Annotated in this window: 239 protein-coding genes, 4 tRNA genes and 1 riboswitch (2 of these 244 cut by a window edge); of the genes, 130 read left to right on the top strand and 113 right to left on the bottom strand. The window is 66.0% G+C overall.

Going from position 1 to position 220,108, the window contains the following annotated elements:
• From ASE13_RS19705 to ASE13_RS03545, 3 genes are all read left to right on the top strand, one after another.
• Positions 1-1,024, top strand: partial view of an autotransporter-associated beta strand repeat-containing protein gene (locus tag ASE13_RS19705; RefSeq protein ID WP_056611519.1) — the end only. 14,564 nt of this gene lie to the left of the window's left edge; only the last 1,024 of its 15,588 coding nucleotides appear in the window; its start codon lies beyond the left edge, outside the window; its stop codon occupies positions 1,022-1,024.
• Positions 1,025-1,109: 85 nt separating this feature from the next.
• Positions 1,110-2,555, top strand: coding sequence for a tetratricopeptide repeat-containing sulfotransferase family protein (locus tag ASE13_RS03540; RefSeq protein ID WP_056611521.1), 1,446 nt, complete (start codon positions 1,110-1,112; stop codon positions 2,553-2,555).
• 438 nt (positions 2,556-2,993) lie between these two features.
• On the top strand, positions 2,994-3,386 hold the full coding sequence (locus tag ASE13_RS03545; RefSeq protein ID WP_082596344.1) for a response regulator: 393 nt from the start codon (positions 2,994-2,996) through the stop codon (positions 3,384-3,386).
• Positions 3,387-3,862: 476 nt separating this feature from the next.
• On the opposite strand, the gene ASE13_RS03550 is transcribed toward ASE13_RS03545, so the two are convergent.
• Positions 3,863-5,893, bottom strand: a complete 2,031-nt coding sequence (locus tag ASE13_RS03550) for an AAA family ATPase (protein WP_056611528.1) — start codon at positions 5,891-5,893, stop codon at positions 3,863-3,865.
• A gap of 201 nt (positions 5,894-6,094) precedes the next feature.
• Positions 6,095-6,373, bottom strand: coding sequence for a hypothetical protein (locus ASE13_RS03555; protein ID WP_156404724.1), 279 nt, complete (start codon positions 6,371-6,373; stop codon positions 6,095-6,097).
• Between the two features lie 186 nt (positions 6,374-6,559).
• Between ASE13_RS03555 and ASE13_RS19710 the strand changes: the two genes are divergently transcribed.
• Positions 6,560-6,671, top strand: a tRNA-Val gene (locus tag ASE13_RS19710).
• Between the two features lie 532 nt (positions 6,672-7,203).
• On the opposite strand, the gene ASE13_RS03565 is transcribed toward ASE13_RS19710, so the two are convergent.
• Positions 7,204-7,277: transfer RNA gene (locus tag ASE13_RS03565), tRNA-Gly, on the bottom strand.
• Between the two features lie 121 nt (positions 7,278-7,398).
• Between ASE13_RS03565 and ASE13_RS03570 the strand changes: the two genes are divergently transcribed.
• Both ASE13_RS03570 and ASE13_RS03575 read left to right on the top strand, forming a co-directional pair.
• Positions 7,399-8,247, top strand: a complete 849-nt coding sequence (locus tag ASE13_RS03570; protein ID WP_056611534.1) for a diacylglycerol/lipid kinase family protein — start codon at positions 7,399-7,401, stop codon at positions 8,245-8,247.
• Positions 8,244-8,990, top strand: coding sequence for a metallophosphoesterase family protein (locus tag ASE13_RS03575; RefSeq protein WP_056611537.1), 747 nt, complete (start codon positions 8,244-8,246; stop codon positions 8,988-8,990). Before ASE13_RS03570 ends, ASE13_RS03575 begins: the two co-directional genes overlap by 4 nt.
• 126 nt (positions 8,991-9,116) lie before the next feature.
• On the opposite strand, the gene ASE13_RS03580 is transcribed toward ASE13_RS03575, so the two are convergent.
• Genes ASE13_RS03580 through ASE13_RS03590 form a run of 3 tightly spaced genes read right to left on the bottom strand, consistent with a single transcriptional unit; the run spans position 9,117 to position 12,695 of the window.
• The gene (locus ASE13_RS03580) at positions 9,117-9,557 is read right to left on the bottom strand and encodes a bleomycin resistance protein (RefSeq protein ID WP_156404725.1); all 441 of its coding nucleotides are present in this window, start codon (positions 9,555-9,557) and stop codon (positions 9,117-9,119) included.
• Positions 9,558-9,617: 60 nt separating this feature from the next.
• The gene (locus tag ASE13_RS03585) at positions 9,618-10,997 is read right to left on the bottom strand and encodes a DUF1501 domain-containing protein (RefSeq protein ID WP_056611540.1); all 1,380 of its coding nucleotides are present in this window, start codon (positions 10,995-10,997) and stop codon (positions 9,618-9,620) included.
• A 9-nt stretch (positions 10,998-11,006) separates the two neighbouring features.
• Positions 11,007-12,695: a DUF1800 family protein gene (locus ASE13_RS03590; RefSeq protein WP_162254663.1), complete on the bottom strand. Its 1,689-nt coding sequence runs from the start codon at positions 12,693-12,695 to the stop codon at positions 11,007-11,009.
• A 200-nt stretch (positions 12,696-12,895) separates the two neighbouring features.
• Here ASE13_RS03590 and ASE13_RS03595 point away from each other — a divergent pair, with 200 nt between their 5' ends.
• The 5 genes from ASE13_RS03595 (at position 12,896) to ASE13_RS03615 (ending at position 16,710) form a co-directional block, all read left to right on the top strand.
• Positions 12,896-13,462: a GbsR/MarR family transcriptional regulator gene (locus ASE13_RS03595; RefSeq protein ID WP_056611546.1), complete on the top strand. Its 567-nt coding sequence runs from the start codon at positions 12,896-12,898 to the stop codon at positions 13,460-13,462.
• An 89-nt stretch (positions 13,463-13,551) separates the two neighbouring features.
• Positions 13,552-14,208 carry a DUF4166 domain-containing protein gene (locus ASE13_RS03600; RefSeq protein WP_082596346.1) on the top strand — a complete coding sequence of 219 codons (657 nt, stop codon included), beginning with the start codon at positions 13,552-13,554 and terminating at the stop codon, positions 14,206-14,208.
• Positions 14,205-14,600 (top strand): thiol-disulfide oxidoreductase DCC family protein, encoded by a 396-nt coding sequence (locus tag ASE13_RS03605; RefSeq protein WP_235536828.1) that lies wholly within the window; start codon positions 14,205-14,207, stop codon positions 14,598-14,600. Before ASE13_RS03600 ends, ASE13_RS03605 begins: the two co-directional genes overlap by 4 nt.
• Positions 14,597-16,258: an SDR family oxidoreductase gene (locus ASE13_RS03610; RefSeq protein WP_056611548.1), complete on the top strand. Its 1,662-nt coding sequence runs from the start codon at positions 14,597-14,599 to the stop codon at positions 16,256-16,258. The genes ASE13_RS03605 and ASE13_RS03610 overlap by 4 nt, the downstream gene beginning before the upstream one ends.
• Complete coding sequence (locus ASE13_RS03615; RefSeq protein ID WP_156404726.1) at positions 16,255-16,710, top strand: hypothetical protein; 456 nt, start codon at positions 16,255-16,257, stop codon at positions 16,708-16,710. The genes ASE13_RS03610 and ASE13_RS03615 overlap by 4 nt, the downstream gene beginning before the upstream one ends.
• Before the next feature lie 53 nt (positions 16,711-16,763).
• On the opposite strand, the gene rpsI is transcribed toward ASE13_RS03615, so the two are convergent.
• From rpsI to ASE13_RS03640, 5 genes are all read right to left on the bottom strand, one after another.
• Positions 16,764-17,303 carry a 30S ribosomal protein S9 gene (rpsI, locus tag ASE13_RS03620; protein ID WP_082596347.1) on the bottom strand — a complete coding sequence of 180 codons (540 nt, stop codon included), beginning with the start codon at positions 17,301-17,303 and terminating at the stop codon, positions 16,764-16,766.
• Complete coding sequence (rplM, locus tag ASE13_RS03625; RefSeq protein ID WP_056611554.1) at positions 17,303-17,782, bottom strand: 50S ribosomal protein L13; 480 nt, start codon at positions 17,780-17,782, stop codon at positions 17,303-17,305. Before rplM ends, rpsI begins: the two co-directional genes overlap by 1 nt.
• Positions 17,783-17,918: 136 nt before the next feature.
• On the bottom strand, positions 17,919-18,758 hold the full coding sequence (locus tag ASE13_RS03630; RefSeq protein ID WP_056611557.1) for a hypothetical protein: 840 nt from the start codon (positions 18,756-18,758) through the stop codon (positions 17,919-17,921).
• Positions 18,759-19,073, bottom strand: coding sequence for a divalent-cation tolerance protein CutA (cutA, locus tag ASE13_RS03635; protein ID WP_056611560.1), 315 nt, complete (start codon positions 19,071-19,073; stop codon positions 18,759-18,761).
• Entirely contained in the window at positions 19,070-20,092 is a 1,023-nt protein-coding gene (locus tag ASE13_RS03640; RefSeq protein WP_056614650.1) for a COX15/CtaA family protein, read from the bottom strand. Before ASE13_RS03640 ends, cutA begins: the two co-directional genes overlap by 4 nt.
• Positions 20,093-20,233: 141 nt before the next feature.
• Here ASE13_RS03640 and ASE13_RS03645 point away from each other — a divergent pair, with 141 nt between their 5' ends.
• Positions 20,234-21,496 carry a glycoside hydrolase family 172 protein gene (locus tag ASE13_RS03645; RefSeq protein WP_200955563.1) on the top strand — a complete coding sequence of 421 codons (1,263 nt, stop codon included), beginning with the start codon at positions 20,234-20,236 and terminating at the stop codon, positions 21,494-21,496.
• Between the two features lie 9 nt (positions 21,497-21,505).
• Here the strand turns inward: ASE13_RS03645 and ASE13_RS03650 are convergent, their stop codons facing one another.
• The 9 genes from ASE13_RS03650 to ASE13_RS03690 form a co-directional block, all read right to left on the bottom strand.
• Positions 21,506-22,267, bottom strand: coding sequence for a helix-turn-helix domain-containing protein (locus ASE13_RS03650; protein WP_056611563.1), 762 nt, complete (start codon positions 22,265-22,267; stop codon positions 21,506-21,508).
• Positions 22,251-24,176 (bottom strand): 1-deoxy-D-xylulose-5-phosphate synthase, encoded by a 1,926-nt coding sequence (gene dxs / locus ASE13_RS03655; protein WP_056611566.1) that lies wholly within the window; start codon positions 24,174-24,176, stop codon positions 22,251-22,253. Before dxs ends, ASE13_RS03650 begins: the two co-directional genes overlap by 17 nt.
• A 75-nt stretch (positions 24,177-24,251) precedes the next feature.
• Positions 24,252-24,710, bottom strand: a complete 459-nt coding sequence (locus ASE13_RS03660) for a Fur family transcriptional regulator (protein WP_056611569.1) — start codon at positions 24,708-24,710, stop codon at positions 24,252-24,254.
• 312 nt (positions 24,711-25,022) lie between these two features.
• On the bottom strand, positions 25,023-25,409 hold the full coding sequence (locus ASE13_RS03665) for a MerC domain-containing protein (RefSeq protein WP_056611572.1): 387 nt from the start codon (positions 25,407-25,409) through the stop codon (positions 25,023-25,025).
• Positions 25,410-25,651: 242 nt separating this feature from the next.
• On the bottom strand, positions 25,652-26,329 hold the full coding sequence (locus ASE13_RS03670) for an RBBP9/YdeN family alpha/beta hydrolase (protein ID WP_056611575.1): 678 nt from the start codon (positions 26,327-26,329) through the stop codon (positions 25,652-25,654).
• Between the two features lie 283 nt (positions 26,330-26,612).
• Positions 26,613-28,010: a dihydrolipoyl dehydrogenase gene (gene lpdA / locus ASE13_RS03675; protein WP_056611579.1), complete on the bottom strand. Its 1,398-nt coding sequence runs from the start codon at positions 28,008-28,010 to the stop codon at positions 26,613-26,615.
• Positions 28,011-28,050: 40 nt separating this feature from the next.
• The gene (locus ASE13_RS03680; RefSeq protein WP_056611582.1) at positions 28,051-28,449 is read right to left on the bottom strand and encodes an acyl-CoA thioesterase; all 399 of its coding nucleotides are present in this window, start codon (positions 28,447-28,449) and stop codon (positions 28,051-28,053) included.
• Positions 28,442-28,750, bottom strand: a complete 309-nt coding sequence (locus tag ASE13_RS03685) for a hypothetical protein (RefSeq protein ID WP_235536829.1) — start codon at positions 28,748-28,750, stop codon at positions 28,442-28,444. Before ASE13_RS03685 ends, ASE13_RS03680 begins: the two co-directional genes overlap by 8 nt.
• Positions 28,743-30,035 carry a pyruvate dehydrogenase complex dihydrolipoamide acetyltransferase gene (locus ASE13_RS03690; protein WP_056611584.1) on the bottom strand — a complete coding sequence of 431 codons (1,293 nt, stop codon included), beginning with the start codon at positions 30,033-30,035 and terminating at the stop codon, positions 28,743-28,745. The genes ASE13_RS03685 and ASE13_RS03690 overlap by 8 nt, the downstream gene beginning before the upstream one ends.
• Positions 30,036-30,208: 173 nt before the next feature.
• Here ASE13_RS03690 and ASE13_RS03695 point away from each other — a divergent pair, with 173 nt between their 5' ends.
• From ASE13_RS03695 to ASE13_RS03705, 3 genes are all read left to right on the top strand, one after another.
• On the top strand, positions 30,209-30,664 hold the full coding sequence (locus ASE13_RS03695) for a universal stress protein (RefSeq protein WP_056611588.1): 456 nt from the start codon (positions 30,209-30,211) through the stop codon (positions 30,662-30,664).
• A 77-nt stretch (positions 30,665-30,741) separates the two neighbouring features.
• Positions 30,742-31,092: an endonuclease domain-containing protein gene (locus tag ASE13_RS03700; RefSeq protein ID WP_056611592.1), complete on the top strand. Its 351-nt coding sequence runs from the start codon at positions 30,742-30,744 to the stop codon at positions 31,090-31,092.
• A gap of 65 nt (positions 31,093-31,157) precedes the next feature.
• Positions 31,158-32,447, top strand: coding sequence for a M20/M25/M40 family metallo-hydrolase (locus tag ASE13_RS03705; RefSeq protein WP_056611595.1), 1,290 nt, complete (start codon positions 31,158-31,160; stop codon positions 32,445-32,447).
• 174 nt (positions 32,448-32,621) lie between these two features.
• Here ASE13_RS03705 and ASE13_RS20230 read toward each other — a convergent pair whose 3' ends face one another.
• From ASE13_RS20230 to ASE13_RS03725, 4 genes are all read right to left on the bottom strand, one after another.
• Positions 32,622-33,506: an RcnB family protein gene (locus ASE13_RS20230; RefSeq protein ID WP_056611598.1), complete on the bottom strand. Its 885-nt coding sequence runs from the start codon at positions 33,504-33,506 to the stop codon at positions 32,622-32,624.
• 115 nt (positions 33,507-33,621) lie between these two features.
• On the bottom strand, positions 33,622-34,107 hold the full coding sequence (locus tag ASE13_RS03715; protein WP_056611601.1) for a GAF domain-containing protein: 486 nt from the start codon (positions 34,105-34,107) through the stop codon (positions 33,622-33,624).
• A 185-nt stretch (positions 34,108-34,292) separates the two neighbouring features.
• Positions 34,293-34,694 carry an alternative ribosome rescue aminoacyl-tRNA hydrolase ArfB gene (gene arfB, locus ASE13_RS03720; RefSeq protein WP_056611604.1) on the bottom strand — a complete coding sequence of 134 codons (402 nt, stop codon included), beginning with the start codon at positions 34,692-34,694 and terminating at the stop codon, positions 34,293-34,295.
• Complete coding sequence (locus ASE13_RS03725; RefSeq protein WP_056611608.1) at positions 34,687-35,337, bottom strand: RluA family pseudouridine synthase; 651 nt, start codon at positions 35,335-35,337, stop codon at positions 34,687-34,689. Before ASE13_RS03725 ends, arfB begins: the two co-directional genes overlap by 8 nt.
• Positions 35,338-35,448: 111 nt before the next feature.
• On the opposite strand from ASE13_RS03725, the gene ASE13_RS03730 reads away from it, so the two are divergent.
• On the top strand, positions 35,449-36,243 hold the full coding sequence (locus ASE13_RS03730; protein ID WP_162254664.1) for a M15 family metallopeptidase: 795 nt from the start codon (positions 35,449-35,451) through the stop codon (positions 36,241-36,243).
• Here the strand turns inward: ASE13_RS03730 and wrbA are convergent.
• Entirely contained in the window at positions 36,174-36,800 is a 627-nt protein-coding gene (gene wrbA / locus ASE13_RS03735; RefSeq protein WP_056611614.1) for an NAD(P)H:quinone oxidoreductase, read from the bottom strand. The two genes, ASE13_RS03730 and wrbA, sit on opposite strands and share 70 nt — an antisense overlap.
• A 131-nt stretch (positions 36,801-36,931) precedes the next feature.
• Positions 36,932-37,630 carry a pirin family protein gene (locus tag ASE13_RS03740; RefSeq protein ID WP_056611618.1) on the bottom strand — a complete coding sequence of 233 codons (699 nt, stop codon included), beginning with the start codon at positions 37,628-37,630 and terminating at the stop codon, positions 36,932-36,934.
• Positions 37,631-37,839: 209 nt separating this feature from the next.
• On the opposite strand from ASE13_RS03740, the gene ASE13_RS03745 reads away from it, so the two are divergent.
• Together ASE13_RS03745 and ctrA are read left to right on the top strand one after the other, a co-directional pair.
• Positions 37,840-38,754, top strand: coding sequence for a LysR family transcriptional regulator (locus tag ASE13_RS03745; protein ID WP_056611621.1), 915 nt, complete (start codon positions 37,840-37,842; stop codon positions 38,752-38,754).
• Positions 38,755-38,929: 175 nt separating this feature from the next.
• Complete coding sequence (ctrA, locus tag ASE13_RS03750) at positions 38,930-39,643, top strand: response regulator transcription factor CtrA (protein WP_056611624.1); 714 nt, start codon at positions 38,930-38,932, stop codon at positions 39,641-39,643.
• Between the two features lie 96 nt (positions 39,644-39,739).
• Here ctrA and ASE13_RS03755 read toward each other — a convergent pair whose 3' ends face one another.
• Together ASE13_RS03755 and ASE13_RS03760 are read right to left on the bottom strand one after the other, a co-directional pair.
• A complete protein-coding gene (locus ASE13_RS03755; RefSeq protein WP_056611627.1) occupies positions 39,740-40,219 on the bottom strand; it encodes an SRPBCC family protein in 480 nt (159 codons plus the stop codon).
• The gene (locus ASE13_RS03760) at positions 40,203-40,550 is read right to left on the bottom strand and encodes an ArsR/SmtB family transcription factor (protein WP_056611630.1); all 348 of its coding nucleotides are present in this window, start codon (positions 40,548-40,550) and stop codon (positions 40,203-40,205) included. Before ASE13_RS03760 ends, ASE13_RS03755 begins: the two co-directional genes overlap by 17 nt.
• A gap of 118 nt (positions 40,551-40,668) precedes the next feature.
• Between ASE13_RS03760 and ASE13_RS03765 the strand changes: the two genes are divergently transcribed.
• On the top strand, positions 40,669-41,310 hold the full coding sequence (locus ASE13_RS03765) for a dihydrofolate reductase family protein (RefSeq protein ID WP_056611633.1): 642 nt from the start codon (positions 40,669-40,671) through the stop codon (positions 41,308-41,310).
• 27 nt (positions 41,311-41,337) lie between these two features.
• Here the strand turns inward: ASE13_RS03765 and ASE13_RS03770 are convergent, their stop codons facing one another.
• Both ASE13_RS03770 and ASE13_RS03775 read right to left on the bottom strand, forming a co-directional pair.
• A complete protein-coding gene (locus tag ASE13_RS03770; RefSeq protein WP_056611636.1) occupies positions 41,338-42,021 on the bottom strand; it encodes an HPP family protein in 684 nt (227 codons plus the stop codon).
• A 1-nt stretch (position 42,022) separates the two neighbouring features.
• Entirely contained in the window at positions 42,023-43,687 is a 1,665-nt protein-coding gene (locus tag ASE13_RS03775; protein ID WP_414885300.1) for an amidohydrolase, read from the bottom strand.
• Positions 43,688-43,747: 60 nt separating this feature from the next.
• Here ASE13_RS03775 and ASE13_RS03780 point away from each other — a divergent pair, with 60 nt between their 5' ends.
• On the top strand, positions 43,748-44,992 hold the full coding sequence (locus ASE13_RS03780; protein ID WP_056611639.1) for a threonine ammonia-lyase: 1,245 nt from the start codon (positions 43,748-43,750) through the stop codon (positions 44,990-44,992).
• A 474-nt stretch (positions 44,993-45,466) separates the two neighbouring features.
• The gene (locus ASE13_RS03785) at positions 45,467-46,252 is read left to right on the top strand and encodes an arginyltransferase (protein ID WP_056614658.1); all 786 of its coding nucleotides are present in this window, start codon (positions 45,467-45,469) and stop codon (positions 46,250-46,252) included.
• A 1-nt stretch (position 46,253) separates the two neighbouring features.
• On the opposite strand, the gene ASE13_RS03790 is transcribed toward ASE13_RS03785, so the two are convergent.
• From ASE13_RS03790 to ASE13_RS03805, 4 genes are all read right to left on the bottom strand, one after another.
• Positions 46,254-47,054 carry a transglutaminase family protein gene (locus ASE13_RS03790; protein WP_056611642.1) on the bottom strand — a complete coding sequence of 267 codons (801 nt, stop codon included), beginning with the start codon at positions 47,052-47,054 and terminating at the stop codon, positions 46,254-46,256.
• Positions 47,051-47,986, bottom strand: a complete 936-nt coding sequence (locus tag ASE13_RS03795; RefSeq protein ID WP_029936488.1) for an alpha-E domain-containing protein — start codon at positions 47,984-47,986, stop codon at positions 47,051-47,053. Before ASE13_RS03795 ends, ASE13_RS03790 begins: the two co-directional genes overlap by 4 nt.
• 10 nt (positions 47,987-47,996) lie before the next feature.
• Positions 47,997-49,457: a circularly permuted type 2 ATP-grasp protein gene (locus tag ASE13_RS03800; protein WP_200955567.1), complete on the bottom strand. Its 1,461-nt coding sequence runs from the start codon at positions 49,455-49,457 to the stop codon at positions 47,997-47,999.
• A 71-nt stretch (positions 49,458-49,528) separates the two neighbouring features.
• Positions 49,529-51,559 (bottom strand): protein-disulfide reductase DsbD family protein, encoded by a 2,031-nt coding sequence (locus tag ASE13_RS03805; RefSeq protein ID WP_056611648.1) that lies wholly within the window; start codon positions 51,557-51,559, stop codon positions 49,529-49,531.
• Between the two features lie 77 nt (positions 51,560-51,636).
• Here ASE13_RS03805 and ASE13_RS03810 point away from each other — a divergent pair, with 77 nt between their 5' ends.
• Positions 51,637-53,277: an alkaline phosphatase family protein gene (locus tag ASE13_RS03810; protein ID WP_056611651.1), complete on the top strand. Its 1,641-nt coding sequence runs from the start codon at positions 51,637-51,639 to the stop codon at positions 53,275-53,277.
• 198 nt (positions 53,278-53,475) lie between these two features.
• Here the strand turns inward: ASE13_RS03810 and ASE13_RS03815 are convergent, their stop codons facing one another.
• The 14 genes from ASE13_RS03815 to ASE13_RS03880 all read right to left on the bottom strand — a co-directional run bounded on the left by ASE13_RS03815 (position 53,476) and on the right by ASE13_RS03880 (position 67,473).
• Positions 53,476-54,399 carry a hypothetical protein gene (locus ASE13_RS03815; RefSeq protein WP_056611654.1) on the bottom strand — a complete coding sequence of 308 codons (924 nt, stop codon included), beginning with the start codon at positions 54,397-54,399 and terminating at the stop codon, positions 53,476-53,478.
• Positions 54,400-54,582: 183 nt separating this feature from the next.
• A complete protein-coding gene (locus ASE13_RS03820; protein WP_235536830.1) occupies positions 54,583-55,656 on the bottom strand; it encodes a calcium:proton antiporter in 1,074 nt (357 codons plus the stop codon).
• Between the two features lie 31 nt (positions 55,657-55,687).
• The gene (mmsB, locus tag ASE13_RS03825) at positions 55,688-56,566 is read right to left on the bottom strand and encodes a 3-hydroxyisobutyrate dehydrogenase (RefSeq protein ID WP_056611660.1); all 879 of its coding nucleotides are present in this window, start codon (positions 56,564-56,566) and stop codon (positions 55,688-55,690) included.
• Positions 56,566-56,775: a hypothetical protein gene (locus tag ASE13_RS03830; protein WP_056611663.1), complete on the bottom strand. Its 210-nt coding sequence runs from the start codon at positions 56,773-56,775 to the stop codon at positions 56,566-56,568. Before ASE13_RS03830 ends, mmsB begins: the two co-directional genes overlap by 1 nt.
• Positions 56,776-56,781: 6 nt before the next feature.
• On the bottom strand, positions 56,782-57,558 hold the full coding sequence (locus tag ASE13_RS03835) for an enoyl-CoA hydratase (RefSeq protein ID WP_056611666.1): 777 nt from the start codon (positions 57,556-57,558) through the stop codon (positions 56,782-56,784).
• 96 nt (positions 57,559-57,654) lie between these two features.
• The gene (locus ASE13_RS03840; RefSeq protein WP_056611668.1) at positions 57,655-58,698 is read right to left on the bottom strand and encodes an enoyl-CoA hydratase/isomerase family protein; all 1,044 of its coding nucleotides are present in this window, start codon (positions 58,696-58,698) and stop codon (positions 57,655-57,657) included.
• Positions 58,695-59,840 carry an acyl-CoA dehydrogenase family protein gene (locus ASE13_RS03845; protein ID WP_056611671.1) on the bottom strand — a complete coding sequence of 382 codons (1,146 nt, stop codon included), beginning with the start codon at positions 59,838-59,840 and terminating at the stop codon, positions 58,695-58,697. Before ASE13_RS03845 ends, ASE13_RS03840 begins: the two co-directional genes overlap by 4 nt.
• Complete coding sequence (locus tag ASE13_RS03850; RefSeq protein ID WP_056611675.1) at positions 59,837-60,769, bottom strand: polysaccharide deacetylase family protein; 933 nt, start codon at positions 60,767-60,769, stop codon at positions 59,837-59,839. Before ASE13_RS03850 ends, ASE13_RS03845 begins: the two co-directional genes overlap by 4 nt.
• Positions 60,766-61,272 carry a hypothetical protein gene (locus ASE13_RS03855; RefSeq protein ID WP_082596348.1) on the bottom strand — a complete coding sequence of 169 codons (507 nt, stop codon included), beginning with the start codon at positions 61,270-61,272 and terminating at the stop codon, positions 60,766-60,768. Before ASE13_RS03855 ends, ASE13_RS03850 begins: the two co-directional genes overlap by 4 nt.
• Positions 61,273-61,334: 62 nt before the next feature.
• Complete coding sequence (locus tag ASE13_RS03860; RefSeq protein WP_056611678.1) at positions 61,335-62,831, bottom strand: CoA-acylating methylmalonate-semialdehyde dehydrogenase; 1,497 nt, start codon at positions 62,829-62,831, stop codon at positions 61,335-61,337.
• 89 nt (positions 62,832-62,920) lie between these two features.
• Complete coding sequence (locus ASE13_RS03865) at positions 62,921-63,700, bottom strand: ABC transporter ATP-binding protein (RefSeq protein ID WP_056611681.1); 780 nt, start codon at positions 63,698-63,700, stop codon at positions 62,921-62,923.
• Positions 63,691-64,662, bottom strand: coding sequence for a FecCD family ABC transporter permease (locus ASE13_RS03870; RefSeq protein ID WP_056611684.1), 972 nt, complete (start codon positions 64,660-64,662; stop codon positions 63,691-63,693). The genes ASE13_RS03865 and ASE13_RS03870 overlap by 10 nt, the downstream gene beginning before the upstream one ends.
• The gene (locus ASE13_RS03875; protein WP_235536831.1) at positions 64,659-65,408 is read right to left on the bottom strand and encodes an ABC transporter substrate-binding protein; all 750 of its coding nucleotides are present in this window, start codon (positions 65,406-65,408) and stop codon (positions 64,659-64,661) included. The genes ASE13_RS03870 and ASE13_RS03875 overlap by 4 nt, the downstream gene beginning before the upstream one ends.
• 223 nt (positions 65,409-65,631) lie before the next feature.
• Positions 65,632-67,473, bottom strand: coding sequence for a TonB-dependent receptor plug domain-containing protein (locus ASE13_RS03880; RefSeq protein WP_056611690.1), 1,842 nt, complete (start codon positions 67,471-67,473; stop codon positions 65,632-65,634).
• A 115-nt stretch (positions 67,474-67,588) separates the two neighbouring features.
• Positions 67,589-67,776: riboswitch (cobalamin riboswitch) on the bottom strand.
• A gap of 184 nt (positions 67,777-67,960) precedes the next feature.
• Between ASE13_RS03880 and ASE13_RS20135 the strand changes: the two genes are divergently transcribed.
• Both ASE13_RS20135 and ASE13_RS03890 read left to right on the top strand, forming a co-directional pair.
• Positions 67,961-69,193, top strand: coding sequence for a methyl-accepting chemotaxis protein (locus ASE13_RS20135; protein ID WP_156404727.1), 1,233 nt, complete (start codon positions 67,961-67,963; stop codon positions 69,191-69,193).
• A 59-nt stretch (positions 69,194-69,252) separates the two neighbouring features.
• Positions 69,253-69,843: a DUF4142 domain-containing protein gene (locus tag ASE13_RS03890; RefSeq protein WP_056611695.1), complete on the top strand. Its 591-nt coding sequence runs from the start codon at positions 69,253-69,255 to the stop codon at positions 69,841-69,843.
• 169 nt (positions 69,844-70,012) lie between these two features.
• Here the strand turns inward: ASE13_RS03890 and ASE13_RS03895 are convergent, their stop codons facing one another.
• A complete protein-coding gene (locus tag ASE13_RS03895) occupies positions 70,013-70,447 on the bottom strand; it encodes a bactofilin family protein (protein WP_056611698.1) in 435 nt (144 codons plus the stop codon).
• Between the two features lie 4 nt (positions 70,448-70,451).
• Positions 70,452-71,051: a hypothetical protein gene (locus tag ASE13_RS03900; RefSeq protein ID WP_056611701.1), complete on the bottom strand. Its 600-nt coding sequence runs from the start codon at positions 71,049-71,051 to the stop codon at positions 70,452-70,454.
• A gap of 313 nt (positions 71,052-71,364) precedes the next feature.
• Here ASE13_RS03900 and rpsL point away from each other — a divergent pair, with 313 nt between their 5' ends.
• From rpsL to ASE13_RS04025, 25 genes are all read left to right on the top strand, one after another.
• Complete coding sequence (gene rpsL / locus ASE13_RS03905; protein ID WP_029936467.1) at positions 71,365-71,736, top strand: 30S ribosomal protein S12; 372 nt, start codon at positions 71,365-71,367, stop codon at positions 71,734-71,736.
• A 55-nt stretch (positions 71,737-71,791) separates the two neighbouring features.
• Positions 71,792-72,262: a 30S ribosomal protein S7 gene (rpsG, locus tag ASE13_RS03910; RefSeq protein ID WP_056611704.1), complete on the top strand. Its 471-nt coding sequence runs from the start codon at positions 71,792-71,794 to the stop codon at positions 72,260-72,262.
• A gap of 65 nt (positions 72,263-72,327) precedes the next feature.
• Positions 72,328-74,424: an elongation factor G gene (gene fusA, locus ASE13_RS03915; RefSeq protein WP_056611707.1), complete on the top strand. Its 2,097-nt coding sequence runs from the start codon at positions 72,328-72,330 to the stop codon at positions 74,422-74,424.
• 79 nt (positions 74,425-74,503) lie between these two features.
• On the top strand, positions 74,504-75,697 hold the full coding sequence (tuf, locus tag ASE13_RS03920; RefSeq protein ID WP_056611710.1) for an elongation factor Tu: 1,194 nt from the start codon (positions 74,504-74,506) through the stop codon (positions 75,695-75,697).
• Between the two features lie 155 nt (positions 75,698-75,852).
• Positions 75,853-76,164 carry a 30S ribosomal protein S10 gene (gene rpsJ, locus ASE13_RS03925; protein WP_029936463.1) on the top strand — a complete coding sequence of 104 codons (312 nt, stop codon included), beginning with the start codon at positions 75,853-75,855 and terminating at the stop codon, positions 76,162-76,164.
• Positions 76,165-76,474: 310 nt separating this feature from the next.
• Entirely contained in the window at positions 76,475-77,233 is a 759-nt protein-coding gene (rplC, locus tag ASE13_RS03930; RefSeq protein WP_056611715.1) for a 50S ribosomal protein L3, read from the top strand.
• A 2-nt stretch (positions 77,234-77,235) separates the two neighbouring features.
• The gene (gene rplD / locus ASE13_RS03935) at positions 77,236-77,865 is read left to right on the top strand and encodes a 50S ribosomal protein L4 (RefSeq protein ID WP_056611717.1); all 630 of its coding nucleotides are present in this window, start codon (positions 77,236-77,238) and stop codon (positions 77,863-77,865) included.
• The gene (locus ASE13_RS03940) at positions 77,858-78,178 is read left to right on the top strand and encodes a 50S ribosomal protein L23 (protein ID WP_056611720.1); all 321 of its coding nucleotides are present in this window, start codon (positions 77,858-77,860) and stop codon (positions 78,176-78,178) included. Before rplD ends, ASE13_RS03940 begins: the two co-directional genes overlap by 8 nt.
• Positions 78,178-79,029 (top strand): 50S ribosomal protein L2, encoded by an 852-nt coding sequence (gene rplB, locus ASE13_RS03945; RefSeq protein WP_056611722.1) that lies wholly within the window; start codon positions 78,178-78,180, stop codon positions 79,027-79,029. The genes ASE13_RS03940 and rplB overlap by 1 nt, the downstream gene beginning before the upstream one ends.
• Before the next feature lie 6 nt (positions 79,030-79,035).
• Positions 79,036-79,311, top strand: coding sequence for a 30S ribosomal protein S19 (gene rpsS, locus ASE13_RS03950; protein WP_029936458.1), 276 nt, complete (start codon positions 79,036-79,038; stop codon positions 79,309-79,311).
• A complete protein-coding gene (gene rplV / locus ASE13_RS03955) occupies positions 79,311-79,688 on the top strand; it encodes a 50S ribosomal protein L22 (protein WP_037566464.1) in 378 nt (125 codons plus the stop codon). Before rpsS ends, rplV begins: the two co-directional genes overlap by 1 nt.
• Positions 79,688-80,395 (top strand): 30S ribosomal protein S3, encoded by a 708-nt coding sequence (rpsC, locus tag ASE13_RS03960; RefSeq protein WP_056611725.1) that lies wholly within the window; start codon positions 79,688-79,690, stop codon positions 80,393-80,395. The genes rplV and rpsC overlap by 1 nt, the downstream gene beginning before the upstream one ends.
• 12 nt (positions 80,396-80,407) lie before the next feature.
• Positions 80,408-80,839: a 50S ribosomal protein L16 gene (rplP, locus tag ASE13_RS03965; RefSeq protein ID WP_029936455.1), complete on the top strand. Its 432-nt coding sequence runs from the start codon at positions 80,408-80,410 to the stop codon at positions 80,837-80,839.
• Between the two features lie 5 nt (positions 80,840-80,844).
• On the top strand, positions 80,845-81,048 hold the full coding sequence (gene rpmC, locus ASE13_RS03970) for a 50S ribosomal protein L29 (RefSeq protein ID WP_056611729.1): 204 nt from the start codon (positions 80,845-80,847) through the stop codon (positions 81,046-81,048).
• Between the two features lie 10 nt (positions 81,049-81,058).
• A complete protein-coding gene (gene rpsQ / locus ASE13_RS03975; RefSeq protein WP_029936453.1) occupies positions 81,059-81,328 on the top strand; it encodes a 30S ribosomal protein S17 in 270 nt (89 codons plus the stop codon).
• Between the two features lie 62 nt (positions 81,329-81,390).
• A complete protein-coding gene (rplN, locus tag ASE13_RS03980) occupies positions 81,391-81,759 on the top strand; it encodes a 50S ribosomal protein L14 (protein WP_029936452.1) in 369 nt (122 codons plus the stop codon).
• Positions 81,759-82,076, top strand: a complete 318-nt coding sequence (gene rplX / locus ASE13_RS03985) for a 50S ribosomal protein L24 (protein ID WP_029936451.1) — start codon at positions 81,759-81,761, stop codon at positions 82,074-82,076. The genes rplN and rplX overlap by 1 nt, the downstream gene beginning before the upstream one ends.
• Complete coding sequence (rplE, locus tag ASE13_RS03990; protein WP_082596351.1) at positions 82,069-82,653, top strand: 50S ribosomal protein L5; 585 nt, start codon at positions 82,069-82,071, stop codon at positions 82,651-82,653. Before rplX ends, rplE begins: the two co-directional genes overlap by 8 nt.
• Positions 82,654-82,672: 19 nt before the next feature.
• The gene (gene rpsN / locus ASE13_RS03995; protein ID WP_025560979.1) at positions 82,673-82,978 is read left to right on the top strand and encodes a 30S ribosomal protein S14; all 306 of its coding nucleotides are present in this window, start codon (positions 82,673-82,675) and stop codon (positions 82,976-82,978) included.
• Positions 82,979-82,988: 10 nt separating this feature from the next.
• Positions 82,989-83,384: a 30S ribosomal protein S8 gene (gene rpsH / locus ASE13_RS04000; RefSeq protein WP_025560980.1), complete on the top strand. Its 396-nt coding sequence runs from the start codon at positions 82,989-82,991 to the stop codon at positions 83,382-83,384.
• 1 nt (position 83,385) lies between these two features.
• Positions 83,386-83,919: a 50S ribosomal protein L6 gene (rplF, locus tag ASE13_RS04005; protein ID WP_056611732.1), complete on the top strand. Its 534-nt coding sequence runs from the start codon at positions 83,386-83,388 to the stop codon at positions 83,917-83,919.
• Positions 83,919-84,278, top strand: coding sequence for a 50S ribosomal protein L18 (gene rplR / locus ASE13_RS04010; protein ID WP_200955652.1), 360 nt, complete (start codon positions 83,919-83,921; stop codon positions 84,276-84,278). Before rplF ends, rplR begins: the two co-directional genes overlap by 1 nt.
• A gap of 2 nt (positions 84,279-84,280) precedes the next feature.
• On the top strand, positions 84,281-85,054 hold the full coding sequence (rpsE, locus tag ASE13_RS04015; RefSeq protein ID WP_056611738.1) for a 30S ribosomal protein S5: 774 nt from the start codon (positions 84,281-84,283) through the stop codon (positions 85,052-85,054).
• A gap of 6 nt (positions 85,055-85,060) precedes the next feature.
• Complete coding sequence (gene rpmD / locus ASE13_RS04020; RefSeq protein ID WP_056611741.1) at positions 85,061-85,240, top strand: 50S ribosomal protein L30; 180 nt, start codon at positions 85,061-85,063, stop codon at positions 85,238-85,240.
• Positions 85,241-85,327: 87 nt separating this feature from the next.
• Complete coding sequence (locus ASE13_RS04025) at positions 85,328-86,008, top strand: hypothetical protein (RefSeq protein WP_056611744.1); 681 nt, start codon at positions 85,328-85,330, stop codon at positions 86,006-86,008.
• Positions 86,009-86,142: 134 nt separating this feature from the next.
• Here ASE13_RS04025 and ASE13_RS04030 read toward each other — a convergent pair whose 3' ends face one another.
• Positions 86,143-86,841 carry a hypothetical protein gene (locus ASE13_RS04030; RefSeq protein WP_056611747.1) on the bottom strand — a complete coding sequence of 233 codons (699 nt, stop codon included), beginning with the start codon at positions 86,839-86,841 and terminating at the stop codon, positions 86,143-86,145.
• A 427-nt stretch (positions 86,842-87,268) separates the two neighbouring features.
• Here ASE13_RS04030 and rplO point away from each other — a divergent pair, with 427 nt between their 5' ends.
• The 11 genes from rplO (at position 87,269) to ASE13_RS04080 (ending at position 95,414) form a co-directional block, all read left to right on the top strand.
• Positions 87,269-87,808 carry a 50S ribosomal protein L15 gene (gene rplO, locus ASE13_RS04035; protein WP_056611750.1) on the top strand — a complete coding sequence of 180 codons (540 nt, stop codon included), beginning with the start codon at positions 87,269-87,271 and terminating at the stop codon, positions 87,806-87,808.
• 181 nt (positions 87,809-87,989) lie between these two features.
• A complete protein-coding gene (gene secY, locus ASE13_RS04040; RefSeq protein ID WP_056611753.1) occupies positions 87,990-89,345 on the top strand; it encodes a preprotein translocase subunit SecY in 1,356 nt (451 codons plus the stop codon).
• A 28-nt stretch (positions 89,346-89,373) separates the two neighbouring features.
• Complete coding sequence (locus tag ASE13_RS04045; protein ID WP_056611756.1) at positions 89,374-90,027, top strand: adenylate kinase; 654 nt, start codon at positions 89,374-89,376, stop codon at positions 90,025-90,027.
• Positions 90,028-90,061: 34 nt separating this feature from the next.
• Entirely contained in the window at positions 90,062-90,562 is a 501-nt protein-coding gene (locus ASE13_RS04050) for an SRPBCC family protein (RefSeq protein ID WP_056611760.1), read from the top strand.
• Between the two features lie 7 nt (positions 90,563-90,569).
• A complete protein-coding gene (locus ASE13_RS04055; RefSeq protein WP_056611763.1) occupies positions 90,570-90,788 on the top strand; it encodes a hypothetical protein in 219 nt (72 codons plus the stop codon).
• 113 nt (positions 90,789-90,901) lie between these two features.
• On the top strand, positions 90,902-91,072 hold the full coding sequence (locus ASE13_RS19720; RefSeq protein WP_156404728.1) for a hypothetical protein: 171 nt from the start codon (positions 90,902-90,904) through the stop codon (positions 91,070-91,072).
• 98 nt (positions 91,073-91,170) lie between these two features.
• Positions 91,171-91,863, top strand: a complete 693-nt coding sequence (locus ASE13_RS04060; RefSeq protein WP_056611766.1) for a response regulator transcription factor — start codon at positions 91,171-91,173, stop codon at positions 91,861-91,863.
• A complete protein-coding gene (locus ASE13_RS04065) occupies positions 91,863-93,206 on the top strand; it encodes a sensor histidine kinase (RefSeq protein WP_056611769.1) in 1,344 nt (447 codons plus the stop codon). Before ASE13_RS04060 ends, ASE13_RS04065 begins: the two co-directional genes overlap by 1 nt.
• Positions 93,207-93,468: 262 nt before the next feature.
• Positions 93,469-93,837, top strand: a complete 369-nt coding sequence (gene rpsM / locus ASE13_RS04070; RefSeq protein WP_056614669.1) for a 30S ribosomal protein S13 — start codon at positions 93,469-93,471, stop codon at positions 93,835-93,837.
• Positions 93,838-93,851: 14 nt separating this feature from the next.
• Positions 93,852-94,241, top strand: a complete 390-nt coding sequence (gene rpsK / locus ASE13_RS04075; RefSeq protein ID WP_025495450.1) for a 30S ribosomal protein S11 — start codon at positions 93,852-93,854, stop codon at positions 94,239-94,241.
• A gap of 102 nt (positions 94,242-94,343) precedes the next feature.
• Positions 94,344-95,414, top strand: coding sequence for a DNA-directed RNA polymerase subunit alpha (locus ASE13_RS04080; RefSeq protein WP_056611771.1), 1,071 nt, complete (start codon positions 94,344-94,346; stop codon positions 95,412-95,414).
• A gap of 196 nt (positions 95,415-95,610) precedes the next feature.
• Here ASE13_RS04080 and ASE13_RS04085 read toward each other — a convergent pair whose 3' ends face one another.
• The gene (locus ASE13_RS04085; RefSeq protein ID WP_156404729.1) at positions 95,611-96,747 is read right to left on the bottom strand and encodes a S41 family peptidase; all 1,137 of its coding nucleotides are present in this window, start codon (positions 96,745-96,747) and stop codon (positions 95,611-95,613) included.
• 383 nt (positions 96,748-97,130) lie between these two features.
• On the bottom strand, positions 97,131-97,274 hold the full coding sequence (locus ASE13_RS19725) for a hypothetical protein (RefSeq protein ID WP_156404730.1): 144 nt from the start codon (positions 97,272-97,274) through the stop codon (positions 97,131-97,133).
• A gap of 582 nt (positions 97,275-97,856) precedes the next feature.
• Here ASE13_RS19725 and ASE13_RS04090 point away from each other — a divergent pair.
• From ASE13_RS04090 to ASE13_RS04110, 5 genes are all read left to right on the top strand, one after another.
• Entirely contained in the window at positions 97,857-98,588 is a 732-nt protein-coding gene (locus ASE13_RS04090; protein WP_056611777.1) for a DUF3800 domain-containing protein, read from the top strand.
• A 991-nt stretch (positions 98,589-99,579) separates the two neighbouring features.
• On the top strand, positions 99,580-100,089 hold the full coding sequence (locus ASE13_RS04095) for a spore coat U domain-containing protein (RefSeq protein ID WP_056611780.1): 510 nt from the start codon (positions 99,580-99,582) through the stop codon (positions 100,087-100,089).
• 10 nt (positions 100,090-100,099) lie between these two features.
• Positions 100,100-100,828, top strand: coding sequence for a molecular chaperone (locus ASE13_RS04100; protein WP_056611783.1), 729 nt, complete (start codon positions 100,100-100,102; stop codon positions 100,826-100,828).
• Positions 100,809-103,136, top strand: coding sequence for a fimbria/pilus outer membrane usher protein (locus ASE13_RS04105; RefSeq protein ID WP_082596353.1), 2,328 nt, complete (start codon positions 100,809-100,811; stop codon positions 103,134-103,136). The genes ASE13_RS04100 and ASE13_RS04105 overlap by 20 nt, the downstream gene beginning before the upstream one ends.
• Entirely contained in the window at positions 103,133-103,630 is a 498-nt protein-coding gene (locus ASE13_RS04110) for a spore coat U domain-containing protein (protein WP_056611786.1), read from the top strand. Before ASE13_RS04105 ends, ASE13_RS04110 begins: the two co-directional genes overlap by 4 nt.
• Before the next feature lie 9 nt (positions 103,631-103,639).
• Here the strand turns inward: ASE13_RS04110 and ASE13_RS04115 are convergent, their stop codons facing one another.
• From ASE13_RS04115 to ASE13_RS04135, 5 genes are all read right to left on the bottom strand, one after another.
• A complete protein-coding gene (locus tag ASE13_RS04115; RefSeq protein ID WP_056611790.1) occupies positions 103,640-104,335 on the bottom strand; it encodes a response regulator transcription factor in 696 nt (231 codons plus the stop codon).
• Positions 104,332-105,711: a DUF4118 domain-containing protein gene (locus ASE13_RS04120; RefSeq protein ID WP_321164328.1), complete on the bottom strand. Its 1,380-nt coding sequence runs from the start codon at positions 105,709-105,711 to the stop codon at positions 104,332-104,334. Before ASE13_RS04120 ends, ASE13_RS04115 begins: the two co-directional genes overlap by 4 nt.
• Before the next feature lie 53 nt (positions 105,712-105,764).
• A complete protein-coding gene (locus ASE13_RS04125; RefSeq protein ID WP_056611796.1) occupies positions 105,765-107,705 on the bottom strand; it encodes a potassium transporter Kup in 1,941 nt (646 codons plus the stop codon).
• A gap of 213 nt (positions 107,706-107,918) precedes the next feature.
• Complete coding sequence (locus tag ASE13_RS04130) at positions 107,919-108,605, bottom strand: DUF2182 domain-containing protein (protein ID WP_235536832.1); 687 nt, start codon at positions 108,603-108,605, stop codon at positions 107,919-107,921.
• Between the two features lie 47 nt (positions 108,606-108,652).
• A complete protein-coding gene (locus tag ASE13_RS04135; RefSeq protein ID WP_235536833.1) occupies positions 108,653-109,450 on the bottom strand; it encodes a DUF1326 domain-containing protein in 798 nt (265 codons plus the stop codon).
• A 91-nt stretch (positions 109,451-109,541) separates the two neighbouring features.
• On the opposite strand from ASE13_RS04135, the gene ASE13_RS04140 reads away from it, so the two are divergent.
• Positions 109,542-109,901, top strand: coding sequence for a hypothetical protein (locus tag ASE13_RS04140; RefSeq protein ID WP_056611802.1), 360 nt, complete (start codon positions 109,542-109,544; stop codon positions 109,899-109,901).
• A gap of 347 nt (positions 109,902-110,248) precedes the next feature.
• Here the strand turns inward: ASE13_RS04140 and ASE13_RS04145 are convergent, their stop codons facing one another.
• From ASE13_RS04145 to ASE13_RS04155, 3 genes are all read right to left on the bottom strand, one after another.
• Entirely contained in the window at positions 110,249-112,321 is a 2,073-nt protein-coding gene (locus ASE13_RS04145) for a prolyl oligopeptidase family serine peptidase (RefSeq protein WP_268801273.1), read from the bottom strand.
• Between the two features lie 74 nt (positions 112,322-112,395).
• Positions 112,396-112,818: a 50S ribosomal protein L17 gene (rplQ, locus tag ASE13_RS04150; protein WP_056611808.1), complete on the bottom strand. Its 423-nt coding sequence runs from the start codon at positions 112,816-112,818 to the stop codon at positions 112,396-112,398.
• A 55-nt stretch (positions 112,819-112,873) separates the two neighbouring features.
• Positions 112,874-113,473 carry a DNA-packaging protein gene (locus tag ASE13_RS04155; protein WP_162254665.1) on the bottom strand — a complete coding sequence of 200 codons (600 nt, stop codon included), beginning with the start codon at positions 113,471-113,473 and terminating at the stop codon, positions 112,874-112,876.
• Positions 113,474-114,102: 629 nt separating this feature from the next.
• Here ASE13_RS04155 and ASE13_RS04160 point away from each other — a divergent pair.
• Both ASE13_RS04160 and guaA read left to right on the top strand, forming a co-directional pair.
• Complete coding sequence (locus ASE13_RS04160; protein WP_056611813.1) at positions 114,103-115,131, top strand: serine hydrolase domain-containing protein; 1,029 nt, start codon at positions 114,103-114,105, stop codon at positions 115,129-115,131.
• A 51-nt stretch (positions 115,132-115,182) separates the two neighbouring features.
• A complete protein-coding gene (guaA, locus tag ASE13_RS04165; RefSeq protein ID WP_056611816.1) occupies positions 115,183-116,739 on the top strand; it encodes a glutamine-hydrolyzing GMP synthase in 1,557 nt (518 codons plus the stop codon).
• 12 nt (positions 116,740-116,751) lie between these two features.
• Here the strand turns inward: guaA and ASE13_RS04170 are convergent, their stop codons facing one another.
• Together ASE13_RS04170 and ASE13_RS04175 are read right to left on the bottom strand one after the other, a co-directional pair.
• Complete coding sequence (locus ASE13_RS04170) at positions 116,752-117,354, bottom strand: NADPH-dependent F420 reductase (RefSeq protein ID WP_056611819.1); 603 nt, start codon at positions 117,352-117,354, stop codon at positions 116,752-116,754.
• Between the two features lie 40 nt (positions 117,355-117,394).
• Entirely contained in the window at positions 117,395-118,129 is a 735-nt protein-coding gene (locus ASE13_RS04175; RefSeq protein ID WP_056611822.1) for an SDR family NAD(P)-dependent oxidoreductase, read from the bottom strand.
• A 173-nt stretch (positions 118,130-118,302) separates the two neighbouring features.
• Between ASE13_RS04175 and ASE13_RS04180 the strand changes: the two genes are divergently transcribed.
• From ASE13_RS04180 to ASE13_RS04230, 11 genes are all read left to right on the top strand, one after another.
• Positions 118,303-119,199 (top strand): LysR family transcriptional regulator, encoded by an 897-nt coding sequence (locus tag ASE13_RS04180; protein WP_056611824.1) that lies wholly within the window; start codon positions 118,303-118,305, stop codon positions 119,197-119,199.
• Between the two features lie 86 nt (positions 119,200-119,285).
• Positions 119,286-119,915, top strand: a complete 630-nt coding sequence (locus tag ASE13_RS04185; RefSeq protein ID WP_156404733.1) for a hypothetical protein — start codon at positions 119,286-119,288, stop codon at positions 119,913-119,915.
• Positions 119,900-120,325, top strand: coding sequence for a GNAT family acetyltransferase (locus ASE13_RS04190; protein ID WP_056611829.1), 426 nt, complete (start codon positions 119,900-119,902; stop codon positions 120,323-120,325). The genes ASE13_RS04185 and ASE13_RS04190 overlap by 16 nt, the downstream gene beginning before the upstream one ends.
• Positions 120,322-120,669 carry an ArsC family reductase gene (locus ASE13_RS04195; RefSeq protein WP_056611832.1) on the top strand — a complete coding sequence of 116 codons (348 nt, stop codon included), beginning with the start codon at positions 120,322-120,324 and terminating at the stop codon, positions 120,667-120,669. Before ASE13_RS04190 ends, ASE13_RS04195 begins: the two co-directional genes overlap by 4 nt.
• A gap of 251 nt (positions 120,670-120,920) precedes the next feature.
• On the top strand, positions 120,921-121,361 hold the full coding sequence (locus ASE13_RS04200; RefSeq protein ID WP_056611835.1) for a hypothetical protein: 441 nt from the start codon (positions 120,921-120,923) through the stop codon (positions 121,359-121,361).
• Between the two features lie 23 nt (positions 121,362-121,384).
• On the top strand, positions 121,385-122,020 hold the full coding sequence (locus ASE13_RS04205; RefSeq protein WP_056611838.1) for a TIGR02466 family protein: 636 nt from the start codon (positions 121,385-121,387) through the stop codon (positions 122,018-122,020).
• Positions 122,021-122,058: 38 nt separating this feature from the next.
• Entirely contained in the window at positions 122,059-122,916 is an 858-nt protein-coding gene (panB, locus tag ASE13_RS04210; protein WP_056611841.1) for a 3-methyl-2-oxobutanoate hydroxymethyltransferase, read from the top strand.
• Positions 122,917-122,992: 76 nt separating this feature from the next.
• Positions 122,993-123,700, top strand: a complete 708-nt coding sequence (locus tag ASE13_RS04215) for a tetratricopeptide repeat protein (protein ID WP_056611845.1) — start codon at positions 122,993-122,995, stop codon at positions 123,698-123,700.
• A complete protein-coding gene (locus tag ASE13_RS04220) occupies positions 123,697-125,019 on the top strand; it encodes a PQQ-like beta-propeller repeat protein (protein ID WP_056611848.1) in 1,323 nt (440 codons plus the stop codon). The genes ASE13_RS04215 and ASE13_RS04220 overlap by 4 nt, the downstream gene beginning before the upstream one ends.
• Before the next feature lie 221 nt (positions 125,020-125,240).
• Complete coding sequence (der, locus tag ASE13_RS04225; protein WP_056611851.1) at positions 125,241-126,614, top strand: ribosome biogenesis GTPase Der; 1,374 nt, start codon at positions 125,241-125,243, stop codon at positions 126,612-126,614.
• Positions 126,615-126,707: 93 nt separating this feature from the next.
• Positions 126,708-127,121 (top strand): Hpt domain-containing protein, encoded by a 414-nt coding sequence (locus ASE13_RS04230; RefSeq protein ID WP_414885301.1) that lies wholly within the window; start codon positions 126,708-126,710, stop codon positions 127,119-127,121.
• A gap of 97 nt (positions 127,122-127,218) precedes the next feature.
• On the opposite strand, the gene bfr is transcribed toward ASE13_RS04230, so the two are convergent.
• From bfr to purL, 6 genes are all read right to left on the bottom strand, one after another.
• A complete protein-coding gene (gene bfr / locus ASE13_RS04235) occupies positions 127,219-127,701 on the bottom strand; it encodes a bacterioferritin (protein WP_025556858.1) in 483 nt (160 codons plus the stop codon).
• Positions 127,702-127,791: 90 nt separating this feature from the next.
• On the bottom strand, positions 127,792-127,962 hold the full coding sequence (locus tag ASE13_RS04240) for a bacterioferritin-associated ferredoxin (protein WP_056611857.1): 171 nt from the start codon (positions 127,960-127,962) through the stop codon (positions 127,792-127,794).
• A 77-nt stretch (positions 127,963-128,039) separates the two neighbouring features.
• Positions 128,040-129,263, bottom strand: coding sequence for a DUF418 domain-containing protein (locus ASE13_RS04245; RefSeq protein ID WP_056611861.1), 1,224 nt, complete (start codon positions 129,261-129,263; stop codon positions 128,040-128,042).
• Positions 129,264-129,273: 10 nt separating this feature from the next.
• Positions 129,274-129,906, bottom strand: coding sequence for a nitroreductase family protein (locus tag ASE13_RS04250; RefSeq protein ID WP_235536834.1), 633 nt, complete (start codon positions 129,904-129,906; stop codon positions 129,274-129,276).
• Between the two features lie 79 nt (positions 129,907-129,985).
• The gene (locus ASE13_RS04255) at positions 129,986-130,417 is read right to left on the bottom strand and encodes a DUF3052 family protein (protein ID WP_056611865.1); all 432 of its coding nucleotides are present in this window, start codon (positions 130,415-130,417) and stop codon (positions 129,986-129,988) included.
• Positions 130,418-130,617: 200 nt separating this feature from the next.
• Complete coding sequence (gene purL, locus ASE13_RS04260) at positions 130,618-132,837, bottom strand: phosphoribosylformylglycinamidine synthase subunit PurL (RefSeq protein ID WP_056611868.1); 2,220 nt, start codon at positions 132,835-132,837, stop codon at positions 130,618-130,620.
• Positions 132,838-132,944: 107 nt separating this feature from the next.
• Between purL and ASE13_RS04265 the strand changes: the two genes are divergently transcribed.
• The gene (locus tag ASE13_RS04265) at positions 132,945-133,349 is read left to right on the top strand and encodes a PAS domain-containing protein (RefSeq protein ID WP_235536835.1); all 405 of its coding nucleotides are present in this window, start codon (positions 132,945-132,947) and stop codon (positions 133,347-133,349) included.
• 18 nt (positions 133,350-133,367) lie between these two features.
• Here the strand turns inward: ASE13_RS04265 and arsC are convergent, their stop codons facing one another.
• The 4 genes from arsC to aroQ all read right to left on the bottom strand — a co-directional run bounded on the left by arsC (position 133,368) and on the right by aroQ (position 136,234).
• Positions 133,368-133,706 (bottom strand): arsenate reductase (glutaredoxin), encoded by a 339-nt coding sequence (arsC, locus tag ASE13_RS04270; RefSeq protein WP_056611871.1) that lies wholly within the window; start codon positions 133,704-133,706, stop codon positions 133,368-133,370.
• Positions 133,707-133,814: 108 nt separating this feature from the next.
• Positions 133,815-135,170: an acetyl-CoA carboxylase biotin carboxylase subunit gene (gene accC / locus ASE13_RS04275; protein WP_056611874.1), complete on the bottom strand. Its 1,356-nt coding sequence runs from the start codon at positions 135,168-135,170 to the stop codon at positions 133,815-133,817.
• 114 nt (positions 135,171-135,284) lie between these two features.
• A complete protein-coding gene (accB, locus tag ASE13_RS04280; RefSeq protein ID WP_056611877.1) occupies positions 135,285-135,764 on the bottom strand; it encodes an acetyl-CoA carboxylase biotin carboxyl carrier protein in 480 nt (159 codons plus the stop codon).
• 35 nt (positions 135,765-135,799) lie between these two features.
• Complete coding sequence (gene aroQ, locus ASE13_RS04285; protein WP_056611881.1) at positions 135,800-136,234, bottom strand: type II 3-dehydroquinate dehydratase; 435 nt, start codon at positions 136,232-136,234, stop codon at positions 135,800-135,802.
• A 188-nt stretch (positions 136,235-136,422) separates the two neighbouring features.
• Between aroQ and thiS the strand changes: the two genes are divergently transcribed.
• The 3 genes from thiS (at position 136,423) to ASE13_RS04300 (ending at position 138,578) form a co-directional block, all read left to right on the top strand.
• On the top strand, positions 136,423-137,427 hold the full coding sequence (gene thiS / locus ASE13_RS04290) for a sulfur carrier protein ThiS (RefSeq protein WP_082596357.1): 1,005 nt from the start codon (positions 136,423-136,425) through the stop codon (positions 137,425-137,427).
• 123 nt (positions 137,428-137,550) lie between these two features.
• Positions 137,551-137,907: an endonuclease domain-containing protein gene (locus ASE13_RS04295; RefSeq protein WP_056611884.1), complete on the top strand. Its 357-nt coding sequence runs from the start codon at positions 137,551-137,553 to the stop codon at positions 137,905-137,907.
• A gap of 425 nt (positions 137,908-138,332) precedes the next feature.
• Positions 138,333-138,578, top strand: coding sequence for a hypothetical protein (locus tag ASE13_RS04300; RefSeq protein WP_056611887.1), 246 nt, complete (start codon positions 138,333-138,335; stop codon positions 138,576-138,578).
• A gap of 138 nt (positions 138,579-138,716) precedes the next feature.
• On the opposite strand, the gene ASE13_RS04305 is transcribed toward ASE13_RS04300, so the two are convergent.
• The gene (locus ASE13_RS04305; RefSeq protein WP_056611890.1) at positions 138,717-139,313 is read right to left on the bottom strand and encodes a class I SAM-dependent DNA methyltransferase; all 597 of its coding nucleotides are present in this window, start codon (positions 139,311-139,313) and stop codon (positions 138,717-138,719) included.
• 92 nt (positions 139,314-139,405) lie between these two features.
• Between ASE13_RS04305 and ASE13_RS04310 the strand changes: the two genes are divergently transcribed.
• The gene (locus ASE13_RS04310) at positions 139,406-139,576 is read left to right on the top strand and encodes a CsbD family protein (protein WP_056611893.1); all 171 of its coding nucleotides are present in this window, start codon (positions 139,406-139,408) and stop codon (positions 139,574-139,576) included.
• A gap of 59 nt (positions 139,577-139,635) precedes the next feature.
• Here the strand turns inward: ASE13_RS04310 and ASE13_RS04315 are convergent, their stop codons facing one another.
• The 5 genes from ASE13_RS04315 to ASE13_RS04335 all read right to left on the bottom strand — a co-directional run bounded on the left by ASE13_RS04315 (position 139,636) and on the right by ASE13_RS04335 (position 143,770).
• A complete protein-coding gene (locus ASE13_RS04315; protein WP_056611896.1) occupies positions 139,636-139,875 on the bottom strand; it encodes a hypothetical protein in 240 nt (79 codons plus the stop codon).
• 42 nt (positions 139,876-139,917) lie between these two features.
• The gene (locus ASE13_RS04320) at positions 139,918-141,570 is read right to left on the bottom strand and encodes a thiamine pyrophosphate-binding protein (RefSeq protein WP_056611898.1); all 1,653 of its coding nucleotides are present in this window, start codon (positions 141,568-141,570) and stop codon (positions 139,918-139,920) included.
• Positions 141,571-141,651: 81 nt separating this feature from the next.
• Positions 141,652-142,614: a glycoside hydrolase family 25 protein gene (locus tag ASE13_RS04325; RefSeq protein ID WP_056611901.1), complete on the bottom strand. Its 963-nt coding sequence runs from the start codon at positions 142,612-142,614 to the stop codon at positions 141,652-141,654.
• Between the two features lie 3 nt (positions 142,615-142,617).
• Positions 142,618-143,043, bottom strand: a complete 426-nt coding sequence (locus ASE13_RS04330; RefSeq protein WP_156404734.1) for a hypothetical protein — start codon at positions 143,041-143,043, stop codon at positions 142,618-142,620.
• Positions 143,044-143,251: 208 nt separating this feature from the next.
• Positions 143,252-143,770, bottom strand: coding sequence for an outer membrane protein (locus ASE13_RS04335; RefSeq protein WP_056611907.1), 519 nt, complete (start codon positions 143,768-143,770; stop codon positions 143,252-143,254).
• A 306-nt stretch (positions 143,771-144,076) separates the two neighbouring features.
• Between ASE13_RS04335 and ASE13_RS04340 the strand changes: the two genes are divergently transcribed.
• From ASE13_RS04340 to ASE13_RS04360, 5 genes are read left to right on the top strand one after another with little or no spacing between them, the layout of a single operon-like run.
• Positions 144,077-144,784, top strand: a complete 708-nt coding sequence (locus tag ASE13_RS04340) for a CoA transferase subunit A (RefSeq protein ID WP_056611910.1) — start codon at positions 144,077-144,079, stop codon at positions 144,782-144,784.
• Positions 144,781-145,860, top strand: a complete 1,080-nt coding sequence (locus ASE13_RS04345) for an HAD family acid phosphatase (protein ID WP_235536836.1) — start codon at positions 144,781-144,783, stop codon at positions 145,858-145,860. The genes ASE13_RS04340 and ASE13_RS04345 overlap by 4 nt, the downstream gene beginning before the upstream one ends.
• Complete coding sequence (locus ASE13_RS04350) at positions 145,857-146,171, top strand: DUF5076 domain-containing protein (protein WP_056611914.1); 315 nt, start codon at positions 145,857-145,859, stop codon at positions 146,169-146,171. The genes ASE13_RS04345 and ASE13_RS04350 overlap by 4 nt, the downstream gene beginning before the upstream one ends.
• On the top strand, positions 146,171-146,818 hold the full coding sequence (locus tag ASE13_RS04355; RefSeq protein WP_082596358.1) for a 3-oxoacid CoA-transferase subunit B: 648 nt from the start codon (positions 146,171-146,173) through the stop codon (positions 146,816-146,818). Before ASE13_RS04350 ends, ASE13_RS04355 begins: the two co-directional genes overlap by 1 nt.
• A gap of 47 nt (positions 146,819-146,865) precedes the next feature.
• Positions 146,866-147,546 (top strand): hypothetical protein, encoded by a 681-nt coding sequence (locus ASE13_RS04360; protein WP_056611920.1) that lies wholly within the window; start codon positions 146,866-146,868, stop codon positions 147,544-147,546.
• Positions 147,547-147,723: 177 nt separating this feature from the next.
• Here the strand turns inward: ASE13_RS04360 and ASE13_RS04365 are convergent, their stop codons facing one another.
• A complete protein-coding gene (locus ASE13_RS04365) occupies positions 147,724-148,191 on the bottom strand; it encodes a GNAT family N-acetyltransferase (protein WP_056611924.1) in 468 nt (155 codons plus the stop codon).
• Here ASE13_RS04365 and ASE13_RS19730 point away from each other — a divergent pair.
• The 15 genes from ASE13_RS19730 (at position 148,184) to nadA (ending at position 160,962) form a co-directional block, all read left to right on the top strand.
• Positions 148,184-148,336 carry a hypothetical protein gene (locus tag ASE13_RS19730; RefSeq protein WP_156404735.1) on the top strand — a complete coding sequence of 51 codons (153 nt, stop codon included), beginning with the start codon at positions 148,184-148,186 and terminating at the stop codon, positions 148,334-148,336. The two genes, ASE13_RS04365 and ASE13_RS19730, sit on opposite strands and share 8 nt — an antisense overlap.
• Before the next feature lie 85 nt (positions 148,337-148,421).
• Positions 148,422-149,384 (top strand): NAD-dependent epimerase/dehydratase family protein, encoded by a 963-nt coding sequence (locus ASE13_RS04370; RefSeq protein WP_056611928.1) that lies wholly within the window; start codon positions 148,422-148,424, stop codon positions 149,382-149,384.
• A 55-nt stretch (positions 149,385-149,439) separates the two neighbouring features.
• Positions 149,440-150,279 carry a c-type cytochrome gene (locus ASE13_RS04375; protein WP_056611930.1) on the top strand — a complete coding sequence of 280 codons (840 nt, stop codon included), beginning with the start codon at positions 149,440-149,442 and terminating at the stop codon, positions 150,277-150,279.
• Between the two features lie 223 nt (positions 150,280-150,502).
• Positions 150,503-151,945 (top strand): 3-isopropylmalate dehydratase large subunit, encoded by a 1,443-nt coding sequence (gene leuC, locus ASE13_RS04380; RefSeq protein WP_056611933.1) that lies wholly within the window; start codon positions 150,503-150,505, stop codon positions 151,943-151,945.
• Between the two features lie 159 nt (positions 151,946-152,104).
• The gene (leuD, locus tag ASE13_RS04385; RefSeq protein ID WP_056611937.1) at positions 152,105-152,734 is read left to right on the top strand and encodes a 3-isopropylmalate dehydratase small subunit; all 630 of its coding nucleotides are present in this window, start codon (positions 152,105-152,107) and stop codon (positions 152,732-152,734) included.
• Positions 152,697-153,692: an NADPH:quinone oxidoreductase family protein gene (locus ASE13_RS04390; RefSeq protein WP_056611940.1), complete on the top strand. Its 996-nt coding sequence runs from the start codon at positions 152,697-152,699 to the stop codon at positions 153,690-153,692. The genes leuD and ASE13_RS04390 overlap by 38 nt, the downstream gene beginning before the upstream one ends.
• Before the next feature lie 177 nt (positions 153,693-153,869).
• Positions 153,870-154,193 (top strand): DUF1476 domain-containing protein, encoded by a 324-nt coding sequence (locus ASE13_RS04395; RefSeq protein WP_056611944.1) that lies wholly within the window; start codon positions 153,870-153,872, stop codon positions 154,191-154,193.
• A 1-nt stretch (position 154,194) separates the two neighbouring features.
• Positions 154,195-154,434 (top strand): BolA family protein, encoded by a 240-nt coding sequence (locus tag ASE13_RS04400; RefSeq protein WP_056611947.1) that lies wholly within the window; start codon positions 154,195-154,197, stop codon positions 154,432-154,434.
• Positions 154,435-154,438: 4 nt separating this feature from the next.
• Positions 154,439-154,771, top strand: a complete 333-nt coding sequence (grxD, locus tag ASE13_RS04405) for a Grx4 family monothiol glutaredoxin (protein WP_056611950.1) — start codon at positions 154,439-154,441, stop codon at positions 154,769-154,771.
• A 572-nt stretch (positions 154,772-155,343) separates the two neighbouring features.
• Positions 155,344-155,712: a BlaI/MecI/CopY family transcriptional regulator gene (locus tag ASE13_RS04410; RefSeq protein WP_056611953.1), complete on the top strand. Its 369-nt coding sequence runs from the start codon at positions 155,344-155,346 to the stop codon at positions 155,710-155,712.
• The gene (locus ASE13_RS04415; RefSeq protein ID WP_056611956.1) at positions 155,709-157,217 is read left to right on the top strand and encodes a M56 family metallopeptidase; all 1,509 of its coding nucleotides are present in this window, start codon (positions 155,709-155,711) and stop codon (positions 157,215-157,217) included. Before ASE13_RS04410 ends, ASE13_RS04415 begins: the two co-directional genes overlap by 4 nt.
• A 283-nt stretch (positions 157,218-157,500) precedes the next feature.
• Positions 157,501-158,358, top strand: a complete 858-nt coding sequence (locus tag ASE13_RS04420; RefSeq protein ID WP_056611960.1) for an MBL fold metallo-hydrolase — start codon at positions 157,501-157,503, stop codon at positions 158,356-158,358.
• Complete coding sequence (locus tag ASE13_RS04425) at positions 158,340-159,038, top strand: DUF4230 domain-containing protein (RefSeq protein WP_235536837.1); 699 nt, start codon at positions 158,340-158,342, stop codon at positions 159,036-159,038. The genes ASE13_RS04420 and ASE13_RS04425 overlap by 19 nt, the downstream gene beginning before the upstream one ends.
• A gap of 61 nt (positions 159,039-159,099) precedes the next feature.
• On the top strand, positions 159,100-159,888 hold the full coding sequence (locus ASE13_RS04430) for a hypothetical protein (protein ID WP_235536838.1): 789 nt from the start codon (positions 159,100-159,102) through the stop codon (positions 159,886-159,888).
• 45 nt (positions 159,889-159,933) lie between these two features.
• Complete coding sequence (gene nadA / locus ASE13_RS04435) at positions 159,934-160,962, top strand: quinolinate synthase NadA (protein WP_056611966.1); 1,029 nt, start codon at positions 159,934-159,936, stop codon at positions 160,960-160,962.
• A gap of 222 nt (positions 160,963-161,184) precedes the next feature.
• Here nadA and ASE13_RS04440 read toward each other — a convergent pair whose 3' ends face one another.
• The 6 genes from ASE13_RS04440 to ASE13_RS04465 all read right to left on the bottom strand — a co-directional run bounded on the left by ASE13_RS04440 (position 161,185) and on the right by ASE13_RS04465 (position 167,772).
• Complete coding sequence (locus ASE13_RS04440; protein WP_082596359.1) at positions 161,185-161,583, bottom strand: Dabb family protein; 399 nt, start codon at positions 161,581-161,583, stop codon at positions 161,185-161,187.
• A 111-nt stretch (positions 161,584-161,694) separates the two neighbouring features.
• Positions 161,695-162,303, bottom strand: a complete 609-nt coding sequence (locus tag ASE13_RS04445) for a DNA-3-methyladenine glycosylase I (RefSeq protein WP_056611970.1) — start codon at positions 162,301-162,303, stop codon at positions 161,695-161,697.
• Between the two features lie 70 nt (positions 162,304-162,373).
• Complete coding sequence (gene dinB, locus ASE13_RS04450; RefSeq protein WP_056611973.1) at positions 162,374-163,426, bottom strand: DNA polymerase IV; 1,053 nt, start codon at positions 163,424-163,426, stop codon at positions 162,374-162,376.
• 204 nt (positions 163,427-163,630) lie between these two features.
• The gene (locus ASE13_RS04455) at positions 163,631-166,633 is read right to left on the bottom strand and encodes a glycosyl hydrolase family 28-related protein (protein ID WP_082596360.1); all 3,003 of its coding nucleotides are present in this window, start codon (positions 166,631-166,633) and stop codon (positions 163,631-163,633) included.
• Positions 166,634-166,739: 106 nt separating this feature from the next.
• Positions 166,740-166,958 (bottom strand): response regulator transcription factor, encoded by a 219-nt coding sequence (locus ASE13_RS04460; protein ID WP_056611976.1) that lies wholly within the window; start codon positions 166,956-166,958, stop codon positions 166,740-166,742.
• 313 nt (positions 166,959-167,271) lie between these two features.
• Positions 167,272-167,772: a gluconokinase gene (locus ASE13_RS04465; RefSeq protein ID WP_082596595.1), complete on the bottom strand. Its 501-nt coding sequence runs from the start codon at positions 167,770-167,772 to the stop codon at positions 167,272-167,274.
• Positions 167,773-168,031: 259 nt separating this feature from the next.
• Here ASE13_RS04465 and ASE13_RS04470 point away from each other — a divergent pair, with 259 nt between their 5' ends.
• The 10 genes from ASE13_RS04470 to nadC all read left to right on the top strand — a co-directional run bounded on the left by ASE13_RS04470 (position 168,032) and on the right by nadC (position 185,938).
• Positions 168,032-171,055, top strand: coding sequence for a glycosyl hydrolase family 28-related protein (locus ASE13_RS04470; protein ID WP_056611982.1), 3,024 nt, complete (start codon positions 168,032-168,034; stop codon positions 171,053-171,055).
• Between the two features lie 132 nt (positions 171,056-171,187).
• The gene (locus ASE13_RS04475) at positions 171,188-174,187 is read left to right on the top strand and encodes a TonB-dependent receptor domain-containing protein (RefSeq protein ID WP_056611985.1); all 3,000 of its coding nucleotides are present in this window, start codon (positions 171,188-171,190) and stop codon (positions 174,185-174,187) included.
• An 820-nt stretch (positions 174,188-175,007) separates the two neighbouring features.
• Positions 175,008-175,604, top strand: a complete 597-nt coding sequence (locus tag ASE13_RS04480) for a hypothetical protein (protein ID WP_162254666.1) — start codon at positions 175,008-175,010, stop codon at positions 175,602-175,604.
• A 161-nt stretch (positions 175,605-175,765) separates the two neighbouring features.
• A complete protein-coding gene (locus ASE13_RS04485) occupies positions 175,766-181,330 on the top strand; it encodes a YadA-like family protein (RefSeq protein ID WP_056611990.1) in 5,565 nt (1,854 codons plus the stop codon).
• Positions 181,331-181,368: 38 nt separating this feature from the next.
• On the top strand, positions 181,369-181,800 hold the full coding sequence (gene bamE, locus ASE13_RS04490) for an outer membrane protein assembly factor BamE domain-containing protein (protein WP_056611994.1): 432 nt from the start codon (positions 181,369-181,371) through the stop codon (positions 181,798-181,800).
• Between the two features lie 19 nt (positions 181,801-181,819).
• On the top strand, positions 181,820-182,350 hold the full coding sequence (locus ASE13_RS04495) for an OmpH family outer membrane protein (protein WP_056611998.1): 531 nt from the start codon (positions 181,820-181,822) through the stop codon (positions 182,348-182,350).
• Between the two features lie 87 nt (positions 182,351-182,437).
• Complete coding sequence (locus ASE13_RS04500; protein ID WP_056612001.1) at positions 182,438-182,986, top strand: RNA polymerase sigma factor; 549 nt, start codon at positions 182,438-182,440, stop codon at positions 182,984-182,986.
• 1 nt (position 182,987) lies between these two features.
• Positions 182,988-183,482: a hypothetical protein gene (locus ASE13_RS04505; RefSeq protein ID WP_056612005.1), complete on the top strand. Its 495-nt coding sequence runs from the start codon at positions 182,988-182,990 to the stop codon at positions 183,480-183,482.
• Positions 183,479-184,924, top strand: coding sequence for an alpha/beta fold hydrolase (locus ASE13_RS04510; protein WP_056612008.1), 1,446 nt, complete (start codon positions 183,479-183,481; stop codon positions 184,922-184,924). Before ASE13_RS04505 ends, ASE13_RS04510 begins: the two co-directional genes overlap by 4 nt.
• A gap of 168 nt (positions 184,925-185,092) precedes the next feature.
• Positions 185,093-185,938 carry a carboxylating nicotinate-nucleotide diphosphorylase gene (gene nadC, locus ASE13_RS04515; protein WP_056612011.1) on the top strand — a complete coding sequence of 282 codons (846 nt, stop codon included), beginning with the start codon at positions 185,093-185,095 and terminating at the stop codon, positions 185,936-185,938.
• A gap of 15 nt (positions 185,939-185,953) precedes the next feature.
• Here nadC and ASE13_RS04520 read toward each other — a convergent pair whose 3' ends face one another.
• Together ASE13_RS04520 and ASE13_RS04525 are read right to left on the bottom strand one after the other, a co-directional pair.
• The gene (locus tag ASE13_RS04520; RefSeq protein WP_056612014.1) at positions 185,954-186,367 is read right to left on the bottom strand and encodes a DUF4112 domain-containing protein; all 414 of its coding nucleotides are present in this window, start codon (positions 186,365-186,367) and stop codon (positions 185,954-185,956) included.
• Between the two features lie 21 nt (positions 186,368-186,388).
• Positions 186,389-187,846: an ABC transporter substrate-binding protein gene (locus ASE13_RS04525; RefSeq protein ID WP_056612018.1), complete on the bottom strand. Its 1,458-nt coding sequence runs from the start codon at positions 187,844-187,846 to the stop codon at positions 186,389-186,391.
• A 182-nt stretch (positions 187,847-188,028) separates the two neighbouring features.
• Here ASE13_RS04525 and ASE13_RS04530 point away from each other — a divergent pair, with 182 nt between their 5' ends.
• Positions 188,029-188,262, top strand: coding sequence for a hypothetical protein (locus ASE13_RS04530; protein ID WP_056612021.1), 234 nt, complete (start codon positions 188,029-188,031; stop codon positions 188,260-188,262).
• Positions 188,263-188,268: 6 nt separating this feature from the next.
• Here ASE13_RS04530 and ASE13_RS04535 read toward each other — a convergent pair.
• From ASE13_RS04535 to rpsA, 3 genes are all read right to left on the bottom strand, one after another.
• Positions 188,269-188,355, bottom strand: a tRNA-Leu gene (locus ASE13_RS04535).
• Positions 188,356-188,438: 83 nt separating this feature from the next.
• On the bottom strand, positions 188,439-188,717 hold the full coding sequence (locus ASE13_RS04540; protein WP_056612023.1) for an HU family DNA-binding protein: 279 nt from the start codon (positions 188,715-188,717) through the stop codon (positions 188,439-188,441).
• 168 nt (positions 188,718-188,885) lie between these two features.
• Positions 188,886-190,598, bottom strand: a complete 1,713-nt coding sequence (rpsA, locus tag ASE13_RS04545) for a 30S ribosomal protein S1 (RefSeq protein WP_056612026.1) — start codon at positions 190,596-190,598, stop codon at positions 188,886-188,888.
• Between the two features lie 314 nt (positions 190,599-190,912).
• On the opposite strand from rpsA, the gene ASE13_RS04550 reads away from it, so the two are divergent.
• Positions 190,913-191,191 carry a hypothetical protein gene (locus ASE13_RS04550; RefSeq protein WP_056612028.1) on the top strand — a complete coding sequence of 93 codons (279 nt, stop codon included), beginning with the start codon at positions 190,913-190,915 and terminating at the stop codon, positions 191,189-191,191.
• 2 nt (positions 191,192-191,193) lie between these two features.
• Here the strand turns inward: ASE13_RS04550 and ASE13_RS04555 are convergent, their stop codons facing one another.
• Together ASE13_RS04555 and aroA are read right to left on the bottom strand one after the other, a co-directional pair.
• Complete coding sequence (locus tag ASE13_RS04555) at positions 191,194-191,826, bottom strand: (d)CMP kinase (protein ID WP_056614691.1); 633 nt, start codon at positions 191,824-191,826, stop codon at positions 191,194-191,196.
• An 8-nt stretch (positions 191,827-191,834) separates the two neighbouring features.
• A complete protein-coding gene (gene aroA / locus ASE13_RS04560) occupies positions 191,835-193,160 on the bottom strand; it encodes a 3-phosphoshikimate 1-carboxyvinyltransferase (RefSeq protein ID WP_056612031.1) in 1,326 nt (441 codons plus the stop codon).
• A 100-nt stretch (positions 193,161-193,260) separates the two neighbouring features.
• Between aroA and ASE13_RS04565 the strand changes: the two genes are divergently transcribed.
• The 4 genes from ASE13_RS04565 (at position 193,261) to ASE13_RS20140 (ending at position 195,202) form a co-directional block, all read left to right on the top strand.
• Complete coding sequence (locus ASE13_RS04565) at positions 193,261-193,581, top strand: TIGR02300 family protein (RefSeq protein WP_056612034.1); 321 nt, start codon at positions 193,261-193,263, stop codon at positions 193,579-193,581.
• Positions 193,582-193,667: 86 nt separating this feature from the next.
• Positions 193,668-193,743: transfer RNA gene (locus tag ASE13_RS04570), tRNA-Ala, on the top strand.
• Positions 193,744-193,904: 161 nt separating this feature from the next.
• Entirely contained in the window at positions 193,905-194,909 is a 1,005-nt protein-coding gene (locus tag ASE13_RS04575; protein ID WP_056612037.1) for a LacI family DNA-binding transcriptional regulator, read from the top strand.
• Between the two features lie 125 nt (positions 194,910-195,034).
• Positions 195,035-195,202, top strand: a complete 168-nt coding sequence (locus tag ASE13_RS20140) for a hypothetical protein (RefSeq protein ID WP_200955569.1) — start codon at positions 195,035-195,037, stop codon at positions 195,200-195,202.
• A gap of 173 nt (positions 195,203-195,375) precedes the next feature.
• Here the strand turns inward: ASE13_RS20140 and ASE13_RS04580 are convergent, their stop codons facing one another.
• Positions 195,376-196,668: an MFS transporter gene (locus ASE13_RS04580; protein WP_056612039.1), complete on the bottom strand. Its 1,293-nt coding sequence runs from the start codon at positions 196,666-196,668 to the stop codon at positions 195,376-195,378.
• Positions 196,669-196,819: 151 nt separating this feature from the next.
• Between ASE13_RS04580 and pgsA the strand changes: the two genes are divergently transcribed.
• From pgsA to ASE13_RS04595, 3 genes are read left to right on the top strand one after another with little or no spacing between them, the layout of a single operon-like run.
• Entirely contained in the window at positions 196,820-197,374 is a 555-nt protein-coding gene (pgsA, locus tag ASE13_RS04585) for a CDP-diacylglycerol--glycerol-3-phosphate 3-phosphatidyltransferase (RefSeq protein WP_056612042.1), read from the top strand.
• On the top strand, positions 197,374-197,625 hold the full coding sequence (moaD, locus tag ASE13_RS04590) for a molybdopterin converting factor subunit 1 (RefSeq protein WP_056612045.1): 252 nt from the start codon (positions 197,374-197,376) through the stop codon (positions 197,623-197,625). Before pgsA ends, moaD begins: the two co-directional genes overlap by 1 nt.
• Positions 197,622-198,059 (top strand): molybdenum cofactor biosynthesis protein MoaE, encoded by a 438-nt coding sequence (locus ASE13_RS04595; RefSeq protein WP_056612049.1) that lies wholly within the window; start codon positions 197,622-197,624, stop codon positions 198,057-198,059. The genes moaD and ASE13_RS04595 overlap by 4 nt, the downstream gene beginning before the upstream one ends.
• Before the next feature lie 91 nt (positions 198,060-198,150).
• Here ASE13_RS04595 and ASE13_RS04600 read toward each other — a convergent pair whose 3' ends face one another.
• From ASE13_RS04600 to ASE13_RS04615, 4 genes are all read right to left on the bottom strand, one after another.
• Positions 198,151-199,050, bottom strand: a complete 900-nt coding sequence (locus ASE13_RS04600; protein WP_056612052.1) for a hydrogen peroxide-inducible genes activator — start codon at positions 199,048-199,050, stop codon at positions 198,151-198,153.
• A 268-nt stretch (positions 199,051-199,318) separates the two neighbouring features.
• Complete coding sequence (ahpF, locus tag ASE13_RS04605; protein WP_056612055.1) at positions 199,319-200,899, bottom strand: alkyl hydroperoxide reductase subunit F; 1,581 nt, start codon at positions 200,897-200,899, stop codon at positions 199,319-199,321.
• 98 nt (positions 200,900-200,997) lie between these two features.
• On the bottom strand, positions 200,998-201,561 hold the full coding sequence (ahpC, locus tag ASE13_RS04610) for an alkyl hydroperoxide reductase subunit C (protein ID WP_056612058.1): 564 nt from the start codon (positions 201,559-201,561) through the stop codon (positions 200,998-201,000).
• 420 nt (positions 201,562-201,981) lie between these two features.
• Positions 201,982-202,740, bottom strand: coding sequence for a sulfite exporter TauE/SafE family protein (locus ASE13_RS04615; protein ID WP_056612061.1), 759 nt, complete (start codon positions 202,738-202,740; stop codon positions 201,982-201,984).
• Positions 202,741-202,895: 155 nt separating this feature from the next.
• Here ASE13_RS04615 and epsC point away from each other — a divergent pair, with 155 nt between their 5' ends.
• Together epsC and ASE13_RS04625 are read left to right on the top strand one after the other, a co-directional pair.
• The gene (epsC, locus tag ASE13_RS04620) at positions 202,896-203,591 is read left to right on the top strand and encodes a serine O-acetyltransferase EpsC (RefSeq protein ID WP_056612064.1); all 696 of its coding nucleotides are present in this window, start codon (positions 202,896-202,898) and stop codon (positions 203,589-203,591) included.
• Complete coding sequence (locus ASE13_RS04625) at positions 203,591-203,929, top strand: DUF2794 domain-containing protein (protein ID WP_056612067.1); 339 nt, start codon at positions 203,591-203,593, stop codon at positions 203,927-203,929. Before epsC ends, ASE13_RS04625 begins: the two co-directional genes overlap by 1 nt.
• 48 nt (positions 203,930-203,977) lie before the next feature.
• On the opposite strand, the gene ASE13_RS04630 is transcribed toward ASE13_RS04625, so the two are convergent.
• The 13 genes from ASE13_RS04630 to ASE13_RS04690 all read right to left on the bottom strand — a co-directional run bounded on the left by ASE13_RS04630 (position 203,978) and on the right by ASE13_RS04690 (position 215,496).
• Positions 203,978-204,481, bottom strand: a complete 504-nt coding sequence (locus tag ASE13_RS04630) for an SRPBCC family protein (RefSeq protein WP_056612070.1) — start codon at positions 204,479-204,481, stop codon at positions 203,978-203,980.
• Positions 204,465-204,821 (bottom strand): ArsR/SmtB family transcription factor, encoded by a 357-nt coding sequence (locus tag ASE13_RS04635; RefSeq protein ID WP_056612073.1) that lies wholly within the window; start codon positions 204,819-204,821, stop codon positions 204,465-204,467. The genes ASE13_RS04630 and ASE13_RS04635 overlap by 17 nt, the downstream gene beginning before the upstream one ends.
• 538 nt (positions 204,822-205,359) lie before the next feature.
• Positions 205,360-206,481, bottom strand: coding sequence for a hypothetical protein (locus tag ASE13_RS04640; protein ID WP_056612077.1), 1,122 nt, complete (start codon positions 206,479-206,481; stop codon positions 205,360-205,362).
• A gap of 66 nt (positions 206,482-206,547) precedes the next feature.
• Positions 206,548-207,435: an SDR family NAD(P)-dependent oxidoreductase gene (locus ASE13_RS04645; protein WP_056612080.1), complete on the bottom strand. Its 888-nt coding sequence runs from the start codon at positions 207,433-207,435 to the stop codon at positions 206,548-206,550.
• Between the two features lie 71 nt (positions 207,436-207,506).
• Entirely contained in the window at positions 207,507-207,890 is a 384-nt protein-coding gene (locus ASE13_RS04650; protein WP_056612083.1) for a hypothetical protein, read from the bottom strand.
• Positions 207,891-208,002: 112 nt separating this feature from the next.
• The gene (locus ASE13_RS04655) at positions 208,003-208,278 is read right to left on the bottom strand and encodes a hypothetical protein (RefSeq protein ID WP_056612086.1); all 276 of its coding nucleotides are present in this window, start codon (positions 208,276-208,278) and stop codon (positions 208,003-208,005) included.
• Between the two features lie 78 nt (positions 208,279-208,356).
• Entirely contained in the window at positions 208,357-209,049 is a 693-nt protein-coding gene (phoB, locus tag ASE13_RS04660; protein WP_029936401.1) for a phosphate regulon transcriptional regulator PhoB, read from the bottom strand.
• A gap of 10 nt (positions 209,050-209,059) precedes the next feature.
• The gene (gene phoU, locus ASE13_RS04665; RefSeq protein WP_056612089.1) at positions 209,060-209,749 is read right to left on the bottom strand and encodes a phosphate signaling complex protein PhoU; all 690 of its coding nucleotides are present in this window, start codon (positions 209,747-209,749) and stop codon (positions 209,060-209,062) included.
• Complete coding sequence (gene pstB / locus ASE13_RS04670; RefSeq protein ID WP_056612092.1) at positions 209,750-210,517, bottom strand: phosphate ABC transporter ATP-binding protein PstB; 768 nt, start codon at positions 210,515-210,517, stop codon at positions 209,750-209,752.
• Positions 210,517-211,812 carry a phosphate ABC transporter permease PstA gene (pstA, locus tag ASE13_RS04675; RefSeq protein ID WP_056612095.1) on the bottom strand — a complete coding sequence of 432 codons (1,296 nt, stop codon included), beginning with the start codon at positions 211,810-211,812 and terminating at the stop codon, positions 210,517-210,519. Before pstA ends, pstB begins: the two co-directional genes overlap by 1 nt.
• The gene (pstC, locus tag ASE13_RS04680) at positions 211,805-213,181 is read right to left on the bottom strand and encodes a phosphate ABC transporter permease subunit PstC (protein WP_056612098.1); all 1,377 of its coding nucleotides are present in this window, start codon (positions 213,179-213,181) and stop codon (positions 211,805-211,807) included. Before pstC ends, pstA begins: the two co-directional genes overlap by 8 nt.
• Before the next feature lie 9 nt (positions 213,182-213,190).
• Entirely contained in the window at positions 213,191-214,210 is a 1,020-nt protein-coding gene (locus ASE13_RS04685) for a substrate-binding domain-containing protein (RefSeq protein ID WP_414885302.1), read from the bottom strand.
• Between the two features lie 86 nt (positions 214,211-214,296).
• On the bottom strand, positions 214,297-215,496 hold the full coding sequence (locus ASE13_RS04690) for an ATP-binding protein (protein ID WP_056612100.1): 1,200 nt from the start codon (positions 215,494-215,496) through the stop codon (positions 214,297-214,299).
• A gap of 62 nt (positions 215,497-215,558) precedes the next feature.
• Here ASE13_RS04690 and ASE13_RS04695 point away from each other — a divergent pair, with 62 nt between their 5' ends.
• The 5 genes from ASE13_RS04695 to ASE13_RS04715 all read left to right on the top strand — a co-directional run bounded on the left by ASE13_RS04695 (position 215,559) and on the right by ASE13_RS04715 (position 218,844).
• Positions 215,559-215,948 carry a hypothetical protein gene (locus ASE13_RS04695; protein ID WP_056612102.1) on the top strand — a complete coding sequence of 130 codons (390 nt, stop codon included), beginning with the start codon at positions 215,559-215,561 and terminating at the stop codon, positions 215,946-215,948.
• 198 nt (positions 215,949-216,146) lie between these two features.
• Positions 216,147-216,425 (top strand): HPr-rel-A system PqqD family peptide chaperone, encoded by a 279-nt coding sequence (locus ASE13_RS04700; protein WP_056612105.1) that lies wholly within the window; start codon positions 216,147-216,149, stop codon positions 216,423-216,425.
• On the top strand, positions 216,413-217,276 hold the full coding sequence (locus tag ASE13_RS04705; RefSeq protein ID WP_056612107.1) for an HprK-related kinase A: 864 nt from the start codon (positions 216,413-216,415) through the stop codon (positions 217,274-217,276). Before ASE13_RS04700 ends, ASE13_RS04705 begins: the two co-directional genes overlap by 13 nt.
• Positions 217,273-218,277 (top strand): nucleotidyltransferase family protein, encoded by a 1,005-nt coding sequence (locus tag ASE13_RS04710; RefSeq protein WP_056614697.1) that lies wholly within the window; start codon positions 217,273-217,275, stop codon positions 218,275-218,277. The genes ASE13_RS04705 and ASE13_RS04710 overlap by 4 nt, the downstream gene beginning before the upstream one ends.
• 255 nt (positions 218,278-218,532) lie before the next feature.
• The gene (locus ASE13_RS04715; protein ID WP_056612110.1) at positions 218,533-218,844 is read left to right on the top strand and encodes a hypothetical protein; all 312 of its coding nucleotides are present in this window, start codon (positions 218,533-218,535) and stop codon (positions 218,842-218,844) included.
• Here ASE13_RS04715 and ASE13_RS04720 read toward each other — a convergent pair.
• Positions 218,829-219,275: a GAF domain-containing protein gene (locus ASE13_RS04720; RefSeq protein WP_162254667.1), complete on the bottom strand. Its 447-nt coding sequence runs from the start codon at positions 219,273-219,275 to the stop codon at positions 218,829-218,831. The genes ASE13_RS04715 and ASE13_RS04720 overlap by 16 nt on opposite strands.
• 152 nt (positions 219,276-219,427) lie before the next feature.
• On the bottom strand, positions 219,428-220,108 hold the 3' portion of the coding sequence (locus tag ASE13_RS04725; protein ID WP_056612116.1) for an SDR family NAD(P)-dependent oxidoreductase. 108 nt of this gene lie beyond the right edge of the window; 681 of the gene's 789 nt are visible here — the last part of the coding sequence; its start codon lies off the right edge, out of view — the gene reads right to left on this strand; the stop codon is at positions 219,428-219,430.

Consider the following 220,108-nt stretch of genomic DNA (forward strand, 5'->3'; position numbering starts at 1 on the left):
GCCGGCCGATGGCGATTGGTACCTGCGCTCCAGCCTGCTCGATGCGCCCAACCAGCCTCAGACACCGCTCTACCAGCCCGGCGTGCCGCTCTACGAATCCTATACACAGACGCTGCAGACGCTCAATCGCCTACCCACGCTGCAGCAGCGGATCGGCAACCGGCAATGGGCCGGCTTCACCAATTCGGGCTTCGGCATCTGGGGCCGCATGGAAGCCAACCGTCATCGTACGGAACCGGCGGCGTCGACCACGGCTGCTGACCTCGACATCGACGACTGGATGCTCCAGTTGGGCGTCGATGCAGAGCTGATCGACGCCGACAGCGGTGCGCTCGTCTACGCCCTCACTGCGCGTTACGGGAAAGCCGACGCGCGTGTCCGCTCGCGCTTCGGCAACGGCAAGATCGACACCGAGGGCTATGGCGTCGGCGCGACCCTCACCTGGTACGGCAAGGGCGGCTTCTATGCCGACGCACAGGCGCAGGTGACATGGTCCTACAGCGATCTCGACTCCGGTCTGCTTGGCCGGCTCGCCGATAATAATGACGCGATGGGCGAGGCGTTCAGCCTGGAGATCGGCCAGCGCATGACTGTGGCCGACGGACTCAGTGTCACGCCGCAGGCGCAGATCATCCATTCGAACATGCGGTTCGACCGCTTCGTCGATCTGGCCGGCGCCATCGTCTCGGCAGGGGACTCCGACAGCCTGCTCGGAAGGCTCGGCATCTCGCTCGACCATCAGAAGAGCTGGAGCCAAGCCAACGGCCAGACCGCGCGCAGGCACCTCTACGGTATCGCCAACATCGAATATGAGATGCTCGATGGTACGCGCGTCGACGTCTCCGGCACGCCGTTGCTGCGACGCGACGATCGTCTCCGGGGCGAGCTCGGCATCGGCGGCAGCTACAGCTGGGGCAGTGGGCGGTACACGATCTACTCCGAGGTTTCCGGCAACACGGCTCTGGGCAATTTCGGCAACAGCAACACGCTGCGCGCCCATGCCGGCTTCCAGGTGACCTTTTGAATCCCGCTCTGCCGCTCAAGGCACGGATGATCGCGGTACAGGGCGATGGTTGCAACCAGCGGCGATTCGCCTAGCGTCGGCGTCCATGGAGAATGTTCACCCGCCCGCGGCGACGGGCTCTTTCACTGAAACCGAGCAATTGCTGCGACGCGCCGTCGCGCGCGCGCCGGCGTCTGCCCGCGCCCATGTCGATCTCGCCGCGTTGCTGTGCCGCCTCGGGCGTGCCGGGGAAGCGGTCGCGCTGGTCGACGATGTGATCGCGCGCCAGCCGGATAGCGTCTGGGCCCTGTCGCTCAAGGCGAGCCTGCTGGGGTCCGAGCACCGCATGGACGAAGCGCTTGCCGTCCATGAGACGCTGGTCGCGCGGGTGCCAGGCGCCTCGATTCCCTGGACGAACTATGCCGGCGCGCTGAAGGCGGTCGGCCGCGCGGAGGACGCCATCGCCGCTTATCGAAAATCGTTGGCGCTCGATCCGCGAAACGGCTTCGCCTGGACTGGTCTCGCCGGCATCCGGACCATTGGATTCGATGCGGGAGACATCGCGTCGCTCGAGCAGGCGCTGCAGGAAGCAGGCGACGATCTGAACCGGCTCCAGCTCCATTTCGCACTCGGCAAGGCTTTGGGCGATCAACGCAGGTTCGAGCAGTCGTTCCGGCATTATGAGGCAGCCGGCGAGATTCGGCGCGCGCTGATTCGCTATGATGCCGAAATGCTGAGCGATCTCGTTGATCAGATGGAAACCGTGTTCACGGCCGGGTTGTTCGCCCGACGCTTGGAATCTGGGTGCGACGCGCCCGATCCGATCTTCATTGTCGGCATGCCGCGCTCGGGCTCGACGCTGATCGAGCAGATCCTGGCCAGTCATCCCATGGTCGAAGGTCTCGGAGAATTGTTCGAGCTGCAGAAGCTCGCCGCCGGCCTTGACGGCGCGGGTGCCTCGCGAGCGGCGTGGCCGCAGGCGATCGCCGGCTCGGGCGACGCGGAGCTTCGCGATCTGGGAGAATCCTACCTCCACTCGGCACGACGCCGCGCGGGGACCGAGCGGCCATTCTTTACCGACAAGATGCCGTCGAACTGGCAGTATGTCGCGCTGATCCACCTGATCCTGCCGAACGCCAGGATAATCGACGTGAGGCGCCGGCCGCTGGCGTGCTGCGTGTCGTGCTTCACGACCTATTTCAATCGCGAAACAAGCTTTCCGACCGATCTGGAGAATCTGGGCCGCTATTATCGGGATTATGTCAGGGCGATCGACCATTTCGAGACGGTCCTGCCCGGCAGGATCTTTCGGGTGCAATATGAGCATGTGGTCGAGAATCTCGAAGGCGAGGTCCGAAGGCTGCTCGCCTATCTGGGTTTGCCATTCGATGAGTCCTGTCTGCGCTTCCATGAGAACCCGAGAGCCGTCCACACACCCAGTGCCGAGCAGGTTCGCCGACCGATCGACGCGGAGGGGCTCGGGCGCTGGCGCAACTACGAGCCCTGGCTCGCGCCTTTGAAAAATGCGCTCGGCCCCGCGCTTGGCCTTTGACCGGGCGCGGCCTGAAGCAGCGAACTCCACAGGCGAGGGTACCGGTGAGCTACAGCCTGAAGGGGACGGCCGGTCTCCGGCTGGCTGCTGAGGCTGGGGCCGGCGCACATCCACTCCCCCGTGGGCTGGCCAAAAATTTGAACTCGAACAAGGGCCGGGGAGAAGCTTGACCCGGAAACGGCAGCTATTCCTCATTCTTGTCCCGAAAATTGTCGTACCGCAGACGGCCAACATCTCCGACACCATCGTGATCCCCCCGCCTCCGCGATCGCTTGAGCAACGTCAGGTCGTCACATCAGGCATCCGGTCCAAGTCCTGCTGGCGATCGTGTTTAAGCAATCGTGATCGACGGTTTAGATAAACTCACCTTTCGCACCTTTTCCGGCTGTTCACTATGCGAAGGCAGGCTTAGGATATAGGCTTGCGGGAGTGGGGACCATGTCCGTTATTCGTGTGCTGATCGTCGACGATTCCGTGACAATCCGGGCCATGCTCGAGGAAGTGCTGGGACGCGAGCCGGACATCACGCTCGTCGGTTCGGCGGCGGATGCCGCGACGGCGATCCGAATGATTGATGTTCTCCATCCACAAGTGACGACGCTCGATATTGCGATGCCGGGAATCGATGGCTTGGCATTGCTCGACGCAATTCACGATCGCACCCACGCGATCATGTTGACCAGTCACGGCGAAGCCGCGGCGAATTCGATCGATCGTGGTGCGCTCGGCTTCTTTCCCAAGTCGGAGATCCTCAGGGATTCGAAGCGGCTGGTAAAGATGGTGCACAGGGCCGCCGAGGGTAAAGCCACCAAGCTGCGCAACGCTGCCTGATCGTACCCCTTCGTACCTGTCCGCATCGTTCCCTGTGGCAAATCGACCAGGGTATCCTAAGCATCTGCGATAATAGTATCCGGCTTTTCAGGCCGCTGTGGCTTTGGTCTGCTGCCAAAAATCCTGCTCCCGGACATATGGTACACCGTTAGGTATCTCCGTGTGGATGTTGAGGATGCCCTGACACTCGCTGAAGGTATTCAATCGATGTCGAGAACGCGCATGCTTGATGGTCGTTGGTGGCTGGTTCTGGATGGGCCGCTATTCGAGCCGGATGACATCTCGTACTTCGACCTGAAGGATGATCGCTTAGACTCTGGGGTTGGAGACTGCACGACTGTGAAGGGGAGGCGCCCTTCCATGGGAGCAAATCCACATGGCTTCGTGCGTTCAGGTGTTTGACACAGCGCTTAACTTGGTGGTGACAGATATGGCTGTGATCATCGCCGTCCGATGAAACTCGTCTCGAACCGCCCTCAGCCCGCCAGCTTTCGAAGTAGATCTGCAATGGGTGTCGGACAGAAGCGGGGGTGATTTCGAATTACGAATTTCACCACCGCCGAGGTCAGTTGCCCGCTGCGATGGCGCCATTTTTTGAGAACGGGGTTTGCAGCAGTCAATACGTCTTCCAAGGCATGTCCCCGCATTGTCTGGATGAAGCGCGGGACTTTGATCGACCCGCCGTCAACATAATTGTTATCTACAAGTGTTCCGTCCGCGTCCGCAGGCTTAACGGTTCCAGCCAAAACGGCATCCGCAATCTGTTGTCGTTCAACGGAGCCAAGCTTATCTAGCCCCACAAAATTGAAGTCGATCCCCTTGGGAGGCCGCTGCTCATATATCATCAGCGCTCCAATCAGAAACGGGTCAGCAAGGAGATTGTCCAGCGCATAGTGAGTGTTCTGGGCAAGGACCAAGATACGATCGTCTCCTGTATTCTTGCCATCCCAGTCAATGACGCCACGAACGTTCGCTGCGCCGTTGTCATGGAGTCGGGCAACGAGGGCTCGCACCTGTGCGCAACCCGCATTCTGCTCGTTGTTCTTGTGTCTCATCCCTGTCGAAATGAATGCGAGCGCGCGGGGAAGGGCGAGCTCCGCTTTAAGAAATGACTCCACCAACTGGAAAGCTTCGGCGTCGGTGTCGCTCTCCGTGAAAATTTGACGACGGCCAGAATAGTCGATGGATAGGAACGGAAGGCCAACCGTCAGGGCATTCATTGCCTGAGGTTTTGACACGTTGGTCGGACCTGCGATGCCACGTCGCATCTCGAACAAGGATTGCTCAGGGGCGAGCGCGACCGTGGTCGGCGAATGCGTGGTGAGAATGCATTTCAGGCCTAGCTTGCCAACCACACCACGAGCTATGGCGTCGAGCCAGCGGTTGACCATCTCGGGATGCAGTGATGCATCCATCTCATCGAGCAACAGCAGCCGAGGTAATGAAGTCCCGACCTTGAACTTCGAATAATCCAATAATGAAAGTGCCACACGAAGCAGGACGCGTTCACCAGAAGAAAGGCTGTCCAGCCCCACCTCACTGCCTTCCTGATCTAGTAATACGAACTTAGTTGGATCGGTGACGTTCGGCGGTGGCGCGGGAACACTATAGGGTAGTCCAAACGCCTGCAGGACCTCAGTCACCGTAACCCACGGCGGCTCTCCGTATCTCTTGCGGAATTCGGCTTGGGACAACGCAGTCGACGTCGACTCGCGGCCGTCTGCAATTTCCATGATATCCCTGAGGAGTTGGAGTTCTCGGTATCGATTGAAAACCTCTGCTATGGGAGGGGAGAATGTTGAAACCGTGGTCCACAGGTGATGGGGCTGCAAGTCGTCCGCAGTCAACTCCAGTGCTCTTCCGCTTCCGACAGCGACAGCTTCGAAAAAAGCGTCGGGCAGTCTATTTAGCCCGAATATTTCTGGTGACGCGCCTTTAGTAATCATCAGGGTGTGCGCGGCCGCCTCGAAGACGCGGCCAATATGGAACGAGGCCTGCTCGCTCGCGCCAGCCCGTCGTGAGACCTCTTCCGGCCCAAGTCGCCAGACGTCTTCTCCCTCGTGCAGAATATCTTCGAGTGAGGGTTCAATTAAAATTCTCAGTTCATCCATATGTTTGGCGAGAAACGCCTCGCGCGAAGACTCGAAGTTTTCTAAGAGCTTGTCAGCCGTTCGATTCTTATTTTTAATGTCAATCGGGCGCCCGATTGCTAGCTGAGCCTCCCCCAACAGGTCAGGGGGGAGTGCGCCATCATTGATGATACGAAGTGGCGAAGATTGTGACTCGGCCGGTTGACCGTCGAATTTGACTGACACGGCGCCCCGCTCAATCGCTTCGAGCAACTGGCTCTTCCCGCTCCCGTTCAAGCCAACCAGGATTGTGAGGTCAGGCAATTCAACCGGCGCGAACCGCAAGACTGACTTCCAGCGGCGCTCCCCTGTGATTTCGATCGACAGCGTCTCACTCCGACCAATAGCTAAACCAGAGATGCCTATGAACTTATGCATACATTCACAAGTGCGGCACCTGCGGGTCGTGCGACGCGGCGGAGGAACGCGGCCGGAGAGCATGTCTGCCCACAAGGAGCAAATTTGATTTGCTCCCGATTCCTAACCATCTGCCTAGAAACGCATATCTTAAGGATTGCAGGATGGGCGGCGGCGTTCCGTCGATCGAGCCAGCTTGGCGAGCTGCTGTTCTCGCCGGCCTTACTTCGGCAAACTCGTCAGATCGGCGTAGGCACTCACGGCAGCTGCCGCCGCCGCTACGACGGCCGAGGCTGTAACTAGCGCGGCGCCGATCTTTTGAGCCACGGTCAGGGTTACCGATCGGCGGATTTCTATCGCCTTTCCGTCCCAATAGATCGAGCCATCGTCGCCAACGCCCAACCGATCCATCCCATCTATGGAAATCGGCCTTACGTCTCGCGGCCAGCCCTCCAGCGGCTCGGCTGTGCTCTGGGCAGGGTGGTTTCGCTCTCCGGTCATGGGGGAACGCTCGCGGAGTTGGTCCGCAAGGTCAACTGGGCCAGGTCGAGTGCGCAGCACCTGAAGCCGTTCGGGGATAGTTCGGGACACTCAGGCCCGATCAGTTCCGTCTGTATCCTTTGCGTTCCGCGAGCTGGCTGTTGACCCGCCGCAAAAATGGCCTAAATCCGCGGCTTCCCGAGGGAAGGGCGCTTAGCTCAGTTGGTAGAGCATCTCGTTTACACCGAGAGGGTCCGCTTACCAGCGGTCTAGAGTTTTAGCTGAACGCAAGAAGGGCGCCCTGCTGCCAGAGCGCCCCTCCATTTAAAGCAACCGCCCGAAAGCAGTGAACCAAGAAGCCGCCGAGTGGATCTTCCACCCGAAAGCCACCCGGTACACCGTACCGTTCGGCCTGCTGGCTTCGATAGCGAGTAGCACGGTCATGCCGTGTTCTCCTCTACCTCGCACCCTGACCCTTATGGTAGCCGAGTCGGTGCGTTAGGCCAACGTAGTGGGGTTTTTTCCGGTATAAGCCTTAGGAGTGTACCCCAAACACGCTCGGCTATTTCGAAACCAAAACATGGTAAGTGGTTCGATTACTTCCAAGAGCTGCAGGCAAATAAATGTCGGCGAGGATGCTCAGCACCGCCGGCGGACACCCAAAGGAGCCAATTCTGTTTTGCACCCGATTGTTAAGCGATCGATTCGAAACGCTTGTTTTTCGGAACTGGTTTGCACGGGAACCGGCGGAATTCCGCGCCTCATGCCAGCTAGGTGAGCTGCGGTTATTGCATCAGGCGGGTGGAGGAGAACTCGGCCGATGCCCCCGGTGGCGGCAGGTGGGCTATCGGTGGAGCGGGTGAAGGGAATCGAACCCTCGTCGTAAGCTTGGGAAGCTTCTGCTCTGCCATTGAGCTACACCCGCGCGGCAGCCCGGTTGCCACAGGGCGGGGCGGGCGGTCAATCGGCGAATGCGTCTGGTCGCGAGGTTCAGGGTCGTTACGCTTGAGAAGCGACCAAAAGCCGGCTCGCGCGTTGCGGCGGGCATGGAAACGCTCTGGTTCATCACCAATCCCAATTCCGGCACCGCCACCCGCGCCAAATGCGAGGCGCTCGAAGCTGTGTTCGAGGAGAGCGGGCTCAAGCTCGCCGGACGGACCGAGTTTCCCGAGCAAAAGCTGCCCAAAGCCGAGGAACTCGACCGTGCTAAGGTCGACACGGTGGTGCTGTTCGCGGGCGACGGCACAATCAACGCCGCGCTCTGTGCGCTGGAACAATGGGAAGGCGCATTCCTGATCCTGCCCGGCGGCACGATGAACCTGCTCGCCAAGGGGCTGCACAGCGAGACCGATCCGCACAAGATCGTCCATGCGGCGCGCGCGTGCGACCGGCGGGTGTCGCTGCCTTATGTGATCGCGGGCGAGCATCGCGCTTTTGTCGGGCTGATCCTCGGGCCCGCGGCCTCGTGGTTCCGGGCGCGGGAGGCAGTGCGCAAGGGCAAGGTCGGGCGATTGCTGGCTGCGGTGCGCGGCGCCCTTCGCAAAACCTTCGGCGAGCGGGGAATCCGCGTCGAAGGCGCGAAGGGACTGGGCGATCATTATCAGGCGGTGTTCGTCACTCCCGATCTGCACGGGCTGGAGGTCGCCGCGGTCGACGCCCGGGACTGGAAGGCGATCGTCCAGCTCGGCTGGGACTGGCTGAACGGCGATTGGGTCGCCGCGCACGCAGTGAGCGAAGCCTGGACCAGGGAGTTGCGCGTGCGAGGCCATAGGTCGGTGCTGGCGCTGTTCGACGGCGAACCGGTGATGCTCGCCCCGCGTATGCCGATCCGATCGGGCAAGAGCCTTGAGACGTTCATCGCCACCCGCAAGGACGAGGAGGTGCCGGCGACATGACCCGCCTGTTTCACGTCAGCGACGTCCATTTCGGACGCGAGGATCGCGAGGCGATCGACTGGTTCGGCCGCAAGGTGAAGGAGGAACAGCCCGACGCGGTGGTCATGACCGGCGATCTGACGATGCGCGCGCGGGCGCATGAATTCACCGCCGCCGCGAAATGGCTGGAGAGCCTGGGGCGACCGGTGACGGTGGAGGTCGGCAACCACGATTTGCCCTATTTCAACCTTTGGGCGCGCTTCTTCACGCCGTACAAGCGTTATCGGGCGCTCGAGCACATGATCGAGAGGCCGCTCGACGTGAAGGGCGTGAGCGTGGTGCCGCTCAAGACCACTGCGCGCTTCCAGTGGCGGCTCAACTGGGCGAAGGGCTATGTCAGCACGCGTGCGCTGCAGGAATCGCTCGCTTTGGTCGAGGCGGCGCCCAGGGACGATCTGATATTCGTCGCCGCGCACCATCCATTGGTCGAGGCGGGGACGCTGGCGACGTCGATGACGCGGCATGGTCGGCAAGCGCTCGAAGCGCTGGCGACCGCGGGCGCGCATGCCGTGCTCACGGGACATGTCCACGATCCGTTCGACGTGGCCCATGAAGTGAACGGGCGTACAATGCGGCTGATCGGGGCGGGCACGCTGTCCGAGCGCGTTCGGGCGAAGCCGCCGTCGTTCAACGAGATTCGGATCGATGGCGCCAGCTTCGAGACGGTGGCGCGGTTCAAGGGCGAGGGGAGCGTGGCGCTATAGAGTCGTACCCGGCTGTGTTGTTCCCCGGCGAAGGCCGGGGCCCAGTGGCGGTAAACAGGAAGTGGCGACCTGCCGTCGATGACATCTCGCGACTGGGCCCCGGCCTTCGCCGGGGAACAGGTTGGTTCAGGACTTGGTGAGATCCTGTCCGAACACCAGCAGATTCCCATCGGGCGCGACCACCATCAGTTCGCGCTGGCCGTAGATCTGGTTGATCGGGCCATGGATGTCGCCGTCGTTGAGCAATGGGATCTTCGGCCGCAGTTCCTCGGCGATCGCATCGACGTCGCGAACGTCGATATAATAACAGAATCGGCGATTGCCCGGCGGGGCGCCGTCGTCGCCGGCATTCTCCTTCAGGCGGAACGCCGCGGTCTCGCGCTGGACATAGGCGTAGCTGCCCTGGCGGAAGCGGCACTCGAAGCCGAGGATATCGGTGAAGAACAGCACTGCCGCGTCGATATCGGGCACGTGCATGAACGGCGTGATGCGGAAGAGGTTCGACACGGGGGTTCCTCCCGCGTCGACAATATCCGAGCCGGTCATGCCGCGGTAGTGAAGTTCCATGCCTTGCTCCCTCCGGCGCACCATAGGATGCGATGGGGAAGGAAAGGTGGAGGAACGCCGTTAAGCGCGGAACAACCCTAAGGGGCCGCGACCGCCGGTGCTCCAGGTCGACCAATTGGGGAAGACATAGGGCATGTCGGCATCGCCGACGCCGTGCCAGCGGGCGATCGCGCCGATATATTCCTCCTGCGCGACCGCGGGGACGAAGCGGCCCTCGTTGCCGACGTCGTGCTCGCCGCCGATCACCGGATCGGGATAGGCGCCGAAGATGCCGCCCGGCGTGACGTTGCCGCCGACGACCAGGTGGTTGCTGCCCCAGGCGTGATCGGTGCCGTTCTGGGCATTGCCTTTGAAGGTCCGGCCGAAGTCACTCATCGTGAAGGCCGTGACGTTCTCGGCCATGCCGATCGACTGCATCGCGCGGTGAAAGCCGGCGAGCGCCATGGCGAGATCGCCGAGCAGATTGGCATGGGTGCCGGTATCGTTGTTGCCGCCGTTCACCTGCCCCGAATGATTGTCGAAGCCGCCCTGGCTCACCATGAAGGTCTGGCGGTCATGGCCGAGGCTCGAGCGCGCGGCGATCATCCGGGCGACTCGCATCAGCTGGCGCGCAACGTCGCTGGTCAGCGCCGCGCCGGTCGTCGGGTTGACGAAATAGCCGTCGAGCGCGCTGGCGGCGCTGATGATCGTGTTCGCGGTGACGGCCTGGCCATAGGCGCTGTTGATGTCGCGCGCGGTGGCGTCGGTCATCGCGCCGTAAGCTGCGCCGCTGGCGAAGGCGTCGACTGCGGCGTTCTTCGCCTGGTTGGCGGCATTGCCAGCGGTGGCATAGCCGCTGCGGCCGAGCGTACCCGTGGACGGCAGCACCAGCGCCGAGCTGGTCCGGCCGATCGTCGCGAGGTTCGAGCCGGCGAGCGAGATCATCGAGGGCGTGCCGGTCGCGGTCATGCGATCGGTCATGCGGCCCATGAACCCATCGATGCTGACGTCGCGCGCGCGCAGGCCCTGCCAATGCGCCTGCTCGTCCGAATGGCTCATCAGATTGGTGGGGCGCAGATCGGGGCGCGATTGATAGGTCGACTTGGTCAGTGGCGCGAACAAGGTACCGGCGTTGAGCACCAGCGCGAGACTGCCTTCGTCCCACAGCGGACGGAGCGCCGACATCGACGGGTGGAGCGCGTAGGCGGCGTTGGTCAGTGGCGTCAGCGCTGTCGCCTTGATGCCGACCGAGCCGCGCGAGGCAAGGTAGGTCGCATGCCGGGCGTCGGTGGGGATCACCATGTTCCAGCCGTCATTGCCCCCGAACAGGAACACGCCGACCATCGCGCGGTAGCTGCCGTTCGGGGCGGCCATCGCGCTGGTGCGGCCGAGCTGGCCCATGGCGGCCATCGCGCCGGTGCCGGCGACGAGGCGAACGAAATCGCGGCGGGAAAGGGTCATCTGGTTTCCTTACCGGTCGACGAGGAAGATCGGGCTGGAGGCCGCGACATACAGCATCATCTGCGCGCGTTTCCGCGCCTGGATCAGCGGATCGGCATTGGTGATCGCGGTGGCCGCGGCCTTGAGCGCGTCCTTTTGCGGCTGAGTCAGCGTGTTCGCGAACATCAGCAGGTCGATCCGCGCGACCATCGCGTCGAGATCGGTGCCGAACGCCTCCCATCCGCTCCACAGCGGCTGGGTCAGCGACGAATTGGGCAGGCCGGCGTCGAGCGTGAACTCCGAACGCGTGGCATCACCGCCGATCGTCCAGTCATAGACGAAATTGTGCCAGCGCAGCACGTTCGAGGTGTTGAGCAGCTTCGACGCCGGGCTCCTCAACGTGGTGCTGCCGGGCAGCGGATAATCGGTCGGGTAGAAGTTGAACACCGAAGGCGCGCGCATCACCGGCTGGCCCATGCTGGTGTCGCGATTGACGAAGACATAGCCGTCGGTGGCGAAGCCGATCACGCGGGCGAGGCCGGTCATCAGCAGGATCGGTTCCTTGACCTTGCCCGAGGCGGCACCCGGTGCGGCGCGCGCCTCGGCGTCGGTCAGGACCACGCGGACCACAGCCTTGAGATCGCCGCGCACGCCGTTGCCGTTATTGGCGAACACCGCCGCCACGCGACCGACATAGGCGGATGTCGGGTTGGGCGTGACGAGATGGGTGATCAGGAACTTCGAGACGAAGGGCGCGGTCGACGCGTTGTTGAACGCGGCGTCGACCACGGCTGCGACGCTGGCTTCCTGCGTCGCGCCGGCGGCGACCGAGGTTCCGAGGAACGACTTGGCGGTAGTGTCGTAGCGCGTCGGCACCGGGATCATCGGCTGCGAATAATCGCGGGCATTGCCATCGGTGATCGCCGCCCCGCCCACCCGGGCATAGGTCCAGCCGGTCAACGCGCGGGCGACGCCGCGAATGTCTTCCGGCGTATAATTGGCCTGGCGCGCGCCGGTCGCATCCAGCTTGGGCGTGCCGTCCATATTGAGCTGGTCGGGGCCCATCGAGAACAGTTGTAGGAATTCGCGGGCGTAATTCTCCGACGGCGCCGACTTGTTGCTGTCGGCCATGTCGAGATAGTCGCCCATATAGCCGAGCATCGTCACCCGGGCGAGGATGTCGCGGAAATTGCCGAAGGCGTTGTCGAGGAAGATCTGGTTGAACGCGGCGATGCCGGCCGCCGAATTCACTTCCTGCTCGGACGCGACGATCATCTGGCCGAGCGCGAAGGCGACGCGCTGGCGGAGCTGATCGGGCGCCATCGTGGCATCGGCATAGAAACGCATCGCAGCGGGCACGCGCGAGAAATGCTGGCGTGTGCAGACGGTGTCGCCGCCGGTGCAGAAATCGCGGCGGACCTCGACGGCGAGATCGGTATAGGTGCTGCCGGTGGCGGCGAATTGCTCGTCGAGCCAGGCGTTGACGCCGAGTTCCTTGATCCGCGAGACGAGTGCGGGCGTGGGTCCGAAGCTCGCCTGTTTGGCAAGCCGTGCGGCATCGGCTTCGGTGAAGGTGGGCGTCGGGGTGGGCGCGGGCGTGACCGATACCACGCCGCCACTCCCGGTGGCCGTGCCGGAGCTGCCGCCACCACCGCCGCAACCCGGAAGCACAGTGAGAAGCGCTACGCCGAGCGCAGCCGATACGCGTGGTCCAAACACCTGATATCCCCCGCCGTTGCGCCCCGCGCAACCTGCACCCTTATGCATAGAAGGGAGTGGTTAATCCGACAACGTGTAGAAATACCTAAGGAAATTTTAGGCAGAGCTTCATTCTTCGTTCGGCGATCCGTCCGCGGCGCCCGGTCGGCGAAACGCGCGACCCCATTGACTTCCGTGTCTTCTTGTCATAGATTTCTGTCATGACAGAAATAACCGACAACGGCGCAATGCTCCCGACCGCCGTCCAGCAGTTCGTGCTGCATTGGGGCGAGATGGGCGGGCAATGGGGCGTCAATCGCTCGGTCGCGCAGATCCATGCCTTGCTCTATCTCAGCGATCGTCCGCTCAATGCCGAGGAGATCAGCGAAACGCTGCGCATCGCGCGGAGCAACACGTCCAACAGCCTCAAGGAGCTGCTCGGCTGGAAGCTGATCCGGCGCGTGCCGGTGATGGGCGAGCGCCGCGACCATTATGAGGCCGAGGTCGACCTGATGCAGATGCTCACCCGGATCGCGCAGGGCCGCAAGGAGCGCGAGATCGATCCCGCCGTCGCGGCGCTCCGGGTATGCACCGACGAGGCTAAAGCCGATCCGCGGATCAGCAGGATCGCGCGCGATCGGATCGCGGCGATGCACGATTTCGTCGTGACGGTCGACGACTGGTACCAGCAGATGATCGCGATCCCGCCGAACCGGCTGATGCTGTTGATCAAGATGGGCAAGCGGGTGCTGTCGTTCCTGCCGGGAGGGCGTTCCAAAGAGAGCTGAGTCGAGGAAGGGGGCGGCATCGTCGCACCCGGTAATTTCGGTCTTTACAGAAAGGGCTGACAATGGGGATTGCAGTCGAAACCGCAGGGATGGGACGATATGTGGCGTGGCAGCCGCCGGTCGCGCCGGTGCGGGCCGAGGGCGACAGCCCGTTCGCGCGATTGCTGGGCACGCGTTGGCTGTTTCTTCCACCCGCGGTGCGCAGGCGCTTCTTGCGGAAGATCGGGGAGGGCGCGTGCGTCACCTATGTCGGCGAAGTCGCCGAGTGCCGGATGAGCCGCGCGGGCTGGCTGTTCGCGCAGCTCGCCCGGCTGGTTGGGGCGCCGCTGCCGCTCGGCACCGACACCGGCGTCGCGGCGAGCGTCAGCGTGACCGCGGACGAAGAGGGCTGGAACCAGTATTGGACTCGCCAATATGGCCGGCGCCACGGTTTTCCTCAGGTTATCCACAGTGCGAAAAGGTTCGCCGGGCCGACGGGGCTGGAGGAATATCTCGGGCTCGGGCTCGGCATCGCGCTGCGGCTCGAGGAAGCGGGTGGGACGCTGCTGTTCGTCAGCGACCATTATTTCGTGCGGTTCGGTCCGATGCGGCTGCGCATCCCCAATGCGGTGCTGGGCCATCTCGTCGTCGGCCATACCGATCTGGGGCGTGGACATTTCGCGTTCACGCTCGATCTCGTCCACCCGTGGCTAGGCGAGCTCGTCCACCAGCTCGCGATATTCGCCGATCCGCGGGAAGCCGCGTGACCCGGCCCGTGATCGTCTTCGACGCCTTGTGCGTGTTGTGCTCGGGTCATGCGCAATTCGTGCTGCGCCACGATCGGGCCGGACGCTTCCTGCTCGCCTCGATGCAGAGCGAAGCGGGCGCGGCGATCTATCGCTCGTTCGGGATCGACCCGGCGGACCCCGACACGCTGATCCTGGTCGAGGGTGATCGGGCGCTGCGCGACAGCGATGCGATCCTCGCGATCTGGCGGGCTTTGGGCTGGCCCTGGCGCGCCGCAGGTGTGTTCGGCGTCGTCCCCAGGGCGTTGCGCGATCCGATCTACCGCTGGGTGGCGCGGCATCGTTATCGGCTGTTCGGGCGGCGCGAGAGCTGCTGGGTGCCCGATGCGGCGCAGCGGAGCCGCATCCTGTGAGCCGCATCCTCGTCATCGGCGGCTATGGCGGCTTCGGCGCGCGGCTGACGCGGCGACTGCTCGTGGCTGGGCACGAAGTGGTCGTCGCCGGGCGCAGCGCGGAGAAGGGCGCGGCGTTCTGCGCGGGGCTCGTCCGTTGCGAGGCCGTGGTGGCCGATCGTACGAACGGCATCGGGATGGCGATGGCGCGCATCCGGCCCGATCTGGTGATCGACGCCGCGGGTCCCTTCCAGAATTGTGGCTACACCGTTCCCGAAGCCTGTATCGCGATGCGGATACCCTATCTCGACCTTGCCGATGCACGCGGGTTCGTCACGGGGATCGGCAGCCTCGACAAGGCGGCGAAGGCGGCCGGGATCGCGGTGATCGCCGGCGCCTCCAGCGAGCCGGCACTGTCCGGCGCGGTGGCGCGCAAGCTTGCGGAGGGCATGGAGTCGATCGCGCAGGTCGAGATCGTGATCAGCGCGTCCAATCGCGCGGTGGGCGGCGCATCGGTGGCGCGCGCGATCCTGAGCTATGTCGGCAAGCCGCTGCGGCTGTGGCGCGGACGGCGCTGGGGCGTGGGCTATGGCTGGCAGGAGTTGCACCGCGTGCGCTTCGCAGTGTCGGGTCAGCCGGTGCTGCGCCGCTGGGTGGCGCTCGCCGACGTGCCCGCGCATGATCTGCTGTCCGCGATGCTGCCCGGACGCCCGGCAGTGACTTTCCGGGCGGGCACCGAGCTGGGCTTCCAGATGCTGGCATTGTGGCTGGCGAGCTGGCCGGTGCGCTGGGGGTGGATCGCCTCGCTCGATCGCGCCGCGCGCTGGCTGATCCCGCTCCAGCGGCTGACGCGGCGGATCGGCAGCGATTGCTCGGCGATGTCGGTCACCTTGCGCGGCGGGCGAATCGAGCGGAACTGGATCGTGGTCGCCAGCCGCGGCGACGGGCCGGAGATCCCGACTTTCGCAGCCGCGATCCTCGCGGAGGAGATATTGGCGGGCCGTGTTGCGCCCGGTGCCTGCGATGGCGCCGGGCTGTTGATGCTTGACCAGTTCGAACCCCTATTTGCGCCGCTTTCGATCGCTCACGAGACGCGCGAGCGCGAAGTGTCCCCGCTATATGCTCGCGCGATGGGCACGCGCTTCGACGCGTTGCCTGCCGCGGTTCGCGCGATGCATGAAGTGAATGGCGATGGCGGCGCGGCGGGCGAGGGGAGCGTGAAGCGCGGGAGCCACCCGCTCGCACGATTGATCGGGGGCATCATGCGCTTCCCGCCGGAGGGCGACTATCCGGTCCATGTGAGCTTTGCGGAGCGCGACGGCAAGGAACGCTGGACCCGGGACTTTGGCGGACACCGCTTCGGCAGCGAACTTTCGCAGGCCGGAGATGGTGTGGCCGAACGCTTCGGCCCGCTGCGGTTCGTGTTCGATCTGCCTGCGGATGAAACGGGACTGCGGATGGGGTTGCGGGGCTGGACCTTGTTCGGGCTGCCGATGCCGCGCGCGCTCGGACCGCGCATCGCGGCGCGCGAGTGGCAGGAGGACGGACGCTTCCGCTTCGAAGTCAACGTACGCCTGCCGCTGATCGGCGAGGTGGTTGGCTATACAGGTTGGCTAGACGCTGAGCCCGCACCCGCGGCCAACCTGGACTCCGCTCGGCTTGAAACCCAGCTTGGTTGAAGGAAGATGCCGTGTATCAACCCCACTCCCGCCGCGGCACCCTTTTGAAGGCATTAGCGGGCGCCAGCATTGCTGCATCCTGGCCGGGGATGCTGGCGCTGCCATTCGTTTTCGATGCACCCGGCTTGCTATTCGTTCCGCTGACAAGTTTCGCGATCGCCTTTGCGCACGGTCTAGTATTGGGTTTGCCACTCTATCTCGTCCTCAAGCGGCGGGGCTCGGCAAATTGGTGGCTGGCTGCGTTCGCGGGTACCTGCATCGGCACGGTCCCGGCCCTGACTTTCACGGCGATAGACTATCTGCAGAACCCATCGAACTATCAGCCCCACTCAGCGGGCTGGACCACTGCAAGCGGCGCGCTGTGGATGTTCGGCTTCCTGGGCCTGTGCGGCGGCCTGACCTTCTTCGTCATAGCCTCGGGCGACAGCGAGGCCGAGGCTATGACCCGATAGCAAAAGGGCGGCCCGTTGCCGGACCGCCCTCTCGTTGTTCTGGAGTGAACCGCTTAGCGCTTCGAGAACTGGAAGCTGCGACGCGCCTTGGCGCGGCCGTACTTCTTGCGCTCGACGGTGCGGCTGTCGCGGGTCAGGAAGCCCGCCGCCTTGACCGGGGCGCGGAGCACCGGCTCGAAGCGGGTCAGCGCCTGGCTGATGCCGTGCTTGACTGCGCCGGCCTGGCCCGAAAGCCCGCCGCCCTTGACGGTGCAGACCACGTCATACTGGCCCACGCGCTCGGCGACGCCGAACGGCTGGTTGATGACGAGACGCAGCGTCGGACGTGCGAAATAGACTTCCTGATCGCGGCCGTTGATCGTGATCTTGCCGGTGCCCGGCTTGATCCACACGCGGGCGACGGCGTCCTTGCGGCGGCCGGTCGCATAAGCGCGGCCGAGGCTGTCGATGATCTTCTCGCGCAGCGGCGTGGTCGGCGCAGCCGGAGCGGCCGGTGCGTTCAAATAGTCGTCGGCGCTGGCCGGAACGCCCGCGGGCGCTTCACCGGCGGCGATGGCGCCGAGATCGGAAAGGGACTGGCGGTTGTCGGACATTATGCGCCCACCTTGTTCTTGCGGTTCATCGACGCGATGTCGAGGACTTCGGGGTTCTGCGCGGCGTGCGGATGCTCGGTGCCGGCGAAGATGCGCAGGTTGCGCATCTGCTGGCGGCCGAGCGGGCCGCGCGGGATCATGCGCTCAACGGCCTTTTCGAGCACGCGCTCCGGGAAACGACCCTCGAGCACCTTGCCCGCGGTGATTTCCTTGATGCCGCCGGCATAGCCGGTGTGCTTGTAATAGACCTTGTTCGCCAGCTTCTTGCCGGTGAAACGGATCTTGTCCGCGTTGATCACGACGACATTGTCGCCGCAATCGACGTGCGGGGTGAAGCTCGTCTTGTGCTTGCCGCGCAGCACATTGGCGATGATCGTCGCTGCACGACCGACCACCAGGCCGTCGGCATCGACGATGTGCCACTTCTTCTCCACTTCGGCCGGCTTCACCGACTTCGTGGTCTTCATCAGCGCCTTCATGGCCTGTGACCTTTCGAGGTTTAAACGCAAGCGCGCCAGCCTTCCGGCCAGCGCGGTCTGGCGGGCGTTTGGCTGAGGTGGCCTCGAAAGTCAAGCAAATCGGGGCGTTTGCTGACGGGTATTATAATACCATCGACTAATCCGGCCAGTCGGCAGAGTCTGCATTCTCGATGCGGATGCGCGTGACGAGCAGCGTTTCGCGCGCCGCAGACTCGGTTCCGCTGACGTTGCGAACAGTATCGGTGGCCGTGCTGAGCATCCCGGTCCGGGGATCAAATATACGCTGCCGGTCGAGCGACACCGAGCCGGTGCGCGCGGGAGCGCCGGCCTGTGCGGGCAGATCGACGGTCGCCGATGCAGTGGTGGAAGCCCGGATCAGTCCGTTGTCGGCAGTGGCGGTACGGCGCGTGCCTTCGAGCGTGACGGGGGTGCCGAACGGAGAGGCGCCGGGTAGCCGGACCGGAGTAAAGCTGCCCGGGGCCTCCCGAGGGTCGGTCATGATCGCTGCGGTGACGAGCGTGGCGAGGAGCGTGCGCTGCCGTTCGGGCGGGAGCGCGCGCAGCGGCCCGACTAGCCTGGCGGATGCCGCGTCGGCAGGAAGGCCGGGCCGGGTGGCGGCGGCTTCGGCGATGCGCTGGCAGACGCGTTCCCACAACACCGCCATCTCGTTGACCGTCGTTACCTGTCCGCGTTCGTCGAGGTGCAGCACGATGGTGCGGCCGGCAAGCGCCGAAAGGCCGCGCTCGACAAGATTGCCCAGGGCTTCCGGCGCCGCGCTGGCATTGGCGAGCAACACCGCTTCGGCGCGATAGCCGGCACCCTCCTTGCTGAAGCGGACCAGCCGCTCGAGCCGGTAGCGCCGCTCGCTCGGCGAGGTCTCGATCCGCTCGGTGACGATGCGCAGCGGCGTGCCCAGCGGCGGCGCGAAGGCGGGCGCGGCGATGCTCGCCTGGAGCATGACGGCCGCGAGCAGCATTCAGCCGGTCTCCGCGGCGATCCAGTCGCTCACCGCTGCGGCGGCGCTCACTGGCCAGGCTTCGATGGTCGGAAGGTCATAGGGATGAAGCGCCGCGATCCGGTCGCGCAATTGGCCGGCGAGCTGCGGGACGGTCTTGAACAATGCGGGGACTTCGTCGCCGCGCTCGATTGCGCCCTGCCAGCGATAAATCGAATGACAGGGAGCGAGGATGTTCACGCAAGCGGCGAGCCGTTCGGTCAGCACCGTCTCGGCGACGCGTTCCGCCTCGACCCGACTGGGGAAGGTCGAGAACAGGAGCGCGATGTCGTTCATCCGCGCCGGCCCACAGCGTGCGCACCCCATGTCGTGGCGATGACGAGCAGGGCGCCGGTGAGCTGGTGGAGCGCGGCGAGCGTGATGTTCATGCCCGACATCACGGTAGCGATGCCGAGCAGGATCTGGAGGCCGAACGCGGTGTGGATCGCGATCGAGGCACGGCGATCCATGGCGCGGGTGGCGCGGGCCAGCACTATCAAGGCGGCGACCGTCACCCACGCCCACCAGCGATGGACGAAGTGGACGACCGCGGGATCGTTGAACAAGGCGTCGAGGAACGGCCGGCCGGCGATCGTCGCACCGGGGAAGAAGCGGCCGTTCATCAGCGGCCATTGGTTGGTCACCAGCCCGGCATTGAGCCCGGCAACGAGCGCGCCGAACAGCAACTGGACGAACAGGATTGCGCCGGTGATGGCGCCCAACCCGGTCAAACGTGCCGGGCCGGCCTGCGGATTTCGGGCCAGCGTGCGCAGGTCGAGCGCGGTCCAGACAATGCCTGCCAGCGTGAACAGTGCCACGAGCAAGTGCACCGCGAGGCGGACATGGCTGACATCGGTGCGGACGCTCAGCCCTGACTTGACCATCCACCAGCCGATCGCGCCCTGCAGCCCGCCCAATGCGAGCAACGCCACCAGCCGCCAGTCATAGCCGCGCGGGATCTGCCGGCGGATCGCGAACCAGACAAGCGGCACTGCGAAGGCGAGGCCGATCAGCCGGCCGAGCAATCGATGGAAATATTCCCAGAAGAAGATCGCCTTGAACCCGGCGAGCGTCATGCCCTGGTTGAGCTGCTGATATTCGGGGATACGCTTGTAGTTGGCGAACTCGGCCTGCCACTCAGCATAGTTGAGCGGCGGCACGATCCCAGAGATTGGCTTCCACTGGGTGATCGATAGGCCGGACTCGGTGAGCCGGGTGATGCCGCCGATCACGACCATCAGCACGATCAGCGCCGCGACGAAGAACAGCCAAGTGGCGAGGGCGCGAGGGCGGGCGGTGGAATGGGACGAGGGCATCTGGAGCACGGCGCCGGTTTAGGCGCGGATCAGCCCAAAAGCTAGGCACCGGTGCTTGCACGGCTCGACCCGAACCACAACATATGTAAGAATGATCTGATAAATAAAAAGCGGGACGCCGCGATATCCGGGAGAGCATCATTGTCCATCCATCGTTACGCCGGTCTTCTCCTGCTCGTGGGCGCCGTCCCCGCGCAGGCGCAGGACGACCCGGCGGCGCTTTACCGCTTCCAGGAGGACGGGCGGCCGCGCTGGGCGAGCCCAGAGAATCGCGAGGCGGCGAAAGGCGCGGGCGGTCAGGAAAATCGCGGCGGCAAGGGCCATGCCTTCGACACGCTGCCCGCCGGCGCCTCGGTCACGCTCGCGGACATAGAAGGCGCCGGGATCATCGACCGGATGTGGATCACCACCGAGGATCGCTCGCCCGAGATGCTGCGCGGGCTGAGGCTCGACATCTATTGGGATGGCGCCGCGAAGCCCGCGGTATCTGTGCCGCTCGGCGATTTCTTCGGCGCCGGCGCGGGCGCGCTCGTGCCGATGGAGACCGCCCTGGTGGCGAGCCCCGAGGGCCGCTCTTACGTCTCATATCTGCCGATGCCGTTTCGCAAGGGTGCGCGCGTGGTCGTTACCAACGAATCGGGCAAGCAGCTCAATCTGATCTTCTGGGACGTAAACTATCGCCGGATGACCGCGCCGCCCAAGGACGCGCTCTATCTCCACGCTTATTGGAGCCGCGCGCGTCGGACCGAACTCGGCCGCGATTTCCAGGTGCTGCCGCGAGTCGAGGGCAAGGGCCGCTTCCTCGGCACGATCGTCACCACGCTCACCGATCCCGCTTATGGCAAGAGCTGGTGGGGCGAAGGCGAGGCCAAGATCTATCTCGACGGCGACGGTCCGCATGCGACATTGGTGGGCACCGGCACCGAGGATTATATCGGCACGGGCTGGGGACAGGGCGCCTATGTCAATCGCTTCCAGGGCTCGCTCGTCGCCGACGAGCCGCGCGGACGCTGGACTTATTACCGCTTCCACGTCCCCGATCCGATCTTCTTCGACTGTGACATACGGGTCGATCTCCAGCAGATTGGCGGCTGGCCCAAGGACAAGGTGATCGAGCTGCTCAAGGGCGGAGCGAAGCTCAAGCCGGTGACGATCGATCCGGGACAGCGCACCAATTTCCAGCAGCTGCTGAGCTCGGGCAAGCAAGTGACCGATCCCGGGCTGCCGAGCGGATGGACCAATTTCTATCGCAGCGACGATGTGTCGGCAGTGGCATTTTTCTATCTCGACAAGCCGGTGAGTGGGCTGCCGGCGCTGGCTTCGGCCGCCGAACGGCTGGCGGCGCTGCGACCACCCGCGCCACCAGAGAAGAAGGCCGCCGAACCGGGCAATCCGGGGCAGTAAGAGTGTCAGCTAGCGTTCGCGGCGGATCCAATAGGTCACGAAGCGAGTCTGCTTGGCGCCGACTTCGCCACCGAAGCCGTGCATCAGCGCGTCGCCGAAACCCTGCGCGCGGACTTCGCCTGACAAAGAGGTGCCCTGCAGCGCTTGCATCGTGGCGTTGATGTCCTTTTCGCCCTGCGCAGTGATCGTCCCCGTGACTTCACACAAAGTCGCCGCGCAGATCACGCGGAGCGGCTCGCCGCCGACGCCGAGGATATGGGCATAGGCGGTGCGAAGCCTGGCCTCGGCCCGCGGCGCCCACGCCGCATCGCGCTTTTCGGCGCGGACGCGTTCGTGGAGGCGCGGCGCGGTGGTCTCCGCTTTGCCGACGACGCCATCCAACAGCGGATCGGCCGCCGGCGCGGTCTGGGGCGCGGGGGCCAGCAATGCAGTGGTGAGCGTGGCACCGAGTGCGAAGATGAGCATGACCGCAAGTCCTTTCGTCCAGACGCCGCGGCGCGCAGGCGTCGGGAGCAAGGCCTGCTTGGCCGCGAAGCCGGGCGCGACCCCGATTTGCTCGTCCCGATTTTCCTGTGCCGCGAAGAGCCGCGCCAATTCCCGGCTGCTGCCGACGCCGGTCTTGCGGCGTGCCTCGCGCAGCCGCTCGTTGATCGAGCCGACCGAACGACCTGTGATGCTGGCGATGCTCTTCGCGGTATGCCCCTGCGCGAGCAGGGCCAGTGCCTCGCGTTCGGCCGGGTTCAGCGTCGAGAGATCAGGCACGCGCCCCATCGGTGACGACGGCTTCGTTGTAGCGCAGCGCCTTCAACACCGTATCGACGATGTTCTCGGCGTTGAGACCCGCCTCGGCATATTGGAGATCGGGCTTGTCCTGATCCTGGAACATGTCCGGCAGCCGCATCGTGCGGAGCTTGAGACCCGCGTCGATCAGGCCCTGATCGCTCGCCATGGTGAGCACATGCGCGCCGAGCCCGCCGACTGCGCCTTCCTCCACCGTCACCGCCACTTCGTGGCTGGTGAGCAGCTTGCGGATCAGCGCCTCGTCGAGCGGCTTGGCGAAGCGCAGGTCGGCGACGCTGGTCGAAAGCCCTTTGGCCTCGAGCATGTCGGCCGCTTTCATCGCCTCCGCCAGCCTTGTTCCAAGCGACATTATCGCCACGGTCTTGCCCTCGCGCACCAGGCGGCCCTTGCCGATCTCCAGCCGCTCGGGAATCGCGGGAAGCTCAACGCCCACGCCGTTGCCGCGCGGATAGCGCACCGCGATCGGGCCGTCGTCATGGAGCGCCGCGGTGTGCGTCATATGCATTAGCTCGGCTTCGTCGGCCGCGGCCATCACGATAAAATTGGGGAGCGTCGCCAGATAGGTGACATCGAAGCTGCCGGCGTGCGTCGCGCCATCGGCGCCGACCAGCCCGGCGCGATCGATCGCGAAGCGGACGGGCAGGTTCTGGATCGCGACGTCGTGAACGACCTGGTCGTAGGCGCGCTGGAGGAAGGTCGAGTAGATCGCGCAGAACGGCCGCATGCCCTGCGCGGCGAGGCCTGCCGCGAAGGTGACCGCGTGCTGCTCGGCAATCCCGACGTCGAAGGTGCGCTCCGGGTGGGCCTTGCCGAAGCGGTCGAGCCCAGTGCCCGAAGGCATTGCCGCAGTGATCGCGACGATTCGCGGATCCGCGTCCGCTTCCTTGATCAACTGATCGGCGAAGACGTTCTGATATGCCGGCGGCCCCGGTGGTGCCTTGGCCTGCGCGCCGGTGATCACGTCGAATTTCTGGACGCCGTGATATTTGTCCGCCGCCGCTTCGGCCGGGGCATAGCCCTTGCCCTTCCGGGTGACGACATGGACGAGGATCGGACCATGCTCGCTGTCGCGGACATTTTCGAGCACCGGGATCAGATGGTCGAGATTGTGCCCGTCGATCGGGCCGACATAATAGAAGCCGAGCTCCTCGAAGAGCGTGCCGCCCGTCGCCAGCCCGCGCGCGAATTCCTCGGCCTTCTCGGCGGCATTATGGGCGCGGCGCGAGATCCGGCGGATCGCTCGCTTGGCGAAGCTCCGGAGACCCAGATAGTTGGAAGAGGAGACCGTCCGCGCCAGATAGGCCGAAAGACCGCCCACCGGCGGCGCGATCGACATATCGTTGTCGTTGAGGATGACGATCAGCCGGTTGCCCGCGGCCTCGGCATTGTTCATCGCCTCATAGGCCATGCCGGCACTCATCGCACCGTCGCCGATCACGGCGATCGCCTTGCCGGGCTGGTCCTTCAGCTTGTTGGCGATCGCGAAGCCCAAAGCGGCCGAGATCGAAGTCGAGCTATGCGCCGCGCCGAACGGATCATATTCGCTCTCGCTGCGCTTGGTGAAGCCCGACAAGCCGCCACCCATGCGCAGCGTGCGGATCCGGTCGCGGCGACCGGTCAGGATCTTGTGCGGATAGCATTGGTGGCCGACATCCCAGATCAGCCGATCGCGCGGCGTATCGAACACATAATGGATCGCAGTCGTCAGCTCGACGACGCCGAGTCCCGAGCCGAGATGGCCGCCAGTGGTGCCCACAGCCGAAATCGTCTCGGCGCGCAGCTCGTCGGCGAGCTGGCGAAGATCAGCGGGCTTGAGCTTGCGGAGATCGGCGGGCGTGTCGACAGTGTCGAGCAGCGGCGTGCTTGGTAGGTCAGCCATCGACAGTCCCTTACGCGAGTGCTTCGCTTAAGTCGAACGCTCGAATCGCTGAAAAGTCGTGCAGTTTCCGTGCAGCTACTCGCAGTCGGAGCATTTGCCCCGAACTTCGATCACCGGCCGCACCGGCGAGAAGCCGGTATCCTTGGCTGCGGCGCGGACCGTCCTGGTGATCGTGTCGTCATCAATATGCGTGGTCTGTCCGCAGCTGTCGCAAACCAGGAAAATGCAGTCGTGCAGGCAATCGGGATGGGTGTTCGCCATATAGGCGTTGGCGCTCTCGACTCGCCGCGCGAGGTTCGAGCCGACGAACAAGTCGAGGATGCGATAGACGCTGTTGGCGGCGACGCGGCGGCCCTCGGCCTTGGAGACGGCCTCGGCGATGTCATACGCGGAGGCGGGCTTCTCGAAACCGGCCAGCGCCTCGAATACGCGCTCGCGCATCGCGGTCCATTGCTCGCCCGATTTCTCGAGCGTGGTCTGCGCGACGCGAGTCAGCTCGCTGCCGTGATGCTCGTTATGATCGTGCGCGTGCATAATATGGATTTAGGGAGCCGGAGGCTCCGCGGCAAGTTAGGGTCCGTACCCAATAGCCGCAACGGCCGTGATCGCCCGGAGACGGGCGCTGGCAAGGAAGCTCGCGCAGCGCGGGCTGGTGGCCCGTGCAAGCGGGCTGACGCAGTCCAGCGTTCGTCTCCGGGCGACCGCGAAGCGGCGGGCGGATTTTGGCGCACAGACACGTCATTCGTCGGTCACGATGAACACCGCATCGTTCCCTCCTCATTCCTCCCTGTGCGCCAAAATCCGCTCCGTCACGACCATTGCGGCTATTGGGTACGGACCCTTAGCTCAGTAGGTTGCGCGGCGGTTGAGGTCGTGACCGAGCGCGACGAGGCTCACGCCGATCAGCGTCCAGAAGATTTCGAACCCGCCATGCGGGAGCGACAGTGCACCCGCCATGATGCCGATCCCGAACGCGCCGACCAGAGCGGGGGCCATATAGCCGTGCGAGAGGATGCCCTTGCCGAGAGCGATGATGCCGAAACCGATTGCAAGAGTGAGGCCGATCTCGTGGATCGCGGGATGAACCAGCGCGCCGGCCGACGAAAGAACCGTCAACAGCACGGTCGTCGCGACGCAGTGCACGAGGCATAGGCCGCTGAGCCCGATCGCGATGCGATCGAAGCTTGCGTCGATACCGCCCCAATAGCGGGATAGCGGGAGACTCACCGGCATGGACCGTCATATAGGCCCGAACAGGTAAAGGTACAACATATCATGCGGCGGGCCGTTGCATGCCGCGATGGGCGGTCGGCGAATGGACGGGAAGGGGCCTCGCGGCGGTGCGGGTAGGCCGGGTGACGCTCTAGGGCACGTCACCCGGCCACGCCCGCTATTTACCTATGTAAGGTAATGCGCGGCGTTTTCCACCCCGGCCTGCGCCGGTGTGAACGATAGTCGGGCCGGCCGGAAACGGATCATGCGTGCTGCCCGTAATAATGCGCCTGTGCGGCTTCGGTCGCGCTCACTGCCAGCAGCGAACGGGCATCGTTGGCCGAACGCACCTTGCCGGTACGATCCGATGCGGCGTCGAGCACGCGATCGAGCAGGCTCTGCCCTTCTTCCCACCAGCCGATGCCGCTGGCGGCGTTGAGGTGTCCCTGCGGGCCCGCGTCGACGAAGAAGCTGCCCCAGCCGCCGGCGAGCGCGCGAGCCTTGTCCGCCGCGATCCACGGATCATCGCTGCTCGCTACCACGATCGAGGGGAAGGGAAGGGGCTTTACAGGTGTCGGCTGGAAGGCCGCGAGCTCAGGGCGCACATCGTCCCGGTCGACATCGGCCGGAGCCACCAGCAACGCGCCGGCGACAGGCCAGCCGAACGGCTGGCCGGCCAGTTCGGCCCACCATGCGACCGCAAGGCAGCCGAGGCTGTGCGCGGCGAGCACGACGGGCGCCTGGGCCTGGCGGATCGCCTGGTCGAGCTTGGTCACCCAGGTGTTGCGGTGCGGCGAATTCCACATGCCCAGCTCGACCCGGTGCGTGTCGGGGCGCGATTGCTCCCACAGGGTCTGCCAGTGCGAAGGGCCCGAGCCGCCGAGCCCGGGGACAGTGAGAATGATCGGCGAAGTCTCGTCGAGAGGCGAAAAGATGGACATAAATCCACTCCATGTGGAGGGAGGCCGGACTGCCGATATATATCCTATCAAATTAGTGGGCAATAGCGACTGCGCCGGATTGCTGTGCGTTTGCGATGATCCGAAGCTTGCCCAAACTACTCCGTCACCCCGGACTTGTTCCGGGGTCCACGGTGCCGCGAGCGGGAACCTGCGAAGCTCTTGCTATTCGATCGGACGCGCGGTGGATCCCGGAACAAGTCCGGGGTGACGTTAAGGTAAAGGCGAGCGCAGCCTCCATTCAGGCCACGCTCGTGCCTCGCTCTCAGATATGCAGCGCGCGTCCGTAAGCCCCAAGGACGCTTTCGTGCATCATCTCGCTGAGCGTCGGGTGCGGGAAGACGGTTTCCATCAGCTCGGCCTCGGTGGTCTCGAGCGTCTTGCCGATCGTATAGCCCTGGATCAGCTCGGTCACTTCGGCGCCGATCATGTGGGCGCCGAGCAGCTCGCCGGTTTTGGCGTCGAACACGGTCTTCACGAAGCCCTCGGCCTCGCCGAGTGCGATCGCCTTGCCGTTGCCGATGAAGGGGAAGTTGCCGACCTTGACCTCATAGCCCGCTTCCTTGGCCTTGGCCTCGGTCAGGCCGACGCTGGCGATCTGCGGGTGGCAATAGGTGCAGCCCGGGATATTGCGCGGGTCCATCGCGTGCGGATGCTTGCCGGCGATCGCCTCGACGGCGATCACGCCCTCGTGGCTGGCCTTGTGCGCGAGCCAGGGCGGCGCGGTGATGTCGCCGATCGCGTAGAGGCCGTCGATATTAGTCTTGCAGGCCGGATCGGTCTTGAGGAAGCCGCGATCGTCCATTGCGACGCCCAATTCCTTGAGGCCGATATTCTCAGTGTTCGGCACGATGCCGATCGCGACGATGACATGGCTGTATTCGCCGTTGACCGCCTTGCCATCCTTGTCGGTGATCGTCGCCTTCACGGCCGTAGCGCCGGCTTCGATCTTCTCGATCTTTGCGCCGGTCAGGATCGTCATGCCCTGCTTCTTGAGCGCCTTTTCGAGGAAGGTGGAGACGTCGGCATCCTCGACGGGGACGATGCGGTCGAGCATCTCGACCACCGTCACTTCGGCGCCCATGTCGTTGTAGAAGCTGGCGAACTCGATGCCGATCGCGCCCGATCCGATGACGAGAAGCTTGCCTGGCATCTCGGGCGGAGTCATCGCGTGGCGATAGGTCCACACGCGCTTGCCGTCGGCGGGAAGATTGGGGAGGTCGCGGGCGCGCGCACCGGTGGCGAGAATGATGTTCTTCGCGGTCAGCTCTTCGGTCTTGCCGTCCTTGGTGACGCTCAGCTTGCCCTTGCCGGTGAGCTTGCCCTCGCCGAAATGCACGGCGATCTTGTTCTTCTTCATCAGGTGCGTGACGCCCTGATTGAGCTGCTTGGCCACGCCGCGCGAGCGCTTGACCACCGCCTCGATGTCCGCGCTGATCTTCTCCGCGGCGAGCCCATAATCCTTGGCGTGCTGCATGTAATGATAGATCTCGGCCGAGCGGAGCAGAGCCTTGGTGGGGATGCAGCCCCAGTTGAGGCAGATGCCGCCCAGCAGTTCGCGCTCGACGATCGCGACCTTGAGGCCGAGCTGCGCGCCGCGGATCGCGGCGACATAGCCGCCGGGTCCCGAGCCGAGAACGATGAGGTCGTAGGATTCAGCCATGTGCGTGCGCCTTGCTTGGATCGTTGGCGAGATAGGGTGTTCAGGAGCCGGTTACAGCGGGCGCCTCGACCGGGCGCGGCTTGCGGTGCTCGTCGATCGCGACGAAGACGAACTGGGCCTGCGTGACGAGGCAGCTTTCCTCGGCATGGCGCGCGCGGCGCCAGGCGGCGACGTCGATCGTCATCGAGGTGCGGCCGACCCTGACCAGTTCGGCGAAAACCGAGACTTCGTCGCCCACCGCGACCGGCGCGTGGAATTTCATTCCCTCGACGGCGATCGTCACTGCGCGGCCGTGCGAGTGGCGCGAGGCGACGAGGCCGGCGGCCATGTCCATCTGGCTCATCAGCCAGCCGCCGAAGATGTCGCCATAGGGATTGGCATCGGCGGGCATAGTGGTGACGCGGATCGCCGGCTGGCGGTCGGGTGGGCCTTCAGCCATTGGCGACGTCCTTCGATTTGCGGGTCAGATCGGCGGGGTCGTCGCAATAAGCGCGCCGCACCGGTCCGATGCCCATCAGCACCACCGCAGCCATGCAGGCAAAGGCGACGAGCCAGATGTCATCGGTCGCGCGCGGATACGACCAGGCGGACGCCCATCCGATCAACGCTGCGGCGACCAGCCCGATGAAGATGTGCACGACCTCGATAGCGACGCGCACGCGCCTGTCCTCGGCAACGTCAAAGCCGAAGGCGACACGGAACACCTTGATGAGCGTGCGCACCGCGACGGCCTCAGGCAATCATGCCCAGCGGCGATTCGACGAGTGCCTTGAACGTCTTCATCAGTTCGGCGCCGTCGGCCCCGTCGATCGCGCGGTGATCGAAGCTGCCGGTCGCGCTCATCACCGTGGCGATGCCGAGCGCGTCGTCGATGATGTACGGGCGCTTCTCGCCCGCGCCGATCGCCATGATCATGCCCTGCGGCGGATTGATCACCGCATCGAACTGCGTGATCCCGAACATGCCCATGTTGGAGATCGAGGCGGTGCCGCCCTGATATTCCTCGGGCTTCAACTTGCCTTCCTTGGCGCGGCTCGCGAGGTCCTTCATCTGGGTCGAGATCGCCGAGACGCTGATCCCCGCCGCGTCGCGGATGATCGGCGTGATCAGCCCGGTCGGGGTCGAGACCGCGACCGACACGTCGGCGCGGCTGTACTTGATCAATTTGTCGCCGGTGTAGGTGACGTTGCACTTGGGCGTCTGGATCAGCGCGACGCCGAGCGCCTTGATCAGCAGATCGTTGACCGAAAGCTTCACGCCGCGCGCCTCGAGCGACTTGTTGAGATCGGCGCGCAGCTTGAGCAGCGCGTCGAGGCGGATATCGACCGTGAGATAGATGTGCGGGACGGTCTGCTTCGACTCGGTGAGGCGGCGCGCGATCGTCTTGCGGATGTTGGAGAGCTTCTCTTCCTCATGCGGAATGCTGTCGTCGAACCAGACGGGCTTGTGCTCGGCGGGAGCGGTAGCGGCGGGCGCAGGCGAGGTCGCTGCGGCAGCAGCGGGCTGGGCAGCCGGCGCGGCGCCGGGCTTGGCGCCCTCCAGGTCCGCCTTGACGATGCGGCCATTGGGGCCCGAACCGGTGAGCGAGGCCAGGTCGACGCCCTTCTCGGCGGCGATGCGCTTGGCGAGGGGGCTCGCCTTGACGCGGCTGCCGTCCTGCGCGGCGCCATTGGCCTTGGCGGGTGCAGGCGCCGGAGTCGCGGCGGGTGCCGGAGCAGGAGTAGGTGCAGGCGCGGCTTCTGCCTTGGCGGCAGGCGCGGGAGCCGGAGCGGAAACCTCTCCACCTTCGCCGGCCATCACTGCGATCACGGTGCCGACCTTCACATTATCGGTGCCTTCGGGAACGGTGATCTTGCCGATCACGCCTTCGTCGACGGCTTCGAACTCCATCGTCGCCTTGTCGGTCTCGATCTCGGCAAGGAGGTCGCCGGACTTCACCGTGTCGCCTTCCTTCACCAGCCATTTGGCGAGGGTACCCTCCTCCATCGTGGGGGAAAGCGCAGGCATCTTGATTTCGATCGACATGGAGGTTCCCGTCGTTGGTCCCTGGGGTAAGGCTCGCCCTCCCTTTGCCGCCGCCACCGCATCGGTCAAGACCTTGGGCTTGCGCAGGACGCAATCGCACGGCACCTGAAGGAAAGCCTCAACGCGCGAGGCGCTTGAAAGGGTGACCGCGAAGCGCGGCAGGGGAAGGCATCATGCGCACCTATCTGGTGGTGATCGACGAAAGTCCCGAATCCGAGATCGCATTGCGCTTCGCCGCGCGGCGCGCCGTGAAGACCGGCGGCAATGTCGAGATCCTCGCGCTGACTCCGCCGCAGGAATTCGTCCAGTGGGGCGGTGTGATGGCGACGATCGAGGAAGAAGGCCGCGAGCGCGCCGAGGCACTGGTGACGCGCGCGGCCGGAGCCTTGTTCACCGAATCGGGCATCAAGCCTTCGATCACCGTGCGCGAGGGCGACGGCGCCAAGGTGGTGCGCGAGATGATCGCGGCGAACGGCGACATCGCGGCGCTCGTGCTCGGCGCGGCGGCGAGCGGGCCGCCGGGGACGCTCGTCAGCCATTTCACCGGGGCGGATGCGGGGACGCTGAGCGTGCCGGTGATGATCATCCCCGGCTCGCTCGACGTGGCGGCGATCGATCGGTTGAGCTGACGCGCGTCAATCTTAGCCCTCTCCCGCTTTCGCGGGAGAGGGTTGGGTGAGGGTCTTTCTTCTTCTATCGTGACGACATGTATCCGGTCCGCCGCCAGATCAATCCGCATGCTGCCAAGCTCCGGCGTGATGCGACGGATGCAGAGCGACGGCTCTTGGCCGTACTTCGTAATCGGCAGATCGAGGGCTGCAAGTTTCGTTTTCAGGCGACGATCGGCCCCTTCGTCGCGGACTTCCTGTGCGTCGAGAAGATGTTGATCGTCGAGCTGGATGGCGGACAGCACAACGGAGAGATCGATCGGGAGCGTACCCGTTTCCTCCAGGATCGCGGCTATCGCGTCCTTCGGTTCTGGAACAATGATGTCCTCGAGAATCTCGGAGGCGTGGTCGCGGTCATCATATCAGCGCTTGCCGCGGATGCGGATTGAAGAAGAAGACCCTCACCCAACCCTCTCCCGCGAAAGCGGGAGAGGGCTATAGAAGAGAGCTCCCGATGCGCATCCTTGCAATCTTGCCAGTCCTTCTCCTTGCCACGCCGGCTGCGGCGCAGACCCAACCCAGCCCTACGCGGCTCAAGGCCAGCGTCGAGAAGCTCGTCAGCTTCGGCACGCGGCACACGCTATCCTCGCCCGATCACCCCACGCGCGGCGTCGGCGCGGCGCGGCGCTGGTTCGCGACCGAGCTTTCGCGGATCGGCGAAGGGTGCGGCGGCTGCATCGAGACGGCGAATCTCGCGCGGACCTTCACCAACGATCGCGCACCGAACGGTGTCGAGGTGGTCGATGTGCTCGGCTTCCAGCCCGGGAGGAATGCCAAGCGCGTCGTCATCGTGATGGGGCATATCGACAGCCGCGTCAGCGATCCGATGAACGCCACTTCGGACGCGCCCGGCGCCAATGACGATGCCTCGGGCGTGGCTTTGGTGCTCGAAGCGGCACGGATCCTGTCGAAGGAGAAGTTCGACGCGACGATCGTCTATGCAGCGCTTTCGGGCGAGGAGCAGGGGCTGTTCGGCGGGCAATTGCTCGCCGAGACCGCGAAGGAGCGCGGCTGGACGGTCAGCGCGGTGCTCAACAACGACATCGTCGGCAATACGATCGGGCAGGATGGCTCGCGGGTTGCGGACCGGGTGCGGCTCTTTTCCGAAGGCATCCGTCAGGTCGAGTCGCTCGACGAGCAAATCGCCCGGCGCGCCGATGGCGGCGAGGACGACGGCCCCTCCCGCGCGCTGGCCAAGGCGGCGGATGGCGTGGCGGGCAAGCTGCCGGGCGGGCTGGACGTCGTGCTGGTGCGCCGGCCGGACCGGTTCGGCCGCGGCGGGGATCACACCCCGTTCCTCAAGCTCGGCTATCCGGCGGTGCGCTTCACCGTGGGCGTCGAGAATTACGACGCGCAGCATCAGGACCTGCGCACCGAGAACGGCCGAATCTATGGCGACACCATCGACCGGATGGACTTCGCCTATCTCGCCAAGGTGACGGCGATCAACGTCGCGACGATCCGCCGGCTCGCCAGCGCGCCCGCGGCGCCGGCCAGCGTGACGATCGGCGGTGCGCTGGCGAGCGACACCTCGGTCAAATGGGAGCCGGTGCCGGGCGCGTCACGCTATCGTGTCCATTGGCGCCGTGCAGATGCGCAGGAGTGGCAGCACCATGTCGACGTCGCCGGCGCCGAGACGGTCCTCAAGGGCGTGATCGTCGACGATCACTTCGTCGGCGTCTCGGCGCTGGCCGCCGACGGCTCCGAAAGCCTGGTGACCTTCGGCGGCCGCGCCCGGCGTTAGGGCTGGGTCCAAGCTGGCTCCCCTCCCTGCAAGGGAGGGGCTGGGGGTGGGTGCGACCGAAGGGAGCCCATCGACCTGTGTCGACAAAAAGAAAAGGCCGGGCATCGAGCCCGACCTTTTCTAACCCACCCCTGACCCCTCCCTTGCAGGGAGGGGGAAGAGTCCAATGTGATATCAGCAGCCGCAGCGCGGCCGGGTCTTGCGCCACAGGCGCTTGGTCGGCGCGCGGCGGTACGACTTGGTCACATATTCGGTGACGGTGGTGGTTGTGGTCACCGCGCCGGGAATGACCACGACGGTCGTTCCTGCGCCATAATTGCCGACCCATGCGCCATTCTGCCACGCCATGCCGTTATAGCCGCCCTGCCAGCCGCTGCAGGTCTGCGCGCAGGGCGGGGCCATCTGCACCACCGGCGGCGGAGCCACCGGCGGTGCATACCCCCCTGGGTATGGGCCATGGTAACGGCCGGGTTCGTCATGACGGCGAGGCGGCGGCGGCATGTCGTGCGGCGGCGGCGGAGGGCCGTCGTCATAGGCGCCGTCGTCATAATAATCGTCGGGATCGACCGGCTCGATCCGCGGCGGCGGATAGCCCGCTCCCGCCCGGCTGTCGGCGCGCGCATAGCCGTCGTCCGCGCTCGCCATGGCGACCGCGCCGCCCCACGAAATGCCGTCGCGCGAATCCCAGACGCCGCCGTCGCGATCGACAAGCACGGCGTCGTCATAATAGCGCACCCACGAATAGCCCGGGGGCGGCGCGGCGAGGCCGAAGCTAAGATAGTCGTGGACGCGAAAATCGCCGCCCATCCAATAGCCGGGGAGCCTGTTGCCGCGATGGAGCCGGCGATAAGAATTCCAGCCGCCCGGCGCGCGATAGCCCGCGTCCCAGCGCCCGTCGCGCATCGTCCAGCGATGCGGATTGGTGCGCATCACCATGGGCGCCGACGTCCGCGGCATCACGACCCAGCGATCATTCTGCCAGACGCGCTGCGCTGCGGCGGGCGTCGCCCCTGCGACTCCGACGATCACCGTTGCTGCCAACCAAGTGCTGCGCACCATGCTTACTCCTTCGCGCGAGCGCCCTGTGCCCGCGCTCTGCGAAAGGAGTAACCGTTACGGCGCGCGCACGAAATCGCGGGGGCGGCTCAAACCTGTCCCAATGCGGGGCAGCGTTTCATCCTGAGATTCTGGGGGCGAGAATCCGCATCAGGGCTTCGCAGCCTGCGGCATCGCCCGAGTCGAAGCGGGCGGGGAGCGGGCTGTCGAGATCGAGCACCCCGAGCAGTTCGCCCTGATGGACGATCGGCACCACCAGTTCCGAACGGCTGGCAGCGTCGCAGGCGATGTGCCCGGGAAAGGCGTGGACGTCCTCGACGAGCTGGATCTCGCGCGTCGCCGCGGCGGCGCCGCACACGCCCTTGCCGAATGGGATGCGGATGCAGGCGGCCTTTCCCTGGAACGGGCCGAGCACGAGTTCGCCGCCGACATTCCGGTAGAAGCCGGACCAGTTGAGGTCGGGCAGATATTGCCCGATCAGCGCGGAGACATTGGCCATGTTGGCGATCGCGTCGGGCTCGTCGACCGTGAGCGAGTCGAGCGCGGCGGCGAGGTCGCGATAGAGTTCGGATTTGCTGCCGGCGGCGATGTCGAAGGTGAACATGGCAGGTATGTAGTCGATCGAGAAGCCTCGGACGAGGGGACGTTCCCTCTCCCCTTGTGGGAGAGGGAGGGAGCCGACGCAGTCGGCAGAAGGGTGAGGGGGAGTGAGACTCACATCCCCCTCATCCTTCCCACTCGCTTCGCGAGTGGGCCCCTTCCTTCTCCCACAAGGGGAGAAGGAGCTTTTTAGTCCAGCCGCACCCGGCCGCGCCCGGCCTTCACTTCGCTGCGCCCCTTCTTGGTGTCGACGCGTCGTGCCTTCGCCGCTTTGCTCGGCTTGGTCTTCACGCGTCGCGCCTGGCGTTCGAGCGCCTTGTCGATCAGCTCGACCACGCGTTCGCGCGCATCGCTGCGGTTGGCGTCCTGTGTCCGGAATTTCCGGGCGGTGATCACCAGCTCGCCCGCGGCGGTCATCTTGCTGCCGGCCAGCGTCTTGAGCTGTTGATAGGCGTAAGGCGGCAGGCCGAGCGCGAAGACATTGACGCGCAGCTGCACCGCGGTGGCGACCTTGTTGACGTTCTGCCCGCCCGGCCCCGAGGCGGCGAGGAACTTCTCCTCGACGATCGCCTCTTCGGGCAGCTCAGCCACGGCCGAAGCCCATATTGTGGAAGCGCACCGGCAGCGGTGCTTCGCCGTGGATGTCGGGCTTGCCTTCGCGCGGGACGGTGAGCTCGGCGGCGTGGAGCATCACCGCGGGGCCGCCTTTGCCATAGACCGGGTCGCCGAGGATCGGCAGGCCGAGCCCCTCGGCGGCGTGGACGCGGATCTGGTGGGTGCGGCCGGTTTCGGGGAAGAAAGCGAGCATCGCCTTGCCGCGCGCGCGCTCGACGACTTCCCAGCGCGTACGCGCGGGCTTGCCGCCCGGGTCGCCGGTCATCCGCCAGCCGGCCTCTTCGGTCGAGACCTTGATCAGCGGCAAGTCGACCTCGCCGCTTTCTTCGGTAGGTTCGCCGTCGAGGATCGCGAGGTAGCGCTTGACCACCGTGCCGGCCTCGAACGCCTGGCCGAAGCGCTTGTGCGCCTTGGGATTGCGCGCGAGCAACAGGCAGCCGCTGGTGTCGCGGTCGAGCCGGTGGACGGGAAGCGGCAGGCGCTGGAAGCCGAAGGTGAGCTGGTCGAGCATGTCCTCGAGGCTTTGCGAGCGATCGCGCGGACGATCGACCGGCAGGCCCGCGGGCTTGTCGATCACGATCGCTTCGCCGTCGATGAAGAGTATGCGGTCCTGGAACATGCCCCGCCCATGCCACCGCGCGGCCGCCGGCGCCAGCGCGGCAATATGATCCTTTCCGCGCGCGCGGCGTTGGATGGACGATGCCGTCCCGGCAGCGTCGTGAGGGTGCGCATGCGTCTTTCGGCCCTGGCTCTGCTCCTGCTCACGCCCTGCGCGGCGCATGCCGAGGACCCGACGCCTCCCCCCGTCCCCACGAACGTCATACGCCTCTTCAACCATCTGCCCTATGGCGAGGCGAACCCCGCGGCGCTGGCGCCGCTGCCCAGCCTGCCGGGCTGCACGCTGGCGCGCGACGCGACCTACGATCTCGAGCGGCTGCTGGCGGCGGCCCGCGGCGAAGGGATCGAGCTGGGCGCGATATCGTGCTTCCGTTCGATCGAGCACCAGCGCCGCGTCTTCTGCGCCGGGCCGGACAATTGCGACTCGGTCGCCGGCGCCGCGCTTCGGGCGCGGTTCATCGGCCCGCCGGGACATAGCGAACACGCCACCGGCTACGCGATCGACTTCGTCCAGCGCGACACCACCTGCCGCGCGGTCGAGCAATGCTTCATGCTCACGCCCGGCGGCAAATGGCTGATGAAGCGCGGGCCGGAATTCGGCTTCGAGCTCTCCTTCCCGGCGGGCAACAAGCAGGGCGTGGCCTGGGAGCCGTGGCACTGGCGCTGGGTCGGCCGCAGCAGCGACACCGGGCCGCAGGCACAGGCGGCACGCGCGCGTTTCGCGGTGGCGCAGGCGAGCTTCCCGGCGCTCCCCGCGGTCGCGCGCCCGCAAACGAAGGCGGCGGCCGGAACCGTGGTTCCAGCCGCCGCCGACGCAAGACCGCGCGGGAGGGGGGATTACGCGATCTCGATCTCGCGGGCAGACGCCGCGATCTTGTTGGCCAGCTCGGCGATGCGGCGGCCCTGATAGCGCGCGCCGTCAAGCTCGATCGGGCTCGGCAGGCGGCTGCCATCGCCGTCCGAGATCGTCGTCGCGCCATAAGGCGAACCGCCCTTGACCTCCTCGACGCCGTTCTGCCCCTGGAAGCCGTAATCGAGCCCGACGATGGTCAGGCCGAAATGGAGCAAGTTGGTGATGATCGAGAAGAGCGTCGCTTCCTGGCCGCCATGCTGGGTCGCGGTCGACGTAAAGGCGCCGCCGACCTTGCCGTTGAGCGCGCCCTGATACCAGATGCCGCCCGCACGATCCCAGAAGCTCGCCATCTGGCTCGCCATCCGGCCGAAGCGCGTCGGCGCGCCGACGATGATGCCGTCGTAATTGGCCAGCTCGTTGACGTCCTCGAGCACCGGGTGGCTGTGATCGGCGATGAAGCCCGCGGCCTGCGCGACTTCGAAGGGCGCGGTCTCGGGAACGCGGCGCACATCGACTTCAGCGCCGGCGCTGCGCGCGCCCTCGGCGACGGCATCGGCCATCGTCGCGAGGTGGCCGTAGGACGAGTAATAGAGGACCAGAATCTTGGACATTGTCTACTCTTTCTCCCCTCCCGCATGCGGGAGGGGCCGGGGGTGGGCGCCCGCTATCCGCGAGCCGCAACATTGGGGGAGAGCGTGGGCCCACCCCCTGCCCCCTCCCGCATGCGGGAGGGGGAGTAGTGTTATTCCGCGTCGACCAGCACGATTTCGGCGTCTTCGAGCGCCTTGATCGTCACGGTCTGGCCGCCCGAGAGCGCCGCACCGTCGCGGGCCTCGAAGCGCTGGCCGTCGATCTCGACCGCGCCGACGGCGGGGACGAGATAGGCGTGCCGCCCGTCGCCGACTGTGTGCTCGACGCTTTCGCCAGCCTTGAGCGTGGCGCCGAGTACCCGGGCATTGGCCCGGATCGGCAGCGCCTCGTCATCGCCGTCGAAGCCCGAGGCGAGCGTCACGAACCGGCCCGAACGATCGCCCTTGGGGAAGGGCTTGGCGCCCCAGCTCGGCTGGCCGCCGGCTTCGCGCGGCAGGATCCAGATCTGGAAGAGCGTCGTGGTCTCGGGCTCGAGATTATATTCGGCGTGGCGGACGCCAGTGCCCGCGCTCATCACCTGGACGTCGCCGGCCCCGGTGCGGCCCTTGTTGCCCATCGAATCCTGATGGGTGATCGCGCCGGTGCGGACATAGGTGATGATCTCCATGTTCTGGTGCGGATGCGCCGGGAAGCCGCTGTTCGCGGCGATCTCGTCGTCGTTCCAGACACGGAGCGAACCCCAGCTGGTGCGCGCCGGATCATAATAATCGGCGAAGCTGAAATGGTGCCGGGCATTGAGCCATCCATGGTCGGCATGGCCGAGGCTTTCGAAGGAGCGTTTCTCGATCATCGCTGATCTCCCTTGTTTCTTGAAAGCCAAGATAGGGTGCGGGATCATGCGGTAAATGGAAACGTTGGAAACCGATCGTTTCTGAGTTATAGCCCCTCCCCTTCAGGGGAGGGGTTGGGGTGGGGCGGTGCCTCAAGCCCAAGTCTCGGTGAGACGGACAGGCCCCACCCCCAACCCCTCCCCTGAAGGGGAGGGGCTTAAGGAGGATTATGAAGCTACCGGATTTCGAGGCATGGGCGATCTTCGCCAGCGTGGTCGAGCATCGCTCGTTCAGCGGCGCGGCGGATGCGCTCGCGGTTTCCAAGGCGACGGTGTCCAAGGCGATCACCCGGCTGGAGGCGCGGCTGGGAACCTCGTTGTTCCACCGCACCTCGCGACGGCTGACGCTGACCGACAGCGGCCGCGCGCTCGCCGATCACGCCCAGCGCATCCTCTCCGAAGGCCAGACCGCCGAGGAAGCGGCATTCGAATCCGCCAGTGCGCCGGTGGGGCTGGTGCGCGTCGCGGCGCCGCTGACCTTCGGCATCCGGCATCTCGCGCCGGTGCTCGCCGAATTCATGACGCTGCATCCGGGGATCAAGATCGACCTGCGGCTGTCGGACGCGTTCGTCGACATCGTCGGCGAAGGGATCGACGTCGCGATTCGCATCGCCGAGCTGCCCGATTCTTCGCTGCGCGCGCGGCGGCTGGGGCCCGTCACCGGCCATATCGTCGCCTCGCCCGCCTATTTCGACCGCATGGGGCGCCCGCGCCACCCGGCCGATCTCGCGACCCATGCCTGCTTCGTCTACACCAACACTGCCAACCCGGAGGTATGGCGTTTCCGCCGCGCCGGCGGCGAGGAAGCGGCAGTGCGGATCGACGGACCGATCCGCACCGACAATGGCGACGCGATGTTGCCGGCATTGCGCGCGGGGTTGGGCGTCGCGCGTCTTCCCGATTTCCTGGTCGATGAGGAACTGGCCGCGGGCCGGCTGGAATCGGTGCTCGACGATTGGGCCGGCGGCGCCTCGGGTCTGCACCTGATCACACCTCCCGGAACCCTGCGCCCGGCACGGGTCGAAGCGCTGATCGATTTCCTCAGCGATCGGCTCAAGCGACTCTGCGGCGAAGTGCATTTATGACTCGACTCCGAAACGACTTTGAGTCCGCGGTTAGGTAGATTCCCTACGACTCGTGGAACAAGGCCGGTTAGCCAGAAATTAACCTTTTGCCTTCAGAGGTGCTTAGGTTAATGAATTGGTCCAACGCGTCGGCCGAAGGGGCTTGCTACGCGTGCTTGGGACAGGGGAACCGACGATGCGCGTGTTGCTGATCGAGGACGAGCCTTCGACTGCCAAGGCGATCGAGCTGATGCTCTCGACCGAAGGGTTCAACGTCTACACCACCGATCTGGGCGAAGAGGGCCTCGATCTCGCCAAGCTGTATGATTACGACATCATCCTGCTGGATCTGAACCTTCCCGACATGCACGGCTACGACGTGCTCAAGAAGGTCCGCGTCGCCCGCGTGCAGACGCCGGTGCTGATCCTGTCGGGCATCAACGAAATGGATTCGAAGGTGCGCAGCTTCGGCTTCGGCGCCGACGATTACGTCACCAAGCCGTTCCACCGCGAAGAGCTGGTCGCGCGCATCCACGCCGTCGTCCGCCGCTCGAAGGGCCACAGCCAGTCGGTCATCCGCACCGGCAAGCTCGCCGTGAACCTCGATGCCAAGACGGTCGAGGTCGATGGCGCCCGCGTGCACCTGACCGGTAAGGAATATGCGATGCTGGAGCTGCTTTCGCTCCGCAAGGGCACCACGCTCACCAAGGAAATGTTCCTCAACCACCTGTATGGCGGGATGGACGAGCCTGAACTCAAGATCATCGACGTCTTCATCTGCAAGCTGCGCAAGAAGCTCAGCATGGCGTGCGAGGGCGAGAACTACATCGAGACCGTCTGGGGCCGCGGCTATGTGCTGCGCGAGCCCGAGGGCGGCGAGATCGAAGAGACGGTTTCGGCAGTCGCCTGAACCGGCTCATTGGGGGCAAGGAAGCCGCGGTCCGAAAGGGCCGCGGCTTTTTCGTGTTTGGGAGCGGAGGGCGACGACTTCGAGCGCGAAGAACGTTCAGCCGTCCAGCCAAGCGGCGAGTCCGTCCAGCGTCTGCTGTCCATATTCCACTGCGCCGAAGCCGATGACCACCTGGCGTCGTTCGCGGCTCGGATGAAGCTGGCGCATGGTCAGCACCGTCTTGCCGTCGGTCTGCTCATCGAACGTCACGGTCATGCGGAAACGGTCAGGGTCGTTGGGAACGGGCGTGCCATAGTCCATCACAATCCGCTCGTTGGGTACGATCTCCAGAAAGCGCATGAGGTTGGGGAAGCGCTGCTCCCGGCCGTCGAACATGCCTACCATGTCGAAGCGCCAGAAGCCGCCTTCGCGTATATCGGCCTCGTCGGTTTCGATCCTGACTCCGGCCGGACCGTACCACTCGGCCAGCGCCGCGGGATCCATCCAGGCGGCAAAGACCTTGGCGCGCGGATGGTTGAGAAGCCTCACCAGCACGATCTCGCGATCGAGCGACCAAGTATCAAACGGGTTTTCCATCAACGTCCTCCGCTTTGTCCAGATAGGCTTGCAGCCGATCAACCCGTTCTGCCCAGCGCCGACGCTCGGTTTCCATCCAGTCCGCCGCCTCATCGAAGCGCGGACGCACCAGTCGGCACCAGCGGCTGCGCCCTCGCTTCTCGCTGGCGATCAGTCCGCAATCCTCCAGCACCTTAAGATGCTGGGCAAAGGACGGCAGCGCCATGTCGAAAGGCGCGGCCAACATGCTCACGGGCACCTCGCCCTCGGCGAGCCGCGACACCACCGCGCGGCGGGTCGGGTCGCTGAGGGCATGGAAGGCCAGGTCGAGGGGGGTCGAGTGATGAGGCATGCAATCCGATAAGGCCCCGGGTTGGGTGCGTCAAGAAAGATAGGTACTTGCCTTACTATCAAAGTGCGATATGAAGGTAGTTACCTTAATGTCAGTCAGTCAGCTCAGGAGAACGCCGGTGGCAGTTCGTGTCGATTTGATCATCTCGCTCGACGGTTTCGCAACTACGACCGATCAGACACCGGAGGCGCCGATGGGTACCGACTGGGCCCGCCTCGTCGAGGCCTATGTTGCGACCAGGACCATGCAGGAGCGCGTGTTTAAGGACACGAGCGGCAAGGGTACGACCGGGATCGACGAAAAATATGCCAAGGCCTATTTCGAGAATATCGGCGCGGAGATCATGGGAGCCGGCATGTTCGGGCTGCACAGCTTTCCCGACGATCCGGACTGGCGTGGATGGTGGGGCGAGGAGCCGCCGTTCCGCTGCCCGGTGTTCGTTTTGACTCACAAATCCCGACCCTCCATCGAAATGGCCGGCGGTACCACGTTCCATTTCGTCAACACCGTTCCAGTCGAGGCACTTCGGCAAGCTACTGCCGTTGCTGGCGGAAAGGATGTCCGCATTGGCGGCGGCGCCAGTGTTGTGCGCGATTTCCTCAAGGCGGGGCTCGTGGACCGCCTCCATGTCGCCATAACTCCAATCCTGCTTGGTCGCGGCATTCGCCTCTGGGACGATTTGCGGGGCTTCGAAACCGGCTACACGGTAAGCGCGGAAACAGCGGAAAGCGGCGTCGTCCATGTCACCTTCCGACGGTAATCGCTGACTGCGACTTCGAGGCGATCTCTACGTGCGCGCCCGTCTGCCCGTCGCGATCCGCCGCGCGGCGGCATGGCGCTCGGCGCGGTCGAGCAAAGCTTCGAGGTCCTCGCGGCTGACGTCGAACGTTTCCCCCGATTCCGCCAGTGCGGCGTCCACATCCTCCATCAGCAGTCGCGGACGGTCCGGGATCTTCATCGGGCGGTGCGGATAGCTGTGGCCAGAGACGCGGTGGAAGGCGATGCCGATCGCCGCCAGTGCGACTGCGTTGAGGCCTACCGGCAATAGCGCGAACCCATAGCCCTGCGCGAGCACCGCAGGGGCGAGCACCGGCAGCAATACGGTGCCGCCGCCGGGTGGGTGCAGGCAGCGCAGCGCCGACATCGCGAGGATCGCCGAGCCCACCGCGACGCCGACCGCGAGCGCGCCGTTGCCCAGCAGATGCGCCACCGCCACGCCGACCAGCGCCGAGACCATGTTCCCGCCGACGATCGGCCAGGGCTGGGCGAGCGGGCTGGAGGGCACGGCGAACAGCAACACCGCCGAGGCGCCGAGCGGCGCTGCCAGCAGCAGCCCGTGGCTCGGCACCAGCAATGTCGAGATGGCAGCGCACAGGCCGATCCCGATCACTGCGCCCACGCCGGCGATGCTGCGCTCGCGCCAGTTCGCCCCCGCCAGCAGCAGGGCGAAGCGCCGATCCTTCGCGCTCATCCTATTTGCGCTGCCACACCCGGTCGCCGCCGACCCAGGTCTCGATCACCTTTGTCGCGCGCAGATCGCTTGGCGAAGCGAGCAGGGGATCGCGGTCGAGGATCAGGAAGTCGGCGCGCATGCCCAATGCGATCCGCCCGATCCTGTCCTCGGCCATGCCGGCATAGGCTGCGCCGATGGTGAAGCCGGCCCAGCCCTGCTCGCGCGTTACGGCCTCTTCCGGGCGCCAGCCGCCGAACGGTTGCCCGCTCGCGTCCTGCCGCGTGAAGCTCGCCGCCCAGCCGGCCCAGGGATCGGGGCTCTCGACCGGGAAATCCGAACCGAAAGCCAGCCGCGCGCCGTTCTGGAGCATCGAGCGCCACGCATAGGCGCCGCCGAGCCGGGCTGCGCCCAGCCGCGCCTCGGCCATGTGCATGTCGCTGGTCTGGTGGACGGGCTGCATCGACGCGATCGTGCCGAACTTGCCGAAGCGCGGGAGGTCCTTCGGGTCGACGATCTGGGCGTGCTCGATGCGCCAGCGGCGGTCCTTATAAGTCTCCGACAGGACCTCGATCGCGTCGAGCACCTGCTGGTTGGCACGGTCGCCGATCGCGTGGACGGCGATCTGGAAACCATCCATCGATCCGCGGATCATCATGTTGAGCAATTGGTCGTCGTTGAGGAACGGCAGCCCCTTATTGCCCGGCGCATCGGCATAATCGGCCTTGAGCCACGCGCCGCGCGAGCCGAGCGCGCCATCGGCATAGAGCTTGATCCCGCCCATCCGGAGGCGGTCGGCGTAGAGCCACGGCGTAGGACCTTGGCCCCCGACCGCGAGCGCAGTGTCGATGCCGCTCGCATAGCTGAGGATGCGCATCTTGAGCAGGCCGAGATCGCCCATCCGGCGATAGGTCATCCAGTCGGCCAGGCTCGTGCCCATGTCCGCCGCGGTGGTGACGCCCAGCGAGAAGAGCTTTTCCTGCGCGGCGAGGAAGGCGGCGTTCTGCTCGCGCGGCGTGGGGGCGGGAATGTTCCGCGTGATCAGCGCCATCGCCCCGTCGACGAACACGCCCGCGGGCTTGCCCTCCGCGCGCTCGATGCGGCCGCCATTGGGGTCCCTGGTCGCTGCGGTCACATTGCCTGCGGCGATCGCGCGGCTGTTCGCCCAGCCGGCATGGCCGTCGACACGCTCGAGCCAGACCGGGCGGTCGCTCACCGCGGCGTCGAGCTCGGCGGCGGTGGGGAAGCGGCCGAGCTTCCAGCGCTCCTGGTTCCATCCGCCGCCGAGAATCCACTTGTTCGGGTTCGATGCGGCATAAGTACGGATCTTGGCGAGCGCCTCCTCGAGCGAATTGGTCTCGGAGAGGTCGAGCCGGAGGAGCTGCGCGCCGAGGCCCATGACATGGCCGTGCGCATCGATCATGCCCGGCACCAGCGTCTTGCCGCCCATGTCGAGCTTCCAGTCGGCCTTCTTGGGGCGCCGCTCGCCGCTCTTCAGGATGAGGCTGATCTTACCTTCGCGGTTGATCATCAGTCCGGTGAAGCGGACCACCTGGCCCTTCTCGTCGAGCGTCATTCCGTTGACGTTGTCGACCAGCGCGTCGGCGCAGGCGGGCAGAGCGAGCGCCATCGCCGCCAGGGCCATGAACGGAGTCAGCAGGCGGGCGAGCAGGGGCATCTTGCGCATAGGCGATTGCGCATAGGGCCTGTTCCCCCGCCGCGCCAGATGGTCTAGGCCCGCCAGACTATGGCCACCAAAGCAGCTCCGGCGAACGCGCCGCTCCCCGTATCGATCACCGACGTCCGCGAAGCTGCCGCCCGGATTATGGGATCGATCGTGCGGACGCCGACCTTGGTGAGCAAGACATTGTCGGATCTCACCGGGGCGACCGTCTATCTCAAATTCGAGAACCTCCAGTTCACTGCGGCGTACAAGGAGCGCGGGGCGCTCAACACGTTGCTCCAGCTCGACGAGGCCGCGCGCTCCAAAGGCGTGATCGCAGCTTCGGCGGGCAACCACGCCCAGGGGCTCTCTTATCACGCGACCCGGCTCGGCATTCCGAGCACGATCGTAATGCCGCTCAACACCCCGACGGTAAAAGTCACCCAGACCGAGGGGCACGGCGCGAACGTCATTCTGTTCGGCGAGACTTTCGACGCGGCCTACGCCCATTCGCGCGAGCTGGAGGCGGAAAAGGGCTTCACCTTCATCCACCCGTTCGACGATCCGCGCGTGATTGCGGGCCAGGGCACGGCCGCGCTCGAGATGCTCGAGGATGTGCCGGAGATCGACACGCTGGTGATCCCGATCGGCGGCGGCGGGCTGATCTCCGGTTCGGCAGTCGTCGCCAAGTCCGAAGGCCGCGCGATCGAAGTCGTCGGCGTCGAGGCCGAGCTCTATCCGTCGATGTACAATCGCATCCACGGCACCGACATGCCGTGCGAGGGGGACACGCTCGCCGAGGGCATCGCGGTCAAGGAGCCCGGCGGGATCACTTCGAAGATGGTCGAGGCGCTCGTCGACGACATCGTCCTGGTCAGCGAACGGCGGCTGGAAGAGGCCGTCAGCCTGCTCCTCCAGATCGAGAAGACGGTGGTCGAGGGCGCGGGCGCCGCGGGCCTCGCGGCACTGCTCGCCGAGCCCGACCGGTTCCGCGGCAAGACCGTGGGCACGATCCTGTGCGGCGGCAATATCGACACGCGGCTGCTCGCCAACGTGCTGTTGCGCGATCTTGCCCGCTCGGGCCGCCTCGCACGGTTGCGTATTCGGCTGCAGGATCGCCCGGGCGCGCTGTTCAACGTCGCCCGCATCTTCCACGAGCAAGGCGTCAACATCATCGAGGTCTACCACCAGCGCGTGTTCACGACGCTGCCCGCCAAGGGCCTGATCACCGACATCGAATGCGAGACGCGCGATCGCAACCATCTCGATCGGCTGATGACGGCGTTGCGCCAGGCGCAATATGAAGTGAGCCAGGTCGAATTGGCCTAGCTCGGTCGCGACCGTTCTCGTGTTCGTCACCCCGGACCTGTTCCGGGGTCCGCCGGGCATCGAGCGATGGGGCAAGAAGCTCGAATTCTTCCGACGCTGCGTGGTGGACCCCGGCACAAGGCCGGGGTGACGAGGGTCGGCGGGGGCGCCGCTGATTGCTCCCGAAACCTGACCAACCGAATCGCTGGCGCGGCGAACCGAGTCGCGGCGGGATTCACACGCGATTCTCGCGGGAATATACCAGTCCTCGGAACGGAACCCGGGCGCGCATGCGTGCCGCCGAGGCTTCCCGCCATGGTTAACGGCCCCCGTACGCGTCCCGGCGCGGAACGATGCAAGCCCTTGGTTTCGCGCGCTTGCCCTTATGGCTAATCGTTAACTCTCTTTCTTGGTAAAGCGGCTTTTCATCATGCGTCCGGCGCTCCATAGTCGCGTTGAGAGGGCCAGGTGGGCCTGACTAAGGGCGACTCAGCGGTGACTGCACTTTCCCGTTTTCCGCGCTTCTTCGTGACCAGCCCGAGCCCGTGCCCCTATCTGCCGGGCCGGCAGGAGCGGAAGATCTTCACCGAGCTGACCGGCCAGCATGCCGGCGAACTCAACGACGCGCTGGGCCGAATCGGTTTTCGCCGCAGCCAGTCGGTCGCGTACCGGCCGAGTTGCGCGGGCTGCACCGCCTGCGTCTCGGTCCGCGTGGTCGCCGACGAGTTCAAGCCGAACGCGAGCCAGCGCAAGCTGCTCAAGCGTCATTCCGATCTCGAGGTCACCGCCTGCAAGCCATGGGCGACCGAGGAGCAGTTCGAACTGCTGCACCGCTATCTGAAAACGCGCCACCCCGGTGGCGGCATGGCGGCAATGGACGAGAACGATTATGCCGACATGGTCGAGCAGTCGCCGGTCAGCTCCTGGGTCATCGAATATCGCGAGCCCTCGGTCGATGGTGTCCGGGGTCGCCTGGTTGGCGCGTGCATCACCGATCAGCAGGCCGACGGCCTGTCGATGATCTACAGCTTTTTCGAAGCCGACAGCGAGACGCGCCAGGGCCTGGGCAACTTCATCATCATGGATCATATCCTGCGCGCGCGCTCGGCGAGCCTGCCCTATGTCTATCTCGGCTATTGGGTGAAGGGCTCCGAGCGGATGGCATACAAGACGCGCTATCGGCCGATCGAAGTGCTCGGCCCCAATGGCTGGTCACTGCTCAGCGACGAGGACATTGCGGTGGCGACGCCAGTCCTCGCGCGGATGCCCGAACTAGCCTGATCTATTCCTCGGAGACGACTCGCAGGTCGACGTCGAGTTCTTCGTCCCCACTCCCGATCCGCGTGCCCGCGATCGATGCGGCACCGAGTGCGTCGAGGCCCACCGCGACGCGAACATAGGAATCGTCCGGCGAAAGCCCGGTCACCGGATCGAACCCGACCCAGCCCAGACCCTCGACATGCGCCTCCACCCAGGCGTGCGGCGCCGAATGCGCCTCACCGTTGCGAAAATAGCCCGAGACATAGCGGGCCGGGACTTCGAGACTGCGTGCCGCCGCGAGGAACATCTGGGCCACGTCGCGTGAGGTCGCCTTGCCGCGCACGAACGCCTCCGCGGCGGTGAGGCCGGTATCGGGCGCATCGGGGACGCAGGGAAAGCGCGCATGGAGCGCCGCGTTGAGCCGGTGCATCCGGTCGAGCGTGTCGCGTGCGCCCGCAACGCTTTCCGCCGCGAAGGCCGGCAGCCCGTCGCCGAGCGTCGTCCGCTGCGTGGTGCGCAGATAGAGCATCGGCGGCAGCGGCTCGATCGATCCGTGGATCACGCCGTTGGTGTCGCTGGTCAGCACTTCGCCGGTGACGGTGATGTCGATCGCCTCGATCGGCCCCTCGGCATAGAGCATCGTCACGGCATTGCCGAAGCCGTCGATTGCGTCACGCATCCGGGCATCGCAATCGACGCCGATCATCCAGCTCACCACGGTCTGGTCCCGCGTATCGCACGGCGTGAGGCGCAGCATCTGCACGAGCCGGGCCTGGGGCTGGGAGAAGCGATAGCGCGTGCGGTGGTCGATCGCGATCCTCATATGAACCTGAACTGCCGCGCGACGGCGGCGTTGAGCATCGCGTTCTCGTGGATGAATGCCTCGAGATATTCGTGGAGCCCGCTGACGATCACTTCGGAGGTCCGCGTCTTCTGCATCCGCGCCATCCGCGCGCGCGCCATGCGATCGGCCTCGCCCTGCAGCCCGGTGCGCTTGGCGAGCTGGCTAAGCAATTGCACCGTCTCCTCGACGCACGCGGCGAGGCTGCGCGGCAATTCGAAGCGGCTGATCAGCAGGTCGATCACGTTCGCCGGCTGGAGCCCGTCGCTATAGAGCCAGCGATAGGCAGTGACTGCCGAGACGGTCTGGAGGATCGTCGTCCATTGGTCGCGATCGACCACGCCGCCCACATCTTCGCCTTCCGGCAGCAGCAGATGATATTTGACGTCGACCAGCCGCGCGGTGTTGTCGGCGCGCTCGACCGTGGCGCCCAGCTGGATCAGGAAGGTTGCTTCGTTGCGCATCATCCGGTGGATCGAACCTTCGAATCCCCGGGTCTCCCCTTTGACCTGCTCGACGAGATTGAGCGTCGCGGTGGCGCCGCCGGTCGATGCGCGGTTCTGGAACAGCCACCAGGCACGGTTGATCGCGGTCCACGCCTCACGCGTCAGCGCGGTGCGGACGGCGCGGGCATTGTTGCGCGCCATCTCGAGACAGCGGATGATCGAGCCGGGATGGCTGGCATCGAGCGTCAGGAAGCGCGCGACGTGGCTCTGGGTATAGCTCTGTCCCGTCGCGGCGAATGCTTCGTCGGTGTCGGTGACCGACAGCGCGCTCTGCCACGCCGCCTCGCCCGCAGGGCGCGCCGAGAGCGCGTCGAGCCGCACGGTCGCCTCGACCAGCCGCGCGATGAAGTCGGCGCGCTCGACATAGCGGCCCAGCCAGTAGAGCGCCGCCGCGGTGCGCGAGAGCATCAACACGCGCCTAGCTCCGCGTCTGCGATTGGGATTGCGACGGTGTGCCCTCCATCAACACGAAGCTGTCCTTGGTCCCGCCGCCCTGGCTCGAATTGACCACCAGCGAGCCTTCGCGGAGCGCCACCCGGGTGAGGCCCCCGGGCACCACATGCACTCCGTCGCTGCCGGTCAGCACGAACGGGCGGAAGTCCACGTGGCGCGGGGCGAGTCCGGCGTCGCTCATCGTCGGCACCGTCGACAGTGCGAGCGTCGGCTGGGCGATGTAGCGGTGTGGCTCGGCGATCAGCGCCGCGCGGAAATCGGCGATCTGCGCCTTGGTCGCGGTCGGGCCGACGAGCATGCCGTAGCCGCCCGATCCATCGACCAGTTTGACCACCAGCGCGTCGAGATTGTCGAGCACGTATTTCAGCGCCTGCGGCTCGCGGCAGCGGAAGGTCTCGACATTGGGCAGCTTGGCCTCGCCGCCCGAGTAGAACTTCACGATCTCGGGCATGTAACTGTAGATCGCCTTGTCGTCGGCGATGCCGTTGCCGGGGGCGTTGATAAGCGCGACATTGCCCGCGCGATAGGCGGCGATCAGCCCGGGAACGCCGAGTAGCGAATCCGGACGGAAAGTGAGCGGATCGAGATAATCGTCGTCGATCCGGCGATAGATGACGTCGACCTTCACCCGGCCCGCGATCGTCTGTACCCAGACCACGTCGTCGTCGACCACCAAATCGGCTGCCTCGACCAGCTCGATTCCCATCGAATCGGCGAGGAAGCTGTGCTCGTAATAGGCCGAATTGAAATGGCCGGGGGTGAGCACGACGCACACGGGCTTGGGATTGTTGCCCGGCGCCACCGAGCGCATCGTCTCAAGCAGCATATCGGGATAGGAGTCGACCGGCGCGACGCGGAAATCGCGGAACAGTTCGGGGCAGAGCCGCAGCATGGCCTCGCGATTCTCGAGCATGTACGAAACGCCCGAAGGGGTGCGAGCATTGTCTTCGAGCACATAGAATTCGTCGGGCCCGACGCGGACCAGATCGATTCCGCAGATATGCGCCCACACCCCGTGCGGCGGTCGGATGCCAGCGACTTCGGGGCGGAACTGCTCGTTGCGGTAGATCAGTTCGGGGGGGATGAGCCCTTCCTTGAGAATCCGGCGCTCGCCGTAAATGTCCTCGAGGAACGCGTTGATCGCCTCGACGCGCTGGACCAGCCCTTCGCACAGCCGCGACCATTCCTGGTGGAGGAACACGCGCGGGACGATGTCGAACGGGATGATCCGCTCGGCGGCATCGCTGTCGCCATAGACCGCGAAGGTGATGCCCAATTGGCGGAACGCGGCCTCGGCGGATTGCTGGCGGCGCTGGAGTTCGGAAGCCGGGGTGTCAGCCACCCATTCCGACAGCGCGGCGAATTCGGGCCGCGGTGCCTCAGGCCCGCCATGCCCCCAAATCTCGTCGAACGCACCTGCTGCCATCAACGCTCCCAAGTGCAGCAGATCGCTGCAAGTTCCATGCTGCAACGCTTTGCTGCGTTGCACAAGGGGGGCTATCTTGCGGCGGCCCGATCGGCGAGCAGCGATTGGCTGAGGACTTGGGGGAGTATCTCTGGCTCCCCACTGCCCGGCTTGTACCACAGATAGAGCGGGACACCCGCGCGGTTGTGTGCCTCGATAAAGCGGCCGAGCGCCGGATCGCCATTGGTCCAGTCGCCGACCAGCACCGCGACATTGCCCTTGGCGAAGGCATCGGCGACCGCACTGGTCTCGATCACGGCCTTTTCGTTGACCTTGCAGGTGAGGCACCAGTCGGCAGTGAAATAGGCGAAGACCGGGCGGCCTGCCGCGCGCAGTTCCGCCAGTCGCGCTTCGCTGAACGGCTCGGCACCGGCGACTGCGGGAGGCTCGGCACCGGCGGGCGCCGGGCGGACGACCGCGACCGCGGCGAGCGCGAGCAGGAACAGCGGCAATGCGGGAAGCCAGGCGCGGCTGAGCCCGCGTGCCTGCCGCCGGCCCGCCCACCACAAGCCGAGCGACGCCAGCAATGCGGCGCCCAGTCCGATCGTCATCCCGTCGGCGCCCGCCTGACGCCCCAGCACCCAGGCGAGCGCCAGCGCAGTGAGGAACATCGGCACCGAGAGGATGCGGCGCATCGTCTCCATCCATGCGCCTGGCTTGGGCAGGCGGCGGCGCAGTGCCGGGACGAAGCCGAGCAGGAGGAAGGGTAAGGCAATGCCTAGCCCCAGTCCGCCGAACACCGCTAGCGCCGCCGGCCAGGGCAGGATCAACGCGCTGCCCAGAGCCGCGCCCATGAACGGCCCGGTGCACGGCGTCGCGACGAAGGCGGCGAGCGCCCCGGTCATGAACGACCCGCCAGTCCCGCGTGCGGACGCGCGATTGACGAAAGCGGGCGCGGGGACTTCGAACAGTCCGGCAAGGTTGAGCGCGATCGCCGTGACCAACAGCAGCAGCACGACGATCACGCGTGGGTCCTGCAGCTGGAACGCCCAGCCGACCGCCACGCCGCCCGCCCGCACCGCGAGCAACGCGCCGCCCAATGCGAGGCAGGTCAGCACCACGCCGGCAGCATAGGCCAGCGCCTCACCGCGTGGATTGCCGGCGTCGTCACCTGCCTTGGCGAGGCTCAGCGCCTTGAGGCCAAGGATCGGGAAGACGCAGGGCATGACGTTGAGGATCAGCCCGCCGAGCACTGCGCCGAGAAAGGCAGTCAGCGCGATCCACAGCCAGTTGCCCGTCGTCGCCGCTGCCGGCGCAACGGTGCCGGGCGTGGCCTCGAGCACGAAGCCCTGACTGCCGAAAGCGAGCACGCCGCGGATCGCGCCGGTCGGTCGTTTGGCGGGCGCTTCGATCACTACCCGGTCGCCGTCGCGTACGATCCGCTGGGGCGCGGCATATTCGATCGCGCCGTCGGTCAGCGGGAAGAAATAGCCTTCGCCCGCCACCGAAGCCGCGGCGGGAAAGGGGACGCCCAGCCGGAAGGTCCTGCCATCGACCTGATATGTCGCCTGCGCTCCGAGCGGCCTGGGCAAAGCCGCGCGCCAGCCGTCGAAGCGGGCGCGGCGGTCCGCCGGCACCGTGCCGTCGCCGATCGTCAGCTTCGTCTCGAGCTCGGCCTTTTCGGGAACGCAGATCTGGTCGGTGCAGACGAGATAATCGAGCTTCACATGGACGGGAAACGGATCGCCGGCCCTGTCGTCCGCGGGCACCTTGAGCGTCACCAAGGGTGCGAACGGGCCCTCATAGACATAGTTCATCAGCCCGCCGATGATCAGCCGCTGCGGCACCGGGAAGCGCAGCGGCCCCGCGCTCGCGCCCTTCGGCAGCGTCCATTCGGCGCGGGCGGGGAGCCCGGCATCGCCGGGATTTTCCCAATAAGCGTGCCAGCCGGGCTCGGGCGTCGAGGCGAAGGCGAGCGTGACGTCGCTGCCGGGTGCGGGATCCCCGGTTTCCGCGATCAGCTCGATGCGGACATGCGGTCCCTTGCCCGGTGCTTGCGCCGACGCGGGACCCATCGCGAGCCAGAGCGCGAGCGACATCAAGAAGAAACGTAGCCAGGCCATGTCGCCTCCTTGCCCAGGATCGGCCGATGGACAATAGCTGGGTACGGATTTCCTCACGCTTCGGAGCCTCGTTCTCGATGAAGTTTGCTCTTCCCGCCGCGCTGGCGCTGCTCGCCGCCACGCCTGCCGCTGCGCAGCAGGCTCCCGCACCCGCCGCCGCCGCGCCCGCTACGCCCCCCAAACTCGTCGTGGTGATCTCGGTCGACCAGTTCTCGGCGGACCTGTTCGCCGAATATCGCAGCCAGTTCCGCGAAGGCTTCGCGCGGCTGATGTCGGGGGCGGTGTTCCCCTCGGGCTATCAGAGCCATGCCGCCACCGAGACCTGCCCCGGCCACTCGACGATCCTCACCGGCGCACGGCCCGCCCGCACCGGGATCATCGCCAATGACTGGACCGATTTCTCGGCCCCACGCGAGGACAAGACGGTCTATTGCGCCGAGGACGAGAGCGTTCCCGGCAGCAGCTCGAGCAAATACACCGTCTCCGACAAGCATCTGAAGGTGCCGACGCTCGGCGAATGGATGAAGGCCGCCGATCCCGAGAGCCGGGTCGTCTCCGTGGCAGGCAAGGACCGCGCCGCGGTGATGATGGGCGGGCACAAGGTCGACGAGCTCTGGTGGTGGGACGGCAAGGGCTTCGTCTCTTATGCCGGCCGCGCCGAGCCGGCGATGGTCACGCGGGTCAACGCCGGCATCGCCGAGCGCATCGCCGAGGCGCAGGAGCCGATGGAGCTGACGCCGTTCTGCCAGGCACGCAGCCGCGCTGTGCCCGTGACTCCCACCCTTTCGGTTGGTGACGGGCGGTTCGCGCGCGCCGCCGGCGACGTTCGCGCCTTCCGTGCCTCGCCCGAATTCGACGAGGCGATCCTCGCATTGGGCGCCGGGCTCGCCACCGACATGAAGCTGGGGCAGGGGCCGCATACCGACCTGCTGATCGTCGGCGCCTCGGCCACCGACTATGTCGGCCACAGCCTCGGCACCGAAGGCAGCGAGATGTGCCTTCAGATGGCGGCACTCGATCAGGCGCTGGGCAAATTGTTCGCGGTGCTCGACAGGACCGGTGTCGATTATGCCGTCGCGCTGACCGCCGATCATGGCGGGCACGACCTCCCCGAACGCAACCGCGACCATGCCGCCCCGATGGCGGCGCGCGTCGATCCGGCATTGTCGGCGAGCGCACTCGGCAAGGAGATCGCCGCCAAGCTCGGCATCGCGGGGCCGACCTTGGTCGGCAGCACGGCGGGCGACGTCTATTACGATCCGAAGCTGACCAAGGCGCAGCGCGCCGCGGTCGAGGCGGAGGCGATCCGCCGCTATTCGGCGCATCCGCAGGTCCAGGCGGTGTTCACCCGCGCCCAGATCGCCGCGACCGGTGCGCCCAAGGGACCGCCCGAAACCTGGACCCTGCTCGAGCGCGCGCGCCAGTCTTATGATCCGGCGCGTTCGGGCGATCTGGTCGTCGCGCTCAAGCCGCGCGTGACGCCGATCGCCAGCCCCGGCCCCGGCTATGTCGCGACGCATGGCAGCTTCTGGGACTATGACCGGCGCGTGCCGATCCTGTTCTGGCGCAAGGGCATGAACGGATTCGAACAGCCGCTGTCGGTGGAGACGGTGGACATCGCACCGACGCTGGCCGCGCTGATCCATGTGCCGGTGCCGGTGCAGATCGACGGACGCTGCCTCGATCTCGATTCGGGACCGGGGACAACGTGCAAGTAGGATTTCGGCGGCGAAGTTTCACGGTTTGCACGGTGAATCGGCAATAGTGTTGCGAGTGCGCGTAATAATCGTTCGTTTGCAGGCGTGGGATTTTGACGGTTTCAAAGAGCAGCAACGCGAGGCTGGCACGGCAAATCCTACATTGCCAGTGCCGTGCTCCTGCGAAAGCAGGAGCCCGGAAGGTCAGAGGCGCGGGATTTAGCGCCGCTCGAAGGCGCGCATTCCGGTGAGGCGGTTGTTGCTCAGCTCGATCGTGTCGCCGCTGAGATCCGCGACGAACGCCGGGTTGGGCGGCGCGCCGGGGGCCATGCTGGCGACATTGTCCTCGATCCGCAGCCCGCGTGCGGGATAGGTCTTCCCTTCGGCCGCGACGACGATCAGCCCCGAATGATTGTCCTTGCTCTTGCCCTGGACGAAGGTGTTGCGCGCGATCAGCCCGGTGCCGCCTTCGGACAGGTCGATCATGTAGTTGGTCTTCCTGCCGGCGCTGTCGTCGAAGCTCGAATCGGTGATGTTGACGCGGCGCGCGCGCAATTTGACGTAATGACCGCCGGTGCCGCGCTCGAAGCGCGAGCGCGTGACCGAGACGTCGCCGTCGACCGCGAGATAGATCGCATGGCTGCAATTCTCGGTCTCGCACTGGCCGAGCCCGGCGAACGTGGTGCGATCGATGCTGATCCGGCGCACCGTCTCGTGCCCGCCGCCGAGGATGCCTTCCTGGCTGTCGAGGAACATCGAATTGGTGATCGTCAGGTCGCCCATCTCGTGACGGATGCCGGCGCCGTTGCCGTCGGACACCGCATAGCCGCGGAAGACGATGCCATCGATCGTCGAGCCGCGGCCGCGCAGCACGAAGCCGGCCTTTTCCTCGCACACTTCCTTTTCGAAGATCACGGTGCCGGCCTGCCGCGCCTTGAAAGTGATCTTGCCGCCGGTCTGCACGGTGCATTGGCGATAGGTGCCGGGCGCTATCAGGATCGTCGCATCATCGTCGCGGATCGCCGTGACCGCCTCGTCGATGGTGGCGTAACCCTGTCCCGTCTCGGCGACGACGAAGGGGGCGGTGCGTTCCTGCGCCGCGGCCGGCGTGGCGAGGGCGAGGAGGAGGATCGTTGCGCGCATGACCCGATCCTACGCGCTCGGATGGAAAGAGGGGGTTAACCGGCGCCCTCTCCCCGCTCTCTTCTTCGTCACTCCCGCGAAAGCGGGGCCCATCTCCGACATTATCCACAAACGCACCGGCGCATTCTGTTGCTCGTTCCGGAGATGGGTCCCCGCTTTCGCGGGGATGACGGTGTGCTTGGCTCAGGGGACGATCGTCGTGAACAGATAGACGCCGAGGATGACCAAGTGCACCGCGCCCTGGAGGATCGTCGTGCGGCCGGTCGCCAGCGACAGCGTCGACACGATCAGCGTCAGGAACAGCAGCACGATGCTCTTGGGTCCCAGTCCCAGCGAGATCGGCATGTCGGCGAACAGCGACAAGGCCGCGACTCCCGGGATGGTCAGGCCGATCGTGGCGAGCGCGGAGCCGAGCCCCAGATTGAGGCTGGTCTGGAGCCGGTTGGCGAGCGCCGCGCGAACCGCCGCGATGCTTTCGGGCAGCAATACGAGAGCGGCGATGATGACGCCGACCACCGCCTGCGGCGCGCCCGCCGAGAGCACCCATTTCTCGATCGGATAGGCCAAGGTCTTGGCGAGCAGCACCACGCCGCCGAGGCACGCGACGAGCAACGCGGCGGAGATCAGCGCATGTCGGTTGGACGGCGGATCGGCGTGCGTGTCCGCATCGAGCGTTGCGGCGCGTGGCGGCAGAAAATAGTCCCGGTGGCGCACCGTCTGGACCATCACGAAGGTCGCGTAGAGCAGGAACGAGACCACTGCGACGAAGCCGAGTTGCGCGGGCGCATAAGCGGGACCGGGGCTGGTGACGGTGAAGTTGGGCAGGACGAGCGTGAGCACGGTCAGCGCGCAGAGCGCTGCGAGCGAGGCGCTGACGCCGGTCTGCTGAAAGGTCTGCTCGCGATGCCGGATCGCGCCGACGAGGATGCAGATGCCGAGCAGCCCGTTGAGGATGATCATCACCGCGGCGAAGACGGTGTCGCGCGCCAGCGTCGCGGCGCCTTCGCCGGCCGCGCTCATCAGCGTGACGATCAGGCCCAGCTCGATGATCGTCACTGCCACGGCGAGCAGAAGCGTGCCGAAAGGCTCGCCCACCCGGTGCGCGACGGTCTCGGCGTGATGCACCGCCGCGAGGACGGTGGCGATCAGCGCGACGCCCAGCACCAGCGACGGAATCGCGATGCCCGTGCTCGTCGCCAGCAGGAACCACGCCGCGGCCGGCGCCGCCCATGTCCAGTGCTGGAGGATTCGCATCATCGCCATGCCCCTTGCGTGCCGGTTGAGATCGTCAGCCCTTGAGCATCCGGATGATCCCCGAGAAATCGAGTGTCGCGCCTTCGCCGTTGGCGAAACGCTCGTAGAGTTCTTCGGCGCGCGCAGCCATCGGAGTTTGCGCGCCGACGCCGGCGGCGGCCTCGAGCGCGAGCTTGAGGTCCTTGAGCATCAAAGCCGCGGCGAACCCGCCCTGATAGTCGCGGTCGGCAGGGGTTTCGGGGCCGACCCCGGGTACCGGGCAGTAGCTGGTGATCGACCAGCTCTGGCCGGAGCTGACCGACGCGATGTCGTAGAGCTTCTGCAAGTCGAGCCCGAGCTTTTCGGCGAGGGCGAAGCTCTCGCAGGTGGCGACCATCGTCGCGCCGAGCATCATGTTGTTGCAGATCTTGGCGGCCTGGCCGGCGCCGCCGGCGCCTGCGTGGATCACCGCCTTGCCCATGTCCGAGAGGAAGGGTTCGGCGCGCGTGAACGCCGCCTCGCTGCCGCCGACCATGAAGGTGAGCGTGCCGGCATTGGCGGCCGCGATTCCGCCCGAGACAGGGGCGTCGACTGCGGCGAGGCCGTGGGCGCCGGCGGCTTCGGCGACGCGGCGCGCAGTGGCGACGTCGATCGTCGAGCAATCGATCAGGATCGCATGCGGCTCGGCATGGGGCAGGATGTTGTCGGTATAGACGGCTTCGACATGGCGCCCGGCGGGGAGCATGGTGATCACTGCCTCGGCGCCTTCTATCGCCGCATTGGCGTCCGCGGCGGGCAGGCATCCGGCCTTCTTCGCCTTGTCGAGCGCCTCGGCGGAAAGATCATAGGCGCGGACGTCGTGCCCGTGCTTCGCGAGGTTGGCGGCCATCCCGCCCCCCATATTGCCCAGCCCGATGAATGCGATGCGTGCCATCACTTTTTCTCCGCGGATTTCAGCAGAACGACGCTCACACCCCAGAAGATCGCTGTGAGTAGCGTTCCCATCACATGGAAAAGCCACCAGAAGCGCGGGAACGGATCGCCGTTGAAGTACCAACTGGTCGGGATCAGCACCGCGAGAAGCCACCAGAGTGCCAGGAAGCCACGAATTGCATATGCCTGAAACCGATAATAGCCGGCCATTTCAATCTACTTCCCCGTCCAGTTTGCCTGGCGCTTCTCGACGAAGGCGGTCATGCCTTCCTTCTGGTCGGCGGTGCCGAACAGCGCGTGGAACAGCCGGCGTTCGAACTGGACGCCCTGCGCCAGCGTCGTCTCATACGCCGCGTTGACCATTTCCTTGTTCGCCAGCACCGCGAGCGGCGGCATGCTGGCGATCGCCGCGGCGGTCTTGACCGCATCCTCGACCAGATCGGCGGCGGGAACGATGCGCGCGACCAAGCCGGCGCGCTCGGCCTCCGCGGCGTCGATCATGCGGCCGGTGAGGCACATCTCCATGGCCTTGGCCTTGCCGACGGCGCGGGTGAGGCGCTGCGAGCCGCCCATACCGGGCGAGACCGCGAGCGTGATCTCGGGCTGACCGAACTTCGCGCTGTCGGCGGCGAGGATGAAGTCGCACATCATCGCCAGCTCGCAGCCGCCGCCCAGCGCATAGCCGGCGACCGCGGCGATGATCGGTTTGCGGGTGCGGGTGAAGGCGTCCCAGCCGGCGAAGAAATCATGGCCGTACATGTCGGCAAAGCCCTGCGCCTGCATCTCCTTGATGTCGGCGCCCGCGGCGAAGGCTTTTTCGTTGCCGGTGATTACCACGCAGCCCTGCGACGCGTCCTTGTCGAACGCGGCCATCGCATCGAGCAATTCGGCCAGGACCTGGCTGTTGAGCGCGTTCAGCGCCCGCGGGCGATTGAGCGTGACGAGCGTGACCGCGCTGCGTTGCTCGACGAGGATGGTTTCGTAGTCGGACATCAGTTTCTCCAATACGTCATCCCGGCGAAAGCCGGGATCTCAGGCGGCAGGCCATCCGCTCGCGGCCCGAGGTCCCGGCTTTCGCCGGGATGACGGTTATGCCGGCGTCCATGCCTGGTCTTCGGGCAAAGGCGCGAAAATCTGGTCGATGACGTGATCGGTGACGCCTTCGATCGTGGCGGGTTGCCAGCGCGGAGCATTGTCCTTGTCGACGATCACCGCGCGGACGCCCTCGGCGAAATCGGGCCGCTGGACGACGCGCGAGGCGACGGCGAATTCCTGGCGCATCTCGTCCTCGAAGCTGGGCATGTGCCGGCCCTGACGGATGAGGTGGAGCGAGACCTTCATCGCCTGGGGAGATTTGGTGCGCAGCGTCGTGCGCTGCGCCAGCGACCAGAAGCTCCCATCGGCTTCGAGCGCGGCGAGGATCCCTTCCACCGTCTGGCCCGCGAACAGCTGGTCGATTACTTCGTAATGCGCGACGATCTTGGGTTCCGGCGCCGGGACGGCGAACGATTCGAGGATCGACGGAATCGATCCGGGATCGGCGATGATCTTCGCCTTGGCGCCATCGAGCGCCGCGACGGGCAGATAGTGGGTCGCGATGCCCAATGCGAGGCATTCGGCGCCGTCGAGCCGCGCGCCGGTGAGCGCGATGAACTCGCCCATGCGCCCCGGCAGCCGCGAGAGATACCAGCCGCCGCCGACGTCGGGGAACAGGCCAATGCCGGTTTCGGGCATGGCGAAGCGGGTGTTCTCGGTCGCCACGCGATATCTGGCCGGCATCGAAATGCCGACGCCGCCGCCCATGGTGATGCCGTCCATGAACGCGACGATCGGCTTGGCATAGGTGAACAGCGCGTGGTTGAGCTGATATTCGGTGCGGAAGAATTCGCGTGCCTCCGCTCCGTCGCCCGCGCCGCTCTCGGCGATCATGCGGATGTCGCCGCCCGCGCAGAAACCCCGGCCCGCGGCGTGATCGATCAGCACCGCCTCGATCGCGGAATCGCTCCGCCACCCCGCCAACGCTTCGAGCATCGCGGCGCACATCGCGGTGTTGAGCGCGTGGATCGCCTTGGGCCGGTTGAGCCGGATCCGGCCGATGCGGCCTTCGGTGAAGGTGAGGACATCGTCGGTCATTGCCGAGTGAGCTCGCGTCCGACGATCATCCGCATCACCTGGTTGGTCCCCTCCAGGATCGAATGGACGCGCAGGTCGCGCCAGAAGCGTTCGATCGGATAGTCCTGCAGATAGCCGTAGCCGCCGTGGAGCTGCAGCGCGCGGTCGACCACCGAGCTGCCGGTGTCGGTGGCGAGGCGCTTGGCCATCGCGGCGAATTTGGTCTTGTCGGGTGCGCCGGCGGTGACCTTGGCGGCGGCGAGATAGAGCAGCGCGCGGGCGGCCTCGAGTTCGGTCGCCATGTCGGCGAGCGTGAACTGGGTGTTCTGGAAATCGGCGATCGGCTTGCCGAACTGCTGACGATCCTTCGTGTACTGGATCGCCTCGTCGAGACAGCGCTGCGCCCCGCCCAGCGAGCAGGCGCCAATGTTGAGCCGGCCGCCGTCGAGCCCCATCATCGCGATGCGGAAGCCTTCGCCTTCGCCGCCGACGAGGTTTTCCGCCGGCACACGGACCTCCTCGAGGATCACCTGCGCGGTCGGCTGCGAATGCCAGCCGAGCTTCTTCTCCTGCGCGCCGAAGCTGAGGCCAGGCATGCCCTTCTCGATGACGAGACAGGAGATGCCCTTGGGGCCCTCCTCGCCGGTACGGACCATCGTCACATAGATCTCGTTCTCGCCGCCGCCCGAGATGAACTGCTTGGTGCCGGTGACGACATAATGATCGCCGTCCTTCACTGCGCGCGTCTTGAGCGCCGCGGCGTCGGACCCGGAAGAGGGCTCGGTGAGGCAATAGCTCGCCAGCCGGTCCATCGTGATCAGCGACGGGAGATACTTGTCCTTGACCGCCTGCGATCCGAACCGGTCGATCATCCAACTCGCCATGTTGTGGATCGAGATGAACGCGCTGGTCGACGGGCAGCCATAAGCCATCGCCTCCATGATCAACGCCGCCTCGAGCCGGCCGAGACCGATCCCGCCGGACTCTTCGGACACATAGATCGAGGCGAAGCCGAGTTCTGCCGCGGACCTGATCGTCGCGCGCGGGAAGAGGTGCTTCTCGTCCCATTCGGCGGCGTGCGGCGTGATCGCATCGGCGGTGAATTGCCGCGCCATCTCCTGGATCTGGAGCTGCTCGTCGGTAAGGTCGAACTGGGTGGTCATTGCGGTTTCTCGTGCAGCACGCGCTCGGCGAAAAGCGGGTTGGCGATTCTTAGGTCGTTGCGTTCGTACCAGCGGGGGGCGGGGAGGCCCTTTTCCCAGGCGAGCAGCTCGGTGAGCGTGCCGTTGGCGCTGGGCACGTCGGGCGCGGCGGTCTTGAGTGGATCGGAATATGCGACGTCGGCGGTGACGATCTCCCAGCCGTCCGCGCGCAGCGCCTTGACCAGATCGGCGATGTAGAGCGCGGCGATGTCGGTCTCGTGGAGCAGCATGACGTGCGGCGGCGAGCGGCCGATCGTCTTTATCATCAGCGCGTCGGCGAAATCGGCGGCCTGGACGTGCGTCTCGACATAGAGATCGCGCAGCGCCGCCATGTCGATGGCCTTGCCGGCCTTCTTCGCCTCGATCGTGAGCTGCTCGATATTCCAGTCGGAGCCCTCGGCAGTGACATAGCCGTTGGTCAGGCCGCGCTCGGCCAGGCCCGCGCGGACGGCATCGCGCTTCGCCTTGTCCCTGCCGCCCTCGTCGAGGAAGGGATAACGGAACCACGGGCGACGGCCGAGGCGCGGCTTGAGCCAGGCTTCGGCCTTGTCGATGTCGGCGAGATAGTCGGCGACCGCGAGCTGGTTGAGATGCGGGTGGCTGAAGCTGTGATCGGCGATGACGTGGCCGGCGCGGACATAGCGATCCACCACCGCCTCGTCGCCCGGCGCCTGGACCTTGCCCGGATTGACGAAGAAGGCGGCCTGCTCGACCCGCGCCTTCCTGAGCGCCGCGACGAGCCGCTTGCTGCGTTCCTCCTTGGTGAAGAAGGCGCCGACGGCGCGCGGCGTATCGTCGAAGGTGAGGGCAATGCGCTTTTGCGCGGCCGCCGCGGGGGCGAGCGCGAGCAGGACAAGCGCGATGAGGGCGGTGGCGAGGCTACGGATCATGCGCAGCGACGGTAGCGCAGCGCGCCGGGCATTGCATCGTCGCCCTGCTCGCGGCGGACGAGCGTCTGGCCATTGTCCTGCGCGTCGAGCGTCATGCGGCGCGTCCAGCTCTGGCCCTCGCCGGTCATCGCAAAGTCGGCGGCGATGCGGGCGGTGTCGCGCTCGGCGATCTTGCCCAAAGTGCCGACCGATTCGTAGAAGCGCAGCGTATCGCCGGTGATCGTCAGCAGCCCCTTATTGTCGCCCTTGGTCGAGGTGCAGTCGGCGGGGACGAGGCCCCAGCGGCCGTGCAGCGCCGCCGGGATGCCGGTGCCCGTATCGGGGGCGGGGGACGGCGAGGCGGTGGCGCTCGGCGCGGCTTCCGGCGGCGCAGGCGTGGTCGCGACGCTGTTGTCGGCCAGTACCACGCTGTCGTTGGTCGCGGCCTTTTCGGTACCGCCACCGCAGCCGGCGAGCGACAGCGCGGCGAGGCTGATGGCGGCGATCATCGCGGCTTTGCGCATCTCGAGTCCTTCAAATCGTTTCGGTTCCGAGCCCAACGCCGGGCGGCGCAAGGTCGATCCCGTCATCCCATCGTGGGGATGACGAAGGCGTTGCCGCCGTCGGGCGAACCGTCCGGCCAGCGCTGCGTGACGGTCTTGACCTTGGTCCAGAAGCGGACGCCTTCCATGCCGTGCTGGTTGACATCGCCGAACGCGCTGCGCTTCCAGCCGCCGAAGCTGTGATAGGCGACGGGGACGGGGATCGGCACGTTGATTCCGACCATCCCGACGTTTACGCGCGCCGCGAATTCGCGCGCGGCATGGCCGTTGCGGGTGAAGATCGCGACGCCGTTGCCGTATTGGTGCTCGCTGGGCAGGCGAAGCGCGGTCTCGAAATCGAGCGCGCGTACGATCTGGAGGACCGGGCCGAAAATCTCTTCCTTGTACGACTGCATGTCGGTGGTGACGCGGTCGAACAGCGACGGGCCGATGAAGAAGCCTTGCTCATGCCCCTGTAGCTGGAAGCCGCGGCCATCGATGACGAGCTCGGCGCCTTCGTCGACGCCGGTCTGGATCCAGTTCTCGACGCGCTGCTTGTGCGCGGCGTTCACCACCGGGCCGTAATGCGCGTCATTGTCGGTCGATACGCCTACCCGCAGCTTCTCGATCGCAGGAAGCAGCTTCGCCCGCAGCGCATCGGCGGTCTTGTCGCCGACGGGCACGACCACCGGCAGCGCCATGCAGCGCTCGCCCGCCGATCCGAAGGCAGCGCCCGAGAGATCGGCGACGACCTGGTCGAGATCGGCATCGGGCATGACGATGCCGTGGTTCTTGGCGCCGCCCATCGCCTGGACGCGCTTCCCCGCCTCGACGCCGCGGCGATAGACATAATGCGCGATGTCGGACGAGCCGACGAAGCTCACTGCCGAGATCGCCGGGTGATCGAGGATCGCGTCGACCATTTCCTTGTCGCCGTGGACGACCTGCAAAATGCCCTCCGGCAGCCCCGCCTCGAGCATCAGCTCGGCCAGGCGGACGGGAACCGAGGGATCGCGCTCACTCGGCTTGAGCAGGAAGGCGTTGCCGCAGGCGATCGCCACGCCCGACATCCACAGGGGGATCATCGCGGGGAAGTTGAACGGCGTGATGCCGGCGCCGATGCCGAGCGGCTGGCGCATGCTGTAGACGTCGATGCCGGGGCCGGCGCCCTGGGTGTATTCGCCCTTCAGTGCATGCGGGATGCCGCAGGCGAACTCGATCACCTCAAGCCCGCGCTGGATGTCGCCTTTGGAGTCGGCGATGACCTTGCCGTGCTCGGAGGAGAGCAGGTGCGCGAGCGAATCCATGTTCGCCTCGACCAGCTCCTTGAACCTGAACATCACGCGGGCGCGGCGCTGCGGATTGGTCGCGGCCCAGCCTGGCTGCGCGGCCTGCGCGGCGGCGACGGCGCGGTCGAGATCGGCTTGGGTGCCCAGCGAAACGCGGGCCTGGACCTGGCCGGTGTTGGGATCGAAAACGTCCGAGGTGCGGCCCGCGCCGCCGCCTGCATGACCCGCGATGAGATGGTCGATCGTGCGCATAAACTCTCCTGCGGCGGGCAGCGATGGCCCGACTCGTCGTGTAATTTTATTGCGCAATGGCACAGCCGGTTTCGGCTGTCAGCCCCCGGTCAAAGCTTGGTGCGGCCAATCGGCACGGGCAGCAGGCGGCCCTGTTCGTCGGGGACGATCATCACCTCCACTCCGAACGCCTCACGCAGTGGCTGGTGCGCCAGCGCCTCGACGGCGGGGCCGAATGCCACCACTTCGCCTTGCTTGAGCAGCAGCACGTCGTCGGCCGCGCGCGCGGCCTGGATCAGGTCGTGGAGGACGATCACCACGCCCATCCCGGTCGCGGCGAGCGCGCGGAGCTGGTCGAGGAGCCCGAGCTGATGGACCGGATCGAGGCTGGCGAGCGGCTCGTCGGCGAGCAGCCATTGCGGCTCGCCGGCAAGCACGCGGGCGAGCAGGACGCGCGCGCGCTCGCCGCCCGAAAGCTGGTCGGTGCCGCGATCAGCGAGGGGGTGCGTATCGGTGGCGCCGAGTGCCGCGCCGATCGCCATCGCGTCCGCCTGCGAAGTGCCGGCAAAGGGCGAGCGATGCGGCAATCGGCCGAGCGCGACGAGATCGCGGACGTTCATGTTCCAGTGCACCGTCGCGTCCTGCGGCAGATAGCCGATCAGCCGGGCGCGCTCGCGCGGCTCGATCCGGGCGATATGGCGGGTGCCGAGCTTGACGTGCCCGGCATCGGCGTCGAGCAGCCCGGCGAGCGTCTTGACCAGAGTCGACTTGCCCGAGCCGTTGGGGCCGAGAATCGCCGTGACGCGACCCGGCTGGAAGGCGGCGGTGACACCGCTAAGCACCCGGCGATTGCCGAGGCTGACGGCGAGATCGCTGACGCTCAGCTCCATGCCGAGCGCCGCATTTTGAGCAAGAGCAGGAAGAAGAAGGGCGTGCCGAGCAAAGCCATCGCCACGCCGAGCCGGATTTCCGATGCGCCCGGACCGAGCCGCACCAGACTGTCGGCGGCGAGGACCAGTGCGGCACCGCCCAGCGCCGCCGGGAGAAGCAGCGCCGAGGGCTTGGCGCCGGTCAGCGGGCGGAGCAGATGCGGCACGATCAGCCCGACGAAGCCGACCACCCCCGTCACGGCGACGCTGGCGCCGACCGCGAGCCCTGCGCCGAGCACGATCAGCATCTGGGTACGCTGGAGCCGCACCCCGAGCGAGTGCGCCGCGTCTTCGCCCAAAGTCAGCGCGTCGAGCGCGCGCCCAGTGAACAGCAAAAGCGCGCAGCCGATCGCGATGAAGGGCAAAGCCAGCTGGACCTCGGCGAAGCTGCGATCGGTGAGCGCCCCCATGATCCAGTCGATGATCTCGGCGGTGGCGAACGGATTGGGGGCGATCGAGATCAGGAAGGCGGTGAGCGCGCCGGCGAGGCTGGCGAGTACGGTGCCGGCGAGGATGAAGGCGACCTGGCTGTCGGCGCGCCATGCTAGTCCGGCGAGCAGCAGCATCGATCCGCATGCGGCGAGCATCGCGGCACCGAAGATGACGAGCGGTGCGCTGGCGGCGAACACCACGATCGCGGCGACCGCGCCGAGCGCGGCGGAGGAGGAGACGCCGACCACCGCCGGATCGGCGAGCGGGTTGCGCAGATAGCCCTGCAGCACCGCGCCGGTCAGCCCCAAGGCCGCACCGATCGCGAGCCCGAGGATCGCGCGGGGGAGGCGCAGCTCGGCAAGGATCCACCAGCGCGGGTCGCCCGAGAACCAGACGGACGGCGGCACCCAGACCTTGCCCGCCATCAACGAGCCGGCGAACAGCAGGGCCACCAGCACTGCGAGGCCGAGGATCAGCAGCGGGCGGTTCACGGCGTCACCTCGCGCCGCACTTCGGCCAGCCGCGTCATCGCCTTCGCGATCACCGGCCCGCCGCAATTGACGAGGCTGCGCGGGAAATGCGCCTGGTGGACCCTGGCGCCCGAGCGGGCGAGCGCCCAGCCGCGCATCTGTGCCGCGCGCGAATCGGCATCGCGGCCGGACTGATCGGGGACGAGCATCACCCGCGGCGGATCGGCCACGACATGCTCGATCGGGAGATAGCCGGTGCCCTGCAATCCATAATGCGCAGCATGGTCGCTGAAGCCGGCCTTGACCATCATCTCGTCGAGCAAGGTGTTCGCGCCGTTGACGGTGTTGCCGCCGATCCAGAGCAAAGCAGGGACCGGCGGACGATCGGTGCGCGCGTCAGCTACGGCGCGGTCGATCCTCGCGACCATCGCTTCGCCGGCGGGCACGGCGTCGACTGCGGCGGCGAGTTCGCGCACCTGCCTCTTGCTGTCGGCGATCGTGCTTGCCCAGCCGAGCGTGAACGTCTTCACGCCGGCGCGCGCCAGCGCCTCGCGCGTCGAGACCGAAGCGAAGCTGTCGATGACCGCGAGATCGGGGCGCAGCGCGATGATCTCCTCGGCGGTGCCGTTGTTGACGTTGAATTTCCGGGCGACCTCGAGCGGGATCGAGGTCGCGCCGGGATCGCGCGAATAATGGCTGATCGCGGCGATGCGGTCGGGCGGGACCAGTTCGACCAGCATCGCATCGGCGCACGGGTTAAGCGACACGATCCCGCCCCCGTGCGGCGAAGGCTGCGCCGCGCATCCGGCTGCCGCGAGGCAGAGAAGCACGGCGCGTTTCATCCTTGCCATCCGCCATCGTCACCCCGGACTTGTTCCGGGGTCCACCAGGCAGCCAGGCGAAGACGGCTCGGCTCCTGCCGAATTGGTCTCACCAAGCGGCACAGTGGATGCCGGAACAAGTCCGGCATGACGGTGGGGGGGCTGATCATCAGTTGAGGCGAATCCGCACGCCGGCATAGGCCGCGCGCCCATAAGTGCCGTAGCCCGAAACCACCTGATACTTCTCGTCGGTCAGGTTCTCGACGCGGCCGTACACCGCGAAGCGATCGCCGATCGGCATCTCGGCGCGGATGCTGCCGAGCGCGAAACCGTCGAGACGGGTGGAGTTTCCCTGGTCGTTGAAGCTGTCCCCGACGATCGTCACCGTGCCCCCCAGCGAAAGTCCGAACGGCAGGCGGTAATCGGCCGAGAGGCTGGCGGTGTCCTGCGGACGGCGCGCCAGCTGGTTGCCTTCATAGCCTGCCGAGCGGTTCTCGGCATCGGTATAGGTGTAGTTGGCAGTGACGGTAAACGCCGCGACCGGCTTCAGGGCGAGTTCGACCTCGACACCCTCGGCGCGGGTGCGGGCGATGTTGGCGTAGGTGAAGCTGACCAGATCGAAGTCGATCTGGTTGCGGGTGTCGCGGTGGAAATACGTCACGGCCAGCTTGGCGGCGCCGGCAAGCGCGCTCTGCTCGACGCCGGCTTCCCAGCTCTTCGCCGTCTCGGGCTGGAGCGTGTCGGTACCGTAGAAGGGCGCGAACAGCTGGTAGAGCGTCGGCGCCTTGAAGCCCTCGCCATAGCTTGCGCGGAGCAAGGTGCTCTCGAACGGCTTGACCGCAGCGCTGGCGCCCCAGGTCGTGCGCCCGCCGAAGCGGCTGTGATCGTCGTTGCGGATGCCCGCGGTGAGCGTCACTGCCTCGATCGGCGTGACGATCGCCTGGCCGTAGAAGCTGGTGATGTCGGCGCGGTAGGTATCGCTGCCGTCGTAGAAGCGGAGGTTCTCGCGCTCGGCGCCGAAGGTCACGCGGACCTGCTCGACCAGCTTCGCGTCGCCGCGATACTCGTAGCGCTCGCTGCGACCGCGATAGAGATAATGCGGCGTGAAGGCGCCGGGCGCCGGATCATAGCCGTCGCGATTGACGTCGGCGATGGTGAAGGCGACGCGATTTTCCAACGGGCCGAAATTGGCGAACAGCCCGGCATAGCCGTACAGCTCCTTCGCGGTCGAATATTCGTCGGTGTCGGCGAAGGTGTAGGTGGGGGCGGGAAAGCCGTCGAGTTCGAGCCGTGAATTGGCGTAATAGCCGCGCAGATCGGCACCGAAGCCCGGCGCGAACTCGACGCGGAGGCGACCGCTGGCATTATATTGGCGATAGCCGTCCGCCTCGGTGCCCGCTGCCGCCTGCGAGATGCCGTCGGTGCGGAAATAGCCGCCGGTCAGCGCGCCCTGCACCGTGTCGTTGCCCGCGGCGACCGCGGCGTTGGCCGAGACCTGGTCGGCATAGCCATATTCGGCATTGGCGCGTGCCTCGATCCCGTCGACGGGCTTCTGGGTGACCACATTGACCACGCCGCCCAGGGCCTGGCTGCCCCAGATCACCGAATTGGGGCCGCGCAGGATCTCGACGCGCTGGACCGTGCCGGTCAGCAGATTGCCGAAGTCGAAGGCGCCGGCGGGAGCGGAGGGGTCGTTGGCGCGGACACCGTCGATCAGCACCAGGGTCTGTGCGTCCTCGGCACCGCGGATGCGGACCGCCGTCACGCCGCCCGGACCGCCGTTGCGCGTGGAGGAGACGCCGGGCGTGGTGGCGAGGAGGTCGGAGAGCGAGACGGTCTGGCGCGCCTCGATCAAATCGCGGTCGAGCACGGTGATCGAGCGGCCGGTGGTCTCGGCCTCCTGCTCGACGCCCGACGCGACGACGACGATCCGGTCGTCGTCCGACTGGGCATGCGCCACGGCCGGCAGCAATGCGGCGGAGGCATAGAGAAACAGCTTCAACTTGGTCACGGCAAAGACACCTTCGTCTGGGGTCGTCTTGCCGAAAATGGCGCGGCGACCCGGTTAAACGGTGTCGCTCACGCGAGGGCATGCCCTCGTTCGCCCGGTGCACCCCGCCCGCGCAAAGGAATCGACTGTGACCGGCAGGTCTCCTGGCTCCCGGGTCACTACATGCGCGCCGCCTTCCCGGATGTGCTCCAGTGGCATGATGGCGCGAATGCTCGCCGGTTACAGTTGCGGGGGCAGCCTCGGGTTCGAACCGAGTTCCCATTTTCATCCCCTTGCGGGGACACCCGTCACGGCGGCGGCCTCTACGCCGCGGGTGCGTTCGCTGCAACTGCGAAATAAATATGGGTTTGTCACGGAGGTGTAACCAACGGTCAATCCGGCGTTTACCAGCCTGCCGCACAAGCGCCGCATGCGAACCGCTTTGTCCCCATTGTCTCGCTCGTCCCCCGACTGGCTCAGCCCGGAAGAGGCGAACCCGCCGCTGCTGATGCTGCGCGATTCCCTGTTCAAGGCCGTCGACATCTTCACCCGCGACACCGACATCCGGCTGGTGCCGGTGGTCGACGCCGCGGATCATCCGGTCGGCGCGGTGTTCGAGAAGGACGTGCGGCAATTGCTGCTCAATCCCTTCGGCCACGCGCTCCTGCGCAACCCCAGTTACGGCCACGCCGTCGCCCGGCTAGTACGCGATTGCCCGGTGGCGGAAATGACGCGGGACGTGGGTGCGCTGACCCGAGCCTATCGCGCCGCCAATGGCAGCGAGGGGATGATCCTCACCCGCCATGGCCGCGTTGCCGGCGTGCTCACCAATCGCCGCCTGCTCCACATGACCGCCGAACAGGAGCGCAGCGAAACCCGCGCCCGCGTCGAACGCGCCGAGCGCATCGAGCAGGCGAGCCTCCGGTTCGAGGCACAAGTGACTTCGCTGTCGCGGACGATGCGCGCGCTCGCCACCGAGCTGCAGCACGATGCCGTGGGCACCGCCGGCCGCGCCTCCGATCTCGGCGACCGCGCCGTCGCGGTGGCGTCGGCGGCGTCGCAGACCCGCGACAATATCGGCGAGATCGCCGAGCGCGGCCGCGGCCTCGCCGGCGCGCTCGCGCGGATCGAACGGAGCAGCGATGCCACCCGCGGCGCGGCGTCGCGCGCGGCCGATCTGGTTGCCGCAGGCAGCAACCGCACGCGCGAGCTGCTGAGCGCCGCGCAGACGATCGATTCGGTGATCGCCCTGATCAGCGAGATCGCGGCGCGCGTGAATTTGCTCGCGCTCAATGCCACGATCGAGGCGGCGCGCGCCGGGGAGGCGGGGCGCGGCTTCACGGTCGTCGCGCACGAAGTGAAGCAGCTGTCGAGCCAGACCAGCACCGCCGCCGCACGCATCGCCGCGCATGTCGGCGAGATCCGCCACGGCATCGACGATGTCGCGCGCGGCCACGCCGAGGTCGAATGCGCGATCGAGGCGATGGCCGAGCTGGCAAGCGGGGTGCAGGCCGCGGTGATGGCGCAGGAAGCCGCGACCCGCACGATCGCCGTCAATGTCGACGAGGCGGTCGCCGCCAGCGCCGCGATCCACGACGATGTCGCCGCGATCGGCGAGACGTCGCGCGCGGCGCAGGACAGCGTCGACACGATGCGGACGCGCGCCGCGCGGTTGCAGGAGGGCGCGGGGGCGCTGTCCGGGGAGCTCGAGGCGTTTCTGGCGGAGCTTCGCGCGGCGTGAATCTGCGGAACGCGGGCGGCAGGGCTGCGTTGTGGCAAGCCTAGGAGGACCGCCTTGCCATGAAGACGCACCATCTGATCCTGGGGCTCGTCCCCGCGCTCGCTCTGGCCGCCTGCGGCGGCAACGAGACGACGACCGCCAATACGACCACCACCGATAACATTTCGGCCATGGATGTGCCCGCCGACGCCAACATAGCCGACAATATGGCGATGGGGGATGCGGCACTGTCGCCGGCGCAGAAGTTCGCCAACGATGTCGGCGCCAGCGACTATTACGAGATCGAGGCCGGCAAGCTCGCGCAGGAAAAGGCGCAGGCCCAGGGCCTCAAGGACTTCGGCAAGATGATGGTCGAGCATCACACCGCCTCGACCGACAAGCTCAAGGCGGCCGGCGCCAAGGCCAGCCCGGCGATTACGCCCAATCCGGCGCTCACCACCGAGCAGGAAGCCAATCTCGCCGCGCTACGTTCGGCCGACGGCGCGGCGTTCGACGCGGCCTACAAGACCCAGCAGGTCGCGGCGCACGAAAAGGCGCTCGCCGCGGTGAAGGATTACGCCGCCACCGGCGACGTGCCTGAGCTCAAGAAATTCGCGGGCGATGCCGAGAAGATCGTCCAGGCGCATCTGAAGAAGATCAAGAGTCTGTAAGCCGCGCATACGGAATAAAGAGGGAGGCGTCGCTTGCGAAAGCGGCGCCTCTTTCGCGTCTGGTCCCTACTTCGTCACCCCCGCTTTCGCGGGGGTGACGGTGGAGGTATATCAGGCGGCCGTAGCTCGCCGCCGGGGCTCCGGCCTTCGCCGGAGCACAGGAGGAGGTTTAGGCCGCTTCTTCCTGCGCCACGTCGGGCACTGCGCGGGGCCCGGTCGCCGCGGCTTCGCCGCCGGTCCGCTTGAGCCGGCCGTCGACATGTCCGCCATTCTCGATGGTGATGTCCTGATATTCCAGGTCGCCGACGATCTTCGCCGAGCGCTCGACCGTGAGGTGCTTTACGTGGACGCTGCCCTCGATCGTCCCGGCGATCCGCGCGGTCTCGGCAGTGACGCCGCCGACGATCCGGCTCTCCGGGCCCTGGACCAGGTTGCCGCAATAGACGTCGCCCTCGATGCTTCCGTCGATATGGAGGTCCGCGGTCGCGCGGACGTCGCCGGTCACTGCCATGTCGGGGCCGATCACCGAGAACATGCCGCGCCCGCGCCCGTTTGTCTGCGCCGGGCTCGCGGGCCGATCGTCGCGTTTGTTACCATTGAACATAAGGTTACTCCCCCAGCCCGGGACTCGAAGCCCGCGTTGCGTGCCTATCATTGTCGGGCGGAATCCAAAATGCGCCGAACCGCTCGACTGGTCGATTATCGTTGATCGCGGCGCGCCCGGCGTCGCGGAGCAACAGCGAAGCCGCCGCCAGCATCGCCAGCGAGGCAGAGGTGCCCAGCGCCGGACTGTCGATCCAGATGCTCCCGATCCCGGCCGTGGCGCCGAACAAGCCGAACAGGGCTGCCGGCCGGAACCGCGAGCGCGTTGCCGCATGACCGCAGAGCACGAGCGGCACGAACAACGCCGCCATGCCGAGTCCCGGAACCGCGCCGGCAATCAGCGCGGCGGGCAGCGCGCTCGCCGAAAGGGAAGGGAAGGGGCGGGCGGTCAATTGCGCGAGGTGGCAGGCGAGCAGGCCCGCCGCTCCCGCGAGGAGGAGCCCGGTCACTGCCATCGCTGCCGCCGAATCGAGCATCTGCCACGCGCCGGGCCGCGAGGGGCCGGTCATGCCCGCGAGCAGCGTCGTCGCCAGCACGGCGAGCGCGGGGGCGAGCCGCAGCGCGATCGGCCGCGTGACGGCGCCATATCCGGGGGGTACAAGCATGCTTCGCCCGCATTAGCGCGCGATGGGTTGACGCTCTCTTATCGTGACGCCCGATCGTGGTGCATATCGTGGCGGGCGCCCCATTGACCCCGCATGCCTCCACAGCTATAGGCGCCCCCGTTCCGCGAGGGCCTCACAAGGCATAAGACTCGGGGAACAAAGAGCTGAACGTTGCTGGAGACGCAATGGCCCGGGGGGTCAAAGACACCCGGGGCCTTTTCGTATTCTATAGAGATTTGATTTTTTCGAGAAGAATCTGGGCTCCAGCAAAGTAACCGCCGGATCATCCGGTAACTTAAAGGTGAAGGGCTTCATGCCAACGATCAACCAGCTGGTCCGCAAGGGCCGCGAACCGCAGAAGGCCAAGTCCAAGGTCCCTGCGATGGAGCAGAACCCGCAGAAGCGCGGCGTCTGCACCCGTGTCTACACCACGACCCCGAAGAAGCCGAACTCGGCGCTCCGCAAGGTTGCGAAGGTCCGCCTGACCAACCAGCGCGAAGTCATTTCGTACATTCCGGGCGAGGGCCACAATCTTCAGGAGCACTCGGTGGTCCTGATCCGCGGCGGCCGCGTGCGCGACCTTCCCGGCGTTCGGTATCACGTCCTTCGCGGCGTGCTCGATACGCAGGGTGTGAAGGATCGTCGCCAGTCGCGTTCCAAGTACGGCGCAAAGCGTCCGAAGTAAGCCGGCCGGGCTTATGCCCGCCACCAATGGCTGAAGTTTAGAAGGAAGATATCAGATGGCTCGTCGTCGTCGTCCCGAAAAGCGGGAAATCCTGCCTGATCCCGTTTACGGGGATGAGGTTCTCACCAAGTTCATGAATTCGGTCATGCTGGACGGCAAGAAGTCCGTGGCCGAGGGCATCGTCTATTCGGCGCTCGAAACCGTCGAGCAGCGCGCCAAGCGCGAGCCGATCGGCGTGTTCCATGACGCACTCAACAACATCAAGCCGGGCATCGAGGTCCGTTCGCGCCGCGTCGGCGGTGCGACCTACCAGGTTCCCGTCGAGGTCCGTCCGGAGCGTGCCCAGGCACTTGCGATCCGCTGGCTGATCACGTCCGCGCGCAATCGCAGCGAGCACACCATGTCGGCCCGCCTCTCGGGCGAACTGATGGATGCCGCCAACAATCGCGGCAACGCGGTCAAGAAGCGCGAAGATACCCACCGTATGGCCGAAGCGAACCGCGCCTTCAGCCACTACCGCTGGTAACTTTCCTACCTATATCGTGGGGAGCCGGACCGTCCGGCTCCCCGCATCGCTAAGGACTTAAGATCATGGCCCGCAGCCATCCGCTCGAGCGTTATCGCAATATCGGCATCATGGCGCACATCGACGCCGGCAAGACGACGACGACCGAGCGCATCCTCTATTACACCGGCAAGTCCTACAAGATCGGCGAAGTGCACGAAGGCACTGCGACGATGGACTGGATGGAGCAGGAGCAGGAGCGCGGGATCACGATCACGTCGGCTGCCACCACCTGCTTCTGGTCGGCCGAAGAGGGCAAGGGCCCCGAGCACCGCATCAACATCATCGACACCCCCGGCCACGTCGACTTCACGATCGAAGTCGAGCGTTCGCTGCGCGTGCTCGACGGTGCGGTCGCATGCTTCGACGGCGTTGCCGGCGTCGAGCCGCAGTCGGAGACCGTGTGGCGCCAGGCCGACAAGTACGGCGTGCCGCGCATGTGCTTCATCAACAAGCTCGATCGCACCGGCGCGGACTTCTATTTCTGCGTGAACTCGATCATCGAGCGCCTCGGCGCGCGTCCGGCCGTGCTGTATCTGCCGATCGGCATCGAAGGCGGCTTCAAGGGCCTGGTCGATCTGGTCGAGAACCGCGCGATCATCTGGCTCGAAGAGAGCCTGGGCGCGAAGTTCGAATATCAGGATATCCCTGCGGATCTGGCCGAAAAGGCTGCCAAGTATCGCAGCGAGCTGATCGAAATGGCCGTCGAGCAGGACGACGCCCTGATGGAGGCGTATCTCGAGGGCAATGAGCCGTCGGTCGCCGACCTGAAGAAGCTGATCCGCAAGGGCACGCTCGGCATGGCGTTCGTGCCGGTGGTGTGCGGCTCGGCGTTCAAGAACAAGGGCGTGCAGCCCCTGCTCGACGCCGTGGTCGACTATCTACCGAGCCCGCTCGACGTTCCCGCCATCCAGGGCCTCAAGCTCGACGGCGTGACCGCGGACGAGCGTCCGTCTTCGGACGAAGCCCCGTTCTCGGCGCTGGCGTTCAAGATCATGAACGATCCGTTCGTCGGCACGCTGACCTTCGCGCGCATCTATTCGGGCAAGCTCGAGGCCGCGTCGCAGGTGACCAACTCGGTCAAGGACAAGAAGGAAAAGGTCGGCCGCATGCTGCTGATGCATGCGAACGATCGCGAGGACATCCAGATCGCCTATGCCGGCGACATCGTCGCGCTGGCCGGCCTCAAGGACACCACGACCGGGGACACGCTCTGCGCCATCAACGCGCCGATCATCCTCGAGCGCATGGAGTTCCCGGATCCCGTCATCGAGCTTTCGGTGGAGCCGAAGACCAAGGCCGACCAGGAGAAGATGGGCGTCGCGCTCAATCGTCTCGCCCGCGAGGATCCGTCGTTCCGCGTCTCGACCGATCACGAATCGGGTCAGACGATCATCAAGGGGATGGGCGAGCTCCACCTCGAGATCCTCGTCGACCGCATGAAGCGCGAGTTCAAGGTCGAGGCCAATGTCGGCGCGCCGCAGGTGGCGTATCGCGAGTATCTCGCGAAGAAGGTCGACATCGACTACACCCACAAGAAGCAGTCGGGTGGTTCGGGTCAGTTCGGCCGCGTCAAGGTGACCGTGGTCCCCGGCGAGCGTGGCTCGGGCTTCCAGTTCTTCGACGAGGTCAAGGGCGGCAATATTCCCAAGGAGTATATCCCTTCGGTCGAGAAGGGCTTCCGCGAGACCGCCGAGACCGGATCGCTGATCGGCTTCCCGATCATCGACTTCGAGGTGCACCTCACCGACGGCGCGTACCACGACGTCGACTCGTCGGCGCTGGCGTTCGAAATCTGCGCGCGTGGCGCGATGCGTGAAGCGGCCCAGAAGGCCGGCATCAAGCTGCTCGAGCCGATCATGAAGGTCGAGGTCGTCACTCCGGAGGATTATCTGGGCGACGTCATCGGCGACATGAACAGCCGTCGCGGGCAGATCCAGGGCACCGACAGCCGCGGCAACGCGCAGACCGTCGAGGCGATGGTGCCGCTGGCGAACATGTTCGGCTATGTGAACCAGCTCCGCTCGTTCACCCAGGGCCGCGCGCAATACAGCATGCAGTTTTCGCATTACGACGAAGTGCCCGCGAATGTGGCCGACGAAGTGAAGGCGAAGCTGGCGTAACCCGAAATGAGTCGCTAAGGGGCCGCGTTCGCGTGGCGCCCTGACCGGCCGCGAAATTGATCCAGAAGGTAGGAAAGCAATGGCGAAGGCAAAATTCGAGCGGAACAAGCCGCACCTCAACATCGGCACCATCGGTCACGTCGATCACGGCAAGACCTCGCTGACCGCAGCGATCACCAAGGTTCTGGCCGAAACGTCGGGCGGCGTCGCCGTCGACTTCGCCAACATCGACAAGGCACCGGAAGAGCGCGAGCGCGGCATCACCATCTCGACCGCACACGTCGAGTATGAGACGGCTGCTCGTCACTACGCGCACGTCGATTGCCCGGGCCACGCCGACTATGTGAAGAACATGATCACCGGTGCCGCGCAGATGGATGGCGCGATCCTCGTGGTCGCCGCCACCGACGGCCCGATGCCGCAGACCAAGGAGCACATCCTGCTCGCCCGCCAGGTCGGCGTGCCGACGATGGTCGTGTTCCTCAACAAGGTCGACCTGGTCGACGACGAGGAAATCCTCGAGCTGGTCGAGATGGAAATCCGTGAAGAGCTCAGCAAGCGCGAGTTCGACGGCGACAACATTCCGATCATCCGTGGTTCGGCGACCGCAGCTCTGTCGGGTTCGGACGACAAGCTCGGCAAGGAAGCGATCCTGGCCCTCATGGCCGCGGTCGACGAGTCGATCCCGCAGCCGGAGCGTCCGCTCGACAAGCCGTTCATGATGCCGATCGAAGACGTGTTCTCGATCTCGGGCCGCGGCACCGTGGTCACCGGCCGCGTCGAGACCGGCATCGTCAAGGTTGGCGAGGAAGTCGAGATCGTCGGCATCCAGGAGACCGTCCGCAAGACCACCGTCACGGGCGTCGAGATGTTCCGCAAGCTGCTCGATCAGGGCCAGGCCGGCGACAACATCGGCGCGCTGATCCGCGGCGTGGGCCGTGAAGAAGTCGAGCGTGGCCAGGTTCTGGCCAAGCCGGGCTCGATCAAGCCGCACACCGACTTCCAGTCGTCGGTCTACGTTCTGTCGAAGGACGAGGGCGGCCGTCACACGCCGTTCTTCGCCAACTATCGTCCGCAGTTCTACTTCCGCACCACGGACGTGACCGGCACGATCGAACTGCCGGCCGGCACCGAGATGGTGATGCCGGGCGACGAAGTCGCTCTGGGCATCAAGCTCATCGCGCCGATCGCCATGGACGTTGGTCAGCGGTTCACGATCCGTGAAGGCGGCCGCACCGTCGGTGCAGGCGTCGTCGCGCAGATCGACAAGTAAGACTAAGGGATAAACAACCGCCCGGCGCTCTCTCAAAAAGAGAGCGCCGGGCGGTTGCCTTTTTATGAGGGGCGCTGTAAGGGCGCGCCTCCGGTTTTGGGTTTAACAGCAAGAGCCTCGACTACGAGGCCCGCTCTTTCGCATTGGCAGGTACCATGGAAACGCAGAATATTCGTATTCGCCTGAAGGCGTTCGATCACCGAGTGCTCGACCAGGCGACCGGCGACATCGCCGACACCGCCCGACGTACCGGCGCCCTTATCCGTGGTCCCATCCCGCTTCCGACGAAGATCGAGAAGTTCACGGTCAACCGTGGTCCCCACATCGACAAGAAGTCGCGCGAGCAGTTCGAAGTCCGCACCTACAAGCGTATGCTGGATATCGTGCAGCCGACCCCGCAGACCGTCGACGCACTGATGAAGCTGGACCTCGCTGCCGGCGTCGATGTCGAGATCAAGCTGGCCTAAAGGCTGGACAGGGAAGCGTCGCTGACGTAAAGGCGCGCCTCCACGAGATTCGCGAGTTCCGGTTTGCCGGATTCGCACCGTTCCTCGACCGGATCATCCCGATCCGACGCAAGGGGCAAGAGGGCGCCGCGGGCGCACTCAAAACGAGATAGGGATACCGCCGGCCTCCTTCGGGAGAACCGGGTCTGCGTCCCCCGTCACCCCGCTTCGGCAGGGTTCAGCCCAGACGGGGGCTCGCATCATATTTTGGGCTGAGGCACGCACCCGGGGGAATGGTCCGTCGGGTGCCTCTGTATAGGAGCAACAGGTCATGCGCACTGGCGTGATCGCGAAGAAGTTGGGGATGACCCGCCTGTTCCAGGACGACGGCCGCCACGTGCCGGTCACCGTTCTGGCACTCGAAGGCGTTCAGGTCGTCTCCGTCCGCGAAGAAGGTCGTGACGGCTACACTGCCGTCCAGCTCGGCGCCGGTTCGGCGAAGAGCAAGAACGTTTCCAAGCCGCAGCGCGGCCACTTCGGCAAGGCCGAAGTCGAGCCCAAGGCGGTAGTCCACGAATTCCGCGTCGATGCGGACGGCCTGCTCGAAGTGGGCGCCGAGATTTCGGCCGACCATTATGTCGCCGGCCAGTTCGTCGACATCCAGGGCAAGACCCAGGGCAAGGGCTTCCAGGGCGGCATGAAGCGCTGGGGCTTCGGCGGTCTGCGCGCCACCCACGGCGTCTCGGTCTCGCACCGCTCGCTCGGTTCGACCGGTCAGCGCCAGGATCCGGGCAAGGTCTTCAAGAACAAGAAGATGGCCGGCCACATGGGTGACAAGTATCGCACCCAGCAGAACCTCGAGATCGTCGGCACCGACGTCGAGCGCGGCCTGATCTTCGTCAAGGGTTCGGTCCCTGGCTCGAAGGGCGGCTGGCTGTTCGTCAAGGACGCCGTCAAGGTCGACCGTCATGCGGACGCGCCGTTCCCGGCCGGCCTCAAGCAGGTTGCCAACAACAACGACACCGCTCCCGCCGAGACGCCGTCTGAAGAGACTGCGGCTCCGGAAGCGACCGAAGGCCAGGAGGGCTGAACGTGAAGGTCAAGGTTCAATCCTTCGACGCCAAGGCGAAGGCCGCGGACATCGAGCTCAACGACGAGGTCTTCGGCCTCGATCCGCGCGCCGACATCCTGCACCGGGTCGTCACCTGGCAGCTCGAGAAGCGCCGCGAGACGGCACGTGGCACGCGTGAGCGCGCCGACGTCGCCCGCACCGGCAAGAAGTTCGGCCGCCAGAAGGGCGGCGGCACCGCCCGTCACGGCGATCGCCGCGCTCCGGTGTTCATCGGCGGTGGTAAGGCGCACGGCGCCCGCGTCCGCGACTTCAATCCGTCGCTGAACAAGAAGATCCGCGCACTCGGCCTCAAGATGGCTCTCAGCAGCCATGCCAAGGCCGGCTCGCTGATCGTCATGGACAGCCTGAGCGTTGCCGACAGCAAGACCAAGACGCTGCTCGGCAGCCTCGAGGCGCTGAAGTTCGGCAAGAAGACGCTGGTGATCGACGGCGACGCCGTCGAGAACAGCTTCGCGCTCGCCGCCGGCAACCTGCACACGGTCAACGTGCTGCCGGCGATCGGCGCCAACGTCTACGACATCCTGAAGAGCGACACGCTGGTCCTGACCCGCGCTGCCGTCGAGAAGCTGGAGGCGCGCTTCAATGGCTAAGAAGCAGAAGGAAGCGATCGACAACCGTCATTATGACGTGATCGTCGCTCCGCACATCACCGAGAAGTCGACGCTCGTCTCCGAGCACAACGCGGTTGTGTTCAAGGTCGCCGGCGACGCCACCAAGCCCGAGATCAAGGCCGCCGTCGAGGCGCTCTGGAATGTCAAGGTGACCGGCGTCAACACGATCGTCCAGAAGGGCAAGACCAAGCGCTGGAAGGGTGCTCCCTACAAGCGCTCCGACATGAAGAAGGCAATCGTGACGCTCGCCGACGGTGAGCAGATCGACGTGACCTCGGGGGTCAATTCGTAATGGCACTCAAGAATTATAACCCGACGTCGCCAGGCGTCCGCGGGCTGATCCTGATCGACCGTTCGAACCTGTTCAAGGGTCGCCCGGTCAAGGCGCTCACCGAGGGCAAGACCAAGACCGGCGGCCGCAACAACAAGGGCCACGTCACGTCGCGCGGCATCGCCGGCGGCCACAAGCAGCGCTATCGCATCGTCGATTTCAAGCGCCGCCTGTGGGACATCGAGGGCACGGTCGAGCGGATCGAGTATGATCCCAATCGCACCGCGTTCATCGCATTGGTCAATTACGGCAAGGACGAAGCGGGCAAGGACCGCGTCGCCTATATCATCGCTCCGCAGCGCCTCGGCGTCGGCGACAAGGTGATCGCCGGCAAGAAGACCGACGTGAAGCCGGGCAACGCCATGGAGCTGGGCTCGATGCCGGTCGGCACCATCGTCCACAACGTCGAGATGAAGCCGGGCAAAGGCGGCCAGATCGCCCGTTCGGCAGGCACCTATGTCCAGGTCGTCGGTCGTGACCGCGGCATGGTCATCGTCCGCCTCAACTCGGGCGAGCAGCGCTACATCCACGCGAACTGCATGGCGACGGTTGGTGCGGTGTCGAACCCCGACAACCAGAACCAGAACCTCGGCAAGGCCGGCCGCAATCGTTGGAAGGGCATCCGCCCGCTGACGCGCGGTGTCGCCAAGAACCCGGTCGACCACCCGCACGGCGGTGGTGAAGGCCGGACCTCGGGCGGCCGTCATCCGGTCACGCCCTGGGGCAAGCCGACCAAGGGTGCGCGCACCCGCCACAACAAGGCGACGGACAAGATGATCATCCGTTCGCGTCACGCCAAGAAGAAGGGCTAACCGCTCATGGCTCGTTCCGTCTGGAAGGGTCCGTTCGTGGACCTCCACCTCCTGAAGAAGGCGCAGACCGCGCAGGAGACCAACGCGCGTGCGCCGATCAAGACCTGGTCGCGCCGCTCGACGATCCTGCCCGACTTCGTCGGCCTGACCTTCAGCGTCTACAACGGCCGCAAGTTCGTGCCGGTGTCGGTCAACGAAGACATGGTCGGCATGAAGCTGGGCGAGTTCGCTCCGACCCGCTTCTTCCCCGGCCATGCCGCCGACAAGAAGGGTAAGCGCTAATGTCCAAGCCCCAGGCACCCCGCAAGGTCGGCGACAAGGAAGCGCTGGCCGTTGCGACCCAGATCCGCGGTTCGGCCCAGAAGCTGAACCTCGTTGCGGGCCTCATCCGCGGCCGCAAGGCCGGTGATGCGCTGAACATCCTTCAGTTCTCCACCAAGGCGATGGCGGTCGACGCGCGCAAGGTTCTCGCTTCCGCGATCGCCAATGCGGAAAACAACCACAACCTCGACGTCGACGCGCTTGTCGTCGCCGAGGCTTCGGTCGGCAAGTCGATCACGATGAAGCGCTTCGCGACCCGCGGCCGTGGCAAGTCCACCCGCATCCTGAAGCCGTTCAGCCGTCTTCGCATCGTCGTCCGCGAGCAGGAAGAAGCATAATGGGTCACAAGAGCAACCCGATCGGCCTGCGTCTGCAGATCAACCGTACCTGGGACAGCCGCTGGTTCGCGGAAGGCGCCGATTACGGCCGCCTCCTCCTCGAAGATCTCAAGATGCGCGAGTACATCGTCAAGACGCTGCCGCAGGCCGCGATCTCGAAGGTGGTGATCGAGCGTCCGGCGAAGCTGTGCCGCGTCTCGATCTACGCTGCGCGTCCCGGCGTGATCATCGGCAAGAAGGGCACGGACATCGAGAAGCTGCGCAAGACGCTCGGCGCGATGACCTCGTCCGACGTTTCGCTGAACATCGTCGAGATCCGCAAGCCCGAAGTCGACGCCAAGCTCGTCGCGCAGGGCATCGCCGATCAGCTGGAGCGCCGCATCGCGTTCCGCCGCGCCATGAAGCGCGCCGTTCAGTCGGCGATGCGTCTGGGTGCCGACGGTATCCGCGTCGCTTGCGGTGGCCGTCTCGGCGGCGCCGAGATCGCACGTAACGAAGGCTATCGCGAGGGCCGGGTGCCGCTGCACACGCTGCGCGCCAACCTCGATTACGCCGAAGCCACTGCGCACACCGCTTATGGCGTGTGCGGCGTCAAGGTCTGGATCTTCAAGGGCGAGATTCTCGGCCACGATCCGATGGCGCAGGACCGGCTCAACATGGAAGCCCAGACGACCGGCGTGCGCCCCGCGCGCGACGATCGCCGCTAAGGACACCAGGACATGCTGCAACCAAAGAAATTTGCGCACCGCAAGCAGTTCAAGGGCCGCATCCATGGCGATGCCAAGGGCGGCACCTCGCTGAACTTCGGTTCCTATGGCCTGAAGGCGATGGAGCCCGAGCGGATCACCGCGCGCCAGATCGAGGCGGCTCGCCGCGCGATCACGCGTCACATCAAGCGCCAGGGGCGCTTGTGGATTCGCATCTTCCCGGACGTTCCGGTTTCGTCGAAGCCGGCCGAAGTCCGCATGGGCTCGGGCAAGGGCGCGCCGGAATATTGGGCAGCTCGCGTCAAGCCGGGCCGCATCCTGTTCGAGCTGGACGGCGTTCCCGGACCGCTCGCCGCGGAAGCGTTCTCGCGCGCAGCGATGAAGCTGCCGATCAAGGTCAAGGTCGTCGCCCGTCTAGGCGACACCTCGCACCTGGAGGGTTGATAGAAATGACCAAGGCTACCGATCTTCGTGCGAAGACCGAGGACCAGCTGAGCGAGGAGCTCGGCAACCTGAAGCGCGAGGCGTTCAACCTGCGCTTCCAGGCCGCGACCAGCCAGCTCGAGAAGTCGAGCCGGGTCAAGGAAGTCCGTCGCGACATCGCCCGTATCAAGACGCTGCAGACCGAGCGCTCGCGCTCGGAAGCGAAGTAAGGAAGAGACCATGCCGAAGCGCGTGCTGACCGGGAACGTGGTTTCCGACAAGGGCGACAAGACGGTCGTCGTGCTGGTGGAGCGTAAGGTTAAGCACCCGCTCTACGGCAAGATCATCCGTCGCTCGAAGAAGTATCATGCCCATGACGAGGGCAACGAGTACAAGGCCGGCGAGACCGTGCGCATCGAAGAGACTGCGCCGATTTCCAAGCTGAAGACGTGGAAGGTGATCGAGCGGGTCAATACCCACGCGACGCCGTCGAAGGCTGCCGAAGCCTAACATTTTAACTGGAACCACCGGGCCACTGGTCCCGGCAGGCCAAACGAGAAGGAACCGGATCGATGATCCAGATGCAGTCCAATCTCGACGTCGCTGACAACAGCGGCGCGAAGCGGGTGCAGTGCATCAAGGTGCTGGGCGGGTCGAAGCGTCGCTTCGCCGGCGTGGGCGACGTGATCGTCGTCAGCATCAAGGAAGCTGCTCCCCGCGGCAAGGTGAAGAAGGGTGACGTGCATCGCGCGGTCATCGTTCGCACCGCCAAGGATGTCCGTCGTGCCGACGGCTCGGTGATCCGCTTCGACGGCAATGCCGCGGTGCTGGTCAACAAGAACGAGGAGCCGATCGGCACTCGTATCTTCGGGCCGGTGGTTCGCGAGCTGCGTTCGCGCGGCTTCATGAAGATCATTTCGCTCGCGCCCGAGGTGCTGTGATGGCTGCTGCCAAGATCAAGAAGGGCGACCAGGTCATCGTTCTGTCCGGCAAGGACAAGGGACGGACCGGTGAGGTCGTCAAGTCGCTGCCCAAGGACGGCAAGGTCGTCGTCTCGGGCGTCAACGTCGCCGTGCGCCACGTCAAGCCCAGCCAGGGCGATCCCCAGGGCGGCCTGAAGCGTTCGGAAGCGCCGATGCACATTTCGAAGGTCGCGCACGTGACCGCCGACGGCAAGGCGACCCGCGTCCGCTTCGAAGAGCGCGACGGCAAGAAGGTCCGCGTTGCGGTCAAGACCGGGGAGGTCATCAGTGGCTGATAAGTATACCCCGCGCCTCAAGAGCCTGTACGACACGAGCATCGCCAAGGCGATGACCGAGAAGTTCGGCTACAAGAACGTCATGGAAGTTCCGCGGATCGACAAGATCGTGCTGAACATGGGCGTTGGCGAGGCCACCCAGGACAAGAAGAAGGTCGAGCAGGCTGCTTCGGAGATGGAACTCATCGCCGGCCAGAAGCCCGTCATCGCCAAGGCGAAGAAGTCGATCGCACAGTTCAAGCTGCGCGAAGGCATGCCGATCGGTTGCAAGGTCACCCTGCGCCGCGAGCGGATGTACGAGTTCCTCGACCGTTTCGTCACGATCGCGCTCCCGCGCGTTCGCGATTTCCGTGGGCTGAACCCGAAGAGCTTCGACGGCCGTGGCAATTATGCCTGCGGCATCAAGGAGCAGCTCGTGTTCCCCGAGATCAACTATGACCGCATCGACAAGGTGCGCGGCATGGACGTGATCGTCACCACCACCGCCAAGACCGACGACGAGGCTCGCGAGCTTCTCCGTCTCTTCGGCTTCCCGTTCCCCATCGAGGCGGACGGCGAAGCGAAGCAGGCAGCGTAAGGGAAAGAGAACTTAAGTCATGGCGAAACTGAGTTCCATCAACAAGAACGAGCGTCGCAAGCAGCTGGTGAAGAAGTACGCCGGCAAGTATGCGAAGCTCAAGGCGACGGCGAACGACGAGAGCTTGGATGATACCGAGCGCCTCATCGCGCGGCTGAAGATGGCCGAGATTCCCCGCAACGGGAATCCGACCCGCATCCGCAACCGGTGCGAGCTGACCGGCCGCCCGCGCGCCTATTACCGCAAGTTCCGTCTCGCACGCGTCATGCTGCGGGATCTGGCCAACAAGGGCCTGATCCCCGGTCTCACGAAGTCGAGCTGGTAAGGACTACGAGATGGCTTTGACCGATCCCCTGGGTGATATGCTCACCCGCATCCGCAACGGCCAGCGCGCGCGCAAGGACTCCGTCCTCACGCCTGCGTCGAAGCTGCGGGCACGCGTTCTCGATGTTCTCCAGCGCGAAGGCTACATCCGTGGCTATAGCGAGGAGCAGATGGGCCCTGCCGCCGGCATCCGCATCGAGCTGAAATATTTCGAGGGCCAGCCGGCGATCAAGCACGTCGCGCGCGTCTCGAAGCCCGGCCGCCGCGTCTATTCGGGTTCGCAGGAACTGCCCCGGATCCGCAACGGGCTTGGCATCACGATCGTCTCGACGCCTCGCGGCGTTCTGTCCGACGCGGAAGCGCGCGAGCAGAATGTCGGCGGCGAAGTGCTCGCGGAGGTCTTCTGATATGAGCCGCATCGGCAAGAAACCGGTCTCCGTACCGGCAGGCGTCACCGCCTCGATCGACGGCGGCGTGCTGAACGTGAAGGGCCCCAAGGGCGCCCTTTCGCTCAACCTGCGCGAAGAGATCAGCTACACGCTCGAGGACGGCGGCATTTCGGTGCAGCCGGCCAACGAGACCAAGGCGGCGCGTGCCTTTTGGGGCATGCAGCGCACGCTGGTCCAGAACCTCGTCACCGGCGTGACCGAGGGCTTCACCAAGAAGCTCCTGATCACCGGCGTCGGCTATCGCGCTGCGTCGCAGGGCAAGGTGCTCAAGCTCCAGCTCGGCTATTCGCATGACGTGAACATCGACGTGCCGGAAGGCATCGAGATCAAGACCCCGGATCAGACTACGGTCGAGATCTCGGGGATCGACAAGCAGAAGGTCGGCCAGATTGCGGCCGAGATTCGCCGCTGGCGGAAGCCCGAGCCCTATAAGGGCAAGGGCATCAAGTACGACGGCGAGTTCATCTTCCGTAAGGAAGGGAAGAAGAAGTGATCAGCACCAAGGGTCTTTCGCTTTTCGAAAAGCGTCGTCGCCGCAACCGTTCCGCGCTTCGTGCGCGTGGCGCAGGCCGTCCGCGTCTTTCGATCCATCGCTCGGGCAAGCACATCTATGCCCAGGTGATCGACGATGCGGCCGGCAAGACCGTCGCCTCTGCCTCGACGCTCGAGAAGGACGTGCGCGGCCAGTCGGGCGCGACCGTCGCGGCTGCGCAGGAAGTCGGCAAGCGCGTTGCCGAGGCCGCCAAGGCCGCCGGCGTGACGCAGGTCGTCTTCGATCGCGGCGGCTTCCTCTATCATGGCCGCGTCAAGGCGCTGGCGGATGCCGCTCGTGAGAGCGGACTGGAGTTCTAACAATGGCTGACGAGAACAACACGCCAGAAACTGGCGGCGCTCCCGCCGAAGCCAGCGCTCCCGCGCAGGAGAGCACCGGCTATCAGGGTGGCCAGGGCGGCGGCGGTGGTCGCGGTCGCGGTGGTCCGGGCGGCGGCGGTCGTGGTCGTGGCGGCCCGGGCGGCGGCGGTGGTCGTGGCGGCCGTGACGGCGGTCGCGGCGGTCGTGACAATCGCGGCGGTCCGCGCGGCGCTACCGATGACGGCGGCGAAGAGCTGATCGAGAAGCTGGTTCACATCAACCGCGTCTCGAAGACGGTGAAGGGCGGCAAGCGCTTCGGCTTCGCGGCTCTGGTCGTCGTCGGCGACGGCAAGGGCCGGGTCGGCTTCGGCCACGGCAAGGCGCGCGAAGTGCCGGAAGCCATCTCCAAGGCCACTGCGGCCGCGAAGAAGGCAATGGTCCGCGTTCCGCTCAAGGAAGGTCGCACGCTGCACCATGACGGCAACGGTCACTTCGGTGCCGGCCGCGTCACGGTTCGTACGGCGCCTGCCGGTACCGGCATCATCGCGGGTGGCCCGATGCGCGCCATCTTCGAGAGCCTGGGCGTTGCCGACGTCGTCACCAAGTCGGTGGGCACGTCGAACCCCTACAACATGATCCGCGCCACCTTCGAAGCGCTCGGCGAGCAGACCTCGCCGAAGAGCGTTGCGCAGCGCCGCGGCAAGAAGATCGCCGACCTGCTCGGCCGGGGTGGTTCTTCGACCGCCGAGGCCGATGCGGCCGCGATCGCGGAGTAATCGATCATGGCAACCATCAAGATCAAGCAGACCGGTTCGCCGATCCGCCGCACCAGCGATCAGCGCGCAACGCTGATCGGCCTTGGCCTGAACAAGATGCACAAGGTCTCGGAGCTGCAGGACAGCCCCGAGGTCCGCGGGATGATCCGCAAGGTGCAGCACATGGTTGAGGTCGTCGAAGGCTGAGCCTTCGTGACCTGAACGAAATCGAGAAGGGGCGGTAGGCAACTACCGCCCCTTTTCCGTATGCGTCGCCGCCGAAGGAGAGAATCCGTGAGCAGACCCACCGATACCGAATTGCGCATCGCCCGGCTCGAACGCAGCCTTGCCCGCCATCGCGCCGGCCTTGCCGCGATCGGGGTCGTTGCGATCGGCGTGGCGGTCGCCGGCTTCGCACCGGGGACGCCGAACGTGATCGAAGCGCACGCGATCCGTATCGTCGATGCCGCCGGCAAGCCCCGCATTCTGATCGGTGCTCCGCCCCCGGCCGAGGGGCGCGAGCGCCAGGATGGGCAGACCGCCTCGATCGTAGTGCTCGACGACAAGGGCAAGGATCGCGTGATCTTGGGCGAAGAGCCCAATCCGCGCCTGGGCGGCAAGAGCTATCCGCGCGTCGCCGGCGCCTATGGGCTGGTGCTGCACGACCAGGACGGGTCGGAGCGCGGCGCGATGAGCTGGCTCGACAATGGCCGCGGCGTGATCGCGCTCGATCGCTCGGGCGGCGACGCGGTGGCGATGATCGTCAACGAGAAGAGCGGCTTTGCCGGCTTCACGGTCAACTATGCCAATCCCGTCGGCAAATATGCCGAGGGGATCCGGCTCGGCACCAAGGGCGACACCGCGTGGCTGTCGCTGGAGGACCGGGCGGACGGCGAACGCGCCCGTCTCGCCGTCGAGGGAGCGGAGGCGCCCAAGCTGATTACCCGCCCCGCCGGCGCGCCGCCGGCGCCGTGAGCTGAGCGGCCCGCTGTGCCAAGGACCAGCGCGCGACGCCGACGCAGCGTCAGAGTTCAGCGATCGCGGCGCCGCTGCCGTCGAGGCTCAACTGTCCGATCTGCACGTCACCGCGAGAGATATGAAGGGCGCTCTCAACGCCTGACGCGCTTGAACTGCATCGTCCCTTCCGGACGATGCAATGTCAGGCGCTCACCGTCTGCTTCCGCATGCACCCCGGTCAGGTCGACCACGCCGAAGTCGTTTGGAGTCAGCGCGAAAATCGCGATTGTTCCTACGCGGGCGTCCAGCGGCAGGCGTTCGGACCGCAGCCGGTACGAGGGCATGCTGAACGTGACGAAACGCGGCACCCGTTGTTCGCCCGTCGGAAGAGACCAAAGCTCGCCAGCCAGATAAGATTCGAGCGGCTCGCCCCTGTCGAATTCGATCCTGAGATCGACGCCGGGCACGTCGCGACCATTTGGAGCCAGAACCCGTATCGCGAATGGTTTCCCCGGCGCTGCATCGACTCGCTCTGCGGTGATCACAGGAGCCACCGGTCGCGGGGCGCTGATCAGATCGATCCGGCTGCCGACGGCCTTCCACCGGCCTTGCGCGCGCTCATCCAGCGCGCCCACCGTCAGGCCGTACTCGAAGCTTCCATCGGGGCTTAGCCGGATGCCCGCGACGAGCTCCATTTCCGAATGAACATAGTCTCCGGCTACGGAGGCTGGTGGAGCGAGGTCGGGCGGCTTCGGCGCATCCTGCAACGGCGTCGGCTGGACAATCGCAGAAAAAGCCGCTGCCGCGGCACAAGCTCCGCGCATCGCATGACCAAAACCGGGATTCAGCATCTTCGCTTTCCTGAACCGTACGCAAAGCTGGGGCAACGTTGCCTAGCAGGCGGGCCAGGGGCAGCAAAGCCGCCGTCCCCGGCTTGCAATGTAGGATTTGACCTGCTTGGCTCGCCGGGCTCTTTGAACCGCTGATCCGTTTCCGTGCAGGTGCGTCGCCTTGGCACGCGTTCCCTCGACCGCGGGCCCAGCACGTCGCGATCCCGGTGCGTACCCATCGCCTCGCCGCCGCGTGAGTGGTGCGCGGAAGGCGCGTAGCTGCCGCGCCGGGCGAAAAACCCGCAAACGTATCAACCGTGTCAACCAACCCTGTGTCAAGCGCGCGGCCCGGCTGCGCAAACATAAGGGGTGACAAAGCGCGATCCCGCCGCTATGCGCGCCGCTTCCTTTCAATCAGCGCGACAAAAGCGAAAGCGAGTGCACGACCATGAAACTCAACGATCTCCGCGACAATGAAGGTTCGCGCAAGGGCCGGATGCGCGTCGGACGCGGCATCGGCTCGGGCAAGGGCAAGACCGCCGGCCGTGGCCAGAAGGGCCAGAAGAGCCGCGAAGGCGTCTCGATCAACGGCTTCGAGGGCGGCCAGATGCCGCTCCACATGCGGATCCCGAAGCGCGGCTTCAACAACATCTTCGCCAAGGACTATGCCGAAGTGAACCTCGGCGCGATCCAGAAGGCAGTGGATGCAGGCAAGCTGACCGCGACCGACATCACCCAGGCCGAGCTCAACGCGGCGGGCCTGACCCGCGGCGGCAAGGACGGCGTCCGCCTCCTCGCCAAGGGCGAGTTCTCGGCCAAGCTCAACTTCACGGTTGCGGGCGTGTCGAAGTCGGCGCGCGAAGCGGTCGAGAAGGCCGGCGGTTCGGTGACGGTCCCCGAGATCGTCCCGGCAGCCGACAAGCACAAGGCCAAGCACCGTTCGGTGCAGAAGGTCATTGCCGCCAAGAAGGCTGGCAAGCAGGGCTGATTTCTCGAGGGGCGGGGAAACCTGCCCTTCGTTCGTGCTGAGCTTGTCGAAGCACGACGAGCGCAGGCCGAACGGGCTTGGGGGCAGGCGCCGCATTGCCCTCGGGACCGAAGGACTTATATGAGCGGCGGGGGCGGTCGAACGCTTTCCCGCCGCTTTTGTTTCCAGGACGAATTCGCACATGGCATCCGCAGCCGATCAACTCGCCTCCAGCATCAATCTGTCGAAGTTCAGCAAGGCGACGGAGCTCAAGAAGCGCCTGTGGTTCACGCTCGGCGCGCTGATCGTCTTCCGCCTGCTCAGCTATGTGCCGATTCCCGGCATCGATCCGACTCAGCTCGGCCTACTGACCAACAATTTGCAGGGCGGCGTCCTCGATTTCTTCAACAGCTTCACCGGCGGCGCGCTCAACCGCGCATCGGTCGTCGCGCTCGGCGTGATGCCCTACATCACGGCCTCGATCGTCGTGCAGCTCGCGACGTCGCTGTCGCCGACGCTCGCCGCGATCAAGAAGGAAGGCGAGAGCGGCCGCAAGCGCCTCAACCAATATACCCGCTACGGCACCGTCGGCCTTACCGCGGTCCAGGGCTATTTCATCGCCAGCGGGCTGCAGGTCGGCGTGCAGGGCGTCTCGCCCGTGATCGAGCCGGGCCCGCTGTTCGTGATCGGCGCGGTCATCTCGCTGGTCGGCGGCACGCTGTTCCTGATGTGGCTGGGTGAGCAGATCACCAGCCGCGGCGTCGGCAACGGCATTTCGCTGATCATCATGGCGGGCATCGTCGCGCGCCTGCCGACCACGCTCGTCCAGCTGTTCGAGAGCGGCCGCACCGGCACGATCGATCCGCTGCGTCTCATTTCGATCATGGTCGCGGTGGCCGGAATCGTGCTGCTGATCTGCTTCATGGAGCGCGCCCAGCGCCGCATCCTGATCCAGTATCCCAAACGCCAGACCGCGCGCGGCGTGCAGGCCGAGCGCAGCCATTTGCCGCTCAAGCTCAACACCGCCGGCGTGATCCCGCCGATCTTCGCCTCGTCGCTGCTGCTGCTGCCGCTGACGATCACCCAGTTCGCCGGCACCGCGGCTACGGGCGATAGCTGGTGGGGCGATTTCGTGAGCAACCTCAACATCTATCTGCGCCACGGCTCGCCGCTCTACATGGCGCTCTATGGCGCCGGCATCATCTTCTTCTCGTTCTTCTACACCGCCGTGGTGTTCAATCCCGAGGAGACCGCGGACAATCTGAAGCGCTATGGCGGGTTCATCCCCGGCATCCGCCCGGGCAAGAATACCGAGGTTTATTTCGATTATGTGCTGACGCGCATCACCGTGATCGGCGCGGCGTATCTGACCTTCATCTGCCTCGCGCCCGAATTCGCGATGTCGGCGCTCGGCGCGACGTTCCTGATGGGCGGCACTAGCCTTCTGATCGTGGTCAACGTAACGATGGACACGGTTACGCAGATCCAGTCGCATTTGCTGGCGCACCAGTATGGCGATCTGATCAAGAAGGCGAAGCTGAAGGGCCGCATGCGCTGAACGCGCAGCTTGGGACGGGGATAACCGAGTGAATATCATCCTGTTGGGCCCTCCGGGTGCAGGCAAGGGCACCCAGGCGAGCCGTCTCGAGGCGGAGCGCGGCATGGTCCAGCTCTCGACGGGCGACATGCTGCGCGCCGCGGTCAAGGCCGGCACGCCGACCGGCCTCAAGGCCAAGGCCGTGATGGAAGCGGGCGAGCTCGTCTCCGACGAGATCGTCTCGGGCATCATCGGCGAGCGGCTCGACATGGCCGATACCGAAAAGGGCGCGATCTTCGACGGCTATCCGCGCACCGCGGCGCAGGCCGAAGCGCTCGACGGCCTGCTCGCCGAGCGCGGTCGCAAGCTCGATTTCGTGATCGAGCTGCAGGTCGACGAGGATGCGCTGGTCGAGCGCATCACCGGCCGCTTCACCTGCGCCCAGTGCGGCGAAGGCTATCACGACCGCTTCAAGCTGCCCAAGGTCGAAGGCACCTGTGATGTCTGCGGCAATCACGAGTTCAAGCGCCGCCCCGACGACAATGCCGAGACGGTACGCACCCGCATGGCCGAATATCGCGCCAAGACCGCGCCGATCCTGCCCATCTACGAAGCCCGCGGGCTCGTCCGGCGGGTCGATGGCATGGCCGATATGGATCAGGTCGGCGCCCAGATCGCCGCGATTCTCGACGGCGAGGCCTGAACGCCCTAGCCTCCCGGCAAACGGGAGGGTTCGGATGCGCCTGTCATTGCTCGCACTGCCGCTGTTTCTGGCGACCCCGGCTCCGGCCGAAATCGTCCGGGCATCGGACACCAATTTCGCCACACGGCACAAGCTGACGATCGCCGCGCCGCCCGCCAAGGTCTGGGAGACGCTGATCCAGCCGGCGCGCTGGTGGGATGGCGCCCATACCTATAGCGGAAGTGCCGCCAACCTCACCCTCGACGCCCGTCCCGGTGGCTGCTGGTGCGAGAAGACCGCGAGCGGCGGCGTTGAGCATATGCGGGTCGTCTATCTCGCTGCGAACGACACGCTGCGCCTGACCGGTGGGCTGGGCCCGCTCCAGGCGATGCCGGTGATTGCGGTGCTGACGGTCACGCTCAAGCCCTCGGGCGCCGGTACCGAGCTCACTGCGAGCTATGCCGTGGCCGGCCCCGGGCTCGCCGGCATCGCGGCGCCGGTCGACGGCGTGCTCGGCGGCCAATGGACGCGGCTCAAGGCCGCGGCCGAGCGTTGAGGACGGCATGAGCAAGGTTCGCGACATCGTCCCCGCGGCACCTGACGAGGCGGCGCAAGGACCGCTGGCCAAGCCCCAACGTGCCGCCGCCCGGTTGCAGATCGGCGAGCGTTCCTCTGCAGTGGCCGAGGTCGAGGTGACGCCAGCGGGCCTGCTCGCGCTCGGCGGCATGGTCGGCGCGGTCCTGCTTGGCGTCGCGATCGTGGTGCGCGCCGCGAGACGCTAATTTCGCGCATGACAAAATCTTCATGCCCGCGTCACTGCGGCGTGAGGTGGCTCCGGTTAGGAAGAGGGCAGGGCCGGCAGCGCGCCGGTTCCTTCTTCCCGAGGAGGATTTCGATGAAGCTTTCCCGCACCCTGCTCCCGGTCGCAGCGCTCGCGATGATCGCCGCTCCGACGATCGCGAGCGCCGCCACCGTTTCGATCGGCAAGCATCACAAGGCCGAGAAGGCCGCCAAGCCCACGAAGACCGTGAAGACCAAGACGGTCAAGGCGAAGAACGCCAAGTAACGCCAAACCCGGTGCTCTGCCCTGCATCGGCGTTTACGGCCGGCGGAAGATCCCCCTCTTTCCGCCGGCCGTTCCGCGTCCTAAGCGAGGGATCGCAGATGACACGCAAGATCCTCATCGTCGAAGACGACGCCGCCTCGGCCGGCTATGTGGCCAAGGGGCTGCAGGAGGCCGGCTTCGCAGTCGAGGTCTGCGGCGACGGCCGCGACGGGCTGTTCCTCGCGTCGGAGGGCATCTTCGATCTGGTGGTCGCCGATCGCATGCTGCCGGGGCTCGACGGGCTCGCGATGCTCAACGCGCTCCGCGCCGCCAACATCCGCACGCCCGTGCTGATCCTCTCGGCGCTGGGTACGGTCGACGATCGCGTGAAGGGCCTCCACGCCGGCGCCGACGATTATCTCACCAAGCCCTTCGCCTTCGCCGAGCTGCTCGCCCGTGTCGAGGCTTTGCTCCGCCGCGGAGACGGAGCGGGGGCCGAACCCCAGACCACCCGGCTGACAGTCGGCGATCTCGAGATCGACTTGCTCGCCCGCAGCGTCTCCCGGCAGGGGCGCGCCCTTCCGATCGGCGGGCGCGAATTCAACCTGCTCGAATTCCTCGCACGCCATGCGGGCCAAGTTGTCACCCGCACGATGATGCTCGAGAAGATCTGGAACTATCATTTCGATCCGGGCTCCAACGTCGTCGATGTCCATATCGGCCGCCTGCGCCGCAAGCTCGAAGAAGGCTTCGACGCGCCGATCCTCCACACCGTGCGCGGCGCGGGCTATCGCCTGTCGCTCGACAGCTGATGCGGATCTCGATCACCGCGCGGCTCGCATTGCTCGCGGTTCTACTGTCCCTGATCACCAGCCTCGCGCTTGCCGGGCTGATCTGGCAGCAGACGCATGACGACGCGATCGAGGCGCTGCGCCGCGACACTGCGCAGCAGGCCGACGCCTTCGCCGCGGTGTACCGCTCGGGCGGCGTAGCGGCGTTGACCGAAGCCATCACCGACGCGCAGGCCGACGATGATTCACTCGTCGCGCTGGTCGTGGATCGCGGCGGTGTCCGTCGCCTCGGCGTCGGGCCCGATCGGCTCGCCTTCGCGCCCGCCGCCGAGAGCTTCCGCATCGCGATGCTCGGCACGAGCGGCGATTGGGCGGGGCAGGAGGCGGGAATCGCGATCCGACCGCTCGGGCGTGACTGGCTGGTCACCGGCCGCATGCTCGACGATTGGGAGCGCGCCCAGCGCACGATCGAGCGCGCATTGCTGCTCGCGGTTTTGCTCTCGCTCGTGCTCGGTGTCTGCGGCGGGCTCGTCCTCACCCGCTACGTCACGCGTCGGCTGAATCGAATCGCCGGCGCGGTCGATGCGGTGGCGGCGGGCGATCTCACGCGCCGGGTCGGCACCGAAGGGGGCGGGGGCGACGCCTTCGACCGGCTGTCGCTCCGCATCGACGGCATGCTTGACCGGATCGACCGGCTGATGGCCGAATTGCGCATCGTCACCGATTCGATCGCGCACGATCTGCGCTCGCCGATCGCCCGGCTGCGCGCGCGGGCCGAAGCGGCGGCGACGGCCGATCACCCGCAGCAGCGCGAGGTGGCGCTCGCCGGATTGATCGCCGAGACCGATCTGGTGATGCGGATGCTCGCCGTGCTGCTCGAGATCAGCCGTTCGGAGGCCGTCACCCGCGACGCGCTCGTCGCGCTCGATCCGGTCGAATTGATCGAGGAGATCGCCGATCTCTACGCGCCTGTGGTCGAAGAGGCGGGGATGCGCTTCGATGTTGAACTGCCGCCGGGGCCGGTCGCGCCCGTTCCGATGCACCGCGAGTTGCTTTCGCAAGCGCTTGCCAATCTGATCGACAATGCGCTCCGCCACGGCGCGGCGGGTGGTGCCATCGCGCTGTCGCTCACGACTACGACGGAAGAGCTCCGCCTCACCGCCGCCGATCGCGGCCCTGGCATCGCCGCGGCGGACCGGGCGCAGGCACTGAGCCGATTCGGTCGACTCGACCGCGCGCGCAGCCTGCCCGGTGCCGGGCTCGGCCTCGCGCTGGTCGAATCCGTCGCCCGGCTGCACGGCGGCCGACTCGAACTGGGGGACAATGATCCCGGGCTGATCGCCACGATCGTGGTGCCTGTCTAAAGCTCTCCGTTGCAGGGAGGAGAATGGCGTCAGGTCATCCCGCTTGGCGCGCGCGCAACGTTCGTGTATGCATCCGGTTCCGCGATACCAGCCCGCGGCGCTTGACAGCGCCTCTGCGGCTGCATATGTCGCGCATCTTCCGAAAACCGGTTGCTCGGCTGCGCTTCTCTGCGCTCGCCTTGCCACTGCATTTTCGGATCAACGCTACGAGATGGGGTGCGAAGCTGCCATGCGGCATCCCGTGGAGCTGGGAGAAAAAATCATGGCTCGTATTGCGGGTGTCAACATCCCGACCAACAAGCGCGTTCTGATCGCGCTGCAGTATATCCACGGCATCGGCGCGACCAAGGCCAAGGAAATCACCGAGAAGCTGGGCATCACGCCCGATCGTCGCGTGCAGGACCTGACCGACCAGGAAGTGCTCCAGATCCGCGAGGCGATCGACGCCGGCTACACCGTCGAGGGTGATCTTCGTCGCCAGGTGGCGATGAACATCAAGCGCCTGATGGACCTGGCCTGCTATCGCGGCCTCCGCCATCGCAAGGGCCTCCCCGTCCGTGGCCAGCGCACGCACACCAATGCGCGCACCCGCAAGGGCAAGGCCAAGCCCATCGCCGGCAAGAAGAAGTAAGGGAGCGCTGACCAATGGCACGTGAACCGCAGCGCATTCGCCGTCGCGAGCGCAAGAACATCACCGCCGGCGTCGCCCATGTGAACGCCAGCTTCAACAACACGATGATCACCATCACCGATGCCCAGGGCAACGCCATTTCGTGGTCGTCCGCCGGCATGATGGGCTTCAAGGGCTCGCGCAAGTCGACCCCGTACGCAGCCCAGGTCGCCGCCGAGGACGCGGGCCGCAAGGCCGCCGAGCACGGCGTTCGCACCCTCGAGGTGGAAGTGAAGGGTCCGGGTTCGGGCCGCGAGAGCGCGCTTCGTGCGCTCCAGGCGGTCGGGTTCCAGATCACGTCGATCCGCGACGTGACGTCGATCCCGCACAACGGCGTCCGTCCGTCGAAGCGTCGTCGCGTCTGATTCGCCATCCTGTCCGGTTCACGGGCCCCGAGGGCGGGGTCCGGACCGGGCAGCAGTTACCCGGCAGGATGGCCCCGTCCTGCCCAAATATGAGGAAAGCCCGTGTCGGTGAACCCTAAGAACTGGCAGGAACTCAAGAAGCCCAACGGCCTCGAAAAGAAGCCCGGCGGCGATCCCAAGCGCAAGTCGACCTTCGTGGCCGAACCGCTCGAGCGCGGCTTCGGCCTCACGCTCGGCAATGCGCTGCGTCGCGTTCTGCTCTCGTCGCTCCAGGGCGCCGCGGTCACGTCGATCAAGATCGAGAACGTGCTCCACGAATTCTCGAGCCTCGCCGGCGTCCGCGAGGACGTGACGGACATCGTGCTCAACGTGAAGCAGATCGCGATCCGCATGCAGGGCGAAGGCCCGAAGCGGCTCCAGCTCTCGGCCACCGGCCCGGCGGAAGTCAAGGCTGGCGACATCGCGGTCTCGGGCGACATCGAAGTGATGAACCCCGATCTCGTGATCTGCCACCTCGACGACGGCGCGACGCTCAACATGGAGCTCACCGCCGACACCGGAAAGGGATACGTCCCCGCCCAGTCGAACCGCCCGGCGGACGCCCCGATCGGCCTGATCCCGGTCGATGCCCTGTACAGCCCGGTCCGCCAGGTCAGCTACAAGGTCGAGAACACCCGCGTCGGCCAGGAGCTCGATTACGACAAGCTCACGCTGACGATCGAGACCGACGGCACGATCACCCCGGAAGACGGCCTCGCCTATGCGGCGCGCATCCTCCAGGACCAGCTCGCGCTCTTCGTCCACTTCGACGATTCGGCGGTCACCCGCTCGGCACCGATCGGCATGGCCGCTCCGGCCGCATCCGAGGGCGGCGTCGCTTCGGGCGATACCGCGCAGATCAACCGTTACCTTCTCAAGAAGGTCGACGAGCTCGAACTGTCGGTGCGTTCGGCGAATTGCCTCAAGAACGACAACATCATCTATATCGGCGACCTGGTCCAGAAGACCGAAGCCGAGATGCTGCGCACCCCGAACTTCGGCCGCAAGTCCTTGAACGAGATCAAGGAAGTGCTGTCGAGCATGGGCCTGCGCCTCGGCATGGAAATCCCGGGCTGGCCGCCTGAGAACATCGAAGAGATGGCCAAGAAGCTCGAGCAGGAGATCATGGGCTAACGCCCACGATCGCTGCGTAAGGTACAAGGAAGGGCCGTCCCGAGAGGGGCGGCCTTTTTTTTCTGTTCACGGTGGTGGCGGCTTCGCGCCCAATTACGGCCGCCAAAACGCAAGTTCCGTGATCCCAAAAGCGGACGTTCGTTCAGCCAAAGGCGGCGCTATACGCTATTGGTGGTTGGGACCGCTGATTGCGCCCCTATAACATCCAGAACGGCTTCCACTCCGTCTTCTGGCTCGGCCGCTCGGAATAGTTAGTGTGCTGCTCGCTAAGGTCGTCGAGCGGTTGATCGTTGACGTGGGAGAAAGCTGCTTCCATCGCCGCATCCCTGCCCGCCGTCCAATCGGCGAACCGGAGCGGGACCAATATGTCGGGCATGGTCCAGATCCGCTTGTCCAAGGGGTCGGAATCGAACCATGGCAGGGTCGACACGTATGCGCTGAACCCGTCGCCCTGAAACGGCCTGGCATCGCCCTCGTGATTGGGGGCGCCCCCGGAGGGTTCGCCCACGAACAGAGCCCAGGTCTCCCGCTCGATCCTCGATGCCAGGTTCTGGGCGGCCGAGAAGGTGTGAGGTCCGATCAGCACATAGAGCCCGCCGGGGCGGTTGAAGCGGGACCGTTCGAGATGCTTCCTCAGGCCTTCGCCCATGCGGTTGTCGCCGCCGTCGTTGCGGCGCAGGTCGAGTACGACCCGTTCGATCGCGGGGGCCTCCATAGCCGCAAGGGCTTCTCGCACGAAGGCCAGGATCGAGTCCTTGCTGGCGAACAGGCGGTCGAACGCCACGACCAGAACACGACCTTCTGCGTGGACGAAGTTGGACGCGAGCCCCGGCCGCCAAGTCTCGACCGGGAACGGCTTTCGGGGAAGCGGGACTAGCCCCTCGCGCCCGTCCGCGCGCGGGATCAGCACGGCCTTGACGAGCGAGCCGCCTACCTCAGCCTCGATCGTGACCGGCGCCGAGACGCCGGCGGGCGGGGCCAATCGCGCGCCGCGCAGGACCGCGGGTCTCAGGATCAAATCCGCGTCATGATGGGCTCGCGTCGGGTTGTTGCCGGGCCACATCGCCGCGAACGATCTCAGGACCTTCTCAATGGCGACCCCATCCACACGCTTGATCCGTGCACCAAGCAGAGGCGCGCCTTCTCCCTTGGCCGCGGTGACGTAGAGTCCGTCGAAGAAGGGGTTGGTGGCAATCGGAAGGGTGAGGTCGAAGCCGGGCGCCTTGATCATTCCCGCTGGTCCCACACGCCCATCCACGTACATTGTCGTGTGGCCGTCATGGAACCAAGCCAACCGCGCCAGGAGGCCCATGAGATAGGCCTCGGGGGTCATGGCGTCCGCCTCAGCGACGAGGCGATCCCAGCCGGATCGCCAAGCCGGGTCTGTGGCGGCTATCCAGCCACGCGGGTGGGTCGCCTCGGCGTACCTGCGCAGGCGAGCGGCCTCCAAGCCACGGGGTTTGGAGACGGCTGCCGTCGCCGTCGCCGGCGCTGCCAAGCCTCCCGACAACAGGATGGAAAACTCGCGTCGCGTAGGGGCATATGATCGATTCATGTCCGAATATCCCTTGGTTACTTGCTTACACGGACGAACCTTCACCTTAATGCCGCGATGAATCATGCCACGGCCCGCTCGGGCGCGTCGGGCACGACGGGTCGCGCAGGGTCAGGCTGTTGCGGAATTACGGGCGGGAAACCGGAGCGGAGACGCAGGCCTCAGGAATCGGAATCGGCGTTCACGCGCAAGCGGGTCAACTCGTCGGGCGCGGCGACGATGATCCCGAGCAGCTTCTGCACGAAGCCGACGGTGACGCCGACCGCCCGCAAGCCCTGATAGTCGTTGATCGGGCAGTGAGTCACAAATCTCAGCAACGGTGCGCGACTCTTGGTGATAGAGCAGATCGACGATCTGGCGTTCACGGGGCGGCAGTTGTGGAAGCATGGGGCACCTCTTGCACTACATTTGTAGCGCACTGCAAATGTAGTGCAATGTCAAAAGTGCATGCCGGACCGAAATTCCCACCCGCAGGGCGTCGCTTCTTTGCCAAGCCGATCGCCGCTCACCTGCTTCGTTTGGGACGCCTGCTCTGAGGTCTTGCTGTCCTGGAAGCTGCCTGTCTTCTTCCGGCCCAACGCCTGAGATGGCGCTCGGGCTGAACGAACGGCCGCTTTTGAGAAATGGCAAATCACTCCTCAACATCTGCAAATGGTCGAAAGCGACCGTTCGCCGGACCCCGGCTGCGAACGGCTGCTGTTGCGGGTCCGCCGCCCGAAAGCAGACGGTCGGCTAGCGGCCCACAAGCAGTCATGCCAATATTAGGCTGTATGGACATTCACATCCTCCCCCTTACGGGCGAGGATTGAAACCCTCGCTCGGCCGAACGTCGATTTGACCCAGCGCCGGCCGTTGCTTTCCGGGCCGGCATAGCCAACAAATGCGCGATGCCAGACTTCAGCGACTATATCGTCTTCGCCGATGAGAGCGGCGATCATGGACTGGTCTCGATCGATCCACAGTTCCCGGTCTTCGCGCTCGTCTTCTGCGTGTTCGAGAAGAAGGCTTATGCCAACGAGATCGAGCCGGCATTTCGTCGGCTGAAGTTCAAATATTTCGGACATGACGCAGCGGTTCTACACGAGCGGGAGATCCGCAAGCAGGAGCCTCCCTTCGCCTTCCTGCGGCAGGATGCGGCGCTTCGCGAGGCCTTCATGGCCGACGTGAACGTGATCATGACCGATGCTCGGTTCCATGCCTATTGCGCCGTTATCGACAAGCTCAAGCACAAGGCGCGCTATGCTGATCCTTGGAACCCGTATGAGATCGCCATGCAGTTCTGCATGGAGAAGCTGAGCAATCGGCTGGTTGTCGACCGACAGCGCGGGCGCCTGACGCATGTGCTGTTCGAAGGGCGAGGGCGCGAGGAGGACCGGCAGCTGGAATTGGAGTTTCGGCGGGTTGCCGCCAATGGCAAGCAGTGGGGATGGCGCGCAGTGGATTTCACTCGAACGCCGCTCGAGCCGGTATTCGTTCCAAAGGCTGCCAATTTGGCAGGGCATCAGCTCAGCGATCTAATTGCGCGCCCGCTAGCGTTGCGCGCGATCAAGCCGGATCAACCGAACCGGGCGTTCGACATCGTCGCTAACCGCATCTGGGACTTCAAGGTCTTCCCCTGAAGCGAATAAACGAAAGGGCCCCGGTTAGCCCGAAGCCCTGACGTCGACCGGGAAAGCCCAATCCTTGAGATCAATATAGAGAAGGGCGCGCAGGCGTGCAAGTTGCGCCTCAGCCGGCGGCGGCGCACCCTAGAAGCACTAAGTGGGCTAACCGATATGGTACCAGACGCCTTGACATCGCAACGCTAACCCGACGCAAACCCAAAAACCTGCCGCTCTGCGCCTCGATCGCGCGGGCGGCATTTTGGTTTGTGTCGGTTGCGCCGTCTCATGCTCCCCGTTTCTTTTGCCCTATAATGGTTGGTGATCGGAGCCCGTTTGCAGGGTCGTGGAGGGCGTCGAATGCCAGTGCATCGGATAGTGTTGGGCACCGCGGCGGCAAGTGTCGGCCTCGCAGCCCCTGCGGTCTCGATGCCGGCGCAAGAGCGTTTCACCGTAAGCGCGACCGTCGTTTCGCCCTGCTCGATTTCAGTCCGCGGTGCGGCGCCATCACCGGCCGAAGTCAAAACCGTGTCGGTGGACTGTGCCTTGGCGGGGCAATCGTTCGCTCGCGAGGAAGACCGGGCGACGCCCCCACCGATCAAATCCCCCACGGAACATCATCGCCCCCCGGGAATGACAGGGACAGATACGATCGAGATTATCGAAGTCGTATTCTGAACTCCTCTCCGCGCAGAAGTTACGTTCTGAGCAAGAACGCCGCGCGCTTATATCAAAAGATATATCAGGCCGCGCCAAATCGCTGCCAAGTGTTAATTATTATTTAACTTAATTATTATAGTATCGCTATGAGATCATCTTACTTGATCTCTATACGTAATTCTACTCATGCTTGTATGTAACGCGTATGTGAGACATTATAGCGCATCATATTTATTGCGACGCAATATAATATACGTTGCCGTAAATTAGAGTGCAATCGATTGTACCAGAAAACCGGCAAACTCTTGGGCGCCAAATTCAAATTACGGCGCAGAGTATGGAGGCTGAAATGATTGCTCATGCCAAGCTCCTTGTTCCGTGCTGGATCGCTATTGCGGGTGCGGGGCTCCTTGTCTCCCCCGCCGCGCAGGCGGACACCACCACAACCACCTTCACCGTAACGGCTACCGTTCTCAAGGCGTGCCTCGTCACGGCGAATCCGCTCGCTTTCGGAACCTATGACCCGACCGCGGCAACGCCGCTCGACGGCTCGACCACGCTTTCCGTGTTCTGCACCGTCGGCTCCTCCTTCACGGTCGGGCTCAGCACAGGCACGGCGAGCGGCGCCACCGTCACGACGCGGCGCATGACGAACGGTGCCAACACGCTCGGCTATGCGCTGTACCAGGAAGCGGGCCGCACCAATAACTGGGGCAATACCCCCGGTACCGACACGCCGCTGGCGACCACTGCGCTCGTCCTGCCGTCGACTCTGACGGTCTATGGCCGCATTCCCGCCAACCAGAATGTGCCCGCGGCCAGTTATGCGGACACCATCACCGTCACCGTGAACTACTAGGGCCGGGCCGATGCGCGCCGGAGCCGCCATCGTCGCGATATTGCTGCTGCCGTTGGTGGCGCAGGCTTCCTCGCTCAAAGTATATCCCGTCCGCATCGTCCTGACCCCGAAAGAGCCGGTGCAGACGATGACGATCCAGAACGGCAGTTCCGAGGCCGCCCGCATCCAGCTGCGCGTCTTTTCCTGGCGCCAGGTGGATGGCGAGGACAAGCTCGAGGAAACCCGGGACATTCTCGCCAATCCGGGCTCGTTCGAGATCGCAGGCCAGGGCGAGCAGATCGCGCGCTTCGGCCTGCGCACCAGCCCCGGCACGGTCGAGAAGAGCTACCGCGTCATTCTGGAAGAGGTGCCGGGTTCGCGTCCGAGCGAGCCCGGGAAGGTGCGAACCTTGTTGCGGATAAGCATTCCCATCTTCGTGCCGGCGCCCAACCCGGTCGGCCGCCTCTCCTGGCGCGCCTGGGCGGCGGGGGATCGAAAGATGACCTTCGAGATCCGCAACCAGGGCACCGTCCATGTCCAGATCAATCGGCTCGCACTGGCCGGGCCGAAAGGCACGAAACTGGGCACGGGCGACATGTCGGTCTATCTGCTGCCCGGTGCGTCGCGGCGGGTCGTGCTCGATATCGACGCGCCGGTTCGCGCCGGCGATCCCCTCAAACTGAGCGCAGTGACGGATCAGGGTGATTTGGCCGCCGATCTCGTCGCCGAGGCGGCTCCCCATGAAACCGGCCGCCCGTAGGAACATCATGGCGGCGCTCTGCCTCCTCGCCGACGCGACCGCCGCAGGCGCACAGCCTGCCGCTCCGGATCCGCCAGCGCGGCAGCAGAGCTCGGATCGGTTCGAACTGCTAGTTGTCGCGATCACCATCAACGGCGAGCCGGAGGGTGAATATCTGGTGGCGCGGCGCGGCGGTGATTTCTTCGTCCGTCCGTCCGATCTGGTGCGCTGGAGCGTCCGGATTTCCCCGGCCGCGACGATCGTGATCGAGAACGAAGCCTTCGTTCCGCTGACCGGCATTGCCGGCATGACGCTGCAATTCGACGCAGCCGGTCAACGTCTCGCATTGATCATTTCCGCCGAACTTTTCGACGCCAGCAATGTCTCGGCGCTGGCCGCGCGCGTACGGCCGACAAAGAGCGCCTTCGCGGTCTTCCTCAATTACGATCTGTCCGTCCTGTACGATCACAAGGCGCAGGCGGGTGCCTTCCTCGAAGCCGGAATATCGGACGGTTGGGGTCTGCTCACCAGCACCGCCGCGGTCGGCCAGCAGACGGGATCCGGCCGGGTCACGCGTCTCGATAGCTATTTCCTGCGCGATGATCCCGAGACGCTGGTCCGCCTGATCGTCGGCGATACGGTGACGGACGCCCGCGACTGGTCGCGCCAGATACGCTTCGGGGGCGTCCGGCTCGGCACCGAATTCAGCCTGCAGCCAAATCTCATCACCTTCTCCACGCCCGCTTTCACCGGCCGCACGGCGATCCCTTCGAATGTCGAGCTGCTGGTGAACAACGCGCAGCGCTTCCAGACCGACGTGGCGGCGGGGCCCTTCTCGATCAGCCAGGTACCTCTGGTGAACGGCGCGGGCGACGTGACGCTCGTCATCCGCGATACGCTTGGCGTGGAACGCCGGGTGACGTCTTCTTATTATGTCAGCTCGCGCCTGCTCAGGCCCGGCTTGAGCGCCTGGTCCCTCGAGGCGGGTGGCGAGCGCCTGGGTTACGGCATCAGGAACTTCAGCTACACCAACCCCTTCGCCGCCGGATCCTATCGTCGTGGAGTCACCGACTGGCTGACCCTTGAAAGCCGCGCCGAATTGAGCGGCGACGTCCAGATGATCGGCGGCGGCGCCGATATCGTCTGGCCCGCTCTCGGCGAGTTCGGAATCGCCGGCGCGGTTTCGCGTGGAGAGGACGGCAAGGGAGCGCTCTATCGCATCTTCTTCAGCCGGATCACGCCCGGATGGAACCTCGCGGTCAGCTATCAGCGCGCTTCGCGCAAGTTCGACCAGCTCGGCATCTATCGCGACGAGGAACGCATCACGGGCCAGTTGCAGGCCTCGGGCGGCATCTCGCTGGGACACCGCGGCAACCTTGGCATCGTCTATACCGATCTCGAATATGCCGATCGCAATCGCACACGGCTCACTTCGGCCAATTACAGCATTGGAATCACGGATCGCGGCTATCTGAGCCTTTTTGCGCTGCGCAGCACGACCCGCGGGTCCGGCACGCAAACCACGGCCGGCGCGGGTTTCACCATTCCCTTCGGGTCGCGCGGCAGCGGCTATGTGCAGGCGGACACTCGCAATGTCCTCGCGGAAATGCGCAAGGCGCCACCCGTCGAAGGAGGTTGGGGCTATCGGCTGACGGCGGGCGCGGGCGAAAGCGACCGTCAGCAGGCTGAGCTCACCTGGCGCGGCGATCCGGGCGAAATCCGGATCGAGGCCGCGCGCATCGAGGGGAGCGCCGGTGTCAGGATGCTCGCCAGCGGCGGATTGCTTTTCGCCGGTGGGCGCCCCTATGCCACCCGGCGAGTAGAGGATGCACTGGGCGTCATCGACGTGCCCGGCCTGGCGGATGTCCGCATCTACCAGGAAAACCGCCTCGTCGCCCGCACCGATGGCCGGGGGCGTGCGATCATACCGGACCTGCGCGCCTATGAGCAGAACCGGATCGCGATTGCGCCCGGCGACATCCCGATCGACGCGCACATGCCGAGCGACACCCTCATGATCGTGCCGCGGTATCGCGGAGCGGTCAGCGCGCGCTTCGCGATCGAACGCGATCACCCCGCGACGATTCTGTTGCAGGCAATCGACGGCACGCCGGTCGATGCCGGCACGACGGTGCGGACCGACACCGGCGAGACGGCATTCGTCGGCTATGGCGGCGAGATCTTCGTGCGTGAAGCGCGGCGGGACATGATCATCGCATTCGAAACCCGGCAGGGCCCATGTCGAGTCATGCTCGAGGGATTGCCCGAAGACGACGTGCTGCCGCGCATCGGGCCCTTGCGGTGCGGCACTCCCGTGAGCGCGCCATGAACCTACGGCACTTCATGTTCCTGATGGCGATGCTGGCGGGCGCACTGATGTTTGCGTCGTCACCGGCAGAGGCGGCCTGCGCCCCTCTGTCCCTCTGCAGCTGCACCGTCACCGCGAGCGGCGTGAGTTTCGGCAATTACAATGTCGTCAACGCGTCGCCCACCGATTCCACCGGCACCGTACGGGTCCAATGCACGCTGCTCGTTGCGCTGGCCGGATCGTTCACGGTCGATCTCAGCACCGGATCCTCCGGCACCTACGCGCAGCGCACCCTGCGCAACGGTCCCTCCGTCCTCGACTATAATCTCTATACCGACGTGGCACGAACCCAGATTTGGGGAAACGGCTCCGGAGGCTCTTTCCGCATAACCCGAAATTTTACGGCGCTGCTCAGTGTCGATCAGACGATGACGGTCTACGGCCGGATCCGCGCCGGCCAAAACGTACCCGCGGGCAGTTACAGCGACACCATCATCGTCACCGTGACCTACTGACGAAGGCGGCTAGTCGCTCGCGGCGGGGGGTGATTCCGACAAGCGGTAGCCGATGCCGGGCTCGTTCAAGATCAGCACGGGCCGGTTCGGGTCGCGCTCGAACTTGCGCCGGAGCGCGCGGATCGCGACGCGCAGATACTCGACATCGGTGGCGTGCGCCGGACCCCAGACCCGCTCGAGAAGCTGGCGGTGCGTGAGGATGCGCCCGCCCGCCTCTGCCAAGGCCGCCATCAGGGCGAATTCCCTGGGCGTGAGCGGCACCTGCGCCTCGGCGAGAGTCGCGCAGTGCCGTGCGCGATCGATCGCCAATGGCCCGTGGCGGATGACCGGATCGGCCGGCGCACGGCCGCGGCGCAATACCGAGCGGAGGCGGGCGAGCAGCTCGTCGCCATCGAAGGGCTTGGTGACGTAATCGTCGGCGCCGAGATCGAGCGCGGCGATCTTGTCCGCAGTTGCCGTCCGGGCGCTCAGCACTACGATCGGAAGTTCGGGCGCGCGCCCGCGTAGAGCGGCGACGAGCTCGAGCCCGTCGCGATCGGGCAGCCCCAGGTCGACGATCGCCGCCGTGCAGCCGCCCCGCGCCTGCTCCCCGAGCGCCGTGCGCGCGTCGCCGGCTTCCACCACGTCATGGCCGCCGCGTTCCAGCACCGCGCGCAACAGCCGCCGGATCGCGCTTTCGTCGTCGACCACGAGCACCCGGCTCATACCGAAACCAACTCCAGCGTGAAGGTCGCGCCGCCATCGGCCGCGTTGCGGACTTCTATGGGCATGTGCATCGCGTCGGCAAAGCCTTTCACGATCGCGAGGCCGAGCCCGCTTCCGCCGCGGTCGTCGCCACCGGAACGGAAGAAGCGCTCGAAGATCCGCGTCTCGTCGCCCGGCGTCACGCCGGCGCCGTCGTCGTGCACGGCGAGCCACACGGTCCGCCCCCGCGCGCGCGCGGAGATGGTGACGCGCGTGGCGGCGTGGCGCGCCGCGTTCTCCGTCAGATTGACGAGGATCTGTCGCAGCAGCACCGGGTCGGCCGACACCAGCGGCAACGCGTCGCTGATCGCGACTTCCATGCCGATGCCTTCGGGTCCCGCGCCATATTCGGCCAGTGCCGCCTGGACGACGTCGACCAGATCGACGGGCTCGAGCGAGGTGCCGACCGCGCCCGCTTCGATCCGCGCGGCATCCATCAGGTCCGATAGCGTGCGTTCGAGACGGTCGGCGGCGTCGACCGCCGCATCGAGCCTTTCGGCATCGCCCGTCGCGCGAACCTCGGCCAGTCCGCCGCGAACGAGCGTGAGCGGGGTGCGCAGATCGTGCGCCAGCGACGCGAGCAGCGAGCGGAGCAGGTCGGCGCGCTGCTCGGCGGCCGCGCGATCGGCGCGCTCGCAATCGAGCTGGAGCCGATCCAGCGCCTGGCCGATCAGTCGCGCGGCGGATTCGAGTCGCTCGATCTCGCCTGCCGACCGCGTGGCCCCGTCAGCCGGACGCGCCACCGCCAGCACGGCTCCGCTTCCGCCGGGACGCAGCGGGATGAAGCTCCAGTCCGCCGCCGGCATCACTTCGCTCCCGTGCCCGGTGACGTCGCCATTATGCGCCGCCCACGCCGCCGCGGCCGCATCGAGCGATCCCAGATCAGCGGGAGCGGGTCCTTCGGGAATCAGCCGGGCGACGCCGAAGCGTTCGCCGACGAAGGACAAGGCCCGGGCCGAGGCGATGTCGAGGTCGGCGGCCGCAGCCAGATCGGCGGCGAGGGCGGCGGCTTCCCCGCTGACCGCCGCGCGGTCCTGTGCCGCCGCCTCGCGATCGGCGAGCCCGCTCGCCAGCCGCGTCGTCACCACGGCCACGGCGAGAAGGACGAGGAAGGCGACGATGTTGTCGTAGCCATGGACCTGAAGCGTGAAGCGCGGCGGGAGAAGAAAGAAGTTATACGCCAGCGCGCTACCCGCCGCGGCGAACAGGCCGGGCCCCAGCCCGCCGCGCGACGACGTCGCCAATACCGGCAGCAGGAAGAGCAGTGCGATGGCGGGAAGCCCCAGCTCCGTGCGCAGCAGCGTGGTGGCGAGCGTGACGACGGCGATCGCCGCCACCGCAATAGCATATCCCTTCCCGTCCGACCGGCGTGACATGAGCGACAACTGCCTCAAAGTTCGATCTGCGACCCGAGCTCTACCACGCGGTTTGCAGGGATATTGAAGAAAGCGGTAGGGTCGGCGGCGTTGCGATGCAGGAAGCCGTAGAGCAGCGCCATCCATCGCGGCAGCAGCGGGCGCGAGGCCCGGCGGATCGCGTTGCGCCCGACGAAGAACGACGTCCCGCCGCGCAGCGCGGCCAAGGCCCCGCCGCGTGCGAGGTCGCTCGGCACGTCGATCGAGTCCAAATAGCCATAAGTCAGCGTCGCGCGACTGAAGCGCGCGTCGAGCGGCTCGATCGTCAGTCTCGCCGCGGGCGGGACGTGCGGCACGCGCGCGGTTTGCACGGCGAGCAGCACATTGTGGGCATGGAGCGCCTTGTTGTGCTTGAGGTTGTGGAGCAGCGCCGAAGGGGCGTTCTGGTTGTTCTGGGTGAGGAACACCGCCGTGCCTTCGACCGCCTGGGGCGGATGCGCGGCCAGTGCGGCGATCAGGTCGGCGACCGGCAGCGCCTGCTTGTCGCCGCGACGCAGCGCCGCCGCCGCGCCCCGCCGCCAGGTGTAGATCATGAACCCCATGCAAGCGGCGACGAGCAACGGGACCCAGCCGCCCTCGATTACCCGAAGAATGTTGGCGCCGAAGAAGACGAGATCGAGCAGGAGGAACGGCGCGATGAACAGCACCGACCATTCGAGCGTCCAGCGCCATGCCTTCCACACGATGATGAAGGCGAGGCAGGTCGTCACCACCATCGTGCCCGTGACGGCGATGCCGTAGGCGGCCGCCATCGCCGACGAGCTGCGGAACGCAAAGACGAGCACGAGGACGCCGACGAGCAGCAGCCAGTTGACCACCGGGATGTAGATCTGGCCGATCTGGTGCTCCGAGGTCTGGCGGATCGCCAGGCGGGGCAGCAGGTTGAGCGCGATCGCCTGTTGCGTGAGCGAATAGGCACCGGTGATCACCGCCTGGCTGGCGATGATCGTCGCGGCGGTGGCAAGCAACACGAAGGGTGCGCGCAGCGCCTCCGGCGCCATCAGGAAGAACCAATCGGCATTGGCGAAGCCGCGGCCCGCGGCCGTCGCCGCCTCGAGCGTCGAGAGCGCGAGTGCACCTTGGCCGAGATAGTTGAGCATCAGCGCGGGGAATACGAATCCGAGCCAGCCGAGCTGGATCGGCTTGCGCCCGAAATGCCCCATATCGGCGATCAGCGCTTCCGCGCCCGTGACGGTGAGAAACACCGCGCCCAGCACGAACAGGCCCGGTACGCCATGCCCGCCCAGGAAGATAATCGCGTTCCACGGATTGAACGCGGCGAGAATCCGCGGCGCGTCGGCGATGTGCCACAGCCCGAGCCCGGCGATCACGACGAACCACACCAAGCAGACCGGACCAAAGAGCGCAGAGACCCGCGAGGTGCCGTGCGACTGGACGGCGAAGAGTGCGATCAGGATTCCGGCGGTGAGCGGAAGGGTGATCCCCGGCGTCATCGCCGACCCGATGCTCGGAACCGTCGCCAAGCCCTCGACCGCCGACAGAACCGAAAGCGCCGGCGTTATGATTGCGTCGCCGTAGAACAGTGCCGCGCCGGCTGCCCCCAGAAGCACCACCAGGCGCCACCGGCCGCCGGTCGCACCTTCGGCAAGCGCCATCAGCGAAAGCACGCCGCCTTCGCCCCAATTATCGGCTCGGGTGAGGAACAGGACGTATTTGATCGTGACGACGATGATCAGCGCCCAAAGTGCGAGGGAGAGCACGCCGATGATCTCCCCCGCATCGATGCCGCCCGCCGCCGTCTGCGCGAGCGCCTCACGGAAAGCGTAAAGCGGGCTCGTGCCGATGTCGCCATAGACGACGCCAACCGCGCCCAGCGTGAGGGCGAACAGTCCGGGGTGGGCGTGCGGCCGCGCCGTCTCAGGCGCGTGCGAAGGGGCGAGCGATACGGTGTCCATCGCTTTTGATGGCAACATTTCGCAGTAAAGATTCGAGAGGAAATGCTGCGCCGCCGAATAAAAATGGCGTAAAATCGAAAGTCTCGATCTGTTGCCGCTCCACGCGGCCATTCGTCATCGGCCAGTAGGAAAGTCTGATCTGGAGCGGGCCCCGGCCTGACTGAACTGCCTGTCCGCCACGGGTGGAAAGTGGACGTTCGTCGTCTACTCGAGCTAACCAATCATCAAGGCAGCTCCCCAGAGGATCATCGCAATGCCGGCGATCGCCGCAAGCCAATGGCCGCCGGGAAGAAGCTTCTCCGCTGCCACGACCAAGGTCAGCCCGGCCACCCAAATGAGGTTCATGACGCCGCCGACGAATAACAGTGCCATCAGCAACCAGCAGCAGCCAACGCAATAGGCACCGTGCAACAGGCCGAGCCGGACAGCTCCAAGTGCGCCTGGGCGATAGTGACGGCTGAGAAATTGCGCGGGCGACCTGCAGCGGCCTAGGCAGGCGTTTTTGAGCGGCGAGAGCTGGTAGAGGCCTGCAATGATCAGCAGCGCCGCTGCGGCCCGGCGGTCGCCGATCGCCATCGACATCGGAGAGATGAGCCAGGATTGCAGCGCTCCAGCGATCACCGCGAAGCCAAGCCAGCATGCGAGATAGCCGCCGAGGAAGGCGGCCGTAGGGGGCGGGGTCTCGATGCCCTTCGAGCGCCGGTGCACCTGGGCGTAGATCAGGATGGTGGGGGCCGCGGCCGGGATCATCATCGCGACCATCATCACCCACCACATTGCGGCAACGGTCGCGAAGCCGGGCGGTGCCATGGCCATGCCTTGCATCATGGGCATTCCGGCACCCGACAGGAGATAGGCCCAGGCGAGCAACGCCAGCAGGGCAAGTCCCAGGATCGTCACCGCGCGACTGCGCAGCGCGATCCGCTCGGCGACGGTCGACGGCGCGCTCAGCTGCGGACCACTCCATGGCTGCCGAGGTGGAGGTTGGCAAACTGGCCGTAGCTGTTGCCGAATTCCACTTGCATCGGCCCGCCGGTCGTCCGGCTCGAGGCGCTCCCGATGTCCGCGACTTCATATTCGAAGCCTGCGGGAAGAACGATCTGCGCCCGCGACTCCGCGCCGCTGACCTTGTTGCGGATCGGCTCGCCCGTCATCTCGACATAGCCCGAAACGCTCAGCCGGCCGCGTCGACCCTCGACGTCGACCTCGAAATCGATGTCGGTGAACACCGGCTCGTGCATGGTCGTGATGGTCGAGGCATAGACCGCGAACATGGTGGCGAACGGATCGGTGTCCTGGCCCGTCATGATCCGCAACAACGCATCGCGTTGGGCCTCGTCGGCTCGCTTGTCGACAAACGCCAGCACCTCGCCATTGCCCTCATGGATCGCGCCAGGCCATTTGAAGATGGCGCCAATCCTTAGCCCATCCAGGCGGATTTCCCCATGATGGCCTTCGTCGATCTGGATGCCCGCAACCGCGTAGCAATGGCCTTTGTCAGGTAACCCATTGAACTGGCAGTTGCAGCCGTACTCGCAGGTGCAGTTGACCAGCTCGCGGCCCTTGAATTCCCAATGAGTCATGGCGGTCTCCGCCGAGAGGAATGCCGCTTCCTTAGCATAGTTCACTTCGCTTTCGGAATCGCAATTGCCTCTGCGGTGGTTCGCGGGCGCCGTAAAAGGAGGAGTGAGATCATTGCGCCACATGGAGGCAACTCGATGTCCGCGATAGGTCAGGCCGGTCATTCGACGGCTTTCTGAACGAACGGCAGCAATTGCGCCCCCGCGGCTTGAAAACGGACGGCCCGCTCTCGGCCATGGGCGACCATATAGGCGGGTGGCGTGGCCGGGGTTCCAGGCGGCGTGGGATGCGGCGCTCGACCAGGGCTATGCGCGGATCGAGGCGCTGCTGATCGCGGGTGCGTGCGAGGCGCTCTCCGGGGCGGGCCCGGGTATCGACGCGGCTCCGGCTGTGGCGGGTGGCGATGGGCCGCCGTTGGCGGCGGCGGTTACCGTCGATCAAGCGATGAACCTGCTCAGGCTCCACCGCGCGTCGGCATGGGGCGGGGCGCCGCAGCGTTACGACGCGAAGGCGAAGCCGGCGGATTTGGGAGCGGTGCGGGCGAGCATTCTCCGGAAGGTCGCGGCGATTGAGCGGGCGGATGCTCGGGCGGCGTCGTCGGGGCACCAGGGTTGAGGGTGGTCGGATCTGGTTCGGGGTGACGGTTTCGTCGTGTCTGGGAGGTATCGACATTCAACCGGCTCTTCTCCTCTCCCCGTGGGAGAGGTAGCGAAGCTTGGCAGCTTGCTGCCTAGGGTAGCTGGCTGAGGGTTTCCCGCTATCGATAGGGTGATCCCCTCACCCAGCTCTGACTTGGGCCCGCTGAAGAAGCGGACCCAAGTCTGCGCAACCTCTCCCGACGGGAGAGGGGAGTCAGCTGTTGAATATCGATACGCTCTAGGTTGAGGACTTATATTCCTACGCCGTCATCCGACGGACGATGTGCAGCCGCTATGAATCAGCGGCTCGTATAGGCTCTCAATCTAGCGCGACTCCACCTCAAGCCCGGCCCACTCAGCCGCAAACGCCCAGATATCCGCCGCTTCCTCGATGATCTTGTCGGTCGGCTTGCCCGAGCCGTGGCCGGCGCGGGTTTCGATGCGGGCGAGATGCGGCTTGTCGCCGATATCGGCGGCCTGGAGCGCGGCGATGTATTTGAAGCTGTGGCCGGGGACGACGCGGTCGTCGGTGTCGGCGGTGGTGACCAGGATCGCCGGATAGTCCCGTCCGCCGCGCACATTGTGGTAGGGCGAATAGGCGAGGAGGCGATGGAAGTCCGCTTCCTCCGACGGACGGCCGTAATCGTCGACCCAATAGCGGCCGGCGGTCCAGCGATCGAAGCGGAGCATGTCCATCACGCCGACTGCGGGCAAAGCGGCGGCGAACAGATCGGGCCGCTGGTTGACCACCGCGCCGACGAGCAGCCCGCCGTTCGAGCCGCCCTGGATGGCAAGTTGGCCCGCGCCGGTGATCCCCTGCGCGATCAGATATTCGCCCGCCGCGATGAAGTCGTCGAAGCTGTTCTGCTTGTTGGCAAGGCGGCCGCCGTCGTGCCACGCCTTGCCATACTCGCCGCCGCCGCGGATGTTGGCGATCGCGACCACCCCGCCCTGCTCCATCCACGCGATGCGCGACGAGGAGAAGCTGGGCGTGAGCGGAATGTTGAACCCGCCATAGGCGTAGAGCAACGTCGGCGCGGGGCCGGTCACATCCTTGTGGCGAACGACGAACATCGGCACCCGCGTGCCGTCTTTCGAGGCATAGAAACGCTGCTCGACATGATAGTCGGCGGGGTCGAACAGCAGCTTCGGCGCGGCCCAGGGCGTGCTCTCGCCGGTCGCGATGTTGAGCCGATAGATCGTCGTCGGATCGTTGAAGCTGGTGAAGGCGTAGAAGGTCTCGGGATCGTCCTGCTCGCCGCCGAAGCCCGAAGCGGTGCCGATGCCGGGGAGCGCGACGGGTTCGAGCCGGGTGCCGTCGAGCGCATAGCGGCGGATCTCGGTGCGCGCGTCGACGAGGTAGCTCGCGACCAGCACATGGCCGACGATCGCCGCGCCCTCCAGCGTCGCCTTGTCCTCGGGAACCAGCGCGTGCGCCTCGGGATGCTCGCTGGCGCCCACGTCCATCGTCACGATCCGCATCCGCGGCGCATGGCTGTTGGTGGTCCAGTAGAAGCGTGTGCCCACATTGCCGGCGAGCGACCAGTGATGGTGGAGGCCATGGACGATCGTGCGCGTGGGCCAGGCCGGGTCGTTCAGGTCGGCGAGCGTGATCTGGTAGCGGTCGTCGGTGCCTTCGCTGGTGGTGATCACCAGCCAATGCCCGTCGTCGGTGATCTGGGCATAATGGCTGTGGGTCGGGTGTGCCGGGGTCTCGTAGACCAGCCGGTCGGCCGATTGCGGCGTGCCGAGCCGGTGGAAGAAGATCCGGTGGTTCTCGTTCAGCGCCTGGAACTTCTCCGCCTCGGCGACCTCGGGATAGCGCGAGTAGAAGAAGCCGCTGCCGTCCTTCGCCCAGGCGGCGGCGAGCGTGAACTTCATGCCGTGGACGACGTCGCCGGTTTCCTTGCCGGTGGCGACGTCGAGCACGTGCGCGACGCGCCAGTCGCTGCCGCCATCCTGCACGGCGTAGAGCAGATGCTCGCCATTGTCCGACGGCGCCCATTCGGACAGCGCAGTGGCGCCGTCCGCCGACCAGCCGTTGGGATCGATCAGCACGCGGCCTTCGCCGTTCAGGCCCTCGCGGACGAACAGCACCGCCTGGTTCTGCAGGCCCGTGTTGTGCATGTAGAAATAGCGGCTGCCCTTCTTCTGCGGCAGGCCGAAGCGCTCATAGTCGAAGAGCTGCTTGATGCGCTCGCGGAACCATTCGCGGCCGGGAAGCGTGGCGAGATAGGCGTCGGTGACCGCGTTCTGCGCCGCGACCCACTCCGCCACCTGCGCGTCGTTCCGCACGTCGTTCTCGAGCCAGCGATACGGATCCGCCACCTGTACGCCGAACTGTTCGTCCATCACGTCTTCGCGGCGGGTTTCGGGATAGGCGATCGGGTCGGTCACGGCACGCTCCAGAACGAGAAAAGGCCGGTGCCTGATGGCCCGGCCTTTCCTCTAATTCAACCGTGACGGCGCGATCAGGCGGCTTCGTCGAAGTCCTCGTCGACCAGCACCGGGCCCGAATCCTGGCCCTTGGCCGAGACGTCGCGATCGACGAACTCGATGATCGCCATCGGCGAGGCGTCCGAGGCGCGGATGCCGGCCTTGATCACGCGGGTGTACCCCCCGTTGCGGTCGGCGTAGCGCGCCGCCAGAACGTCGAACAGCTTGGTCAGCTGCGCATCGTCGAGCAGGCGCGAATGCGCGAGACGGCGGTTCGAAAGGCCGCCCTTCTTGGCGAGCGTGATCAGCTTCTCGATATACGGACGCAGTTCCTTCGCCTTGGCGACGGTCGTCGTGATCTGCTCGTGCTTGATCAGCGCGGCGCTCATGTTGCGGAACAGGGCGATGCGGTGAGCCGAGGTCCGCTGAAGCTTACGGCCGCCTACGCGATGGCGCATATATCATTCCTTCGTTCGTTAAGGGGCCGTATCAGGAACCCCAGACCAGGCAGCATCAGGTCGCCGCCGAAAACCGCCACGTGTCGTGAAGCGCTGCCCTCAACCCGATCCGCCCCCATAAGTCAAGGTAAACTGACTCTCGGCTCCCCCGCGGCGCGATCGCCAGCGCCCAGATCGCCAGCTCCGCCTTGAACTCGGGAAACCGCCCCGCCAGCCGCGCCTGCCCGCATTCGAACCGGGCCGCCACCGGCTCGGCCCGCGTCACCTTCCCCCGCGTCGCGCTGACCAGCGTCACCGGCAGCGCCCGCCCCGCGCTGCGCAGCACGCTCGCCACCATGTCGCCGCCCTGGTTCTTCTCCGCCACCACCCGGTCGGCCTTGTGCGCCTCCACCGCCGCCGCCACCCGCGCCGCCCAGCCCTCGGGCGAGAGCCCGCCCGCCGAGTGATCGCCCAGCACATGCACCACTCCTTGCGCATCGATCCCGCACGCCACGATCCCGCACGTGCCCGCCGCGCTCGCCGGCGGATCGACTCCGATCACCACCCGCACCAGATCCTCCACCGCCGGCGGCGCCGCCGCCCCGCGGCTCGCCTCGATCAGCTTCACAGGCCACAGGGGCCCCTCGAGATCCTCGGCCAGCAGCCCCTCGCTCAACCGCCGCACCGCCTCCACAAACTCGCCATGTCCAATCCCTTCTTGCTCCCCTCCCTGCAAGGGAGGGGCTGGGGGTGGGTGCGAGCCGAAGGCGAGTCCAACGAGCCGCCCGCGACAAAACGGCCGCGGCCGGGACATCGAGCCCCCGCCGCCGCTACCCACCCTAACCCCTCCCTAAAAGGGAGAGGAACACACCCACACGCCAAAACGCCGGGCAGCATGCCAGACTTAGCATTCAATGGCTTGCAATGTAGGACTCTGTATGTTCCTATTATGTTCCAGAAATGCCTGAATCATTCCATAGGGAGCAGTTTGCAATGGTAGATGTTACGAAAGAAGAATTGGTGGCAAACGACGGTGCTTCGCTCGTGGAATTCATTCAATCCGGCACGGGAGGCGGAAGCAGCCGATGGGCTGTCGTGATCGCAGCCCATTACTGGCAGCTAGCTACCCATTAGCAGTCACTCGTCAACCCTATGAACCCATGACCGCTTTCGGGATCGCCGTCCTACGCGATTTCCGCTGACGGCGGTTCTCCGACCTCGTTCATCGTAGCGACAGCTTTCGCGGGTCAGCCTTCCGGCAAAGGGGAGTGGCCGATGCTAACACGGGCGGTTATTGCGATCCTCATGCTGGCGACGCCTGCCCTTGCCCAGCAGACTCCGATCGATGAAGTCGCCCGCAGCGCCGGTGCCGACTATCTCGCCGCCGAGAAGGGTGTCGGTCTTTCGATCGGGGTCGTCCGCGACGGCAAGTTCACCAGCTGGCATTTCGGCTCGATCGCCAAGGGCGGCCCGGCGCCCACTGCCGACACTGCATACGAGATCGGATCGATCTCCAAGACGATCACCAGCCTGCTGCTCGCCCGCGCAGTGATCGCCGGCAAGGCCAGCCTCGACGACGATGTCCGCAAGTATCTCGACGGCGACTGGCCGAAGCTCCAGTTCGAAGGCCAGCCGGTCCGGCTGCTCCACCTTGCCAATATGACCTCGGCGCTGCCCGATAATCTTCCCGATCTGTCGGGCCTCGGCGCCGATCCCGGCCGTTTCCGCATGGCCAAGGCGCTCGTCGCTTATGGCAAGGCCGATTTCATGGCCGATCTCCGGAAGGTTTCTCCGGGCAAGCGCCCCGGCGAGGACGTCGCGCATTCGAACGTAGCGGCGCAACTGCTGATCTACGTGGTCGAACGCATCTATGGCCAACCCTATGAGACATTGCTCGCGCAGGAGATCGAGCGGCCGCTCGGCTTCTCCGGCAAGGCGGCGGCGACGGGCTATGACGCGGAGGGCAATGAGGCCGCAATCCTGCCGCGCGAGAAGTTCGGCTGGCGCTATTCGACCAACGACATGCTGCGCTACGCCGCGCTCCAGCTGAACGAGAAGGATCCCGCGGTCGCGCTCAGCCACGAGGGCAGCTGGTTCACGCTCGACAAGAAGACCTGGGTCGCGCTCAACTGGATCGTCAGCGAGCTTCCCGGCGGCGGACGCCAGCTGCGGACTTCGGGCGGCACCTTCGGCTTCTCGAGCGTGATGCAGGTCTATCCCGAGCGCAAACTCGCCATCGTGCTGCTCGCCAATCGCGCGACTCCCACTGCGCAGGGCAAGCTTTCCGAGGCGGCCGGGCGGATCGTCGACGTGCTCGCAACGCCTGCGCAATAACCGGCCGCCACGCACTTCCCATGGCGGCGACATCTGCTATGCGCGTCGGGCATGGAACATCATGCCGATTCAATCCTGATCGTCGATTTCGGGAGCCAGGTGACCCAGCTGATCGCGCGCCGCGTGCGCGAGGCCGGGGTCTATAGCGAGATCGCCCCCTTCACCGCCGCCGCCGAAGCCTTTGCGCGGATGAAGCCGAAGGGGATCATCCTCTCGGGCTCGCCCGCCTCGGTGCTCGACGAAGGCAGTCCGCGCGTCCCGCAGGAAATCTTCGATTCGGGGCTGCCGATCCTCGGCATCTGCTATGGCCAGCAGGTCATGATGCACCAGCTGGGCGGCACAGTGCAGCTCGGCGATTCGGGCGAGTTCGGGCTCGCCTTCATCGAGATCGAGGATAGCTGCGTGCTGTTCGATGGGCTCTGGGCCGAGGGCGAGAGCCACCAGGTGTGGATGAGCCATGGCGACAAGGTCACCGAGCTCGCGCCCGGCTTCCGCCCGGTCGCGGTGAGCCCCGGTTCGCCCTTCGCAGTCGTCGCCGACGATGCCCGGCGCTATTACGCCACGCAGTTCCACATGGAGGTGGTCCACACCCCCGACGGTGCCAGGCTGCTCGCCAATTTCGTCCGCCACGTCTGCGGGCTGCAGGGCGACTGGACGATGGCCGAATTCCGGCAGGCAAAGATCGCCGAGATCCGCGAGCAGGTGGGCTCGGGCCGCGTGATCTGCGGGCTTTCGGGCGGCGTCGACAGCGCGGTGGCCGCGGTGCTGATCCACGAGGCGATCGGCAGCCAGCTCACCTGCGTGTTCGTCGACCACGGATTGCTGCGGGCAGGGGAGGCCGATCAGGTCGTCAGCCTGTTCCGCAACCACTACAATATCCCGCTCGTCCATGTGAACGCCGAGACCTTGTTCCTGAACGGCCTCGCCGGAGTCACCGATCCCGAGGCCAAGCGGAAATTCATCGGCAAGACCTTCATCGAAGTGTTCGAGGAGGAGGCGAAGAAGATCGGCGGGGCCGATTTCCTCGCCCAGGGCACGCTCTATCCGGACGTGATCGAGAGCGTCAGCTTCACCGGCGGGCCTTCGGTGACGATCAAGAGCCACCACAATGTCGGCGGCCTGCCCGAGCGGATGAACATGAAGCTGGTCGAGCCGCTTCGCGAGTTGTTCAAGGACGAGGTCCGCGCATTGGGCCGCGAGCTCGGGCTGCCCGACATCTTCGTGGGGCGGCATCCGTTCCCGGGGCCCGGTCTCGCGATCCGCATTCCCGGCGAAGTCACCAAGGAACGCTGCGACATCCTCCGCAAGGCCGATGCGATCTATCTGGAAGAGATCCGCAATGCCGGGCTCTACGACGCGATCTGGCAGGCCTTCGCGGTGCTGCTGCCGGTGCGCACCGTCGGGGTGATGGGCGACGGCCGCACTTATGACTATGTGCTGGCGCTGCGGGCGGTTACTTCGACCGACGGCATGACCGCCGTCGCATTCCAATATCCCGGCGACTTCCTGCCGCGGGTGGCGACGCGCATCGTCAACGAGGTCCGCGGGATCAACCGCGTGACCTATGACTATACGTCGAAGCCGCCGGGAACGATCGAGTGGGAGTGAAGGCGGGTAGCGTTACTGCTCCTTCTTGAACAGATCCTGGAAGATCAGCGGGCCCCAGATGCGGCCGCGTGCGTGGACCAGTGCGCCGCCTTCGGCCAGCTTGCCCAACGTGACGGGTGCGAAGCCGAGCTGTTTGGCCAAGGCCGCCACGGGGGCGACCGCGTCCTCGTCGTCGCTCGACAGGAAGACGACCCGGTGCCCTCCCTCGACAACCGGATCGGTGGCGAGGATCGGCGCAACGAGGTGATTGAACCCCTTGACGAGCCTGGCGCCGGGGAACGCCTTGGCGAGGAAGGCGGAGGACGGGAGGCCGTCCAGCTCTTCCGGGGAAACGCCAAAGGTGTTCGTGACGTCGACGATCGTCTTGCCTTTCCAGCTCGGCAGGGCCTTTGCCAGCTCGCGATGCTCCCAGAAGGGGATTGCGAGGAAGATCGTGTCGGCCTCGAGCGCGTCCTGCAGCGACCGGGCGACGACCGTGGGTCCGATCGCCCGAGCCTGGGGCGCCAAGGCCTCGGGCGGGCGGCGGCTCGCGACGGTCACGTCGATGTTCCTGCGGGCGAAGGCGTGAGCGAGGGCCTGGCCGATCTTGCCGAATCCTATGATTGCGTAGGTCATGATATTTCTCCAATCGGTGTTGATGTGGATTCCCGGCCCTTCAGATGGCCGAGAAGCCGCCGTCGACGGCCAGTTCCACGCCGTTCACGAAGCTCGAATCGTCCGACGCAAGAAACAGCGCGGCCGCCGCGATTTCCTCGGGAAGGCCCATCGTTCCGCGCGGGATCAGCGATTCGAACATCTGCTTCGCTTCCGGCGTGAGCACCTCGTCCTGCATCGGCGTGGCGATCGGCCCCGGGTGCAGCACGTTCACCCGGATATTCCGGCCCTTCAGCTCATTGAGCCAGCCGCGCGCGAAGGCGTGCAGCGTCGCCTTGCTCGCCGCATAGACGCTGTAGCCGGGGAAGCCTTTGATCGAGGCGACCGACCCGGTCATGAAGATCGATCCGCCATCGTTGAATAGCGGCAGCGCCTTCTGGACGGTGAACAGCGTGCCGCGCGCGTTCAGGTTGAAGGCCGTATCGAAATGCTGCTCGGTGATCTCGCCCAGAGGGACGCCTTCGCCCACGCCGGCGCTTGCATACAGGATGTCGATCTTGCCCTTCTCCCGCTTGACCGTGTCGAACAGGCGGTCGAGGTCGTCGAGATTGGCCGCGTCGCCGCGCACGCCGGTCACGTTCCGGCCGATCAGCTTGACGGCCTCGTCCAGCACCTCCTGCCGCCGGCCCGTGATGAAGACATAGGCGCCTTCCTCGACGAACCGCTTGGCGCTCGCCAGCGCCATGCCGCTCGAGCCACCCGTGATGACTGCGACCTTATTCTCGAGCTTACCCATGATTTTTCCTTACGTTCCGTCTTTGGTTGTTCGGGGAAGCCCCGAGAACCTGAACATGGGTCCGCCGCAGTCGGGCATTGAGTGCGGAAGTGCGCATATCGGTGGTGCGAAATCGATCCAGTCTGTTTAGGTACTGACTCGGAAAGGCGCACCGCGTGGTGCGGGATTGCACCATGATCGACTGGGATAACGTTCGCTACTTTCTTGCCGTCGCGCGTGGAGGCTCGGTGCGGGCCGCCGCCGGGCACCTGGGCGTGAACCACGCGACCGTGCTGCGGCGCATCGCCCAGCTCGAGGAGCGCCTCGGCGCGCAGATGTTCGAGAAGCTGCCTTCGGGCTACCGCCTGACGGCTGCGGGCGAGGAGGTCGTCGAGCTCGCGAACCAGATGGAAGCATCGTCGCACCAGCTGGAGACGCGGGTCTTCGGGCGCGACCAGAGCGTGCGCGGGCTGCTGCGGGTGACGCTGGCGCCGCCCCTCGCGACCCATTTGCTCATGCCGGATTTCGCCGATTTCGCGCGCCTGCATCCGGACATCGAGATGGACATTCTGTCGTCCGGCGAGCTGGCGAACCTGACCAACCGGGAGGCCGATATCGCGATCCGCGTCGTCTATGATCGCAAGACCTTGCCGCTCAATCTCCACGGCCTGAAGGGACCGGAGGTGTTCGGCGCCGTCTATATGTCACGCGATCGACTGGCCGCATGGCGTGCGGGTGAGCGCGATCCCATCCGGTGGATCGTCATCAGCATACACGGCGTTCCGGATTGGGCCGGCGAGGGCGAGGTTCGCACCAGCGGGGTTCCGTTCAGGACCACGGATGCGGAGGCGCAGCTCGCCGCGGTACGGCAAGGGCTCGGGATCACGACACTGCCGTGCTTCGTGGGAGATGCCGATCCCATGTTGGTGCGGGTGCCGGGCACCGAGCTGCATCTGTACGGAACGCTCTGGCTTCTCACGCAGGGGGAGACACGCAAGACGAAGCGCGTGCGGCTCTTCACGGAGTTCGTATCGCGCAGGTTCGCCGCCTACGCGCCGCTTCTCGCGGGGCTGTCTGTAACGCGAGACTGACGCCCGAGCAGGTCGCCGAGTGCAGGATGCGTACTCGGCTTGGTTTCTCGGATGGTCGTCTCTATCCTCCCGGTTGGAGGATAGAGATGCAAATCGGAATGATGCGCGGTCTGATCGCGGGATTCGCGCTGGCGCTGCTCGCCGGCTGCGGGCCGACGCAGGAGCCCGATGCCAACAAGTCGATCGTGTTCCAGGGCAATGCCGACGAGCTGATCGTGCCCAAGGCCGAGCCCGCGAACATCGCCAATGTGGCGGAAGTCGCCGAGCCCGCGGTCAATCTTGCGCCCGACGGGCTGAGCCTCGTGCTTCCCACCGGCGCGACGCGGCACATGGCCTTCGGAATGCCGCGCGACGTCACGACCCGGGCCATCGCCGCCGCGCTGGGCAGTCCGATCGAGGAGGGCGACAATCAGGAATGTGGCGCCGGGGCCTTGTCCTTCGCCAGCTTCCGCGGCGGCCTCGGCCTCTATTTCGACGGCGGCAAGTTCGTCGGCTGGGACCTTGACGGGCGCGACGGCGGCCGGTTCGCCACTGCGGCGGGCGTCGGCATCGGCTCGACCCGGAAGCAGCTCGAATCCGCCACTGCGATCAGAATCGAGGATTCGACGCTCGGCGTGGAGTTCAGCGCCGGCGACCTGTCCGGCCTGCTCAGCTCGCGCGATCCCGAGGGCGAGGTCACCAATCTCTGGGCCGGCACGACGTGCATCGCCCGCTGATCGAGCCCGCCATTGCCGATGACAAGGCGGCCGTGGTCGCCCTCTGGCACGCCTGCGGCCTCACGCGCCCGTGGAACGACCCCGAGGCCGATTTCGCCCTCGCGCAGGGCGGTGGTGCCTCGGCGGTGCTCGTCGCGCGCGGAGAAGGGATCGCGGGCAGCGTCATGGTCGGCTTCGACGGCCATCGCGGCTGGGTCTATTATCTCGCAGTGTCGCCCGATCAGCGCCGCACCGGGCTCGGCCGCGCTCTGATGGCTGCCGCCGAGGACTGGCTCCGCGCCCGCGGCGCGCCCAAGGTCCAGCTCATGGTCCGCGAGGACAACGCCGCCGCGCTCGATTTCTACGAAGCGCTCGGCCTCGAACGGCAAAAGGTCGCGGTGCTCGGCCGCTTCCTCAGGGAGGATGCATGACCGTCACGATGTACGGCATCAAGAATTGCGACACGATCAAGAAGGCCCGCGCCTGGCTCGACGAGCACGCGATCCCTTATGCCTTCCATGACTACAAGACAGCCGGCGTGGATCCCGCCCGGCTCGCCCGCTGGATCGAAATGGAGGGCTGGGAGACCGTGCTCAACCGCGCCGGCACCACCTTCCGCAAGCTCCCGGACGCCGACAAGGCGGGCCTCGACGCGGGCAAGGCGACCGAATTGATGCTGGCCCAGCCCTCGATGATCAAGCGCCCGGTGCTCGAGCATCCCGGCGGCATCCTGATCGGCTTCGCGCCGGAACGCTACGCCCGGGCGCTGCTTTAGGGTGAACCTATACAAGCTGTTGATTCATAACAGCTATATCGTGTTCATCGTGGAGCCCCTTACCGTCATCCCCGCGAAAGCGGGGACCCATCTCCGACAGTTTCCACAAACGCACCGGTGCATTTTGCCGCTCGCTCAGGAGGTGGGTCCCCGCTTTCGCGGGGATGACGTGTTTTAATATGCGCCCTCATCCTAGCCGCCGCGCCCGATTTCCGGTATTCTCGCTTGCAGAAAATGCATGGGAGGGATGCATGGCTACCTATCTTCGGCAGAAGCCTGCGGCGTGGTTCATGGTCGTGGCGGTGCTTCTCGTGCTCTGGGGGCTCGCGGGGTGCGCGTCCTTCTACGTTCACTTCGCCTATGGCCCCGACATCGATCCCAACGCCACCGACTGGGACCGCGCCTATTTCGCGGCGCTGCCGGCCTGGCTCAACATCGTCTATGCCGTCGCGGTCGGCGCGGGGCTGCTCGGCTCGATCGCCTTGCTGCTGCGCTCGAAGCTGGCCCAGCCGCTCTACCTGGTCTCGCTGATCGCGGTGGTGATCCAGTTCGGCTATATCTTCGCCGCCACCGACCTGCTCGCGCACAAGGGCGCCGCGGCCACCGTGCCGTTTCCTTTGTTCATCCTGGTGGTCGCGATCTTCCAGATCTGGATCGCCGGTCTCGCCCGGCGCCGCGGCTGGATTTCCTGACGCCGCCGCTTTAGCGGCGCAGCATGGCTTCCGAATTCGACTCGATCCGCGTCCGTGCCGAGCAGGTCGGGCTGTTCGAGACGATCGTCCTGCACGGCCGGCTGAGCGACGCCGCTCCGCTGACTGCCGCCCTCGAAGCGTCGATCCGCGCGCACCAGGCGCAACAGCCCGGCATCGAGCGCTCGAATATCGGCGGCTGGCATTCGAAGACCGACATGCTCGAATGGGGCGGGCCCGCCGCCGCGAAGCTCGCCGAGATGGCGGTGCGCACCGCGAAGCGCCTGTCGCATTTCGAGGGCCGCGAGGCGGCGACGGTCGAATGGGACGTGCGCATGTGGGCCAACGTCTCGCCTCCCGGCGCGCTCAACATGAGCCATTCGCACCCGGGGGTGCTCTGGGCGGCGGTCTATTATGTCGCGGCGGGCGAGGGGGCGGGCGGCGAGCTCTATCTCGAGGATCCGCGCTTTCCGCTGCCGCAAATGACCTTGCCCGGCTTCCGCGTGCTCGGCGTGGACGGTCAGCCCCAGCCAGTCGAGCATCGCATCGCCTCGAAGACCGGCGACCTCATCCTCTTCCCCGCGTGGATCCGCCACGGCGTCCGCCCCTATCTCGGCAGTGGCGAGCGCATCTCGATCGCGATGAACCTCAGCGCGCGATAATGCTTCGGCGCAGCCCCGGAAAACGCTAGAGGAGCCCCATGTCCACCTACACGCTCGACACCGGCACCAGCCGCGCCAATCCCACGCCCTCGCCGATGAAGCGACTCACCATCCCCGCGATCCGCGATCGCAAGGGGAAGGATCCGGTGGTGATGCTGACGGCCTACACCACGCGAATGGCGCAATTGCTCGATCCGCATTGCGACGTGCTGCTGGTCGGTGACAGCCTCGGCCAGGTGATCTACGGCCTGCCGTCGACGCTGCCGGTGACGCTCGACATGATGATCGCGCACGGCGCCGCGGTGGTGCGCGGCAGCTATCATTCGCTGGTGATCGTCGACATGCCCTTCGGCAGCTATGAAGCGAGCCCCGAACACGCGTTCGAATCGGCCGCGCGCGTCCTCGCCGAAACCGGCGCCGCGGGCGTGAAGCTCGAAGGCGGCACGGCGATGGCGCCGGTGGTCGAATTCCTCACGCGGCGCGGCATCCCGGTGATGGGGCATATCGGCCTCACCCCGCAGTCGGTGAACGCGCTGGGCGGCTATGGCGCGCGCGGGCGCAGCAATGCCGAACATGCCAGCATCCTCGACGATGCCCGGGCGATAGCCGATGCCGGCGCGTTCGGCATGGTTGCCGAGGGCGTGGTCGAAGGGCTCGCCAACGAGATCACCGCGGCAGTGACGGTGCCGGTGATCGGCATCGGCGCCTCCGCGCAATGCGACGGGCAGGTGCTGGTGACCGAGGACATGCTCGGCCTGTTCGAGCGCACGCCGCGCTTCGTGAAGCGCTACGACGATCTCGCTGGCCGCATTTCCGCCGCGGTTGCGACCTATGCCGCCGAAGTCCGGTCGCGGGACTTCCCGGGCGCCGAACAGGTCTATCCCGCGCGCGGCTGAAGGGCTAGCAGCACGCTTTCTTTAGGCGGAGGGCACGGCTAAGGTCCGCGCCCGCACCAACCCCACGGAGTCACTCTTGGCGCTTCCTCCCGGTACCACTGACGAAGCCTTTCTGCGCGAAGTCGACGAGGAGTATCGCCGCGATCAGGCGATGCACATCCTGCGCAACTATGGCCGCTGGATCCTCGGCGCCGTGGTGCTGGCGCTGGTCGCGTTCGGTGGCTGGCTCTACTGGCAGCATTACAGCGAGCAGAAGGCGGGCACGCAGGGCGAGCAATATGACGCCGCGATGCGCCTTGTCGAGGAAGGCAAGGCCGCGGAGGCGAACCCCGCGCTCGACAAGATCGCCGCCACCAGCGGCGAAGGCTATGCCGCGACCGCACGCCTCGCCCAGGGCAGCCTGTTGCTCCAGAAGAACGACATCAAGGGTGCCGCCGCGAAGTTCGCCGAAGTCGCGAACAATGCGAAGTTCCCGCAGCCTTATCGCGATCTCGCGCTGATCCGCCAGACCGCCGCCGAGTTCGACAGCGTCAAGCCGCAGGTCGTGATCGATCGCCTCAAGGGGCTGACCAATCCCAATTCGCCGTGGCTCGGCACCGCGGGCGAGCTCGTCGCCGCGGCCTATCTCAAGGCGGGCAACAAGGCCGAGGCCGGCCGGCTCTACGGGCAGATTGCCCAGGGCGGCGAGAAGGTCCCCGAATCGATCCGTCAACGTGCGGTTCAGCTGGCGGGCGTACTCGGTGTCGACGCCATCGATCAGTCGAAGGATACCAAGGCTAAATGAACAACAAGGTGAGGGTGGCTGCCGCTCTCGCGGCGCTCGCGTTGGTGAGCGGCTGCGGAGTCTTCAAAGGCGGCGGCAAGAAGACCCCCGTGCTCGGCGAGCGCGTGCCGATCCTGGTGTCGGAGAGCGACATCACTGCGGACAAGGGCCTCGCGGCGGTCGACGTGCTGCTGCCCGAGGCGGCGGCGAACGACGGCTGGCGCCAGCCGGGCGGCAATGCCGCCAAATCGATGGGCCATCTGGCGCTCGGCGCAAGCCCGGCGCGCATCTGGTCGAAGGACGTCGCCAAGCCGTCCAAGAAGGAACGCCTGGCCGCATCGCCGGTCGTGTCCGAGAACAAGCTCTTCGTGATCGACACCGATGGCGTCGTCCATGCGCTGGCGGCGGATACCGGCGCCGAATTGTGGCGCGCCAACACCGCCAATGAAGAGGGCAACAAGTCCGCGCGCTTCGGTGGCGGCGTCAGTGTCGAGGGCGAGCGTGCGTTCGCGAGCAACGGCCTGGGCGACGTCGTCGCGATCAACGTCGCCGACGGCAACGTGCTGTGGCGCAAGCGTCCCGGCGGCCCGCTGCGCGGCGCGCCGACGCTGGCCAATGGCAATGCCTATGTCGTCACGCAGGACAACCAGCTCTTCGCGCTCGCGCAGGATACCGGCGAGATCAGCTGGACGGTTTCGGCGAGCCTCGAATCGCAGGGCGTGTTCGGCGTCGCCGCGCCGGCCTCGGCACTGGGCACGGTGGTCGCCGGCTTCTCGTCGGGCGAGCTCAACGCCTATCGTTACGAGAATGGCCGCTCGCTGTGGGACGTGGTGCTCTCGCGCACCTCGATGTCGACTTCGGTGTCGTCGCTCTCGGACATCGATGCCGAGCCGGTGATCGATCAGGGCCGCGTCTATGCGATCGGGCAAGGCGGCCGCATGGTCGCAATGGATATGGCCAGCGGCAATCCATTGTGGGAACAAACCATCGCCGGCATCTCGACGCCCTGGGCGGCGGGCGAATGGCTGTTCGTCGTCACCGACGACGCCCGCCTGATCGCGATCGCGCGCGGCACCGGCAAGATCCGCTGGATCTCGCAGCTGCGCCGTTACCAGAACCAGAAGAAATCGAAGAACCCGATCAGCTGGGTCGGCCCGGTGCTGGCCGGCGGCCGCCTCATCCTCGGCAACAGCCGCGGCGAGATCGTCTTCGCCTCGCCGACCGACGGCAGCGTCACCGGCACGATGGACGTCAAGGAGTCGATCTCGCTCCCGCTCGTCGTCGCGAACAACACGCTGTACGTGCTGGACGACAAGGGTCGGTTGAGCGCGTATCGGTAAAAGCGATAATCCCCCCTCCCTGCAAGGGAGGGGCAGGGGGTGGGTAAGAAAAGGTCGGGCTCGATGCCCGACCTTTTCTTTTTATTCACACGGTGTCGCCGGGCTCGCCTTCGGCTCGCACCCACCCCCAACCCCTCCCTTGCAGGGAGGGGAGTCCTTCTTCACGCGGCGTGAAGAACGAAGTACGGCATTTCACAAGCCAAACCCGAACGGAATTCTTTGTGCCCCTTCCAACAGTCGCCATCATCGGACGCCCGAATGTCGGCAAGTCGACGCTGTTCAACCGGCTCGTCGGCAAGCGGCTGGCGCTGGTCGATGATCAGCCCGGCGTCACGCGCGATCGCCGCGAGGGCGAGGCGAACCTGCTCGGGCTCGAATTCCGCGTGATGGATACCGCCGGTTACGAAGATGACGACGCCGCGACGCTTCCCGGCCGGATGCGCGCGCAGACCGAGGCCGCGGTGCGCGAATCCGACGTCTCGCTATTCCTGATCGACGCCCGCGCCGGGGTGACGCCGCTGGACGAGGAGATTGCCCGATGGCTGCGCAGTACCGACCGTCCGGTGGTGCTGATGGCCAACAAGGCGGAGGGCAAAGCGGGCGAATCGGGCATATTGGAGGCGATGGCGCTTGGCCTCGGCGATCCGATCCCCTTTTCGGCCGAACATGGCGAGGGCGTGGTCGATTTGTTCGAGGCTTTGCTCCCGCATGTCGAGCGCGACGAGGAAGAGGAAGCGCCCGAGGACGACGAATCGCCCGATGCGCCGCTCAAGCTCGCGATCGTCGGCCGCCCGAACGCCGGCAAGTCGACCCTGGTCAACCGGCTGCTCGACGAGGACCGCATGATCACCGGCCCCGAAGCCGGGATCACGCGCGATTCGATCTCGGTCGACTGGGAGTGGGAGGATTTCGAAGGGGCCAAGCGCAAGGTCCGCCTGATCGACACCGCCGGCCTGCGCAAGAAGGCGCGGGTCGAGGAAAAGCTCGAAAAGCTCTCGGTGATGGATACGTTGCGCGCGATCGACTTCGCCGAGGTGGTCGTCCTGCTGCTCGACGCCACGCGCGGGCTCGAGGTGCAGGACCTCAAGATCGCCGATCGCGTGCTCCAGGAGGGCCGCGCGCTCGTCATCGCGCTCAACAAATGGGACGTCGCCGAAAACGCCTCCAGCCTGTTCAACGGGGTCAAGGGCGCGCTCGACGAGGGGCTGGCGCAGGTCAAGGGCGTGCCATTGCTGACGGTCTCGGCCGAGACCGGCAAGGGGCTGGACACGCTGATGAAGGTGGCGTTCGAGACGCGCGAGGCCTGGTCGCGCCGGGTTTCCACCGGCCAGCTCAATCGCTGGTTCGAGCGCGCGATCGAGGCCAATCCGCCCCCCGCGCCCGGCGGCAAAAGGATCAAGCCGCGTTACGTCACGCAGAACAAGGCGCGTCCGCCGAGCTTCATCCTGTTCGGGACGCGAGTGGACCTGCTCCCGGTCAGCTACCAGCGCTATCTGATCAACAGCCTGCGCAAGGAATTCGATTTCGGCGCGGTGCCGGTGCGCCTCACGCTTCGTGCGCCCAAGAACCCGTTCGATCACAGCAAGAAAGACTGACGGCCGCGCCGTAGCGGAAGATATCAACGCCCTGTTTACGTTCCCGAACTATGATCGCTCCGGTACCGTCGGGGGGTATGCTTGGGTATGGACGTGACGATCGGTAATGATCCGCTGGTGAACTGGGAGAATTTCCAGCAGGCGCGCTCCGAGCTGGGGGCGAATTTCGTGCGCATCCTCGGCTATTTCCGCGAAGACGGCATCAAGTCGGTCGACCGGATCGAGGACGCGATGCGCAGCCAGAACGCCACTGCGATGGTGATCCCGGCGCACACGCTCAAGGGCGAAGCGCGCCAGTTCGGCGCCGATCCGCTCTCCGACGTGGCCGAGACGATCGAGATGATCGCGCGCGGCTGCATCGAGCGCCGCGAGACGCCGACCGAGGCGCTCGAGCATGTCGTGAAGCTGCGCCCGCTGTTCGAGACCACGCTCGACATGCTCGAACGCGAGGCGAATCCGCTGGTGGCGCGCAAACCGGCTGCGTTCGGGCGCAGGCCGGTTCTTTAGAGATACCGTCATCCCGGCGAAAGCCGGGATCTCGTGCCGCAGACTGTTCGCTCGTTGCCTGAGATCCCGGCTTTCGCCGGGATGACGGCGGTGCCGTCTAGCTCGCTTCTTCGGCCTTGCTGTTGAGCTGGATGTAGTTCTCCAGCCCCATCCGCGCGATCATGTCGAACTGGCGTTCGAGCGTGTCGACATGCTCTTCCTCGCTTTCGAGGATATCGACGAACAGGTCGCGGGTGACGAAGTCGCGCACTGCCTCGCAATGCGGGATCGCTTCCTTGAGCACGGCGATCGCCTCGACTTCCACGGCCAGATCGGCGCGGAGGATCTCCTCGACGGTCTCGCCGATGCGCAGGCGGCCGAGCAACTGGAAGTTGGGAAGCCCTTCGAGGAACAGGATGCGCTCCGCCAGTTTGTCGGCGTGCTTCATCTCGTCGATCGATTCGTGGCGCTCGAGCTCGGCGAGCTTCCTGACGCCCCAATTGTCGAGCAGCCGGTAGTGCAGCCAGTATTGGTTGATCGCGGTGAGCTCGTTCTTGAGCACCTCGTTGAGGAATTCGAGGACCTTTGCGTCGCCCTTCATGGCTTTCATCCCTATGCTTTACCGGGATGCCATAGCGCTAAAAGAAGGTGCCGGAAACCGCAGAAATCCGCGGTTTTTTAGTTGCGAACGCTACGCAGCCGCACGCTCGGCGTTGATGATCTCGCGCGCGAACGGCACGCACTGGCCGCATTTCGGGCTGCGTCCGAGCGCGCGATACGCCTGGCACGCGCTGGTCGCGCCCTCCCGGGCAGCCGCACGCACATCGTTTTCCCGAATTGCATTGCAAACGCAGACGACCATCTGACCCTCACGCCTCGATGTCGAGGGATGTACGGCTATTGAGACCGATTCGCAAGGGTATTGCGAGGCATTCGCAGTTAAGATGCGGCAGCCCCGCGCAGCCTTTGCCGGCTTCCCCGTGCCAGGCTGCGCCACAACCACTCGAACGGCCCGAATCGGAAGCGCGCGAGCCACGGCTTCGACCAGAGCAGGATCATCGCCCAGATCGCGAGCACCACCGGATAGAGCTGCCAGCGCGACAGATGGCCGAACCAGCCGAGGCCATAGCCGTAGAACAAGGTGGTGCAGATCAGGCTGGTCAGCAGATAGTTGGTGAAGGCCATCCGCCCCGCCGCGGCGAGCCGTTCCGTCAGCACGCCGCCCGGCCTGGCGAGCAGCAGGATCAGGCATGCCCAGCCCGCGATCGTCGGCGGCCGCAGCGGCGCGGTGAGCGTCCAGCTGGCCAGCGCCACCGAGAACAGACTGAACTGCGCGAGGACGATGTAGACGGCGAGTGCCGCATAAGCGGGCAGGGCAATGCCCCAGCAGGCCCGCAGCCAGCGCCGGTAGCGCGCGCGGGGCCATTCGCCGCGCAGCATGCCGCTCTTCAACCCGGCCATGCCGAACAGCATGTAAGCCAGCGTCTCGGGCCCGTAGAACCACAGCATGGGCAGCGGCGTGGTGAGATGCTCGTCGAGCCGCGCGCGCAGGATTGCCGGATAATCGCCGCGAAACAGCGCGAGCTCGCGCGCGATCTCGGCCGGCGCCGGCATGCCCATCGTCTGATTGAGCGCAGCCAGATCGTGCCCTTGGTGCACTGCGATCGGCACTGCGGCGAAGAGCAGGATGGAGAATCCGATCAGCAGCACGCCCAGCGCCAGCAGCCGCTCGGTCGGCAGCGCGCGCAGGCCGAAGGCGAGCATCCCGACCAACGCATAATGGGTGAGGATGTCGCCGTGCCAGACCAGCCAGAGATGCGCGAGCCCGAATGCGAGCAGCCAGACCATCCGGCGGTAATGGACCGACGCGGCGCTCTCGCCGTTCGCCTCGGCACGCTCGATCACCAGCAGCATCGAGGCGCCGAACAGGAAAGAGAAGAGTCCGCGCATCTTCCCGTCGAACAGCACGAAATTGAGCGCCCAGGCGGCGAGATCCATGCCGTGCCAGCCGCCATAAGCGCGCGGGTTGAGATAGGCGGCCTCGGGCAACCCGAAGCTCACCATGTTGAGCAGCAATATGCCGAGCACCGCCACCCCGCGCACCACGTCGAGCGAGGCGAGGCGCGCCGCCGGCGCTTTCAGGCTGGTGGCGGGCAGGTCCATGCGTGGACGGCTACAGCCAGGTCGCGAGCTGCTCCAGCGACTTCTTTTCGAGCGCATGCGCCGGAATCGTCGCGTCGGCGCCGGGATAGCCCGCCACGATCACCATCATCGGCTTCTCATGCTCCGGGCGGCGGCACACGCGATTGAGGAAGCGCATCGGGTTGGGGGTATGGACCAGGGTCGCGACCCCGGCTTGATGCAATGTCGCCAGGAGCAATCCGCAGGCGAGGCCGACGCTCTCGGTAACATAGTAATTCTGCTTCAGATTGTCCGGATCCAGCCCGCCGCGGCGCTGGCCGAAAGCGATGATCAGCCATGGCGCCGTCTCCAGGAACGGCTTTTCGGCACCCGTGCCGAGCGGCCACAACGCCTCGAGCCATTCGCTGCCCGCGCGGCCTTCGTAGAAGGCGCGCTCCTCTTCCTCGGCGGCGACTCGGATCGCACTCTTCGCTTCGGGCGAGGACACGATGCAGAAATGCCAGGGCTGGCGATTGGCGCCGTTGGGTGCCGATCCGGCGGTGACCAGCGCCGCCTCGATGATCTCGCGCGGTACCGGCTCCTCGCTGAACGCGCGGCAGCTGCGGCGCGTTCGCATGGTATCGCGGAACGCCCGCGCGCGTTCGATGCGTTCGGCGTCGTTCATTTGGGGATATGGCTGCCAGGGCAGCGCCTCTGGATCGGGCATATCCCGGATGGTGCACAATTGGGAAAGTAAAAGCGAGTCAGAGGTTATCCTGAGCGATGGCGGCGCGATTTTCCTTGCGAATCACGAGCTTGAGGCCGGACCATATGTCGTCCACCGCGCACACCTTGATATCGACCAGCCCCCTTGGCAGCGCGACCTCGCGGATCACGTCCTCGGTCACGTCGGTTTCGACCTTCGCCGCTTTCTTCGGCCAGGAGACCCAGATGAAGCCGTTCGGCGCCATCAGCGGCTGCAATGCGGCGAGCTCGTTTTCGAGCTTGCTGCGCTCGGTGACGAACAGATGCGCGTATTGGAGCCCGTCGGATGCGGTCGGCTGTTCCTCGACCTGAGCGGCCTCGGGATCGATCGCTGCGCGCACGCTTTCGGGCATGTTGTGGAACCAGCAGCGCATTCCGCGCTTGAGGCCCAATTTGTCGGCGAGCGGCGTATCTGAATAGCCTGCGGTCATGGGCGTGCCCTCCGCGCCGGAGCTTAGTCGCAATCGCGGAAGAGGGAAGGGGGCGCGAGGCTGCACCACTTCCGTCACCCCCGCGAAAGCGGGGGCCCATCTCCCGAGCGAGCGGCAAAATGCACCGGTGCGCTCGTGGAAACTGTCGGAGATGGGCCCCCGCTTTCGCGGGGGTGACGTGGTTTTTGGAGACCCCGACGTCAAGCGAGCGCGGCGTCTTCGCCCATCAATGCCGGGAAGAAGCCTTCGTGCGCCGCGCGGAGATCGGCCAGCGATACCGTCCAGTCGCCTTCGTCGAGTTCGAAGATCAGGCGATCCTTGATCGTCCGGCCGAGGTGATCGGCGGGGACATCGGCCTTGTGCGCGGCGACCATGAAGTCGGCGAGGCACGAATCGCAGACCGTGACGACATAGAGCCCCTGGTCCTCGCCGAACAGCGAGCCGGCGATGCCGAAGGGCTGGGGCTCGTTGACCAGCGCACCGATCCCTGAGGCGAGCGCCATCTCGGCGACCGTCACGGCGAGCCCGCCGTCGGAGACGTCGTGGCACGCGGTGATCGCGCCCTTGGCGATCTGTTCGCGGATGAAGTCGCCGGTGCGGCGCTCGGCGGCGAGATCGACCGGCGGCGGGGGACCGTCCTCACGGCCATGCAATTCGCGCAGCCAGATCGACTGGCCGAGATCGCCGCCGCGCTCACCGATCGTGAGAATCGTGTCGCCGACGCCCTTGAAGCCGATCGTGCAGCTCTTCGCATAGTCCTGGAGCAGCCCGAGCCCGCCGATCGCGGGCGTGGGGAGGATCGCCGATCCACCGCCGGTCGCCTTGCTCTCGTTGTAGAGCGAGACATTGCCCGACACGATCGGGAAGTCGAGTGCGACGCACGCCTCCGACATCCCTTCGAGGCAGCCGACGATCTGGCCCATGATTTCGGGGCGCTGGGGGTTGGCGAAGTTGAGGCAGTTGGTGACCGCGAGCGGCGTCGCACCGACCGAAGTGAGGTTGCGCCAAGCCTCGGCGACTGCCTGGCGCCCGCCCTCGACCGGATCGGCGAAGCAGTAACGCGGGGTGCAATCGGTGGTGATCGCGAGGCCCTTTTGCGTGCCGTGGACACGGACCACCGCGGCATCGCCGCCCGGGCGCTGGACGGTGTCGGCGCCGACCATGTGGTCATACTGTTCCCAGATCCAGCGGCGGCTGGCGATGTCCGGCGATCCCATCAGCTTGAGGAGATCGGCGGCGGGATCCTGGCTTTCGGGCACATCGGCCAGCGGCGCCGGCTTGGGAGTCGGCACGTGCGGGCGATCGTAGAGCGGCGCTTCGTCGGCGAGGGGGGCGAGCGGGATATCGGCGACGACGTCGCCCTTCCATTTGAGCACCATCCGGCCGGTATCGGTGACATGGCCGATCACCGCGAAATCCAATTCCCACTTCTCGAAGATCGCCTTGGTGAAATCCTCGCGGCCGGGCTTGAGCACCATGAGCATCCGCTCCTGGCTCTCGCTCAGCATCATCTCGTACGGCGTCATGCCGGTCTCGCGCTGGGGGACATCGTCCATGATCAGCTCGATGCCGACGCCGCCCTTGCTCGCCATCTCGACCGAGGACGAAGTGAGGCCCGCGGCGCCCATATCCTGGATCGCGACGATCGCGTCCGATGCCATCAGCTCGAGACAGGCCTCGATCAGGAGCTTCTCGGTGAAGGGGTCGCCGACCTGGACGGTGGGGCGCTTTTCCTCCGAATCCTCGCCGAAGTCCGCCGAGGCCATCGTCGCGCCGTGGATGCCGTCGCGGCCGGTCTTCGAGCCGACATAGACGATCGAATTGCCGATGCCCGAGGCGGCGGAATAGAAGATCTTGTCCGTATCGGCGACGCCGACGGTCATTGCATTGACCAGGATGTTGCCGTCATAGGCCGGGTGGAAGTTCACTTCGCCGCCGACGGTCGGCACGCCGACGCAATTGCCATAGCCGCCGATACCGTGGACCACGCCGGCGATCAGGTGGCGCATCTTCGGGTGATCGGGCCGGCCGAAGCGGAGTGCATTCATGTTCGCCACCGGCCGCGCGCCCATCGTGAACACGTCGCGGAGGATGCCGCCGACGCCCGTCGCCGCACCCTGATAGGGCTCGATGTAGCTCGGGTGGTTGTGGCTCTCCATCTTGAAGATCGCCGCCTGGCCGTCGCCGATATCGACCACGCCGGCATTCTCGCCGGGGCCGCAGATCACTTGCGGGCCGGTGGTGGGGAGCTTCTTCAGATGGATGCGCGAGGATTTGTAGCTGCAATGCTCGGACCACATCACGCTGAAGATGCCGAGCTCGGTCAGGTTGGGCTCGCGCCCCATCGCGTGCAGGACGCGCTCATATTCCTCGGGCGAAAGGCCATGCTCGGCGACGATTTCGGGCGTGATCTGATTCATGCGTCAGCCCTTAGCGGCGCTCCCTTGGTTCGTCACCCCGCTTGCGTGGCCCCGGATCTTGCCGGGGTAAGGGCTGGTTAAACCAACGGCGGTAACTGGAAGCGATGTTGTTGCGGCCACATTGGATCGAGCGGTTCGAGGCACGCGGGACCGTGCCGGGCGGCGACATGCCCGAACTCGAACGACCGGCCGGCACTTGGCAATGCGATCTCTCGAACGATGCGTTGACCTGGTCCACGCCCGTCTTCGAGCTGTTCGGCATCCCCCGCGGCATCCGGGTCGACCGCCGCGATATCGTCGAGATGTACACGCGGGAATCGCGCGCGTTGCTCGATCGGCTCCGGAGCGAGGCGATCGCGCATTGCAGTGCCTTCACCTTCGAGGCGCAGATCCGCAGGCCGGACGGCGCGCTGCGCTGGATGCGCGTGAGTGCCGACGTGGTTTGCCGGAGCGGCCGGGCAACTTATCTCTACGGGACCAAGCAGGACATCACTGACGAGATCGATGGCTGATTTCTGTCCGGGGAAGCGTCAGAGTATCTCGCGCACCGTCTCCGGCGGGCGCCCCAGCCGCACGCCCTTCTCCGTCACCACCAGCGGCCGCTCGATCAGGATCGGATTCGCCGCCATCGCGTCGAGGATCGTGTCGTCGTCGGCGCCCTCGAGCGGCTTGGCGGCATCCTCGGCGATGCGCAGCCCTTCACGCGCAGTCATGCCCGCCCGGACATAGAGCCGCGCCAGTTCGTCGCGCGAGGGCGGCGTCTTGAGATATTCGACGATCTCGACCTCGATGCCCGGCGTGTCGTTCAAGATCGCCAGCGTCTCGCGCGACTTCGAGCAGCGCGGATTATGGTAGATCGTGGCCTTCATTCACCCATCCGTTCGTCCCCGGACTGGATCCGGGGTTGTCGAAGCACGGAATTGCTCGACCTGAGCCAGGGAAAGTCGCCCTTCGACAAGCTCAGGGCGAACGGGTGGCTATTGCGCGTCCTGCTTCGCCAGCCACTCTTCGAGCCATTTGATCGTGTACGCGCCCTGCTGGAACTCGGGATCGTCGAGCAAGGCCTGGTGCAAGGGAATCGTCGTCTTCATTCCCTCGATCACGAACTCCTCCAGCGCGCGGCGCAGCCGCATCAGGCAGCGCTCGCGGGTCGAGCCATAGACGATCAGCTTGGCGATCATGCTGTCGTAGTACGGCGGCACCCGGTAGCCGGTGTAGAGCCCGCTATCGACGCGGACGTGCATGCCGCCGGGTGCGTGGAACTGCTTCACCGTCCCCGGCGAGGGCGCGAAGGTCCGCGGATCCTCGGCGTTGATCCGGCATTCGATGGCATGGCCGTGGAACTGGATATTCTCCTGCGTGCACGACAGCCCATGCCCTTCGGCGACGCGGATCTGCTCGCGGACGAGATCGAGGCCGGTGATCATCTCGGTCACCGGATGCTCGACCTGCAGGCGGGTGTTCATCTCGATGAAGTAGAACTCGCCATTCTCCCACAGGAACTCGATCGTCCCCGCGCCGCGATAGCCCATATCGGCCATCGCCTTGGCGCAGATCCCGCCGATCCGCTCGCGATCGGCTTGGCCGAGCACGGGGGAGGGGGCTTCCTCCAGCACCTTCTGGTGGCGGCGCTGGAGCGAGCAATCGCGCTCGCCCAAATGGACGGCATTGCCGTTGCCGTCACCGAACACCTGGATCTCGATATGGCGCGGATTGCCGAGATATTTCTCGAGATAGACGGTGGCGTCGCCGAACGCGGCCTTCGCCTCGCTGCCGGCCTGCTGCATCAAGGTCTCGAGCTGGTCCTCGGACGTGCACACCTTCATGCCGCGCCCGCCGCCGCCGGAAGCCGCCTTGATGATCACCGGATAGCCGGCCTTCGCCGCGATCGCCTTCGCCTCGGCGAGGTCGCTGATCGCGCCGTCCGACCCAGGGACGAGAGGCAGGCCGAGCGCGCCCGCGGTGCGCTTGGCCTCGATCTTGTCGCCCATCGTGCGGATATGCTCGGGCTTGGGCCCGACGAAGATGATCCCGTGCGCCTCCACGATCTCGGCGAACTGGGCGTTCTCCGAGAGGAAGCCGTAGCCCGGGTGGATCGCATCGGCGCCCGAGATCTCGGCAGCGCTGATGATGTTGGGGATGTTGAGATAGCTCTCGGTCGCGCTCGGCGGCCCGATGCAGATCGCCTCGTCCGCCAGCCGCACGTGCATCGCGTCGCTGTCCGCGGTCGAGTGCACCGCGACGGTTTTGATCCCCATCTCGTGGCAGGCACGGTGGATGCGGAGCGCGATCTCGCCGCGATTGGCGATGAGGAGTTTCTTGATCTCAGGCATTTTGCGGCTTCCGAACCCTACCGTTCGCCCTGAGCTTGTCGAAGGGCTGCTTTTCTATAGTCCCGAAGAAGAACGGTGCTTCGACAAGCTCAGCACGAACGGGGGTTTGGGCGGTCATTCCACCACGACGAGCGGCTGGTCGAACTCGACCGGCTGGCCGTTCTCGATCAGGATCGCCTTGACCGTGCCGGCGGCGGGCGCCTGGATCGGGTTCATCACCTTCATCGCCTCGATGATCAGCAGCGTATCGCCCGCGGCCACCTTGTCGCCCACCGATACGAACACCTTCGCCTCGGGATTGGGCTTCAGATAGGCCGTGCCGACCATCGGCGACTTGACTGCGTTCGCCGCGGCGGCGGGCGCAGGCGCCCCGGCTTCGGCGGCGGCAGGCGCGGCGACGGGCGCCGGTGCGGCCGCCGCGGGCGCGGCATATTGCGCTGCCGGTGCGGCGGTCACGGTGCGCGCGACGCGCACGCGACGTTCTCCGTCCTCGACTTCGATTTCGGTAAGCTGCGTCTCGTCGAGCACGGCGGCGAGCTGGCGGACCAGCTCGATATCGACGTGCATCGCCCCTTGTTTCTTATCTTCGGCCATTGCGACCCTTTATCCGATGAAAGCGCGCGCTCATGTCAGAGACGCGCCGCGGCTTCAAGCGCGAGCATGTACGACAGCGCTCCGAAACCGGCGATGGTTCCGCGCGCGGCACGGCCGACGAAGCTTTCGTGCCTGAACTCTTCGCGCGTGAGCGGGTTGGAAATATGCACTTCGATCACGGGCGTCTTGATCGACCGTATCGCGTCGTAAAGCGCCAGGCTGGTGTGGGTGAGCGCCCCGGCATTGAGCAGCACGGCCTTCGCGCCCCGGGCCTGCGCCTCATGCAGCCAGTCGATGAGGTGCCCCTCATGATTCGACTGGCGCAGGTCGATGTCGAGATCGAGCTCTTTCGCCCGATCCTCCATCCGGCCCGCAATGTCGTCCAGCGTGTCCGAGCCGTAGATCTCCGGCTCGCGCAGCCCCAGCAGATTGAGGTTGGGACCGTTGAGGACGTAGATCGTATCGGCCAAGCCGGTGCCTTTCGGTTGCGGGCGTCTGCATCGCCTCTATATGACGCAACGTCAGCGATCAAATCGGGCGCTTCGTCCCATTCCCGTTCGCCCTGAGCTTGTCGAAGGGCTGCACTTCTCCCCGTCCACCCGGACGCGAAGAAAGAACAGGGCTTCGACAAGCTCAGCCCGAACGGAGGTTTAAGCGCGTGCACACCGACGGTACCGTCAGCATAGTCGTCAATGGCGAGCACAAGCGCGTCACCGCCGGCCTCACCATCATCCAGCTCGCCGAGCAGCTCGGGCTGGTGCCCGAGAAGATCGCAGTCGAGCGCAATCTCGAAGTGGTGCCGCGCTCGACCTTGGGTGAAGTGCTGGTCAAGGACGGCGACGAGCTCGAGATCGTCCACTTCGTTGGCGGCGGCGATCATGCCCGCCCGATCGACGAGGACACGTGGAGCGTGGCCGGCAAGACCTTCCGCTCGCGGCTGATCGTCGGCACCGGCAAGTACAAGGATTTCGAGCAGAATGCCGCCGCGGTCGCGGCATCGGGCGCCGAGATCGTCACGGTGGCGGTGCGCCGGGTGAACGTGTCCGATCCGAACGCGCCGATGCTCACCGACTATATCGATCCGAAGAAGATCACCTACCTCCCCAACACCGCCGGCTGCTTCGACGCCGAGAGCGCGATCCGCACGCTGCGGCTGGCGCGCGAAGCCGGCGGCTGGGAGCTGGTGAAGCTCGAGGTGCTCGGCGAGGCGCGCACGCTCTATCCCGACATGGTCGAGACGCTGCGCGCAACCGAAGTGCTGGCCAAGGAAGGCTTCAAGCCGATGGTCTATTGCGTCGACGATCCGATCGCGGCGAAGCGGCTGGAGGATGTGGGCGCAGTCGCGATCATGCCCCTGGGCGCGCCGATCGGCTCGGGGCTCGGCATTCAGAACCAGGTGACGATCCGGCTGATCGTGGAGGGCGCCAAGGTGCCGGTTTTGGTCGACGCCGGCGTCGGCTCGGCGAGTGACGCGGCAGTGGCGATGGAACTCGGCTGCGACGGCGTGCTGATGAACACCGCGATCGCCGAGGCGAAGGACCCCGTTATGATGGCCGCGGCGATGAAGGCGGCGGTCGAGGCGGGACGGTTGTCGTACCGCGCGGGGCGGATGGCGAAGCGGCGGTACGCCGACCCGTCGAGTCCGCTGGCAGGGCTGATCTAACGCGGCATCCGGCTTGCAAAGCGGCCGGCCGCTAACGCCCCAGTAGCGGACGCTCTTATAGCCCTCTCCCGCTTTCGCGGGAGAGGGTTGGGTGAGGGTCTTCTTTCTTCTATTTCTTGCGGCATGCGCACGCCTGTCCGTCGCCAGACGAATCGCCATGCCTCCCGACTCCGCAAGGAAGCGACGGATGTCGAGCACTTGCTTTGGGGTATGCTGCGCGGTCGGCGACTGCTCGGCCACAAATTCCGCTTCCAGGCCACGATCGAACCCTTCGTGGTCGACTTCCTGTGCGTAGAGGCACGACTGATCATCGAGGTGGACGGCAGCCAGCACAATGCCGAGGCGGATGCCGGGCGAACGCAATTCCTCCAGAGCCGCGGGTATCGGATCCTACGGTTTTGGAACAACGAGGTTCTGGAGAACCTCGACGGCGTGCTGGAGGTCATCATCGCGGCACTCGATGCCGACACGCAAGGCTAGTGAGATAGAAGAAGACCCTCACCCAACCCTCTCCCGCGAAAGCGGGAGAGGGCTTGAAATCAACGACCGCTCTCCACCATTTGCAGACATGCTTGCAATGTAGGATTTCGTCTGACAGCCTCATCCTGCTCGTGCGAAAGCAGGAGTAGCGCTGCTTGGTCCACACCCTCCTGGATTGCCTGCGCAGGAACACGGCCGGCCAGAACCATGCAGCCAGTGTGACCCTAGTGTGACCTTTCGCGGCTAACCACCACTTCCTGCCGTTCATAGGCGCGCGCCCGACGATCGTCAGCGAATGACCGAGTGGTGAATGGCCAAGGCTTTCCGCACGCCGTCCGGCCGCGCATTGACCGCGCTCCGGAAGAGGCCGAGATCATGGCGTGCGGACGGCGACCGGATCCGTAGCATTGGTTCTGGAGGGACGAATGAGCGGATATGTGGTGACCACCGATAACGGCAACGATCACAGAAACTTCTTCATGGTGAACAACGCCGACCCGAAATCGGCATGCGCCGAGATCAACCGATTCATGAAGCTGAACAATGCCGTGGCGCTCGCTCCGATGAGCGATACGACGCTCGACCATTTCCAGGTCGTGGCAGGCACGCCATGGCTCTTCACGACCCTCCATTCGCCCACCGGGAAGGTTACCAGCAGCCAGTTCCCGTGACGGTCGTCGCTTGCGCTGGCACGCCCGCGGCGAACCCGATGCTGAGGGAAGCGGCCCGACTTCCGTAGCCATGCCGAAAATCGGGTGCGCTTGCCATCCTGGCGGATCCTGGTCCGGATAAGTCGCGCGCCCGGTCGCTCAGCGCCCCTTGCGTACCAGCCAGATCGCCCTTCCGCCGGTCGCGTGATCGTGCGGTACGAACGCCACTTCGAGCAGCCCGTGCCCGGCGAACAGCGCGCGATACTCGGCCGGGGCGAGGCTGGCGTGATAGAGTTCGTCCCCGAACTGGCAGCCGATCGTCTCGTCGCGCGCGGAGCCCGTGTTGAACAGGAAGGCGCCGTCTGGCGCGAGCAGTCCGGCCGCCTTGATCACCATCGCTGCCTGATCCTCCGGGGGCAGATGGAAGATGCTGTCCCAGGCGATCACGCCGTGGAACGGTCCCTCCACCACGGCATCGCGCATGTCTGCGTAGATCCAGCGATGCCGCCCGAACCGGGTGCGGGCGAGCGCGATCATCCGTTCGGAGGCGTCGATGCCGGTCAGCTGCCGGTCGCGGTCGATCAGATAGCGCGCGATCGGCTCGCCTGCGCCGCAGCCGAGGTCGAGGATTTGTCCCCCCTTCGGCACGGCGAGCAGGAAGCGGTCGAGCCAGCCCTGCTCGACGAAGTTCCGGCGGCGCGCTTCGTCGAAAGCGTGCGCATGGCGCTCATAATGTTCGGCAATCCGATCGGGCATCGAAGGAACCCTCACCCGGCGCGGACCGTTGTTGTCGAAAGCGAAAGACAGGGCGCAGTCACGCGCCGATCCGCGGTCAGGAGTTTGAAATCATGGGTGAACTCGTCGACAAGATCAAGGGCAACGTCAATGAGGCGGCCGGCAAGATCAAGCAGCAGAGCGACAATCCCGACACCCGCGACGAAGGCGCCGCGCAGGAGATCAAGGGCAAAGGCGAGCAGTTCGCCGGCAAGGTGAAAGGCGCTCTCGGCGACGATATCTGACGCGAGGTTTGCCGTTGAGGACGAAAGGGGCGGTCTCGCAAGAGGCCGCCCCTTTTGCGTCAGTCGGGAACGTAGAACGACCAGAGGCCGCTCGGCAGCTTGCTGGCGGCGAAGCGTACCGGGCGGTGCGACGCGCCGACCTCGCAGATCATGAACGATTGGGTCTGCGCAGGCTCGAGGGGATTGGGCAGGTTCACCGTTTTGCTGCCGAGCCAACGCCATTCCTGCTGCCACACCTTCACACCGGCAAGCGCGAGATGATCGCCTTCCCTGCCGATGTGCACCGTCTTCCAACCCATTTTTCAGTCTCCTTGCCCCCATTATAGAGGCTGCGGAGCGGGTCAGCGGTCGCGGATCGCGCTGATTGTGGTGCCCGGGGTGATGAATTCGACATCGGTCTTCAAATGGAGCAGCCGCACGCCGGTTTCGGCCAGCGCGCGCTCCAGTGCGGGGGCGAATTCCTCGGTCCGTTCGACGGTTTCGGCCCAGCAGCCATAGGCCCGGCCGAGCGCGGCGAAATCGGGATTGTGCAAGTTGGTGCCCGAGAGGCGTGCCGGATATTCGCGCTCCTGGTGCATGCGGATCGTGCCGTAGGCACCGTTGTCGATCACCAGCACGAGGATGTCGGCCTTGTGCTGGACGGCGGTGGCGAGTTCCTGCCCGTTCATCATGAAATCGCCGTCGCCGGCGAGCGCGACCACCTGCCGCTCCGGCGCGCGCAGCTTGCCCGCGACCGCGGCGGGGACGCCATAGCCCATCGCCCCGGCGGTTGGCGCGAGCTGCGAGGGTTGCGGCCCGTAACGCCAGTAACGGTGCCACCAGCTCGAGAAATTGCCCGCGCCGTTGCAGATGATCGTATCCGCCGGCATCGCCGCGCGCATCGCCGCGACGCACTGGCCGAGATCGAGCGTTACGCCCTCGCGTGGTCTCGGGGTGGACCATTCGAGCCATTCGGCATGGGCCTCGGCGGCGGCGCCGCTGCGGATCGGCGGGATGTTCTCCTGCGCCGCCGCGCCGGTGAAGCTCGCCATGTCGGCGCAGATCGCGACGTCGGCGCGATAGACCCGGCCAAGCTCGTTCGGATCGGGGTGGACGTGGATCAGCGTCTGCCCCGGATGATCGAGGGTGATCAGCGCATAGCCATCGGTCGTCGCCTCGCCGAGCCGTGCGCCGACGGCGAGGATCAGGTCCGCGCCCTTGATCCGCGAGACCAGTTTCGGGTTGGGCCCATAACCGAGATTGCCGGCATAGACCTGCGATCCGGCGGGAAGCGCGTCCTGCCGCCGGAAGGCACTGGCGACGGGCAGGCCGATACGTTCGGCGAAGCTGGCGAAGGCCGCACCTGCCGCCGCGGTCCAGCCCGCGCCGCCGACGATCGCGATCGGGCGGTCGGCCTGCTTTATCAGCGCCGCCAACGCCTGCATCGCGTGCCGGTCGGGTGCCTGCTTGATGCGGGGCAAGGGCGGCCGATCGACTGCCTCGACCTCGTCGCACAGCATGTCCTCGGGCAGCGCGATCACCACCGGCCCCGGCCGGCCGCTCGTCGCCACGTTCCACGCCCGCGCGACATATTCGGGTATCCGCGCCGCATCCTCGATCCGCGTCGCCCATTTGGCGAGCGGCGCGAACATCGCCGGGAAGTCCACTTCCTGGAATCCCTCGCGGTCGCGCATCCCGCGGTCGACATCGCCGATGAACAGGATCATCGGCTGCGAATCCTGCATCGCCATGTGGACGCCGATGCTCGCGTTGGTCGCCCCCGGCCCGCGGGTGACGAAGGCCACGCCCGGCCGTCCGGTCATCGCCCCGTCGGCGCACGCCATGAAGCCCACGCCGCCTTCCTGCCGGCAGGTCACGACATCGATCTGGGGCGTGTCGTGCAATGCGTCGAGCACGGCGAGGAAGCTCTCGCCTGGCACATGGAAGATGCGGTCGCAGCCTTGTGCGACCAGATTGTCGACGAGGATCCGGCCCCCGGTTCGTTTCGCGGTCATGCCCGCTTCCTAGCGCGGCTGACCTGCCTCGCGTAACCCCCGGCCGCTATGCCGGCCATGCCGCGGCGGAATGGCGCCCGCTCAGGACGCCCATTCCGCGCGCAGATCGGCCTCGCTGCCGTTGAAGTGGTTATAGTCGATCTTGCCGCCCGCATTGCCGGGGATGCCGGGCACGGTCGACGCCTTTTCGGCATATTGCCACAGCCAGTAGCTCGACCAGCTTTTCTGGACCTTCGCGGTGGGGTTGTACTCGGCGTGCCACAGCCGGTGCGCGCCCCAGAAGGGATCGACGCTGTTGCCGAGCTTCTCCTTGATCAGATGCCCGCTGTAGAGCACTGCACGGCGCCCCAGTTTCTCGTGGATCCGCTCGAGGAATTCGCGCGCCTGATCGAAGCCCATCTGGAACTTGGCGTCGATCTCATAGTCGAGCGCGACCAACGTGTTCGGGCCGGGCTGCGCCTTGAGCAGGAAATTATCGACCTGCGCCTTCACCGGCGCGTTGGTGCCCCAATGATAGGCGCCCCAGAGCAGCCCGGCACCTTCGGCGGCGGCGCGGCGCTCGGTATAGGCCTTGTCCTTGCCCGTCTGTCCGGTGGTCGCCTTGTGGATGACCCCGAGCAACCCTGCGGCGCGCGCCTGGGCGAAGCTGTTGACGACATTGCCTTGATAGAGGTCGATCACCACCGGAATCCGCGGCGCCTCGGCCGAAGTGGCGATCGGCGTACGCGGCGCTGCCGGAATCGGAGCGGGTGCCGGCGTGGGGAGAGGGGTGGGTGCCGGCGTCGGGAGCGGGGCCGCTCCGGCGGCGAACGGCGTCAGCGGGCCGCAACCGCCGGCCCAGACATAGGCATTCTCGTCGGTCCTGTACCAGAGCGGGTTGCCGTCGACCGACAGCCCGGCGACGATCGCGCGGACGTTGAGCGGCGTCCCCGCGAGCACTTTCCGCAGCACCGGCGCGTCGGTGGTGGCGGCGCCCTGGCGCAGATTGACCTTGGCGGTGGTGGTGACCTGACCCGAGATCAGGATTTGCGGGTGCTGCGGCATGGCTCAGCCCACCGCATCGTCGCCGGAGGGTCCCGGATCGGGCGCCGCGGTTGCCGCGCCGCCGACACCGACTGTCTCCTGTCCGGCGGGTATTCCCGGCGAAGGCGTGGCCCGGCTCATGAAGCCTTCGATGAAATCGGCGCCCGAATAGCCGGCGCCGAGCAATGCGGCGATCTGCGCCGAGGCGACCGCGTGGATATTGCCGATCAGGCTCACGCTCGCCAGCGCGCCGGCAATCGCGCCGATCGCCAGCGAAGTGACGAGCCGGCTCGGCTCGATCACGTCGGACACCGTGGCGGCGCTATTGCTGACGGCGTCATTGAGCTTCTTGAGGCCGACAATGCTGCGAATAGCCTGACCGAGCGCACCGAGCATCGCGCCGAGCCCGATAAGCTGCATCCATGTTGTCGCGTCGAATGTGGTGTCCACAGTGCAGCTCCCCTTTTGCCGACTGCCGAGTCTATATTTGCGAGAATTGCATAGCTGCACGGAAATGCAAGCTATGCTCTTGTGGCCGACCGATCGCATGGAAGTATTCAGTCCGGCGAGGTAGGCGGGGCTGTGGGGAACTCTTGCGGGAAATAAAAGAAAGGGCCGCGCGGCAATGCCGCACGGCCCTGTCGATTTCACGCCTGGATCAGAAACGGATGCCGAGGCCCGCCGTCACCTGGTCGCGGTTGAGGTCGATCTCCTCGTAGCGCGAATAGCGATATTCGACCTTGCCGTAGAAGCGGCCGAAATTATGCTCGATGCCGCCGCCGAAGCGGTAGCCGTCGGTGTTGACGGAGCCGAGACCGTCGATGTTGACGCGCGCGTTGGTCAGACCGCCCTTGGCGTAAACCAGCGTGTTCGGCAGCGCGACGAAGCCGATGCGGCCGCCGACATAGAGATCGCGACCGGCGCTGGCGCCGTCTTCCTCGGTGGTCGAGCCGGTGATCTCGGCATCGGCGCCGATCACGGCACGGCCGATCTGCGCATCATAGCCGAGCGCGCCGCCATAAGTGAAACCCGACGCACCCGCGCCATTGCTACCGACATGATCCCAGCCGGCAACGACTTCCGCGCGCGGGCCAGTGAAGGTCGAGGTCGCTTCCTGAGCGAAAGCGGGAGTGGCAAGAGTCGCCAAGGCAAGCGCCGACACTGCGAACAAACGCATTATGTTATCCTTCGTACTTTACTTTCACCGGTCCCAGAACAGGGCCGGGGCGCGCTACCTAGGTATTGCTGGCCGGACGTCAATGTCGACAATGCTGCAATGCGGTAACTAAATTGGCCTCTGTAACAATTATGCAACATCTGCATTGTTGCGCAATTTAGGCAAGTGCGTGAGAGATGCGCCACCATTATAAATTCGGCGCCGCCGCGATGCGCGATAGCAAAGTTGAAACCTGGTTCAGGTTTGCTTGACCGCCCGGGCAGGGGCAGATTATCGCCGCGCCAGTTCAGGAGAGAATCGCGAACCATGAAGAAGCTCTATGCGGACGCGGAAGCGGCATTGGACGGGCTGCTGTTCGACGGCATGACCTTGTGCGCGGGTGGCTTCGGCCTGTGCGGGATTCCCGAGCGGCTGATCGACGCGATCCAGGCTTCGGGCGTCAAGGACCTGGCGATCGCGTCGAACAATGCCGGCATCGACAATGAGGGCCTCGGCAAGCTGCTGCGCAGCCGGCAGGTGAAGAAGATGATCTCCTCTTATGTCGGCGAGAACAAGGAGTTCGAGCGGCAATATCTGAGCGGCGAGCTCGAGGTCGAATTCTGTCCGCAGGGCACGCTCGCCGAACGCTGCCGGGCGGGGGGAGCGGGCATTCCGGGCTTCTACACCAGGACCGGCGTCGGCACCCAGGTCGCCGAGGGCAAGGAATCGAAGGTCTTCGACGGCGAGGAGTATATCCTCGAGCGCGGCATCCGCGCCGATCTGTCGATCATCAAGGGCTGGAAGGCCGACGAGAGCGGCAACCTCATCTTCCGCAAGACCGCGCGCAACTTCAACCAGCCGATGGCGACCGCGGGCCGGATCTGCGTCGCCGAAGTCGAGGAAGTAGTGCCCGTCGGCAGCCTAGATCCCGATCAGATCCATTTGCCCGGAATCTACGTGAAGCGGCTGATCGTCGGCGCCCCCTACGACAAGAAGATCGAGTTCCGCACCGTCCGCACCCGCGAGGCGGCGTGATACGGCGCCCGGCGCTGGCCTGCATGGCGGCGGCTCCGCTCGCCGCGCTGGTGCTGTCGGGGTGCGCGGCGGCGCTGGTCGCGGCACCGCTGGCAGCCGGCGCGGGCGTGTACAAATCGTCCCAGGATCGGCCGGCTAGGCGTGACCGCAAGCGCCCCCGGCAGCAGGTGGCGAAGCCCGGGCAAGTCTACACCGCGCCCGACGGAAGCAAGGTGCAGGTCACCAACCTGACCGCGCTGCCCCCGCCCAGCGGCACTTCAGCCGGGCCGGCGCCGACCGTCGGCACTGCGCCGGGCGGCATGCAATTCCTCTACGGCTCGGGCGAAGCCGCCGCGCTCAGCCTCCAAGCCTATCAGGCGCTGTGGAATTACCTGAAGGTCGAGATCGGCTATCGCCGCGACAAGTCGCAAGTCCGCTCGGTCGTGCTCGCACCCGGGTCGACGCTCGACAATCCGCGTTTCGAAATGTGCGGCAAGCGCCCGCTGGCGGTGGTGCTCGACATTGACGAGACTGCCTTGCTCAATCTCGGCTATGAACGTGACGAGGCGATCCGTGGCGGAAGCTACGATGCGGCCCGCTGGACGCGCTGGGAGCAGACCGGCGCCGACAAGGTCGCTGCCGTCCCCGGCGCGGCGGAGGCACTCGCGGCGGCGCGGGGCGAAGGCTTCAAGGTGATCTTCAATTCCAATCGCTCGGCCGCGACTGCCGCGCAGACCGCAGCCGCGCTCGAACATGCCGGCCTCGGTCCGGCGGACCTCTTCGACACCTTGTGGTTGCGTGGCGAGGGCGAGCCGAGCGGCAAGGACGCGCGCCGCCAGCAGATCGCGCAACGCTATTGCATCGTCGCGATGGCGGGCGACCAGTTGGGCGATTTCAGCGACCTGTTCAATGCGCCGGACGCGCCGGTGCTCGCGCGGCGCAACAGCGTGGGCGGCACGTTGCTCGCGCCGCTCTGGGGCGCGGGCTGGTTCATGCTGCCGAACCCCGTTTACGGCACCGCGCTGAAGGGTGGCGTGGCCGAGATATTCCCGCCGGACGCGCATTGGACCGATCCGGCACAAGGAGCCGCGCGATGAGCTTTGGACGCAAGGGTGTCGTCACCGACGAACTCGACATATCGAGCGCTGCGCACCTGCTCCAGGGCAGCCGCGAGTTCCTGCGCATGTGGGCGAAGCCCGGCGGCCCGGCCACGTGCCTGGTCGATCCCGCGGCGCTCGGCGCCGATCCGGCGCTGTTCGGCATCGCGTTGGTCGATTGCGTCCGCCACGGCGCGCGCGCCTGGGCGAACGCCACCGGCATCAGCGAGGCCGAAGCGCTCGACCGTATCTGGTTCGGCGTCGATGCCGAGCGCCAGTCTCCCACCGATCTTGGCAAGGAAGTGCATTGATGCCCTGGACCCGTGACGAAATGGCCGCGCGCGCCGCGAAGGAGCTCAAGGACGGCTTCTACGTCAATCTCGGCATTGGCATCCCGACGCTCGTGGCGAACCACATACCCGAGGGCGTCGAGGTCACGCTCCAGTCCGAGAACGGCATGCTCGGCATCGGCCCCTTTCCCTATGAAGGCGAGGAGGACCCGGACCTGATCAATGCGGGCAAGCAGACGATCTCGGAGCTGCCCAGCTCGGTCTATTTCTCGTCGTCGGACAGCTTCGCGATGATCCGCGGCGGGCATATCGACCTGACCGTGCTCGGTGCGATGGAAGTCAGCGAGGCGGGCGACATCGCCAACTGGATGATCCCGGGCAAGATGATCAAGGGCATGGGCGGCGCGATGGACCTCGTCGCCGGGGTCAAGAAGATCATCGTGGTGATGGAGCACAACTCCAAGGCGGGCGACCCCAAGTTCATCCCGGCCTGCACGCTGCCGCTCACCGGCAGGAACGTCGTCGACATGATCATCACCGATCTCGCGGTGTTTCAGCGCCCCGATCATGACAGCCCGTTCCGGCTGGTCGAGCTCGCGCCGGGAGTGACGGCGGAGGAAGTCGCCGCGAAGACCACCGCCAGCTACGAAGCCGCCGTCGTCGCTTGACGGAGGCGCGCGTTGACGCTGTGCCGGCCGAGGCGTAGCGTTCGGATATGGGCTGGTTCCGCCGCCGTTATCTCGACCTTCTGGGCTCGATCTACATCTACAACGAGCATCGCGGCTATACGAGCATCGATCGGGTGCTCGAGGCGGTGCGTGCGCGGTCGCCGGACGATGTCGCGCTGATCGCCGCGATCGAGAAGCACCGCGCCGACGAGCGCAAGCACTATCTCATGTTCAAGCGCTGGTTCGAGCTACAGGGCAAGATGCCGCTCAGGGTCGATCGCACCTGCGGCCATATCGATCGCTTCGTCGAGATCATGTTCCGCCGCACGATCGACGATCTCGATACGGAAGCGATCATCGCCAGCGACGACGAGTTCGAGAAGCTCTGCCGGGTGATCTCGCTCACCGAGCAGCGTGGCTACAGGCAGGTCGATATCCTGCTGCGCCATCCTTTGGTCACCGGCGACAAGGTGCTGATGCGGATATTCCGGATCATCGAGAAGGACGAGCCGAGCCATTGGGCGCCCTATGACGGCTGGCTGAAGGCGAACGGCAAGCGCGATCCGAAATGGTGGGAGCGGGCGATAGACAGCTTCATCCACTCCGAACTGCTGTTCCTCAAGCTGCCGGCATTGTTCCTGAACCCGTTCGTGGCCCGCCGCACCGACTGGGCGGATGCGCAGGAGCCGGCCCAGCGGCTGGCGACGCCGCTGCCGGTGGGGCTGTAGCCCGGGGCGGACCGAAGCTCGCGAACCACCTTGGCAGGAGCCATGCTCAGTCCCGTCACCCCCGCGAAAGCGGGGGCCCATCTCCGAGCATATCCACTGACGAGCCGGCGCATTTTGCTGCTCGCGCGGGAGATGGGTCCCCGCTTTCGCGGGGATGACGAAGAGGGCATGGACCTCCTAGCTGACGACGCAGTGCCAGCAGATCAGCTGGCCGTCTTCGGCGTCGAAGCGCTCACCCACGCGCTCGAAGCCGTTGCGTTCGAGCACGCGCTGCGAGGCGAGATTGTCGAGCGCGGTCTCGGCAGTGATCGCCGTGACATTCGGCACGCCGCGTGCCCATTCGACGACTGCCCCGATCGCTCGGGTCGCACTGCCGCGACGCTGCCGATCGGAGGCGATGCCATAGCCGATGTCGATGCTGCCTCCTTCGGGCGGGCGCGTGATCGAGCAGAGGCCGACGACTTCGCCATCCTCGACGATCAGCCACGACGCCGGAGCGAAAGTGGCGCTGACTCGCTCCGCCAGCCCGGCGAGCATCTGCAGGATTTCCGGCGGTGCGATCGGGCTGTCGGCGAGCGTCAGGCCGCGCGGCGCACGGCCGTCCAGAAGCGCGGCATAGTCTGCCGCTTCCGTTTCGATGATCATTCAGTACCTCGATAAAATGCAGGAAAGCCGGCTTATTTGCCGGCACGCGCTCGCGCGTCAGAGCCGCATCGTGCGCACGCACGTCGACGCTCGGCCGCGCAAGCGGTCGGAGGCGACACGGGTGAGCAAAGGCGATCTCCTGTGAGGTTGGCGCCTGTCTGAAACCTCGGGCCCTGCTTGTAAACCCGAAGCTATTTTCAGAACGTGCCGGCCTCGGCTATCGGGCGCGCATGCGTATCCTTCTCACAGGCTCGTCCGGCTGGCTCGGCCGCTTCCTCGCACCGATGCTGCGTGCCCGCGGCGACACGGTCATCGGTCTCGATGTCGCACCGGGTGCCGACACCGACGTGATCGGCTCGGTCGCCGATCGCGCGCTCATCGACCGCCTCTTCGCCGAGCATGGTATCGAAGCGGTGGTCCACGGCGGCGCGCTGCACAAGCCTGATATCGCTCGCTACCCCGCCCAGGCGTTTATCGACGTCAACGTCACCGGCACGCTCAACCTCCTCGAAGCCGCGGCAAAAGCGGGGCACGATCGCTTCGTCTTCACGTCGACCACTTCGCTGATGATCTCGACGACGATCCGCAACGAGCTCGCCGACCACGCCGTCTGGCTCGATGAGAACAGCGGGCCGCTGGAGCCGCGCAACATCTACGGCGTCACCAAGCTAGCTGCCGAGCAGCTCTGTCGGCTCGCGCGTCTCGAGAACGGGCTGAATTGTATCGTCCTGCGCACCAGCCGCTTCTTTCCCGAGGACGACGACACGCACCGCGATCTGTCCGGCGAGAACATGAAGGCCAATGAGTTGCTCCACCGCCGCCTGACGGTGGAGGATGCCGCCCGCGCGCACATGGTTGCGCTGGATCACGCGCCCGAAATCGGCTTCGGCAGCTTCATCGTATCGGCGCCGACGCCGTTCGATCGGCAGGAATGCGACGAACTCAAACGCGATGCCGCGACAGTAATCGCGCGCTATTTCCCTGATGCACCCGCGTTATACGCTGCCAAAGGCTGGGAACTCCCCCGCAGTATCGGTCGTGTCTATGACGCCGCGCTTGCCGGGAAACTGCTCGGCTTTCGTTGCGAGACCGATTTCGGGACTGTGCTCGACGCCCTGCGGCAAGAAAAGCCGCTGCCGTTCGCACATGATCCGAACTATGTTTCGCCGAAGGAAGTATCAGGCGTGGGATAAGGGTCCTCCGCGCCTTGTGTTTGCGTAAAGACACAAGAGCTGCGGGGAATTCTGGATGCGCTGGATCGTTCGCGGGCTGATCGCCCTGGTTGCCGTGCTGTTGCTTGCGCTGACCGTGATCTATGGCGGATCCGAATGGGTGATCCGCAAGGGCCATGCCGTGCCGATGGCGGAAGTGGCGATTCCTGCCGACCCCGCCTCGATCGCCGAGGGTGCCCGCATGGCGCGTCTCGCCAGTTGCCGCGACTGTCACGCCGCCAATGGCGAGGGCATGGTTTTGTTCGAGGATCCGATGCTCGGACGAATCGCCCCGCCGCCGCTGGCGAAGGTCGCCGCGACGATGAGCGATGCCGAACTCGTCCGCGCCATCCGCCAGGGTGTCCACAAGGACGGCTCGTCGCTGTTCATCATGCCGACGCATGCGCTCGGCCACCTCTCCGATCAGGATGTCGGCCGCATCGTCGCGTGGATCCGTACCTTGAAGCCCGGCCCGAAGGATTCGCAGGCGACCATGTCCTATGGTCCGATCGGCCGCGCGCTGATCCTCGCGGGCAAGCTCCCGGCGATGGCGACTTCGGCCAAGGTCTCGGAGCCGACTCGTCCCGCCAGCATGGGCCGCTATGTCGTCGATTTCGCCTGCACTGCTTGCCACAAGCTCCATCAGGACGGGACCATGGAAGACGGCAGCACCCGGGTCCCCGCGCTCGTGCCGATCGTCGCTGCCTATGATCCGGCCAGGCTCAAGAAGCTGCTGCGCACCGGAATCGGCACCAAGCCCGACCACGGCGTGATGAGCAAGGTCGCGCGCGAGAGCTTCTTCGTGCTCACCGATCCCGAGATCGATGCGATCCAGGCCTATCTCAAGGGCGAAGCCGAGAAGGCGCCGGCGCAATAAGGCGGCCGTCGTGCCACCCCTTCCGTCACCCCGGCCTTGTGCCGGGGTCCACCGGGAGGCAAGCGGTTCGCGAGAGGCTCGAAGCCATTCAGCGAGGCTGAGTGGACCCCGGCACAGGGCCGGGGTGACGAATATAGGCAGAGCGCCGGCGCAATAGCTCCGCTTCCTATCGCAAAATTGCGTAGCGGGTTGCTCTCGCGCACGATTGGCCTAGATCGCCCCCATGGCCAGTAAACCGCTCACCCTGTACGAGAAGATCTGGGCAGACCATGTCGTCGAGCGCCGAAACGACGGCACCTGCCTGATCTACATCGATCGCCACCTCGTCCACGAAGTCACCAGCCCGCAGGCCTTTTCGGGCCTCCGCGCCGCGGGCCGCCCGGTGCGCCGGCCCGATCTCACCCTCGCGGTCCCCGACCACAATCTTCCGACCACCGCGCGTGTCGACGCCGCGGGGAACGCGCTGCCGATCGCCGACCCCGCCAGCGCGGGCCAGCTCGCCGCGCTGCGTTCGAACGTCGCCGAGTTCGGCGTGCCCTATATCGACGCGCTCGATGCGCGGCAGGGGATCGTCCATGTCGTCGGCCCCGAACAGGGGTTCACGTTGCCGGGCACCACGCTCGTCTGCGGCGACAGCCATACCTCGGCGCACGGCGCGCTGGGGGCATTGGCGTTCGGCATCGGCACGTCCGAGGTCGAGCACGTCCTCGCCACCCAGACGCTCCTCTTGCAGCAGTCCAAGACGCTCGAGATCCGCGTCGACGGCTCCTTGGGATTCGGTGTCAGTCCCAAGGACGTCGTCCTCGCGATCATCGGCAAGATCGGCGCGGCGGGCGGCACGGGCTATGTCATCGAATTCACCGGCGAAGTGATCCGCGCAATGTCGGTCGAGGGCCGGCTGACCGTGTCGAACATGTCGATCGAGGGCGGCGCGCGCTCGGGGCTTATCGCGCCCGACGAAACCACGTTCGCCTATTTGAAAGGCCGCCCGCTCGCGCCCAAGGGCGAGGATTGGGACAAGGCCGTCGCCTATTGGCGTACGCTCCCCACCGATGCCGGCGCGCGCTACGACAAGACCGTTCTGCTCCACGCCAGCGATATCGCCCCCTCGCTCACTTGGGGCACCAGCCCCGAGGACGTCGTGCCGATCACCGGCGCGATCCCGGATCCGGAGAGTTTCGCCGACCCCTCGAAGCGCGTCGCCGCGCAGAAATCGCTCGACTATATGGGGCTCGCCGCGGGCACGGCGATGCAGGACATTCCGATCGAGCATGTCTTCATCGGCAGCTGCACCAACAGCCGCATCGAGGATCTGCGCGCCGCCGCCGCGGTGGTGAAGGGCCGGCATGTCGCCGACCGCATCCGCCAGGCGCTGATCGTCCCCGGCTCCGGGCTGGTCAAATTGCAGGCCGAGGCCGAGGGGCTCGACCGCATCTTCATCGAGGCCGGCTTCGAGTGGCGCGAGCCCGGCTGCTCGATGTGCCTCGCGATGAATCCGGACAAGGTTCCGGCCGGCGAACGTTGTGCTTCCACCTCGAATCGAAACTTCGTAGGAAGGCAGGGTCCGGGCGCGCGAACCCATCTGCTGTCCCCCGCCATGGCGGCGGCGGCGGCGGTCACGGGGCGCCTCACCGATGTCAGGGAGCTGATGTCGGCGGATGCGTGAGGGGAGTTCGTATGAAGCGCGCGTTGATCGTGTTGATCGTCGGCACCGTGTTGAGCGGCCTCGCCGCGGCCTATGCCTCGGCACACAACAAGCCGTCGTCGGTGCAGTCGCCGCCCGACCCGAACTGAGCGGGTCCTCGATCCTCTGGAGTACCCGCTGATGGAACCCGTTCGCCAGGTCGAGGGGCGTGCCTATCCGTGGGGCGCCAAGAATATCGATACCGACATCATCATTCCCGCGCATTGGCTCAAGACCACGACGCGCGAAGGGCTGGGGCAGGGTGCGTTCGAGACGGTGCGTGCGCAGCCGGACAACATCTTCGACGATCCGCGCTATGCCGGCGCACCCGTACTGATCGCCGGCGACAATTTCGGCTGCGGGTCGAGCCGCGAGCACGCCGCCTGGGCGCTCGCCGACCTGGGCATCAAGGCCGTGATCGCGCCGAGCTTTTCGGACATCTTCTCGGGCAATGCCTTCAAGAACGGCATCGTCCCCGTGGTCCTGCCGCAGGAGGCGATCGACCGTCTGGTCGAAGTCGCACGCGACAATGAAGTCACCGTGGACCTCGAGACGATGACCGTCACCACGCCCTTCCAGGACCGTTTCCCCTTCCACCTCGATCCCTTCCGCCGCGACTGTTTGATGCAGGGGCTGGACGAGATCGGCATGACGCTGGCAAAAGATACCGAGATTTCGAAATACGAATCCGGTGTCGCCACGTCGCGGCCGTGGATCGCAGTGGGAGCGGGCAATGAAGGCACTATTGTCGCAGGCGCCGGGCGGACCTGAAACTCTAAGCCTCGCCGAATTGCCCGATCCGACGCCCAGCAAGGGCCAGGTGCTCGTCGCAGTGAAGGCCTGCGCGATCAACTATCCCGACGTCCTGATCATCGAGGACAGATACCAGTTCAAGCCGCCGCGCCCGTTCGCGCCCGGAGGTGAGATCGCCGGCACCGTCGAGGCGGTGGGCGAGGGCGTGACGCAGTTCGCCGCCGGCGACCGGGTGCTTGGGGTGATCGGCCATGGCGGATTGGCGGAGAAGGTCGCGGTGGATGCCGCGCGCCTCTATCCGCTTCCCGAAGGGCGCAGCTTTGCGGAAGGCGCGGCGCTGCTGCTCACATATGCCACGACGATCCACGCGTTGCTCGATCGCGGGCATCTGAAGGCGGGGCAGACATTGCTCATCCTCGGCGCGGCCGGCGGGGTCGGCCTCGCGGCGATCGAGCTCGGCAAGGCATTCGGCGCGCGCGTCGTCGCGGCGGTCTCTTCCGAAGAGAAAGCGGAAGCCGCGCGTGCGGCCGGCGCCGACGAGACGCTCGTCTATCCGCGTGCGCCGTTCGACAAGGAGCAGTCGAAGGCATTGAGCGAGGCATTCAAGGTCGCGGTCGGCCCCAAGGGCGCCGACGTGATCTACGATCCGGTGGGCGGCGACTATGCCGAGCCCGCGCTCCGTGCGATCGGATGGGAAGGGCGCTATCTGGTCGTCGGCTTCCCCGCCGGCATTCCGAGATTGCCGCTCAACCTCACGCTTCTCAAGAGTTGCGACGTCTGCGGCGTCTTCTGGGGCGCCTTTGCCGCGCGCGATCCGCAGGCCAATCAGGCGCATGTCGAGCACCTCTTCCGCTTGTGGGAGGAAGACAGGATCGCCCCGCGGGTGACGGAAACCTTCGCGCTGGCGGACGGCGGCAAGGCGATCGCGAAGATGGCCGCACGCCAAGCGATCGGGAAACTGGTGGTGACCGTTTAAAGCCCCTCCCCTTCAGGGGAGGGGTCGGGGGTGGGGGCCTGTCCGTCTCACCGAGACCTTTGCCTGCTGCACTGCCCCACCCCAACCCCTCCCCTGAAGGGGAGGGGCTTAGAGAGTTGCCTTGCCTCTCCCTCCCTCCTATCTCGGCGGAAACCGACACCCAGAGGCGAGCACCACATGACCACTTTCGACGATCGCGAGCGCGCATTCGAGGCGAAATTCGCCCGTGACGAGGACATCGCCTTCCGCGTCAGCGCGCGCCGCAACCGTCTGCTCGGTCACTGGGCAGCCGCCAAGATGAAGCTCACGCCCGAAGAGACCGACGCTTATGCCAAGGCGGTGGTCCAGGCCGATTTCGAGGAAGCCGGCGACGAAGACGTGATCCGCAAGCTGCTCGGCGACCTGATCGCCGCCGGCGTCGAAGTCGACGATGCGACGATCCGTCAGGCGATCGCGGAGCAGACGGTCGAGGCGCGCCGCCAGCTGATGGAATCGAAGTAAGATGGCAATGGCCGCGTCCGAGATCGAGGAGCTGATCCGCGCCGGCATCCCCGATGCGCGCGTTGAAATTACCGATCTCGCCGGCGACGGCGACCACTATGCAGCGCGCGTCGTCGCCCCCATGTTCAGGGGGATGCCGCGCGTGCGCCAGCACCAGGCGGTTTATGCAGCGCTCGGCGGGCGCATGGGCGGCGTGCTCCACGCGCTCCAGCTGACCACCGAAGCGCCAGCCGAGGAGTAGACAAGTGACCGACGACGTTCAGGCCCGCATTCAGGGGCTGGTTGATGCCAATCCCGTGCTCCTCTTCATGAAGGGCAGCCCGCTTTTCCCGCAATGCGGCTTCTCCAGCCGCGCGATCGCCATCCTCAACCATCTCGGCGTCGAGTTCGAAAGCGTCGACGTGCTCCAGGACCAGGGCGTCCGCCAGGGCATCAAGGCCTTCTCCGACTGGCCGACCATCCCGCAGCTCTATGTGAAGGGCGAATTCGTCGGGGGATCGGACATCATGATGGAGATGTACGAGAGCGGCGAACTCGCCCAACTGCTGGCCGACAAGGGCGTCGCGGCGCAGACTTAAAGCGACCCATATAATTATCGTCACCCCGGCCTTGTGCCGGGGTCCACCGAGGTGCCGGGCGAACAACAAGAGGCTCTTGCTTCTCGATCGCGGCGCACTGGACCCCGGCACAAGGCCGGGGTGACGTGTATCGGACGCCTTCTGTGCTCCGGCGAAGGCCGGAGCCCTGGATCACAAGCGCAACCCTATACGGCCACCGCTCCGGCCTGCGCCGGAGCATGGAGATAGCCGAACGCTACGAGTCGCTATCGATGTCGGGAAACCCCGGGTCGGGTGGGTCGACGCGAGACCGGTTAAGTAAGCGGTCGACCCACCCTGGAATGAAGCGTCGAAACGCTCGGGGTACCTGATACTCTGCACCCCGCGTGCCAGTTTCCGCGAACCGCACTTTTCCAGCCGCTTCAGTGGTTAACGGTCGCACTTTCGATCGCGACCCTGTAAATTTCCCCGACAGGCTGTCCGCACACCCGGCACAGGTCACGCACCGAACATAATCCGTTCATCGGTCATTCAGCGACTTGACTACAGACGTAATCGTGACGATTACAGGCGTAGTCAGGGAAGAGGGACTCATGACCGAACGGATCAGCGACGCCGAACATGCCGTGATGGAGGTGCTCTGGGAAGAGTCGCCGCTCACGGCGCAGGAAGTTGCCGAGCGGGTCCCCGCCGAGCGCGACTGGAGCGCCAACACGGTCAAGACCCTGCTCGGCCGGCTGCTCGCCAAGAGCATCATCGCGCATGAGGAAGACGGCCGGCGCTATCGCTACCGCCCGCTGGTCGCGCGCTCGGACTATGTCGTCGGGGAATCGCGCCGCTTCATGGACCGCCTGTTCGGCGGCAAGCTCACGCCGCTGGTGGCGCATCTCGCCGAACGCGATGCGATCACCGACCAGGATATCGCCGAGATCGAAGCGCTGCTGAAGGATCTCAAATCATGATCGGCTTCGCGATAGAGACCTTCGTCGCCACCACGCTGCTGATGCTGCTCGTGCTGGCGCTGCGCGGCCCCGTGCGGAAAGCGTTCGGGCCGCATATGGCCTATGCCCTGTGGCTGCTCCCGGTGGCGCGGCTGATCCTGCCGCCGCTTCCCGAGGGCTGGCGCGAGCAGGCGGCGGCGCCGGTCGCCGCGGCGAGCGACATCGTCGCGGTCTATTTCGTCGAGCCGCTCGGCGCTGCGCCCGCGGCGGGGGCAGAGGGCAGCTTCGGCCTGTGGATGGTGCTGCTCCTGCTATGGGCGCTCGGCGCCGCGGCGTTCCTCGTCTACCACCTCGTCTCGCACAGCCGCTACACTGCGAACCTGCTCCGCCGCGCCCGCGTCGATCGCACCGTGGCCCAGGGCAAGGTCCGCGTAATCGAGACTGACGCCGCGCACGGGCCTTTGGCCTTCGGCATCTTCCGCAAATATGTCGCGTTCCCGCGCGATTTCTCCGAGCGGTATGACGAGCAGGAGCGCGATCTCGCGCTTGCCCATGAGCTCGGCCACCACGTTCGCGGCGATCTGATCGCGAACTGGATCGCGCTGATCGTCCTTGCTCTCCACTGGTTCAATCCGGTCGCCTGGAAGGCCTTTCGCGCCTTCCGTGCCGATCAGGAAATGGCCTGCGACGCCCTCGTGCTCGCCGGCCGCGCCCAGGCGCTGCGCCATGCTTATGGTCGCGCAATCGTCAAGTCCGCGCATGGGGGTGCGGTCTCGGCGGCATGTCACTTGCACACGATAAACGAAGTCAAAGGGAGGTTACGCATGCTTTCGAAGACCCGGCAATTTTCCCCCGCCCGCGCCGCCACCGGACTGATCGGCATCGGCGCACTCTCGGTCGCCGCGCTCGGCTTCACTGCCTCGGGCACCTCCGCGGCCGAGACGCTCAAGACCAGGGTCGAGACCGTGACCGGTGTCTCGCTGGGCCAGGAAGTGCCCGCGCCGCCGGCACCGCCCGAGGCCGCCGAAGCTCCAGAGGCCCCCGAGGCTCCCGAAGCGCCGGAGATGGCGGAGGGCCCGCACAAGATCGAGCGCCACGTCTATCGCTATTCTGCCGACGACAAGAAGGACGGCAAGCAGGTCCGGAGAATGGTGATCGTCCGCGCCGATGGGAGCAAGGACGAGATCGACATGCCCGATGTCGACAAGATCCGCGCCTCGATTCCCGAGATTCGCGACGGCAAATGCGGCAAGGGCGACGGCAAACCCACGGTCGAGAATCGCGCCGAAGGCGGCAAGAAGATCATGATCATCTGCACCGACCGGATCGAAATGGCGGCGGCCGACGCCGAGCGCATGGCCATGCGGCACAAGGCAATGGGCATGGACAGCGCCCGCATGGGCCTGCGCATGGCGCGCCGCTCGATCGAGGACGAAACCAACATGACCGCCGACGAGCGCGCCAAGGCCCTCAAGGGCATCGACGAGGCGATGGCCGAACTCGAGAAGCAGCGCGACAAGGACTGACGAGAGGGGAGGGGTGTCCGCTGCCCCGCGGACTCCCTTCACGAACGGGGCCGGCTGAACTCCTTCGCAGCCGGCCCCGTTTACTTTTCTGCTGATTCCTCTCCCTTCTAGGGAGGGGCTAGGGGTGGGTAAGGAAAGGCCGGGCTCGATGCCCGGCCTTTCCTTTTCTTCCACGCATCTCGATGGGCTCGCTGTCGCTCGCACCCACCCCCAACCCCTCCCTTGCAGGGAGGGGAGCCATGTCGGCCTTGTCTAAACCTCCTCCACCCGCCACATCGCCCCCATGATCGAGGCTCCCACTGGCGTCGCGCTCGCGATCGAGCCGCTGGTCACGCGCGTTCTCGCGCCCAATCCGTCGCCCTTCACTTATACGGGCACCCAGACCTATCTGATCGGCACCACCGAACTCGCGGTGATCGACCCCGGCCCCGACGATCCCGAGCATCTGCAAGCCCTGCTCGCCGCGATCCATGGCCGCCCGGTGATCGCCATCCTCTGCACCCACACGCACCGCGACCACAGCCCTGCCGCGGCTCCACTCAAGGCCGCGACCGGCGCACCGATCATCGGCTGCGCCCCGCTCACGCTCGAAGATGCCGGCCCCCGCGCCGATGCCGCCTTCGACACGCATTACGCGCCCGATCGCATCCTCACCGACGGCGAGCGCCTCACCGGTCTCGACTGGACGCTCACCGCCGTCGCCACGCCTGGCCACACGTCGAACCATCTCGCCTTCGCGTTGCCCGAAGCCGGCGCCCTCTTCACCGGCGATCATGTCATGGGTTGGTCAACCACCGTCGTCGCGCCCCCCGACGGCGACATGGCCGCCTATATGGCCAGCCTCGACAAGCTCATGAACCGCGAAGACCGCATCTATTACCCCGCGCATGGCGAGCCGATCGAGCGCCCCCGCCGCTTTGTTCGCGGCCTGATGGGGCACCGCAAGCAGCGCGAGGGCCAGATCCTCCGCCTCCTGCGCGAAGACGTGGGCGCGATACCTGATATGGTCGAGCGGATGTATGTCGGCCTCGATTCGCGCCTCACCGGTGCCGCCGGCCGCTCGGTGCTCGCGCATCTGCTCGACCTCCAGACCCGCGGCCTCGTCGCCGAGGAGGGCGGCACGTGGAAGATGGCCGCGTGATGCGCTGGGGCTGCCTCAACTTCGGTGCGCTGCTGCTCGCGCTCGTCCTCGCGATCGGCGCGGGCTTCTGGTTCCTCGGCGATACCGTCAAGAGCCAGTTCCGCGGCCCGGACCCGATCACCGTGGCTCAGGCGAGCCTGCAGGGCCTGCGCGAGCAGAACCGTCTCTCCACCTTCGCCGCGCGCTATGTTGCGGTGGTCACGTCGAAACAGAGCCGCCTCGGCCTCAGCGCCGAGAAGACGCTGATCATGCCCGGCATGGTCCGCTACGAAGTCGATCTCGCCAAGCTCCAGCAGAAGAGCCTGTCCTGGGATGCCGCCAACAAGCGCCTGACCATTCTGTTGCCCCCGCTCGAAGTGATCGGCCCTGATGTCGATCTCGACGGCATCCGCGAATATTCGGAAGGCGGCCTGCTGATGCGCTTCACCGATGTCGAGACCCAGCTCGACGCCGCCAACCGCAAGGCCGGCCAGCAGGAGCTAATCCGCCAGGCGCGGAGCCCCATGCCGGTCAAGCTGGCGAAAGAGGCCACGCGTCGCGCGATCGAGCGCAGCTTCGCGATGCCGCTCAAGGCCGCCGGCCTCGACGCCAGGGTAGCGGTGTTCTTCCCCGACGAGCGCCCGACCGAAGATTGGGACCGCTCGCGCCGCCCGGAGGACGTGCTCGCCAATAAATGGTAACCGGTTGAGCTGCGCCTGACCTTTCGATACCTTCGTATCTGCAAGGGTGTGAGGGGGTTTCATGGCGACGCAGGCGACACCGCAGCCGGGATATGGCCGCGATGACCGGTTCTTCCTGACGATGGCGATCGCGATGGCGCTGACCATCGTCGCCGGTTTCTCCCTACAGCTCGCGGCGGGCCGTTCGAGCTTCGCCTCGCCGCCGCTCGTCCATCTCCATGCGATCACGTTCTTCGGCTTCGTCACGCTCTACGTCGTGCAGAATGTCCTCGTGACCCGCGGCTCGATCGCGCTCCACCGTCGGCTCGGCTGGATCGGCGCGATCTGGGCAAGCGCGATGGTCGTGATCGGCATCACGATCACCGCAAACATGACCCGGAACGGCACCACGCCCTTCTTCTTCCTGCCTGCTTATTTCCTCGTGATGAACTCGCTCAGCATCCTCTGCTTCGGCGGCCTCGTCGCCGCGGCGATCCTGCTCAGGCGGCGCACCGAATGGCATCGCCGGCTGCTCCTTTGCGCCGTGGCGGTGCTCACCGGGCCCGCCTTCGGGCGGTTGCTGCCGATGCCGCTGCTGATCCCTTATGCGGGCTGGTGGGTATTCGCCGCGGCGATGACCTGGCCGCTGATCGGCATTTTTGCCGATCTCCGCCGTCGCGGCGCCGTCCATCCGGCCTGGGGGTGGAGCGTCGCCGCATTGGTTGCGACGCAGCTCCTCACGGTATCGCTCCCCGCAACGCCGCTGGGCCTCGCGATCTACGGCGCATTGACGGCGGGCCATCCGGGCGCCGAGGTTCCGCCGCTGGAGTTTCCGCCGCCGCCCGCCGGTCCCTTGATCACCGGGCGTTAGACCGCCATTTGGGAGCCGAACGCTCTCGAAAAGGCCCGGACACCCATGGACGCACGCAACGGCATCGGCGGCAGCCTCGCCGGCCTCGACCTTCGCACCGAGATCGATCGGCTGCGCAAGGAACGCAACGCCGTCATCCTCGCGCATTATTACCAGAAGCCCGAGCTGCAGGACCTCGCCGATTTCGTCGGCGACAGCCTCGATCTGAGCCGGAAAGCCGCGGAGACCGATGCCGATGTGATCGCCTTTTGCGGCGTCCGCTTCATGGCCGAGACCGCGAAGATCCTCTCGCCCGACAAGATCGTCGTGCTCCCGGACATGAATGCCGGGTGCTCCCTCGAAGACAGCTGCCCGCCCGATCAGTTCGCCGCCTTCCGCGCGCAGCACCCCGATCACATCGCGCTCACCTACATCAACTGCTCGGTCGAAGTGAAAGCGCTGAGCGACATCATCGTCACCAGCTCCTCGGCCGAAAAGATCCTCAGCCAGATCCCGCTCGAGCAGAAGATCATCTTCGGCCCCGATCGCAATCTCGGCGGCTATCTCACCCGCACGCTCGGGCGCGAGATGCTGCTCTGGCCGGGCGTGTGCATCGTCCACGAGGCATTCTCGGAGACCGAATTGCTCAAGCTGCGCGCGCAGCATCCCGGCGCCCCGATCGCCGCGCATCCCGAATGCCCGCCGCACATTCTCGATCACGCCGATTATGTCGGCTCGACGCGCGGCATCCTCGATTTCGCGAAGAGCTTTCCCGGACAGACCCTGATCGTCGCCACCGAGCCGCACATCATCCACCAGATGGAAAAGGCGCTGCCCGAGAAGAACTTCATCGGCGCGCCCGGCGCGGACGGCAACTGCAACTGCAACATCTGCCCGTACATGGCGCTCAACAACATGGAGAAGCTCTACCTCGCGCTGCGCGACCTCAATCCGCGCATCGAGATAGAGGAAGGCATACGGCTGAAGGCGAAGAAGAGTCTCGACCGCATGCTGGAGATGGCGAGCGCCACGGTGGGACAGGGCGATCTCGGTCCGGTCCCGGCGGTCGGGGGAGATCCCCGGAAGGGCGACTAGGGTGTATCGACATTCAGATTTCCCCTCCCTGCAAGGGAGGGGTTAGGGGTGGGTAAGGAAAGCCGGGCTCGATGCCCGACCTTTCCTTCTTTTCCGAGCCGCTCGATGGGCTCGCTGACGCTCGCACCCACCCCCTGCCCCTCCCTTACAGGGAGGGGAGTTTCGTGGTTGAATGTCGATACAACCTAGGCACCACCCGTCATCCCGGCGACGCGATAGGGCCTACACCGTCACCATGTCGTACACGATCACCTTCGCCCACAGATGGCTGCACTTGGCGACGAAATCCTTGTGCACCGGATGGTCCTGATAGGTCTTCTGGTCGGCGACATTGTCGAACACCATCAGCTCGGAGACGTGGAAGCTCGAATCCACCACGTCGCGCTGCTCGGTGGATGCCGGCACGCCGATCTGCAGGCTGCGGACGACGTCGACCGCGGCGAGCTTGCGCAGTCCCGCGATCAATTGCTCGCGATCCGCCGCCGATTCCGGGTTCCTCAGCCAGAAGAAGACGTGATGGACGATCTTCCCGCCCGCCGGCGCCGCCGCGGCCGGACCCGCGGCCATGGCGGCCGCGCCCAGTGCGGCGCCCTTCACGATATCCCTGCGATTGACTGGCATCCTGTCATCTCATCCTTCCGATGGCCGCGGCGCCGGGGCCGCATTGATTCCGCTTGGTATCGTCTCCGCGCCGATGTCCGGGGTCAAGCGCGACCGCGCGGAGGCGAGGGTTTATTCGGGTAGCTGAAATGCCTCCCTGGCACGGGCGGCCTGTTCACGCACCACGCACCCCTCCGCATGATCGTTGATCAGTCCCATCGCCTGCATGAAGGCGTAGACGGTGGTCGGCCCGACAAAGGCCCAGCCGCGCTTCTTCAGGTCCTTCGACATCAGGATCGACGCCGGCGACGTGGAGGCGGTCTGCGGTGGCGCAAGTTCGTCCGGCGCGGGCTCGAAGCGCCAGACATAGGCGGCGAGCGAGCGGTGCTGCTTGACCACTTCCTGCGCGCGCCGGGCGTTGTTGATGACCGCTTCGATCTTGCCGCGATGGCGGACGATGCCCTGGTCCTGCAGCAGGCGCGTCACGTCGGTGTCGGTGAACCCGGCGATCCGGTCGAAGTCGAAATGGTGGAAAGCCGCGCGGAAATTCTCCCGCTTGGCGAGGATCGTTCGCCAGCTCAGTCCGGATTGAAACCCTTCGAGGCATAATTTCTCGAACAGACGACGATCGTCGCTGACCGGGAAACCCCATTCGCTGTCATGATAGGCCAGGAATTCGGGCGCCGCCGCGCACCAGCGGCAACGTGGTTTTCCGTCCGGTCCCGCTATGGTCGCACTCATCGTTCAGCCTTTCTGAGAGGCGAGCCGGTTATCGGCCCGGCTGCCTGTTAGTTTGAGATGATCGATGAACCTAAGCCGCTTCGCCCGCTCCGAATAACGGCAGCGCCTCGCTCTCCCCGACCTCCGCTTCGAAGTTCGAAACCGTAACCCCCACCAGCCGGATCCCCTTCTCCGGCGGCAGCACCAGCCCGATCAGCTCGCGGCTCGCCGCTTGCAGCGCTTCCTGTGTCCGCACCACCGACGTGAAGCTCTTGCTCCGGGTGATCTGCTTGAAGTCGGCGAACTTCACCTTCACCGTCACGGTCCGCCCGAATGCTTGCGCCTTGTCGCACCAGTCCCAGACCTCGTCGGCCATGCGCAGCACGCCCGCCTCGATCTCGGCCGCCTCGGTCAGGTCGCGGTCGAACGTCGTCTCCGATCCCGAGGATTTGCGCTCGCGCGACGGGTTCACCGGCCGGTCGTCCTGCCCGCGCGCGATGGCGTGATACCATTCGGCCGCGCTGCCGAAATGCGCCCGCAGGAAGTCGATCGACTTGTCGCGCAGGTCCACCCCGGTCTCGATCCCCAGCCGCTTCATCTTCGCCGCGGTGACCGGCCCCACGCCGTGGAAGCGCGCCACCGGCAGCGTCTCCACCCATGCCGCGCCCATTTCGGGCGTCACTGCGAACTGGCCGTTGGGCTTGCGCTGGTCCGATGCGAGCTTGGCGAGGAACTTATTGTACGAAATCCCCGCCGAGGCGGTCAGCCCGGTCTCCTCCAGGATCCGCGCGCGGATCTCCTTCGCGGTCGCCCAGGCGGTCTCGATCCCGCGGCGATTGGCGGTCACGTCGAGATAGGCTTCGTCGAGCGACAGCGGCTGGATCAGCTCGGTATAGTCGGCGAAGATCGCGTGGATCTGCCGGGACACGGCCTTGTAAACTTCGAAACGCGGCTTCACGAAGACGAGCTCGGGGCAACGCCGCAGCGCGGTCACCGAAGGCAGCGCCGATCGCACGCCGAAGGTCCGCGCCTCGTAGCTCGCCGCCGCGACCACGCCGCGCGCGGCGGCATAGCCCACCGCCACCGGCCGCCCCCGCAGCTCGGGCGCATCGCGCTGCTCGACCGACGCATAGAAGGCGTCCATGTCGATATGGATGATCTTCCGGCTGGCGGACGGTTGATTGTCCTGGGACGTCAACGACCTGGTTCCTGATCCATGCTGGCTGCGGCGGACGAAAGCCCCTCGCTTCCGGCATTCGGATTACCCCGTGATTGCCCAGAACGCCACCGTGAAGAAGAACATAACGGGAAATATACCGGTCCCTGTCGCCGATCGTGCTGTCGCCCTTTACGGAAGTGCTGCCTCGTACAGGCCATGATGCGTGAGGATGAACAGCGTGCGCCGGTCCGCTCCGCCGATCAGCAATTGTAGCGGGCGTTCGGGAACGTCGATGCGGCGGATCGGCTTTCCGCCGGAATCGTAGACGAACACCTGTCCGTTCGCGACATAGAGGTTGCCGGCGGCATCGCGCGCGACGCTCTCGCCACCGCGCTCGGCGACGACCTGGAGATCGGTGACGCTGCCGGCAGCGCCGACGAGCCCGCTATAGGTGCGGTTTTCCGACGCGTTGGTGAGCACCACCCGCTCGCCGGGCCGCGCGGTGACGAGGCCGTACGCGTCGAGCGAGTCCGACCAGCGCCAGCCCTGATGATCGTCGGGCCCCTGGTTCCAGACGCGGAAGGCAGGGAGCACCAGCGATCCGTCCGGCGAGACATATTCCTGCGGCTTCGGCGCAGCCATCGCGCGCAGGAAGAAGTCGGCCAGCGTCGGGAACTGATAGGTGGCCGGATCGATCCGGTCCGCGAATTCGCCATTCGCCCACATGTTCACCGGCAATGCCGTGACGGCGCCCTCACGCGGTTTGGCTGGCGTCGGCGCGATTACCCGCACGTCGGCAGGCTTGGCCGGATCGATGCTGTAGACGGTGGCGTCGCGCCCGGCCGAGGACAGCACCATCAGCCTGCCCGAGCGATCGATCGCGAGGTTGACCGGATCGAGCGGCGCATCGGCGACGATCGACAGGCCTTCGGCTTGCGACCAGCCATGGATGCGATGGAACTGGCGGTCGACGAAGTAGAGCTTGCCCTTGGCGTCGATCGCCGCGCCCGCGATCGAATAGAAGCCGTCGGCCAGCTTTCGAACACCGGGCGAAACCGGGACCGCCGACGCACTGGCGGCGGGGGAGGGGATAGCCGGCACGTCGAGCCGGGCGAACTCGCGCTCGCGCACTTCGCGCTGGCCGGTCATGTCCTTGATGGCGTTCTCGAAGGGGAACTTGCTCGCGCGTAGATAGGTGCCGCAGCCCTTGGCGTCGCAGCTGGCGAAGCCGCTCTCGGCGTTCACATGCACGTTGCGGAAGCGGATATCGCTCGAATTGTACAGTTTCACCGCCGCATCCATCGGCTTGATCGAACGGGTGACGCGATAGCCGTGATAATTGGCGAACAGGATGTTGCGCGAGTTGCGGAACTCGGTGGAGATCGCGTTCACGCCGTCGCGCACTTCCTGCTCGGTCTGCGGCGCCAGGAATTCCCAATTCTCGACATTGTCGAGCACGATCTCGGCGCGGTAATGATGCTCCGCCGAAAGCTCGTAGACATGCCCCGGCGTCCGGGTGTTCGAGACATAGAAGCCTGCCGATGCCAGCGTGTTGGGCGACCAGATCGCCGCGAAGGTGCCGCCGCCGCCGTCGGTCACCCAGATGCTGGGATGCTGGCCGTCGAAGCGCGCTTTGGGATCGCCGAAGCCGATCGGGCTGCCCTTGGTCAGCACCGTGCCGCCGCCGCCCTGGATCTTGACGTCGTTGACCATCGACGCCTCGCCCGCCTTCCACAGTAATGCAGTGGCGCGCGGATTGACGCCGCCGGTCCACAGCCCGATCCCGGAGACGATCGCATTGCCGCCGCGCGCGCTCTCGATCAGTGCCTTGGCGCTGCCCACGCCCGCATAGGACGGGGTCTCGTCAGGCAGATAGAGATGGGTGAGGCTCGGGTGCAGCGAGATGAGCACGCTGTCCGGGCGCAGCCTGATCGTGTCGGTGACGCGGTAGCGGCCCATCGGCAGATAGACCACGCGGTGCGTGTCGATCGCCCGCTGCAGCGCGGCGGTGTCGTCGGTCTCGTCGTCTCCCTTCACCCCGAGGTCGCGGACATTGGCCCATTCGCTTACCGGCGGCAGCGCGCGGATCGCCGGTGCGCGGCGCGCCGGCATCCGGGCGAGCGGGACCATCGTCACGTCGGTCGCAAATTCGCCCATCGCGCCGAGTTCGGGCAGCTTGAGGCCGTAGGAGAAGTCGCTGACGCGGTAGTGCCGGCCTTGCCCGGACACATTCTTGCCGCTGTCGCGGAAATGGGCAAAGGTCGGGGTGTTCGACGCGACTGCATTGTCGAAGCCGATCTGCGTGAAGACGCTGCCTTCGTTCGAGATCACCACGCCGGCGCGCGAGACGTTCTCGAAGCGAACGTCCTTGCCCCAGAGCGAGTCCGAATGGCCGCGATCGATTTCGATCCCGACGGGCGTGTTGCGGATCGCGACGTTGACCAATGTCAGGTCGACTTCGTGCTCGCGGATCGCGGCGTCGCGCTGGCCTTCGAATTCGGAATCGATCAGCGTGAACTGCCAGGCGGGCGAGGTCTTCTCGGTGAGGATGCCGTAGCGGCCGCCATAGAAGCGGAGATTCTCGCATTCGTTCCCCGCCTGGTAGATGCCGGCGAGGCCCGAGCCGAGGTGGAAGTCGATATGGCGCAGGAAGCCGTGCTGGGCGACGCGGAAACGCACCGCGACGGCGCCGGCATTGCCCTGGCCGATCTCGAAATCGACATTGGACAGCGCCGAATAGAAGGTGCTCGAAGTGGCGTCGAAGATGTTCGGGTTGGCCGGAACGCTGGTGGGCGGCGGCACCGGCACCTTGCCGACGCGGTACTGGTCCTCGCCCGTGAAGCTGACCATCGCCGCCACGCCGGCGCCGAAGCCCGCGCTGTTGTCGGCCAGCAATATCACCGGACGCGTCGCCCCGACGCCGAATATGCGCACGGCCGAACGCACGAAGATCGTGCGGCTGATCCGGTAGCGGCCCGAGGGCAGGAAAACCACGCCGCCACGTCCTCCCGCGGCCGCGGCGTCGATCGCCTGCTGGATCGCGGTGCTATCGTCGGCGCGGCCGTCGCCGACGCCCTTGACCGTGAAGGCGCGCGGGTCCTCCGGAGCGGTCAGATAGACCGAGGTCGATTTGGCCAGAGCGGGGAAAGGCGACAGCAGCAAGGCGACGCAGAGCAGGCAAAAGGCCTTCATCGTCTATCTCCCGGAGGGGCCAAATTCGAAGAATGGCCGGCAGTCCGCCGCAGTCGGCGGCACGGCCCGATCCGCAACGATCCCGCCTTAGTGGCGGGGAACAGTATCAGAAGCCCGACAGGGCGATCTCCTGCGCCGCGATCGCGACCTGGGTCCGGTTGCGCACGTTGAGCTTGCGCATCAGCGCGGTCATGTGCGCCTTCACCGTCGCTTCGGCGATACCGAGCTCGAAGGCGATCTGCTTGTTGAGCTGGCCCGAACGGACGCCGCGCATCACCTTGATCTGCGTGGGCGTCAGCTGGAACGGCGCGCTGGCGGCAGGCATTCCGGCGCGCTTCGCTACCGTTTGGCGATCTTCGTTTCCCGTCATGGCATCCTCGCTCCCTCGGCTCTTCGGCCCGTCGCGCCGCGGTTTCGCGTCCGCGGCAGCTGCGCCCCTGTTCCGGTTGGATGGAATCAGTTGGACAGATTTTGAATATGTTCCGGTAATCTTCCTCGAATCAAGCCCTATTCGTGCATTTGTGCAAAAATCTGTCCTACAGATTATGCGGTCGGGCGTCCCTTCTCGTCATTTCGTGAAGGCGGGAATCCGGGGCCACGCAGGACCGGCCGGGTAGAATGACTCTGGAATCCTCAGCCTAACGCGCCGCGTCGATATCGACCTTAGCCCATGCAAGAACCTCGGCGCACAATTGCTCGACCGGGCCGTAGCAATGCAACACCAAGGCGCGCTCGTCGGCCATGGGGCGCTCCAGCGCGGCGAACTGGCTCCCGAGCAGGCTGGGCGGCATGTAATGGCCGGATCGGGCGGCAAGCCGGTCCGCGATTTCCTCGCGTTCGCCGTCGAGCAACACGAAGAGCAGCGGCACGCCCGCCGCGCGTTCGAGCCGTTCGCGATAGCTGCGCTTGAGCGCCGAGCAGGCAGCGAGTGCGACACCGTTGTCAATCACGGCCGTGCCAATGGCGGCGCCGAGCCGGTCGAGCCAGGGCCAGCGGTCGGAATCGGCCAGCGGCTGCCCGGCGCGCATCTTGGCGATGCTCGCGGCGGCGTGGAAATCGTCGCCTTCGAGCGCGGGGCAGTCGAGACGCGCGGCGAGGTGTTCGATCAACGTCGATTTGCCGCAACCGCTCACGCCCATTGCGACGATCGCGCAGCGCGGCAGCGCAGCCGGATTCCTCAGTGATTGCACCGCCGACTTCACCCTTTCGTCACCGTTCGCGCAGGCCTGGGCCATGCATCTGAGGCAATCCTATCAGGCGCGCGGCATGCTTTGACCATTGCGACCTTTGTCGCGGTCGCTGGCATTCCCCGGCGGGCCTATGCGCGGATGATCCTTTGGAATCTTGCGAAAGGCGGGCAGCGTGAGGGGCGGGGTGACAGCTACGATCGCCGCCTGCATGGTCGTCGCGGCAATGCAGCTCGGCGCTGCCGCCATCGCGCAGCCGACTTCTACATTCTCCGTCGCGCCGCAGGATCCCCGCGCAATCACGGTCAAGGCGCGCGGCGACGGCGTCGCCGACGACAGCGCCGCGATCCAGACGGCAATCGATGCCGCGGCGGCAAAGCCCGGCGGCGGCATCGTCTTCCTCCCCTCCGGCCGCCATCGCATCACGCGTACGCTCTATATCTGGCCCGGCGTGCGCCTGTTCGGCGTCGGCAGGAAACGGCCGACGATCCTGCTCGCCCCCGCAACGCCCGGTTTCCAGACCGGCGTGGCCACCATGGTGTCCTTCGCCGGCAACCAGCCGGGCGGCGCCGCGCCGGGGCCCAGCGGCGTGGTCGCTCCCCGTCGGGTGGCGGTGCCGCCGCCGACCGGCGTTCCCTTCGATCCGCGCATCGCCGATGCCAATTCGGGCACCTTCTATTCGGCGATGGCCAATGTGGATTTCGAGATCGGGGCAGGCAATCCCGCCGCCACGGCGGTACGCTTCCACACCGCGCAGCACAGCTATCTCGCGCATATCGACTTCCATCTCGGATCGGCGCTGGCCGGCATCTATCAGGTCGGCAATCTCGGCATCGACCTGCGCTTCTACGGCGGGCGCTACGGCATCCTCGCGGAGAAGACCTCGCCGGCCTGGCAATATACGCTGCTCGATTCTGAGTTCGTCGGGCAACGCGACGCCGCGATCCGCGAACATGAGGCCGGGCTGACCCTGGTCAATACGGTGTTCCGGGACACGCCCGTGGGGATCGAGATCGATCGCGGCTATGGCGACTGGCTCTGGGGCAAGGACGTGCGCTTCGAGAATGTCTCGCGGGCCGGCGTGATCATCAGCAACGAAGCCAACGCCTATACCCAGGTGGGTTTCGAGAACGCGGTGGCCAGCCGCACGCCGATATTCGCCCGGTTCCGCGATAGCGGGAAGACCGTTGCGGGTCCCGCGACGCACTATCGGGTCAAGGCGTTCACGCATGGATTGACGCTGCCGGGGCTGGGCCGGACCGGCAGCTTCGCGACGCGGCTGGATGCGAGTCCGCTGTCGGCGCTGCCGCGCCGTCGCGCTCCGGCGATCCGGGCGTTCCCGGCTGTAGCGGCATGGACCAATGTCCGCGATCTCGGCGTGCGGGGCGACAATGCGGCGGACGATACCGCCGCGCTGCAGCGGGCGATAGACACGCACCGCGTCCTCTATTTCCCGGCCGGCTTCTACCGCGTCACCGATACGCTGAAGCTGCGTCCCGACAGCGTGCTGATCGGCCTGCATCCGGGCTTCACCCAGATCGCGCTCGCCGACGACACGCCCGCCTTTCGCGGCATCGGCCCGGCGAAGGGGCTGATCGAGAGCGCGCGCGGCGGCGACGCGATCGTCTCGGGGCTGGGTCTCGCCACCGGTGGCGTCAATCCCCGTGCAACGGCGTTGCTCTGGCGCGCGGGCCTTCGCTCGCTGGTCGATGACGTCAAGTTCCAGGGCGGGCACGGCACGAACCTCGCCGATGGCAGCCGCTTCGATCCCTATAATGCCGATCACACCGGCGATGCCGACCCGAGGAAGCGCTGGGACGGGCAATATGCCAGCCTGTGGGTGACCGATGGCGGCGGCGGGACCTTCAACGGGTTATGGACCCCCAGCACCTATGCCCAGGCTGGGCTTTATGTGTCGGACACCGACACGCCCGGATATGTCTACCAGATGTCGGCCGAGCATCATGTGCGCGCCGAGATCGTGCTCGATCGCGTGCGCAACTGGGAATTCCTCGCGCCGCAGACCGAGGAGGAAGCGGGCGAGAGCCGCACCGCGGTGGCGCTCGAGGTGCGCAATTCGCGCGACATCCTGTTCGCCAATTTCCACGGCTATCGCGTCACCCGCTCGCTCCAGCCGGCGCCGGCGGCGATCAGGCTCCTCGGCTCGATCGACATCCGGTTCCGCAATGTCCACGTCAATGCCGAGAGCGGTTTCGCCACCTGCGATGCCAATGGCTGCGGCACCTATCTAAGGGCGAGCAAATATCCCTATTCCAACGCAATCCAGGACCTGACGCGCGGCGTCGAAGTGCGTGAGCGCGAATTCGCCGTCCTCGACGTGACCGACGCGCCGGTTCCGGCCGCAACGCCCTCGGTCTTGCCGGTCAAGCGTCTCGCCGGCGATTTCTACGCGCTGGGCGGCGGCGCGGTGGATGCCGCGGGCAAGCTCTATTTCGTCGACCGGCAGTTCCACCGCATCCACGGCTGGTCGGAGCGGGAGGGGCTGTCGATCGTCGCCGATGCGCCGCTCGATCCGATCAACCTCGCAGTCGATCGATCGGGCGATCTGTTGGTGCTGTCGTCGCACGGGCCGGAGGCGACGGTGTACAGCATCAGGCCCGGCGAGCCGCAGACGGTGCGCGTGATCGCGCCGACGCCGGTCGCCGATCGCGCGGGCGCGCGTGTCGCGCTGCCTGGCAGCTTCTGGAACAATGGCGAGTTCCGCGACCAATATGATCCCGCCGCCGATCGCTTCACGACGCTCGCCGAGATGTTCGCGCGTGACATGACTGCGCCCAAGCCCCGCGAATATGTCTCCCCCGACAAAAGCCTGGTCCTGCCGGCCTTTCGCGTCTGGCAGCAGGGCCCGGCCAATCATCTCGGCTGGCGCTTCTCTGACACGCTCGACACCTATGGCTGGGTCACCGGCAAGATCGGGGAGCGAGTTTATCTCGCCAATGGCTCCGAGAACCTCACTTATTCCGGCCTGCTCGGCGCCGGCGGCGTCATTACGGATCTCAAGCCATTCGCGGGGCGGGGCGGGGAGAGCGTCGCCACCGGCCCGGACGGGCGCGTCTATGTCGCGAACGGCCAGGTGTTCGTCTATGCGCCCGACGGCCATGAAATCGGGCGGATCGATGTGCCGGAGCGCCCGCTGCAATTGCTGTTCGGCGGCGCCGACGGGCGCACGCTGTTCATTCTCACGCACCACGTGCTCTATTCGGCGCAGCCTTGAGCCCGCGTCTCCCGCGGCCGCGCCTGCGACCATGGTCGTAGATGATGGAGCGCTCGTGATCCGGTAAGACCCCGGGGCACTGCAGCGTGAAGCATCACCGAATTCACGCGCCAAAAAACAAGATGGGGATGGATGATGGGGATTCTTTCTTTCGATCGTCGCGCATCGGCGGCTATTTATGTTACCGCTACCAGTCTCGCGGCGCTCGCCACCGCACTGAGCTTCTCGCCCGCTGCCGCCCAGACCGTACCGGCCGAGCCCGTCGTCCAGGAAACGGAAACGCAGGCTGCGGTCCCCGCCGCGCAGGAGCCGGAGACTCCGGGCGACATCGTCGTTACCGGCACGCGCATCCTGTCGAGCGGATTCACCGCGCCCACGCCCACCACGGTGATCGGGGAGGAGCAGATCGCCAACAATGCCCAGCCCAACATCTTCAACACGATCGCGCAGCTGCCTTCGCTCCAGGGATCGACCGGCGCCGCCACCGGCACCTTCAGCACCTCGAGCGGCCTGCAGGGGCTCAGCTCCTTCTCGTTGCGTGGCCTTCAGCCAATCCGTACCCTGACCTTGCTCGACGGCCAGCGCGTCGTCGGCGCCAATGTGACCGGCGTTCCCGACATCAGCATGTTCCCCCAGTTGCTGGTGAAGCGCGTCGACGTGGTGAATGGCGGTGCGTCGGCTTCCTATGGTTCGGACGCCGTCGGCGGCGTCGTCAATTTCATCACCGACACGCGTTTCACCGGCTTCAAGGCCAACGTCCAGGGCGGCATCACCACTTATGGCGACGACAAACAGGCACTCGTCCAGGCGGCCTGGGGCACGGCACTCTTCGACGATCGCCTGCACCTGATCCTGAGCGGCGAATATGATCACGAGGACGGCGTCGGGCCGGGCAATTTCGGTACCGATCTCGCCGGTAGCCGCGACTGGTATCGCGCCACCACGCTGCTGAACACCGGGCAGACCAACAACGGCCTGCCGCAGTTCAACTATAGCGATTATGCGCAGCCCTATCAGTATGCCCTGTACGGCCTGATCAACAACGGCCCGTTGCAGGGCATCGCGTTCGACCAGAACGGGACGCCGTTCAACTTCAACTACGGGTCGGGCGGCCAGCCCCTGGGCAATGGCCGCGTCTCGAACTGCTACACCGGCAACGCCTTCTGCGTCGGCGGCGACCTGTCGGGAGCGCCGGGATCGGGCGCGTCGCTGAAGTCGGCGCTGGAGCGCATCAACGGCTATGGCCGGCTCGGCTTCGACATCGCCGAGAACAGCGAGATCTACGTCACCGTCAACGTGGCGCAGGTGAAGACCAGCAACCAGCCCAGCCCCGGCTATGGCCGACCGAACCTGACGGTCCAGTGCGCCAATCCGTTCCTGCCGCAACTGGTGCGGGACCGGTGCGCCACCGCCGGCATCACGTCGTTCAACTTCGGGACGAGCAACGGGAATTTCCCCGATCCCAGGGTTTCGACCGATCGACGCCAATATCGCTTCGTCGGCGGCATCAAGGGCCAGTTCGATATCGGCGGATCGGACTGGAACTACGACGCTTATTACGAGCACGGTACGACCATTTCGGACATCAATGTCGACGATATCGTCCTGCAGAACCGCTATGTGGCCGCGACCAACGCGATCACGCTCAACGGCGCGATCGTCTGCGCCGATGCGGGCGCGCGGGCGGCGGGATGCCAGCCGATCAACATCTTCGGCGGTGCCGCCCCCTCGTCGGCGGCGCTCGCTTATGTCACCCCCGAGAACGGGCCGTTCCAGCACACCAGGCTGACCCAGGATGTCGCGAGCATCAACTTCTCGGGCGAGCCGCTCAATCTCTGGGCGGGCCCGCTGTCGGTCGCCTTCGGTGGCGAGTATCGCCGTGAGTCCTACCGGGTGAACGCCGATCCTTACGGCGCGGGCGTTTCGACGATCAGCCCGAACAGCGCCGATTATCCGGCGGATCCCCTGCTCAACGCGCCCTTGGGGAGCAACTGGGCGGCCGGCAATTACAAGAACGGCACCGGCAAATACGATGTCTATGAAGGCTCGTTCGAACTCAATCTGCCGTTGTTCAAGGGCGACGATGTCGGCCGCGCGAACCTGAACGGCGCTGCCCGCGTAACGCATTACAGCACCTCGGGCACGGTCTGGGCGTGGAAGATCGGCGGGACCTGGGATACCCCGCTCGAAGGCATCCGCCTGCGTGCCGTCACTTCGCGCGACGTGCGTGCGCCGAACCTGTCGGAGCTCTTCGCCGCGCCGACCGTCACGACGCTGCCCAGCTTCAACGATCCGTTCCGCAACGTCGCGGTGCAGGCGTTCCAGAACACGGTCGGCAACCCCAATCTGAAGCCGGAGATCGCGCGCAACACCGAAGTCGGCATCGTCCTGTCGCGTCCTTCCTGGTTGCCGGGCCTGAGCCTGTCCCTCGACTATTACAGCATCAAGCTGAACGGCGTGATCTCGACCCTGTCGGCCGATCAGATCGTCCGGTTCTGCTTCGAGGGCAATCAGGCCTTTTGCGGCGGCTTCGTCCTGAACAGCCCGGTCCAGGGCGGGAACTTCATCAACGTCCAGCCCTTCAATCTCGCCTCGTGGAAGACCAGCGGGTTCGACATCGAGGCGAGCTATCAATGGGTCAAGCCGCTCGGCCTGCCGGGCACCTTCACCCTCCGCGGCCTCGGCACGCACGTCCGCGAGTTCCGCGTCGACGCGGGCATCGCCGGCGTCGACACGGTCGACCAGGCCGGCGCCAACACCGGCAACACGCCCGACTGGAAGTGGCTGGCGATCCAGACCTATGACAACGACGCGTTCAGCCTGACCGTCCAGGAGCGCTGGTTCTCGGACGGCGTGTTCGGCAACCAATATGTCGTGTGCACGTCGGGCTGCCCGGCCTCGACCGGCAATCACCCGACCATCAACCGCAACCGGATGGAGGGCGCATTCTATGTCGACGTCGGCGGCACGGCGAAGCTCACCGGCAACGTCAGCACCTTCTTCAAGGTCGACAATCTGTTCGACCATGATCCCGCGCCGTCGCCGCAGACCAATACCGGCCTCGACGTGAACCCCGCGCTCTACGACACGCTCGGCCGAACCTACCGCCTCGGCGTGCGCGCGAGGTTCTGACCGCCCCCCGACCGGTTCCCCCCTGGGCTTGGCGAAATTCACGATGTTTCGCCAAGCCGTTTTTTTGCCGCTGAAAAATCAGACATTTTACGAGATTTTACAATAATCGCGTGAGAAATGCGGTGTAACGTTACTGAAACGCACGAATAATTCTTGGCGGCACTTTCCTCCGTCAAAATAGGATGGCATGATAGGTCCGCCGGGGGCACATGCCGGCGTGTTTCGGGGAGCACCCTAGTGGGCCCAGATCTTGCGTATGGCGTCGGCGTTCCGCTCGAGCGCCCACCGGTCTTACGCCGCGACGCGGCATCCAAGCACCTTTCCGATATCCACGCCGAGCGAGTCGCGCCGAGGCGCCGATCGCCGGCAAGCCATCACCATATCGGACGCTGATCCGCCGCCGGCTCCGGCGGCGAGATTGCGTCGATCATTCAAATAACGGGTCGCAAAGGGAGACAATGATCCTGGCAGATTGAGAACGGATGACCGCCGCGAGCCTCTGGATGGAGGGATGATCGGAAGCAGCGGCGCTTTTCCCTGAAATCGCGAACCCTTTCCGGCGCACTCCCGCAAATGACGGGAGGCTCGGAAATGCGATGAACCGCAGTATAGTCAAGTCAACTCGGTTGATTTTGGCTATTGCGTCAGTTGTACTTCGTTGATTTTCGAATTAACCACGAAAAAATATGGGAATAGTCAGATAAATATTGGACTCGTTAACCATTTGTTAACTTCCTTCTTCTAGCCAAATCCAGTCGATGTCACTTCATTTGCAGGTTATTTCAGGCACTTGATGGTGACTAAAAAGGGAGATCGGCGAGTGATTAAAAAGGGGAAGGATGCGGCTCTCGCGAGCCAGGCATCGGCGAGGCGTCCGAAGCGTCGCCTGACAGCGGTGACGGCAATGGTCGGAGTCGCATTCGCGGGCGGCGCGGGCGTTTCCGCACTGGCACAACAGGCAGCGGCACCAGCGGCCGCCAATCTCTTCCAGGAGCAGGCCGGCAAGCTCGGCGCCCGCAAATGCGCCAGCCTCTACGCGGCGCTCGGCCAGGGCATGACCCAGGGCGCGGCCTATACGCTTAAGACCGAGACCAGCAAGGAAGCGCCCGACGCACATATCGTGCAGGGCATGGTCGGGATGGCCTACAATCTGCCCGATCTCAAGGGACCCGCCGGGGGCATCCTGCTCGCGACGCCCATGCCGCAGGGATGCGAAGGCTATATGGTCCGGGTCGCCCCGTTCCAGAAGACCTGCGCCGAGGTCCTGCGCCTGCTGCCCGCGGGGAGCGTGGAAGAGCAGCGGCTCTCCGGCGTCCCGCAATATCGGCTCGGCGGAAATCAGGGTCAGGCGCTCGTGATCCCCAGCGGCTCCACCTGCGTGGTGGTGACCCTGACGGGGATGGCCCAGCGTCAGTGAAGCCCGGAACGGGCGGGCGCTGAAGCTTCTCCGCAAGCCACGCGACGCCCTTCCACCAAAAACATCGTGTTCAACAGTACTCCGCAGGCCTGGCTGCGGAGGATCCCATGTGTGCGCTTTCGCCACTGTCCAGGAATCGGCGAGCAAAAGGGGAAACCGTCATGAAAAGCGTTGCGTCCGCATCGAATGGCAATCGTCACACCAGCTTCGCTGCGAGCTGGATCGGCAGCGGGAGTGAGGGAAGCTGGACGCAGCGGCGCCGGCTGATGGCCGTGCTGCGCCGCGCGCACCGCGTGCTGGGCGTCAACCGCAAGGAACTGGGCGTGGGATCGCTGGGCTTCGGCGGCGGCGCCCGCTCGGCATTGCTGTCCTCCGCAGGTCCCGCCGGCATGATCGGCGGCCTCGCCGCGATCGTCGCGCTTGGGCTGCCGGGGGTGGCGCAGGCCCAGACCGCCGTCGGAAACGGCACCGCGTCGGGCGCGCAGAGCATTGCGATCGGAACCACCACCACTACTGCGACGGCGAGTGGGGCGAGTAGTGTCGCGATCGGCAATACGGCAACGGCGTCCGGATTGAGCTCCGTTGCGGAAGGTCACAATTCCTTCGCGGGCGCCCAGAACGCCGTCGCGATTGGCTTCCAGGCAGCCGCGACCCAGATCAACACCGTCTATCTCGGCGCGCGCACCTTGGCCGGATCGGGTGCGCTCTCGCCCGGCGCCATCGCCATCGGCACCGATGTGACGGCATCTCTCAATAATGCCATCGCGATGGGAACGCAGAGCGTTTCATCGGCACAATATGCGGTGGCTATCGGCCTGAATGCGAATGCCTCCGGCGCCGGCGGCGCGATAGCGATCGGCCAGACCGCGATCTCGAGCAACGTCAATACGGTCGCGCTCGGCGTTCAGGCCAATGCCACCGGAGCTGGCGCCAACGCGCTGGGCACCTTCTCGCTTGCTTCGGGAGGGAATTCCACCGCTGTGGGTACCGGCGCCCAAGCCACCGGCAACGCTTCCTACGCTGGGGGCTGGGGGGCCGTTGCGGGCGCGCATTATGCGACGGCGCTGGGCGGGGGAGGTCCCAACGATGCATCCGGGCTCGTGCGTGCCACAGGCGTCGGTTCGCTGGCGATCGGCGGCAACGCAACCCGGGGCGCCAATGCAACGGCCACCAATTCGATCGCCATTGGCGGTGAGAGCACTGCGAGCGCCGTCGATGCCTTGGCAGCCGGCCATCTGGCCGAGGCGTCGGGCCTTGCTACTACCGCCGTCGGAAATGGAGCGCGGTCGCTGGGGAACAGTTCGCTGGCGCTCGGGACGCAAGCGGTGGCCGTCGGCGTTAGCACGGTTGCAGTCGGTCAGGGTGCCGGTGCTGGTTCGACCATTGGCAACAGCAGCTCGGTCGCGGTGGGCATCGCGTCCGGGGCGCTCGTGAGCGGCGCGCAGAATACTGCGATGGGCGGCGGCATCGCCAGCGTGATGCGAGGCGCCGGCTCCGGTGTCACGGGCGCGCGCAACGTCGCCATGGGAACCGGCGACGGTTCCGTCACCTACGACGGGACTCTCAGCGCCTCCGCAGGCAGCCTGGTCACGGGCAGCGACAACGTCGCGATCGGAACCAATGCGGGTATCGGCGTCACCGCCGACGGGACGACATCGATCGGTCGCAGTGCGCAAGCCAGCGGGACCAACGGCACCGCCATTGGCACTGGAGCAGCTGCCAGCGGCTTGAATGCCGTCTATCTGGGCGGGCGCACCGTCGTAGGGACGGGTGCCCTCGCCGAGAGCGCCGTCGCCATCGGCACGGACGTGACGGCGTCCGCGACAAACGCGATCGCGATGGGACGCCAAAGCGCTGCGACCGGCATCAACGCCACCGCGCTCGGTGTGGCCTCCAGTGCTGCGGGGGCAAGCGCGACAGCGCTCGGCCGCTCGGCCAGTGCTTCGGCCGATTTCGGGCTGGCCTTGGGTAATGGGGCGGTGTCGAGCGGGATTGGTTCGGTCGCGACAGGTTCGGGAGCGCAAGCGACGGGCGTCTCCTCGCTGGCGCTCGGCAACAACACCAGCGCGACGGCGAACAATGCCATCGCGGCCGGCCTCGGCGCAGTCGCGAACGCCGTCGACTCGGTCGCCATCGGCACCAACACGACGGCCACCGGCGGCAAGGCAGTGGCGATCGGCGCCGGCAACGTCGCCAATGGCGATGGCGCGGTCGCGATCGGCGATCCCAGCACCGCGACCGGCAACGGCGCCGTGGCGCAGGGCAAGGACAATACCGCGACCGGCGACGGTTCGGTCGCGATGGGCAATACCAACATGGTCGGCGGTGGCGGGCAGGCGATCAGCACGCCTGGCGTGGCCGCGCAGGGTGCGGTCGGCATCGGTTATCAGAACACGGTGGTCGGCCAGGGCTCGGTCGCGATCGGCAACACCAGCAGCGCGCTGGCGGCGGGCGCGGTTGCGTTCGGCGACACGGCGGTGGCCAACAATGCGCGCGACGTGGCGCTGGGCTCAGGCTCTTCGACCCTCGCGGCGGTGGGTACGGCCGGCGCGACGATCAACGGCACCAACTATGCCTTTGCCGGCACCACGCCCACCAGCACGGTGAGCGTCGGCGCCGCAGGTACGGAACGGACAGTCACCAATGTCGCGGCCGGCCGGATCAATGGCGGCTCGACCGATGCGATCAATGGCTCGCAGCTCTTCGCGACCAACCAGGCGGTGGACAGCCTCGGCACGCAAGTGAACCAGAACACCACCGACATCACCAATCTCGATGGTCGGGTGACGACGGTCGAGGGCGACATCACCAATCTCGGCAACACGATCAACAACATCACCACGGGCGGCGGGATCAAATATTTCCATGCCAATTCGGTGCTCGCCGACAGTCAGGCCTTGGGTACCGACTCGGTCGCCATCGGCCCCAACGCTGTGGCCAACAATGCCGGCGATATCGCGCTCGGTTCGGGCGCGACCACCACTGCGGCGGTGGGCACGGCGAGTGCGCTGATCGGCGGCAATACCTATAACTTCGCCGGCACCACGCCGCTCAGCACGGTCAGCATCGGTGCCGTCGGCGCCGAGCGGACGATCACCAATGTCGCGGCGGGGCGGCTCGACGGCAGTTCGACCGACGCAGTCAACGGATCGCAGCTCTTCGCCACCAATCAGCAGGTGACGATCAACACCAATGATATCGCCGCGCTCGACGGCCGGGTGACGACGGTCGAGGGCGATGTCACCACGCTCGGCAACACGGTCAACAACATCACCACCGGGGGCGGGATCAAGTATTTCCATGCCAATTCGGTGCTTGCCGACAGCCAGGCATTGGGCACCGACTCGGTCGCGATCGGACCGAACGCAGTGGCCAACAACGCGGGCGACATCGCGCTCGGCTCGGGCTCGACCACCAGCGCGGCGGTCGGCACGGCGAGCGCATTGATCGGCGGCAATACCTATAACTTCGCCGGCACCACGCCGCTCAGCACGGTCAGCGTCGGCGCGGTCGGTGCCGAGCGGACGATCACCAATGTCGCGGCGGGCCGGCTCGACGGCAGCTCGACCGACGCCGTCAACGGCTCGCAGCTCTTCGCGACCAACCAGCAGGTGACGATCAACACCAACGATATCGCCAGTCTCGATGGCCGCGTGACGACGGTCGAGGGCGATGTCGTCAATCTCGGCAACAGTCTCACCAACCTCGGCAACAGCCTCACCAACATCACCGGCGACACCTCGACCGCCTATACCGACGCCAACGGCATCGGCATCCGTTATGCGCGCACCAACGAGACGGGCCTCGCGCAGACCGACGCCTTCGCGCAAGGGGTGGGTTCGACCGCGCTCGGCTATCAGGCGACCGCTGCCGCCGGCAACGCAGTGGCGCTGGGCCGCGGCGCCCAGGCCAGCATCGACGGTTCACTGGCGCTGGGCAGCGGTTCGGTCTCCGATCGGGCGATCGCGCCGATCAGCGGCACGATCCCGACCGGCATCGGTTTCGTGCCCTACAACACGACCGACGCGACCTTGTTGGGCGCCGTGTCGGTCGGCAATGCGGCGACGAGCGAGTATCGCCAGATCACCAACGTGGCCGACGGCACTAGCGCGCAGGATGCGGTCACGCTGCGTCAGCTCCAGGGCGCGATCGGATCGGTCTCGGTGACTCCGGTGCTGTATTTCCATGCCAATTCGACTGCGGTGGACTCGCTGGCCGCCGGCCAGGAATCGATCGCGGTCGGTCCGACCACGGTCGTCAACGGCGACAACGGCATCGGCATGGGCAACGGCGCGATCGTCGATCAGACCGCGCCGGGCGGCACCGCGATCGGGCAGAACGCCCATGTCTCGCAGGCCGACGGCATCGCCTTCGGCACCAATTCGATCGCCAACGGCATCCAGTCGATCGCGATCGGCCCGGGCGCCAATGCGAGCTTCTCGGGTAGCGTCGCGCTCGGCGCCGGGGCGACGACCGCGGTCGGCTCGCGGGTCGGTTATACCGGCTACGGCCTGGCCGCGCCGCAGAACTCGGCGGGCGAAGTCTCGGTGGGCAGTGCGGGCGCCGAGCGGCAACTCACCAATGTCGCCGCGGGCTCGGCACCGACCGACGCGGTGAACGTCAGCCAGCTCAACCAGGTGGCGCAGAACACCGCCACGGCGCTGGGCGGCGGGGCGTCGTATAACTCGACCACCGGCGCCTATACCGCGCCGAGCTACACGGTGGGCGGGAACACCTACAACAATATCGGCGACGCGCTCGGCGCGCAGACCACGGCGGTCACCAATCTCGATAACCGAGTGACCACCGTCGAGGGCAACGTCACCAATCTCGGCAACAGCACTGCAGCGGGCCTGGGCGGAGGATCGACCTATGATCCGACGACCGGCACCGTGACGACCAACCTCAACGTCGGCGGGAACAACTACAGCAACGTCAACGACGCGCTGCAGGCGCTGAACACGACGGCGAGCGCGGGCTGGAACATCCAGGCCAATGGCGGCCCTTCGACCAACGTCCCGTCCAACGGCACACTCAACGTCACCGCGGGCTCGAACACCGTCGTGACGCTGACCGGCAATCGGCTGGAGGTCGCGATGGCGGACAACCCGACATTCAACGGCGTGGTCAATGCCAATGGCGGTCTCGCGGTCGGCGCCAATACCAGCGTCAACATGGGCGGCAATGTCGTCCAGAATGTCGGAGCGGGCGCGGTGACCGCGACTTCGACCGACGCAGTCAACGGGTCACAGCTCTATCCGGTCCAGCAGCAGGCCCAGAATTCGGTGCAATATGATCCGGGCCGCAATTCGGTGACGTTCAACCCGGGCGGATCGGCGGCGGTGCTGCACAACGTCGCCGCAGGCGTCGCGCCGACCGACGCCGTCAATCTCCAGCAGCTCAATGACGGCCTCGCCGACACGCTGGCGTCGGCCAACGCCTATACCGACACGCGGCTGGCCGGAGTCGAGTTCGATCTCTCGCAGATCCGGCGGGATGCCAATGCCGGCACTGCGGGCGCGCTGGCCGCGGCGGGACTTCCGCAGGCGTTCGAGCCGGGGCGCGGGATGCTGGCGTTCGGTGCCGGCACCTATCAGGGGCAGTCGGCCTTCGCTCTGGGACTCTCGCGCGTGATGGATGACGGGAAGACCGTCATCAAAGCCGGCGCGACCTATGACACGCAGCGGCGCGTCGGCGCCAATGCCGGCGTCGGCTTCCAGTTCTGACCTCCCATCTCCCATCCGATCTCCCAAGGAGGACGCACATGAAAACCAGGTTCCTCGCGCTCACGATCCTTACAGGCCTCATGAGCCCGGCTGCGGCCGTCGCGCAAAAGGCCCCGCCGCCGCCCGCGACCACCTATGTGGCCTCGGTCGATCCCTCGGCCTTCCACAAGGCCCCGCTCGAGCACAAGAAATTGGGCGTGACGGTGAGCCCCGCATCGGTGCGGCTGATCACGCCGGGGGTCGACAAGTTCAGCATCTATCCGCTGCTCGGTCCGCCGCATTTCGGCGAGGGCATCACGCGGCGGTGGAACTACGTCCTGTTCTTCCCCGTCGCGCCGGGAAGCGTGGAGCGGGTGCGCTGCCGGATGCAGATCCGCTTCGAGCGGCAGCGCGGCCGCTATAGCGTCACCGTGTCCGAAGTGATCTGGCAGGAGCAATCCTGCGCGGATCGGGTTGCAGCCGCGAGCTGATTGAGTGAGAGGTGACGCCATGCGATTGATTGGTCTCTGCGTCACCTCTCTCCTCCTGCTTGCCGGCGTCCCCGCGTCGGCACAGACGTTCGGAGCGCCGGTTCCGGGGATGTGCCTGTTGTCGCGGACAGGCGCGATCAGCGCCTCGCGCGCGGGCCAGTCGCTGCAGGCGCAGCTCAAACAGATGCAGGCGTCGCTGAACGGCGAGCTGGCGCAGCGGCGTACCGCCATCGATCGGGACCGCCGGGCGCTCGAAGCGCGGCAAAGCGCGATCGCTCCGATCGAATTCCAGCGCCAGCTCGGCGTCCTCAACCAGCAGGCGCAGGCATTCGAGCAGCAGCAGAATGCGCGCTTCATCGCCGCGCAGACCCGCGGCCAGCAGCAGATCGATCGCGCGCTCAACGACGCGCTCAGCCGCGTCATCACGCGCAACGCATGCGGCGTCGTGATGGAACGCGACCACGCTTACGGGTGGAATAACGCGATGGACATCACGTCGGCCGCCGCCCGCGAAATGGACGGCATCCTGCAGGCCGTCGCTCTCCAGTGAAGCGCCGAACGCTGCCAGGAGCAGCCCGCAACCCCGTGAACCTTTTCCGTCGCGGCCCGACTACGAGGGGAAACGATGGGGCCAGGGATGCGACCAGCAGCCGCAAGCGAAGAACCGCAGATCGATGACGAACTGCTCGTCACACGCTGCCAATTGGGCGAGCGCCGCGCATTCGACGAACTGGCCGTGCGGTGGGCGGCTTCAGTCGCCGGCTATGCCCGGCATGTGTCGGAGGACGGCGACGCGGCGGCGGAACTGACGCAGGACATCTGGCTGCGGGTTCTGCGCGGAATCGATCGTCTCCACGATCCGGCCCGCTTCCGTTCGTGGCTGTTCGGCATCGCGCACCGCGCCTTCATCGACACGCTTCGCAGCCGATACAGGGCTTTTCCGTCCACAGCCGACGACGCCGACCACCTGGCCGAGGACGAGCCTCCGGATCATGATCATGAGGCCATGGAGCGCGGGCTGGCCCGGCTGCCACCTGTCGAGCGCGAGGTCCTGAGCCTGTTCTATTTGCAGGAGCTGACCATCGAGGAGACGGCAGGCGCGCTCTCGGTACCCTCGGGCACGATCAAGTCGCGGCTGCATCGCGCCAGGCGCCTGCTGCGCCTCGAGCTGGAAAAGGAGATTTGAGGTGAATGCGAACCATGGTGCCGAAGCGATCGACTTCGCGCGGCGGATCGCCAGCGCCGAGCTTTCGCTGCAGTCGCGCATCGCGCATGGCGCGCTGCTGGCCGCCGCGCTGGCGATGACGATGGTGATCGTCGCGCTCTTGCTGACTGAACCGGGCCTGCCGCTGCGCACCTTGGCGGCGCTGGCAGTGCTGGCGATGATCGGCGCAACCTGGACCGGCTATGCGGCATGGGTGCTCACCCAGCGCCGCGTGCTGTTCGCCCGCCAGCGAGTCGTCGCCGGATGGCTCGCGCTGATCTTCACCTCGGTGTTCACGGCCGGGGCATTCGCGATCGGGGCCGCGGCCGATGTGCCCACGGGCTTCGCCGCGGGCGGGCTGGGGCTGGCGCTCGTCGCCGGTTCCGGGCTGCTGCTAGCGCGCGCCCGCCAGCGTCTGGCGGTGCTCCTTGATCGCAGACGGGCGCTCGAAGCCCTTGGCGCAGGAGCCGCCCGATGATCGTGCGTCGCCTGCTCGCCGTCATGCTGACGGTCGCTGCGATGACCCTCGCGGGCCGGGCAGTTGCCCAGGCCGACCCGGCTATCGACCGGATCCATATCCGAGCGGTCGCCGTTCCGGATGGCCGCACGATGGAAATCACGACCGGCTATGTCAGCGTCCCCGAACAGCGCGGCGGCGCGAGCGCAAACCCTCGAAGGATCGAGCTGGCAGTCATTCGGCTGCGCTGGGCCGGAGGGGCGGGGAAGGCCGCTAACATGTTGCTCGCCGGAGGCCCCGGCGATTCGGGCACGCGGCTGTTATCTGGGTTGCCCGAGCGGCGGGCGGCCGCATTGCTCGATCTGATGGGCGACGACGTGGTCAGTTTCGATCAGCGCGGCACCGGCCGATCGCAGCCCAGCCTCGCGCTGCCGGATCCAATTCCCTTGCCCCTCGATGCACCCGGCTCGCCTGCAACATGGTTGCCGCTGATGGAGCGCGCTTCGCGCCTTGCCGCACAGCATTTCGCCGAGGCCGGCATTCGGCTCGCTTCCTACACGACAGTTGAAAACGCCGATGATGTCGACGCGGTCCGGCGCGCGTTCGGCTATTCCGGAATGAATCTCTGGGGTCGCAGCTATGGCTCGCACCTTGCGCTGGCGACGGCCCGGCGTCACCCTGCCGGCGTCGAGCGGTTGATCTTGGTCAGCCCGGAGGGCCCCGACCATAGTTTCAAATTGCCCTTGCAGACCGATGCCGCGATCCGCCGCATCGGCGCGCGCGCGGGGGTTCCCGAGCTGCCGGAGACTATGCGTACGGTGATCGAGCGTCTCCGCAAGGCGCCGCTGACGCTGGATGTGGCCGGCCCCGGTGGTGCGGAACGCAAAATCGTGATCGGCGCGTTCGACCTGCAATGGATTACCGCACAGGCGCTCGGCGATCCGCGGGCGCTCGCCACCTTGCCCATCGCCTATCGCGAGATGGCGGCCGGCAATTTCAGCCGCATCAGCCCGCTCGCACTGGCCTCGCGTACGCAGTGGCGGCTCGGATCGGGGATGAAATATATGATGGATATCGCATCCGGCGCGAGCCCGCAGCGTCTCGAGCGGATTCGGCTGGAAGCGCGCGAGGCGCTGTTGGACGACGCGATGAATTTTCCGACGATCGACCTGCAATCGGCCTGGCCCGGCGCCGATCTCGGAGCCGAGTATCGCAGGCCGGTGCGCAGCGCCGTGCCGACGCTCATCCTCGTCGGCGATCTCGACGCGCGCACCCCGATCGAGAATGCCCGCGAGATCGCGGCGGAGCTGCCGCACGCCAAAGTGATCGTGCTCGAAAATGGCGCGCACCAGTTCGATCTGTTCGGCGACCCCGCCATCCAGCCGCTGCTCCGCGACTTCCTGCGCGACCGGGCGATCGGCGTGGACCGTGTCCGTCTGCCGGCGATACCGTTCCAGCGATGAGTCCGTTTCCCTGATAGCAAAAGGCACCGACTGGGGCATCGAGCCCCAGTCGGTGCCACCCACCCCAACCCCTCCCTGGAAGGGAGGGGGAAGAGTTGAAATGCCGATAGCCCCCGGGGTTTCGCATCCCGGCTTTCGCCCGCACGACGCCGGCTGTAGAGCGGCCCCATGACCTTCATGCTCGAACCTTTCGACCTCGATGTCTTTATCCGCGCCACGCTTGCCGAGGATCTCGGCGATGCCGGTGACATCACCTCCGCCGCCGTCATCCCCGCCGACGCGGTGTTCGAAGGCGTGATGGACAGCCGCGACGCGATCACCGTCGCCGGCCTGGGCCTGGCCGAAGCGTTCTTTCGCGCACTCGATCCCGAGGTCGAGATCGAACGGCTGGTCGAGGACGGGCAGGGCGTCCCCGCCGGCACCGATCTGCTGCGCCTCCGCGGGCGGGCCCGCGCGATGCTCACTGCCGAGCGTTCTGCGCTCAACACCATCCAGCATCTGTCGGGGATCGCCACGCTGACGCGCCATTATGTCGATGCGATCCATGGCACCGGCGCAACTTTGCTCGACACCCGGAAAACCATTCCCGGCCTGCGCGTGCTCGAGAAATACGCCACGCGCATGGGCGGCGCGCAGAACCACCGCATGGGGCTGTGGGATGCGGCGATGATCAAGGACAATCATGTCGGCGTCGCCGGTTCGATCGGCGAGGCGGTTCGCCGGGCAGTCGATGCCGGGATCGCGCGGATCATCGTGGAGGTCGACCGGATCGATCAGATCGCCCCGGCGCTCGACGCCGGCGCCACCCATCTGCTGCTCGACAATATGGGGCCGGATATGTTGCGCGATGCCGTGGCGCTGGTCGCCGGCCGCGTGCCCACCGAAGCATCGGGCGGCGTCCGCCTCGATACGATCCGCGCGATTGCCGAGACCGGCGTCACCTATGTCAGCGTCGGGCGTCTGACCCAGTCCGCTCCCGCCGCCGATATCGGGCTCGATTTCACCGCCGCCTGAGCGGCCTTGCAAGAGTCAGCGCTGATCGATCGTCGCCGTCGCCGGGTGATGCTTGTCGAGATGCTTCTTGATGATCTTCAGGTTGCGCGAGTTCGAGCGGAAGAACAGGTCCGGGATCGCGCCGACCCAGGGGATCATGCCCAGCATCCAGTCGAACCCGACATTACCCGCCATCCGCGCGATCTGGGTCTTCGACATGCCGAGGTTGCGCGCCTCCCACGCCATATAGGCGCCCATCACGGCGGCGACCGTGGTGCCGATGCCGGGGACGAGATCGAGCACGACGTCGAGGCCGATCGGAAAGCGCGTGCCCGGAATGGTGAGGCTGCGTTCGAGCAGATGCTCCATCGCCTCGATCCGGCGGCGGACATGCGCGGGATCCTTGCCCAGCGGCAGGTTCTTCGCCGCCGCGGTCCATCCCGATGCCATTTGCTCCGTCTTCGCCACAGCCTACTCCGTCTCGTTTCGCAGGTGGTTCAACGGGTGCCATGCCCGCGTGTTCCGCTGCCAGGCGTCGAGCCGCAGCGCGACGAGCGACCAACGTAGGGGTTGGGCGATTGGAATATAAGAGGAATCCGCGGTGAGCGCGGCGTCGGCCTCGGCGATGCGCTGCGCGCGGGCGGCGAGGTCCGGGGCTTCGCGAGCGGCGTCGATCAGTGCTTTGGCCTGGTCGGAACAGGCGATGCAGGCGGTGTGCAGGAACCAGCGGCCGCTGTCGTAGGGCGCGACTGCGTCGATCAGCCGCAGGTCCGCCGGATCGCCGAGCCCCACGCGCTGGGGCTCGATACCGATCCGCCGCATCGCCAGCGCCAGATGTGCCCAGACCAGGGTCGCGCCGGGGCCGGGAGGCAATGCGATGCGCAGCGTCAACGGTTCCGGATGCTGCTGTCGCCAGGCGAGCACCCGCGCGCGGGCCGTCTCGCGACGCGCCTCGATCGGCAGGGTCCACCAGCCGGGCTGGGCAGGGGGCGCGGCCGAATCGATCTTGCTCGGCAACAGCGTTTCCATCGGCGCCCAATCGGCGTCGAGCTGCTGGGCCAGCGTGGCGCGATCGATCGCCATCGCGATCGCCGCGCGGTTCGCTGGGTCGGCCAGGAAATCGCGGCGATGGGTCACGGCGAGCCCGAACAGCCCGATCGCATGGTCCACCTGGAGGTTGGCCGGCGCGATCTTGGCCGGCTCGAGGAGCGGCCAGTCGGCAAAGGTGCCGCCGAGGATCATGTCGGACTCGCCCGCTTTGAAGCGCGCGAGCGCCAGCGCGGCGCGCTCGCCATAGAGCTGTACGGTTTCCTCCGGCTCGGGCGTGGCATTGTCCTGCCGGGCCGGATCGGGCGTGGGGCGCAGCAGGAAGCCGTGCGCGATCTTCCGGGCGAGGAACGGGCCGCTGCCGTCGAGCGTGCCGGTGCGGAACACCGCCAGTTCGGGCTGGGCGAACAGCTTGAGCAGGTCGGGCCGGGGCCGCTTCAGCCGCACCTCGATCACGGTTGGAGTCATCTCGACGATCTCGTCGATCACGGCGAGGAACGGCGCCAGCGGGTTGCGGCCATCGGGCGCGGCGGCGCGGCGCAAGACCCGGATCACCTGCGCCGCGGTGACCGGAGCGCCGTCCGGCCAATAGGCCTCGCGCAGACGGAAGATGTAGCTGCGTCCGTCGTCGATGACGATCCAGCGCTCGGCGAGCCCCGGCTCGATCTGGCCGCTCGCATCGAACCGCACCAGCCCCTGTGCGGTCGCACCCATCAGCACGCGCTCGGCCGGATCGATCGGCCCGGCGCTCGGATCGGCGAGCCGCGCCTCGCCGCCAATGGCGCTCACCACCACCGGCGCATCGTCCTTGCGCTGCCCGCCGCCGCACCCGCCGGTCGCCAGCGCCAGGGCAAGCAAAACGGGTAAGGCAAAGCGATTCATGCGGGGTTCCACCAATGGGACACAGCGCGGGTGTATGGCTCAGGCCGCATGCTGCCAACCCCCTGCCGATCCTCCTGCCGGGCCGCGCAAATGCTCCGTTCGCCGCGTTGCAGCGGATCTAGGGGAACCGGGCTCGAAGTCGAAAGTTTTTCCGCTTGTCCCCCCAACCGAGGAGTATTTCGATGGCGCGTATCCTGGGAAAAGTCGCGACCGCGATGGCCGCACTCTCGCTGGCGGCTACGCCGGCGATCGCCGCACAAGGCTCTGCCTCCAAGCTCTCGCTGCGTGCCTCGACCGATGCGGAGAATGAATCGGACCTCGCAGGTGCGCCGATCATCGCGATCATCGGCGTGGCGGCGATCGTCGCCGGCGGCATCATCATCGCCACCGACGACGACGATCCCGACAGCCCCTGATCGGTTTGGTGCGGACGGCGGGACTCGAACCCGCACGCCCCGAGGGGCAGAAGATTTTAAGTCTCCGGCGTCTACCGGTTCCGCCACGTCCGCACGTACCTTCTTGCCAAGCGCATGAGGCCGAAACCGTCAAGCGGTTCCGGCCTCATCTGCGTTCTGGAAGGCGTTGATCGGGGTCAGACGTTGAGGCGAACCCGCATTTCCTTGCCCGGCTTGAAATAGGGCACGCGCTTGGGCGCGACTTCCACGGTTTCGCCGGTGCGCGGGTTGCGGCCGGTGCGGCCGTCGCGGGCGCGGGTGGAGAAGGCGCCGAAGCCGCGAAGCTCGACGCGGCCGTCTTCGGTGAGGCGGCCGACGATCTCGTCGAAGAAGACGGAGACGATCTTCTCGACCTCGCGTGCCGATAGGCCGGGATTTTCGTCGACCAGCAGTTGCACGAGTTCCGAACGGATCATCCGCACCCTCCCTTGGCACACATGGACTGCGGTTAGTCTGCCGCGGCTACCCTACCGGGTTGCTCTAGCGCCCTTATGCAACCTGCATCAACCCGAAGATTATCAGTTTAGGGCATTTATTTCAGGAAATGAGGGGGGAAGCGGCCGAAACCGCTTCCCCAGCCTGCATCAGTTCTTCTCGTTGCGGGCCTTGAGGGCCTCGCCGAGGATGTCGCCCAGCGACGCGCCCGAATCGGACGAGCCGTACTGCTGGACGGCCTGCTTCTCTTCGGCGATCTGCATCGCCTTGACCGAGAAGGTCGGCTTCTTCGAACGATCGAAGCCGGTGACCATCGCGTCGAACTTCTGGCCGACCTGGAAACGCTCCGGACGCTGCTCGTCGCGGTCGCGGCCGAGATCGGTGCGCTTGATGAAGCCGGTGACGCCATCGTCGCCAACCTGAACCTCGAGGCCCGCGTCGCGGACTTCGAGGACCGTCACGGTGACGATCGCGTTCTTGTTGAGCTTGTCGCCGCCGCCCGCAGCCACGGCCGCCGACGGGCCACCGCGCTCGAGCTGCTTCATGCCGAGGCTGATGCGCTCCTTGTCGGGCTCGATCGCGAGCACGATCGCCTTAACGGTCTCGCCCTTGCGGTGCAGGTTGAGCGCGTCCTCGCCCGAGATGCCCCAGGCGATATCCGACATGTGGACCATGCCGTCGACGTCGTTGTCCAGGCCGATGAACAGGCCGAACTCGGTGGCGTTCTTGACTTCGCCTTCGACTTCGGTGCCGACCGGGTGCGCGGCCGCGAAGGTCTCCCACGGATTGTTCTGCGCCTGCTTGAGGCCCAGCGAGATGCGACGCTTCTCGGCGTCGACCTCGAGCACGACGACTTCGACTTCCTGCGAAGTCGAGACGATCTTGCCCGGATGGACGTTCTTCTTGGTCCAGCTCATTTCCGAGACGTGTACCAGGCCTTCGATGCCCGGCTCGAGCTCGACGAACGCGCCGTACTCGGTGATGTTGGTCACGCGGCCGCTGAGCTTCGCGCCGACCGGATACTTGGCGGCGGCGCCATCCCACGGATCGCTCTCGAGCTGCTTCATGCCGAGGCTGATGCGCTGCGTGTCGCGGTTGATGCGGATGATCTGCACCTTCACCGTGTCACCGATGTTGAGCACTTCGCTCGGATGGTTGACGCGCTTGTAGCTGAGATCGGTGACGTGGAGCAGGCCGTCGATGCCGCCCAGGTCGACGAACGCACCGTAATCGGTGATGTTCTTGACGACGCCGTCGATCACCTGGCCCTCGGCCAGCGACTGGATCAGGCCCGAACGCTGCTCGGCGCGGGTCTCTTCAAGAACCGCGCGACGCGACACGACGATGTTGCCGCGCTTGCGGTCCATCTTGAGGATCTGGAAGGGCTGGGGGATGTCCATCAGCGGCGTGACGTCGCGCACCGGACGGATATCGACCTGGCTGCCGGGGAGGAAGGCCACCGCGCCCGAGAGGTCGACGGTGAAGCCGCCCTTGACGCGGCCGAAGATGACGCCCTCGACGCGTGCGGTCTTGGCGAATTCGGTTTCGAGATTGTCCCAGGCGGCTTCGCGGCGGGCGCGGTCGCGGCTGAGCATAGCCTCACCGTTCGCGTTTTCGACGCGGTCGACATAGACCTGTACTTCGTCGCCGACCTTGAGGTCCGCCTTCTGGCCCGGCGCTGCGAATTCGCGCAGCGGCACGCGGCCTTCGGACTTCAGGCCGACGTCGATGACCGCGAGGTCGTTTTCGATGCCGGTGACGGTGCCGATGACGACGCGGCCTTCAAAGCTTTCTGCGCCGCCGAGGGTTTGTTCGAGGAGCGCCGCGAAATCGTCGCGGCTGGGGTTTGCCGTAGTGGCCATAAGAGGATCAGTTCCTGGTTCACGTTTTCCGGCCAGCCGGTTGAATCCGGCGGTCTTGAAAGGCCGAAATTGCCGCGGCGGCCGAATGCCGGTCGCGGCATCCGTGCGGACGAAAACAGGCGGAGGACCAGACGCGACAGAGTGCGAAAAGGGCGCGCGAGACTCGTGTCCACGCGCCAAACCTCCGCGAGCAAACGCCCGCAGGACGCGCGCCCCTTAGCGGAAGTGGGCCCGAGAGGCAAGCTGCGCGGCCGGGCATTGCGGTGGCGCGCCCATCATGTCAGGGCCGCGCCCACCCAGAAGAAGAAAGCGCCATGGAATACGTCAACCAGACCTTCGAATCGACCACCGTTTCGCTGGACGGCAACAGCTATACCGGCTGCTCGTTCCGCGACGTCATCTTCGTCTATGCCGGCGGGCCGCTGGAGATGGAGAATTGCGCGATGGACCGATTCTCGTTCCAGTTCGACGGCGATCTCTCGCGCGGTCTGTTCACATTATACCAATTGTTCGGCACCGAAGGGATGCTCACCATCCTGCGCGGCTTCACCCAGCCGGGTGAAGGCGGCGAAATCACCTTGCCGGTCGGCTGAGCTCAGTTCGGGGCGGCGCGGGTTCGCGCCTCGACCAGGGCGATCGCGCGCTGGATGGCAGCGTCGATCGACAGGAAGCTGGTGTCGAGCACCACCGCGTCCTCGGCCTGCCGCATGGGCGCTTCGGAACGGTGCGAGTCGCGCTCGTCGCGGGCACGGATATCGGCCAGCACTCTGTCGAGGCTGGTATTGGCGCCCTGCTTGCGCAACTCGAGGTGCCGGCGCTGCGCGCGGATCGTGGGGGTCGCCTTGACGAACAGCTTCACGTCGGCGTCGGGTGCGATCACCGTGCCGATGTCGCGCCCGTCGAGCACCGCACCGCCCGGCTGCTGCGCGAACTTGCGCTGGTGATCGAGCAAGGCCGCGCGCACGGGCGGGTGGGCGGAAACCACCGACGCCACCTTGCCGACCTCGTCGGTGCGCAGCCAGGGATCGTCGAGCAGCCCGGCCTCGAAACCGCAGGACGCGACTGCATCGGCTGCCGAAGCCGGATCGAGCCCCCCGCGCAACACCGTTGCCGCTACCGCGCGATAGAGCAGGCCGGTATCGAGATGCGGCAACCCGTAATGCCGCGCGAGCGCGCGGGCGATGGTGCCCTTGCCCGAGGCGGCGGGTCCGTCGACGGCGATGATCATGCTACGCACTACTGCCCAAGAGCCTCGAGAGTCTGGAAGAAATCGGGATAGCTGGTCGCGACCGGGCCGACATCGTCGATCGTGATCGGCTGGGCCGCGCCCAGCCCGGCGACGGTCATGCTCATCGCGATGCGGTGATCGAGCTTCGAGGCGACCTGTGCATTGCCGGGCAGCGGATCGCCGCCCGAACCCTCGATCGCCAGCCCGTCCTCATGCTCTTCGGTGCGCACGCCTGCGGCTTCGAGCGCGGTGCGCATCGTTGCGATCCTGTCCGATTCCTTGACGCGCAGCTCGTGCGCCCCGCGCGCCACGGTGCGACCCTGCGCGAACGACGCCGCCACGAACAGGATCGGATATTCGTCGATCATGCTCGGCGCGAGCTCGGGCGGCACTTCGATCGCGCTGAGCGGCGCATGGCGAACGCGCAGGTCGGCGACCGCTTCGCCGCCCACTTCGCGCGCGTCCACTTCGACGATGTCGGCGCCCATCAGCTTGAGCGCAGTGATCAGCCCGGTGCGCGTGGGGTTCATGCAGACGTTGCGGATCAGAATTTCCGAGCCCGGAACGATCGACGCCGCGACCATCCAGAAACCCGCCGAGGAGGGATCGCCCGGTACCATGATGTACTGGGGCTTGAGCTCGGCCTCGCCGGTGATCGAGATGATCTTGCCGTTCGGGCCATCGTCTACCGTGAGTTCCGCACCGAATCCGCGCAGCATCCGCTCGCTATGGTCTCGCGTCGGCACCGGCTCGATAACCCGAGTGATTCCCGGCGTGTTGAGTCCGGCGAGCAGCACTGCCGACTTCACCTGCGCCGAGGCGACGGGAAGCGTGTATTCGATCGGCACCGCCGGATTGATACCGCGCACCATCAGCGGCAGGCGCCCGCCGGGCGACGAGGTGATGTCCGCGCCCATCCGCGACAGCGGCTCGATCACGCGCCCCATCGGGCGGCCCGACAGCGAGGCGTCGCCGGTGAAGGTCGCAGTGATCGCGTGGCTCGCGACGAGTCCCATCAGCAGCCGGGTAGAAGTGCCCGAATTGCCCATGTCGAGCGCTGCCTGCGGCTGAAGCAGCCCGCCAACGCCGACCCCGCGTACGCGCCAGATGCCGTCAGGCCCACGCTCGATATCCGCGCCCATCGCCCGCATCGCGGCGGCGGTGGCCAGCACATCCTCGCCCTCGAGCAGCCCTTCGATTCGGCTCTCGCCGACCGCAAGCGCCGAAAACATCAGCGAGCGATGGCTGATCGACTTGTCGCCGGGGACGGTGACGGTGCCGCGCAGCGGACCGCGGGCGGAAACGGCGAAGGGGCGGGGCGGGGCGTGCGACATTGCGCGCGGCTTTGACAGCCGCCTTGCGTCATGGCAAGGCGCCCACCACTTTCCGGGTCACACCCGAAATCTCGATATTTTGAAAGGCAAGAGGCAACACATGGTGAAGCCGGAATGGGGCACCAAGCGCGCGTGCCCGAAGTGCGGAACGCGCTTCTACGATCTGACCAAGGACGAGCCCGTCACGTGCATCAACTGCTCCTATTCGTGGGAGCCGGAGCCGATTCTCAAGTCGAAGCAGCCGATGCCCTTCGAAGCGGTCAAGGCCAACCCCGACAAGCCGGCGGCGGTCGACTCCGATCTGGGTGACGAAGATCTGGACATCGCCGAGGACGAAGAGCCGTCCCCCGACGATGACGTCGATCTCGGCGGCGACGACGATCTCGGTGTCGAGACGGCGAGCGACGAGGACGATCAGTAAGAAAATCGGTGCGGCAAGGGCGCGTGCAAAAAGCGTCCTTGCCAAACCCGCGGAGCCCTTCTAATGGGCCCGTCTTCCCGGGGTTTGGGGCCGTAGCTCAGCTGGGAGAGCGCTGCAATGGCATTGCAGAGGTCAGGGGTTCGATCCCCCTCGGCTCCACCATTCCCCCCGCTTCCTTCGAGGCATTTCCGATCCCCGTAAGAGGCGCCCGCGCGGCCTCGCCGGCCAATATGGTTGCAGTTACTGCACATATCCGTGCTTGCGCAGTGGCAGCGCTGTCAAATATGCCTTCGATCAGGGCCGCTTCCGGCCGGGGGTGAGCAATGTCCAGCCGTCCGACGATCAAGGAAGTCTCGAAGATCGCAGGCGTGTCGTTCAAGACCGTCTCGCGCGTCCTTAATAACGAGAAGCACGTCAGCGAGGAAACGCGCCGGCGCGTCGAGGAAGTCGTGGCGCGGCTCAATTTCCGCCCCAGCCACGCGGCGCGCACACTCGCCGGACGGCGGTCGTTCCAGGTGGCGTTGCTCTACGACAATCCCAGCCCCTATTATGTCTATCACATCCAGCTCGGCGCACAGCAGCGCTGCAGCGAACTTGGCTACCGGCTGCTGCTTCAGCCGATCGACAGCCAGTCGCCCGATCTGGTGTCGAACGTCATGGCGCTGGTCGACGAGGCGCATCTGGACGGGGTGATCCTGTCGCCGCCGGTCACCGAGATCGCTGCCCTGCTCGACGAGCTCGACCGGCGCGGACTGCCTTATGTCCGCATCGCGCCCGGCGCGCGCAAGGACAGCGGCATGGCGGCTGCGATCGACGACGTGGCGGCCGCGCGCGAAGTCACCGAGCATCTGATCGGGCTCGGGCATCGCGCGATCGGTTTCATCCGCGGGCTCGACAGCCACGTCTCGACCTGGGAGCGCCTGCAGGGCTATCGCGAGGCGCTCGAGGCGCACGGTATCGCTTTCGACGAGGGCCTGGTCGTCGCGGGCGAGAACAGCTTCACTTCGGGCGGCGAGGCGGCGCGGTCACTGTTGGATCGCACGCCACGTCCCACGGCGATCTTCGCCGGCAACGACGATATGGCCGCGGGCGTGCTGGCGGTGGCGCACGAGGCCGATATCGACATTCCCGGTCAGCTCTCGATCGTGGGGTTCGACGATTCGGATCTGGCCAAGGCGGTATGGCCACCGCTGACGACGATGCGCCAGCCGGTACGCGAGCTGGCCTATGCCGCCGCCGATCTGATGCTCTCGCCCGAGACCGGACAACGGGTCACGCTGGAGCACAAGCTGATGATCCGCTCGACCACCGGTCCGGTGCCGCGTTAACCACGATCTCGGGATTTAAGAGCCTGCTACCCCCGGGACAGCGCGCGGAGCGTGTCCCGTAACAAAACGCGCGTTAACCTTCTTCTTTGCTGGCCATAAAAGTAAACGAAGCGTTAACTCCTGCGATGCAAAGCCAGCTCGTCGCCGAGGGCCATGCCCGCCGCCACCCGTTCCGCAGCCATATGCGGCGCGTCTCCGCGATCGAGCGCAAGATCAGCGACGATAGCGACTGGAAGCTCTTCGCGCTGAGCTTCAGCGCCTTCTTCGTCTGCTTCTACACCTTCATCGTCTAGGACGGCCGGCGGAATTTAGCCCTCTCCCGCCTTCGCGGGAGAGGGTTGGGTGAGGGTCTTCTTCTTCCACGCGGCAGCGTCTTCATGGGAGAAGAAGACCCTCACCGCTGCGACTAGGCAGCAAGCTGCCAAGTCTCGCGCCTCTCCCGCGAAAGCGGGAGAGGGTGATTACTTCAGGGAATCGGATCGAGCCCGTGGGGCAGATCTTCGGCCTTGTAGAGCCGCCACGCGCAATAGGCCGAGGCGAGGCATAAGAGGAAGACGATCCAGATCGCGTGGACCACGTCGACGCCGGGGATGTGGGTGAAGCCGAGAACGCCCACCGAGCCGGCGACCATCGCGCCTGAATTGACGATATTGTTGGCCGCCACCGTGCGCGAGGTCTGCGACTTGTCCACCGTAGTGGTGAGGAAGGCGTAGAGCGGCACGACGAACATGCCGCCGGTGATCGCGATCATCGCGAGGTCGAACAGCACCCGCCACGCATCGGGCAGCGCGAGGAAGTTCGCGGTCTTGAGCAGCGCTCCCTCGCTCACCGGAAAATACAGAGCGGCGAAGAAGAAATCGACGACGAACAGCGACATGGCGAGCACCGAGGCCGTCGCATATTTCGCCGAGACATGGCCCTTGAGCAGCCGGTTGATCACCACCGATCCGATCGCGATGCCGACCGAGAAGATCGCGAGGAACACGCTGGCGACGTCTTTCTGGGCATGGAACACGTTCTTCACCAGCGGCGGGAAGAGCACGCCCAGCACTGCGGCGATCGTCCAGAACACGCTGATCGCGACGATGGCGAGATACAGCCGCGGGATGTGCATCGTCGCGCCGATCAGCCGGGCGGAGGCGCGGAAGATGTTGTAATCCAGCTTCAATTTGGTCAGCGGCGGTGCCGGCGGGATCTTGAGCGAGGCCAGCCAGCCGATCATCGCCACGCCCACCACGGCGAAGGCCGCGACGGTCGGGCTGATCAGTCCGCCCGCGATCGTGCCGAACAGGATGGCGATATAGGTCCCCGCCTCGACCAGCCCGGTGCCGCCCAGCACTTCGTCCTCGTTCAGATGCTGGGGCAGCACGGCATATTTGATCGGGCCGAAAAAGGTCGAGTGAATGCCCATGCCCACTAGCGCCACCAGCATCAGCGGCAGGCTCTTGATGAAGATGCCGAGTGCGCCGACCAGCATGATCACGACCTCGGCGGCCTTGATGATCCGCATGATCTTCGCCTTGTCGTAGCTGTCGGCGAGCTGCCCGGCGAGCGCGGAGAAGAGGAAGAAGGGCAGGATGAAGATGCCCGTGGCGATCGCGCTGAACTGCGTTTCCTGCTCGACCGAGCTGAAAATCTGATAGGTCGCGAAAAAGATCATCGCGTTCTTGAAGAGGTTGTCGTTGAACGCCCCCAGAAACTGCGTGACGAACAGCGGCAGGAACCGGCGCTCCTTCATCAACCCGAGCGCACCGATCATATCCAGCCACGTCCTTGAAGCGCGGGAGGACCCCGCCAAACGACGCGTCGGCATAGCCGAGCGTCACGGAACGTATCAACCGCCATGTGCGTCCCACATCCATGACGAAGACTGTTTCGGCTCCCATACGACCGGTGCTAGGGCGACAAGGATGCTGACGTTGCCCAACATCCTGACGCTCTCGCGGATCGTCACGGTGCCGCTGCTCGCGGCCTTTCTGTGGTGGCCCGAATGGCGGACCGGCTATGCCGTTGCCTTCGCGATCTACTGCCTGATGGGCATCACCGATTATTTCGACGGCTATCTGGCGCGCGCGCAGGGCACCGTCTCCAAGCTCGGCGTGTTCCTCGATCCGATCGCCGACAAGATCATGATCGCCGCAGTGATCCTGATGTTGGTGGGCAAGGGCGTCGTCGCCGACTGGCACCTGATCGCTGCTTTGATCATCCTGCTGCGCGAGATCACCGTCTCGGGTCTCCGCGAGTTCCTCGCTCAGTTGCAGGTGTCGGTGCCGGTCTCGCAGCTCGCCAAGTGGAAGACGACGCTCCAGCTCGTCGCGTTCGGGGCTTTGATCCTGGGGCAGGCGGTGCCGCAATATCCGTGGGTGACGTTGCTCGGGCTGGTCACCTTGTGGAGCGCGGCGGTGCTGACCGCGATCACCGGCTGGGACTATCTGCGCGTCGGTCTCAAGCACATGGATACGTGATGGACCTGCTCTATTTCGCCTGGGTTCGCGAGCGTATCGGGACGGGAGCGGAGCGGCGCGATCCGCCGGAAGCGGTGCGCAACGTCGCCGATCTGATCGACTGGCTGGCGACGCTCAGCCCCGGCCATGCCGAGGCGATGCGCGAGCCCGAACGGCTGCGCGCGGCGATCGACCAGAAGTTCGTGCCGCTCGACACATTGCTCGGCGATGCGCGCGAAGTCGCGATCTTCCCGCCGGTGACCGGCGGATGATCCGGGTCTCGATCGACGATGCGCCGATCGAGCTGGGCGTCGAAGTCGCCGCACTGGAGGAGCGAGGCGCCGGCGCTGTCGCGACTTTCACCGGCGTCGTCCGCGGCGATGACGGCGTGACTGCGCTCGAGCTCGAACATTATCCGGGCATGACCGAAGGCGCGCTGATCGCGCTGGCGGAAGTCGCGATGCAGCGCTGGTCCCTGCTCGGCGTTACCATGGTCCACCGCGTCGGCGTGATGGTCCCCGGCGACCGCATCGTCTTCATCGGCACCGCCGCGGAACATCGCCGCGAGGCACTGGAGGCCTGCGCCTATCTGATCGACCGGCTCAAGACCGACGCGCCCTTCTGGAAGCGCGAGACGCGGGGCGATGCGGCGCGCTGGGTCGAAGCCCGCGAGAGCGACGCGGATGCGGCGGGGCGCTGGGACTAGCCTCAACCGTCATCCCGACGAACGCCGGGATCTCAGGCCACATGTCGGGCAGGAGCCGCACGAGGTCCCGGCCTTCGCCGGGATGACGAGCCTATTGCGTCTGCGCCAGAACGTCGGCCAACAACCGGAAATCCCGCTCGCGCGGGCTGGCCTTGCGCCACACGAGCGCGATGTGCCGCGATGCGTTTTCCGCATCGAGCGGCCGGGCGGTCACCTGGGTATGGTCGAGGATGCCCGCGTCGATCGCCATTTCGGGCAGCATCGTGACCCCCAGCCCGTTGTCGACCATCTGCACCATGGTGTGCAGCGACGTGCCGAGCATCGTCGCCTCGGCGCGCAATTCGGGCCGGTTGCACGCGGCGAGGGCGTGGTCCTTCAGGCAATGCCCGTCCTCGAGCATCAGCAGCCGGTTGGCGTCGATATCGGCCGGGCGGATCGTCGGGGTCGGGTCCATCTCGCCCTCGGGAAAGGCGACGAACAGCCGGTCGTCGAACAACGGCGCCGCCTCCACGTCGCCGCAGCCGAAGGGGAGAGCCAGCAGCACGCAATCGGTGCGCCCGTGATGGAGCTGCTCGCAGGCCTGCCCGCTGGTCTCCTCGCGCAGGAACAGCTTGAGCTCGGGATATTCGCGCCGCAGCCGCGGCAGGATGCGGGGAAGCAGGAAGGGTGCGATCGTCGGGATCACGCTCATCCGCATCTCCCCCGACAGCGGCCGCCCCGCCGCGCGGGCAAGGTCGCCAAGCTCGTCCGCCTCGCGCAGCACCCTCCGCGCCTTGTCGACGATCCGCTCGCCGAGCGGCGTGAAGCGCACCACGCGCCGCGTCCGTTCGACCAGCACGACGCCGATCAGCGTCTCGAGCTCGCGGATGCCGGCGGAAAGCGTGGACTGGGTGACGAAACACGCCTCCGCCGCGCGGCCGAAATGGCCGGAATCGTGCAGCGCGACGAGATATTGCAGCTGCTTGAGCGTCGGGAGATAGGTTGCTGCCACTGATCGCCTCTATCGATTGTGTCGGCCATATAGAGTGGCGGAGGCGATTATGCGAGCCTTTACCCTGATCGTCATCCCCGCGAAAGCGGGGACCCATCTCGTGCAGGAGCCAAGCCGGACAAACGGCCGTCTTATTTACGGCATGTTGCGGAGATGGGCAGGTAAGATTGCCCCCGGCAATCTTAGTCATGCGCGGGGCGCATGACGGCCTCGCCCATCCCCCGCTTTCGCGGGGGTGACGGTATTAGAATAGGTGCGAATTGGAAGTTCAAGCCGCCGCCTCGACCAATTCCTCCGCCGGCAACCGGATCAAATAATCGAACGCTGACAGCGCCGCGGTCGAACCCGCACCCATCGCGATGACGATCTGCTTGTACGGCACCGTCGTCGCATCGCCCGCGGCGAAGATCCCCCGCTGCGAGGTCTCGCCGCGCGCGTCGATCTCGATCTCGCCGCGCGGGCTCAGCGCCACCGAATCCTTGAGCCACTCGGTGTTCGGCACCAGCCCGATCTGCACGAAGATGCCTTCGAGTTCGATCTGGTGCTCAGTGCTGTGGCTGCGGTCCTTATAGGCCAGCCCCGACACCTTCTCGCCGTCACCGCGCACTTCGGTGGTCAGCGCCGAAGTGATCACCTTGATGTTGGGCAAAGTCGCCAGCTTGCGCTGGAGCACCGCGTCGGCGCGCAGGTCGCTGTCATATTCGATCAAGGTCACGTGTGCCACGATACCGGCAAGGTCGATCGCCGCCTCGACGCCCGAATTGCCGCCGCCGATCACCGCGACGCGCTTGCCCTTGAACAAAGGCCCGTCGCAGTGCGGGCAGTACGCCACGCCCTTGTTGCGATATTCGTCCTCGCCGGGCACGCCCATCTGCCGCCAGCGCGCGCCGGTCGATAGGATCACCGTCCGTGCCTTAAGGCTCGCGCCGTTGGCCAGCCGCACTTCGTGCAGCCCGCCCTCGGTCGGCGCCGGGATCAGCTTTTCGGCGCGCTGCAGGTTCATCACGTCGACCTCGTAATCCTTGACGTGCTGCTCGAGATGCGCGGCCAGCTTGGGCCCCTCGGTGTGCGGAACCGAGATGAAATTCTCGATCGCCATCGTGTCGAGCACCTGCCCGCCGAAGCGCTCGGCCGCCACGCCGACGCGGATGCCCTTGCGCGCGGCATAGATCGCCGCCGCCGCGCCCGCGGGCCCGCCGCCGACCACCAGCACGTCGAACGCATCCTTCGTCCTGATCTTCTCGGCCGCGCGCGCCTCCGCGCCGGTGTCGAGCCTCGCGACGATCTGCTCGAGTTCCATCCGGCCCTGCCCGAAGGGCTCGCCGTTGAGAAACACCGTCGGCACCGCCATCACTTTCCGGGCGTCGACTTCGTCCTTGAACAAGGCGCCGTCGATCGCGACGTGCTTGATCCGCGGATTGAGTACCGCCATCAGATTGAGCGCCTGCACCACGTCGGGGCAGTTCTGGCACGACAGCGAGAAATAGGTCTCGAACTCGAAATCGCCGTCGAGTTCCTTGACCTGTTCGATCAATTCCTGCGCCGCGCGCGACGGATGCCCGCCGACCTGCAGCAGCGCCAGCACCAGCGACGTGAATTCATGCCCCATCGGCAGGCCCGCGAAACGTACGCCGATATCGGTGCCGGCGCGGCGGATCATGAAGCTGGGTTTCCGGGCATCGTCCTTGCGCACGACGCTGATGTCGTCGGAAAGCGCCGCAATGTCGTTCAGCAGGCGCTCGAGTTCGCCCGATTTGGCGTCGTCGCCCAGGCTGGCGACGAGCTCGATCGGCTGCTTGATGTTGACCAGATAGGTCTTGAGCTGCTGCGTCAGATTGGCGTCGAGCATCGGTAAACTCCGGTAACTAGAGACAAAACGGCCCGGGACAGACCGAAATCCAACCCGGGCCGAATGGGCGCCCCCACAAGGGGGAGGGGAGGGGCGCCTTAGATCTTGCCGACGAGGTCCAGCGAGGGAGCGAGCGTCGCTTCGCCCTCTTCCCACTTGGCCGGGCAGACTTCGCCCGGATGCGCGGCAATATATTGCGCGGCCTTGATCTTGCGCAGAAGCTCGGCGGCGTTGCGGCCGACGCCCTCCGACGTGATCTCGACCAGCTGGATCACGCCCTCGGGATCGACGACGAAGGTGCCGCGGTCCGCAAGGCCCTGACCCTCACGCAGCACGTCGAAGTTCGTGCTGAGAACGTGGTTCTGGTCGCCGAGCATATAGTAATTGATCTTGCCGATCGCCGGCGAGGTGTCGTGCCAGGCCTTGTGGCTGAAATGCGTGTCGGTCGATACCGAATAGACCTCGACACCCATCTTCTGGAGTGTCGGGTAGATGTCGGCCAGGTCTTCGAGCTCGGTGGGGCACACGAAGGTGAAGTCGGCCGGGTAGAAGAAGAAGACCGCCCACTTGCCGCGCGTGTCGGCGTCGGTGACCTGGACGAACTTGCCGTCCTTATAGGCCTGCGCCGTGAACGGCTTAATCGTGCTTCCGATGAGCGCCATGCGTGAAATTCCTCCAAAGGCATTGTGTTGCAATGCGGGATATAAGCGCGCTGCGGCGCAATGCTAATGGGAAGCTTCGCTCGCGCTGATCGAGTGAGGCGATCAGTGGCGGGTGATTAATCGAATTGCCGCCCACGTTCCGTCATCCCGGCGAAAGCCGGGATCTCAGGCGAGGAAGTACCGTCGGGTCCTTGCTCCCAACCGTCACCCGGACTTGTTCCGGGGCCCACCGCGCCAGCCATGCCGGCGGAGAAGTTTGGGAAAGCCTGAGTCGCCTGCATTCCACGGAAATGTGGACCCCGGACCAAGTCCGGGGTGACAGTGGAATTTGGTTACAGATTCGCGCCTGCCTCCTGAGATCCCGGCTTTCGCCGGGATGACGGGAAACACGCGGTGCCCGCTGCGCCGCGGCGCCGAACCTTACCGCAGCGCGAGGTAAAGGTTATACACGCTGGTCAGCGTCAGCACGATCCCGACCATCAGCATCAGCGTCTTGGGCTCAACCCGCTTCGCCAGCCGCGCGCCCAGCGGCGCCGCGATCACGCCGCCGATCAGCAGTCCGACCGTCGCGACGGTGAAGGCTTCGAGCCCGAGCTGGGTGATGAAGGTCGCCGAGATGGTGGCGGTGACGAAGAATTCGGCGGTGTTGACCGTGCCGATCGTCATGCGCGGGCTCGACCCCTGGACGAGCAGGTTCGAGGTGACCACCGGGCCCCAGCCGCCGCCGCCCGCAGCATCGAGAAAGCCGCCGACGAGGCCGAGCGGCTCGACGATCTTGGGGCTGCGCTCATGCGGCGGATAATGTTGCGCGCGCCAGAGCAGATACAGGCCGATCGCCGTCAGATAGGCGAGAATGAAGGGCTTGGCGGTCGCGGCATGGATGTTGGAGAGCACATAGGCCCCCAGCGCGCCGCCGATCACGCCGGGTACCGCGATGCGCAGGAACAGCTTCCAGTTCACGTTCTTGTGGACTGCGTGGCTGATCCCGGAGACTGCGGTAGTGAAGGTCTCGACGGTGTGGACGCCCGCCGACGCCATCGCCGGCGGCACGCCGAGGCTCAGCAGCAGCGTGTTCGAGATCACGCCGAACGCCATGCCCAGCGCGCCATCGACCATCTGCGCGGCGAAGCCGACGGCGATGAAGGGGAGGAGTGCCGTCAGGTCTATTCCGAAGATCATCCGTGCCCTTTGCAAACCGTTGGACGCGCAGGAATGCCGTGCCCGCCGAATTCCCACAAGATACATCGTGTTTAGATGGGACAAGCCCTGCGGGGGGCTGTTCTGGAAATCCGGCGCGCGGTGCACTAAATTGGCGCGGCAAAGGGGAACCGGCCATGTTCCGTCGCTTGAAGGCCTATCTCGATTCGATTCATGCGCGCGATCCCGCGCCGCGCAGCCGTGCCGAAATCCTGCTCTATCCGGGCGTGTGGGCGGTCTTCTATCACCGCATCGCGCATCGCCTGTACAAGGGCCGCTGGTTCTTCCTCGCCCGCGCAGTCAATCACTGGTCGCGCTGGATGACGGCGATCGACATCCATCCGGGCGCGACGATCGGCCGTAATTTCTTCATCGATCATGGCTTCGTGGTGATCGGTGAGACCGCCGAGATCGGCGACGACGTCACCATCTATCAATGCGTCACTTTGGGCGGCACCAGCCCCGATAACGGCGTCGCGGGCAAGCGCCACCCGACGATCCTGAACGGCGTGATCATCGGTTCGGGCGCGCAGGTGCTGGGGCCGGTCACCGTCGGCGAGCGCTCGCGGATCGGCGCCAACGCAGTGGTGACCAGGGACGTCCCCGAAGGTGCGGTGATGGTGGGCATCCCCGCCAAGTCCACCCTGGTCGAGGCGGCAACGTGGCAGAAGGATTTCGTGCCCTATGGCACGCCGTGCAGCGAGCTGTTCGATCCCGCCACCCAGAAGCTCGAGATCATGCGCTGCGAGCTCGAGACGCTCCGCAAGCGGCTCGACGCGATGATCGAGGACGGCGGTAAACCCACCGCCAGGGAGCGCCGCGACCGCGCCTGATGGGTATCGTCACGCCTCTGCCGATCGGCCGACCGTCGCAGGTCGGTTTCGAGCGCCTCGAACTGACGCGCATCCTCGATCTCTACGGCCGGATGGTCGCCGCGGGGCACTGGAAGGACTATGCTATCCAGTTCGACCACGACGCCGCCGTCTTCGCCGCCTTCCGCCGCGCCGCCGAACGCCCCGAATACCGGATCGAGAAGCGCCCGGCGTTGCGCAACCGCCAGGGCATGTGGGCCTTGGTCCACGAAGCCGGCATGGTGCTCAAGCGCGGCCACGAACTCGGCCCGGTGCTCGCGCCGGTCGAGCGGCGGCTGATGAAGCTGGTGGGGGAGTAAAGCCGCCAGAGCAGATATTCCCCCGAGGCGCGTTTTTCCCGACCCGCGCTACGCGCTCATGCTGGAAAGCAATTCGTCGAGCTGATCCAGCTGCTCCGGCAATCCGGCCGCGGATCCCTGCAGTGCCTCCTCGAGCGCCTCCCTCGACGGATAGGCTTCGTGGAAGTTCACCAGCGTCTTGCCGCCCTGGTCCTCGAAGGTCACGGTCGTGACCGCGCCCTCTTCACCCTCGTCATTGGTCCAGACGATGCGTTCGTTCGGCACCACCTCGAGATACTTGCCGTAAAAGGCCATGGTGTCCGAGCCGCCGGCGCTGAATTCCAGCCGATATTTGCCACCGGTCCGGACGTCCATATCGCAAGCCACGAGCGAAACGCCGGATAAGGATTTCGGCATCCACCAGCGCTGGAAAAGCTCGGGCTGGCTCCAGGCTTTGTAAACCACGCTCGGCGGTGCGTCGAAAGTCCGCGTTACGACGAGTTCGCGATCCCCTCTGCGCTCGACGGACGTGCGGTTCTGCGCACCACCTGCACTATCAACTTGCTGATCCATCGCTTCTCTCCTGTTTCATTTCGCTGATGATTTCGTCCAATGCTTCGAAGCGGGCCTCGAAGAGCTTGCGATGCGCCTCGATCCACGCGGCCTCCGCCTCGAGACCGCGTTTCCCGAGTGTGCAAGTTCTCACCCGTCCGACCTTCTGCGTGATGACGAGCCCCGCGCGCTCGAGAACCTGGACGTGTTTCTTGATGCCGGTCAGCGTCATCTGGAACGTGTCCGCGAGACTGGTGATCGATGCGCTCCCTCGCCCGAGCTGGTCGATGATCCCGCGGCGAGTCGCATCGGACAGCGCCGCGAACGAGAGATCGAGGGGAGGGCTTGAATACTGAACCATATGGTTCAGTGTCTAACCTGCTCGCGGAGGAAGCGCAAGCGTTCTGGACTTCCCCCTGCAATAGATCGGTCATTTGAGGTCATACGCCCGCAGCGGCGGCAGCGAAAATCGTCTGCTGCTAGTCAGAAACGGACCTTGGAGCCGCTGATGAATGAATGTCCGCTTTCAGCGCCTGCTCTTCGAAGCAGAACTGGCAATGTAGGATTTGTTCTGCTTTCGTTCGGCCATGCGCAGCTTGCAGCAGCACCTTGGCGTCACGCCCTCGCAATGCGGTTGTCGGTTGACATGTAAATGCGCAAACGAGTCAAGCGCGCGCCGGTTGACACGCTGTGTCGAAGGGCAAAATCCGCGGAAATCCGTGCCTTTTCAGCCCAACCAAAAGGTTGGTAGCCTAGTCCGTGCCAACCGTTCGGTTGGCTGGCGGGCGGGCCGCTCCAAGCGGGAATCAGCCCCTCCCGCATATCCCGACACAGCATGCGCCACACAGCAAAAGGGCCCGGGAAACTCCCGAGCCCTTTCACAACGGCAAGCTCTCGTATCAGGCGAGGGCGAGTTGCTGCGTCGGCGGCAGCCGGCCCTCCAGATCCTTGCCGAGCAGGCCCACCACATGGCGGCGCATCGGCTGCCAGAAGGCGGAGAGGGTGAGCAGCGCCGATCCGATCACCAACGCGGTCAGTGCCGCCGCCAGCTCGACTGCGCCGCTCTGCTCGAACAATGCGAACATCGCCCACAGCACATAGACGAGGCTGGAGACGAGCAGCGCGCGCCGGTCGACGGCCAGCGCCACTGCGGCGAAGACCACGTAGAGCGCGAGCACCACGCCGGCCATCGGGGCGCCAATGTCGCCGTCGAACACGCCGAGCATGTGGAACACCGGGTGCGCGATCAGCGGGGCAGCCGCCAGATGGAGCCAGAAGGCGACGTCCGAGCGGCGCGTCCGGCGCTCGCGATCCGACATGTCCCAGCGCATCGCGAAGACGAAGACGAGCACGCCGGCGATCAGCAGCATCAGGTTGAGCGAGTCCTGCGAAGCGGGAACGAACGCAGTGATCGCCCCGACGGCCACCGCGACCAGCGCTATCGCACCCACCGCGACGGTGATCGGCACCATGAAGCGCCGCCAGTGCAGCCAGGTCGCGCCGGCGGTAAGGATTCCGGTGACGATCCCCATCACGCCCGCCAGCTGGCGCTGCTGCAGTTCGGTGGTGAGGCCGAATTGCTCCGAAAGCCACGGCGCATTGGCCACCCAGATCGCGCCGAAGCCGGCGAAGATGCCGCCCGCGAAACCGAGCAGCAGCAGGATGCTGGGGAGCGCCATGCGGCGCTGCCTGGTGAAATATTCGGCGAGCAGCCAGCTGGTGATCGCCACGGCGAACCCGCCGAACGCGACGGCGACGCCCACCTGCCGCGGCCCCTCGGTCGTATCGAGATCCATGATCTTCGCGCCGATGTAGAAGCCGATCCAGCCCACCGCGACGAGGATCAGCATCGCCGCGATGCCGACGAAGATGTCGTTGAAGCCGGTCAGCAGCCGGAAACTCTCTTCGTCGACGGTCGGCGTCGATCGGCTAGCCGCTACGTGGTTTCTGAGGGCCGCCGCGGCATCCTGCGAGATCGCTCCCGCCTCCACCGCGCCTGCCAGGTCGCTTTCGCTGTACATGGGCAATCCTCCTGTTGTGAGGATCGCTGTAGCATAAGTGTATTAGTGAAACAATACGGTGGGACGCTACTGCAGCCGGGACATGATCGACATGGTCTGCTCGGCGCCCGAATTGGGGACGATCTCGCCCTTGCGGTCGATGATCTCGGCCCATTGCGCGGCGACGCTCTCGGGAGTCGGTTCGGTCAGCTTGGCCCCGGGGGTCAGGGTGACATAAGCGGCTTGCACCACGCCCGCGCCGGCGCCGATGATCATGTTGGTCGGCGCATCCTCGGATACGAGGAACAGTGCCGCCGGCGCGACATTTTCCGGCGCGAACGCCTTAAACGCCGCTTCGGGGAAGATGTCCTCGGTCATGCGCGTGCCGGCGACCGGCGCGATGGTGTTGACCTTGATCCCGTATTTGGCGCCTTCGAGGTGGAGCGTCTTGGCCAGCCCCGCCAGGCCCAATTTGGCCGCGCCGTAATTCGCCTGGCCGAAATTGCCGAACAGCCCGGTCGAGGATGCGGTCATCAGGATGCGGCCGTAATTCTGCTCGCGCATCGTGTCCCACACGGCCTTGGTGCAGTTCGCCGATCCGTTGAGGTGGACGTCGACGACGAAGCGAAAATCCTCGGGCTCCATCTTGGCGAAGCTCTTGTCGCGCAGCACGCCGGCATTGTTGATCAATATGTCGACTCGGCCCCAGCGCGCCTTGGCCGCTTCGACCATCGCGACCATCTGGTCATATTCGGTCACGCTGCCGCCGTTGGAGAATGCCTCGCCGCCCGCAGCGGTGATTTCCTCGACCACGTTGAGCGCGGCATCCGAATGGCCGGTGCCGTCGCGCGCGCCGCCCAGATCGTTGACGACGACCTTCGCGCCGCGTCGCGCAAGCTCGAGCGCATAAGCGCGGCCAAGGCCACCGCCCGCGCCCGTCACGATGGCGACGCGATTGTCGAAACCTATGGTCATGGAAGCGCTCCTGAAATCTATGGAGCGCTTCCTATGACGCCGTCACCGCGGGCGCAAACCCGCGTTTCCGCTCAGCGGCCGCCGCGCTGGCGGCACTGGTCCTTCACGGTCTTCGAGCAGGGCGGATATTCCTGCTGCGCCGCGGGCGGAGGGCCCGCCGTCATCGGCGCGGGAGCCGGTGCCGCGGTCGGAGCCGGGGCGGCCGACGCATCGGGCGTCGTCGGAGGCGCCGCGGTGGTCGTATCGGTCGGCGGCGTGGTGCCGGTCGCGTCGGGCGGGGTGGCGGTGTCGGCCGTCGTGCCCGAGCCGGTGGTGCCGGGCGTGGTCGACTGCGGATCCGGGGTGGTCGTATCAGGCGCCGTGGTCTGCGCCGGCGTCTGCTGGGAGGCAGGCACGTCCTGTGCCGCCGAAGTGCCGCTGATGATCAGCGCGGCGGCCATGATCGTCCATTTCATTCGCACGTCCTCTTCTCGCTACGGAGCCCCCGTTGCGGAAGAGAAACGTATATCCGGCGCAGAATGTTGCGCGTCTGGCACGCTTCACCTTGCCAAAGCCGGCGTTCGTCGCTCAGCCGCCCCGTTGCTTGCAGCCGTCGAACTGGCCGCGCTTGCAGAACGGAAGGTTTTCGCGCGGCGGCGGCGGTGGAAAGGCCTCGCTGGGGGTCTGGGGATTGGGCACGAACACGACTTGCTGGCCGGGGGCGGGCGGGCCGTTCGGCCAGGGACTTGCGGGCGCCAGCCCACCCAGCCGCGCCGGGGTATCGGCCGGCGGATTGGTCTGGGCAGGTACATCCTGCGGGAGTGCACCGCTCATCGCGAGTGCGGCCAAAACGATCAGAGTCATCACGGGTCTCCGAACAGTTTCTCGAGCGCAGTCGACTGCGCTTTTCGAGAACGCGAGACCTGCGGGATGGCTCCGGATTTAGTTGCCGGTGTCCAGCGCATAGCCCGCCGAGCGGACGGTGCGGATGATGTCGGGGCGATCGCCATGGTTGATCGCTTTCCGGAGCCGCCGGATATGGACGTCGACGGTGCGCGATTCGATGTCGCTGTCATGGCCCCACACCGCATCGAGCAGCCGCTCGCGCGAGAACACCCAGCCGGGATGCTCGAGGAAATGCTTGAGCAGGCGGAACTCGGTCGGCCCGAGCGAGATCACGTCACCGCCGCGGCGAACCTTGTGCCCCACCGTGTCCATTTCGATGTCCGCGTAGCTCAACGCCTCACCCGCCAGCGCCGGCCGCACGCGGCGCAGCACCGCGCCGACCCGGGCGACCAGCTCGCGAGGGGAAAACGGCTTGGTGACATAATCGTCCGCACCGGTCTCGAGCCCGCGCACCCGATCCTCTTCCTCGCCGCGCGCGGTGAGCATGATGATCGGGATATTGGCGGTCTCGGGCATGCGGCGCAGGCGGCGGCACACTTCGATCCCCGAAAGCCCCTCGACCATCCAGTCGAGCAGCACGATGTCGGGCGTCGCTTCCTTGGCGAGCAGCAGGGCTTCCTCGCCGTCGGGGGTGTGCTTGACCTCGTAATCCTCGCGCTTGAAGTGCCACGTCACCAGTTCGGCGATCGCGGCATCGTCTTCGACGAGGAGCATTTTCACTCGGGCCATCTGCGCGTCCTTAACCAGCAGCCGCTTCGTCGGCCAGATAGCGGCCGGTGGCGGCGAAATATACCATCTCGGCGACGTTGGTCGCGTGATCGCCGATCCGCTCGATATTCTTGGCGACGAACAGCAGGTGCGCAACCTGGCTCACCGTGCGCGGATTCTCGACCATGAACGTCACCAGGGTGCGGAAGATGGAGTCATAGAAATCGTCGAGCGCCGTATCCCGCACGCAGATCTCCGCGGCGGCCGCGGCATCGCGCGACGCAAAGGCGTCGAGCACGTCGTGCACCATGTCGCTCGCCATCCGTGCCATCGCCGGCAGCAGCGACAGCGCCTCGATCCGTTCCTCACCCTCGGTGTGGATAAGCGGCACGCGCTTGGCGACGTTCTTGGCATAATCGCCGATACGCTCGACCACCGCGGCGATTTTCAATGCGGCGATGACTTCGCGAAGGTCGTCGGCCATCGGCGCACGCAGCGCGATGACGCGGACGACGAGCTTCTCCACCTCGGCCTCGATCGCGTCGATCGCCTTGTCCTTCTTGCGGACCTTGTCGGCAAGCGCGGTATCGCCGCGCTGGAGCGCCTTCATCGCGTCGTCGATCGCCTGTTCGGCAAGCCCGCCCATCTGGCTGATCAGCGCGCGGAGCTGCTTGATGTCCTGGTCGAACGCCTTGACGGTATGTTCCTGACCCGTCGCCATTTAGCCGTACCTTCCGGTGATATAGTCCTTGGTGCGCTCTTCGCGCGGCGTCGTGAAGATCTGGTCGGTCTCGCCATATTCCACCAAGGTGCCGAGGTGGAAGAAGGCAGTCCGCTGGCTGACCCGCGCCGCCTGCTGCATATTATGGGTGACGATCGCGATGGCATAGCGCCCGCGGAGCTCGTGGATCAGCTCCTCGATCTTGGCGGTGGCGATCGGATCGAGCGCCGAGGCGGGCTCGTCCATCAGGATCACCTCCGGATCGACGGCGATCGCGCGGGCGATGCAAAGCCGCTGCTGCTGGCCGCCCGAAAGCGCCGTGCCGCTGTCCTGCAGCCGGTCCTTCACTTCCTCCCACAGACCCGCGCGCTTCAGCGAGCGCTCGACGATCGCCTCGAGCTCGCTTTTGGACGCCGCCAGCCCATGGATGCGCGGGCCATAGGCCACGTTCTCGAAGATCGATTTGGGGAAAGGGTTCGGCTTCTGGAACACCATGCCGACCCGCGCGCGGAGCTGCACCACGTCCATCGCCGACGAGTAGATATTCTCGCCATCGAGCATGATGTCGCCGGTGACGCGCGCACTGGCGATCGTGTCGTTCATCCGGTTGAGCGTGCGCAGGAAAGTCGATTTGCCGCAGCCCGACGGACCGATGAAGGCAGTGACCTTGTCCATGTCGATGTCGATCGACACGTCCTTCACGGCCTGCTTGTCGCCGTAGAAGACGTTCACGCCGCGGGCGGACATTTTGGAAGGAACGTCGGTCATCACCAGCGGGTCTCGAATTTGTTGCGAAGGTATATGGCCAGCCCGTTCATGGCGAGCAGGAACACCAGCAGCACGATGATCGCGGCGCTGGTCTTCTCGACGAAGCCGCGGCTGACTTCGTCGGACCACAGGAAGATCTGCACCGGCAGCACCGTGGCGGGATCGGTGAAGCCGCCCGGCGGGGTGACGATGAAGGCGCGCATGCCGATCAGCAGGAGCGGGGCGGTCTCGCCGAGCGCGCGCGCCATGCCGATGATCGTGCCGGTCAGGATGCCGGGCATCGCCAGCGGCAGCACATGGTGGAACACCACCTGGATCGGGCTGGCGCCGATGCCCAATGCGGCGTCGCGGATCGAGGGCGGCACGGCCTTGATGGCGTTGCGGCTGGCGATGACGATCACGGGCATGATCATCAGCGCGAGCGTCAGTCCGCCAACCAGGGCTGCCGAGCGGGGGAGGAGGGGGCCGAACTGATAGCCGAACAGGCTCCAGCTGCCGAGGAACACCGCGAGCCCGAGCAAGCCGAAGATGATCGACGGGACCGCCGCGAGATTGTTGATCGAAACCTCGATCAGGTCGGTCCAACGGTTCTTCGGCGCATATTCCTCGAGATAGATCGCCGAAAGCACGCCGACCGGGAAGGCGATCAGGAAAGTCACCGCCATCGTCAACAGCGAACCCTTGAGCGCCCCCCAGATGCCGACTGCGACCGGATCGGTCGAATCGGATTCGTGCAGGAAATCCATATTGAAGTGCCGCGACAGCGCGCCCGCTCGCTCGAGCTTCGCCACCGTCGCCTTCGCTTCGGCGTTACCGTCGCCGCGCATCGCCTGGTCGATCCCGGTCGAGGCGGGCACGTCGATGCTGACCTTGCGGTCGAGGATCGACGGATCGGCCTTGATCGCATCGCGCACCCTCAGCCAGGCGTTCTCCGAGATGAAATCTTCGCCGCCCGCGCCGAATGCCGTCGCCGCTGCGCCTTTGACGGTATTCTCGAGCCCCGCGCCGGCCAGCGCGAGATCGGCGGCGGGTGTCCTCAGCTGGCCGCGTTCGACCAGCATTCCCGAGGCGGGGAAGTCGATCGTCAGCGCCACGTCGGTGCGCGTGAAGCCGCGCCAGCCATTGGCAACCATCGTGATCAGCAGGAAAGCGAGGAACGCCGCCGACAGTGTCACCGCCGCCAGCCCGAAGAAGCGAAAGCGTCGCTCGCGGGCATAGCGCCGGCGGATGCGCTGCTGCATCGCCGCCGCGTTCCAGTCGGTCGGAGTGCGCTCCGGGGCGGGGATGCTATTCATAGGCCTCCCGATATTTCTTCACGACGCGCAGCGCGACGATGTTGAGCAGCAGCGTGATCACGAACAGGGTCAGGCCCAGCGCGAACGCCGCCAGCGTCTTCGGGCTGTCGAACTCGGATTCGCCGGTCAGCAGGTCGACGATCTGCTTGGTGACGGTGGTCGCGCTTTCGAAAGGGTTGAGCGTGATGTTGGCGGCACCCGAGGCGGCCATCACCACGATCATCGTCTCGCCGATCGCCCTGGAGACCGCGAGCAGCACGCCGGCAACCACACCGGGCAGTGCGGCCGGGATCAACACCTTGGAGATCGTCTCGCTGGTCGTCGCGCCCATCGCCAGGCTGCCGTCGCGCATCGCGGTCGGCACCGCCGCGATCGAATCGTCGGCCATCGACGAGACGAACGGAATGATCATCACCCCCATCACGAGGCCGGCGGCGAGGGCGCTTTCGGAGGAGGCGTAGGTGTAGCCGAACGACACCGCGAGATCGCGCACGGCGGGGGCAACAGTGAGTGCGGCGAAGTAGCCATAGACCACGGTGGGCACACCCGCGAGCATCTCCAGCGTCGGCTTCATCCATTTGCGCACCGTCGGCGCGGCATATTGGGTGAGGTAGATCGCGCTCATCAGCCCGAACGGGATCGCGACGACCATCGCGATCACCGCGCCGATGAAGAAGGTCCCCCAGAACAACGGCACCGCGCCGAGCGACTTGCCCGGGTCTGCGGCGTCGATCACCTGCGGGCTCCAGTGCCTCCCCAACAGGAAGTCGGTGATCGGCACCTGCTGGAAGAAGCGCAGTGATTCCCACAGCAGCGACAGGAAGATGCCCAGGGTCGTCAGGATCGCGATCAGCGAGGCGACCAGCAACAGCACCATCACGCCGCGTTCGACTTGGCTGCGCGCCTTGAAGCTTGCACGGACGCGGGTGAGCGCGAAGGCGGCGCCGGCAAAGGCGAGCAGGATCGCGACCCCGGTGCCCATCCAGCCATAGCGCGATTGCGCCGCGCGCGTCGGCGCCGCGAGCTGTTCGGCAACGGGGTCGAAGGCCCTGGCGCCATCGTCGCGCGCCACCCGCTTGGCCTCTGCGAGCAGCGCATCCCGCTCGAACTCGAACTGCGGAAGCTGCGCCGCGGCCGGGTGCGTGAGCACCGCTTCCTTGACCAGCCCGGGGCTGACGGCGCTCCACACCGCGACGAACAGCAAGGCGGGCAGCATCGTCCACATCGCGACATACATGCCGTGCTGGCCGGGCAGCGAATGGAGCCGCTTGGCGCCGCCGCGATCGAAGCGATTGGCGCGCGCACGCGCCGTCAGCCAGCCGATCAGGCCGAGCCCGGCGACGAGGAAAAGGAGGGTGAAGGCGTTCACGACGTCATCTCAGTGCAGCTTGGCCGGATCGAGCGCGGTGCGCTGCGCCACGATCTGCGCCGAATGTGTCCGCAGCGCATCGGGCGCGGCGATCAGTCCGCGCTGGGTGAGCTTGCCCTTGGGGTTCCACATCGTCGTGTAGAGCGTCAGGAAGTCGGCAAGCCCCGGCACCGCGCGCAAATGGCGCTTCTTCACATAGAGGAACAGCGGGCGCGCGCCCGGGTACGTTCCGTCGGCGATACTCGCATAGCTCGGCGCCACCCCTTCGATCGGCACGCCGTGCAGCCGGTCGATATTTTCCTCGAGGTACGAATAGCCGAACACGCCGAGCGCGTTGGGATTGGCGGCAAGGCCCTGGACGATCAGATTGTCGTTCTCGCCCTTGTCGATATACGGCCCGTCGTCGCGGATGCGCTTGCAGCGGCTGTCATAGGGCGCGGTGTCCTTGGCCGCCTTGAGTGCCTTGGCTTGCGGGTCCGCGGCGGCGCAGCCGGGCTCCATCACCAGCTCGACCAGCGCGTCGCGGGTGCCGCTCGTCGCCGGTGGCCCCATCACCTGGATCGGGATCGCGGGGAGCGACGGATTGACGTCGCGCCACAGCCGCGCGGTGTTGGGTTTGCCAGAAGGATTGGCGGCGAGCGCCAGATAGACATCCTTCTTGCTCAGCGCGAGCCGCGGTCCGTTGTTCGCCTCGGCCAGCGCGACGCCGTCGACGCCGATCTGGACTTCCATAATCTCGCCGACGCCGTTGGTCTGGCACAATTCGTATTCGGATTTCTTGATGCGGCGGCTGGCATTGGCGATGTCCGGATATTCCCAGCCCACACCCTCGCAGAAGCGCTTGAGGCCCGCGCCCGTGCCGATCGATTCGACCACCGGTGCCCTGCGTCCGCCGCCCTGGTTGACGAAGGTCTCGGCGACTGCGGTGGTGAAGGGATAGACAGTCGACGAGCCCACGACGCGGATCTCGCGCGTCGTGTTGCCGTCGCAGCCGGCCAGCGTGAGCGCCGCCGCTGCAATCAGGGCCAACCTGCCGAAAATGTGCGAACTCCCCGCTTCACCCGAGTCGTGCGCCGCGGCACGCAAGCCGCGTGTCTTGCAAGTCGGTTACGTCTTTATGACACTCGCAGTACCGGAAGCAGGATGCTGACGGTCGTGCCCTTGCCCACGGTGCTGGCGATATCGAGCCGGCCGCGATGCCGCTCCACGATATGCTTGACGATTGCGAGGCCCAAGCCGGTGCCGCCCAGCGAACGGCTCCGTCCGGAATCGACACGATAAAAGCGTTCGGTCAGCCGGGGCAGATGCTGCGGCGGGATGCCTTCGCCTTCGTCCGCAACGGTCAGGCGCACCATCGCCTCGCCTTCGGGCTGGAGCGTCACGGTGACCGGCGTCGCGTCGCGGCCGTATTTCATCGCGTTGCCGATGACGTTGTGAAGTAGCTGGCTGAGCTGGGTCGGGTCGCCCGCCACCGGCGCGACGTCGCCGATCTGGGTGACGAGATCGGCGGCGCGCGGGCTTCCCGAAAGTTCGATGATCACTTGCTGGGTCAGGTCGGCAAGATCGACTGCCTTGTCGGGCGCGCGATATTTCTCGGCCTCGATCCGGCTGAGCGAGATCAGATCCTCGATCAGCCGCTGCATCCGCTGCGCCTCACCGAACACGATCTTGAGGAAGCGGCCGCGCGTCTGGGGATCGTCGCCGGCGTCCTCGCGCAGCGTCTCGACATAGCCGAGCAGCGAGGCGAGCGGCGTGCGCAGCTCGTGACTTGCGTTGGCGACGAAGTCGACCCGCATCCTTTCGGCGGCATAACTGCCGGTACGGTCCATGAGATGCACCACGCGGCGTCCATCCCCCAGCGCATGCACCCGCATCTCCCAACGCTGGTCACGCGTGCCCAACCCAACGAGGTGGATCGGCGCCGCCTGCGCGTCCTCGTCGGAATGCATCAGTCGTTCGGCGGCGGCCGGGTGGCGGATCGCGACGCGGACGTCCTCGCCCAGCACATGATGCCCCAGCAGCTCGCGCGCGCCCTGATTGGCCGCCTCGACGCGGCTGCCCGCGATCACCAGCAACGGTTCGGCAATCGCCTCGATCACATCGGCAATGGCGGGCTCCTTCCCCGGCTCGAGCGTGGCGCGTTCGGGCACGGAAGGCGCCTCGCCACCGCTCGCCGCGATCAGCACCGAGGCGACGGCGCAGACCAACACGACCAGGCTCGCCTGGACGTCGCCGTTCAACAACAGGTTCACCCCCGCGGCGATGACCGCGACGACGAGCGCCAGTGCTGTTCGGACCCCGAGAAAGGAAGGCATATGTCCCTTTCTAGGCCTGGATTTACGATTGCGAAAGCGGCGCGGGGGCATGACAAGGCATCATGACCGACGAAACCACCGGACCCGTTGCTTCGCGCCGCCGCGCATTGATGCTTGGCGCCGCCGGCGCTTCGGCCATCGTCTCGATCCGGCCGGCGCTCGCGCAGACCAGCGCGTCGGTGATGAATTGCGAGATCCCGGTCCCCGATCCGGCGCGTGCCGGCAGCTATATCGCCGCGGACGGCACGCTGGTGCCCGCGGGCACGCCCGGGGCCTATCCGCCGCCGGGAACCGCGTTCAAGGCCGAGGACGTCAAGCGCGCACTCTCGGGCGGCACGCTGCCCGGCACCGATTACGAGCGCAGCCGCGCCTACACCAACTATATCCGCCGCCTGCAATCGGGCACCAGCGGCTTCACTTGCTTCGCATCGCTGCAGATGCCGCGCGGCTGAGGCCGTGCCCGTGCCGCTGTTTTGCTCCCTATCGTCATCCCCGCGAAAGCGATCGTTAATTCCCCAACATCGGTCGTCACCCCCGCGAAAGCGGGGGCCCATCTCGTGCCGAAGATCGGCGATCCCACGGCTGTTGTATGCGGGACGACTGCAGGAGATGGGTCCCCGCTTTCGCGGGGATGACGGGAAGGAGGGGGCATGACCCTCTACCGCGCCGCGGCTCCAGATACGCTGCGCATCGTCCCGCTGGACGCGCTGACTTTGGTCTATCACCGCGCCTCGGGCATCACGCATATCGTCGACACGCCCGTTCCCGAGATCCTCGAGACGCTTGCCGTCGAACCGCTTTCGGCGCCTGACCTGCTTGCCCGGTTGGCGAAAACCTTCGATCTGGTCGACGCCGATCCGCTGGCGCTCGCGGTGCGTCTCGACGAACTCGCCGCCGTCGGCCTGGTGGAGCGGTTGTGCGCCATCTGACGCAGCTCCGCATCGGTCCGGTAGGCTTTCGCGTCGGCAGCGACTGGCGCGTGCCGGTCGCAGTGCTCGACGACCTCTATCGCGACTATCCCGCGCCCGAGGACAGCATCCCCGACTTCAACGTCCATCTCTACGCCGCGCGGCCGTGGCGCCGTTTCCTGCGACCCTCGGTCCATATCGGCGGCGACTTCGTCATCCCGGATGCCGCGCCGCTGCCGCTCGCGCAGGGGCTGCTCGCCGCGGAGATGGGGATGAACCTGCAGATGGCGCTCGGCCAGTGCCGCTATCTGCTGCTCCACGCCTCCGCGGTCGAGCGCGACGGCAGGGCGCTGCTTATGACCGGCATGTCCGGCGCCGGCAAATCCACGCTCGCCGCTTTGCTGATGGCCCAAGGCTGGCGGCTGATGGGCGACGAGTTTGCGCTGCTCGACCCTGCGACCGGACTGATCCACGGCTTCCCGCGACTGATCAGCCTCAAGAACGAAGCGATCGGCGTGATGGAGCGCGCGCTGCCCGGCGGGCGCTTCGGGCCGGTGCTCGAAGGCACGCCCAAGGGCACGATCCGCCATCTCGTGCCCGATGCCCGGGCGATCGCGGCGATGGCAGAACCCGCCGAGCCCCGCCTGATCCTGTTCCCGAGCTACGGCTTCGCCGCCGCCGAACGCGACGTGCTGCCGAGCGAGACCTTCGTCCGCCTCACCCAAGCCTCGACCAATTATGTCGCGCTCGCCGAACGCGGGTTCGACGCGCTGACCCGGCTGGTGCGCAATGTCCCGGCCCGCGCGCTCGATTATTCCGATACGGCTACGGCGCTGGTGCAGGTCGAACGGTTGTGGAAGGCGGCGGCATGACCGACGGCCGCATTCTCGCCGACGCGCTGCGCGATCCTGCGACGACCGCAGGGCTCGGCGCCGACGGCTGGACCGCATTGCTCGCCATCGCCCGCGCCGAGCAGCTCACCGGCACACTTGCCCACCGGCTGGAAGGCCTGCCGATGCCGCCCGCCGCTGCGCGCATCCTCGAGGATGCGCGCAGCTCGGCCGCGCAGGGTCGAACCGCCGCGCTGTGGGAAGCCGAAATGGCGCGCCGCGCGCTCGCGTCCACGCGAATGCCGGTGATCCTGCTCAAGGGCACCGCTTATGCCGCGGCGGGTCTGGCCGCGGGCACCGGCCGCTCGATCGGCGATCTCGACATCCTCGTGCCCCGTGCGCGGCTCGACGAGGCCGAGGCCCTGTTGCTTATGGCGGGCTGGGAATGGGTGAAGCCCGATCCCTATGACGATGCGTATTATCGCCGCTGGATGCACGAGCTGCCGCCGCTGATCCATCGCGAGCGCGATCGGATGATCGACGTCCATCACACGATCCTGCCGCTCACTGCGCGCATCACGCCCGATGCCGACGCGCTGATCGCCGACAGTGTCGCGCTGGAGAACGGCTTGCGCATCCTGAGCCCTCCGGACATGCTCTGCCACGCCGCCGCGCATCTCTTCGCCGATGGCGACCTCGCCGGCGGCATGCGCAATTTGTGGGACGTGCATTGCCTGATCGAGGAATTCGGCATCACCGGGGTGGAGGCAAAAGCCGCACGCCACGGGCTTGGGCCGGCGGTCGCCCGTGCAGCGCGCCTTGCGAACACTCTCTACGGGACCGGGATATCCGAGAGCTGGCGCGTGCGGGACGGCGCCGATCCGCTCTATCTGCGCCGTCTGCTCGCCCGCGATGCATGGGGCCGGCCTGTGCGCAGGCTCACGCGGCTTGCATTCTACCTCCGGAGCCACGCGATCCGGATGCCGCCGCATATGCTGGCAAAGCATTTATTCATTAAATGGTGCAAATCCCGGCCAGGTTAATTAAATCATTATTGACCTAGTGAGCGTGGGCAGAAGTAATAAGTACTGACGGAGCAGCGTTATATTGATTGCGAACGCCGTTTGCTTATGAGGGACTATGTTGTTCGTAGGGCAAAGTGACGAGGCAATCGCGATAACCCGGCAAGTTAGCGAATTGTTAACCTTTGTTATGCGAAGGTTAATCGCCACCGGGACAAACGGGGCAAGACGATCAGGGGGCGCGGAAACGATGTAGTTCAGGGCAGTGAGGCAGTTGTGATCGACGAACCCGCGCAGGCTTTCGAGAACGCCGACGCCAAGACCATTGTCGCGGCGCTCTGGTCGAACTGGCCGATCGTCGCGACGCTCCGTCCCGCCGATGTCGGCATGGATGCCTCTCCCGATCGACTCATTGATTTCATCAAGGTGTTCCAAGATCTCGGCGACGCCGGCCTGATCACTTTCGAAGCCTTCATCGTCGGGCCGGGCGGGCCGCAGATGATCGATGCGGCGCTCACTGCCCGTGGCCGGGCGTTGCTCGGGCCGGACATGAATGCCGCACTGGCTGTCCGTCAGTTGGCGAGCTGAGGCTGGCGGATCAGGTCCGTCACGATATCCGCCACCGTCCGCAATATCTTGAGGTCATGGCCGTCGAACTGGCGCTGGCCGCGCTGGATCGCGACGATCCGCCCCAGCGGCGCGCCGTCCACATCCTGTAACGGCACGCAGGCATAGGATTGGAAGCCGAGCGCGCCGGCTTCGATCGGATCGGCGAGCTGCCACAATAGTGCCTCGGAGGATTCCGGCAGACCACCGGCCATCAGCACGCCGGCGGTTTCGAGCCGTTCGGGAGCGCCGATCGTGCGCTGCCGGGTCGCGTAACGGCGCAGGTCGATGATGGCGCCGTCCGCGACGAGTGTCAGCTGAACCAGCTCCGCCAGCCTCGCGGATGCGATCCGCGCGGCGGGGCGGGGGTCGGCAATAGCCTCTCGTGGAGAGGCATAATCTGACCTCTTCAAATTCATCCCCCCGAAACGACCCACGCTTCTTCCCCTATTTGTATGCTCAACATCTTGTACGAAAAATGCAAGCATGAGGGGAACTCAGGTAAAACACGGTTTCAAAAGTATTCATGACGGAACGGAGGTAAGTTCTTCGCAACTGAAAAAAGTCAGGCGCCGTGATATCGGGCGGCGGGACGGTCGCGCGAGCAGTTCTTCGCGACCAACGCTTCGGCGGCGACATAATTGTCCCAGTCGCGGATCTCGGGAAGCGAGGGGATGCACACCGGCTCGTCCATTTCGAGCGCGCGTAGCGAAGCGACCACCAGATCGTCGGCCTGCATCACGCGCTCGGGCGGGAAGTTGGCGAGATCGTTGCCGGCGACTTCGTGGAAATCGGTGGCGATCACGCCGGGTACGAGCAACTGGACGCGGACGCCGGTGCCCGCCGCTTCGACCTGCATATGGCGCGTGAACGCCATCACATAGTTCTTGGAGGCGCCATAGCCCGCATTGCCCGGCATCTGCATGAACACCGTGCCCGAGGCGATGTTGATGATCGTGCCGCGTCCGGCGGCGGTCATCGCCTTCATCGCCGCAGCGGAAAGCCGGCTGAGCGCGAATATGTTGACACGGAGCATCGCATCGAGTGCGTCGGGGTCGAGTTCCGCCACCCGGCCGCGCGTGGCATATCCCGCATTATTGATCAGCATGTCGACGCCGCCTGCCGCGATCCGCGCGGCCACTGCCGCCGCGCCCGCATCGCTGCCCAGATCGGCGGCGAGCACTTCGACATCGGCCTGGGTCGCGGCGCCGAGTTCCTCGGCCAGCGCACGCAGCCTGTCCTCGCG

This window comes from Sphingomonas sp. Root241 (assembly GCF_001428865.1).
Lineage (GTDB): Bacteria > Pseudomonadota > Alphaproteobacteria > Sphingomonadales > Sphingomonadaceae > Sphingomonas.

What these genes read in the sequence shown, in the direction of transcription:
- ASE13_RS03600 (WP_082596346.1), top strand. Translation starts at nt 13,552, where the DNA reads ATGGGACGATATGTGGCGTGGCAGCCGCCGGTCGCGCCGGTGCGGGCC.
- rpsG (WP_056611704.1), top strand. Translation starts at nt 71,792, where the DNA reads ATGGCTCGTCGTCGTCGTCCCGAAAAGCGGGAAATCCTGCCTGATCCC.
- rpsL (WP_029936467.1), top strand. Translation starts at nt 71,365, where the DNA reads ATGCCAACGATCAACCAGCTGGTCCGCAAGGGCCGCGAACCGCAGAAG.
- pstA (WP_056612095.1), bottom strand. Translation starts at nt 211,812, where the DNA reads ATGAATAGCATCCCCGCCCCGGAGCGCACTCCGACCGACTGGAACGCG.
- ASE13_RS03695 (WP_056611588.1), top strand. Translation starts at nt 30,209, where the DNA reads ATGCGCACCTATCTGGTGGTGATCGACGAAAGTCCCGAATCCGAGATC.
- ASE13_RS04175 (WP_056611822.1), bottom strand. Translation starts at nt 118,129, where the DNA reads ATGGGTAAGCTCGAGAATAAGGTCGCAGTCATCACGGGTGGCTCGAGC.
- ASE13_RS03660 (WP_056611569.1), bottom strand. Translation starts at nt 24,710, where the DNA reads ATGCACGCGCACGATCATAACGAGCATCACGGCAGCGAGCTGACTCGC.
- ASE13_RS04195 (WP_056611832.1), top strand. Translation starts at nt 120,322, where the DNA reads ATGACCGTCACGATGTACGGCATCAAGAATTGCGACACGATCAAGAAG.
- ASE13_RS03800 (WP_200955567.1), bottom strand. Translation starts at nt 49,457, where the DNA reads ATGGCAGCAGGTGCGTTCGACGAGATTTGGGGGCATGGCGGGCCTGAG.
- nadC (WP_056612011.1), top strand. Translation starts at nt 185,093, where the DNA reads ATGACCTTCATGCTCGAACCTTTCGACCTCGATGTCTTTATCCGCGCC.
- ASE13_RS04105 (WP_082596353.1), top strand. Translation starts at nt 100,809, where the DNA reads ATGAAACCGGCCGCCCGTAGGAACATCATGGCGGCGCTCTGCCTCCTC.
- aroA (WP_056612031.1), bottom strand. Translation starts at nt 193,160, where the DNA reads ATGTCGCACGCCCCGCCCCGCCCCTTCGCCGTTTCCGCCCGCGGTCCG.
- dinB (WP_056611973.1), bottom strand. Translation starts at nt 163,426, where the DNA reads ATGGACGCCTTCTATGCGTCGGTCGAGCAGCGCGATGCGCCCGAGCTG.
- ASE13_RS03850 (WP_056611675.1), bottom strand. Translation starts at nt 60,769, where the DNA reads ATGATCCGTAGCCTCGCCACCGCCCTCATCGCGCTTGTCCTGCTCGCG.
- ASE13_RS04400 (WP_056611947.1), top strand. Translation starts at nt 154,195, where the DNA reads ATGGCAATGGCCGCGTCCGAGATCGAGGAGCTGATCCGCGCCGGCATC.
- ASE13_RS04415 (WP_056611956.1), top strand. Translation starts at nt 155,709, where the DNA reads ATGATCGGCTTCGCGATAGAGACCTTCGTCGCCACCACGCTGCTGATG.
- phoU (WP_056612089.1), bottom strand. Translation starts at nt 209,749, where the DNA reads ATGGCGACGGGTCAGGAACATACCGTCAAGGCGTTCGACCAGGACATC.
- rplF (WP_056611732.1), top strand. Translation starts at nt 83,386, where the DNA reads ATGAGCCGCATCGGCAAGAAACCGGTCTCCGTACCGGCAGGCGTCACC.
- pstB (WP_056612092.1), bottom strand. Translation starts at nt 210,517, where the DNA reads ATGACCGACGTTCCTTCCAAAATGTCCGCCCGCGGCGTGAACGTCTTC.
- ASE13_RS04340 (WP_056611910.1), top strand. Translation starts at nt 144,077, where the DNA reads ATGAAGAAGCTCTATGCGGACGCGGAAGCGGCATTGGACGGGCTGCTG.
- rplC (WP_056611715.1), top strand. Translation starts at nt 76,475, where the DNA reads ATGCGCACTGGCGTGATCGCGAAGAAGTTGGGGATGACCCGCCTGTTC.
- ASE13_RS04365 (WP_056611924.1), bottom strand. Translation starts at nt 148,191, where the DNA reads ATGATCATCGAAACGGAAGCGGCAGACTATGCCGCGCTTCTGGACGGC.
- rpsA (WP_056612026.1), bottom strand. Translation starts at nt 190,598, where the DNA reads ATGGCCACTACGGCAAACCCCAGCCGCGACGATTTCGCGGCGCTCCTC.
- ASE13_RS04445 (WP_056611970.1), bottom strand. Translation starts at nt 162,303, where the DNA reads ATGAGTGCGACCATAGCGGGACCGGACGGAAAACCACGTTGCCGCTGG.
- ASE13_RS03795 (WP_029936488.1), bottom strand. Translation starts at nt 47,986, where the DNA reads ATGCTCTCGCGCACCGCGGCGGCGCTCTACTGGCTGGGCCGCTATGTC.
- ASE13_RS03640 (WP_056614650.1), bottom strand. Translation starts at nt 20,092, where the DNA reads ATGCCCTCGTCCCATTCCACCGCCCGCCCTCGCGCCCTCGCCACTTGG.
- ASE13_RS04375 (WP_056611930.1), top strand. Translation starts at nt 149,440, where the DNA reads ATGCGCTGGATCGTTCGCGGGCTGATCGCCCTGGTTGCCGTGCTGTTG.
- bfr (WP_025556858.1), bottom strand. Translation starts at nt 127,701, where the DNA reads ATGAAGGGCGACGCAAAGGTCCTCGAATTCCTCAACGAGGTGCTCAAG.
- ASE13_RS03775 (WP_414885300.1), bottom strand. Translation starts at nt 43,687, where the DNA reads ATGCGCAAGATGCCCCTGCTCGCCCGCCTGCTGACTCCGTTCATGGCC.
- rpsM (WP_056614669.1), top strand. Translation starts at nt 93,469, where the DNA reads ATGGCTCGTATTGCGGGTGTCAACATCCCGACCAACAAGCGCGTTCTG.
- ASE13_RS04645 (WP_056612080.1), bottom strand. Translation starts at nt 207,435, where the DNA reads ATGACCATAGGTTTCGACAATCGCGTCGCCATCGTGACGGGCGCGGGC.
- rpsQ (WP_029936453.1), top strand. Translation starts at nt 81,059, where the DNA reads ATGCCGAAGCGCGTGCTGACCGGGAACGTGGTTTCCGACAAGGGCGAC.
- ASE13_RS04635 (WP_056612073.1), bottom strand. Translation starts at nt 204,821, where the DNA reads ATGGTTCAGTATTCAAGCCCTCCCCTCGATCTCTCGTTCGCGGCGCTG.
- ASE13_RS04360 (WP_056611920.1), top strand. Translation starts at nt 146,866, where the DNA reads ATGGGCTGGTTCCGCCGCCGTTATCTCGACCTTCTGGGCTCGATCTAC.
- guaA (WP_056611816.1), top strand. Translation starts at nt 115,183, where the DNA reads ATGGAACATCATGCCGATTCAATCCTGATCGTCGATTTCGGGAGCCAG.
- ASE13_RS04555 (WP_056614691.1), bottom strand. Translation starts at nt 191,826, where the DNA reads ATGATCATCGCCGTCGACGGACCCGCCGCCTCGGGCAAGGGCACCATC.
- leuD (WP_056611937.1), top strand. Translation starts at nt 152,105, where the DNA reads ATGGAACCCGTTCGCCAGGTCGAGGGGCGTGCCTATCCGTGGGGCGCC.
- ASE13_RS04060 (WP_056611766.1), top strand. Translation starts at nt 91,171, where the DNA reads ATGACACGCAAGATCCTCATCGTCGAAGACGACGCCGCCTCGGCCGGC.
- ASE13_RS04315 (WP_056611896.1), bottom strand. Translation starts at nt 139,875, where the DNA reads ATGGGTTGGAAGACGGTGCACATCGGCAGGGAAGGCGATCATCTCGCG.
- ASE13_RS03705 (WP_056611595.1), top strand. Translation starts at nt 31,158, where the DNA reads ATGCGCATCCTTGCAATCTTGCCAGTCCTTCTCCTTGCCACGCCGGCT.
- ASE13_RS03815 (WP_056611654.1), bottom strand. Translation starts at nt 54,399, where the DNA reads ATGCGCGCAACGATCCTCCTCCTCGCCCTCGCCACGCCGGCCGCGGCG.
- phoB (WP_029936401.1), bottom strand. Translation starts at nt 209,049, where the DNA reads ATGGCCCGAGTGAAAATGCTCCTCGTCGAAGACGATGCCGCGATCGCC.
- ASE13_RS03595 (WP_056611546.1), top strand. Translation starts at nt 12,896, where the DNA reads ATGACAGAAATAACCGACAACGGCGCAATGCTCCCGACCGCCGTCCAG.
- rplP (WP_029936455.1), top strand. Translation starts at nt 80,408, where the DNA reads ATGCTGCAACCAAAGAAATTTGCGCACCGCAAGCAGTTCAAGGGCCGC.
- ASE13_RS03840 (WP_056611668.1), bottom strand. Translation starts at nt 58,698, where the DNA reads ATGACCGACGATGTCCTCACCTTCACCGAAGGCCGCATCGGCCGGATC.
- ASE13_RS04520 (WP_056612014.1), bottom strand. Translation starts at nt 186,367, where the DNA reads ATGGCATCGGGATGGACCGCGGCGGCGAAGAACCTGCCGCTGGGCAAG.
- ASE13_RS03805 (WP_056611648.1), bottom strand. Translation starts at nt 51,559, where the DNA reads ATGGCCTGGCTACGTTTCTTCTTGATGTCGCTCGCGCTCTGGCTCGCG.
- rplQ (WP_056611808.1), bottom strand. Translation starts at nt 112,818, where the DNA reads ATGCGCCATCGCGTAGGCGGCCGTAAGCTTCAGCGGACCTCGGCTCAC.
- ASE13_RS03845 (WP_056611671.1), bottom strand. Translation starts at nt 59,840, where the DNA reads ATGACCACCCAGTTCGACCTTACCGACGAGCAGCTCCAGATCCAGGAG.
- ASE13_RS04650 (WP_056612083.1), bottom strand. Translation starts at nt 207,890, where the DNA reads ATGAAATGGACGATCATGGCCGCCGCGCTGATCATCAGCGGCACTTCG.
- ASE13_RS04095 (WP_056611780.1), top strand. Translation starts at nt 99,580, where the DNA reads ATGATTGCTCATGCCAAGCTCCTTGTTCCGTGCTGGATCGCTATTGCG.
- ASE13_RS03730 (WP_162254664.1), top strand. Translation starts at nt 35,449, where the DNA reads ATGCGTCTTTCGGCCCTGGCTCTGCTCCTGCTCACGCCCTGCGCGGCG.
- rplV (WP_037566464.1), top strand. Translation starts at nt 79,311, where the DNA reads ATGTCCAAGCCCCAGGCACCCCGCAAGGTCGGCGACAAGGAAGCGCTG.
- ASE13_RS04475 (WP_056611985.1), top strand. Translation starts at nt 171,188, where the DNA reads ATGATGGGGATTCTTTCTTTCGATCGTCGCGCATCGGCGGCTATTTAT.
- ASE13_RS04395 (WP_056611944.1), top strand. Translation starts at nt 153,870, where the DNA reads ATGACCACTTTCGACGATCGCGAGCGCGCATTCGAGGCGAAATTCGCC.
- ASE13_RS03940 (WP_056611720.1), top strand. Translation starts at nt 77,858, where the DNA reads ATGGCTAAGAAGCAGAAGGAAGCGATCGACAACCGTCATTATGACGTG.
- ASE13_RS03865 (WP_056611681.1), bottom strand. Translation starts at nt 63,700, where the DNA reads ATGGAGCTGAGCGTCAGCGATCTCGCCGTCAGCCTCGGCAATCGCCGG.
- mmsB (WP_056611660.1), bottom strand. Translation starts at nt 56,566, where the DNA reads ATGGCACGCATCGCATTCATCGGGCTGGGCAATATGGGGGGCGGGATG.
- ASE13_RS04485 (WP_056611990.1), top strand. Translation starts at nt 175,766, where the DNA reads ATGAAAAGCGTTGCGTCCGCATCGAATGGCAATCGTCACACCAGCTTC.
- ASE13_RS03670 (WP_056611575.1), bottom strand. Translation starts at nt 26,329, where the DNA reads ATGTCCATCTTTTCGCCTCTCGACGAGACTTCGCCGATCATTCTCACT.
- rpmC (WP_056611729.1), top strand. Translation starts at nt 80,845, where the DNA reads ATGACCAAGGCTACCGATCTTCGTGCGAAGACCGAGGACCAGCTGAGC.
- ASE13_RS03715 (WP_056611601.1), bottom strand. Translation starts at nt 34,107, where the DNA reads ATGTTCACCTTCGACATCGCCGCCGGCAGCAAATCCGAACTCTATCGC.
- ASE13_RS04455 (WP_082596360.1), bottom strand. Translation starts at nt 166,633, where the DNA reads ATGAAGGCCTTTTGCCTGCTCTGCGTCGCCTTGCTGCTGTCGCCTTTC.
- ASE13_RS04470 (WP_056611982.1), top strand. Translation starts at nt 168,032, where the DNA reads ATGGTCGTCGCGGCAATGCAGCTCGGCGCTGCCGCCATCGCGCAGCCG.
- ASE13_RS04325 (WP_056611901.1), bottom strand. Translation starts at nt 142,614, where the DNA reads ATGCCGCAGCACCCGCAAATCCTGATCTCGGGTCAGGTCACCACCACC.
- ASE13_RS03860 (WP_056611678.1), bottom strand. Translation starts at nt 62,831, where the DNA reads ATGCGCACGATCGACCATCTCATCGCGGGTCATGCAGGCGGCGGCGCG.
- ASE13_RS04115 (WP_056611790.1), bottom strand. Translation starts at nt 104,335, where the DNA reads ATGAGCCGGGTGCTCGTGGTCGACGACGAAAGCGCGATCCGGCGGCTG.
- ASE13_RS03745 (WP_056611621.1), top strand. Translation starts at nt 37,840, where the DNA reads ATGAAGCTACCGGATTTCGAGGCATGGGCGATCTTCGCCAGCGTGGTC.
- ASE13_RS04695 (WP_056612102.1), top strand. Translation starts at nt 215,559, where the DNA reads ATGACCGACGAAACCACCGGACCCGTTGCTTCGCGCCGCCGCGCATTG.
- pgsA (WP_056612042.1), top strand. Translation starts at nt 196,820, where the DNA reads ATGCTGACGTTGCCCAACATCCTGACGCTCTCGCGGATCGTCACGGTG.
- ASE13_RS03835 (WP_056611666.1), bottom strand. Translation starts at nt 57,558, where the DNA reads ATGTCCGACTACGAAACCATCCTCGTCGAGCAACGCAGCGCGGTCACG.
- ASE13_RS03820 (WP_235536830.1), bottom strand. Translation starts at nt 55,656, where the DNA reads ATGATGCGAATCCTCCAGCACTGGACATGGGCGGCGCCGGCCGCGGCG.
- ASE13_RS04440 (WP_082596359.1), bottom strand. Translation starts at nt 161,583, where the DNA reads ATGCCAGTCAATCGCAGGGATATCGTGAAGGGCGCCGCACTGGGCGCG.
- bamE (WP_056611994.1), top strand. Translation starts at nt 181,369, where the DNA reads ATGAAAACCAGGTTCCTCGCGCTCACGATCCTTACAGGCCTCATGAGC.
- ASE13_RS04100 (WP_056611783.1), top strand. Translation starts at nt 100,100, where the DNA reads ATGCGCGCCGGAGCCGCCATCGTCGCGATATTGCTGCTGCCGTTGGTG.
- rplX (WP_029936451.1), top strand. Translation starts at nt 81,759, where the DNA reads ATGGCTGCTGCCAAGATCAAGAAGGGCGACCAGGTCATCGTTCTGTCC.
- ASE13_RS04055 (WP_056611763.1), top strand. Translation starts at nt 90,570, where the DNA reads ATGAGCAAGGTTCGCGACATCGTCCCCGCGGCACCTGACGAGGCGGCG.
- ASE13_RS03855 (WP_082596348.1), bottom strand. Translation starts at nt 61,272, where the DNA reads ATGCGCAAAGCCGCGATGATCGCCGCCATCAGCCTCGCCGCGCTGTCG.
- ASE13_RS03790 (WP_056611642.1), bottom strand. Translation starts at nt 47,054, where the DNA reads ATGAGGATCGCGATCGACCACCGCACGCGCTATCGCTTCTCCCAGCCC.
- rpsH (WP_025560980.1), top strand. Translation starts at nt 82,989, where the DNA reads ATGGCTTTGACCGATCCCCTGGGTGATATGCTCACCCGCATCCGCAAC.
- ASE13_RS04495 (WP_056611998.1), top strand. Translation starts at nt 181,820, where the DNA reads ATGCGATTGATTGGTCTCTGCGTCACCTCTCTCCTCCTGCTTGCCGGC.
- ASE13_RS04245 (WP_056611861.1), bottom strand. Translation starts at nt 129,263, where the DNA reads ATGGACCTGCCCGCCACCAGCCTGAAAGCGCCGGCGGCGCGCCTCGCC.
- ASE13_RS04460 (WP_056611976.1), bottom strand. Translation starts at nt 166,958, where the DNA reads ATGCCTGCCGCCAGCGCGCCGTTCCAGCTGACGCCCACGCAGATCAAG.
- nadA (WP_056611966.1), top strand. Translation starts at nt 159,934, where the DNA reads ATGGACGCACGCAACGGCATCGGCGGCAGCCTCGCCGGCCTCGACCTT.
- rpsS (WP_029936458.1), top strand. Translation starts at nt 79,036, where the DNA reads ATGGCTCGTTCCGTCTGGAAGGGTCCGTTCGTGGACCTCCACCTCCTG.
- ASE13_RS04430 (WP_235536838.1), top strand. Translation starts at nt 159,100, where the DNA reads ATGGCGACGCAGGCGACACCGCAGCCGGGATATGGCCGCGATGACCGG.
- ASE13_RS04255 (WP_056611865.1), bottom strand. Translation starts at nt 130,417, where the DNA reads ATGACCGCAGGCTATTCAGATACGCCGCTCGCCGACAAATTGGGCCTC.
- ASE13_RS03665 (WP_056611572.1), bottom strand. Translation starts at nt 25,409, where the DNA reads ATGCCGGTGAGTCTCCCGCTATCCCGCTATTGGGGCGGTATCGACGCA.
- rpmD (WP_056611741.1), top strand. Translation starts at nt 85,061, where the DNA reads ATGGCAACCATCAAGATCAAGCAGACCGGTTCGCCGATCCGCCGCACC.
- ASE13_RS04625 (WP_056612067.1), top strand. Translation starts at nt 203,591, where the DNA reads ATGGGTATCGTCACGCCTCTGCCGATCGGCCGACCGTCGCAGGTCGGT.
- ASE13_RS20230 (WP_056611598.1), bottom strand. Translation starts at nt 33,506, where the DNA reads ATGGTGCGCAGCACTTGGTTGGCAGCAACGGTGATCGTCGGAGTCGCA.
- ASE13_RS19720 (WP_156404728.1), top strand. Translation starts at nt 90,902, where the DNA reads ATGAAGCTTTCCCGCACCCTGCTCCCGGTCGCAGCGCTCGCGATGATC.
- rpsJ (WP_029936463.1), top strand. Translation starts at nt 75,853, where the DNA reads ATGGAAACGCAGAATATTCGTATTCGCCTGAAGGCGTTCGATCACCGA.
- ASE13_RS04390 (WP_056611940.1), top strand. Translation starts at nt 152,697, where the DNA reads ATGAAGGCACTATTGTCGCAGGCGCCGGGCGGACCTGAAACTCTAAGC.
- ASE13_RS04690 (WP_056612100.1), bottom strand. Translation starts at nt 215,496, where the DNA reads ATGCCTTCCTTTCTCGGGGTCCGAACAGCACTGGCGCTCGTCGTCGCG.
- ASE13_RS04300 (WP_056611887.1), top strand. Translation starts at nt 138,333, where the DNA reads ATGAGCGGATATGTGGTGACCACCGATAACGGCAACGATCACAGAAAC.
- lpdA (WP_056611579.1), bottom strand. Translation starts at nt 28,010, where the DNA reads ATGGCTGAATCCTACGACCTCATCGTTCTCGGCTCGGGACCCGGCGGC.
- ASE13_RS03650 (WP_056611563.1), bottom strand. Translation starts at nt 22,267, where the DNA reads ATGGGGCGCGTGCCTGATCTCTCGACGCTGAACCCGGCCGAACGCGAG.
- ASE13_RS03755 (WP_056611627.1), bottom strand. Translation starts at nt 40,219, where the DNA reads ATGGAAAACCCGTTTGATACTTGGTCGCTCGATCGCGAGATCGTGCTG.
- ASE13_RS04125 (WP_056611796.1), bottom strand. Translation starts at nt 107,705, where the DNA reads ATGGACACCGTATCGCTCGCCCCTTCGCACGCGCCTGAGACGGCGCGG.
- ASE13_RS04540 (WP_056612023.1), bottom strand. Translation starts at nt 188,717, where the DNA reads ATGATCCGTTCGGAACTCGTGCAACTGCTGGTCGACGAAAATCCCGGC.
- ASE13_RS03580 (WP_156404725.1), bottom strand. Translation starts at nt 9,557, where the DNA reads ATGGAACTTCACTACCGCGGCATGACCGGCTCGGATATTGTCGACGCG.
- arsC (WP_056611871.1), bottom strand. Translation starts at nt 133,706, where the DNA reads ATGAAGGCCACGATCTACCATAATCCGCGCTGCTCGAAGTCGCGCGAG.
- rpsK (WP_025495450.1), top strand. Translation starts at nt 93,852, where the DNA reads ATGGCACGTGAACCGCAGCGCATTCGCCGTCGCGAGCGCAAGAACATC.
- ASE13_RS04205 (WP_056611838.1), top strand. Translation starts at nt 121,385, where the DNA reads ATGGCTTCCGAATTCGACTCGATCCGCGTCCGTGCCGAGCAGGTCGGG.
- ASE13_RS03570 (WP_056611534.1), top strand. Translation starts at nt 7,399, where the DNA reads ATGGAAACGCTCTGGTTCATCACCAATCCCAATTCCGGCACCGCCACC.
- ASE13_RS04320 (WP_056611898.1), bottom strand. Translation starts at nt 141,570, where the DNA reads ATGACCGCGAAACGAACCGGGGGCCGGATCCTCGTCGACAATCTGGTC.
- ASE13_RS04085 (WP_156404729.1), bottom strand. Translation starts at nt 96,747, where the DNA reads ATGACCCCCGAGGCCTATCTCATGGGCCTCCTGGCGCGGTTGGCTTGG.
- ASE13_RS03575 (WP_056611537.1), top strand. Translation starts at nt 8,244, where the DNA reads ATGACCCGCCTGTTTCACGTCAGCGACGTCCATTTCGGACGCGAGGAT.
- ASE13_RS04550 (WP_056612028.1), top strand. Translation starts at nt 190,913, where the DNA reads ATGGAATACGTCAACCAGACCTTCGAATCGACCACCGTTTCGCTGGAC.
- ASE13_RS04630 (WP_056612070.1), bottom strand. Translation starts at nt 204,481, where the DNA reads ATGGATCAGCAAGTTGATAGTGCAGGTGGTGCGCAGAACCGCACGTCC.
- fusA (WP_056611707.1), top strand. Translation starts at nt 72,328, where the DNA reads ATGGCCCGCAGCCATCCGCTCGAGCGTTATCGCAATATCGGCATCATG.
- rpsE (WP_056611738.1), top strand. Translation starts at nt 84,281, where the DNA reads ATGGCTGACGAGAACAACACGCCAGAAACTGGCGGCGCTCCCGCCGAA.
- ASE13_RS03740 (WP_056611618.1), bottom strand. Translation starts at nt 37,630, where the DNA reads ATGATCGAGAAACGCTCCTTCGAAAGCCTCGGCCATGCCGACCATGGA.
- ASE13_RS03545 (WP_082596344.1), top strand. Translation starts at nt 2,994, where the DNA reads ATGTCCGTTATTCGTGTGCTGATCGTCGACGATTCCGTGACAATCCGG.
- rpsI (WP_082596347.1), bottom strand. Translation starts at nt 17,303, where the DNA reads ATGTCCGACAACCGCCAGTCCCTTTCCGATCTCGGCGCCATCGCCGCC.
- ASE13_RS04510 (WP_056612008.1), top strand. Translation starts at nt 183,479, where the DNA reads ATGATCGTGCGTCGCCTGCTCGCCGTCATGCTGACGGTCGCTGCGATG.
- ASE13_RS04580 (WP_056612039.1), bottom strand. Translation starts at nt 196,668, where the DNA reads ATGATCGGTGCGCTCGGGTTGATGAAGGAGCGCCGGTTCCTGCCGCTG.
- ASE13_RS03725 (WP_056611608.1), bottom strand. Translation starts at nt 35,337, where the DNA reads ATGTTCCAGGACCGCATACTCTTCATCGACGGCGAAGCGATCGTGATC.
- rpsN (WP_025560979.1), top strand. Translation starts at nt 82,673, where the DNA reads ATGGCGAAACTGAGTTCCATCAACAAGAACGAGCGTCGCAAGCAGCTG.
- ASE13_RS03680 (WP_056611582.1), bottom strand. Translation starts at nt 28,449, where the DNA reads ATGGCTGAAGGCCCACCCGACCGCCAGCCGGCGATCCGCGTCACCACT.
- epsC (WP_056612064.1), top strand. Translation starts at nt 202,896, where the DNA reads ATGTTCCGTCGCTTGAAGGCCTATCTCGATTCGATTCATGCGCGCGAT.
- ASE13_RS04200 (WP_056611835.1), top strand. Translation starts at nt 120,921, where the DNA reads ATGGCTACCTATCTTCGGCAGAAGCCTGCGGCGTGGTTCATGGTCGTG.
- cutA (WP_056611560.1), bottom strand. Translation starts at nt 19,073, where the DNA reads ATGAACGACATCGCGCTCCTGTTCTCGACCTTCCCCAGTCGGGTCGAG.
- ASE13_RS03700 (WP_056611592.1), top strand. Translation starts at nt 30,742, where the DNA reads ATGTATCCGGTCCGCCGCCAGATCAATCCGCATGCTGCCAAGCTCCGG.
- ASE13_RS04170 (WP_056611819.1), bottom strand. Translation starts at nt 117,354, where the DNA reads ATGACCTACGCAATCATAGGATTCGGCAAGATCGGCCAGGCCCTCGCT.
- accC (WP_056611874.1), bottom strand. Translation starts at nt 135,170, where the DNA reads ATGCCTGAGATCAAGAAACTCCTCATCGCCAATCGCGGCGAGATCGCG.
- ASE13_RS03630 (WP_056611557.1), bottom strand. Translation starts at nt 18,758, where the DNA reads ATGCTGCTCGCGGCCGTCATGCTCCAGGCGAGCATCGCCGCGCCCGCC.
- ASE13_RS03540 (WP_056611521.1), top strand. Translation starts at nt 1,110, where the DNA reads ATGGAGAATGTTCACCCGCCCGCGGCGACGGGCTCTTTCACTGAAACC.
- ASE13_RS04310 (WP_056611893.1), top strand. Translation starts at nt 139,406, where the DNA reads ATGGGTGAACTCGTCGACAAGATCAAGGGCAACGTCAATGAGGCGGCC.
- ASE13_RS04565 (WP_056612034.1), top strand. Translation starts at nt 193,261, where the DNA reads ATGGTGAAGCCGGAATGGGGCACCAAGCGCGCGTGCCCGAAGTGCGGA.
- ahpC (WP_056612058.1), bottom strand. Translation starts at nt 201,561, where the DNA reads ATGGCGCTCATCGGAAGCACGATTAAGCCGTTCACGGCGCAGGCCTAT.
- ASE13_RS03895 (WP_056611698.1), bottom strand. Translation starts at nt 70,447, where the DNA reads ATGTTCAATGGTAACAAACGCGACGATCGGCCCGCGAGCCCGGCGCAG.
- ASE13_RS04350 (WP_056611914.1), top strand. Translation starts at nt 145,857, where the DNA reads ATGAGCTTTGGACGCAAGGGTGTCGTCACCGACGAACTCGACATATCG.
- ASE13_RS04335 (WP_056611907.1), bottom strand. Translation starts at nt 143,770, where the DNA reads ATGCGTTTGTTCGCAGTGTCGGCGCTTGCCTTGGCGACTCTTGCCACT.
- ASE13_RS20140 (WP_200955569.1), top strand. Translation starts at nt 195,035, where the DNA reads ATGCAAAGCCAGCTCGTCGCCGAGGGCCATGCCCGCCGCCACCCGTTC.
- rplN (WP_029936452.1), top strand. Translation starts at nt 81,391, where the DNA reads ATGATCCAGATGCAGTCCAATCTCGACGTCGCTGACAACAGCGGCGCG.
- ASE13_RS04135 (WP_235536833.1), bottom strand. Translation starts at nt 109,450, where the DNA reads ATGACCGGCCTGACCTATCGCGGACATCGAGTTGCCTCCATGTGGCGC.
- moaD (WP_056612045.1), top strand. Translation starts at nt 197,374, where the DNA reads ATGGACCTGCTCTATTTCGCCTGGGTTCGCGAGCGTATCGGGACGGGA.
- ASE13_RS04180 (WP_056611824.1), top strand. Translation starts at nt 118,303, where the DNA reads ATGATCGACTGGGATAACGTTCGCTACTTTCTTGCCGTCGCGCGTGGA.
- ASE13_RS04465 (WP_082596595.1), bottom strand. Translation starts at nt 167,772, where the DNA reads ATGGGCGTGAGCGGTTGCGGCAAATCGACGTTGATCGAACACCTCGCC.
- ASE13_RS04295 (WP_056611884.1), top strand. Translation starts at nt 137,551, where the DNA reads ATGCGCACGCCTGTCCGTCGCCAGACGAATCGCCATGCCTCCCGACTC.
- ASE13_RS04355 (WP_082596358.1), top strand. Translation starts at nt 146,171, where the DNA reads ATGCCCTGGACCCGTGACGAAATGGCCGCGCGCGCCGCGAAGGAGCTC.
- rpsC (WP_056611725.1), top strand. Translation starts at nt 79,688, where the DNA reads ATGGGTCACAAGAGCAACCCGATCGGCCTGCGTCTGCAGATCAACCGT.
- ASE13_RS04110 (WP_056611786.1), top strand. Translation starts at nt 103,133, where the DNA reads ATGAACCTACGGCACTTCATGTTCCTGATGGCGATGCTGGCGGGCGCA.
- ASE13_RS04500 (WP_056612001.1), top strand. Translation starts at nt 182,438, where the DNA reads ATGCGACCAGCAGCCGCAAGCGAAGAACCGCAGATCGATGACGAACTG.
- ASE13_RS04615 (WP_056612061.1), bottom strand. Translation starts at nt 202,740, where the DNA reads ATGATCTTCGGAATAGACCTGACGGCACTCCTCCCCTTCATCGCCGTC.
- ASE13_RS04305 (WP_056611890.1), bottom strand. Translation starts at nt 139,313, where the DNA reads ATGCCCGATCGGATTGCCGAACATTATGAGCGCCATGCGCACGCTTTC.
- rplB (WP_056611722.1), top strand. Translation starts at nt 78,178, where the DNA reads ATGGCACTCAAGAATTATAACCCGACGTCGCCAGGCGTCCGCGGGCTG.
- panB (WP_056611841.1), top strand. Translation starts at nt 122,059, where the DNA reads ATGTCCACCTACACGCTCGACACCGGCACCAGCCGCGCCAATCCCACG.
- ASE13_RS19730 (WP_156404735.1), top strand. Translation starts at nt 148,184, where the DNA reads ATGATCATTCAGTACCTCGATAAAATGCAGGAAAGCCGGCTTATTTGC.
- ASE13_RS03780 (WP_056611639.1), top strand. Translation starts at nt 43,748, where the DNA reads ATGGCCACCAAAGCAGCTCCGGCGAACGCGCCGCTCCCCGTATCGATC.
- ASE13_RS04595 (WP_056612049.1), top strand. Translation starts at nt 197,622, where the DNA reads ATGATCCGGGTCTCGATCGACGATGCGCCGATCGAGCTGGGCGTCGAA.
- ASE13_RS04530 (WP_056612021.1), top strand. Translation starts at nt 188,029, where the DNA reads ATGGCGCGTATCCTGGGAAAAGTCGCGACCGCGATGGCCGCACTCTCG.
- ASE13_RS04575 (WP_056612037.1), top strand. Translation starts at nt 193,905, where the DNA reads ATGTCCAGCCGTCCGACGATCAAGGAAGTCTCGAAGATCGCAGGCGTG.
- ASE13_RS03900 (WP_056611701.1), bottom strand. Translation starts at nt 71,051, where the DNA reads ATGCTTGTACCCCCCGGATATGGCGCCGTCACGCGGCCGATCGCGCTG.
- ASE13_RS04640 (WP_056612077.1), bottom strand. Translation starts at nt 206,481, where the DNA reads ATGTACAGCGAAAGCGACCTGGCAGGCGCGGTGGAGGCGGGAGCGATC.
- accB (WP_056611877.1), bottom strand. Translation starts at nt 135,764, where the DNA reads ATGGCCGAAGATAAGAAACAAGGGGCGATGCACGTCGATATCGAGCTG.
- ahpF (WP_056612055.1), bottom strand. Translation starts at nt 200,899, where the DNA reads ATGCTCGACGCCAATCTGACGCAGCAGCTCAAGACCTATCTGGTCAAC.
- ASE13_RS04030 (WP_056611747.1), bottom strand. Translation starts at nt 86,841, where the DNA reads ATGCTGAATCCCGGTTTTGGTCATGCGATGCGCGGAGCTTGTGCCGCG.
- ASE13_RS04410 (WP_056611953.1), top strand. Translation starts at nt 155,344, where the DNA reads ATGACCGAACGGATCAGCGACGCCGAACATGCCGTGATGGAGGTGCTC.
- ASE13_RS04655 (WP_056612086.1), bottom strand. Translation starts at nt 208,278, where the DNA reads ATGACTCTGATCGTTTTGGCCGCACTCGCGATGAGCGGTGCACTCCCG.
- ASE13_RS04240 (WP_056611857.1), bottom strand. Translation starts at nt 127,962, where the DNA reads ATGGTCGTCTGCGTTTGCAATGCAATTCGGGAAAACGATGTGCGTGCG.
- ASE13_RS04160 (WP_056611813.1), top strand. Translation starts at nt 114,103, where the DNA reads ATGCTGGCGACGCCTGCCCTTGCCCAGCAGACTCCGATCGATGAAGTC.
- rplO (WP_056611750.1), top strand. Translation starts at nt 87,269, where the DNA reads ATGAAACTCAACGATCTCCGCGACAATGAAGGTTCGCGCAAGGGCCGG.
- purL (WP_056611868.1), bottom strand. Translation starts at nt 132,837, where the DNA reads ATGAATCAGATCACGCCCGAAATCGTCGCCGAGCATGGCCTTTCGCCC.
- ASE13_RS03770 (WP_056611636.1), bottom strand. Translation starts at nt 42,021, where the DNA reads ATGAGCGCGAAGGATCGGCGCTTCGCCCTGCTGCTGGCGGGGGCGAAC.
- ASE13_RS03890 (WP_056611695.1), top strand. Translation starts at nt 69,253, where the DNA reads ATGAAGACGCACCATCTGATCCTGGGGCTCGTCCCCGCGCTCGCTCTG.
- tuf (WP_056611710.1), top strand. Translation starts at nt 74,504, where the DNA reads ATGGCGAAGGCAAAATTCGAGCGGAACAAGCCGCACCTCAACATCGGC.
- ASE13_RS04220 (WP_056611848.1), top strand. Translation starts at nt 123,697, where the DNA reads ATGAACAACAAGGTGAGGGTGGCTGCCGCTCTCGCGGCGCTCGCGTTG.
- secY (WP_056611753.1), top strand. Translation starts at nt 87,990, where the DNA reads ATGGCATCCGCAGCCGATCAACTCGCCTCCAGCATCAATCTGTCGAAG.
- ASE13_RS04050 (WP_056611760.1), top strand. Translation starts at nt 90,062, where the DNA reads ATGCGCCTGTCATTGCTCGCACTGCCGCTGTTTCTGGCGACCCCGGCT.
- ASE13_RS03550 (WP_056611528.1), bottom strand. Translation starts at nt 5,893, where the DNA reads ATGCATAAGTTCATAGGCATCTCTGGTTTAGCTATTGGTCGGAGTGAG.
- ASE13_RS04525 (WP_056612018.1), bottom strand. Translation starts at nt 187,846, where the DNA reads ATGAATCGCTTTGCCTTACCCGTTTTGCTTGCCCTGGCGCTGGCGACC.
- ASE13_RS03555 (WP_156404724.1), bottom strand. Translation starts at nt 6,373, where the DNA reads ATGACCGGAGAGCGAAACCACCCTGCCCAGAGCACAGCCGAGCCGCTG.
- ASE13_RS04370 (WP_056611928.1), top strand. Translation starts at nt 148,422, where the DNA reads ATGCGTATCCTTCTCACAGGCTCGTCCGGCTGGCTCGGCCGCTTCCTC.
- ASE13_RS04090 (WP_056611777.1), top strand. Translation starts at nt 97,857, where the DNA reads ATGCCAGACTTCAGCGACTATATCGTCTTCGCCGATGAGAGCGGCGAT.
- ASE13_RS03760 (WP_056611630.1), bottom strand. Translation starts at nt 40,550, where the DNA reads ATGCCTCATCACTCGACCCCCCTCGACCTGGCCTTCCATGCCCTCAGC.
- ASE13_RS03690 (WP_056611584.1), bottom strand. Translation starts at nt 30,035, where the DNA reads ATGTCGATCGAAATCAAGATGCCTGCGCTTTCCCCCACGATGGAGGAG.
- wrbA (WP_056611614.1), bottom strand. Translation starts at nt 36,800, where the DNA reads ATGTCCAAGATTCTGGTCCTCTATTACTCGTCCTACGGCCACCTCGCG.
- ASE13_RS04700 (WP_056612105.1), top strand. Translation starts at nt 216,147, where the DNA reads ATGACCCTCTACCGCGCCGCGGCTCCAGATACGCTGCGCATCGTCCCG.
- ASE13_RS03810 (WP_056611651.1), top strand. Translation starts at nt 51,637, where the DNA reads ATGAAGTTTGCTCTTCCCGCCGCGCTGGCGCTGCTCGCCGCCACGCCT.
- ASE13_RS04250 (WP_235536834.1), bottom strand. Translation starts at nt 129,906, where the DNA reads ATGAACGACGCCGAACGCATCGAACGCGCGCGGGCGTTCCGCGATACC.
- rplM (WP_056611554.1), bottom strand. Translation starts at nt 17,782, where the DNA reads ATGAAGGCGCTGATGAAGACCACGAAGTCGGTGAAGCCGGCCGAAGTG.
- dxs (WP_056611566.1), bottom strand. Translation starts at nt 24,176, where the DNA reads ATGGCTGACCTACCAAGCACGCCGCTGCTCGACACTGTCGACACGCCC.
- ASE13_RS04065 (WP_056611769.1), top strand. Translation starts at nt 91,863, where the DNA reads ATGCGGATCTCGATCACCGCGCGGCTCGCATTGCTCGCGGTTCTACTG.
- ASE13_RS04420 (WP_056611960.1), top strand. Translation starts at nt 157,501, where the DNA reads ATGATCGAGGCTCCCACTGGCGTCGCGCTCGCGATCGAGCCGCTGGTC.
- ASE13_RS04710 (WP_056614697.1), top strand. Translation starts at nt 217,273, where the DNA reads ATGACCGACGGCCGCATTCTCGCCGACGCGCTGCGCGATCCTGCGACG.
- ctrA (WP_056611624.1), top strand. Translation starts at nt 38,930, where the DNA reads ATGCGCGTGTTGCTGATCGAGGACGAGCCTTCGACTGCCAAGGCGATC.
- ASE13_RS03830 (WP_056611663.1), bottom strand. Translation starts at nt 56,775, where the DNA reads ATGGCCGGCTATTATCGGTTTCAGGCATATGCAATTCGTGGCTTCCTG.
- ASE13_RS20135 (WP_156404727.1), top strand. Translation starts at nt 67,961, where the DNA reads ATGCTGCGCGATTCCCTGTTCAAGGCCGTCGACATCTTCACCCGCGAC.
- ASE13_RS04185 (WP_156404733.1), top strand. Translation starts at nt 119,286, where the DNA reads ATGCAAATCGGAATGATGCGCGGTCTGATCGCGGGATTCGCGCTGGCG.
- leuC (WP_056611933.1), top strand. Translation starts at nt 150,503, where the DNA reads ATGGCCAGTAAACCGCTCACCCTGTACGAGAAGATCTGGGCAGACCAT.
- ASE13_RS03585 (WP_056611540.1), bottom strand. Translation starts at nt 10,997, where the DNA reads ATGACCCTTTCCCGCCGCGATTTCGTTCGCCTCGTCGCCGGCACCGGC.